Genomic DNA, 230,686 nt, shown 5'->3' on the forward strand with positions numbered 1-230,686 from the left:
TCTCATCTGGGGCTAATCCGCATCTGCGGTGAACAGGGCCACAGTTTCATCCAGGGACAAGTCACCACAGACATAAGTTCGCTCGGGAAGGACCAATGGCGCTGGGGTGCCCACTGCGATCCCAAGGGTAAGATGCTCGCCAGTTTCAGGATCTTTGATCTGGACGACAGCCTGTTCATGCTGCTGCCGAGCTCGAGCATAGGGGTAGATTTGCCCCAGCTGCAGAAATATGCCGTCTTCAGCAAGGCCGAACTCAGTGATGTTACAGGCGATTGGCAGTTGTTCGGTGTTGCCGGCGACAAGGCCGAGCGCTTCATCCATGACACTTTCGGTGTCACCACCGACGGCGCCGCCATGGCCGGGCTGACCCAGATCGAAGGCGGCGCTATCCTCAAAGACGGCCCGCGTTATCTGCTCATGCTGTCCAGCGCCGCCGCTGCCGCTTTCGAACAGAGACTCGATACCCAAGTCTATGATGCCAGCGCCTGGCAGGCATTGGAGATCTTGGCAGGTTACCCCAACCTCAGCGCCGAACACTCGGGTCAATACGTGCCCCAGATGTGCAACCTGCAGGCAATCGACGGCATCAGCTTCACCAAGGGCTGCTACATGGGACAGGAAACCATAGCACGGATGAAATACCGGGGCGGCAATAAACGCGCCCTGTATGTGCTGGCGGGCCATACTGAAGCCGAGCTGGGTCTGGATACCAAACTGGAGATAGCGCTGGAAGACGGCTTTCGCCGTGCCGGGCAGATCATAGAATATGTGCAGCGGGGACAGAAGGTGTTATTGACGGCTGTGCTCGCCAACGACACCCAGGCCGATGCCCGGCTGCGGGTCGCCGATGATGCGGCGTCCAGCCTCAGGGTCCTGGCCTTGCCCTATTCATTGCAGGACTGAGGTCCTAAGCCGGATATAGCGGCCAGGCAACAAAAGAGCACAAAAGCAACGCCAGAGGCGTCCCAAGGCAACTTGGGGCGCCTCTGGTGTTTCTGGCGCTGGCGTTTGCGACCGACCCGAATTCGAAACTGGATAACGGGCTCGGCATCCGGCCAAGGAAGCAAAAAAAAACCGCTGAGAGCTTGAGCTCATCAGCGGTTTTTCTAAGCGGTGAGGTTAAGAATTACTTCTTAGCTTCAGCAGCCTTACGTTCTTTAACTTGAGTTACAACTTTCTCGGCTACGCTGTTTGGACAAGCGCTGTAGTGTGAGAACTCCATAGAGAACTGACCACGGCCTGAAGTCATGGTACGCAGAGTACCTATGTAACCGAACATTTCTGATAAAGGTACGTCAGCCTTGATACGCACACCAGTTACGCCTGCAACTTGGTCTTTGATCATGCCGCGACGACGGTTCAAGTCACCGATTACGTCACCCACGTTGTCTTCTGGGCTGAACACGTCAACTTTCATCACTGGCTCAAGCAACTGTGGCTTGGCTTTAGCGATAGACTGACGGAACGCGCCTTTAGCAGCGATTTCGAACGCGATGGCTGATGAGTCGACTGCGTGGTATGCACCGTCGGTCAGTTCGAACTCAACGTCCAACACTGGGAAGCCAGCTATGGTACCTGTGTTCATCATGCTGCCGAAGCCTTTCTCAACTGCTGGCCAGAATTCCTTAGGAACGTTACCACCAACAACAGAAGACTTGAACACGAAGCCAGAGTTTGGCTCACCAGGACGGATAACGTATTCGATCTTACCGAATTGACCTGAACCACCAGATTGTTTCTTATGGGTGTACTGATCTTCAACCTGGGCAGTGATGGTTTCACGGTAAGCAACCTGTGGTTCACCCACGATCAGCTCAACACCGTAAGTACGCTTCAGGATGTCGACCTTGATGTCCAAGTGCAATTCACCCATACCTTTAAGGATGGTTTCACCTGAATCTTCGTCAGTCTCTACGCGGAATGATGGATCTTCGGCGATCATCTTACCGATAGCGATACCCATCTTCTCAGAGCCGCCTTTATCTTTAGGCGCAACTGCGATAGAGATTACTGGCTCTGGGAACACCATGGCTTCCAGAGTACAAGGATGCTTGACATCACACAGAGTGTGACCCGTTTGCACGTTCTTCATGCCCACGATGGCGATGATGTCACCGGCTTGAGCCGATTCCAGTTCGTTACGCTCATCGGCTTGCATCTCAACCATACGGCCGATACGCTCAGTCTTGCCGGTAGCGCTGTTGAGGATGGTGTCACCCTTCTTCAGACGACCAGAATAGATACGTACGAAGGTCAGGGCGCCGAAACGGTCATCCATGATCTTGAACGCCAATGCTTTCAGTGGCTCATCGGCAGAAACGATAGCGAATTCGCCGGTTTCATTGCCTTCTTCGTCTGTCAGTGGCTGTGGATCAACTTCCTGTGGTGCAGGCAGGTAATCGACAACTGCGTCAAGCAACAACTGCATACCTTTGTTCTTGAAGGCAGAACCACAGTATGTAGGGAAGAATGCCAGAGTACGGGTACCCTTACGGATACAACGCTTGATGTCTTCCATAGATGGCTCTTCGCCTTCCATGTAAGCTTCCATCAGATCGTCATCCTGCTCAACGGCAGTTTCGATCAGCATTTCACGGTATTCTTCAACCAGGTCAACCATGTCGGCAGGGACATCAGTGACTGTGAAGTTTTCTGGCAGACCAGTGTCATCCCAGATGTGCGCCTTACGGGTCAAGAGATCGACAACACCTGTGAATTCGTCTTCGATACCGATAGGCAGAACCATGACCAGCGGAGTCGCAGCCAATACGTCTTTAGTTTGCTTAACAACACGCAAGAAGTCGGCACCCATACGGTCCAGCTTGTTTACGAAGATGATACGGGCAACTTCAGATTCGTTAGCATAACGCCAGTTGGTTTCTGATTGAGGCTCAACACCGCCTGAACCACAGAATACACCGATACCGCCGTCAAGCACTTTCAGAGAACGGTAAACTTCAACTGTGAAGTCAACGTGGCCTGGGGTGTCGATGACGTTGAAACGGTGATCGTTCCAGAAGCAACTTACGGCAGCAGACTGAATGGTAATACCGCGCTCAGCTTCCTGTTCCATGAAGTCGGTGGTTGATTCACCATCGTGAACTTCACCGATCTTGTGGATCTTACCGGTTAGCTTAAGGATACGCTCGGTGGTCGTGGTTTTACCCGCGTCAACGTGAGCGAAGATACCAATGTTTCTGTATTTGGATAATTCGGTCATGATTCAACTTTAATGAGTAGTTTAAGAAGTAGACGGAGTATGCGACAAACACCGACACACCGCACATCAGATTATTTAGGCGCATATTGTAAATTGGAACCCAGTCTTGCGCAAACGGCTCTTACGCTTTTTCGTCAATAAGTGCGTGTAAAAAGCCCGAAAAATGCTGAAATAAATTATTAAAACAAACAGATAAAATAAATTGTACGAATTACGCTCAACTTGAATTAACGCCGGAAATTCGCTGTTTCATGCCCCTATCGTCTGCTACTGGCATTATTTCGGCTCAAAAGCCGTGATTTATTCCTGGATTTAGCCTCAATTACACAGACTTAACGGCAGCTGAAATCCCTGTCTGCACATCTATTTCCCTTCGAACACAGGCTGAGGCAGACAAAAAAATACCCGCCAGCTGGCGGGTATTTAATGTCAATCTGCAGTCAGCTAAGTGGCTCAGGCTTCTACGGGCGAAACCACAAACAGGAGATCACCCTGGGAGACCTGCTGACCATTGCTGTTCAGAATACGCTCGATGCGATACTGCTTGTCCTCTGGGTAGAGGATGGCACTTTGACGGTTGAAGCCTGCCAGGGTCACCTGGGAGAACATCTTCATGGCTTCGGTCAATGCCAGCGTCTGATCCACAGTCACTACATCGCCTTCCTTGACAAAGTCGGCTTCTCCCGGCGCAGGTGAGGTGTAGAAGATCCCCGCACCTTGGGCCAGTACCTTGAGCTCGTTGCTCTCACCGACACGCAGCGACTCGGTGTCGACGCCGACAGTCTCGGCAGCCGCTTCCATCTCGGCGATCAGCGCAGGAATGTCCAGCTCGGCCATGAAGCGCGGCAGATAGTTGGTGTCGTAGACGCCTTCCTTGAAGGTACCGTCGTTCAAGATCAACTTGAGCAATGGAATGTTGGTCGCAATTCCTTTCAGCACTACGCTGTCGAGGTAAGCATACAGCTTGGCGATCACGTCTTCACGTGTCTCGCCGCGCATGATGATCTGCGCTATCAGGCTGTCATAGTAAGGCGACACTTCCTTGCCTTCGGCAGCGATGGAAATGATTTCCACGTCCGCATGTTCAGGGAACACACACTCGGTGATCTTGCCCGGGTTGGGGATCAACTGGAGTACGCCGGCGCTGTCCAGGGCCGCCTTCTCGGCTGTGACCCGCACTTCCATCGCATAACCTTGCTCTTTAGGCTCCAAGGTTTCGATGGAGCGACCGGCGGCGATATCGAACTGGGCGCTGACTATGTCTATGCCTGAGGTCGCTTCGGTCACAGGATGCTCTACCTGCAGACGTGTGTTCATCTCCATGAAGTAGACTTCGTTGGCATCCAGGTTATAGATAAACTCGACCGTGCCCGCACCCATATAGTCTGTGGCCTCGCCCAGCGCACGGGTGTACTCGAGCACTTGTTGCTTGAGTTCTTCCGGCAGCATGGTAGAACCCGACTCTTCCACCACTTTCTGGTTGTTGCGCTGTACCGAGCAGTCACGCAGACCCAGTACCTTGGTATGGCCGAACTTGTCGCGCAGCAACTGGACTTCGATATGACGCAGTGAGGTCACATATTTCTCCAGATACAGATCGCCGTTGCCGAAGGCGGCGGCCGCCTCGGTAGCCGTCTTCTGGAACAGGCCTATCATGTCCTCCGGACGCTTGACGACCTGAATCCCCTTACCGCCACCGCCTTGTACCGCCTTGAGCAGCACAGGATAGCCGATTTCGCTGGCGACATTCACCGCTTGCTCGGCATTGGTCAGAATACCGTGGGAACCTGGTACCACGGGCACATTCTGCGCCTGGGAGGTCTTGATGGCGTTCGACTTATTGCCCATGGTGGTCATAGAATGCACGCTCGGGCCAACGAAGTTGACGCCGTTGTTGACGCACAGCGCCGCGAACTGTGGGCTTTCCGACAGGAAGCCGATACCCGGATGCAGGGCGTCGACTCGTTCGTACTCGGCGACTTTCAGCACAGAGTAGGCGTTGAGGTAGCTCTCGTCCGAGGTATTACCGCCAAGACAGACCAGCTTGTCATTATCCTGGAGCATGTCGGCCGGAACCGAGGTCATGTCGGGATCGGACGCCACCAACACCACCTTGATGTTGTTGTCGTGGGCCTTGCGGATCAGCTTGACCGCGGTACAGCCACGGGCATGCACCAGCACCTTGTCGATAGGCTTCATCAGCGCCCGCGGATCGTCCTGGACTATCACTTCTTCCTGTTCCTGCACCTCAGGCACCAGAGTCGACAGCGCGTTGGCTATCACATCCTCTATCTGGGCAGTAGGCATAGGCATCAGAGGATCTATACTCGCCAGCTGACTATCCAAAGTGTTGCTGAAAGGATTATGCACCAAACCCGTCATGGCGCCTGGCACCTTAGACAGATAGTTAGACAGGGTCGAGGTCGAAGGCAGGTAAGCTGGTACCACCATCTGACCGGCGAACGGCATGTTGGTGCCGGACAGGTAGTAGGTCTGCACCAGAGGATGGGTCACGAAGCTCGCCTGGGCACCACCGGTACAGTCACCGAAACCGAACATCAGCACAGGCAACTCGTTATCGCGGATGAAACGGGTCAGACGATCGTTGACTACGGCCATGGAGAAGAGCGCCGCTGCGCCTTCCTTGGTCTGCATGCCGCCGGAGCTGATGAAGCAGATCACCGGCAGTTTACGCTTGGCACATTCGATCAGCAGCGCAGAGAACTTCTCGGCCGAGGCCATATCGAAGGCACCCGCCTGGAAGGCGGTGTTGGACACGGCGACACCGACACGCAGCTGTTGGCCTTGATGTTCGAAGTCGGCCAAGCCGGTGATCAGGCCACAGGGACGAATGCCCTTGTCGATCGCATCTTCGATGGACAGACGGAAGCCAGGGAAGTTCAGCAGGTTGGCCGACATCTTGTCGCCGTTGATCTCATCGAAGTGGGTGAAGAATTGCTGGATCACATTTTCCCAGGTCATCTTGCCCTGACGCTTCTCGTCACGCAGCACCTTCTGGATCAGCAGATCCTGATAACCCATGGTCAGACGGTTCCAGAAGTCTTTACGGCGACCTATGCGCACAGGGTTGATGGCACCCGTGTACTTGTCCGTGTTGTCTTCGCTGTCGAAATACTCGGGCAGCAAGCGTTCGAAGAAGTAGGTCAGCACCACGAACAGGCTGTCGTTGAGCTGAGGGAAACCGACGCTCTTCCACTGTTCAACCCGGGTCAGCAACTCGGCACGGTTGGACTGAGACATGAAGTACTTCAGCCACTTGTAGAACTTGTTCTTGTCGTTGGCCGTGTCCTGGGTCGAAATCGCATGGTCTATGGACTTATGCAGCAGATTGTCGACCGACTGACGCGACAGGCTCTTGGCCACCATGGCTTCCTTGGCTATCGAGGCCAGGTTGCCGACAACATTGTCGTACAGGGCATTGAAGATGAGGATGTTATGGCATTGCCAGATGAAATCCTCGCGCAGCTCTTCGTTGACGACCACGTCCAGCACAGTCAGCTGGTTCAGCTCTGGCCATGGCGCCTGAGTCGCTTCCTTGGGCAGATTTTCCAGATACTGGATCAGGCCCTTGAAGTTGTTGGCCGCATTGCTCTTCCATCTGTGGTACAAAGACCAACCTATGTTGAACAGCAGCGCCTTGCGGGCCTTCTTGTAGTTCTCTTTCGGCTCACCCAGGATGAAACGGGTCAGCAGATTACGCTCGGCAGAGATATCTTCGCGTTTGGCGGCGAAGGTGCCCCACAGCTTATTGAGTTCTTCATCGTAAACCAGCTTGTCCGGACTGGATAACCAGGCCTGGAAGACACGATCCTGTTCCTGCTGGATACGCGCCAGCAGGTCGCCCTCGGGCACACTCGCCTTGGACAGACGACCGTATTGCTCCTGGGAAATGGAATGGATACGGCTGCGCAGCGTCAGGTAGCGCAGGTAACGATAGGCGCTGCCAAACAGGTTGTGATGCATGGTCGGGCTGCTCGCCACGGCCAGCTCGGCATTGAGCTCCAACGCCGCCAGGTTCTTCGACGGATTGAGGAAACGCTTCAGGCTGCGGTCATAATGCTCGCGCAGATCGGCCGATTCGCGCACGAAGTTCACCGCCGCATGCTCTACCGCTTCTATGCTGCTGATGATGGCGCGGCGCAGGTTGTGCTGACGCTCGTCCCTGTCCGAAGGCGAAAAGTCTATGATGCCGTCGATACAACCCGAGGTATAAAGCTCTTCCGGCGACACGCCGACAGACTTGGCACATTCCTGCCATGACAGGTTGTACTTGCGGGCTATGCTCTGCAGACCCTGGGGTTGAATGGTGTTGAAGATGCCGTCACGCAGCGACAGGAGTATGTTGGCCGCGGCCAGTGGAATGGCACCACCCGAATAGCCGGCACCTATGACGATACCCACAGTAGGTACGTCGACATTGGCGCTCTCGGCGATGGCCTTGGAAATCGAATGCGCCTGGTTCTGGCTGTTGGCGATTTCGCCGGCATCTGCCCCCGGGGTGTCGATGAGATAGACTATGGGCATGGACAATTCGGCGAAATGGCGAATCGCCTTACAGGCGGCCAGGTGATGCTCAGGCATCCAGGCACCGTTGGCCGTGGTGCGCTCCTGGGCGATGAAACCGACGCGGCGACTGCGCGTACCGAAGTTCAGCTCGATCTCGGCACTGTAGAAAGATCCCAGGTGCGTCTCTGTGATCAGGCGTCCCTTGAGATCGGCGATGATGCGCTTGGCGCCGGGACGGTTCTTGTCTTGGGTAGGCTGAATGACCTTGGTCACATAGCCGTCAACATCCAGGGAAGCCAAATTCTTGAGGTTGGCCTGGATGGCGTCGTCGCCCAAGAGGCCTTTGATTTCTTCCGATAAACTCTGCTTGCTATGCTTGGGAAACAGAGAAAAATCTTTCGCCAGGTGCTCGGCTTGTAAAAAGAGCGGGTCGGCAGTTTGAACTTGAGTCGTGTGTGCGGGCTGATTATTGCTGGTCATCAAAAGATCCTCTGCTTAGCCTCTGAAAATTTTTAGCCAATAAATATAACTTTGTTCACCCGTCAAATGCCATTAAACTGCCCTAGACGCTTTGTTCCATTATTGAGACAGTAGGAATAACATGCCAGATTTAAACGGGATGATGCTGTTTGCTGCAGTAGTCAGAGCCAAGGGATTCTCTCAGGCGGCCCGCGAAACCGGATTACCAAAATCCACCATTAGCCGTAAAGTCGCCCAGCTGGAAGAACGGCTTGGGGTACGTTTGCTGCAGCGTGATACCCGAAATCTTAGCCTAACTCAGGTCGGGGCGCTGTTTTTTCAACATTGTGATGCAATTAGCCTGGAAGTGGAGGCCGCCAAGGCCACCATAGAATACACACACAATGATGTCTCGGGTTCCTTGCGTATCGCCATTCCCGTGTCGTTCAGCCAGGAGCTGATCGCCAATCTCTGCAGCGGCTTCATGCGCCTCTACCCCAATGTCGAACTGGATGTGCAATTTACCGATAATGACATAGGTTTGGTGGGTGAAGGCTATGACATAGCCATCAAGTACGGGCCGCTGCAGTCGTCGGATCTGGTCGCCAAACTCTTGTTCGAACGGCAGCCGATTTTGGTCGCCAGCCCCGGCTATCTGAAGGCCAGAGGCACCCCGGCCACCCCGGGCGAACTGGCCGAACACAGCGGCATCTTGCTCGGCACCTCGCGCTCGGCGCCCATCTGGCCATTGGGCAAGGGCACCCGCAAGACCATGGTCAGCTTCCAGCGCAAGGTCAGGGTCAACAGCGCCATCATGGTGAAACAACTGGCACTGGATGATTTCGGTATCGCCATGTTGTCCAACTCTGCCTGCAAGAATGAACTGGCCAGCGGCAACCTGGTGCCCATACTGCAGGAATGGCCGATAGAAGCCTTCAAGGTGTATGGGGTTTACTCCAGCCGCCGCCAGCTGGCGACCAACATAAGTGTGTTCCTGGACTTCTTCACCAAACGCTTCGCCAGTCAGGAGTCACTGCTGTCACTGATGGGCTGATCCCGCAAGCCCAGACAGCCATGCCCTGTTGTTTCCGCGTCTTAGTGTTTTCCGGTCTCAGCTGTCTGGGCTGCAGTGCCGTCGCCACTGCTTGCTCTGTGGTTTGGCTATTAAAGGGGGTAAAACCCCGTCTGGATTATGGGCCTGAACAGCGACAGCAGACAGAGGATGAATAGCCCCCAGACGGCGACATAGGCGCCATTTCTCGCCAGTGTTTGCCCCCAGCCTCTCGGGGGATACTGCAACACTTCGTCCGAGGTCAGTTCCGGGGCCATCACAGGACATGCTCCATTGCGAGTATCTCTTTGGCGATGCGCTGTCGCAGCGGCAATGCCTCGGCAGAGGCCATGTCTATGTTGATCGCGAAGAAGTAGGAGTTATCGTCGCGCTCGACCCAGCCCACCCACCAGCCCACCGCCGGCTTAAGGCTGACGCCATAACCTGTCTTGGCGCGTATGATGTAATCAGCGTTGGCTTCGGTGAGCATCATCTGCTTCACTATCCTTTGGCTGCGCTCGGAAAGGGGTAACTGGTTATGGTACAGACGCCGCAGGAAATCTATCTGCTGCAGCGCCGAGATCCTCAGCTCACCGTCGAGCCAGAAGCGATCCAGGGCGCCGCCTATATCTGCATTGCCGTATCCCAGCGAGGTCAGCATACTCGCCATGCGCGGCTCGCCTATGTCACGGGCTATCTGCTGGTAGACGGGCACCACGGAATATTTCATCGCCGACACAAAGGTCTGATCGCGATTCCAGCTGGCGATATCCCGCACCTGTTTGTCCCAGGGAAATGCCTGGCGTTCGTCTTTCACTACCCCAAGTTCCAGCGCTATCAGGCTGTTGGGGATCTTGAAGGTCGAGGCAGGAATGAAGCCCTGGTTGGCCCGCTTGCTGTCGTTGGTCAGCCCCTCGGCTCGCGTTTCATTCCATAAGACAAACACGCCCTTGGCCTTATGTTGCTTGAAGATGGCATCCCAGTTGCGGGTCTCTTGCCAGTCCATGGCATTCACCTGCCCCGCACAGAGGAGGCCCAAGATCACTAATAGTCGCATTTTTATACCCTGTTTCGCTTTTATTCCTGCATGACCAATAAGATAGCACCCGGACAGGCGCCAGACTCTGGCAATCCGGGGATGAATAATGGCATAAAGATGGCCGTCCAGGTCCGGCAGCCCCATGGCGCGGTTCGCCCCGGCCAGGCATGTTTTTTCAACGCCCCGGACACATTTCAGATAGATAAATTTTCTGGCTTACTGAATACTGGTAGCCACAATAAAAATGACATAAGGAAGTTTTTCCATGGGCAAGCCCTATTCATCGCTGCTGTGCGTCGCCACTCTCTGTGGCTTTTCCCTCTGCGCCCAGGCAAAAAACGATGTAGAAACCGCCAGGCTCGCAACGGCCAATGACTCGATGCCGACGGTAGTCCAACGTTATCAGGCGCTCACAGATGGACTCGAGAGCCAGTTCCAGCAACATACGGATGAACTCAAACTGACTCAGGCCGTGGCCCATCAGGGGTTGCGCCTGTGGCAACAGGCCGTCAGGGATGTGCAGTCGGGTCACCCGGACGACAGATCCCTGTACTGGAATCGTCTGGCCATGGAACAACGCCTCGACCTGCTGCCGGCCGGTTTCAAACTGGTTCCATGGCAGCGGGAGATACTGAACAAGGCGGTGGAAAAATCTTCCCGCGGTTTCAGTGACATCCACTACGATGATGATGTCCAGATCAAGATACTGCTGACAGGCTTCGACCCCTTCTTCCTCGACCGGAATATCGGCCAGAGCAATCCTTCGGGCCTGCTCGCCCTGGCACTCGATGGCTACAAGTTCAGCGTCGGGGGCAAACAGGCCCAGGTAGAGACAGTGATGATCCCTGTGCGTTTCGCCGATTTCGATCAGGGCATAATAGAATCTCTGCTGACCCCGGTATACCGTGAGAATCAGCTGCAGATGGTGCTGACGGTCAGCATGGGCCGGGACGATTTCGATCTGGAACGCTTCCCTGGACGCAATCGCAGCGCGGCGGCGCCGGACAACCTCAATGTGCTCACAGGTGCCGGCAAGACAGCTCCCAAGCCGCCTATGCTCAACGGCACCAGCCTCAATGGTCCCGAGTTCGTGGAGTTTTCCCTGCCGGTGGCGGCGATGCAAGCCGTAGAAGGTCGCTGGAAGATACATGATAACCATAAGGTCAGCAGCCTGAGTCGAGGTGAATTCGAGGCTAGCTCGCTCGGCGAACTGCAGGATGCCATCTCGGTCGCAGGCTCAGGCGGCGGTTATCTGTCGAATGAGATCTCCTACCGCGCCATCCTCTTGCAACAGCAGTTTGGGCGCGACAACATGGCTGTCGGCCATATTCATACGCCCAAAGTCACAGGTTATGATGCCGCCACAGAGACAGAGATAGTCGAACAGGCCCGCACCATGATCCAAGCCGCCGTCGGCGCCCTGTAGCAGCCAGGTGTGTGATTAAAAAAGTTGCTGGTGCGCTCCCAGTGTCCATTCTCAGTTGCAAGCCAGCTTATTGAGAAGGCCTGGGAAACGCGGCATCAAGCGCACGAGGCATACAACTAAGCCATCCTATCCCTGTTCTCTTTGGCACAGGATTTTGAACTGAAGAATAGAGGTTAGTACAATGCTAATCTTTTCTATTGAAGATCAACTGCCTGCAGTTCACCATGTGCAGGCACTGCTGTGACCCGCTGCAAGCACATCCGTGTGAGCTCTGCCAAAGCATCCCTGCTTTGGAAGGTCACATCCGCGCCTACACTGGATTCCCACCTCTTCAAGTGCAGAATGTAGCACATGGAGAGTTATGCCTGCCCTTACACTCCTATGGCTACAGCATACATAGCAATCGGACGCCACTGCTGAAGCGTGTCAGGGCATCACATCTTTTGCAACCAATCAGCTACCGTGGACTTTCGTACTGTTGCGCCTGGGCCAACTTCTGTGTTCCGCCTCGGCATCTGAGTATAAAAAGAGTTCTTCAAGCCCTGACCCTTGCCCGTAGCAACTGCTACTCTTAGAATAATTTTCTATCGTTTTAGCTCAAGCTAAATTACTTATCTTTGAATATGTAACGCCATTAATATTCAAAGATATATGCCATTTATATTCAGTTTGTTATATAGAAAACCTAACAAACAAGGATAGGTCGCGAGTACTATGAGTACGAAGGATCCCGAGGGTTATTACTCTATTCTGGAAGTTCCTGCCACTGCATCGGCAGCAGAAATTAAGATCGCATATCGCCGCAAGGCCAGAGTGTTTCATCCAGATCGCAATACATCTCCGAATGCGACCAAAGACTTTCAAATTCTAACCGAAGCATACAACATACTCAGCGACCCATTGGCACGTGCGCAATACGACACGATTTCAGTTGAAGCGAAGAGCAGCAATACCACCTCTTCCGAAACGCCGCCAGAGCTCATCATGTGTTCAGTGTGCGGCAAAGTTACTGCGCAGCCGCGATACGCAATCTTCTACGAAGTGAAGAGCTTCATCTTTATGACAACCCGTACCCCAATTCAGGGAATATTTTGTAGCTCTTGCGCCGAAAAGAAAGCCTTGCGGGCCACTGTCGTAACATGGTTGCTTGGATGGTGGGGAATTCCATGGGGCTTTATCTACTCGTTCCAAGCCATTTGTGCAAACTTACTCGGCGGAGAACGACCACACAACATCAATGCCCGTTTGGCCGCACATCAAGCCAGGATCTTCGCCATGCTTGGAAAAATTGACATGGCACGCGCCATCGCAATTGACGCACTGGATCTCGCACTGAAAATTAAACCTGACAAAGCATCTACGAAATTGATGCAGGCCTTCGGCTATGAAAATACTCACGAAGACGTATGGTTAATTAAAGAGATTGAAGAGCTTCTTGCTGCACTTGGCAAAAGTGGCAAGGCTATTCGCCTGAAAGATTCTTGGGCACTTCTCCGTCGTCCGCTCTATGTTCAGGGTCTGATTGCCTTGATCGCAATCTCACTTGTATGGAGTGCCCTCCAAAGTAACAAGTCCAATGCTCCCCCGCTAGGTCCCAAGCCATACATAGCCAATCCAGAGCACGCGCCTGCACCAAAGCCCTCATACGTCAGCCCGACAACAGCTCCAAATGGAGAGCCGTGGCCAATTGGTGCAAACTATGTACACGGCTATCACCGCACTAATGCGGATGGTCTGTCGACGGTAACTGTCGATAACAGCCGAAACAATGCTGATGTATTCGTAAAATTGGTATCACTGGATGGACCGCAGGCATTTCCTGTACGTATATTTTTCATTCCAGCTCACGGGCGTTTTACCCTGAGTAAAGTTACTGCGGGAAGTTATGACATTCGATACCGTGATCTCAGTAGTGGGCAACTATCACGTACTGAGGCATTTAACCTCGAAGAAATTTCAAGCTACGACAGCACCCAATATAGCAACATAACCATGACCCTATACGAGGTGTTGCATGGAAACATGCACATTTATGGGCTATCAGAGACGGAGTTTTAAGGAACAGCCAAATATTTTTGATGTTCAGCTGCTCCTTTCCTGGGGCTTGGAGTATCACTCGCCTTTATTTCGGGTACTTCATGACCTTCATTCGAGTCGACGACATGACACGAGGCTAAAAGATATAAGTTACGTCTTGGCGCGTGAGGGACCGTCCGTAACAGGGATGTCACGGTCGAGCATACAAGGAGGTACTTGCAGCGTGTCACTGTAATACCAGTGTGTAGACCAATGGAATAGTTTGGTCTATAAGGTCACCTTGAGCAACATTCAGGGACAGCCTAAACACTTTCGGGCAAAAGCGAAAGTGACTGTTGTTGTCCTGGTATTGAATGTCGAGTCACTTTCGCTATATGGCTGTTCTGAATTGTCGAACATTTGACAGGACCAGCAGGGTATCGCTAAGTAGGCCCTCTGCGCCAGGGATGGCGTGGTGGAGCCCTCAGGGAAGAGTTTATGGCGTGCCTATGTGCGATACCATGCGATGGAGCATAATTAGGATCAATGATTTAGCTGTCCTGTAATCCGACTAACAACAATGTCTGCTACTCGATCGCCATCGCCGCAATTTGACACACAAGCAACGCCTGAAATATGCGACAACACATGGCGAGTGCCGGGCACCGTCGCGCGGCTGATCTTCTGAGGCAGGGCGAAGTATCAAGCAATGAAACGATTTGAGCAGGAGGCAAGGGTGAGCATGGCTTCAGCCATATAACCGCGAACAAGAAGCAAGGAAGCTGAACTGGCCATTATATATGGGCATGTTTGCCGAACTGGCAGTTCAACAAGGATGTGGTTTGCCGAGGAGCGCTACAAAGAAGTAATGGCGCGTGTCAGTGGCGTGGCGGTGCCCCAAGCGCTGTATGAGGATCCTTTCCCACAGGTAAAGCCGTTGCGCTCCGCAGACCGACAGCCTCGGGAAAGTTTAGGGGGCATAGCTGCTACCAGGACAGCTCATCGCCACTCGCCTGAAACTTGGGCATGGGGTATCATCCCCGTGCCTTTTTTATTCCTGTGCAGTCTGAACTGCACCTCAACACCGAGCCGCAAAGCTGAACAAGATGCCTGAATAAGATGCTGAACTCTCTGCGCCTGTTGGCGGGCCTGGGCCGGGTCGCCAGTCCGCCTTCCCCCCAGAAAAAAAGCCGGCAAAAGCCCCGGGCCAATAAACCTCTCGGCCATGAGGCAGTTCCTGCTGAACTGACGGCCGAACTTGAAGCCAAGGTCGACGCCTGCTATCGCCTGGCAGAAGATACGCTGCAACAGTCATTTCCCCGCCCCGAGATAAGCTTTGCCCTTCGCGGTCGCAGTGCCGGCACGGCACACTTACAACAGAACCGTCTCAGGTTCAATCCCGTGCTCTTGGCGGAAAATGCCCAGGCCTTCATAAATGAAGTGGTCCCCCATGAGATCTGCCACCTGCTCTGCCATCGGCTCTATGGCAGAGTCAAACCCCATGGCCGGGAATGGCAGACCATGATGCTGGAGCTATTCAAGCAGACGCCCAGCACCACCCACAGTTTCAGCACAGCCTCTGTGACCCCAACCGGAGTGAGCTACCTCTGTGACTGCGGTGAGCTCAAGCTCAGCATCAGGCGCCACAACAAGGTGCTTCGCGGTCAAAGCCATTATTCCTGTCGCCGCTGTGGACAAAGATTGCAACAGGCAAGGCAAGGGTAACCTGCCATAACGCGCGACCATGATTGCATCCCGCCCGGATGATCCCTTAACATCACGCCCATAACAGACAGATCCCAGATCTGCGCAGTCATTCATTAGGGACTCATTTTGCATTCTTCATTCTCCCCCCGGCTTGCCTGGCGCCTGGCGCTGGGACTCGGCCTATGCCTGGTACTCAACCTGGCGCAAGCCAAGGGCAGCCATCCGGCCAACTTCACTCAGGCCAAACACCTGGCCAAAACCCTCTACTCCGGATCCTTGCCCGCCAGCAGCTTCTACTGTGGCTGCGATATCAAGATCGCCGGCAAGGCCTGGAAACCCGTGCTGGCCAGCTGCGGCTATCGGGTACGGAAGCAGGCGACTCGCGCCAACCGCATCGAATGGGAGCACATAGTGCCGGCGTGGGAATTTGGCCACCAGCTGCAATGCTGGCAAGCGGGCGGGCGCAAGAACTGCACCAGAAACAGCAGGGAATTTGCCAGGATGGAGGCGGATCTGCATAACCTGGTGCCCGCCATAGGCGAAGTCAATGGCGATCGCAGCAACTTCAGATTCAGTCAGTGGAATGGCCAGCCGCTGCAATACGGTCAATGCGAGATGCTGATCGACTTCAAGGGACGCAAGGCGCAGCCACCGGCGGCCAGCCGAGGTAAGATCGCCCGCACCTACCTCTATATGCAGCAGACCTATGGTTTGAAAATCGCGTCGAGCCAATTAAAGTTGTTCCAGGCATGGGATAAAAGCTATCCAGTTGATACTATTGAGTGCAAACGCGATGCGGCGATAGCCCAAACTCAGGGCAATCACAACCCCTTCGTCAATCAGTTATGCCAGAGCCCAGGGCTCGCGCAGCAGTTAGTCAAATAAGGTCGTATGCAAGCATGAGAGTGCCAAGAATCTATCAAGCCTCCCCACTCACGGTTGGCCAAACTATGCCACTGGATGAAGACGGCGCCGCCCATATCGGCAGGGTACTGCGTATGGGCGCCGGCGAACGGCTCAGCCTGTTCAACGGCGACGGCAAAGATTACCTCGCAGAGATCGCCGAGGCCGGCAAGAAATCCGTCTCGGTCCGAGTCCTCGGCTGTGAGGACAATCATGCGGAATCCCCGCTCAACCTGCATCTGGGCCAAGTCATCTCCCGCGGCGACAGGATGGAATTCAGCATTCAAAAATCCGTCGAACTCGGCGTCAGCACCATCACACCGCTGTTTTCCGCCCGTTGCGGGGTCAAGCTCAGCGGTGAGCGGCTGGAGAAGAAAATTCAGCAATGGCAGAAGATTGTCATCAGCGCCTGCGAGCAATCGGGTCGCAGCCGGGTCCCGCTGGTGCGCCCGGCCATGGAGCTCGAAGCCTGGTGCAGCGAAGACACCCAGGCGCTCAAGCTGAATTTGCATCCCAGGGCCGCCCATGGCATCAATGGCCTGACACTGAGCAACCCCAGGGTCAGATTGTTGATCGGCCCAGAGGGTGGCCTGAGCGACACGGAAATTACCATGACCGAAGAGCAGGCCTTTACCGAAGTGCTGCTGGGCCCCAGGGTCCTGCGCACCGAAACCGCCTCCTTGACGGCGATTACCGCATTGCAACTCAGGTTCGGCGATTTAGGTTAACAGCGCCTTAGGTTAAGGCGCTGCAGATTACTTTTTACCGCATCACCCATGGGTGAGCCAAAAGGACAAGCTTCTATGATAAAACTCGGCATAGTGATGGATCCCATCAGTGAGATCAACATCAAGAAAGACTCAAGTTTCGCCATGCTGCTGGCGGCTCAGGCCCGCGGCTATCAGCTGTTTTATATGGAGATGCAAGATCTCGCCATGGTCAACGGTGTCGCCACCGCCAAGATGCGCGCCCTGACAGTGCGGCAGGACGCCGACAACTGGTACAGCCTGGAAGAAGCCATAGACACAGAGCTGGCCGAACTTGACGTGATTTTGATGCGCAAGGACCCGCCGTTCGATACCGAATTCATCTACGCCACTTATATGCTGGAGCGCGCCGAAGAGTTAGGGGTGCTGATAGTCAACAAGCCCCAGAGTCTGCGTGATGCCAACGAGAAGTTATTCACCGCCTGGTTCTCCGAATTTACCCCGGATACCATAGTGACCCGGGATCCCGCCCGCATCCGGGCCTTCCATCAGGCCGAGGGTGACATCATACTCAAGCCGCTGGACGGCATGGGGGGCACCCTGATCTTCCGTATCAAGCAAGATGATCCCAATCTCGGGGTGATCATAGAAACCCTGACCAACTATGGCCAGAGATATGCCATGGCACAGGCCTTTATCCCGGCCATCACCCAGGGAGACAAACGCATACTCGTGGTCGACGGCGAACCCGTGCCCTACGCCCTGGCGCGCATTCCCAAGAAAGGCGAGACCCGTGGCAACCTGGCTGCCGGCGGCAGCGGCGTCGCCCAACCCCTGTCAGACAGCGACTGGGCCATTGCCAGGGCCATAGGCCCTGAGCTGAAGAAACGCGGGCTGATCTTCGTCGGTCTGGACGTGATAGGCGACAAGCTGACAGAGATCAATGTCACCAGTCCGACCTGCATTCGTGAAATAGAAGCCGCCTTCGATGTCGACATCGCCGGCATGCTGATGGACGCCATAGAAGCCCGCCTTCAGGCTTAACCTTTTAGGATAGCAACCATGAAGTTTCAAAGAGCCAGCCTCTGGCTGCTGAGTGTCAGCCTGTTGTTGCCCCTGGCCTTGGTGGCCAACGCCGAGACGGCCAGCGTCCTGACCAAGGCCCCCTCGCGCCCCAAGAATATAGTGATCATGATAGGCGACGGCATGGGCCCGAGTTACACCACGGCCTACCGTTATTTCAAAGACAACCCGGACACCGAAGAAGTGGAACAAACAGTGTTCGACCGCCTGCTGGTCGGCATGGCGAGCACCTATCCCGCCGGTGTCAGCGGTTATGTGACAGATTCGGCCGCCGCCGCCACGGCGCTGGCCACAGGGGTCAAGACCTACAATGGTGCCATCTCGGTCGATCCCCAGAAACAACCGCTGCAGACCCTGTTCGAGAAGGCCAAGGCGCGCGGCATGTCGACCGGAGTGGCTGTGACCTCGCAGATCAACCATGCGACCCCGGCCGCCTTCCTCAGCCACAACGACAGCCGCAAGCACTATGATGCCATTGCCCAGAGCTATCTGGACACGGATGCAGACGTGCTCTTGGGCGGCGGTCAGGACTATTTCCCCGCGCCCCTGTTGGCCAAGTTTGCCGCCAAAGGCTATCGGCATATCAGCCACTTCGACGAGCTGGAGGCTGTCACAGCCCCCAAGCTGCTGGGGCTGTTTGCACCTGTACAACTGCCATGGGCCCTGGATGATCCCGGCGCCGAACGACTCAGCGCCATGACGACCAAGGCACTGGCGCTGCTGTCACAGAACCAGCAGGGGTTCGTGCTCCTGGTCGAAGGCAGCCTGATCGATTGGGCCGGCCACGGCAATGACATAGCCAGCGCCATGGGCGAGATGGGCGCCTTCGCCAATGCGGTGGAAGTAGTCGAACAGTTCGTGCGCCAACATCCGGATACCCTGATGCTGGTCACTGCCGACCATAACACAGGGGGCCTGTCCATCGGCGCCGAAGGTAAATACCTGTGGGAGCCGGCAATACTGCGCTCGCTCTCGGCCAGCCCGGACAGCCTGGCGAAGCAGGCCATGGAGGCCGAGCGCTGGAAGGAAGCACTTGGCAGCCACTTAGGTTTCACGCCGGATCACGATGAGTTCCTGCTCCTGGCCAAAGCCAGGATGCAGGGCCAGGAAGCCATGTCCGGCGCCATCAAACACCTGATAGACAAACGCACACATACAGGCTGGACCACCTCGGGACACACGGCGACCGATGTGCAGGTATTTGCCGCCGGCCCGGCGGCCGAGCTGTTCAATGGTCATCAGGACAATACCGACCTTGCCAACAAGATCTTCAGCCTGATGCCCAAGCCGAAGAAAAACTAGCCGAACGGCGGCCAAGCCCGGGCCTGGCCGCCGTTTCCGCTCGCTTTACCTCCCCTGACCGCCCCGGCCCGGTTAACGAAAATTGGCTGAAGTATCCCTGAGCGATAGGCTATAATGCGCCCCAGGTTTTATTTGGGTATCCACAACTGTGCTAACAAATCCATCGCAAATTCTGCTCCGCAACAGCGATCTCTTCGTCGATCAAGAGGTATTGGTCCTCAACTATGAGGCAGATCTCCTCCCCAAACGCCTGTTGGAGTTTGCCAACCGGGTCGAAGCACTGGCATTGGATTACCATCACCACCTGCAACTCCAGCCCCACGGCGGCGATAGGCTGAACTGCAGCTTCGGCCACAAGCTGCCCCATGAGGCGAGCTTCGATACAGTAGTGATCTATTTCCCCAAGGCCAAACCTTTGGCTCCCTACCTATTCAACCTGGCCGCCACCCATCTGAAACCCGGGGGGCGGTTGCTGGTCGTCGGCGAAAACAAAGGCGGCATCAAGTCCTTGCCCAAGTTGCTGCCGGATTATTTCGCCCCGGCCATGAAACGGGACAATGCCAGGCATTGCCTGCTGTACAGCAGCCAACTGACAGCCAAGGCGCCCGCCATAGCGCTGCAGGATTGGGTGAGTCAATACGAGCTGGAGACGCCACAGGGACAGATAAGCATCTGCAATCTCGTCGGGGTCTTCAGCGAGAAACGCCTGGATCCAGGCACCCAGCTCCTGCTGGCACACCTGCCGACATTAACCGGCCGGGTACTGGACTTTGGCTGCGGTGCCGGCGTCATCACGGCGGCCCTCCTGAAGGCACAACCCGAGTTGGCACTCGAATGCATAGATATCAATGCGATGGCCCTGGCTTCCTGCGAGTTAACCCTGGCCGCCAACGGCATGCAGGCCAAGGTTTACCCCTCGGATGGACTGGCACAGGTCGAAGGCAAGTTCGCCGGTATCATATCCAATCCGCCATTCCACGACGGCCTCCAGAGCACGACGGATATTGCCACCCGCTTCGTCAGCGAAAGCAATCAACGCCTGTTGCCCGCAGGTGTGTGGCAGATAGTCGCCAACCGGCATCTGCCCTACTCTGACACCATAGCCGCCCAGTTCGGCAAGGTCTCGGTCACGGCCGAGAACAACAAATACAAGCTGTACTATTATCGGCACCCCGGCTGAACCCGGCGGGTCCATATGCCTCTCCCGCCATGAATAGGATAAAAGCCTTAGTTGGTTAAACTTTCTGCTGTTATACTGGGTAACCCTTAACAAAAATAACAATTCATTTACCAGGGATGATTCATGTTGGATCCAGAACTCATTGAGCTAAGCGATGATAGCAGCAAGGCTGAATTGCGCATTATTCCCAATGTTCACGGCCCGATAAATACCGACAGCCTATTACAACTCCTCACTTTCCCGGGATTTCACTCCCTCTATCCCAATATGACTTCCATAGAGAGAGTCTGTAAGGAAGTGAATGCCCTCTGTGGCAAAGATCCTGGACAACATGAATTGTTTTTCGTCATCGCCGAGCGCCGCGATGGTGAGATCAAGCTGGACATAGACGCAGACAAGATGCATGCCGGCATGACGCTCACCTCAGCCTGGGGCGGCAGAGAGGTGGGTCTGCCGGAGATACTCACGGCGCTGAAGGACCAGAAGGTAACCATGGGTTTGAGCAAGGCCAAGATCCAGGCCTTGTTGCAACAGCTGGCACAGCTGGCACCTGGCCAATCCTGCCAGGGCAACATAGCCCAGGGAAAGGCCGCCATCAACGGCCAGGATGCTGTGGTAGACAGAAAAGTCTCACTCGCCAGGGAGCGCTTGTTGCAACCCCAGGAGATGGAAGATGGCACAGTAGATATGCGCAACCTGGGCGCCATGATCATGGTCAGACCCGGTGAGCTGCTGATGCTGAAGACCCCGGCCACCCCAGGTACGGATGGCTACAATATTCACGGCGAAGTGCTGGCCGCCAAGCCGGGGAAAGACGCGCCCCTGATCCCGGGCGATGGTACCAGCCTCGCCCCCGACAATCCCCTCAAACTGATAGCCACAGTCGCAGGACAACCCGTCGAAACCCGTGGCGGCATGCAGGTCGATGACGTGCTGCATATCAAGGATGTCGATGTGGGTTATGGCCATGTGGACTTCAAGGGCAGCGTGCTGATCACGGGTGACGTCCACGAAGGCATGAGAGTGAAGAGCAGCGGCGATATTACCGTCATGGGCTTCGTCGATTCCGCCACCCTGGAGGCCGATGGCGACATAGTGGTCAGCAAGGGGGTGATAGGCCGCCTGGTCAAGGCCCAGGAACTCTCGACCCATATCAAGGCCAAGGGGCAGATCTGCGCCCAATTCGTGCAGTATTCGAATCTTTGTGCCAAGGGCGATGTGCTGGTCACCAAGCAGCTGCTCCACAGTCATACCCAAAGTGAAGCCAGCATCACGGTCAGCGATGCCAACGGCCGTCGGGGCGATCTGGTCGGGGGCACGGCGCGGGCGGCCCAAGGTATCAAGGCCGTGGTGATAGGGGCTACCGCAGGCACCCGCACCGAGCTGTTCTGTGCCATGAACCAGGGCGAGCTCAAACAGGAACTCAAGCTGCTGGACGAAAGCGTCAAGGCCATAGTCCGGGTCTCACTGGATATCGAAGCCAGACTCAGAAAACTACCGCCCAAGAGTGAATGGCAGAATGATGCGGCCATGGTCGAACAGGTACGCATGATGCTGGATGAGAAGCAGAAGATCACGACCGAGAAACTCAAGGAAGAACTCGAGTACGACAACTGCAAGCAAGAGGTCGAGGCTTATTACCAGAAGTACCGCATAGAGGCGGGGAAACAGATCTTCGTCAACGTCGAGCTGCACATAGGTCCGGCATTCCAACGGACCCAGAGGGAATATGGCCCCTGCAGCATAAGCAACAAAGATCAGGAACTGGTGTTCGATTACTCCAACCGGGGCCAATGATGCCATATCCATGGCAACATAATAGACAAACGTCGGCCCATGGGTGACACTGCACTCCTGCAAACGGAGGGGATATGTCCAGCATTCACTGGCCGGCCGTGGTCAAATTGGCGCAACACGATGAACTCATCTACCTAAATAGCCACAGGGACTGGATAGAACTCGCCTGCCTGTACCAACATGGTTTTCACCGTGACGACAGGCTCCTGGACAGTCGGGGCCGGCGTTATGCCATAGTTCCGGCGCCCGGCATGCCGATATCTGCCCCGGTGGCCGAATTGGCCTCGCTGCAACAACTTGAGTCCGATATGCCCCTATCCGACTTCATCAAACTTGTCAGGCAACACGCCATGGCCGCCGGCCATTGCTGCGTAGCCAAACTGGCATTTACCAGCATAGCCCAGGGCATAGAGCTGGTGAAATACCTCGAAGAAACAGATCTGTAGCCCTCTCCCCCATCCCAACCCCCCATGCGCCGCCTTCAGGCATGCAGACACGAAATAAATTCGCTACACTGGTCGCGCATAGCCAAGGCTCCTACCGTCAGGGCCGAGTTCACAATCAGCTGGAAATGGAATAACTTTTGGAACTACTTAAGATAGATTGCTTGGGCAAGACCCTGAGATTGGAAGGCTCGCTGGCCGGCTGGCAACAGCTATTCTGGGACAATAATCTGGTGTCACAAAAGTCGGCCGCGGCCGACAATCATGGCCTGAGGGTACATGTGTTCGAGCTGGCGCAGCAGCCACAGGCCGCCACAGAGCCACAAGCCCAGGCCGCCGGCGATACGATACAGATCCGCCTGGAAACCGATCTCATCTGGCAGCCATTCAAGCTGGACTACCGCTTGCTGCAGGACGATGAAGTGATAGCCCAGGGCAGCCGCACCAGCCAGGATATAGAACGTCAGACTCCGGAGCAGGCTCCGGAGGCCAAACCCAGGCTGGGCTTGGCCGGCTTGGCCTCCTTGGGTTTCAAGCTGCTCAAGAGCGCCAAGGTCATCAAGGTGGTGCTGGCCGGCGCCAGCATTGCCGCCTACTCCTGGATGTTCTCCTTTCAATTTGCCATCGCACTCATCGCCTGCCTGATGTTCCACGAATACGGCCACATACGCGCCATGCAATACTTCGGCATGAAGACCAAAGGCATCTACCTGATCCCTTTCATGGGTGGCTTGGCGCTGAGCGATGAGAAGATCAATACCCGCTGGCAGGATGTGGTGATCTCCATCATGGGCCCCAGCTTCGGCCTGCTGCTGTCGCTGGCATCCCTGGTCGCCTACCAAGTCACGGGCAACAGCTTCTTTGCCGGATTGGCGTCCTTCAATGCCCTGCTGAACCTCTTCAACCTCTTGCCCATATTGCCCCTGGACGGCGGCCATATACTCAAGAGCATCAGCTTCTCCATGAATAGCATCACTGGCCTGGTCGCCTGTATCCTGGGCGCGGCCATAGGGGTTTACCTGAGTTATAGCCTGGGGTTGGCGCTGCTCGGCTTCCTGCTGCTCATCGGCAGCCTGGAAATCGTCTTCGAATGGCGCCACCGTCACCAGAGTCATCTATTGCCGCTGGACAGATACGGCCAGCTGTTTTCCGGCGCCTGGTACCTGCTCACTGTCGCCGCCCTGATAGGCATCATCTGGTATTTCGCCACCCAGGGAGACGCCATCCTGGCGCTGCCACTGCAGATACTGCAGAGCTGAGTGGCCAAGAGTCTGCTTCGAGGAAAAGGCGCGCTAAGCGCCTTTTCCTCATAAAATCTATGGCAAATGCAGGCCGAGCCCAGATGCGTTCGACTAACCTGTCATTGAGCGTCACAGACACGCTTTCAGCGGCGAGAAAAGCCGGATAGACGCGCATTATTGGGATCTGCCAGAGCCTCCAAGCCAGAGCCACTGGGGCATTTTCGGCAACATTCGATTGCAGCAAGCAATGGAAGATGGCTCTCGCTGAACCAAGGGAGAAAGGCGAAGGAAGGCGAATTTCAGGCACAAAAAAACCGACTCTAGGTCGGTTTATGTTTCTCACTCTTGAAACAAGAAGAGAAGTGGTACCAGAGGTCGGACTCGAACCGACACGCTTTTAAGGGCGGGGGATTTTGAATATAACGCGTCTACTATCGCTTTTATTTTTCATTGAGTTACGTTATAAAGTAGAAACTTTGCAAATTCTTTGCAAAACAACATTAGACGCAGACTATGAGCAAACAGGTCGAACGACACGACATTTCAGACGAATTATACATCTACTTGCAAGACAACAGCGAGCGTTGGTATGCCCGTATCAAAGTCGCTGGTAAGTGGCACACTAAAGCCACCAAGCAGAAAGAAAAAGAGAAAGCCATAGGCATGGCCTATCGGCTTCAGATGGAATACCAATTCATGGCAGAACGAAATCTGCTGGTGAGCTCCAAACGCTTTCGTGATGTAGCTGAAAAAGCGATTAACACCATGCAAGCGGATCTTGACAATGATACGGGTACGCTTAACTACAAGACCTATATCCAGGTCTTGCGTAAGTACCACATCCCCTTTTTCGACCGTACTTACATTACCTCGATTGATAGTGAAAAGCTGCATGAATTTGATAAATGGCGTACAGAGCAATTCGCCAGAGTTCCCGCTAAATCGACCCTACTCAATCACAATGCAGCAATGCAGTTGGTATTCAAAGAAGCCGTTAACCATAAATGGATGTTAGCGGCTCAAGTACCTTCACTGTCAGCTAAAGGTGCTGAGTCACAACGCCGAGCGCATTTCTCATCTGAGGAATATGAAAAGGCTTTCGATGCAGTCATGCAACTGGAGCAAAACAGCCGTAAAGAGAAAACCCGCCAAATTCGTGAACTACTAATGGATTACATGGAGTTTGCAGTTAATACTGGCATTCGACCCGGCACAGAAATGGAAAGCCTCACGTGGGGCGATATCCATATAGACACCAATGAACACAACATTATTTTCTATATTACCGTGACCAAGGGGAAAACGGTAAAACACACAGGCACCCGAGAAGTCGTCTGTCGTGATGAAATCTTTTCTAGCGTCCAAGAGTTACGAGAGCGTTTCCCAAACAGAAAGCCCACAGATAAGTTGTTTCGACTAGCTGATGGTTCAACCACCAATGAACTCAGTAAAGCCTTCGATAAAGCTGTATCGGAAGTCGGTTTAAAATCATCCCCACATGGTCTGAGAACACTTTACTCTTTGCGCCACACCTACATAACATGGCAACTGATGTCTGGTAAGGTCAGCATGGAGGTACTAGCTAAGCAATGTGGCACCAGTATTGCCATGATTGAACAGCACTACAGCCATGTTACCCCAAAGATGTACAGTAAAGAGCTGTCGGGTGTTGACTTAGGCAAAGCCAAATCCAAATTAAAAGCAAAAGTAAAAAGGACATCTGGCGTGAAGCAAAATGAAGCTAGGCTTTCAGAGCTTTTTAAAGAGTGGCAAGCCAGCTATAAACAACGTGGCTGTATTTAAGCTTTAGACGACTCCTGACCTTCAAGATATGCTCGACTCGGTAGCAACTCATTTGGCTCACAGTCGAGCACCTCTGCAATCTTGTACACCATATCGAGTGTGATGTTCACCTCTGCTCGTTCTATACGGCCGATATAGCTGCGGTCAATTTCTGCACGTAATGCCAACTCATCTTGAGATAAGCCTTTATGCTTTCTCATTTTGCGCATCGCATGCCCAAATTCGATCGCCAATGTTTTCATAGTGTCCCCTTTTTCAAGGCAACTACTATGAGAATTTGCTTACCAACTAACCACGGATTATAATCCGCATTTGCGGCATATAGTCCTCATTTGCGGCATATAGTCCTCATTTAAGTCATTGAACGGCCTTGCCTCTGCGTCGCTCGTCGCACAACCAGGCACCTCAACACCCATCACAAGGAAATGTCATGAACTCGTACAAAGTCATCTTTAGAGGTGAGATAACGCAAGGGAAGGATCAGCATAAACTTAGCCAGGCGCTAGCGAAATTCTTGAAGGTACCAGAGGCCAAGGCGCACTTGCTGTTTTCCGGCAATCCAATATGCATCAAAAAGGAGTTGAGCGAAGTTCAAGCGCAAACATTGAAAACTAAACTATTTTCAATTGGAATAATCACTTATGTTCATAAATCAGGCGTTAAATTCGCAGCTTCCGTTAAAGAGGTCATTCCCCCTTTAGCTTCAACATCAAAAATATCAGCGGCCACCAAGCTGAATCCAATGATTAAGTCCTATGACAATTTAAGCAAACGCTGGAAAAAAGTGTTTGCTGAGTTTGATTTACGCCAAGCAGATAAGCTCGGCTTTTTTGCCTCGGCGCGAAGTCCTGCACATACCTCTCGGTCAAAGAAAGAACAAATCAAAGGCCAAAATATTGTGGGCTTCAATGTTTTGGCATTTGTGTTTGGGTCTTTATATTACATGACAAAAGGTATGTGGAAGAAAGCCATTTACCTATTTTTATTCTTGATGCTAGTCAATGTGACAATCTTGACCATTTCAGCGCTCATAACTGATAGAGACCTAACAAAATTACCCCTCATCATCAATTCCATAGTCTATGCGCTCACGGCAAATTATGACTACTACCGGTATTACAAGTTGGGAGAAACCGTATGGCCTTGGATGCCTAAGTGGTTAACAGGTTGGCAAAGCATAACAGCCTTTGCAGTTGTCGCTATAACCATAGGTTCAATCATAACCTACATTCGGATAGCAGAGCCTCTGAACATCAGTCTAGTTAAAGAGAACTACCTTGCTGGCTACAAGCAAACCACCATAGGCAAGGCGTTTGGTAAATGGGCACCATGCGCAACCACCTCCTGGGCTGAACAAGAGTCCAATAACGGAGCTTTCACAGTTATTTATACCTGTGACATGGAACTCAATCACTTTAAAAATGTGAGTCGAAAATCATCTGAAGTGGTGACAGGAAAAGTTGATGAGACCTTCGCCTCTGCTGTAACAGGTGCCTCACTGACAATTCATTTCACTATAAATCTTGACGATACCTTCGAAGTGAGCACCGCACGGTGGCAGTTATCATTGGGTAAAGACAAAAAGTATGCCCCCTACATTACTGCCGACATCGCATTAAGTGATATCTACAGCAACAAACTCAATTTAGCGATCGGTGAAATTTATACACCGAAAAACATACTCCTAAACCAAGTAATCAAGTAATCAAGTAATCATCACGACCAACAGCCTGCTTAAATCAGGAAAATATAACAGGGAACACCTATGAATAAGTGCATTCGCGCAAGCATCAAACTCGCCATGACATCGATAAAGACACCTCCATCAATAGCAAACCAACTGCTTTTGAGTATACTCGCAACAACATTAATCTCAGGCTGTGGTGGCTCAGAGGGTGTCAGTAACGATGACACAGGACAAGTCACCCCAATTGTCTACAGCATCCCAGCGACTGCAAGCCTTGGAGGTAAAATCAGCCCTGTAATCAACATGGTTGAATCAGGTCATGCAACTACCTTCACCGTTACACCCGATATCGGCTATCAAGTCGATGATATCAGTGGTTGCGGAGGCTCATTAACCCAAAAAAGCTATAAGACGGCAGTAATTAACGCCCAGTGTTCAGTAACCGTATCTTTCAAACTCAGCACGTACAAAATCACCACTCAAGCAACAACAGGAGGTCAAATCAGTCCAGAGAGTATTGATGTCAGCTACAACACTCACGCCAGCTTTAACCTCTCAACGGACATCGGCTATCAAATTGAATCCGTCTCAGGCTGCAATGGCACACTCAATAACAATGAGTTCATGACAGACACCATCACGTCAGATTGCCAAATCAACGCCACGTTTACTAAAATCGGAGATGGCGCACTTGCTGAACGGTATATTGATAACGGCAATGGCACCATCACCGACACACAAACCAAGCTCATGTGGATGCGTTGTAGCCTTGGCCAAACGTGGCAAAACTGGAGCTGTAAAGGCACTCCAAGTACATTTAACTGGCTCTATGCGAGTGACCTGTCTTACTCAGATGGCAATCATTCTGATTGGCGCTTACCGACTAAAGAAGAGCTTAACTCACTCATTTTTTGCTCTTCAGGTAAGCCGAGTTATTGGAAGCCAAATGATGAGCTGTGTATGGGAGACTTTGAGAGCCCAACCATAGCGCAGACGGCATTTCCACAAACTCCCATAGGGCCATTTTGGACATCAACAGCACAGGATACAGATAGTGTGGGTTATCGATGGAGCACATACTTCAATTTTGGCCACGGCCAATGGAGTCCCGCGACTCTTAACATCTACGTAAGGCTGGTAAGAATCGAAAACTAGAAAAGCACTTATTAAGACGGCAGTAAATCCGACTAATCTCGTGTATTTTTTGCCGCCTAGCCGTGAATTGATATTTCATATGTACTTATGTAGAATTCTAAGACATCTGTAATGGACATTAAAAGAAGGTTTCAAGGATGAACCAACGCAATCAATATTATGACATTCCTTTACCAGAACGCCCGCTCGACCCTACTCCGCTGGAGATGATCATTTATCAATATGAACTGAAGGCACGAGAGTTTCACAATACCAAAAATAAAGCTACGGCTCACTCTGAAACTGAAGAGCAAATGGCACAACGTATTGCCAAAAGGGACCGAGATTGGCAGCACCTCAGACTCGAACGCCGAAAAATTTCTGCTCATGTAATGTTGCAAGAAAATTTAGCGCTCTACAGGGAAGAGAATAGCTCAAAGACCCCTCGTGAATTGCTCGCTGAAAAGCATCACCCGACAAAGAAGCTTTCCAGAAATTTAAGAGCGACCGGAGAGCTCCAGCCAACGCCAATTCATGAGGCTCATCACATCATCCCTGGGGAGGGCAGACATCGAAAAAAGTTAGTGATGGAAAGTCGCTTAAACCTGCATGCCTATGGCATCGGGATTAATGACCCATTAAATGGAATATGGCTAAGGAATTTCGCCAAGAACAATCCAGATGACTGGGCCACACCTGAGTCACCACCGCACAGACCTATTCACACTTACAACTATGAGACATGGATCGCGGCAATGTTTTCAAACGACAATCTTCCTGAGACAGTGTTTTTATCTAGGCTTCACTCAGTAAAGAGGAAACTGAAAGATGGTAGTTTCCCAACTAACATTCTTGAGAAAAAGTCATCCTAATAGGTATAGCAATGAATATTTATCGTTTAAAACCTATAGAGAATAGTGTTGAGGTAGCTGATTTCAGCTTACTTGAGTTTGCTGAGGTCCTTGGAGACAACGACCTATCTTTGGTCAGGAGTCAGCCACGAACTAACGCTAGTCTAGCTGCTAATTGGCGACCAACAAGCTGCAATCTGGCACCGGCCTATAAAAAAGGGCACGCTATTCCAGATGTTTCATACTGGGGTTCATACCTTTTAATGTCCTCATCGGCATATGAGTTATTTAGAGCACAGCTTGAACATGATGGCGAGTTCTTACCGATTAATGTTGAAGGGAATAATATGTTTATTTTCATTCCTTTAACATTCGGAAAAGAAGATTTTAGTCGTACAGTAAAACACTATGAAGATGGTTACGAATGTGGGCTTGAGCTCCTCACGTTTGACAATGCCAGTGTAGCAAACAAGCTTATTTTTAAATCTCAGCTGTATGGAACTCATGCTCTGTTCGCTACGGAACAATTTAAGCTAGCATTTGAAAGAGCAGGACTTGCAGGAATTGAATTTGATACTGACTTGGCTAATATTTTTTAACCGAATGTCATCTTTCTAATTTAATTAGATGTAGTGGCCAGTTTTTATTGGCCACGGTTTCATTAGCAAACCAGAACAAACGTATCAATTTGTTTGGCTTTCACCCACCATTGTATTGATGGGACCAGTGCTGACAATAATATCTAATCAGCTAATCCTTTCTGATCAAGAAGGCCTTCGCTTGATTACGGCTACAACCTGAATATCCTTTTACAATTAGTACTGCCTGATAGCAGAGCCACTGAGCCGAAATCCATGACCACCATAATTATTTATTCACTGTCGATCACTTATAGAGACATTGTCCAACCTGAGAGCAGCAGTCCACCTGATTATCAAGACACCGTTGCACAGCTTCCAGTTATTGGCTTTGTGTTCCGATTTTCACATTGCTCGCTTCGTTAGTGCTGCTTACTGGCTCAGTTCAACACCAACCCAAGAGGTCCTCAGGATTTGGTCGACAATGCTGTTCAGCACTCATAACAACCCTCTAAGGTATACCAGGAAAAGCGTTAAAGTTTATAAAATGATATAGGTATCCATTAAAATCCATATCAGCTATTATCTGGTATAACCATCCGACTTCTTTTATAAAGACAATAAACTACAAACCCATATACAGAAGACATCAGAAATATGCTTATGGCAATAGCAAAAGAACTTGAAAGCATGTCTATAAGCTGAATGTCTTTCGTCATCTTCTTGTTTACTAACTCTAAGTATTTTATGTTTCTTTCCTTATTAGCCAAATCAGCTTTCATCGCTCCATAAGCATTTTTACTTATTATCTCCGTTTCGTACTCGCTCTCGGGTTTCACAATCCGATCTTTGTAGCTCTGTAATGCATGTTCACAGTACCAATCTTTTAAGTCCGTGGATTTGTCGATAGCATCAAGGCATAAATCTATTGAATCCATAGCGAGTTTGTACGAATTACTCTTTGACAAGTTCGTTTGCTGAATAGTTCTTAATTCATAATCAGATATTGCTTTACCACTTAAGTCAGTTATATACCAATACCAACCTCCAGCTAAAACGGATACAGTTATTAATAGCAAGCTTGCTCGTCTAAAAATGTTAACAGCGGCCCATCCAACAACTCTATTAAAATACTCAACGACTAGTTTTGCGTCTTCAGCCTTACTATTTAATTCGCTCAAAACACAACCTCCACTTAATGTTTTACACCTTCTCCTTTATACATTTTTGACTGTATAAAAAAGCATAATTTAAGTTAGGACTACACAGGTCGACATTCATGCCATCGGCCATACCAATACTACATAAACCTGCTAGTTCAAGATAAGTTCCTAAGCCACAAATACGACAACAACCTAATATTGTTTCAGTCTCATCCTATTTTTGGCACTTTTGATTTATATATATCATACTCATTCGATGCAGCTCACCAACTATTCAAATTTAATGCATACCACCCTCTCCCATCATAAATTAAACGACCGAAGCTGACGTTATTTTCCTATACGCTCTCATACTAACCGCCAAGTTCACCCAATGATGAGACCAGCATAAGCAACTGAAACCAATAAAAATATACCACATGGAAACACCGTGTAAACTGGGCCTTTTGGCACGAAAAATCACAACAGAGATCCAACGAGGCAACAAGAGACTTTCTCCTGAACTAAGCCGTTGCGCCATCGGTGTCAACTATGCAGAAATTGTTGTTGAACTGACGCAAGTTAAATGCCAAACAGCTGCCAAACTAACAAGGTTAACAGAAACACTGAAAAATGAGCCCATACTGCATTGTTGAAGGGGTTTTGTCTTTAGCAACGTAGCTGCCTAAACGGGTGAACCTTGTACCCTAGTGCAATCAACTCCAGTGAATAGCACACAGGAGCAGAAGGTTCACCTATTTAGGCAACAACGCCAATGCAGGTTGAATTCCTTTAACTAAGTGCTACCTTAAAAAGAGGCTTTCAAATGGACTTGAAATCATGAGACTTTTGGCACTCTTTGTTGCACTGCTATCTTACACCACAGTTAATGCTGCTGACACAGTCTATTCAGTCCATTGCCCCCTAGGATGTCCTCAAAATCCTACGGATAACCGCCTCATCTTTGAGCATCTCTATGCCTTATCCAACAACAGTAAATCTAAGATGGCAGATTGGGTTGCTTATGAAGTTGATGTTGTCAATTTTGGTGAATCTCCTGGACGAGACTGGTCAAGTGATCCCCTATTGCCTGCTGATGCAACTCTAGAAGAAGCTGATTATAAAAATGCCAGCAAACAGCCACTAGAGGCTGACCGAGGGCATCAAGCCCCACTCGCGTCGTTTGCAGGTTCTCGATACTGGTATGAACTGAACTATCTGAGTAACATTACTCCTCAAGATAAAGACCTTAATCAGGGTGCCTGGAAGAGTTTGGAAGATGCGGAGCGCAATGCTGTCAGCTATCGGAATTCATTGTTCGTGATTACTGGCCCACTGTACGAGAAACAAATGCCCCAAATGCCGGGCGCAGATGAACCCCATGAGGTCCCTTCCGCCTACTATAAAGTCATTTATGACAAGATTGGCAATTCTGCTGCATTTTACATGGAGCAATCCACTCCAAGGCAGACCAATTATTGCACTAAAACCATTACATTCACTGAGTTGCAATCAAAGCTGAACTATGCACTTCCTAAAATCAAGTTCAACACAGCTATGCTCAAACGTTTAGGTTGTTAAGCCAACACCCAAATATCTACAAGAAAGGCATATAAGTGAGTGTGGTAATCCGGAATCCAAGGTATTCCCAATCATCGCTCGAACAGGAGAGTATCACTTATGAACAACGCGAAATGGACAAGGGTGCACACCACTCTCGTCTTATTACTCATAGGCGCACTGATCTATATCGCCACCAACCTCGAAGTATACTTTTCGCTCATTGGCATTTGGTCCGCTCTAACTGCCTGTATCGTGGTCTTCATCGTGATTCTGGGACACGGTATCACCGGCAGTTGGCGCGGTGCCTTCATCGACGATCGCAATGTTATCTCGCTCTCCCGCTTCCAAATGTTGGCGTGGACGGCGCTGGTCCTCTCAGCTTTCCTCGCCGCAGCTCTTTGGAACATCGGTCTAAATGTGCAGGACCCGATTGACAGCATCCAACTCGAACCTTCGCTATGGATGCTAATGGGGATCAGCACAACCTCGCTGGTAGCTTCTCCCTTGATTCTTAGCGGCAAGAAGTCGCAGCAACCGGATGCCAGTCAAGTGAACGAGGTCTTTGAACTTCTGGAGAACAAAGGTGAAGGGGCTGCGACCAACCGAGGCCTTGTGGTCGGCAACAAGTATATCAGCCAGGCGCGCTGGGGCGATATGTTCACCGGGGAAGAGACCGGCAATGCCGCCCACCTGGATCTCGCCCGTGTCCAGATGTTCTTCTTCACCATAGTTGTCCTGCTCGCCTATGCCGTGGCCGTGGCGACTATGTTCGCGAATGTCGACGTTATCGACATTCCTGTGACCGCGTTTCCGAAACTCAGCCAGGGGCTGTTGGCATTGATCGGCATCAGCCACGTCGGCTACCTCGCGAACAAGGCCGCACCACTGAGCGCGACCAGCCAGAATGGTGGCAATGCGAGCAACGCTCCCTCCGCAGCAGATGCCGAACGGCCGGCCGTGGGGTAAACCACGAACTTCCTGGAAAATACGACATCACGCCGCAGTACCTGTCCAAATCGTCAAAACACCGATCCGGTAGTCCCTTCACCGCTGGCGTGATGTTCATTGTCGCCCACGATACTGGCAATCTCAACGCCACTGTCGCGGGCAATGTCCGGTACTACGAAAACTCACGAAACGAGATGAGTACTTCGGCGCACCTCTTCGTGGACGATAAATCCATTATCAAGTGCATCCCGGCCCTCACCTCGCCGTCGGGAAAGGTCAGGCATGTGCTCTACCGACAATCAGCTATTCGGCTACGACGCCAACGATGCTGCCATTGATGTGGAATATTGCTACGGCGACAGGATCTAGCACTTGATGTTCGGCAGACTGCTCCATTTGGTTGTGTATTGAGGCGTCAACAAATCCCGTCGCATTGCCCACTTATGCTCAATGCCTTGTGCGGCTAGAAACATTGTATCGCTCCCATAACGTTGGTTAATGTGATCTAGGGCAAACATTAGTGCTGGTTTTGCTGTCGGAGGATTGAACAAATCTAGTTGGTGGTGGTGTGCGTTGGCTAAGTCGATTAAGCCAACACCTATCTTGTAATAGCGCACACTTTCACGAAATAACTGCGGCGCAACTTCACTCATGGCTTGGGTTAGCTCAACAGTACAGTTAGTAGGACAAGGGAAATGCACTATCGCGTTATAGCTCACAGGGCGTTCGTCATAAGGTGAGTTACTGGCAAAAAGTAGCATAGTCTTGCAACTTGAGCCTTGCTTACGTGCTTTGCTAGCAGTAATGCCGACATGTTTGCTCAAAGCCTGTAATAAAGACTGAAAGTCGGTGATTCGTTCCCCGACACTGCGCGTTGAGTAAATCTGTTTTTTATCTGCCCTTGCCTCGTCCCACACTTTACATACTTGCCCGTTAAGTTCACGTACCGTTCGTTCTATCTCGATACTAAATTGTTTTCTTGCCAACCCTGGCGGCATGGATGCGAGTTGAAAAGCGGTATGGATATTCAGTAACTCTAGCTTCTTGCTAATCCGCCGGCCAACCCCCCAAACGTCCCCAACAGACAGTTGCTGTAAGATAGCAATACGATCGCGCTCATTTTCGATAACGCATACACCTTTGTAGCCTGGTATCTTCTTAGCCGCATGATTGGCGATTTTAGCTAACGTCAGTGTTGCACCTATGCCCACGCATACAGGTAAGCGCGCCTCTTTCCATACTGCACGACGGATTAACTGTCCTTGAGTACGCAGACAACTGATTGCTGGGTAGCAATTCTTAAACGAGAGAAAGCTTTCATCGATAGAGTAAACGTGCTGTTCAGGTGCAAAGCGAGCGATTATATTCATCATTTTGGTTGAAAGGTCGGCATATAGCTCATAGTTCGAAGAACACGCAATAACACCACGTTCAGCACATAGCTCTTTAACTTGGAAGTAAGGCAAAAACTTTTGAATGCCGGCTGCTTTTGCTTGTCGATTTGCAGCAACAATACAACCGTCATTGTTACTGAGCACAATAAGGGGCTTACCACGCCAGTCAGGACGAAACACTTGTTCTGCACTGCAATAAAAGCTATTAGCATCAACTAGAGCAAACATCTAATGCTCACATAGCAATGGGCTCTGACGGTGGCAACGAATAGAACGGGTCACTACTCCTTCAATACTAAAGTCGTCATATTCGTGAATGATTACAGGCTGATATTGCTGGTTTGATGATAGTAACAAGCGGCGCTGAGTATCGATGATCTTGCAGACAAACTCGCCGTTAAAGTTAGCCACGATGACGTCACCATTTCGTGCTGTTTCATGGCGATCGACGACAATCACATCCCCATCAAAGATGCCGACATCCTGCATGGAGTCCCCTTGTGCCAAACCTATGAAGGTCGCACTCGGATGCTCAATCAACAATTCATCTAAGCTCAGCCCTAGCTGAGTGTATTCCGCAGCAGGACTTTCAAAACCAGTGATCCCTGCACGAGCTGGGATAGGGATGACTCTCATGGAAATGCGCCTCAAGTACTGTTTTTCTATACAGTATTATAGTGGCATTGTGGTGTCTGACAAGCCAACGAAAGCTCAGCCAGCACCAATGTGACTTAAATGGCTGTAGCAAATACAGATAAAGTTTCGAAGAGCTAGCGCTGATACACTAAAGTGATAAATAAAAGTGGATGGAATAGGACTGAGCTATGTGTGGTAGATTGTATGTACTAGCTGATATCTTAAGACCTCAAGTACAAGAAGAGTTAGGCCTTGAGTTTCCCCTTCAAACCAACCTAGATCTGCGGCCAACCGATAGCGTTGCCACTTTAGTGAGCCATGAAGGCAAGCTTCAGCAACTGCAAACACGCTGGGGGATCAAACCTTCCTGGGCAAACAAGCTGTTGATCAATGCCCAGGCTGAAACTGTCAGCAAAAAGCGTACCTTCGCTAATGCATTTGAACACAATCGCTGTCTGGTTCCGTGCTCAGGCTGGTTTGAATGGCGAGATGAAGGTGGACCGAAAAAGCAAAAATACTTGTTCAGCCAGCGCCAGCAACGCCCGCTCTATATGGCGGGTATTTTCTACCCGACACAAACTAATACGCCCGAGCTGGTAACGCTTACCACGAGTCCTAATGAGATATGTGCCGCCTACCACAGTCGCATGCCCTTGTTCATCAAACCTGAGCAGATACCCATTTGGTTCAACTCCAGCCCTGAAGAACTAGAGCCGCTGTTGCAATGCGTAGACAGCGGCTACGTTGCTGTAAAGGGGCCTTGTTGATAAGATAGTTTGTCCTCTCACCCTAGTAGTCTTACCAAGTAATGGTCAAAAAGCACTATCAAGCAAACTACAAAATTAATGAAACCTTCCGGCCACCAGAGGACAGATTGAAAAGACCTTATCCCTCTAACGATCACTTGACCAGGGGGAGCTAAAAGCAACATACAAACCCAGGAATGATTTGACCGGCATGACCTCGATAAAACACAAATGTTTCATGGCGTGCTCATCTGTCCAGAACTTGAACGCCCCTGGAGAGCCAATGCTTGTTTATATTCCGGCCAATTGGTGATGCGATGCTTGGATTTACCCATTTTGTATCGGTTCCTGTGTGCTATATCACAGGATATGATCGCATCAGGAGCAGAAGGTTCACCTATTTAGGCAACAACGCCCTTCGATTGCACAACTTTAGTTTGATAGGATTTTTTCAATTTCCTTCTCAAAAACTGCCGCTGCCTTTTGCATCGCGATGTCCAAGAACGGTGAACCAGCAGGCCAAGCTAATTTACAAGCCTTCTGATTTTGCAACAATTTGTCTTCTAATAATTTCAAAGCAACTGCCTTTTCCTGTTCTGTCATATTGTTCTCCTAGCTTTTCCTGTGTTGTTAAAACTCGAATAGTAAAAATTTGTCGTAACTAGCAAAAGATTGCACTTTGTCCAAAATGTCGCGTGTCTGTTCTGACAGCTCCTCGAATTCATGTGGACCAGAGCCTGCTTAGAATTGGGCTAAAGTCCTTTCAGCCCAATTCTAATTTCAATCAAGTTTCGTTGCTGCTGGCTTCACTAACAGCACTTTAGTCCCTAATTCTTATAAAACTGATATGATTAAACGTCAGCTTCACTCGTCTCCATCGAAGATAGTAAAAGCATTGTTAAGGCGTTCTTTAAGCCAATAATGCGGCGTTCGTTTTTGAGTAGCTTTCACCGACACTGATTTATCTGCCGTGACATTCGACCTCACCAACGACCCAATACGTGGCTCCGTATTGTTCTCCATGCCGGCATAAGACCTCTTCCGGGAGATACCAACTATAACATTTGTTCGCATACCTTCACTGAGCTTCCTTTTTTCCCTTTTGGATGTATCCACTGACTCTGGCTTGATTCCCGGTTTGGTATCGACCATATGACTAACCGGCCTTCGCGGCAAAGCCACCTGGGTACTACCAAAGCGCCCAGACTGAATACCACCTATAGGGCGACTGTATATCACTGTATCATCTGTCTTCATTGCACTGCTACGATGGTCTATTGGCTCGCCTTCATTGCCGTATATCGGCGTCCAAGACGGTTCGGCAGGACTCTTCCCATAAAAAGTAAAATATGCCCCTCTCGAACAAAGTGCTCGGGCATAGGCTTGAGCCGCTAGATATGCCGAATGAAAGCGCTTAGTCTCACGCTTGCCACGATGCACAGCCGCCATGGTTTCAACAAGAATCGAGGCCCCAATTGCAAAGATTGGCAGTCCTCGACCAAGTGCTAAGTCAATCAATGACCGTATCTCCCTCTCTGAGGCATTCTCTTGCTGCAGCTTCAGCGCCGCCGAGACAATTGCGCCATCGGCCATGTACGGAAACCACTCGACAAGGTTTCGCACCCAGTCACGGCGATCTAACAACCGCTGATTTTTGAGTAGAAAGTAGGCTCCCGCCGCAGCAGATACAGGATCATGCCTTTTTTCGTAGAGGAGAAGATCTGCCGCATTCCATGCCTCAGCTAAACGTTCAGCTTCGGAGACTGCACCTCGAGCCAAGTAGGACATGATTAACTCGTTTTCCGGTTCAGTCCGGCCTACAGTAATATCGAGGACGTCGCCCTGAACCGCTGCACTACGCGTCATAGCAACACGCACCCCGCCACCGGGTGGCAACGAAACCAGACGCCAAGCCACTTCTTCACCACCTACTTGTAGTAAATGGGGAGAGTTTGGTATGTCGAGAACAAACTGCTGTATGCCGTGATCGCTCCGTCGATCAATGGGTTTCACTCTACTTGCTTCCCAATTACCTTCGCGTAAGGCCCATAATGTCATCCAAACCTTACCTATACGCCGGCTCTCTACGCCGACAGACTCGGCGTTAGTCCGTAGATGGCCTATTGAGTGGAAGGGAGTTACCCATTGCAGCCATTCATGTGGGCTCATCTCGCTTGCATTTAACATCACTTCTGCGCTATCACCCTGTAGATCTATCGTTTGCTGTAATAAAAAGCCGCTAGGCAATTTGCTCAACACATGCACACGATCTAGTTGCTGATCTTGCCGCTCAAAGAGTTCGAATCGACCAGGCTCGTTTGGTGACGCAGTACCGCTCGCAAGCATACTGCCATCTGACGCATAGACATCTACCGGCAGAGTTAACAGACGCGATTCGGCCCGAGAGCCCAATACCGAGACAGTTAATTTCTTCATGGCCTTGCTCCTCAAGGAATGCGAAATCGGCACGTATGGACTGCACTTGTCAGGAATTGTCTGCCATAATACTGTTCAGCGTAGACATTGTTCTTAGCATTGGTGCCGTATGACCACTCTCCTTGCTCCTTTACGAATTGCACCGGGCCGTTTGTAAGCTCCTTGGACTCCCGCCGCCGGGCTGTGTCCTCCATGAAAGCGCACGCCACTGGTCGATACCCCTCGGGTTGCACATCCATATCCACAAGCACTGAGGGACGCCGTTGCTGAACATGCATAGCTACAGTCCAGTTGCCCTCTCCCCCCGCCATTCCAAGTTTCTGATGCTCCCCGGTAATCGACTGTTGTGAGAACTCCAAAAAGGCTGCGGTTGCGTCACGAAGCTCAGAAACACCTACATCGAACCCTACCCCGACGGCGCGCTGTTTGCCGCAATGACCTCTTAAAGCCTTCAAAAGTGCGTTTGTGAAGCGGGCTACACCGTTATTTGGTGCGAAGGCAAGGCGGTTTGCCGTGGTAGCACGAAGTACCGCCCATTCAGTAGTTTGGGGCGGCCCATTCCGTTGACCGGAAATGAGAGCCTTCGGAGTATCGATCTCATTGATTAGATCTTCGCTAAGTTCCATACAGGCGTCGATTAGGAAAAATAGACTAGCTGCTGTCTTACGAATTGTCGTCTGACAGGTGTTAGACACATGAAAGACACCGGACCAAGGATCGTCTGGTGAAATGCCAAAGTCATCAGCCACTAGGTACTGGCTGATGCCATCGCTTACTCCATGTCCACAAAAGTGGAACACGCCTCGACTATTCGGGTTTGAACCAAGCCGTGCGAGCCATTCCGAATAGGCAGTCCTAATATTAATGAGAGTTGGGCGCGTTGTTTGAAATTCCCCTCCGAATGGCGCCTGATATGGCGCTTCAGGTGAGGTCAACATCACAAGCGACCCCAGCGGCGCATCCGGATTGTGGAATGCCTGTTCTGGAGGCAACCCTCCTATCGGCATTGCATCAGGACCGCTTAAGAACCAATTAGCCATGGCCCCTGCTGACAATTGTGGGGAAGTCAGTGATTTCAATCCACCAAAACCTACAGCAGCCAAATGCGGGTATTCCCCACAACCGACTAATAGCACATGAGTAGCAGTTACATTCGGATTTTTTTGAATTGAGACCGATTCAAAAATAAGGCTCATCAGTCCTCCTAGCCCAAGCGGGCGGCTAAACGCTTGTAAAAGCTTGGGCGTAGAAAATAACCACCATGGGCATCTAACAGTCCGTAACCTGTATCAAAGCGATAATCGTCAACTTCATTGAAGACTGCTGCGGCCCGAAATGAGAACAAGTCATTTGTGTCATACACATTTAGCCACCGAGCTACATTATCAGGACAATTGAGCCGGTCTTCCTTCGGATTTGTCGGCGGCTCTTGTTCACTGGAACGATACAAGGCCATCTCCTCGAATAAAGCAACCTGAGAACCTACTGTAACGAAATCGTCGACCGCAATGTCAGGGGCGAAATGAGTCAGAACATCGTACATAATCACCCCCCCAAAACTGTGTCCGATGACAATGAGCTTGTCATCTCCAGGGCGCTTAGCCGCTTGGGCTTCCCTTAATTTTGTCAGTACATCCTTTATAATATCGCCTGGGCATGCCGATGTTCCCCGATTATTCAGATACATAAACACATCCCCGAGGAAGCGAGAAGCTTTGGTGTGGAGAGATTTACGTCCCAAACCCACCACCACAGAGGAAACGGCATCAGTTGGTAAATTGGCCAGCCGGCCCACAGCTTCTTTCAGCGACTGAAACCAGCTACCAAAACCCAGTGCTTCCGTACCAGCAATCGTGCGGCGGTAGGGTTGTATTTCAATTAGCAATCGCTCGACAAACTTCTCATTAGGCAAATATTCTGACTGGAAAACCCAAGTCGGCACAGGATAGTCGTCAGCGTAAGCCATCGAAGCCAAATAGCTCTCTAATAATTCAGCACACTCTTGACCGGCTCCCATCAAGGAAGCAGCAGTATCCCAAACCAAGTCTACTGCTGTATTGAAATCCTTGGATTTACTGAGCTCTCTTAAGTTGACTCCTTGCTCACCATATTGGAATCGAGCCTCTGCCAACCAGACGTCGGAATTTTCAGCCCCTCCACTTAAAATCCCCAATGCAAGCCTTTCAACGTCTTCAGAGCCTGAAGGCACAGACGCTTGGTTCCAACGGAATTTGACGCCATGATCCCCCCAGTATGGAAAACTGATGAGGACTTTCGCATCATCAAGACCAATGCATGGTGCAAGCAAAGACCTGAGAAACTGGCCCTTGCGTGCAACACCTTGCTTGTAATCAGCATCTTCATTGCGATTATTGACGCCATGAATAAAAATGATAGGCATGATGTTCTCCTAGTCCCTTTGAGTTAGCAACTGTTCGGAACCTTCTGTGAATATCGAAGGTACGCGCCGTACACATTACTCTAGACTTATAAGCAATGTCGTAAACATCAGCGATATAGCGCGCCATGAACAGAAACAATGAACTCCCTATCTTCGTCATGTTTGAGTAAATATATCCAAGTCAAAGACATGTAAGCCAACTCCACCTTTGGAAGTAAGTCTAATTCAACCCTGGAGAATCTACTGACTCACTAAAGATAGTAGGATTACAACAATTCGCCAATCGTCACCCATTTAGGTATAAGAACTTCAATCGTCTAAAAATGAGTTTAACATTGCTCTGGTCAATCGAAAGGAGCAGGTTTGCGATAGATAGGAACGACGATAAATCAGCAAACGTATCTTATGAAGTGTCATTCGGATACCAAGACAATTGCTGTTCTCCCGCTTCAGTTGACTGTAGCCGCTAGGGATACCCTCGGTACTATTATCGATACGCAGCGAGAATCGTTTCAGATGAGAATTGTGAGGCTATTGGTTGAACTTGGTTATGATGAATCGCCATCCATAGTCTGATGCCAGAGTAAAAAAGTACAGCCCAGATAACAAACAACACAATGGTCTTGCGGACGCGCAGACAAAGATAAAACATTTGTAGAAGGAGCTCAAACGGGCGACCGAAGAGCGCGGCATTCAAAAAAGCTGGGCGTACTTCGCAAAGCTGTCCGACAGAGGTACTCTTTATCAAGGATCACCGTGACAGCTGGCCAGTGCGTTGGCTGTGCGACATGCTGGATGTTCATTCACGTGGTTATTACGCTTGGAGCAAACAGCCACACTCTGTTCGTTACAGGGTTAATCAAGCCGTTCTGAAGGCTGCTGCGTTGGCCTTCTTCTATTGCATACTATTGTCAACATCAGCGCTGGCATTATAAATCCAGTAACAAGATATCTATGATTGAGAAGCGGAACGGACTACCTAAAGTCCGCTCCGTTTTTTGCGCAGGATTTAGATCAGAAATTCATCAATTGATCGACCGCCTTTAACTTGTTCTTTGAAAACGGCCGGCATCCTTCCCTGTCCTGTCCATGTTACAGTTTCGCCACCAACTACTATGGAGTATTTAGCAGGTCGAGGCGCTCTTTTGCCTTTTACTTTAGCAGGAACATCTCCCAACTCATCTAGAGACAAGCCTGCAGATTCAATCATCTTCTGAAGTTCAGCTATCTTAGCCAAACGCCCAGCATTTACTTCAGCCTCAGCGTTCGCTTCTTCTTCCCGTCCTGCAATGATCTTGTCCAGCTTTCCGTAAACATCTTTGAGCTCATCAACTGATAGGTCTTTTACAGATGCTTTAAGACGACGAGCGTGAGTTAAAATCTCCAAAAATTCAGACACTGCATATCCTAAATGAGTTAGTGATGGCTCAATATAGATGATTTTTGATTCGCTGTGAATACGTGAAGGGAATCGTTACTAGTCAACTTAACACTATTCATCGTTTCTAATAACGATTTTTATACTCTTTAAGATTTTCGAGTATACGTATGTCCCGAGTATAGAATTTTGCATGTTAAGAACTATTAACCCGGCTCGTTTGACTTTCTGCATGTTAATAGTTATTAACATGAACAAAATGTCACATTTTTCCAAATGTTATTTAGTCATAAGGTTCAATTTATTAAACCTTTCAAGTAACTTTACCAAAGCTTTAACTTCACTTAAGTCCAGGTCATTCTCTCTTCCTGATTCAATTCTTTCTAAAGAAGATTTCATATTCTCTGTTAATATTTCATGTACCATTGACGCTTTTAACTTTACTTGCCGAAGCAATCTAATATAAACTCGATTTGTTCTATTTAGGAGCAGTTTGCCAATCATATAATCTGCTGGACCAGCATTATCCACACTTACAACTAGTCCATCAGATGTAACATCAAAAAAATTCGCAACATCAACTTTAAATCTATCAACATACCCCATTGCATTTATAAATGCTGGACCGTCAATAGTTTCAACACAGCCCTTCCAATCATTTGATTTCAATACATTACACTTTTGACATGAAAGATATAGATTATAGGGATGAAATTTTAATATCCCATCAAATTTATCACCAAACACATTGATAGGTCTAAAGTGATCTAGCGAAAGTGGTTCTCCACCACACTCATCAACTAACACATCACAATATACGCATCGATTTTGACAGTCATTTGAAATGTTTACGTAATTAGAATTGCAATTATATGTAGAGTAAAAAGTTCCTTTGTTACTATAATAAGATTCTATAGATTGTCTATGTAGTGATGGGAAATACAATCCGTTGTTATTCACAAGCTATTCCTTGGTTAATTCTTTGTAGATTTCATTTAGTTCAACTGATACTAACTTCAACTCATTGAGAGCTTTTTCGCTTATAACGCCTTCATTAATTAAAACTTTACTTCTAATTAGATTAAGAGCATCAAACTCCTCTTTCTCTTCAACTGTCAGTGTATTGAATAGCGATTTTCCGAATAATTCATCAAAGCGTTTTGCTTGTTCGCTTTTGATATCTTTATAGGTATTGATATGCCTTAAAAATCGTTGAAGGAAGTTATCATCTCCACCAACAGATCCCCAATCATTTTTATCAATAACAAACTCGATATCACCCAAGTATTTATCAATATCATCTGCGGCACTGGTTAAAATATAGATAGGTATTTTAGAATCAATACACCTAATCTTCTCGATCAACTCAATTCCAGTGTACTTTGCAACACCTGTATGTTTAAGTTTCTCATCTATAAAGTAAGTGACTTTATCTTTAACCTGGTCTAGAACTAAGATCATTTCATCTAATTCTTTTTCCACATCAAGACACTCTATATTATAGTCATCACCAAACATCAACTGCATTGAGATGTTATAGGTATCTCTTACTATTTTCTCATCATCGATAAATACGATAGTATTCATAATTATATATCCTGAATAACTTCGATATAGAATCCAGCACCACCAAGTTTAGAGTGCCGCTCGGCAGTAATAGAGCCAGAGCTCATATGATTTTCAACTTGGCCTTTAATAATTGATAATCCCATCCCCGTACCAATGTAGTTTCCTTTATGATCTACTTTCCTGCTATGCATTGGCAAAAATATCGCATCTTCCTGGCCGATCTCCAATCCGCACCCTGAATCTAGGAATCCAACTCTTAAACGAGTTCCGCCTACTCGCTCAAATACTACTCTAATCTCACGTTTTTCTCTATCTTCATTTTCTAGCGCCCATATTGAGTTGGTAATTAGATTTATTGCGATGCTTTCCCAGTCAATTTCAAACGACCTCACATTAAAATCTTCAGGCTTGATTTTATCAAACCTAAAGCTCCATCTAACTCCCATATTAGTAAATGAATCCGCCATCATTCTAAAAATGTAGCCAAAAGCTTCAGGTACGTTTACTTTTTTCCTTACCCTTTTATCTGGCTTAATATTATTAATTGCGAGTTTTGAGAATGTATCGACATATTTAGCACCAACAACCATACGGTCAGCTGTACCATTTACAATTTCAAAATTTATGTCTTTTTTCTCTTCTTCTGATTTTTTCAAAATCATTTTTAGACTTATTGCATTGTTCAACGCAATCGCAGAATGATTTCTAATTTCATGTCCAAAGCTGACTGTAAGAACCCCTATTGAAGCTAAGTTTGAGAGAGTGTCTTTCTGCTCGCTAAGCTTTTCCCTTTCCTTCTTTAATTGAAGATAGTAATCGTCAAGTGCTTTTTCATGAGCTATTTTTGCTCGCTCTAACTCTCGAAGCCTCTGAATTAGGATTTGAGCAGGTGGCATTTTTTTCTTAGTTCTATTCTTTTGTTTTGAATATGCCTTTATCGAACTGATTGCTTTATTCAGTTCGGCATCTTTTTGTTTAAGGATTTTTTCCAGCTCATCTGCAAGATTTAAGTCTTCATGCCCTTTTGCATCTTGATGAGCTAAAGCTTCAAAAGTATCAATGACTTTTAATACAAATGTTCTTAGTTGAAGGTATGCCTCATTCTCTACAATCCCTTCTCTATTGGCCTGGTCATTAAGAATTGCATTCTCACTTTTAGAAATGCTGACTGCACCAATTACTTGACTTGGGCCGATACGCCAGCCACCTTGCTTAATACCACCGGGACTTTGTGACTTTCTGAAACCCAAGTCAAGCCAATCCCCTTTTCCTGTTGGTTCACCATACGGCCTAACTCTAAAGTCATCTCGATATATTCTAACCCCCCTATTTAACTCCATGAACTTGGACCAGTTCCGCATGGTCATATCAACTTTATCAGCAAACTCCTTTTTCCTGACCATGTAGTGAAATTCAAACTTAACAGGTCCAAATAATGGTTTATCGCCTTGCTTTGATATCCATTCCTTCCACGGAACTGGCGGCTGACGTATTTCCTGACCGCTAGAATTATTTTTGAAAGTTAGCTCGACTCGATGATCTTTACCTATCCGAGCCTTAATCTCCCAGCTGGCAGCTTTCAGTAATTCTTGCGCATCAATAATCTCAGGTTCAAATTTAGTATTATTGACTTCACGGTGGAGTGTTATTGTGAAATCATTTGATGAACGATATGGTGAGATTAGTAATCTAAGTTCTTCTCTAAGATCATCAAGAAACCCTGAATTCCAATTATCTTTGAGACTAATCAAAACCAAATAAGTACCAGACTGCTCTACTGTAGAAAAAATATCTCCATACTTATTGGACAAAGGAAGATCATGCTCAAATATATCATGTTCTATTTCCGAAATGGATATATTTGTACCTTCATATTTTCGCCAATCAACAACCAATTGAGTAACGGTACTGCTCCCTTTGGTCTTTGTGAATAAAATTACTTTCTTACTCAATCGGTCAAGTCCAAGTCGTCCTAGTCCCTTTGCACCTGTAAGAATCCGTTGCTTTCTAACTGATAGTTCAACGCCATTTTTGAAATCTGTCCCAATTTTCAGCCAGTGTCGGTATAGCGTTTCTAGATCCATTCCATTTCCATCATCCCTGATAATCATAGTAGAAATGGCTGGATTCGATCTTAAATAAAACTCTATGTTTACATTTTCTGCATCTGCATCATATCCGTTTTTAATTAACTCAGAGACAGCTACAGTAGAACTAGATATGCTCTCACGTCCAAGTTGCAAAGGAACTCGAGCAGAAAAGTCAAATGGTTTTTTGCTTAAAAATCGTCTTACCATTATTTATCCTTACAAAATGGAATTTCTTTTACAACGCCAATGGTCAAATGACGAACTCGAATTCGCTCATTTAGGAAATCATTGACTTGCTGACTTTCTAATTTATTTAAAAGCGCACGGCACGTACTTATTCTGCCATCCTTTGGCTTTACAACGATCATATGATTTTCTACTGCAACAGGTTCCTTGAAGTTTATTATAGTTGCGGATGCTCTATATTTATCAGCAGGACTGGATGTTCTCTTAATGACAATAAATGGAGGTTCGATGACTAGACCTTTAAACTGTCTAAATTCAGTTGCTTTTGTTAATGTTTCCCATTGGGGACTATTTTTTGGATATATGTAAGGGTATTTATTTCCTTCTTTGGGTTCTCTATATGAAACCAATGGACCAGTACGAACGTCAAAAAAATCAGAAACACAAGTCGACACGTATTCAGATTTATGCCATTGAGTTTCTTTTGAACCTTGATGAACTTTCCCATAAAGCAAGAAAACATCTACATCTGTCTTACGATTGAAACGTCCCCATATTTCTACGGAACTATCCGTATAGTTGGATACAAAATCTCTAAATCCATTATATCGACTACCGGATCGTAAAACATCTGGCAGTATTGCACAGAAACTGCATTCTTCTGGGATATTACGCAGTATCTTATCCATTACTATTCCAGCAGCATTTACTTTTCCATCTTTCCAATAATTATTCTTCGGAGATGGCCATATGGTAAATGGTGGATTCATAATTACATGAGTGACAGTCCTAAGGTGATCAGATTCAATACTCATAGCATCTCTTACCATTATATTAGATAACAGACCGCAGGCTTCGTCTAATTCACAATCTTGGATTACTCCTCGGTTAAGCGCCTCTATAACAAGTCGAAGTTTGGCTGCCTCCACAAAATGCAAATGTATATCGAATCCCCAAAGAACTCTTCCCCATAATTGAAGTGTTTCAGATAAAGTTGATTCAACACCCAGTTTTCTAGAACACTCTATGAGCAAATTTCCTGCACCGCAGGTAGGATCTAATACTACTGAACTGAACGTTATAGGTTTTTGCAGTGATGACACTGCTTTCGTTGCAAGTTTCTGCCCAGTAAAAAAGCTTCCAGCCTCACGCATTTCCTCAATTGTTAGAAGCTCTCTCAGTATCAGATCAATTGTGTCTAGGTCCAATAAGCTCTTGATTAAAAAGGCATCCGGAGTGGTAAATTGAGCACGTAAAATGGCATTATGCTTTACCAATGAGTTCATTTGCTTTTAACTGCAGGAAAATTTGCCTCACTATACCAAAAAATTTCCAATATTACCATATAAAAGGTGGCTCTAAGCTTATGTATTTAAAGACTATGTTTCATCTTTTGTATCATCAAATCTGCAGGTCTCCTTAGCTATACAATATCAGTCTTTTCAATCGCTTTAGGGCGGTTATCTGAACTGCATGCAGCGTATTGCGATCCTCCTTGAGCAAGTGTCTGCTCATCTGCTTCTTGTGTGCCCAACGTTGCTTCTTCAGTTCTCGAAACCAGTACGCAAAGCCATATTGCTTTACTTTAAGCTTTTGCCCCGGTGTCAGCAAATTGATCAATGTTGGACAGTAGATACGGGTGCCCTTAAGAAAGTAAGGTACGTCCTCCAGGTTACCAAGGCTCACTGGCACTGTATCTGCAGGTCTAAATACCTTTTCTGCTCGAGTTATGGGGATGTACTCAGTACCTTCTACATTGTAACCAGGCAGCGGAACAAAGCCGGGCCCTACATCGCAGTATTTTTGAACCTTGTCGTAGACATGGAAGCAAGTTGACTCCGGGTTACCAAACTTTTGCGTACCGACGAGCTTGCCTGTAGCAGCCTGATTCTGGTGGTAATTGATATGTTTGACGTTCGGACGGTCAATGAGAAGATAACGTAGCGGCACACCGAACAGATCCATAGCGATGTCAATTCGTGTCACGTTCGCAGCTTTCAACAGAGCCTTAGCGCCCTTTCCTATCACTGACTTTATCCACTGAAAAAACTCGATAAGTTCATGTTCTGTATGCCTTGCTGGGTTAAATGCAATTTTCAGAAGCCGCTGGTTCGGGCGGTATTCTTTAACCTTATCATGTAGACCCCAGTAGATACGGATTACCGAATTCTCGCGGTTAGTGAACGATGCGAAGTTTAGGTAAACTTCTTTGTTATTCTTAAGCATCCATGTTTGACCACTTTTCTTGAGTTTGAGTTGGTTCCCTTCATATTGCGTCACCGCTTCACCTAAACCGTCAGAAACTGAAGAATCCACATCCACTGTCAGATACAACATGTCGATGAATGGCTCGCAGCCATAACCACAGGGATTTTCCAACATCGCCCTCATGTAGCTGGACAGCTTGGCAAGCATATTTTTGCTGAACTTCCTGTTTTTTGGCTTATGGCTGTACCAAGCTTTCAACTGTTGCCTTATTGTCTTCGGGATATTACAGGTTCTACTCGCCGGTAATATCAGTCGGTTCGTTGCTTCTTTGCAAGCATCCACCCCATGCTTATAGGTCGTGGCGGAATGAACCCTAATCACACTAGGCAAGTTCTTATCGACATGAGAAGTCATACGTTACTCTCTTAGTATACGAACACAGAGACAACAAAAAATACTGTTGTATTATAAAGACTTGAAACCACTCAGTGTGTTTAGTGTGTTTAGTGTGTTTAGTGTGTTTAGTGTAGTGTTCCTGTATTGCTAGAACAGTAACTCTCTTCTGTGGATACGATTCTGTGATTGCACACTAATCACACTAGTAACCAAGCGGGGGAGGGTTGCTCCCCATAAACATCAACGAGGTCTACCAGACAGCTTTGGGGTTGATTTGCCAAACTGTCTTACCGTTTTTAACTTTCGGCTTCACCAAACCAATCTTTTCGAGGTAGTGCAGAGCCTCTAGGATCGCGTCTTTTGCTTCATCACCGCGCCCACTAAATCCCTTCCAATTGCATTGGGCCATTTCAGATAATGACAACATGCTTGTCACGCCCTTTTTCTTCAGCTTTTCAAACAAAAGCTTGGACTTTTCTTGTTTAGCGACCCCATCAGCCCCAAAAATGGTCATCGCATGGGACTTTAGATAGTCAATAGTCTGCTCAACGTATTCAAAAGCCTCAGCAGAAATGAATTTAATCGGCGTAAATATCCCACGATCAAGATCGTAATTAAGGAATACCTGAAAAATCAGTCCTAATTTACAAGCTAACGCTTCGTATTTACCCAGCTGACTGTGCATCAGATGCTTAGGATCATACTTTTGACGCTCATCTTGCAGGTGAATAAGCCAATTTCCGTAAGCTTCACGAGCACGACAAGAAAAATGAATCTGCAAATGGTCGCCACTTGCACTAGACCGCCGATTAGGTCGCCATTTGGCAAGAGAATCAAAAAATTGCTTACAAGTGATAATCTTTAGCTCAGAAAATCCACCTTTAATTGATGGGGCGTCATAGGCTGTGACGGGGAGCACCATCCACTGGAAACGATTTAGCAACCCGTCGTTACCACTACCTGATTGAGCAGCACTGATGTATGGCCCCAAAACATCGGGTTGAATACCTGCAAGTACTGAAACTACAGCCTTCTCTATGACCTTATCATCTTGATTCGCACGTGAGATGTTCAGATGCCCATTACCTGACTCACTATTCAAAAAAATGCCGCGAAGTGCTGAGGACGAAGCATCAGGTTTTTCTAAACCTTTAAAGAATGCTCCACCTTCATCGGCAACATATGCAATCGGCCGTCCGAGCTGCATCAACTTATAAAGCGCTGCAAGAGTTGTGTCAGTGGAAATGTGAACTCCTCTGTTATTTATGTGCTTGGGCATAATTTTCGCTAGTTTTGCTTGGCAGTGGAGCTCTACTTCGTCTATTGAAAGAGAGGGACTTTCTTCATCATCACTATTGTTGACAGCTTTAATCAGGCTGTTCTTAAGTTGTTGATGTATTACCTGCTTTGCCATTTCCTCCTTCCGCTCCCGACTTTCGTCACGCTGAAACACGCAGCTGCTTGCATTTTTTAAGGCTGCTAACATCACCGGTGTTTTTCCAGCAGATGGATGACCAACATTCATTACCCAGATATTAGGGGATACATAAGTTGTGGCGCCCTTATGCACTGCTACCCTGAAATCCTGAGCAAGAATGGCTCCCGTAAGACCGATGATTGAAGCGATAACATAATCAAAATTGGTATTGCCTCGCATCCATATCGACTGCGCTACCCTGAACAGGGTCGGTGGAACAGCGAGTTCATCAAGAGACATCGCGTAGTCTCCAAGTTCTGAATATGGCTTATGAGGGAGCCAGTCTTCCGAGCTGATTCGGTTTGCTATTTCGTAATGTGTCAAGACTTTAGGCTGATTTGAAATTTTGATATTTTTCCGACCAAGGCGTACGCTTGACAGGATGCGTAACTCACAATTTGGCGGAGTCATAATAGACTTCAGGTGCTTGCGAGCATCATCAGAGCATTCACAACAATAAACGGCCGCAAACGCTTGCTTTGAACTGTACCAAAAGGCCGCATCTTTCGTCCGAGATGCAAATACTTCCAAGTCATTATCAAATTGGCTTTTTGGATATTTGGCCTGAACATAAAATTTAGAAGGGCCTTTGGGGCTTATTTTCATGATTTTTACATCGTTGGCAGTAAGCTTACCCCCTGATTTACTGCAATTCTTCAGTGTCACAAGCTTACAGTCATTGACACGCCCCATTTGGCACAGTATCGTCTCGTGTGCGAGGGTTCGCTTCTCCACAGGGCAAGCCTCGACCACCTCTAAATCGTTGTTGTTATTGATATTCATCATCAAAATCTCCAGGTTAAGTGAACAGTATGAGAACATCTTACGCTCGTTCTAACCGCAGATAATCCGACATAAAATCACTCAAAAATATTATACGTTTCAGGCTCCTATCGTCTTTAAATCAGCAATCCCAAAAAGTGAAACCAACCTTTATAATTACTTTATTTTCATGATGTTACATTAAAACACCTTGATCTTTGAGCCACTTCGGGTTCAGATAACGGATTATCAACGTAGTTGACGAAAACGAAAACCAAGTTAACTTTGACTTCAGGACAATTGACTTAGAGTTAATTCATGAATAGACGCATACACTTTTGCATCCGCACAAGCCAAATGCCACACCCAATAACGCATTGATAAATAATAAATTTACGTGCATGTGGAAATATTTCTCTTCAAGATGTCATTGAGGACTCAAGTTTAATTGGGCAGAGATATCGGCTTCTCAAATGTCGGACTATACGGAAAAAGGATATTTAAATTTATGAACGAAGCATATGGAACTCAAGACAACCCCGTAAGAAGGTTGCAAGATAATCTGAAGCGAGAAAAAATCTCGCTATGTAAAGATATTTGTGAAGAGGGGTTAGAGACTGCACCCGATTTGAATAAGCTAAGAGGAGCTTCTGGCTACAGCGATGATCGTTATACCTTTATATTCAATATCATCACCAATCAACAATTGAGCTCCAATGCAATCAGAGTAGGGTGTTTTTTATACATTCATCAAGAGTTGAAAGTTGATGAATTCCTCTTTGACCTATCAAAAATTGGGCAGAAATTTAGGGATAAAAGATTAGCAGGGGGATGCCGTGACGACTTTGTACACATCATCTCAGCAAAAAATACTGATCCAGAATTGTACTGGATGCAATTCACAAACTTTCTCAAGCTGCTCGAACATGTTGGTATTATGCTAACAAGAGCAGAAGTCATTGACTCTCTTATTGAATTGCATGAGTTCTACTACATTACGGCTACAGACATATGCTACGAAAACAGTCTGAAACGTTATAAAGAAACTGGGCAGGTAAAAAAGCTCTGTGCAGATACTGAGCTCGTACATATCCACCTAACCACATCAATGCAAAAAGTTGCACTAACAAAAAAGTGGACTTCATATACTCCCAATCGCTACTAATTACTTCGTAGCGTCAACCTCACCTCAGGAAGCCGTGTCAAAAACACCGGCTGAAACATCGCTTTTCCAGTGATACCATGGCCTTATAGCATGGTATCGCTATTCCCCATCTTTTCAATCCACTATCTCAAAAATTTCAATCTGAATCTACTGGAGTTAACTATGACAGAAGCGACTCCGTACGCGCTGTATTTGAGCCGGTTGTCGGCTACAAGTCAGCGCTCTATTCATTCGCAGATGCGCAGCATCGGCAAACTGATGGACTGGCACAGCAGTGAACTTGAACAAAAGCTCTCTGTTATCAACTATCAGCAAGCGATGCAGCTCAGGGCACTGATGGTGCATGCCGGCTGGTCGGCGCGTTCCATCAACAGAGCGATGACAGCTATCCGCAACATCGTCAAAGTCGCAGTATTGATGGGAAAAGCAGATGTTTCCCAAGTTGCGCATATCGAGACGATAGGACAGATGAAGCATGGACAGCATCAGGGAAATCCGCTCACAAACGAGCAAGTGACAGCGCTGTTTATACGACTGAAAGAGTGCAAAACTGACTATGGGAAACGGACGTTCGCAATCTTTGCGCTGTTCCTCGGCACAGGACTCAGACGCAGTGAACTTGCTGCGCTAAAGCTGTCAGAGTTGGACTTAGCAAAGCAAACACTGACAGTGGTCGCAGGTAAGGGCAACAAGAGTCGCATTCTGTTTCTCCCTGCCTGGGTAGAGCAGGCTATGGTCGCTTGGCTAAAGGTCCGTGGTCAGCAGCAAGGCTATCTGATTTGCAAATGCAGTCTGACAGGGATAAAGCGAACGGGAACGGCTGTCAGTCCAGATACTTTGTATCGCATCGTCCGGGAAACACTGTCCGAGCTTAGCGTCCCAGGAGTTTCTCCACACGACCTTCGCCGTACCTTTATTACTCGCTTGCTATCGCAGCACATCGATATCAACACAGTCCGGCAGATGGCTGGACACGCTGATATCAGTACAACAACGCTATATGACAAACGAAGCGATGACTTTATGCGACAAGCAGCAGCGAAGTTGAACTTTGATGCGCCGCCGACGCGTAAGCACAGGAGGCAGACATGATTAAGCGAAAACGTTGCTTGAGAAACAACAAGAAGTGTCAGTTTCTCGCATCTCATTACGCTGCGCTGCTCATGAATGAGACGTGGCAAAAGGATTTCTCGCTGTCTGGAACTACACTCAGAATCCTGACAGGACAAGAAGCAAGTGTGCATCAACGTTATCAGTGGGATGACATCACCGCACTGCTTCCTGCGGAAGATAACAGTCCTGTCGTATCCGAGACTGTGCAACACAACGCAGCGTTTCTCTGCCGCACCTTTGAACTGATGAAGCATGCTGAAAAGATGTTGGAGTTCATTATTGTGATGAGCAGCAACGATGGATTGCAGCATGTGACGCAGCAACTTACAGATTCAGATCCTATGGTGCTGGAGCGCACGCTCTGTGCTCATTACAACATCACACAAGACGACTTCAATAACATCCTGAAGACGCTGACGGACTTCCAGCTGCTCTGTGCGTCATCGACATATCATCTCGGATTACTGCGTCTCTCCGGACGCTTAGCGAATACACTGACGGCGCTCAAATTGAACGAGCCTGCCGAGCTACTGTCGGAAGTGACTGTCCAAAGTCCTGCAGCAAAATTCACGCTAAAGCAGTTTGAGCATGTCGATGTTCAGATGCTGCAACGCTATCTTGCTGCCGCGATCAAACGGCAGCTTAAAGGGATCAATATTCTGCTGTATGGAGAGCCCGGCACCGGCAAAACGGAGCTAGCCCGCACGCTCGCAAAGTCCATCAATCGGCAGCTATTAGAAGTCCGGAGTGCCCATGTAGAAGAAGGACACTTGCTCGATGACATAGGAACGGGCTCTCCCTCTCGCAGGCGGCTCGGCTCCATGAACATGCTGCAATCATTGCTAAAGCACAGTCACAGCACTCTGTTGCTCGTCGATGAATGCGAAGGACTGTTTGATGACATCAGCACTGTCTACACGAAAGAAGCGTTTATGCGCCTGCTGGAATCCAATGCTGTTCCCGCGATTTGGATTACCAACCATGTGGAGCTGCTGGAGCAAAGCTTTGTACGCCGCTTCAAGCTTGTGATGGAACTGCCTGTGCCGGATGAGCACTTCTATTATCGGATGAACAAGCCGATGTTGAGTCCGTTGAATGTTACCAAAGAGTTTATGTTGCAGCTCGCAGGGCGCTGTCACGTATCGCCTGCCGTAATTGCGAATGCTATTCATATTGCGAGGACATTAGAACTCCAAGGAGAAGAAGCGGAAACGCTGATAGACAGCGTGATTGCATCGACACAGAAGGCAAGCGGCAAGGAGATATCCAGCACTCGCTATCAAGGAGATATCGCGTTCGATCCTGCACTGTTCAATCTCAAAGGGCAGAACGCAGATTCAACACTCGCAGACATTGAATTTGCTGTCAGTGAAGGATTGCCGGTACGGGTACTGCTTTCTGGACCACCTGGGACAGGAAAAACCGCCTGGCCGCACTATCTCGCGGAGTGCATGGGACTTGATGTGCTGCACATCAAAAGCTCGGATGTGCTCAGTAAATATGTCGGAGACAGTGAGCAAAAGCTTGCTACGCTGTTTCGCGCTGCACAACAATCGCAGCAGCTCATCTTACTCGATGAAGTCGACAGCATCTTATCGAAACGCGAGAGCGCGAATGCGGTACACGAAGTGCAGCTCGTCAATGAGTTGCTGTCACAGCTCGAATGCTGCCAAGTTCCCGTGTTTGCAGCAACGAATCATCTGAATGCGCTGGATAGCGCTGTGATGCGTCGTTTCGACTTTAAATTGGAATGTGACTATCTCACTCAGCAACAAAAGGAACTGCTGTATCGACAGACGCTGCAACTGAGAAAGCTGACTACAGATGAACAGTCTGCCCTTGCCAAACTTGCGTACCTGACACCCGGCGACTTTGCCATTCTTGCGCGCCGGACGATGTTTCAACCCAACCATAACCACAGAGCCAATGCTGTTGATTTGCTGAGCGCGGAGAACAACCGCAAGCAAGTGCAGCTCCCCATCGGATTCATCCGATAGCCCACCGATAGAGGAAAACAACATGTCCAATGTATTGAGTTCGCTCAAGGTCGTCGTTCGCCCTGAAATTGCCCCTAAGCCACCTGTACTGGGGAAACGCATGAAGATGCTGGATAAGCTCGAGATGCAACTGGAAATGGCGGAGTGCGATGTCGCCGGTAAGCCGTTTGAGGCATTCCGCGAGAAGACAGTGAAAGATCCAGAGACTGGAGAACGGAGGACTATCCGCCGTAAATACAATGTTCGCCCTTGGTACTACGACTGTGATGGGCACTACTTTCTCGAAATCAGAGTCAGCGGCAAGGTCATTGAGCTGGAAAAGGGAAAGCCCACCATTGATGTCGGAGACCAAGCCAAGCTACCTGACACCATCAAGCTGATTATCGATGCCGTTGAGAAAGGTGAGCTTGATGAGTTTATCCTCAAAGCCGCCAAATTCCCTACCAAGAAGGCTAAAGCCGGCGCAGAAGCAAAGAGTGAGGCTAAGAGCGACACTCCAGCCAAAGTCACTACTAAGTAACGAAATGTAAGGGGGAGATACCCTCCCCCCATTTAAAAAGTCTGAATAACAAATCAACCATCGCTCAACATCAAGAAAATCCGACCGAGGACACAAGATGAATACCATTAATAAAGAGCTGGCTTTGCCAGTTTCTGACAAATTACTATTGGCATTAACCCCATTTATCAGCAACCAACCTCACAGGGCCGTTACCATAAACTTTCGTGATCCGGATTACAGCCCACAACATGGTGGTTTTCATCCAGTTGAAGTCAGGTTAGAGAAACAAGCGCAACAATGGTGCTTATGCTATATCACCGACTTTTGCTACGTCGGGCAGGGAGACTATTGGGAACTGGCAAAAGAAGTGGACTTCGACTTTGGCTGTGGCCTATTCCAAAGCATTAACGGCGTATTCACCTTAGAAACAGCCACGGAGATATACCAACTATGGGAGCAAAACTTCTTGTGCTACTGGCAGGAACTTGAGGTGTTTGAGGTCAACGTATCGCCGGGTTAACACTCAAAACCTTATTAACCAGGTAAAGTGGCTTGCAAAAAGATTAGAATGACCTGCAAAAAAAGTTCATTTCGTAGATGGGAACGCTGTGGTTGCAGACGCACACAACTGAGCAGGCCAAGAAAAAGAATGGGTAATCATTTATTTTAAATACAAAAAAACCGACTCTAGGTCGGCTTCTTATCTCACTCTTATCACAAGAAGAGATGGTACCAGAGGTCGGACTCGAACCGACACGCTTTTAAGGGCGGGGGATTTTGAATCCCCTGTGTATACCAATTTCACCACTCTGGCACATTTTACTAGCTTCAAAAACTTTGCAAATCTTTGCAAGGATTTTGGATGTTAATTATATTCAATTAACGTTTTACTTCAACAGCTTAGTGAATTTTATTTCGTACACACTGTGAATTTTGAATCCCCTGTGTATACCAATTTCACCACTCTGGCATTATCTTGACTCATCAGCATGGAACCCGGATTGTCGGTCCTTGCTAAGTGAAGCGAATTATACCTTCGCAAATGCCGATGGCAAGACTTTTGCCATCAGTTTCAGCCAAAAGCCGCTCAACCGCTCAAAAATCATCCCAAGATCCTTGCTGAGCCTCAAGCTCGCCGGGCGGCAGGAAACACATCCCGGGTATCTCTGGGTCTCGCCTCTGCCCGCCAATCGACAAGCGCGCGCATTAAGGCTGAAAAACATGAGCCAGATCATCTTATTGGCGATATAAACCCGGGACCAGGCGAAATCCACCACAACACTTGATCGAGATCAGTTTATTGCCCGACCTGGGGGGCTATCTTAAACGGGACTTCACAGGAAAGAGGATTTCAATCATGGCATTCTGGTTAGATTTGATGTTTGGTAACCCCATAGGATTACTGTCTATGCTGGTCATTTTCAGCACATTCGGGATCATTTCTTATCTGATGTGGATGTTTGTGGTTAAGTCCGCCAAGCCTTGACTGGTCCAAGTCATACTGCAATCTTGACTCATGTTCGGGGGGGCCTATGCCCCCTCTTTTTTTCATGTCTGCAATCTGGCGACTCGCTAGGCCGCGTGCTTTCTCGGTTGCACCATGCCATTGATGAACTGAGGCCTGGCCTTGAGCAGATGTTGTAACTCTTCCTGGCTCGGTGCTCCCGAAGGCAACCTCAGCACATCCCGATTCAGATAGAGTCTCGCCTTCATGGAAATCTTATAGTCCGCCGTCGGTCCCTGGATGGCATAGTGACGTTCATTCCCCAGGCCTTCCAGGATACAGGTCTCCACCAGGCTCCTCACCGCCAGTTCATTCTTCGGCAACGTCAGTATGGTCGCACCCTGGATGAAAAATTCCCGCAACAGCGCCCGTTCGGCGGGATCGAGCAATTGCACCTTGGCCTCTATGGTCTCGACCATGCGCTTATCGCTCAGGTAGCGGATGGCTTCATCCAGCAGGAAGTTCAACACCAGGCTGAAGAAATAGGCCACACTGACTATCAGCCCGAGACCAACGAAATGCGCATTGGCACTGAGGATATCATTCAGGGCAAGCGCCGTCAGCATGGGTTGAGGTACGAACAGCAAGGCAGCAGATGAAACCAACAGCCACAACATAGATCTAAAGACCAATGTCTTGGTTTTGAAGAACTTACTCGAATCCAGTTTCAGTTTTAACATAGCGTCATCCAGCGTCAGAATTTTGAACCTGGATAAGCTTAAGCAAAGTTGATGCCATAAACTGAAAATGTACCCCGTCCTTGGCGTCCCAAGCATGGGGACCCAAGGAGCCAAACAGCCCTACTCGGCCGAAGCGGCGGCCAGCTTAGTCAATACCCGGCTGGCGGCGACGAAGCCGAAGGTGCCTGTGACCATGGTCACGGCGCCAAAGCCAGAGGCGCAGTCCATGCGCATGCTGCCATCGGCGGCGGCCTTGGTGTTGCAGACACTGCCATCGGCCTGGGGATAGACGAGTTGCTCGGTGGAAAATACCGCTTCGATGGCGAAACGCCGCGCCAGATTCTTCGAAAAATTATATTCCCGCCTCAGCAGGTTGCGCACCTTGGCGAGCAAGGGGTCCTGGTAGGTCTTGGCCAGATCTGTGACCTGGATCTGAGTGGGATCCGTCTGACCGCCGGCGCCGCCGACCGTCACTATGCGGATCTTCTGTCGCTTGCACCAGGCTATCAGCGCCGCCTTCTGCTTGACCGCATCTATGCAATCGACCACATAGTCGACAGTGCCGCCGTCTTTGCCGCCGACAAAATGCTCACCCAGGTTATCCAGGGTAATAAAGTCTTCGACCTCATTGACCCGGCAGTCTGGGTTGATCTCGCGAATGCGCTGCGCCATCACGGCCACCTTGGACTCACCTATGGTGCCGGTTAAGGCGTGGATCTGCCTGTTGGTGTTGGTCACACAGATATCGTCGAGATCGATCAGGGTCAGCTGGCCTATGCCACTGCGGGCCAGGGCTTCTGCCGCCCAGGTGCCGACCCCGCCGATCCCTACTATGACCACATGAGACCGGGCAAACTTATCCAATGCCCCATGGCCATACAAACGACCTATGCCGCCAAAGCGATTCTGATATGCCTCAGACATACTACCAACCTCAATATGATGAGCCGCACCTGGACTTGGCGGCTCGGGTAAACATCTGCCGCTCGGCAGCCTGGGCTGCAGGCCGGGCAAAACAACTATAGGCGGGGATTTTAAACGAATTCGGCCGAAAAACTAACGCTATCTTGCACCCGGGCAGGCGCATCGCCCCATCCGCCTCACAGCCCCAAGCCATAGCAACATCCCGCAGCTTCGATACCCAGGTGAAGCTTAAGGCGCAACAAATACAAAGTGTCCATCTTAGACAAACACTTAGGTCGAAAAAAAACGGTTGCGTTTATGTCATATAACGGTCACAAATACAGACTGAGTCAATTAGCCTAAGGTCCTATATTAATCGGCCACCAGAACGCTAGAGTTTGACTTGTCACACAAGTTTACGTCATAAAATCTGTCACAATCGGCCATCGCTTGATTTCCCAATAAGCGATTCATACCAAGTTGTTACCACACAAAACCATTAAAAGATGGTAAATGAACCTAGGTTCAAGGGAGCATGAAACAATGAAAAAGAATCTTATCGCTGCGTCAGTAGTCTCCGCACTGACATTGATCTCCTTCGGTGCGCTAGCCGATGGCCCAAGTTTTTACGGTCGTTTGGATCTCTCGGTCGCCAACTCGGATACAGGCGCGACCACCCAGAACAAGAAAGATGGCACAGTGCTGGAGAGCAACTTCTCCAACCTGGGGGTCAAGGGCAGCGAGCAGCTTGCCGAGGGGTTCGATATCCTCTACCAGATGGAATTCCAGGTTGAAAACACCACCCAGACCAAAGACAAGAGCGGCGATGACATAGTCTTCAAGGCGCGCAACACCTTCCTGGGGCTGAAAACCCAGGCGGGTAGTTTCCTGGTCGGTCGTAACGATACCGTCTTCAAGCAATCCGAAGGCGGCGTGGATCTGTTCGGCAACACCAATGCGGATATCGACCGCCTGGTTGGCGCCCAGACCCGCAGCGCCGACGGTATCTGGTATTACTCACCCAAGATTGCCGATCTCATCACCCTCAATGCCACCTACCTGATGGAAGATAATCAGGCATCCAACGACAGCCAGTACGCCATCAGCGCCACCCTGGGTGACAAGAAACTCAAGGCGCAGAACTATTATGTGGCGGCCGCCTACAACAAGGGCATCAGCAACCTGGATGCCTACCGGGGCGTGGCGCAGGTGAAACTGGGTGACTTCAAGCTCGGCGGCCTGTACCAGCACTCGGAGGACGCGACAAACAGCGCCATCGACGGCAACACCTACTTCGTCAACGTCAGCTACAACCTCAACGGGGTGAATCTCAAGGCGGAATACGGCAAAGACAGCGCAGGTTTCGGTAACTATTACAAGAACATCAAGGGTGAGTCTGGCACGGACATAGACGTGCAGAACATCATACTGGGTGCCGACTACCGCATCGCCAAGTCGACCATGCTCTGGGGTCACTATGCCATGTATGAAGGGGATCACAAGGTTGCCGGCAACAAGGTCGACCTATTGGACGACGACGTCTTCACTGTGGGTGTGCGTTACGACTTCTAGTCGACGGCATTCACTCCATGTCGAGGCGGCCATAGGGTCGCCTTTTTATTTCCCCGCCGCGCAACAGGAGCCGCTGCGCCCAGGGCCAAAGGCTTGAGCGGTTTCCCACCCATCCGAGCGGGGAGAATGCGCGAGATCTCACCCAACAATTCGGCCCCGCCTCTATGGCATTTCACAAACACCCCACGAAATTAACAAGTTAACAAGTTAACAACACCCTGGCGTGGTAATTGCCTAAACAACAAGGGCCGAGTCTCCATGCGGCCTGCAGCGCCTGCACCTGGGCGCGGCTCGACACCACAACAATTACTATAAACTTAAGTTTCAGGGAGCTACACATGAACAAGACTCTTATCTCGACCTCTATTGCCTCCATACTCGCCATGGCGTCCTTCGGTGCGCTGGCCGATGGCCCAAGTTTTTACGGTCGTTTGGATCTCTCGGTCGCCAACTCGGATACAGGCGCGACCACCCAGAACAAGAAAGACGGCACTGTGCTGGAGAGCAACTTCTCCAACCTGGGGGTCAAAGGCAGCGAGCAGCTTGCCGAGGGATTCGATATCCTCTACCAGATGGAATTCCAGGTTGAAAACACCACCCAGACCAAAGACAAGAGCGGCGATGCCATCGTCTTCAAGGCGCGCAACACCTTCCTGGGGCTGAAAACCCAGGCAGGTAGCTTCCTGGTCGGGCGTAACGATACCGTCTTCAAGCAAGCCGAAGGCGGTGTGGATCTGTTCGGCAACAGCAACGCGGATATCGATCGCCTGGTTGGCGCCCAGACCCGCAGCGCCGACGGTATCTGGTATTACTCACCCAAGATTGCCGATCTCATCACCCTCAATGCCACCTACCTGATGGAAGATAATCAGGCATCCAACGACAGCCAGTACGCCATCAGCGCCACCCTGGGTGACAAGAAACTCAAGGCACAGAACTATTATCTGGCGGCCGCCTACAACAAGGGCATCAGCAACCTGGATGCCTACCGGGGCGTGGCGCAGGTGAAACTGGGTGACTTCAGGCTCGGCGGCCTGTACCAGCACTCGGAGGACGCGACAAACAGCGCCATCGACGGCAACACTTACTTCGTCAACCTCAGCTACAACCTCAACGGGGTGAACCTCAAGGCGGAATACGGCAAAGACAGTGCAGGTTTCGGTAACTATTACAAGAACATCAAGGGTGAGTCTGGCACAGACATAGAGGTGCAGAACATCACCCTGGGTGCCGACTATCGCATCGCCAAGTCGACCCTGCTCTGGGGTCACTATGCCATGTATGAAGGGGATCACAGAGTTGCCGGCAACAAGGTCGAGCTGTTGGACGACGACATCTTCACCCTGGGTGTGCGTTACGACTTCTAATCCGCTGATCCTGCTTCAAGCCGCTCCCGGGCGTCAGCCGGCAGGCATTGCACAAGAGTGAACAAGCGCGTTCGGCCCCTGGACAGGCCGGACGCGCTTTTTTACGGCCTGCAGGCCAGACGCTCTATACTATTTGCGCTCGAGTAGATAGGCAGCTTCGGTCAGCCAGGGAACCTGTTTCTTCACGAACCTGGGATTATCGGCCAGCACATCTTGGGAGACCAGCGGCCTTATCTCGAAATCCGCCGCCATATGGGTTGTCACCCAATCCGGCGAGACGGCGAAAGGCGGGCCACTCAGGCTGGCCTGGGGATAATCCAGGGTGACTAACAGCCCCTTGCTGCCGCCCGGCAACAGCTTGGCCAGCTGTTTGACATAGGCCAGGCGCATAGACTCGGGCCAGGCGATCAGCGCCGCCCTGTCGTAGAAGCCGGTCACCCCCTCAGTGACCTCCAGGGGCAAGCTGAAGATGTCGCCCTGGTAGATGCTCAGTTGCTCGGTATCGAAACGTCTGTGCTCCCCCTCCTGGCTCTGGCAGACTTCGAGCCGGTTGTCGGCAAAAAACTGCTCCACCGCCGTCAGCGACAACTCACAACCCAAGATCCTATGGCCAAGTTCGGCCAGAAAACACATGTCCAACGACTTGCCGCATAGCGGCACGAACACCTGCGACTCGGGTTCCAGCCCCAGCCTATGCCAATGTTGTTGCAAGAGGGCGTTCACTTCCTGCTGGTGAAACCCTATCTGCTGCTGCTGCCACTTCTCATGCCAAAAATCTGCTTCCATAGCCCCACTCCCGCGGAAAATTTGCCCTTACTCTAATGGCATTCGACCTCAGATGCAAAGCCGCGCCCCGACACCAGGTTAGGCTTGCCCCCGCGGCCGCCGGCTGGTTAAATGAGTGAAAAGGAGCCGCCATTGCCAACACCTCAACTGCAACATTTCTACATTTCCGAAGAGCAGTCAATTTACCTGCTCAAGGCCAACGACGCCCGTAAACATAAGGCCTGGATCCGTCTGTGCAAGCAGCAGTTGAGTCAGCTGGGTTACCGCGACATAGAGTTTATCGGCAAGGGAGCCTATGGCTTCGTATTCGCCGGTATCAATGCCGCCGCCCACTCCCATGTCTTCAAGTTTTCCCGCATCACCTTGCCCCAACAGGTCCAGGACAGGCTGGAGGAGGAGGCCTTCATGTTGTCCCAGGTCCAGCATCCGAATGTGCCGCCCGTGGTGAAGTTCGAGCGGGTCGGCAGACAAGGCATACTGGTGATGGAGCGCGCCCGCGGCGAAGATCTGGAACAGCTCTGTCGCCGCATGGGGGCCCTGCCCGTCGATATGATCATGGACATAGCCAGGCAGCTGGCCAATATCCTCTACTATCTGCGTACCGGCAGACCCCTGGTCCACGGCGATATCAAGCCTTCCAATCTGGTGTATGACATGGACAGGCAGCAGCTGTCGCTGATCGACTGGGGCTCGGCCGTCTTCGCCCAGAGAGATGAACATGACAGGGCGGTGGAAGGCGATGTGATGGCGCTGATGTCCAGCGATCACCAGCATACCAATGCCCGCATGGGTGATGTGTATTTCATCGGCGAGGAACAGCTCGGCGGCGCCCTCTCCAGCCCACGCTTCGATGAACAAGGGGTGGCGGCGACCCTCTATGCCCTGGCGTCGGGCCAGGCCAGCCGCTTCGGCACGACAGTGATCCCGCCCACCAGCATAGGACTGCCGGTGGAGCTGGCACGCACTCTGGATGCCATGTTGGGTGACGACCCGCTGCGGCGCAGGCAGGCAGGCGACTACTTTATCCGCAGCATGCGCCACAGCCACAGATTACACCTGCCGCAGCTGAGGCGCCCCGAGCCCCAGGCACAGATCCCTGTATGGCTGCAGAATCGCCACAGGGATGTGGAAACTGTGAGTTACAGCTCGCGCAAATCCTTCCTCAAGGAACATAACAGCCAGGATCCCATCGCCAGGATGGACGATGTGCAGCTGGAAAAATATTACCGCAATTTCCTCGCCGGCATGGGCGACACAGAGAAAGGCTTCATCGCCGCCGTCGGCCGCCTGGCCCACTATCCCATAGTGGGGGGACTCGCCATTCACTGGCAGGAAACTGGGGTGTTTATCGACTCTAACCTGGCGCTGTACGATGCCGGCGAGAAGGCGGCACTGGTGCTGGCGGTCAATAACATGGTGACCCTGGCCCGTGGCATCAAACGCATAGGGGTATTCAAGGCCTGTTTCTTCAACGCCAGGGACACACTGCACATAGAGCGCAGCGATACCAGCCAACCCTTCGAGGCCGACGCCGGGCTACAGCTGCCGTTCGAGGTCGGCGATGTGCCCAGCCTGGAAGACAAGTCCAGGCTGCATTCCTATTTCGAGGATGGCAAAGATCCGGATGAGAACCTGGAATTACCGGCGGAGATCATGGCCGAGCTAGGCAGGATCAACCAGATCCACCACACAGGCTGCATCATCTTCGAGGCCCTGCCCAACCACCTCAAGGTCCATAGCTACCTCAAGTTGCTCAATCCGAGGAAACAGGCGGCCTTCAGGGCCAGCCTCGACAGGATCCTGCACCATGTCGGCAAGATCCAGGGCCAGGGGGTCTCGGGCTTCATGAAACTCCCCTACAAGAATACCCGCCAATTCGAGCACCTGGACCGCCTGGCCGATGACTTCTATCCCCGCAATCCCAAGCAAGCCGGCATCTGAGGCTCGGCCGGCTCATGGCTAAATGGGCGAGCCCGGCGGCATGGGCAGCGGATGGGGCAACAGCTTGACACTGTCGTCCGCCAGCGCCGCGGCCAGGCCCTGCTGCAGCCAATTGAAATGGGCGGCCTGGTAATCGCTGCCCCTGTTGCTGAGGCGCTTGAGCTGCTTGATGCTGAAATTCAGCCTGTCTGCCAGCATGGCCTTGACCTCGGGTGAGCTCTGCTCGTCGTGCAGGCTGGCCAGCAGCTGGTCCATGACCACGGCATTGACCCGCATCCAGATCCCCTGCTCACTGCCCGTCTTAGGCTCCTGATACAGGGTCGCGGCCAGCAACTTGTCCACCAGCACCATCACAGACAATTGTTCGTTGTCGGCCATATGGGCCTGGGCCACCCGGTTGAGCCTTTGGGGCTGCAGCAGCTGGGCGACCGTGTGCCGGCTGAGCACCTCCGCCATGGCGAGGGGATCGCCTATGATCCCCAGCCCGCCGGCCTGGCTCTCCCGGGTGGCACCATAGTTGCCGGCCTTGGGCACCAGGATCTCCAGCACTGTCTGCGGCAGCTCCAGGCTGGCGGCGGATAAGCCGCCGAGCAAGGCGCTCAGGGCATCGAGCTGCAGCTGGGGCGCGGCATAATGCCAACGGCTGCCTTCCTGCGTCTGCTGGTAACTGTAGTCGGTTCCGCCTATGACCTTGGCCGCCGCCGTGATCTGGTAGCGGGTCAGCAGATAGATGGGCACCAGGGCATCGCTCAGCTCCCCCAGTGGCTCTCCCGGCAGGAGCGCCTGGGCCGAGAAGTTCTCCAGCGCCTGCCGCCTAACCCGCTCGAGCCGCACCAATTCGGCCACGGGATCGTCGCCGTTATCCCACAGGCTGGCGTGCATATTGCCGGCATTCGCGCCGCGGGAATCTGCCTCGCCTATGTATCTCAGGCCCTGGCGCGCCGCCTGCTCCAGCAGCCTGGCCTGCTCCTGAGTGTCGGCCGCCTCATCCCCATAGTCGCCGTAACCGTAGGCGATGGCGAACTTATCCCAGACGCCGACGCCCACTGAATAAGGGGCCGAGATGTCTATCTCCTGCCCCTTGAGCGTCACCTTGGGATAGGGGTAATCCATCACAGAGGCGTCGTCATTGCTCGAGGCGGCGAAGTTATGATCCAGCCCCAGGGTATGACCCACCTCATGGGCCGCCAGCTGGCGAATGCGCGCCAGCGACAGGGACAGCTGCGCCTGCCTGGCGGCCGCCCTGTCTTGCCAGCCGGCAGTCAATCCCCGGGCGATGAGATGATCCTGGCGCACCCTCAGGCTGCCTAGGGTGACCTGGCCCTTGATGATCTCGCCTGTCCTGGGATCTGTCAGTGATGCCCCGTAGGACCAGCCGCGGCTGGCCCTATGCACCCACTGGATCATGTTGTAATTGATGTCCTGGGGATCGGCATCTTCGGGCAGCAACTCCACCCTGAAGCCATCGACGAACCCCGCCTGCTCGAAGGCCCCCTGCCACCAACGCGCGCCATCGAGCAGCGCCGAACGTATGGGCTCAGGCACTCCTGGGTCCAGATAGTAGACTATGGGTTTGACCACCTTGCTCGGTGCCGCCCCGGGAGTGAGCTTCTGCAATCTGTGGCGGATCAGGTGACGCTGCACCAGGGGCTCATCCACCCGGCTGGCATAATTCACATACTCCTCGGACAGGAAACCACTCATGGGATGGTAGGCCCTGGGCTCGAAGCCGGCCTCGGGCAGTTCGACGAAGGAGTAACGCATGCGCACGGACATGGCGGTGCCATCCGGTGTCACCTGGGCCACCTGGGTCCCGGCGGTATCGGCGCTGAAGGTCAGCAGCACATCGACATCTGCATTGCGCTCGAACGACTTGACCCCCTGGGGCAAGACTAGCGAGCGGTCTCTGTCCAGCCGATAGTGACCTTGCCCCGTCTGGGCCAGCACCTGGCTCACACCGTGCAGATCCCTGATGACCAAGTCATTGATGGCCACCAGCGCGGGTTTGCCCTCGAGTACCTTGCCGCGCCACAGCACAGAGTCGGCGAAGGCCTCCTGCACCGCCCGGCGCTCGGCGGCATTGTCACTGTCCGCCCGGTAGCGGGTGTTGAGCTGCTTGAGGATCAGGAAGGGCCCCTGGCGCTCGAACTGCACCATGCGGGTTTGTCCCAACTGGCCCCGGTCCAGGCCTATGTCGTTGGAGCCGACGCCCTGGGGCAGGCTGGTCACCAGCAGGAAAGGGCTGTTGAGGCGGTTTGCCTCCAGGTACAGCTCCCCCCGCTCATCCGAATAATACAGGTTGATGAACCCCTTGGCCTTATGACTCTGTTTGACTATGGCGGCGGAACTCGTGTCTTGGCTTTTGGCCACGGCGGCCTGGGTCATGGTCAACAATGACACGCCGGCCAACGCCAGCAATCCAATACGTTGGGGTTTCATGCATCCTCCTGATAAAGACCAGTCGTGCTCCAGGTATTAGCCCTGGTCGTGCTGCGTCTTATGCTTAATCCAATGGTTTAAGGTTTCGAACAATTCGTTCAGCACTATCGGTTTGGTTATATGGGCATTCATCCCCGCGGCCAGGCTCTTTTCCCTGTCTCCCGACATGGCGTGGGCCGTCATGGCTATGATGGGCAACTGCTCTGTGGTGAAGCGCTGCCGCAACGCCTTGGCCGCCGTCAAGCCGTCCATAACCGGCATCTGAATGTCCATCAGCACCGCATCGAAGGGACGGCTATCCACTATGTCCAGGGCTATCTGGCCATTATCCGCCACTACGACTTCGTAGCCGGCACTCTTGAGCAGCTCGGTCGCCACCTGTTGGTTGATGAAGTTGTCTTCCACCAGCAACACCAAGCCCGAATGTTGGTCCGTATCCGCCTCGGTAATGGTCGGCGCCAGGTTGAGCTTCGGCTGCTCGGCGAAGGCCGTGATGATCTCATCGAACAGGGTCGAGGCCTTGAAGGGTTTTTGCAGCAGGGCAAATATCTTGTCGCCGTCGACCTCATGCAGCAGCGGCTCCGAGGCATAGGCCGTCATCATGATGATCTTCGGCCTCTGCGCCAGCTTACCTTCATGTTGCAGCTTATCTATGGCCTCCACCACTTCCTTGCCGTCCATGCCCGGCATCATCCAGTCGAGCAGCAAGAGATCCACCTGCGACTTAGTCAGCTTGTACAGAGCCTCGGCGCCGCTGGCGGCCGTGTCGACCTCGAAATTGAAGTCGCGCATCAGCGCCGAATAGATCTGCAGCGCCGACGGATTGTCGTCGACCACCAGGGCCCTCAGGTTGTTGAGCTGCTCAGGGATCACCAGCGGCGCCGGCTTGGCCTCCTCGGCTATCTCGAAGCTGATGGTGAAGCTGAAGGTGCTGCCGACGCCCGGCTCGCTCTGCACCTGCATCTTGCCGCCCATCATGGACACCAAGTGTTTGCTGATCGACAGTCCAAGCCCAGTGCCGCCGTATTTGCGGGTGGTCGAGCCGTCGGCCTGGGCGAAGGCGTCGAACAGCTTCTCCTGCTGATCTTTGCCTATGCCTATGCCCGTATCCCGCACCCAGAACTTGAGGGTGATCCTGTGATCCCGCTCGCCCACGTCCTCACAACCCAGCTCTATCTCACCCGACTGGGTGAATTTAACCGCGTTGGACAGCAGATTGATCAACACCTGCCCGAGTCGCAGCGGATCGCCCTTGAGTATCAGTCCTGCGGTTACGGGCGCATACAGCAAGAGTTCGACCCCCTTCTCCTGGGCCCGCAGGGCATTGAGATCCAGCGCATGATCCAGCACCTTATCCAGCGGGAAAGACACCCGCTCCAGCTCCAGCTTGCCCGCCTCTATCTTGGAGAAATCCAGGATGTCGTTGATGATCCGCAGCAAGGACTGGGCCGAGAACCCGGCCTTCTCCAGATAGTCTTTCTGCTGGTTCGTCAGGCTGGTGCGCTGTGCCAGTTGCAGCATGCCTATGATGGCATTCATTGGAGTGCGGATTTCATGGCTCATGTTGGCGAGGAATTCGCTCTTGTACAGGTTGGCCAATTCGGCATCCTGCTTGGCTTCCAACAAGGCCACCTCGTTGCTCTTGGAGCGGGTGATGTCTTTATGGGTGCCGAGCATACGCTTGGGCTGGCCGTCGGCGGTAAACTCGACCACGCGGCCGCGGGACAGCACCCAGTGATACTGACCTGCCTTGGCGCGCATCCTGAACTCTATTTCATAGGCACCGACGGGATCGGCCAGGTACTGATTGCGGTACTCCTGGACCCGGCTCCTGTCGTCCGGATGGATCAGCTCGTCTATGGCGGACAAGAGGGCCGGGAATTCGTTGGCCTTATACCCCAGCATGGAGTAATAGGCCGGATTGCAGATGATCTGCTCCGAATCCAAATACCAATCCCACAGGCCATCTTCCACCGCATCCATCGCCAGGTGATAACGCTCCTCCGACAGCCTGAGCTGCTCGGCCGATTCGTATTCCCGGGTCACGTCCCGCCATACGGCGATCAGTCCCAAGAGTTCGCCGCGCCTATTGTAGAACGGCAGTTTCAGGGTATCGAGCAGCACAGACTTGCCCGCCATCTCGACCTTTTCCTGGTAACGCAGCGGCATCCTGTCCTTGAGCACCTGTTCGTCTTCGGCCCGGATGCGCTCACCCAGCTCGGGGGAGGTCAGATCTTCCGACGACAGGCCGATCATCTCGCTCTCCGTATAACCCAGCATGCGCTCGGCCGACTTGTTGCAGCCGAGATAATTGCCTTCCTTATCCTTGAAGACGATCGCCTCAGGGATGGAGTCGAGCAGCGAGCGCAACAGGGCGTACTCACGCTCGCGCCGCGCCGTGGTCTCCTTCAGCCTGTCGGTGCGCAATGCCACCAGCTTGTCCAGGCGCTTATTCTGCTCCGCCAGGTGTTTGGTGTATTGCTGGTTCTCCTCGAAGATGCGACTCACCAACTGAAACCAGGGCGCCCAGCCCTGGGTGATCTTCTCCGGCGGCTTTCTCGGCTCCTGGGAACAGCCTTCCAGGTGCGACAGCAGGCGTGAGGCCGGGCTGACGAAGGAGCGCCGGGTCTGCCAGTGGACTATGGTCACCAGCACAGACAGGGCCAGCACCACCAGCAGGAAGGTCAGCTGCAGCTTATCCCTGGACTCCTGGAACAGGTCATCGGCCTTCTGCAGGTACAAGAGCCGCCAGGGGGCGTTATGCAGCGCCACCGAGTGGATATAGTAGCCGTTGCGTATCATGCCCTCGTGGGCATCGAACAGCTCGGACTCGGGCAGGGAATGCAGCTCGGATGGAATGCGTTGGCTGATATGATAGACACGGTTGATGTCGGCGGTTTCTATGTCGCTGTGGGAGAGGATGTTATTGCTCTGGTCCAGCAGGATAACCGTACCCGGCATCTTGAAATACAAGCGAATTTGCCGCGCCAGCGAGGCCAGGGTCATGTCCAGGTTGATGGAGCCTATGAATTCATCTTCCAGGTAGATGGGCACCCCCAGGGTCGTCAGCAACCCCTTGTCCGCGGGATCCACATAGGCCTCACTCCAGAACACGCTGCGCTGCGGGTTCATCGCCGGCGTGGCGAGCTGGAATTGCTTCTTGTTCAGCAACTCCTCACGAAATCTCTGTTCGTCCGAGGCCCAGGGGTAATAGGACATGATGCGGCGCTTGGAGATGTAGTAGATGGCCGAGGCCTTGGGGGCGGCTTCCATGGCGACAGGGAAAGACAGCGACAGCTCGAACAGCATCTCCAGTTCCTGATAGAACTTGTCGCTGCGGCCATCGAGCGAGCCAGAGCCTGTGATCCGGCCCATGTTGGTAAAGGGCTCGCCGCTCTGGGCGTAATTGGGTTCCAGGGTGAAGAACTTGCCACGCTCGTCGAACTTTTCGTACTTGGGAAACCTGTCTTTACGGACCAGCTCGCCCAGGCGCAAATGATCTATGGCCACATTGCGCAGGCTCTTCACCGCCCTGATGCTGGACTCGAGCAACAGATCCACCTGCAACACATGGCGGTCGACCTGCTCTTCACGCTGCAACATCTGCTGACTCTTCTGGCGATCGAAGATCACCCAGGCAGTCAACATCGCCATCAGGATCACCCCGATATAGGTATAAAAAACGGCGCGGTTATAGTTCTTCTGGATCGGCGATTTTAGCTGAAGATCCGGCTCACTGGTTTTCATTCACTACCCTTGGTTGCAGCACTCACGTCGCGGCTGGGAGCTGAGGCGACTCCTCTTTACCCGATGGATAATAGTATCAGGAAGATAATATCAAGCACATTAAATAATTACCGCCAACCAGGGCACAGAGGTGCCCCGGCGGATAAAATAAAGGCCTCCGGGATGGAGGCCTTGGCGCCAAGCGGCGAAGCCGTCAGAGGTGCTCCTCGGCGTATTCGGCCAGACGGGAGCGCACCACACCATTGAGGTAGATGTTGGCACTGCCTTCGAAGTTTTTGAAACGCTCCACTATGTAGGTCAGACCCGAGGTCACTGCGGTGAGATAGTTGGAGTCTATCTGCGACAGGTTACCGCAACAGATGAGCTTGGTGCCTTCGCCCATGCGGGTGATCATGGTTTTGATCTGCGAGGCGGTGAGGTTCTGGCACTCGTCGAGCAAGACCACAGAGTTTTGAATCGAGCGCCCCCGCATGAAGTTGATCGACTTGAACTGGATATTGGCCTTCTCCATGATATAACTCATGCTGCCCACAGGATTGGCATCATTCTTATGCAGTACCTCCAGGGTATCTGTCACGGCCGCGAGCCAGGGGGTCATCTTCTCCTCCTCTGTGCCCGGCAGGAAGCCGATGGATTCGGCAATTTCCGGGGTGTTGCGGGTGACTATCACCTTGTCGTACTGCTTGCGCTCGACCACCAGCTCCAGCGCTGCCGCCATGGCCAACAGTGTCTTACCGCAGCCGGCCGGGCCGGTGAGGATCACCAGATCTATTTCCGGGTCCATCAGGGCATGCAGCGCCATGCCCTGATAGATATTCTTCGGCTTGACGCCCCAGGCCTCTATGTTCGTCAGCCTGTCGCGTCCCAGGTCCAGTATGTGCAAATGGGTGTCGTTGAGTTCGGCCACCCGGCCGCAGAAGTCGGACTCCTCATCTATCAGGTATTGGTTGATATACAGGGGCTCGCTGTCGACATCCTTGAGCGGCACCTCATGCACTGTATGGCGTCCCTGCCTGGTGGTGGAGACCTTGTTCAAATGCTCCCAGAAATTCCCCTCGAAGATGTGGAAGCCTTTGCTCAGGAAACGTATGTCGTCTATCAGTTGATCGCTGCGGTAGTCCTCGACTCTCTCTATACCGGCGCCTTTGGCCTTGAGGCGCATGTTGATGTCTTTGGTGACCAGCACCACCTGCCGCGGATGATGCGCTTTTTGCAGATGCAGTGCCGTGTTGATTATGTTGTTGTCGTTGCTGTCGCCGGGCAAGGCGCCCTGGGTAAATTCTATCTGATGATCGGGGAAGATGGAGAGGGTACCGCTGGCATCGCTATGGCCTTCCCTTCTCGGCAAAGGTACGCCACTGACTATCTGTTCCGGGGTGGTGGGTCCGCCTAAGGTGTCTTCCAGCGCCCTGATGGCGACCCTGGCGTCACGGCTGACATCGCTCTTGCGATCTTTTATCTGATCCAGCTCTTCCAGCACAGTCATAGGCACTACGACATCGTGCTCCTTAAAGGAATAAATGGCTAAAGGTTCATGTAATAACACATTGGTATCCAGTACAAACAACTTTCTGTCGTCTTGTTCCATGGCGCCTCCAGAGTGCGTATTCAGCTGTCGATATCCATTCACCATGCCGCCGAGACTTGGCTCATAGCATGGCTAATCACCCGGCCAATCATGGCACTTATTACTCGCGGTAAGGCCTAACTTCTCCTCTATCCATAGGCTCTTAAGTCTTATACTGGCACCATTGCCGCCAAAGTCAATCCGCCTTTGAACGACAATTCCCCGAGCGCAGAACCAGTGTAGAAGCCGGCATGTGACATTCGGATGACATGTCCGCCACCCCAGAATAACAAATTCGTCGACCGGCTAATTTGTAATCTGTCGTGGCGCCAATTAGGCTTTAGGGACCCTCCCGGCGATGTTAATGTCACCCCGATTGGTATAACATACGCGCCCTTTGTGAGTCAGCCCGGAAATGAGAAATAAAGATGCCGTTCGCCTTAGGTCAACGTTGGATAAGTGATACCGAGTCAGAGCTTGGTTTAGGCACTGTTGTGCAGGTAGAAGGCCGCATGGTCACCCTGTTATTCCCCGCCACCGGAGAGAACCGCATGTTCTCCCGCAGTGAAGCTCCGCTTACCCGTGTCATTTATAATCCGGGCGACAAGGTCGAAAGCCATGAAGGCTGGAGCCTGGAGGTGGTCGAGCTGGAAGAGAAACAGGAGCTCATCATCTATCACGGCATTCACACCGAAACGGGTGAACCCGCCAGCCTGCGCGAAACCCTGCTCAACCACAATATCCGCTTCAACAAACCCCAGGACAGGCTGTTCGCCGGTCAGATAGACAGGCTGGACAGGTTCGGGGTGCGTTACCAATGCCAACTGCTGCGCCACAAGCTGGCCTCCTCGGATCTGCTTGGCCTGCAGGGGCCGAGAGTCGGGCTGATCCCCCACCAGCAGTGGATTGCCCATGAAGTAGGACGACGCTATGCCCCCAGGGTGCTGCTCGCCGACGAAGTGGGTCTGGGCAAAACCATAGAAGCGGGTCTCATCATACATCAGCAACTGCTGACCGGCCGTGCCGAGCGGGTGCTGGTGCTGGTGCCGGACACATTGCGCCACCAGTGGCTGGTGGAAATGCTGCGGCGTTTCAACCTCAGATTCTCAGTGTTCGATGAAGACAGGTGCGTCGAGGCCTATGCCGACAACGACAACCCCTTCTACACTGAGCAGCTGATCATCTGTTCGCTGGAGCTGCTGCGCAAGAAGAAACGCCTGGAGCAGGCACTCGATGCCGACTGGGATCTGCTTGTGGTCGACGAGGCCCATCACCTGGAGTGGACCGAAGAGGCGCCGAGCCGGGCCTACCAGATAGTCGAGGCCCTGAGTGAAGTCGTGCCTGGGGTGTTGCTCCTGACTGCGACCCCGGATCAGCTGGGGCACCAGAGCCACTTCGCCCGCCTGCGCCTGCTGGATCCCGACAGATTCTACGACTACGACGCCTTCCTCAAGGAGGAAGACAGCTATAAGGAGGTGGCCCTGGCCGCCGAAGCCCTGGCCGCCGAGCAGCCGCTGCCGGCAAGCGCCATCGCCAGCATCACCGCACTCCTGTCCGAGAAAGACATAAGTGCCAGCCTGCGCCAGATCCAGGGAACGGATGCCGATGCCCAGCAAGCCGCGCGGGATGAACTCCTGCAGGAGCTGCTCGATCGTCACGGCACGGGCCGGGTCCTCTACCGCAACAGCCGCGCCTCGGTGAAGGGCTTCCCCAAACGTTTCTTCCACCCGCAGCCCCAGCTGATGCCGGAGCAGTACCTGACCGCGGCGCGCGTCAGCGCCATGATGAACGGCCACAAGAGCCTGGAGGCCAAGGCCGCCCAGGCGCTGAGCCCGGAGAAGCTGTATCAGGAATTTGAAGACAACAGCGCCAGCTGGTGGAAGTTCGATCCCCGCGTCGACTGGTTGATCGACTTCCTCAAGAACCATCGCAGCAAGAAGGTGTTGATCATCGCCAGCCAAGCGGAGACGGCATTGAGCCTGGAAGAGGCGCTGCGGACCCGCGAAGGCATACAGGCGACGGTATTCCACGAAGGCATGTCCATCATAGAGAGGGACAAGGCCGGCGCCTATTTCGCCCAGGAAGAAGGCGGTGCCCAGGCGCTGATCTGCTCGGAAATCGGCTCAGAGGGGCGCAACTTCCAGTTCGCCAGCCACCTGGTGCTGTTCGACCTGCCGCTCAATCCCGACTTGCTCGAGCAGCGCATAGGTCGTCTGGACCGTATCGGCCAGAAGAACGACATACAGATCCACCTGCCCTACCTGCAGGGCACCGCCCAGGAACGCTTGATGCAATGGTACCACCAGGGACTGAACGCCTTCGAGCTGACCTGCCCAGGGGGACACCTGCTCTACAAGGAATTTGCCGAGCCGCTGCTCGATGTGCTGGGCGATGACGATGCCGACGCACTCGACACCCTGCTCGAGCAGACCCAGAAGCGTTACCAGGAGCTGAAACAGGCCATGGAACAGGGGCGCGACAAGCTGCTGGAGATCAACTCCCACGGCGGCGAGCGCGCCAATGCCCTAGTCAAGCGCCTGAGCGAGCGTGATGACGATACCCAGCTGATAGGCTCGGTGATCCGCCTGTGGGACATAATAGGGGTAGATCAGGAAGACAGGGGTGAAAACTCCATCATACTGCGTCCGAGCGAGCATATGATGTTCCCCACCTACCCAGGCTTGCCCGAGGACGGGGTGACAGTCACCTTCGATCGCGATACCGCCCTGTCCAGGGACGATATCGCCCTCATCACCCAAGAGCACCCCCTGGTGCAAACCGGGCTGGATCTGATCACAGGCTCGGAGACGGGCACCACCAGCGTCGCCGTGTTGAAGAACAAGGCCCTGCCCGCAGGCACCCTGTTCCTGGAACTCATTTACCTGGCCGATGCCTCGGCGCCCAAGTCGAGTCAGCTGTACCGCTATCTGCCACCTACCCCTATCCGGGTGTTGCTGGATAAGGGCGGCAACAACCTGGCCGACAAGGTCAGCTACGACAGCTTCGACAAGCAGCTGAGCGCGGTCAACCGCCACATAGGCAGCAAGCTGGTGACGGCCTCACAGCCGCTGTTGCACCCCTTGTTTGCCCAGGGTGAAGAACATGCCCAGGCCGAGCTGCAACAACTCCTGGTACAGGCCAGGGAGAAGATGACGGCTCAGCTCGGTGGCGAGCTCGAACGTTTGGAGGCCCTCAAGGCCATCAATCCGAACATACGCGACGCCGAGCTCGAGTATCTGCGCAATCAGATGAGCGAACTCAACGCCTATCTGGATGCCAGCCAGCTGCAACTGGACGCCATCCGCATGATCTTGGTCAGCCATGTTTGAGTCGGGACCGGCTCCTCGAATCTGAGGGGCCAAAGCTGAACCCCGGCCAACCGAACGCGACAAAGGAGCCCCTTCATGGGGCTTTTTTGTGCGTATCACACGCCAGTCGCGCTATACTCGCCCCAAGACACCTTGGACCCAGTGAGAATATGCCAGAGTACCGCTCCATATACGTCGGGCTGCTGCTGTTATTGAGCCTGGCCTTCCCCCCAGAATGCCGGTCGCAAGATGCGCCACAGCCCCAAGCGGCCGCCGCGACGGAAGGCGACAAGCAGCAGCGCCTGGCCTATTTGCCCGCCGCCGAAGTCGGGCAGATCCGCGTCGGGGATGAGTCGGTCGGGGTGCTGACACGCCCCTGGCAGGGAGAGCAACACCTGGGCGCCGCCCTGCTGTTGGCGGATCTGGGCTCGCCGCCGGATGCTCCAGGGCTTATCGACTTCCTGCGTCATGGCCTCAATCCTGCAGGTTGGGCCAGCATCAGCCTGACGCCGCCCAGGGCCAGGGCGGCGCCAAACTTCGCCACCGCCGCGACCGAGATAAGCAAAGCAGGTGAGGCGCAGCTGAGCTATGCTGCCGGCCACAGGACGCCGAAATTCTCCCGGGAACAGGACTCCCAGCATAAGACGGCCCAGGAAAACTTCCTGCAGCAGACGCTGACAGGCGTCGACGCCCTGAGCGCCGTCTATCCGGGAAAACGACTGGTGATCGCCGATGGCCAGAGTGCGGCGCTGGTGATAGCCCTGCTGCAGCAACAGCAGATCCCAGCGCCCGACATGCTGGTGGTGATCAATCCCTTCATCGAAGATGAAACGCAAAATCAGGCCCTGGCGGCACAACTGGCGAGCATCACTGTTCCCGTGCTGGACCTGCAGTCACCCGATGGCCACCCCGCCTCCCGGCTGACGGCCTTGCAGCGCCACACCCTTGCCTCGGTCCATGGTCCTGGACGCTATCGCCAGCAAGCACTGGCACTGGATCTGCGCCAGGCGACGGCCTGGCAGGAATGTTTGCAACAAATTAAGGGTTTCGCCTATCTCATCACCAGGCAGGGCTAGTCAGGCAAGCCCAACGCCTGGTGAGAAGCATTTGGCATCGACGGTCAAAAAGACTAACATGCTGTAAAATTGACAAGAGTCAAAAAAACGTCGCGCCATTGTGGTTAAAATGCCAATAGCGACAGGCCTTTAGAATTAGAATAAGCCAGCTCCTAAGCCGCAGCACCCAGGGGTCACGCCAACAGGACGAACCAAGGATCACTAGATGACAGTTCAGGTACTCATATGCGATGACTCGGCACTCGCCCGCAAGCAGATGGCACGCACCCTGCCCAAAGACTGGGACATAGAACTCAACTATGCCACCAACGGGGCCGAAGGCCTGGATGCGATTCGCGCCGGCAAGGGCGAAGTGGTCTTCCTGGATCTGAACATGCCCGTCATGGATGGCTACGAGGTGCTGCAGACGGTGCAGCAACAGGATCTGCCCGCCCTCATCATAGTGGTCTCAGGCGATATCCAGCTCAGGGCCCACCAGAAGGTCAAGGCCTTGGGGGCGCTGGATTTCATCCAGAAACCCGTCAGTGCCGATGCCATCAGCCACATACTGCAGGAATACGGCATCCTGGAGTTGGCCCAGACGAGCACCGAAACCCAGAGCCCCATGATAGAGGTCGACCTGCGCGATGCCTGCCAGGAGATAGCCAACGTCGCCATGGGACGCGCCGCCGATCTGCTGGCCAGGCTGCTCGATGTCTTCGTCTTGCTGCCCATACCCAACGTCAACGTGCTCGAAGTCAGCGAGCTGACCATGACCCTCAAGGCAACCGAGGCGAATCCGCAGATCTCGGCCCTATGCCAGGGCTTCATAGGCGCAGGGATCGCCGGCGAAGCCCTGCTGTTATTCCATGATGCCAGCTTTCAGGACATGGCCAAGCTGATGGGGCTGGCCAATCCAGACGATGCCAATACCGAAATCGAAGTCATGATAGACACGGGCAATGTGTTGATCGGCGCCTTCCTCAACGGCATCTCGGAGCAACTGGACATGAAATTCAGCCAGGCGCATCCCGTGGTGCTCGGCCGGCATTGCACGGTCAACGATCTCATTCACGACAACGCCGAGAAATGGCAACGCACCTTGGCGATGGAGATCAACTACCGCATCGAAGACCATGATATTCATTGTGATCTCTTGCTGCTCTTCACCGAAGATTCGTTACCGACGCTTAACTACAAGCTCGGCTACCTGCTCGATTAACCTCAGGGTATAAGCTATGTCTCACGATCAAAGTGCGATGAACGAACTACATTGGCTCATAGACATGGTGCAGACCATAGAAGTCGGCCTGGTCGTCTTGGACGAGCAATACCGCATCAAGCTGTGGAATGGCTTCATGGAAAACCACAGCGGCGTGTCGCCCAATGCCATCAAGGACAAGGAGCTGTTCGAGCAATTCCCCGATCTGCCGGTGAGCTGGTTGAAGCAGAAGATGGAATCCGTGCTCATGTTGAAAAACCGGGCCTTCATCAGCTGGGAACAACGGCCCTATGTGTTCAAGTTCAAGAACTATCGTCCCATCACGGGGCGCGCCGACTTCATGTACCAGAACGTGACCCTGTTGCCGCTGGCCTCGCTGACAGGCAAGATCACCCATATCAGCCTGATCATCTATGATGTCACCGACATAGCGATCAATAAGTTACAACTTAAAGCCGCCAACGAACAACTGCAACATCTGAGCCGCACCGACGGCCTGACCCAGTTGCCCAACCGCCGCCACTGGCAGGAATGCATGGAGCGGGAATTCGACCGCTTCGCCCGCTACAGCGACATCGCCAGCCTGGTCATGCTCGACATAGATAACTTCAAACAGATCAACGACAGCCATGGTCATCAGGCGGGTGACAAGGTGATCCAGCACATTGCCCACCTGCTGAACCAGTCGCTGCGGGAAACGGATTGTGCCGGCCGCTACGGTGGCGAAGAGTTTGCCATAGTACTGAGCAGGACGGATGCCCACGGTGCCCACCACTTTACCGAGCGGTTGCGCCAGAACATTGCCGACGCCCGGGTTCTCTATAAAGGCAAGCAGATCAAGGTGACCGTCAGCCTGGGGATCAGCACCCTGGGGCCCGGCATAGACAGCAGCTCCAACTGGCTATCCAATGCGGACACTGCCCTGTACCAGGCCAAGCAAAACGGCCGCAACTGCACAGTCGCCCATGAGGCCGAAGACAAGCGAACCGAGGCCGCCGCCACAGAACCCAGGACATAAAAAAGCCCATCCTGGATGGGCCTGTCTCATGGTGTCTGGAGCGCTGTCACAATAGGCTCATGCCGGCCGGCCATGGGCTGGGTTTCAGGCAGGAAACCCGTCTTCGTCCATCTCATCTTCTTCGTCTTCATCCAGCTCATCGCCGACGAAATAGGTGCCCCATCCGTCGTAATCCACCTTCTGCTTGGTGGCTAATTGCAGCAACTGCTCGCTGGCCTGGTCAAGTAAGTCTATATCCAGCTTATGATGGGCAATGGCATCGAAACAGAAAATGACCGAGCCATCTTCCAGCTCCATCTCCTCGGCATCATTGACTTCGAAGCCCAGTTTGAAGGCATCGACGGCGGCCTTTTCCAGGCGATCGAAGTTGGTCGAAGAAAAATGATGCTCTATGGTGTATTCGGCATCGGCCTCGGAGCCATCGTCGAGCAAGGCTTGAATAATATCCCTGTTTTCAGCAAGTAGGGCTTTTAACTGACTCTCAATTGACATGGACTGTCTCCGTTAATATGGATTCTGGGCAAACAAGGCGGATTATACGCCATCAAGTGGCAGAGTTTTACCCATTAATGCCGCCGCTTCCTGATTTAATGCGGCTAATCTGGCCGTCATGCTGGCATGAATTTTTGATGACAGCGCTTTCACGTCCGACTTATCCAATCCCTGGGTCTCCACCGGCGCCATCATCTCTATGATCACCACCCCATTATTCCAGCGGTTGAGTCTGATATGGCTCTGACAGGATGCCAGCACAGGCATCATGGGCACACCTGCGGCGATGGCCGTGTGGAAAGCGCCGGCCTTGAAAGGCAGCAGGCCACGACCACGGGAGCGGGTGCCCTCGGGGAAAATCCACACGGACAGGGCATTGTCCCTGATCTTTCGTACCGTCTTGGCCATGGTATCGAAGGCACTGTGGCGATTCTTGCGGTCGATGAGAATATTACCCGATAGCCAGTAGATCTGGCCGAACAGCGGCATCCAGACCAGGCTCTTCTTGCCCAGGCTGACAGTGCCCAGGGGCACGGCCGCCGTGTGGGTGAAGAGATCGAAATTATTCTGGTGATTGGCCAGGTACATGCAGGGCACAGGCAGCCCCTGTTCCGGCTGGCGGACTATGACCCTGACCCCGAGTATCGGCGCCACGGAAGCGAAGATCTTAGCGAACATGTGTACATTGTTTCTATGACGCGGCCTGAAGACACAAACGAGTCCACCGAATACGAAGGCCAGCAGCAACATGACCGCCAACAGCAGGGATCTGACGATTAACAGCACGAGATACTCCGACAAAAAATTCGCGCCAGTATAGCAGCCTGGCCTGCCGACTCAAGCTATTGCTGACAGACGTAAGCCAAGTCCCAGGCGAAACACCCAGACGCTGACCGCCAGGGTTAAAAATTCGCCCTATGCCAACAGCCATAACAGCCTGGCCTGCCGACTCAAGCTATTGCTGACAGACGTAAGCCAAGTCCCAGGCGGAACACCCAGACGCTGACCGCCAGGGTTAAAAATTCGCCCTATGCCAACAGCCATAGCAGCCTGGCCTGCCGACTCAAGCTATTGCTGACAGACGTAAGCCGCAGGTTAGCGAGCAGCAGACATATATAAAGAATATCAAAATCTTAATGTGTTTAAGCCAAAGTTCCAGGTCAAAGTTCCAGCACAGAACGGCGTTATCATCGCCGGCAATCATCGCCAGGGTTAAAAATTCGCCCTATGCCAACAGCCATAACAGCCTGGCCTGCCGACTCAAGCTATTGCTGACAGACGTAAGCCGCCGGATATCAAGTAACAGAGCTACAGCAAGGCGAGCATTCGGATAGCTAGCCTCCTTTGCAAAGGATATCAAAATCTTAATGTGTCTAAGCCAAAGTTCCAGGTCAAAGTTCCAGCACAGAGCGGCGTCATCATCGCCGGCAACAGGGCAACTGGCATAAAAAAGGAGGGCACCCGGATGGGTGCCCTCCTTCGTAGAGGATAGCAAATCTTAGCTTAACGAGGCCTGAGAGACCCCAACAGGCGCCGCCTTCGCCAGTCCCAGGCGGAACAGCAGGGCGCTGACCGCCAGGGCCGCCACTATCGCCGCACCACTGGGCAAGTCGAAGCTGGCCGACAGCAACAGGCCAATCAGGTAACCGCTCAGGCCGACGCCATAGGCCAGCACCCAGGAAAAGCTGCCACGGTATTTGTTGAGCGCCAGCGCCGGCAAGATCAGGGTGCTGAATACCAGATAGACCCCCACCAGCTCGACCGACAGGGTGATCACCAGGGCGAACAGGAGGTAAAAGCCGGCGCCGTCGAGGATGCGGGGACGCCAGCAGATCAGCGCCAAGACCCCGGAATAGACCAGCGCAGGCAGTAGCAACTGGGACCAACCGACCCAGAGGATCTGGCCTGACATCAACTGCTTGAGCAGCTCTGCCCCATGGGGATCGTTGGACAAGAGCAGCATGGCCGCCACCGCCGCCAACACATAGAAGCAGCCTATGATGGCCTCCAGCTCACCCGCCATGCGCTTGGACAACCAGGCGATGAAGCCGGCGCCCGCCAGGGCGAATAGCGCCGGCATCCACACATGGGAGAAAGGCAGCGCCTCTATGTTGTGATTCAGGTGGGCGACGATCGCCCCCAGGGCAGCCACTTGGGCTATGGCGAGATCTATGAAGATGATCCCCCGCTTGAGCACCTGACGCCCGAGCACCACATGGGTCGACAGCACCAAGACGCCTGCCGCCAATGCCGGCAGCAGGATTGACATGAGTTCCAGATCCAACATAGGCCTATTTCACCCCGTTAAGCAGTGTCAGCACACTGTCGTAGAGACCGAAGAGATCCTGGCTCTGATCATTGCCTCCGACAGACATGGGCAGCATCACCACAGGCAGATGCGCCCGCTCCCCGAGCCAGTCGGCGCCGCGTCTATCCTGATAGGAAGCGACTATGATGGCCAGCACATCGCCCTTGCCGGCACGTTTCAGCAGGGAAGCCAGATGGCCACTTGTGGGTGGCAGTCCTGGCTTAGGCTCGAGATCCGCCACCTGCTCCATACCCAACCAGTTGAACAGGTATCTGAAATTGGTGTGGTAGGCGATCACCTTCTTGCCTGTCAGGCCAGCCGCCTTCGCCTGCCAAACGGGCACGGCCGCCTGCCAGCGCTGGCTGAAGTCCGCCAGCGCGGCTTGATAGCCGGCGGCGCCATCCGGATCCAAGGCCGTCATCTTGGCACTCAGGGCCTGGGCTATCTTGAGCAGGCGCTGCGGATCGAAATGCAGGTGCGGATTCCCCTGGGCGTGCACGTCTCCCATGCTGCGATCGACTTGCGCCAGCTTGTCCAGGGTATCGACCTGATCGGCGGCGAAGAATAGCCCCTCCTCGGTCGAGCGCACCTTGGCGTTGGCGGACTTCATCTGCAGCATGGGCAACCAGCCCACCTCCAGCTCGGCACCGGCACAGACCACGAGATCCGCCCGGCGCATCTTGGCGATGAGGCTGGGCCGAGCCTGCACCTGATGCGGATCCTGCATGGCGGTGGTCGCCGCATACACGCTCGCCCCCGGCGCCAGCTCCTTGGTCAGCGCCGCATATTCAGGCTCACAGGCAAACACATTCAGCTCGGCATGGGCCAAACCCGTATAGGCCAACGTCAAACCGACCGCGGCAAATTTAGCTAACTTAGAATTGATGCGCACCGTGAGCCCCCAGAGACATAACATATTGCAGAGTTAAGATATTGTCGTCGGTTATCCCGTCGAAGTTGGTTCCTTGCTGATGGGTATATTGCAACCGTACCGTGGAGAAATGGCTATGATGCCACCCCAGACTCAGTTCCGTCTCCCGCAACTTCTGCGACTGCATCTCATCGGCTTCCAGCGCCTGGGCATCGAGCTCACCATAACGTAAGCCTGCGGTCCAGTTGGGGGACAGCTGATAGACACCACTCAGATACCAGGCTTGATGATAGTCTTGCCGGCGCTTGACGCCGGCGGCCAGCGCCTCATCGGACAGCAGGCCTGTGACCCGGAAATATTCACCGCTGAGGGTGAGATGCCGGTACTTGTAGTTGCCCTGGGGCGCCCACTTATAGACGAAGTCGGCAGCATAGGTGTTTTCACCCGTGTAGCTGGCGCTGTGGCCATGCTCGGCTTCTTCGACTCCAGCCTCCTCCCCGTGGGGCATGAGGCGACCATTTTGGTTGCGCAAATAGCTCAGGCCGGCCATCCAGGAGCCGGAATCGCCGATATCACCACCGAACTTGCTGTAGGCGGTAAACACCCCCAAATTGCTGAACTCACGGTTACCCGTCTCATCCTCGGCATGCATGCTATCGCCCTTGAAGGCTTCGGCCCCCAGGCTCCAATAGATATCCGTCGGTGCCAGGTAATCCAGCCGTACCCCATCATCGAAGTAATGGCCGCCGAGCAAGGCACGATAGGCCACGGGGCGATCGGTAAAGGCATCCGTATGCAGATGCTGGTTGTTCAAATAGCCTATGTCTGACATGAAACGCCCGGCGCGCAGCGACAGCCCGGCCGGCATGCCCAAAGTCTGGATGAAGGCCTCCTCCAGGTTGATTTCGCCCGCGCCATCGCTGGACTCCAGCACTGCGGTGACCTTACCGTAAAACATGTCATCTATGTTGGCACTGAGTGCCAGCTCAGTCTCGCCCAGACCGAAACCTTCTGTCCGTTCGGACAGGGGACGGTCGCTGCTCTGATAGTAGCCATCCACCACGGCGCTGATCGCCGGATTCGTCAGTGTCGGGTCCTGGGCCAAAGCATTCGCGGACGCCAGGGTGCAACCGAGCGCCAGCAAGGCAGCCCCCGGATTGGAAATAGGGTGTTGGATCTTCATCTTGTCTCCAAAAAATACAGCCATGTCTCGCAGGCCAAGGCCGGCGAGAAAAATCAATCAATGAATTGGGTTAGCGATATTCAGACGAAGACGGGAGGCGCACGGCTGTGGTAGCAACTGCTATGTTGGCTGACATAGCTGGGCAGGCTGAAGCTCAAACGCTCGAATTGTTGCCCATCCGACTTGAGATAGAGGGGTTGCAGCGGGAGCATCTTGTTGAGCTGATGCTGATGAAAGCACAAGGTACAATGGCTGGTAGCGCCATCGTCCAGGTGGGTAACGCTGTGAGCCGAGGCCGCAAGAGACAGCAACACCAATATGGCGCTGAGCCATATTGCAATCGCACGTCTGATGTGACTCTTAAGTCTCACTGTCGCTACCCCAAATAAACCGCAAAATAAAGTCGGTCCGAGTTTAAGCCAGTACAACATGGAGTTGCAACACACAAATGCCCAGGCAAAAGGTTACAAGATGTTTATGCGCCGCGCTCAGGACTCGGAGCCGGCTCAGGAGCTAGCGATACTTGGGGCCGGGATCCGGCGCTTCGTCCTTGATGGGGGCCTCGACCGTATGCAGATGATCCATCAGATGGCATACCAGCAACAAGATGAGCGCGAAGATGGCGGCGGGGATCATGGCATGGCGCGCCTCCTGGTACACATAGGCGTAGATGCCACAAGCCAGTGCAGCGTAAAAGCCCAGCATTTTCAGACGCTGCAGCCAGGGACTGCGGCCCAACCAGGCTGCACAATGAGGACACTGGAACTGGGCTCCCAACCCCTTGCCTCGCTGTTCAGTGATAGCGGCGACGCTGATGGATTTACTGCAATGTGGACACAGCATACGACTTTCCCCATGAAATGAGCGCCAAGTCTAACAGAAATCCCCCGGGGCGGGGACTTTAGCTGCATCCGGGCACAGCGCAAAGCAATTGGCCATTCACCCAGGGCAATAAGCTGGTAAAATCCCAGAAAATTTATCGCCTCAAGGATAATACCCATGAAACGTCTGACCCGGCAGGGATTGACCCTGGTGCTGCTCTGCCTCAGCCTGAGCGCCGCCGCTATTCCCCAGGACATAGCCGAGCACATAGCCAGGCTGCAACAAACCATAGACAAGGATATCCAGACCTTGCCCAGGGCGAAGGGCGAACTCAAGGCGATCACCGAATACAGGGTCAATACCAAGCTGACCTTGTTGCGGACACAGATCCTCTCCCTGCTGGAGGCCGACAGCCCGGATACCCAAGCCCTGCTGCCACTGGTCAGGCAACAACTGGTCTACACGGATAGACTCGGCCGTTATCTGGACCAAGACATAGCCGCCATGACCCAGGAGCTGGGCACAGGCAAGGATAACAAGATGGCGCTGCAAATCGCCAGACGGGAAAGCGCCAAGGACAAGCTCCTCAAGCTCAGGCTCGAAACCTTGGGCTGGGCCGAAAAACTGGGGCTCGACATGGGCCAGCAGAAGCAAGCCCTGAGCCAAACACTGCTGGCGCGGGCCGATGGCCTCGACAGCCTGCTCAGTTACACCCAAGTACGCCTGAAAGCCGCCATAGATGAGGTCACCATCGCCGGCAAGGATGTCACTCCGGAACTGACTGCCCTGGTCACAGAGCTGAAAGAGCGCCTGGCCCAGAATAGCCAGAGCCTGAGCCAGACCATAGGGCTGCTCGACGCCCTGGGTGAAGAGACCTCGGCCTGGAAACAGGCGCTGTTCGCCGTCTCGGGTGACATCACCCATGACGTACTCACCCTGAATGTGGCTTCCAGCCTGATCGAACAATGGCTGACGGCGGCCGAAACCCAGGCCATGGACAAGGGCCCCGGGCTCATCTTCAAATTCCTGGTATTTCTCGTCATACTGCTGCTGGCGGCACTGCTCGGCAATATGACCAAACGCCTCGTCAGGCGAGCCGTCAGCAACTCCAGTCTGAAGTTCAGCCGCTTGCTGCAGGAGTTTTTCACCTCACTGTCGGGTAAAGTCATTTTTGCCATGGGCCTGTTGATCGCCCTGTCCCAATTGGGTTTCGAACTTGGGCCACTGCTGGCGGGGTTCGGTATCGCGGGTGTCATCATAGGCTTCGCCCTGCAGGATACCCTATCGAATTTCGCCTCCGGCATGATGATCCTCATCTACCGTCCCTATGATGTCGGCGATCTGATCAGCGCCGCCGGAGTGACCGGCAGGGTCAGCCACATGAACCTGGTGTCGACCACCATCAAGACCCTGGATAACCAGAGGCTCATCATTCCCAACAACAAGATCTGGGGCGATACCATAAATAACATCACGGTCGAGCACCACAGGCGGGTGGATATGAGCTTCGGCATCAGTTACAGCGACAGCATAGAGCAGGCCGAGACCCTGCTGAAGGCCATAGTAGAGGCACACCCCAAGGTGCTGGCCACCCCGGCACCGACCGTCAAGTTGCACCTGCTGGGCGAGTCATCGGTCGACTTCGTCGTCCGTCCCTGGGTGAAACCCGACCATTACTGGGACGTCTACTGGGACATTACCCGGGAAGTGAAGCTGCGCTTCGACGCCGAAGGCATCAGCATCCCCTTCCCGCAACGGGATGTGCATGTGTATCGCAGCAAATAGTCGCTTTCGGCACCTAAGGTGTCCATGGGCGCCTGCGGCGAACTGAACTAAAATATGAGACTGGCCGGCAAAGTCCATCTCAGACTCAAGTTGTGGAGTAACCTATGACATCCGCTTTCCAATTATCCGATTTCGTTGCCGGTTTCTGGCGTATGACAGACTGGAACATGAGTCCGCAGCAGCGGCTGAGCCTAGTCCAGCACTACCTGGATCTGGGCGTGACCAGCATGGATCATGCCGACATCTATGGTCAGTACCAGTGCGAGGCCCAATTTGGAGAAGCCCTGGCGCTGGCGCCGGCATTGCGCCAGCGCATGCAGCTCATCAGCAAGTGCGGCATCAAGCCGGCATTCGACTGTCACCCGGAACGCTACATCAACCATTACGACACCAGCGCCCGGCACATCATAGAGAGTGTCGAGCAGTCGTTAACCCGCCTGGGCACAGACTATCTGGATCTGCTGTTGATCCACAGGCCGGATCCCCTGATGGACGCCGACGAGGTGGCGCAGGCCTTCGACCGGCTCAGGCAAACGGGCAAGGTGCTGCATTTCGGCGTCTCCAACTTCGGCCCGGCGCAGTTCCAGTTGTTGCAATCCCGCGTGAGCACGCCTCTGGTCACCAACCAGCTGGAAATCTCCCCGCAACGACTCACCAGCCTGCATGACGGTAGCCTGGATCTCTGTCAACAGCTGAGAATTTCCCCCATGGCCTGGTCGAGCCTGGGCGGCGGCAACATTTTTACCGGCACGGATGAGCAGTCACAGCGGCTGCGTCAGACCCTGGCCCGGATAACAGCCGAGGTCGGGGCCCAGGACATGAGTCAGGTGATCTACGCCTGGGTGCGTATGTTGCCGAGCCGGCCCGTGCCCATCATAGGCTCGGGCAATATGGCCAGGATAAGCGCCGCGGTGGCATCGACCAGGATAGAGCTGGATCGTCAACAGTGGTTCAGCATCTGGCAGGCCTCGACCGGCCATAGCGTGCCTTAGTGCTTAGCCATGCTTAGCCATGCTGAGTCATGCTGAGTCATGCTGAGTCATGGACAGGCTTGATGACCGGCCTGGAAGATGATCCCCGGCAACAAAAAAGGCGCCCCATGGGCGCCTTTCGCTTACTGGTCTCAACCTGACCCGGGTCACATCAGGGTCAGCTCACCGCTCAGATGCGGGCGCCGGCCTTTCTGATCCCTGAGTTCGAACCTGAGGTGATCCGCCTGGGTTTCACTGGCGAAGGTCACTTCACCCGGCATGAACAGCGGCAGCTTGAACACTACATCTATGGTGAAGGGGCGCTCGCCTATCTGTGGCATCAACTCAGCGACGCAACGTCCCTTGGACCACATGCCATGGGCCAGCACGCGATCGAAGCCAAAACGCTTCGACAACACAGGATGCAGATGGATCAGGTTATAGTCGCCCGAAGCCTTGGCATAACGGCGGCCCAAGTCTTCACTCAGACGCCAACTCCTGGGGTTATCCCAGGCCATGTCGCTCGCCTTGGGCGGCCGAGCACGACGACCGCTGTCGATGCGATACAGATAGGTCGACAGGGAATGCCATACCAACTCGCCGTCGACGAAGGCCTTGGACACCAGCTCAAACTCCAGGCCAGAATCCGTCATTGTGCTGCCGGTGAGGCTGCATTCGAGTTCGAAGACTTCATCGACCCTGAGCGGTCGCAACACGCTTATGCTGTTTTTCAGGTGCAGCATGCCCAGCAGCGGAAAGGTAATGGCTTCATGGGTAAAGATCTGCGCATGCAGGCGAAACGCCATCACATAGAGATAGGTCGGCGGCAAGGTCCGGCCATCGAAGCTGAAATTACAAACGTCGGCATACTGGCTTACCTTAGCCACGGATAGGCGTACGTCCCGGGCGCTGACCTTAATTTGGGGTAAGGCTTGCTGGTCCCAGCCCGGCTTGCGGCCAAAAAAAATCTTGCGATAAAGAGAAAATAGCGAGGGCATCGCCTTCAATTCAACACAATACTCGTTCTTCAAGTCGATATACCTTCTAATTAACTTAAACTGACCGGCGGCACTGATTTCAACCATGAATAACATTAGCCCAGACCTAGGCCAGGCACAGAAATATTCAATATAAACCAACACCTATTAGCGTCAGAAACTGTATCCAGGAAGGCATTCCAATGCTGCTCGATCCTGTATAAACGGGCGCCAGTATAACTCAGACCCGACTGGGCTGTGTATCCTTAACTTAGCGCCAAAGACTAAGCCTTTTTAAAACAGTTGGTTAGAGACTGACTTCAGCGACTATGCGCGCCGGATGCGCAAAACGCTTCGCTGTGGCACACTAGCGGCTCAATCACTCCGGTAACAGCACAGTGCAAGACAAGAACTTCGACAAACTCGCGCAAAAATTTGCGAAAAACATCTATGGCACCCCCAAGGGCGAGATACGCGCCGCCGTGCTATGGCGGGATCTGCAACCCGCACTCGCCGCCTTTGGCGACAGAAAACTCAGGATACTCGATGCCGGCGGCGGCTTCGGCTTCTTCAGCCAGAAGTTGGCGGCTTTGGGGCACCAAGTGGTGCTCTGTGATATTTCGGCGGCCATGCTGGCCCAGGCCAGGCAGCAGATAGACGCCGCTGTCATGCCACTGGATATTCGTCTGCTCCATGCCCCAATTCAGGCCTTATCCCTGGCCGAGCATGGTCGGTTCGATCTCATCCTCTGTCATGCGGTGGCGGAATGGCTGAGCGACGCCAGGCAGACACTGACGGACTTGCTCACCCTGCTCGAGCCCGACGGCTTATTTTCGCTGATGTTTTACAACAAGGAAGCCATGCGGTTCCACAATCTGGTGTCGGGCAATTTTGACTATGTAGAGCAGGATTTCAAGGTCAAGAAGAAGGTAGGTTTGACGCCGCCCCATCCCCTGTATATCCAACAGGTACGTGACTGGTTTGACGCCTGGCGGCTCACCCTTGTGTGTCAATCCGGGGTCAGGGTGATACACGATTATCTGAAACACCAGCAGCCACACAATTTCAGCCAACAGAAGCTGCTGCAGATGGAGCTGCAATACTCACAACAGGAGCCCTACCTCTCCCTCGGCCGTTATGTGCATTTCATCGGCCACAAGCAAGCTTAGCGCCCGCCAGGGCGGCAGTCTCAGTCGCAACTGCCGCTCCAGCAGGAAGTCAATTCGGCCCCGGCGGCGGTCAATTGCTTGACCAGACTCTTTTGGCCGACCAGATGGCCGGCACCGACGACGATAAACAAAGGTTTCGGGCCCGTCTGGGCGCTCATCAAGCGGCGAATCTTATCTGCCATGCCCAGGTTGCGGCGCCACAGCAGCGCCTCGACCAGCTCGGTTTCCCCCTTGTCGAGCAACTGTTGCTCCATCAAGCGGGCGATCTGGGCCTCGTCGCCACTGCGCCAGGCGTCTATCAGGGCCAACACCTCGGCATCCGAGGCACTCACCGCGTCCCTGACCATGGACCATTGGGTCTCTTGGCTGAGGGACGCCAGCAACCCCAGCTGAAATCCTATCGTCTCGAGTTCGAATACCTGTCTTGGCGCATTCCTGGCCAGCAGGTAGGTGTCTATTCCCTTGTCGGCACTGTAGCCCATGCTGGCATAGCGGTACAGACTCAGCTGCAATGACTGTAACCAGGGGGCATAGGCCTGCAGGCTCTGACATAGGCGGCCGCGGTTGGCACAATAGGACTGCATCAAGACCCGGGTCTCCTCGTCCATCTCCCCGGTGGCGGCGCCATATTTCTGCACCAGGGCGGCGCCATTGGCCTTGGTGACATCGACTTCGACCACCAGCCCGGCGGCCCCGGCAAATTTGGCCTCTATCTGGGGTGCCAAAGGATAGAAATCCTCACGGCCGACATGGATAGACCCCAACAGATACGCCGTCTTCCCCTGATAGTGGATGCGAAAGAAGGGCGGCGTATCCGAGACGGCGGCAACCGCGGCCTGACTCAAACACAACAACCAGAGTAAATTCATGGCCATTATCTGTCGCCATCGACTTGTTGCCATCTTCCCTGCCTCCTATAATCCCTACAAATTTTAACTGAGACGCCGTTATGCCACACACTAAGGTCATAGAGCAACTGAAAGAAAATCTGCAGCTCGCCTATCGCCAGGCACTGGATGCCGATGCCAGGCTGGATGAATTGAAAAAAGCCGGTCACGCCAAGTTCAGCGCCATCTTCACTCGGGAACAAGGCTTCAAGGCGCAAGGCAATCGCTTTCTGGTGTATGTCCAGGAGCTGGCCGAGGAGCTGGACACACTGCAGCAAGCGGACAGCCTCTCGGCCACGGCCATAGCCCATTTCGTACATAAGCTAGGTACCCTGCTGCAAACCCTGCAGGCCTTCAAACAGAATGCCCGTTAATCCCCGGGCATAGGTTGCACCGGGACGGACGCCCGAGGGCGCACTCCCAGGTTGCGACCGTATGTCATATTGCTGTCATATCAACGTCATAGACTCCCGCCATACACCCAGCGGGAATAGCATGATGACGGCCATAGATCTAGCCAACGAACTCGACAAGATAATCACCAAGGGCGCGGTAAACGTCTTGTTTCAGCCTATTTTCAACATTGTCGAACGCAAGATCCATGGCTTCGAGGCCCTGAGTCGGGGACCCGAGCATAGCCCTCTCTTCTCGCCCGTGCCCCTGTTTCAGACTGCAGCCCATGAAGGCAAGCTCAGCGAACTCGAGACCCTATGCCGGCGACTGTCGCTGGAGCAGTTCAAGCTCAGGCAGCTCAATGGCAAGTTATTCATCAATATTTCACCCAAGGCACTGCTGGATCCGGATCATCCCAAGGGCATGACGCTGCAGTTGCTGCAACAATTGGGCATACCCGCTTCCCAGGTGGTGATCGAATTATCCGAACAGTACCCGGCCGACGACATAGATCTGCTCAAGTCCTGCCTGAATCATTACCGCAATCAGGGCTTCCTCACCGCCATAGACGACCTCGGCGCCGGCTATTCCGGGCTCAGGCTCTGGTCCGAACTGGCACCCGACTATGTCAAGATCGACCGTCACTTCATCCAACAGATAGACACCAGCCCGGTCAAGCAGGAGTTTGTTCGCTCCATAGTGGAGCTATGCCAGAGCCTGACCTGCAAGGTCATAGCCGAAGGGATAGAGACGGCGGCAGAATTGGCCGTGCTGACCCAGCTGGGGATCACCTATTGCCAGGGCTATTTGCTCGGCCGCCCGGAACAGGCGCCGCGGCGCAACATGCGCGCCAGTTTGACAGGTGGCCACACCCAGATGTTGCCAAGGTACAGCGAGTCGGCCGAGAGCCTATGTTGCAACGCCACCACTGCGCCACCGGACACCAAACTCAAGTACCTGAGTGACAAGTTTATTTCCCAGCCGGCACTGCAGGCCATAGTGGTCTACGATGGGGTTGCCCCCCAGGGAATATTGACCCGCGCCAGTCTGCTGGAGCTCTTCAGCACCCCCTATGGCAGGGCATTGCATGAAAATCATGCCGTTGCCGAGGTCATGGATCGTCAGGTGTTGCAGCTGGAGTCGAATGAACCCCTGTCCAGCGTCAGCCAGCTGCTGACCTCGGACAACGAACATACTGTGGCGCAACAGTTTATCATTCTGCGTCAGGGACAGCTGCTCGGCATAGGCCACACCAAAGATCTGCTGCAGCGCATTACCGAATACAGGATCAAGATGGCCCGCCATGCCAACCCGCTGACGGATCTGCCGGGCAATGTCCCTATCCAGGAAGAATTGAAACGCCTCAAATTGCAACAGCGGCCCTTCTATCTGGCCTATTTCGACCTCTGCAATTTCAAGCCTTACAACGACATCTATGGTTTCTGTCGCGGCGACGAAGTGATCTGTGAAGTGGCCAACCTGCTCACTAAGTATCAGACAGATACCAGCTTCATCGGCCATGTGGGCGGGGACGATTTTGTGCTAATAGGCAGCTGCGACGACATAATGCGCCAGAGCAAACAGATCTTGGCCGATTTCGAGGCACATAAGTCTATCTTCTATAGCCAGGCCCATTGGCTGGAACAGAAGATGTTGGCCGATGACAGGCAGGGGAACCCCTGTCATCACCCCTTGATCAGCCTATGTGTCGGTATCCTGACCCCGGCACAGACGTACCAGAGCAACGAACATGAGCTATCGACCCTGAGCGCCAGGGCCAAGAAGCAGGCAAAACACACTCAGGGTGGGTTCTACCTGCTCGAAGAGACACTGGATAAAATCGCCTGAACGCCCTGGGCACTTGGCTTAAGCTCTTGCATTAAGCTCTTGGTTTAAGAGCCGGGCTTGAGAGTCTTATCCAACCAATCGTTCAGCATCTTGGTCTCATACATATAGGGCTTGTTGCTGATATGGGGCATGGAGTCCATGAAGCCCAAATCGGTCAGCTTCTCATCGCCGGCCATGATCACCTGTTCCCCCTCGAGTATCTGGTAGCTGAAACTCATACGTGGCGGGTAGACGGGTTTCACCACGCGGATATCGTTCGGGGTCGCACCGAAGGTGGGGCGCATGTCACCGGCCAAGTCCAGATTCGTCACCGTCATCCGCAGCTGCTGTCCCGGCTTGAGCAACTTGGACGCTTCCTTATTCAGGTTATGGGTCAGGGTTTCGAACAGCTGCCGTTCATAACGCGACTTTTTCATGTTGGCGCTTCTGATATCCGTATAATCCTTGGGATTCTGCCAGGTGATACTCACCACCCCGTCCTCGGTAACCGGACTCTCGGGCATGGCTTCACCCGCGGTCACAGCGCCTGTGGCCAATAGGCCGCCAATGAGCAACAACTTTAATGGGTTTGTAGATTTCATCTCGTACTCCTGGGTTCAATGTTGTTTGCCTTACTCCCATGTACAAAATTTAACCCTATTCAAGCCGGGATGCAAAATTAAAACGCCGGAAAAGCCTCTGAGTAACCAATTGTTTCAAATGATATAATTAATATACATTTGCTTACCTTGGCCTTAACTCTTGTATCTGTTCGTATCCCTGGCCTCTCAACGATCCGGGTCTCGCAGCCCTGGCCCAGGCTCAAGCTAAGCCGATGATAACCAAGCCTAGAAGGGGAACCTGGCCGCCAGTCCAGGGTAATGGCTCTTGAGATCTTTCTTCTTGGTGCTGAACTTTTTCCCCGCCGGGGTGGCCTTGCCCGAGGGGACGAAAGGCAATTCCCTGCCTGTCCTGTCCTCGTAGAGTTTGCCTGCGATGAGATCATATTCATCGACGAAGGGATAGGGATAACCATCCTTCAGCGGCCACAGAGGCAATTGTGCCAAACAATCGGGCGCGGCTATCGCCTTCTGAAACCAGTCCTGGCCCAGTGAAATCAAGAAGCTCCTGAATTCGGCGAAGGCATATTCGGAATCACAGCCGGTGATCACATAGGCCGCGCCCCACAGCGACCAGAGGTAGCTCTGGCGCATCTTCTGGCCGAAGAGCTTATCGAATGCCTTGAGCGCCTCATCATCCAACGGCGTTAAACGCGCCGTCAGCGTCGCCGCCAGTGATTCCTGATCCTGATCGCCGTTACTGCGGGTCACCAGCGCCCAAAATTCTGTTTCTGTCATAATCCTTGCCGAGCGCCCTGCGCTGTCAGTTAAAACCCAGGTTATTTTACACTATTAGCGCGTCTATGCTGGACTCGGATCGGCGCTTTTTCTACACTTGGGCACTTCGTCATTAAGGTTGCCCCATGATCCCAGTTCCTGCTCGCCTCGCACTCCTCATGTTCCTGTATTGCCTCCTCACCGCCGGCGCACTCTGGCGAGCCCTGGGCACAGGGGCCCTGGATGTCTTTACCCTGGGAGTGGTTCCCGTGCTGCTGGGACTGATACTGCGTCAATCCTGGGCCTGCATGGCGCTGCGCCTCTATGTCGGCATTCAGACCCTGGGCTGCGCCGCATTGGCCATCACGGCCCTCATAGCCTACCGCATCACCCCGGAAGAAGTCAGGGTCGTAGTCCAGGGACAGGAGTTGCCCATTCCTGCGGTCGTCATAGGCCTGATGGCCCTGCTCGGCTTCCAGTATTGGGTCGCCTTCTCCGCCAACACCCGCAATTATCTCGCCAGGCACTAGTGTCAGCGCGTTTATCTTGCTGAATTATCGGATAAAAGGTAATTTAGCGCCCAACATCAGCCCATGAGAGCCTAATCCTGTATGAGCCACTTATCTCCAAGCGAATTGTCACTCTTGTTGGTTGAACCTTCGGAAACCCAGAAAAAAATCATCATGGGCCGGCTGCAGCAGGAAGGCATACTGAGCATACAGACGGCCGGCAAGCTGAGCGAAGCCAAAGAGATAATCACCCGCCATAAGCCGGATCTTATCGCCAGCGCCCTGCACTTCGAGGATGGCAGCGCCCTGGAGCTCTTGCAACATATCAAGGCGGACCCTGGCTCCAAGGATATCCAATTCATGCTGGTATCGAGCGAATGCCGCCGGGAACAATTGGAGATCTTCCGCCAGTCGGGAGTGGTGGCCATACTGCCCAAACCCTTCAGTTCCGAGCACTTGGGTAAGGCGCTCAATGCCACCATAGATCTCCTCAGCCATGACGAGCTGGATCTGAGTCATTTCGATGTCCAGGATCTGCGGGTATTGATCGTCGACGACAGCCCCCTGGCCCGCAAAGTGATAGGGCGCACCATAGCCAACCTGGGGATCAAGCAGATCTGCGAGGCCGACGATGGCGCCCAGGCGATCGCGCTGCTGCAACACCGGATGTTCGACCTGGTGATCACGGATTACAACATGCCCAGTGTCGACGGCCTGGCACTGACCCGCTATATACGTACCCAGAGCAACCAGTCGCACATTCCCATTCTCATGGTGTCGTCCGAGGCCAAGGATACACATCTGAGCAATGTCGAACAGGCCGGCGTCAATGCCTTATGTGATAAGCCGTTCGAACCCAGGCTGGTCAAACAACTCCTGTTCCAACTGCTGGAAGATTGACCCCAATAACAGGATATGCATCTAAAAAGCATCAGAATTTGATTTAACAAGGGATTATCTGGCGCTAAAGCCCTTTTCAAGCGTCTCGCCTTGTGGCATGTTAGGCGAGTTTACTAAAAACAAATCTACGGAAAGAAGAGACTCTTAACATGAACAAAACTGAACTTATCGCCAAAATTGCTGAAAACGCAGAACTGACCAAAGCAGAAGCGGCCCGAGCCCTGAAATCATTCGAGCAAGCCATCACCGAGTCTATGAAGAACGGTGAAAAAATCTCTATCGTGGGTTTTGGCTCTTTCGAAACCAGCACTCGCGCTGCACGCACTGGCCGTAATCCTCAGACGGGTCAAGAAATTCAAATTGCGGCAGCCAATGTGCCAAAATTCAAAGCCGGCAAGACGTTACGTGACAGCGTAAACTAATTCCTTGCCAGGCATTAAAGAAACCTCCCACGGGAGGTTTTTTTGTTTCCGCTCTCGGGCTGAGCCTGGCTCGGCTGCACAATAAACGTGCACCTCTGCCCCACGGGCAGGCATACCCTGGCTCCCCAAGAAGCAACCAAAGATTATCCAATTGTTTTTTAATCAGATTCTATAGTGGCACGCGATTAGCAACCCTCAATGCAGAAAAACATCTTCACCGCAGCACGCCTAGGGGCGCGCCCGGTGAAAACATAACTGAAAGGGGATGAGCATGAAAAAATCACTGTATCGCGGCCTGCTACTCGGCACAGGCATGATCCTGAGCGGCAACGCCCTGGCAAGCGTGTCCGGCAACATAGGCGTCACCTCCAACTACCTATGGCGCGGCACCAGCCAGACCCAGGACGCTGTCGCAGTTCAGGGTGGCTTGGATTACAGTCATGATTCCGGGCTCTATGTCGGCTCCTGGGTATCGAGCGTCGACTTCGGGGATGACACCAGCTATGAACTGGACCTGTATGGGGGTTATGCCGGCAGCCTGGGGGAAGATATTGGCTATGACCTGGGTTACCTCTATTACGCCTATCCGGATGCCAATGGCAACATAGACCTGCATGAGCTGTATGGCAGCCTCAGCTGGAAATGGGTCGAGATCGGCTATTCCCACCTCATAGATGCCGGCGATGATGTCGCCACCGAGCCACTGGACAAGAAAGATCTCAGCTACCTGCATGCCACTGTCACAGTGCCCCTGTCCGACAGCCTGAGTCTGGCGGCCCACTATGGTTACTCAAGTGGCGATGTGGTCGAGAGCTGGTTCGGGGAAGACAACTATGCCGACTACAGCCTGACCCTGAGCGCAGAGACCCAGATTGGCACTGTGTCTTTCAAGCTGGCGGATACGGATCTGGCGGGCGATGATGCCAAGGTCGTCCTGGGCTACTCCTACAGCTTCGATCTCTAACCCAAGCCCCTTGGCCACAGCATAAAAGTCACAAAATAAAAGCCACACGCGCCACCTTAGGGTGGCCTTGTGTTTTCAGGCTATGATGGGGCTATTCGCCTTGCGGGCGGCCACCATCTTCTCTATATACTCCACTATCGGCTCCGCCAGCTGGATCCCTGTCGTTGCTTCTATGCCTTCGATGCCGGGGGCGGAATTGACCTCAAGCACCAAAGGGCCGCGACTGGAACGCAAAATATCGACCCCGGCGAGCACCAGCCCCATGGCCTTCACAGCGGCCACCGCCGTCTTGCGCTCCAACGGCGTGATGCGCACCTTTTCGGCACTGCCCCCGAGATGCAGGTTAGATCTGAAATCCCCCTCGGGCCCCTGACGCTTCATCGCGGCCACCACCTTGTCGCCGACCACGAAACAGCGGATGTCGCTGCCGTTGGATTCACGTATATATTCCTGCACCAGAATGTTGGCCTTCAGCCCAAGAAACGCCTCGATCACGCTCGTGGCGGCTTTCTTGGTCTCGGCCAATACCACGCCTATCCCCTGGGTGCCTTCCAGCAGTTTGATCACCAAGGGGGCCCCGCCGACCATGGCGATCAGATCGCCAATGTCATCGGGTTTGCTGGCGAAGCCCGTCACTGGCATGCCTATTCCTTTGCGCGACAACAGCTGCAAGGCCCTGAGTTTATCCCGGGAGCGGGCGATGGATATGGAATCGTTGGCGGCATAGACCCCCATCATTTCGAACTGGCGTACCACGGCACAACCATAGAAGGTGACGCTGGCATGGATCCTGGGAATGATGGCATCGAACCCGGACAGCTCCTCGCCCTCCAGATGAATGCTGGGCTTGACCGAGTTGATGTTCATGTAGCAGTTGATGGGGTTGATGACGACAACCTCATGCCCCCGGCTCTCGCACGCCGCCACCAGACGGCGGATAGAGTACAAGTCAGGAAACTGCGACAAGATACCTATTTTCATCTTAGGTCACCAAATAATTGAGTGTAAATTGCTGGACTTAGCGGATCATTTCCCATGCAGGGAGAGAAAGCAACTTAATTAATCCAGGTTTGCTGCGAGTGCGGCTGCCCTGACCATGGCCAACCCCTTGGGTAAAGAATCCTTGTGTTGAATGCAAAAAAAATTTGCTTGGCCGCAGGGGAAATTTTCGTTAGAAAGTGCTTAGGTTAAAAGGAGTGCTTTTTAACGAAAATGCTTAGGGTCGCCTAAGCCAATTAAGACAGAGGAATTCGTTATGGCTCATATCACAGAAGTCGTGCCCGACGAGATGGAACTCGAGGCCATGGTCAGCCCCAGAAATCGTAAAGCCGCCGAAGTCATGCAACATAAACGTGCGGTCAAGCGCCGCCTGGAAGATTATCTGGAGCGCGCCGAGCTCAGGCGTGCCCTGGGAGAAGATGACGACCTGTTCTAGGTTGGGGCCTGTGCAGACTCAGACCTGGCCACCGGGAGAGCCGCGCGAGGACTTGTAGGCTGCGGTCTTGATCAGCAGCCATTCGGCCTTGGCCCCAAGATAAACATAGGCGCCCAACCCCACCAGCAAACCCACCACAGCCAGCATCATCCAGATCGCCGGCTCAACATACTGCTTCTCTCCCAGGGAGGCCTTGAACATGGTCAGCAGCGCCTCGATGGAGATGGCGATCAGGATAGTCGCCACGAAACGGGTAATGGTGCGCCGGGTCGAGCTGTGGCGGAAAATATCCTTATGCATCAATACCTCTTCCTCCAATATGGTCTTGCCCAGATCGAAGATCGCCAATGCCAAGGTGATGAAGATGATGATGCCGAAGGGCTGCAACGGATCCTGATGCTCCCTGGCCGTGGTCAGCAATTGGTAGATGTCGGTCAACGCCGTGGTCAGCAACAAGGCAACCAGGACAAACAAGCCCAGCACTATGGTGGCATACACTCCCTTGAATAACGGCGTGACCCTGCGCCTGGCGCTGTCCCCCATCATGAATTCGATCAGCCGGGTAAGATTGACGTCCACCACCAGGATGCCCAATTGGGCGTCCTGGCGATAAATGGCCCTGGAAGCCGAGATACACAGGCCACCCGTGGCATGGGACAAATAGGGACGGGTGACATGCCCGTCGGCTTCCTCCCCCAGATTGAGGAAATAGGGCCGCTGGCTCCTGTCGGCATTGCGCCCCTGGGGGATGAGCTTGATCTTGCGATTGACCAAGGCAATATTCTGGCTCACTTGTCGCCCGTCGCTGTCGAGCAGGTAGATCAGCTCGACGAACGGATAACTGCCGGCCACATCCGCAACCGCCTTCAGATCCATCTGCCCCTCATGAAACAACTGAGGATCCCCTATGCCGGTGAGAATTGACTCCAACAGTTCATGCACCAGAGGCTCAAACTCATGGTATCTCTCTATGACACTCAAATAACTCATCGCCGCCATCTGCCACTCCACTCATTCAATAGACCCAAGCAGGAGACAGCATTATCGATGCCAACAAAATAACTATTATTTATCAATATATTGACTTGATTACTAACCGCAGCCATAGCTCAAGATGTCGCAACAGCACCAACATGGTGCAACCTGGGCCCTCCAATGCCGGACGCCATGCCGGGCAGTCCGCCTCGACCTTCAGTGATTTGATAGGCAGTCCCTATATTTACCGTTATTATTAGGCCTAACCCCTTGCTGTGCCTGCAGGAATGCGCTTATGTCGGAATCATTAGCCCAGTACCAAGAAGATTTACGTCGCTTTTCCGACGAATTGATACGTTTACAAACCCCGATTAAGATCCTCGATGCCATCAAGTGGCCAAGGGAAATGGAAGACAGATTCCTGGCAAGCAAGGGCAGCCGCCTGCCCAAGATAGGCCCAGACTTCTATCAGGGACTCGCCCTGCCCTTCGACAGCCACAAGACCCAGGCCGAGCTTATCTCCCTGAAACAGGATATCCGCCGCCGGCTCGGAAAACAGGACAAATTGGGCAAGATACTGCAGGCCAACGTAGATCAATACCGCCTGGTGATCGACATGCTCAACCATAGGGGCCAACCGGAATTTGGGCAGCTCAGCCGACAACTCTATGGCAGCGCCAGCGACAAGCTGCACGGCGATCGCCATAGCCTGCGCCAGCTGGGTGATCGTCTGAGCCATATCTTCTCCCTGCCCGCCGCCCGCCACATGATCAAGCATCATCCCAAGATCATCTCGGCCCCCGAAGCCGTCAGCGTGCTCAGTCAGCGACTCTTGGGCTATTTCCACAGCGATGACATGCGGGTGCGCCTCAGCGACGGCATAGTCTCGGATGCCGCCGTCGGCGGCGATACAGTCAAACTCAACAGCAAGGCCATGTTCAGCGAATCGGATCTGAATATCTACGAGGTACATGAAGGCTGGGTGCATGTGGGCACCACCCTCAACGGTCGCGCCCAGCCCCACGCCACCTGGCTCAGTGTCGGTTCCCCCAGGGTCGCCGCCACCCAGGAAGGCCTGGCGGTCTTGCTGGAGATGCTCACCCTGAGCTCCAACCCTGGCCGGGCACGACGCATCAGCGACAGGGTCGCCGCCGTCGACATGGCCGAACAGGGGGCCGACTTTATCCAGGTGTTTCACTATTTCCGCGACCAGAATCTCAGCGCCACCGACAGCTACAGGGTCACCCAGAGGGTCTTTCGCGGCGGCATGGTCGCAGGCGGCAGCTTCTTCACCAAAGATATTTCCTACGTGCGCGGTTATGTCGAGAACATCAACTTCATCCGCAGCGCCATCATCTCGGGGCTGCCGGAACTGATCCCCATGTTATTCCTGGGGAAACTGGCCATCGAAGACATTCCCGTGCTCTATCGTGCCTGCCGCGAGGGCATATTGACCGGGCCCAAGTACCTGCCGCCCATGTTCGACAACTTCAGTGGCCTGTATGCCTGGTTTGGTTTCGCCTCGGGCTTGGCGGGCATAGATCTCAAGGGGGTGCAACGCCACTTCCAGCGGTTATTCAAAGACCTGCCCAATGTCGAGCCCATGTATGAACCGAGCGATGACACAGAATTTGATAATACCTCGGACTGAGATCATGGGGCAGCCAAGGCCGCTCCCCTGAACCTGCATGGGACTGCTGCTGGCGGGCAGCGACTCGGGAACAAAAAAAAGCTGCAGCGCCTCATGTGGCAACTGCAGCCTTCTATGCTAACGGCTCACGACAGCGGCGTCAGGCCGCTGTGTTCAGCGGCAGCTGTTTGCGGAAATACTCCCGGGTCAGGCCGAAGACCACAGGGCTGAGCAGCGCCAGGGCGATCAGGTTAGGAATGGCCATCATGGCATTCAGGGTGTCGGCCAGCAGCCAGACGAACTTCAGCGAACTCACGGCGCCGAGGGGCACCACCAGGGTCCAAATCAGCCGGAAGGGTTTAACCGCCCTGATGCCGAACAGGTATTGAACGCATTTCTCACTGTAAAAACTCCAGCCAAGCATGGTCGTGAAGGCGAAGACGGCCAGGGCAACGGCAACGATGTAATTGCCGAAAGGCAGGGCATGGGAGAAGGCGAATGAGGTCAAGGCCGAGCCATTCTCACCCGAGGTCCAGGCACCCGAGACCACGATAGCCAGCCCAGTGATGGAGCAGACCACTATGGTGTCGATGAAGGTTCCCAGCATGGCGACCAAACCCTGGGCGACAGGATTATTGGTCTGAGCCGCGGCGTGAGCGATAGGCGCACTGCCAAGGCCGGCCTCGTTGGAGAACACCCCGCGGGCGACACCGAAACGGATCGCCGCCCATACTGCGGCACCGGCGAAACCACCCTGGGCCGCCACCGGATTGAAGGCGCTATGAATGATGAGCGAGAAGGCCGCAGGCACTTGATCTATATAGGCTATCAATACCGCCAGGCCGGCAGTCACATAGAAGAGTGTCATCAGAGGCACCAGTTTGCCTGCGACCACACCTATCCGCTTGATGCCGCCCATCAGCACTGCGCCCACCAGCAACATGAGGACTAGCCCTGTGACCCAGGCTGGAATGGCAAAGTTGCTCTGCAGCGCCGCGGCAACCGAGTTGGCCTGTACCGTGTTGCCTATGCCAAAACCCGCGACCGAGCCGAACAGGGCGAAGAGGGTGCCCAACCAGGCCCACTTCTTGCCCAGGCCATTCTTGATGTAATACATGGGGCCACCTATGTGGTTACCCTCATCGTCCACCTCACGGTATTTGACCGCCAGCACAGCCTCGGCAAACTTGGTCGCCATGCCCACCAGCGCGGTACACCACATCCAGAATAAGGCGCCGGGTCCACCCACGACGATCGCTGTGGCAACCCCGGCTATGTTGCCCGTGCCTATGGTGGCCGACAGTGCCGTCATCAAGGCATTGAAGGGACTGATCTCCCCTTTCACCTTGGTCTCTGCGCCCGGGGTGCGACCCGACCAGAGGAGTTTAAAACCTGCGCCCAGCCTAAGGATAGGCATCAACTTCAACCCCAGGGAGAGAAACAAGCCCACCCCCAGGATCAGCACCAGCATGGGAGTCCCCCAAACGACGCCGTTAATCATACTGACAAACTCAGTAATAGCTTCCATTCAAACCTCATCAATGCCTGTTATCGTTATAGTTTTCGCGTCGGCCATCTGGGGCCAGCCACCAAACGTCGGGGCAACAGATTACAACGAATGCTTAACAATTGGAAACCCTAAGCGCGACGCCCTGGAACCCGGCAGGCCCCTATGCCGCAGGCAGGCGCCCGTCAGCAACAGCTGCCGTCGACTCGCCCCGGCCGGCAAAGGCAAGCACGCCCGGCGTCCCAGCCGGAGGGCGAAAACCCGAAAAAATGCAGTCCAGACAGAGTTACAGCGGCAAATGCCGCATTTCCCCCGGCCAGCCGCGCCCAGTATTGAGTTTTTATTCTAAAAAACCACATACCCAGCAAAGCCGCTCCAGAGGCAGCAAGCGGCAAATCAGATGAATCAGGATTTAAAACGGAATAACATACTGATTATATAGTCAAATATACAAAAATTAGCTTAACCCTCAAAAATCACGGCTTATCTCAGGCCCAGGGGGCGGATCTGTGGCACTTTTCCGGTAAAAATCGCCGTTTCGGGTCAATCCAAACATAAAATAATTAACAAAATTAGCACATTGGTACTACATTGCCTGTGCCATAATCCGCCGGTTTAGTTCGTTCAAAGGGATTTGAACACTGGGTCCGTCCCGGCTGCAACGCAGATCGGGGCGATAAAATAACAATATAAAATGAGTCATATCCATAATGAACAAATCTACCCTAAGCCTCGCGCTTGTGCTCGCAGGCCTGGCTTTCAATGCCAATGCCGAGCTGCAGATCAGCGAAGTCCTCTACGATGCCCCCAACAATGACAGCACCGAAGAGTTCGTCGAATTATTCAATGCCGGCTGTGACAGCCTGGACTTGAGCCAGTACCAACTGAGTGACAATGGTGGCAGCTATCTGCTCAGCGGTTCGCTGGCACCCGGCGCCTATGTCAGTGTTGCCGCCGACCAAGTAGGCTTTAACGCCCTGTTTGGCCAGGATCCGGATCTCTATCCCATGTCCCTCAGCCTGGGCAACTCCGGCGACTTTGTGCGCCTGAACAAGGGCAGTGAAATTGTGGATCTGGTCGCCTGGGAAGGCGGCATCAGCGGCTGGAGCCTGAATGCCCGCGACCTGGCACTGGTTCGCACCAACAGCGTGAATACCCAATCCGAAGCCGATTGGACTGTAGCGACCAATGCCGGCACCCCTGGCTCTGGCCCATTGAGCGTCGACTGCGGCACAGATCCCGTGGATCCCGTCGAGCCCGAAGACAAGCTCCTGGGCCAGGGACAAGTCAGGAGCGACTTGAGCGCGGCCACCGGCCAGACGCTGAAATTTGTTGCCGACATTCCCGCCAATGCCAGCCAACTCAGCTTCAAGATGAGCGGCGGTAGCGGCGATGCCGATCTCTATGTGCGCTTCGCCCAGGAACCCAGCAGCAGTCTCTACGACTGTGCACCTTACCTGTCTGGCAACAACGAAGAATGCGCCATCACCCCGGCCAGCGAAGGGCGCTACTTTGTGAATATCACCGCCTACCAGGGCTTTAGCGGTGTCAGTCTGGTGGCCGATTACACAGTAGCGGACTCGGGTGGCGGTTCTACCGGCGGGGGGACGGGCAACCCGGATGGCTATGCCTTCGACACCTATTATGCCAACGCCATAGGCAAGACGGGGGCGGCGCTGAAAACCAGCCTCAATCTCATCATAGGCAATCACACCCGCTTCAGTTACAGCCAGGTATGGGACGGGTTGAGCTATGCCGATGAAGATCCGGCCAACAGCAACAATGTGATCTTGCTCTACACAGGCCGCTCGGAACCCAAGACCAATCGCGCCGGCATGAGCAACTCGCCCGACGCCTGGAACCGGGAACATGTCTGGGCCAAGAGTCATGGCTTCCCCGACAGCAGCCAGTATGCCTACACGGATCTGCATCACCTGCGTCCCGCCGATGTGACTGTCAACAGCAGTCGCGGCAACAAAGACTTTGCCCTCGGCGGCACCGCATTGAGCGAAGCGCCGGCCAACAAGACAGATGCCGACAGCTTCGAGCCGGCCGACATGGTCAAGGGCGATGTGGCGCGCATGGTGTTCTACATGGATGTGCGTTATCAGGGTGGCGACAACAGCGGCACCCCGGATCTGAGCGTCACCCATGGGGTCACATCCGCCGGCGAACCTCTGCTTGGCGATCTCTGTACCTTGCTCGGCTGGCACATCCAGGATCCCGTCAGCGATTGGGAACGTCGCCGCAACAACAGGGTGTACGAGTGGCAACACAACCGTAACCCCTTCATAGACAACCCCCAATGGGCCGAGACGCTCTACTCGAGCTCATGTAACTAACCCACAGAAATCCAGCCCGGCTTGGACAGCGGGCTTTTTTTCCCCTGAACACGTCATATCCTGGCATGAGACCCATAGGCGTCGAGCCGCCAAGCCAGGGTTAGGCCCGAGCCAAGGTTAAACCAGAGCCTGAGTTAGGCCGAGCCGCGAGTATTTTTCAGCCAAACCTGCATTTTCCCCCAAAAAATAGCCAGGACATCCAAGAACAGCGCAATAATCCTGAAATCTGCCCCTGGCGTTGAACAAAAAACATTAACGACATAAAAAATACACATAAGTTCAACATTGGCATTGACATACTGGCTACATAAAGTGGATAAGTATCCCCCGGCATTATTCGTCTGACATGGAACCCGGACCGGGTTCCAACTAAATCAATCACCAGAATTGATACAGAGAACGGCTGATGTGCAGGACTCCTGATGAACATGAAATGGAAGCAGTATTATGAATATAAAAACGACAACAAGATTTCAACCTCATGCATTGACCTTAGCCATTAGCCTGGCACTGACGGGGACCAGCCTGAGTCTGCAGGCCGAAGAAGCCCAGCCGGCAGCAGACGCCAAGGTAGAGAAGATTGCCGTACTCGGCACCCGGGTTTCCAACCGTACCGCCACCGAGTCTGCGGTACCTGTCGACATCATCTCGGCCGAGAGCCTGAACCGCGGCGGCTTCAATGAACTTGGCCAGAGCCTGCAGGCCACAGTGCCTTCTTTCAACTTCAGCCGTACCCAGGTTTCTGACGGCTCGGATCTCTTCCGCCCCGCGACCCTTCGCGGCCTGCAACCGGATCAGACCTTGGTGTTGATCAACGGCAAACGCCGTCACAACCAGGCCATCTTCGGCCTCAACGGCACTGTGGGTGCCGGTGCCGCCGGCACAGACATGAACGCCATTCCCATGATCGCCCTCAAAGATGTGCAGGTACTGCGTGACGGCGCCGCCGCCCAGTATGGCTCAGACGCCATAGCCGGGGTGATCAACCTGTCACTCAAGGACAGCACGGACGAGACCTCTGGCTTCATTCAGGGCGGTGGCACGGGTGAAGGCGATGGCGACACCTTTTCCCTCGGCCTCAACACTGGATTCGATATCGGCGATGATGGCGGCTTCATCAACCTGTCGATGGAATACCGAGATGCCGACGGGACCAACCGCGCCCAACGCGACATAGGCGGCTCATCGACCACCCCTCCAGGGACGCTGTCGGATGAGGTTCGCTGGGGACAAGGCAACGCCGAGTCAAAATTCAAATCCATGTTCTACAATGCCATGTTGCCGGTCGGCGACTACGAGCTCTATTCCTTCGGCGGCTATTCCAACCGCACCGCCCTGGGTAATGGTTTCTTCCGTAACTTCGATGAAGCGGCCAAGAACGTGCAGCAGCTCTATCCCGACGGCTTCCTGCCGAGGATCTTCAACGAAGCCCAGGACACCTCATTCGCCGCCGGCCTGCGCGGCGACATCAGCGACGATTGGCAATTCGATCTGTCCGGTGTCTACGGCCAGAACAAGTACGACTTCGACTCACGCAATAGCATCAACGCCTCCTACGCGGCGGAATACCTGTTCAACAACCCGGATGCCACGGACGCCGATATCCTGGCCAACGTGGGTCCCACCTCGGGTTATTCCGGCGGTTTCCGTTTCGATCAGACCACACTCAACGCCGATGTCTCCGGCCTGGTGGAAATGGGTCGCAACGAGCCTCTGTACGTGTCCTTCGGCGCCGAATATCGCAAGGAAAACTATGAAATCGTCGCCGGTGAGCAGGCCTCCTACGCTTGCGGCCTGAGCAACGCCGACAGCTCCTTCCCCTCGGTGATAGATCCCAACGTCTACGCAGGCTGCGGCTTCCAGGCCTATCCAGGCCTGAGACCGGATGCGGCCGGCAGCGCGGATCGCCATAGCTACGCCTTCTACCTGGATCTGGAAACCCAGTTGACGGATGACTGGATGGTCGGCACCGCGGTGCGTTTCGAAGACTTCTCGGATGCAGGCAACGACTTGGTCGGCAAGCTGTCGTCCCGCTACCAGGTGACGGATGATTTCGCCCTGCGCGGCGCCATCTCCAGCGGTTTCCGTGCGCCTTCACTGCAACAGAGCGCCTACACTGCCTATACCACCAACCTCAACGATGACGGCACCCTGTCGCCTTCCTTCACCGCCACCGCGGGTTCACCCTTCCCGTCGGCGCTGGGGGTAGACAGCCTCAAACTGGAGAGCTCGAAGAACTACAGCCTGGGCTTCGTGTTCAACGCCACGGATGATATCTCTGTCACCCTGGATGCCTACAAAGTGGAGATCAAAGACAGGATCACCCTCGGCAGCCTGCTGTCGGCGGACGATGTGGCCTTCAGTCCACAAGCCGTTGCCGCCTTGCAGGCGACCGGCGCAGATCAGGCCAACTACTTCTCCAACTCGGTCAATTCGACCACCCAAGGGGTAGATCTTATCGTCACCTATGGTACGGAAGTGTACGACGGTGACTTCCATGCCACCCTGGCCGGTAACCTGAACAAAACCAAGATCGACGGCGTCAACGCGCCCGAGGGTATCCCCGAGAGCGTCGCCCTGGATAACGAACAGCGCAGCTTCCTGACCGATGGTCAGCCCAAGCAACGTGCCACCCTGACCTTGGACTACAGCAAGAATGACTGGCGTGGTCTGGTACGGGCCAACTACTTCGGCGAGACCAACGTGACCTACTTCGGTCATAAGCACATAGGCCTGCCGCAAGAGTTATCCCCCACAGGCTCGTTCCGTGACACAAGTGTGGTCGAGGCCGCGGTGCTGGTCGACGTCGCCCTGGAATACCAATTCTCGGATTCACTCGGCTTCTCCGTCGGCATCAACAACATCTTCGATGTCACCCCGGACGAGCTGGGCGAGGACGAAGTGTTGGACTTCATCAGTAACAAGGCGTTCAAGTACCCGGTACGCGCCCTGCCCTACGGTTTCGATGGCATGACCTACAGCGCCAAGATGACCTTCAGCTTCTAAGCCTGAGTCGTCAGGCCAATAAAAATGCCAGGTTCGCCTGGCATTTTTTATGGCCGAAACGGCCCATGCTGACCAGCCTGCTCCTCCCCGGAGCGGCATGTCAGAACTGAGACTGGGAGTGCAGCCAGACCAACTTGGGCAGGCCATTGAGATCCAACATGTCGCCATGGGTGGCAATCGCCAGCGCCTTGGGCTTATGTTGTGGCACTTGGTTCATGGCCTCGACCAACCCCCGCTGGGCATCGGGCTCGCCATGCACCAGGACCACGGGCGGCGCCCCCTCGAAGTGACGATACCAATGCAACAGCTCGGCCTGATCCGCATGGGCCGACAGGCCACCTATGGTGTGTATGGTGGCGGCCACCTTGACACTGTTGCCATGGATAGTGAGCTCGCCGACCCCATCGACCAATGCCCGGCCCGGGGTACCTATCGCCTGATAACCACAGATGATGATGTCACACTCGCTGCGCCAGAGGTTATGCTCCAGGTGGCTGCGGATGCGGCCACCGTTACACATGCCGCTGCCGGCTATGATGATCAGCCCCTTGTGGATCTGGTTGAGCTCAATCGACTCTTCCGTGGTCTGGGTAAACTCCACATTCGACAAGAGTGGGTGTTGGCCCGGGTGCTGGCGGGTGAAACGCTTGAAGTCCTCATCCATCAAGGGATAGTTGTCGACATAGACCCGGGTCGCCTCGATCGCCATCGGGCTGTCGAGGCAAATTCTCCACCGCGACAGATTCCATTCCTTGGCATAGAGGTGGAATAGGTATAACAGCTCCTGCGCCCGGCCGACGGAGAAGGCCGGCAACAGAATATTGCCGTGGCTCTCGGCGACCGCCTTGGCGAAGATGGCTTTCAACTCTTCCAGGGTGTCATCCCAGGTGCGGTGCAATCTGTTGCCATAGGTGCTTTCCATCAACACCATATCGGCACTGGCCACCAGGGTGGGATCTTTGAGGATCGGCATGCCGGCACGCCCCAGGTCGCCACTGAATACAAGCTTCTTCTGCGCCTCGCCTTCACCCAGCCACAGCTCGAGTATCGACGACCCCAGGATATGACCCGCATCGGACAGGCAGACGTCCACATGGGGCATCACCCGGGTCACGCTGCCGTATTCCAGCGGAATGAATTGTGCCACCACCTGATCTACATCTTCCTCGGTAAACAGGGGCTCGACCGGCGGCAGATTCTGCTTCGCCAAACGCTTGCTCAGGCGCTCGGCGTCGCGGCGCTGCAGCATGGCGGCGTCTTTGAGCATGATGGCGCAGAGTTCGGCCGTCGCCTTGTGGGTGTAGATGGGGCCGGTGAAACCTGACTTCACCAGCAGGGGCAAACGGCCCGAGTGATCTATGTGAGCATGGCTGAGCACTACCGCGAAGATGGCCTTGGGATCGAACTCGAAGGGCTCGCGGTTACGCAACTCATCGGCCCTGCCGCCCTGGATCAAGCCGCAATCCAACAGCACTTGCTCCTTGCCGACCGTCAGCAAATGACAGGAACCCGTCACTTCCTCGGTCGCCCCTAAAAACTGCAATGTCATACGCATGCATTCGCCTCCGGCATAGGTTCTCAGTCCCCTCACGGGTTAAGAATAGACCATGGCGTCATTTTTAGAAGCAGTGCCGGCGAAAGCTTAGCCCGGGATCACAGACCTGCGTGGCAGCCAGAGTGAGATCACACTGGTCACCACCAACAGGCCGCAGGAAATCCACAGGCAGGCCGTCATGCCCCACACCTGAAACACCCAACCCGACAACAGGGTGCCTAACAGGCGCCCCATGGCATTGGCCATATAATAGAAGCCGACATCCAGGGAGACCCCCTCGTCGCCGGCATAACTGACGATGAGATAACTGTGCAAGGAGGAGTTGATGGCGAACAGGGCACCGAACAGCAACAAGCCGCCCAACAGACTGGGCATGGGCGCCAAGCCGAGCGTCAGGGCGATCAGCGCCGGCACCAGGGCCAACAGGCTCACCCAGAACCAGGCGGCCCTGCCATCGGGCGCCGCAGCCCTGCCCGTCATCCTGGGCGCCAGGGCCTGCACCACACCATAGGCGATCACCCAGAGGGCGAGGAAACCACCGACCGCCCAGTGGTCCCAGCCGAAGCTGTCGGCGAGATACACGGGCAAGGCCACCACGAACCAGACATCACGGGCGGCGAACAGGCAGAGGCGCGCGGCGGACAGTATGTTGACACTCCGGCTCTTGGAGAATATCTCACTGAACTTGGGTTTGTTTTTTGCCTTGCCCAGGGTTTGTTTCAGCATGACCAGGCTGAACAACCACACCAGACTCAAGACCAGCGCCATGGAAGCTATGGCGCCTTCGAACCCCAGCAGCGCCAGCAGGGCGCCACCCAGGAAGAAACCCACGCCCTTGAGGGCATTCTTGGAGCCCGTCAGCAGGGCGACCCACTGGTATAGCTTGCCCTCGGCACCCTTGGGCACCAGGAGTTTTATCGCGCTCTTGGCGCTCAATTTGTTGAGATCTTTGGCGATCCCCGACAGCGCCTGCGCCGCCATCACCCAGGGCACCCCGGCCAGCAGCTGTGGCAGACTGGCCGCGGGTACCAGCAACATGCCCAGGGCGACGATCTGCAGCGCCAGCCCCAGGTTCATGGTGCGGTTAAGCCCCAGCCTGGCCCCCAGCCACCCCCCGAGCAGGTTAGTCACCACCCCGAAGATCTCATAGAAGAGGAATAGCATGGCGATCGCCAGCGGGCTGTAGCCCAGCGCATGAAAGTGCAACACCACCAGCATCCGCAGGGCGCCGTCGGTGAGGGTGAAGCTCCAGTAATTGGCGGTGATCAGCAGATACTGACGCACGGCCAAGGGCAAACGGGCAAGCGCGGCCAACATGCTATGACTCCAAAATGACATTTCTATCCCGACTCTGCCTTTGTGCTATCTGGACCCTGTCTCGCGTTGGGCCAGGTCCTGGCGCCCGACCATCAACGCCAACTCGGCGACCCGATTGGCGTAGCCCCACTCATTGTCGTACCAGACATACAGCTTGAGCTGGGTGCCATTGATCACCATGGTCGACTGGGCATCTATGATGCAGGAGCGGGGATCTGTCTTGTAATCCACAGACACCAGCGGCCGCTCCTCGTAGCCCAGGATGCCGGCGAGCGCATTCTCGGCGGCGTCTTTGAGCAGGGCATTCACCTCCGCCTCGGTGACGGGACGCTCGAGCTCGAACACACAGTCGGTCAGCGAGGCATTGGCCAGCGGCACCCGCACCGCATGGCCGTTGAGCTTACCCTTGAGCTCGGGGAAGATATGGGTGATGGCGGTGGCGCTGCCCGTAGTGGTGGGGATCAGGCTCTGGCCACAGGCACGGGCACGGCGCAGATCCTTATGGGGCGCGTCCAGTATGGTCTGGGTATTGGTGATGTCATGAATCGTCGTCATGGAGCCATGGCGTATGCCTAGCTGCTCGTGGATCACCTTGACCACAGGTGCCAGGCAGTTGGTGGTGCAGGAGGCGGCCGTGACTATCGGGTGGCGCGCCGCATCATACAGCTGCTGGTTCACCCCCATGACGACGTTGAGCACCCCTTCTTCCTTCACGGGTGCCGTCACCAGCACCCGCTTAACGCCTTGATCCAGATAGGCTTGCAGCAACGCCTTGGTCTTCATCACCCCCGAGGCCTCTATCACCAGATCGCAGGCGGACCAGTCTGTGTCAGCTATCGCCCCGTTGCGGCTGCATTGCAGTCGTTGCCGGCCGATCACCAGGCTCTCGCCCTCGGCCAGCGCCTCATGCTGCCAGCGGCCATGGACTGAGTCGAAGTTGAGCAGGTGCGCCAGGGTCGCCGCGTCGCCGGCGGGATCGTTGATTTGCACAAATTCGACCTCATCCCAATCCCAGGCGGCACGCAGCGCCAACCTGCCCATGCGGCCGAAGCCGTTGATCCCTATCTTGATGCTCATCTGCTTCTCTCCGTTATGCCGAAAACGTTCAGCTGCGCTTTAGTCCCGGCTCTCGCTTCAGGGTGCCGGTTTATTGGTACTCGTTGCACGACCAGAGCCTGGCACTCAGCAACAGCTCATTACCCGCTCCGGCCTGCTGCCCATTTGGCATAGCCGCTCTAGGTCAGGCTGGATATAGGGGCCATTGCTGCCACTCAGCTCCAGCAACACAGCCCGGCACCAGGGGGCCAAGTCAGGGTTAATCCGATAGAAGACCCATTGCCCCTGCCGCCTGTCCTGCAGCAGGGCGCACTGTTTCAACTGCGCCAGGTGACGGGATATCTTGGGCTGGCTCTCGGCCAACGCCGAGGTCAGCTCGCATACACACAGCTCCCCCTGCAGCTGCAGCAGCATGAGGCAGCGCAAGCGGGTATCGTCGGCTAAACACTTGAAAAACTGGGTCGGTACCATGGAACTTCCGCCTTTATGCCTGTCCTGTTGCAGCCCCTGAGTCGCCGGCCTGCCTTCGGCCGAAGACATATGGAGGTCCATATATCCTCGGCATGAAACAGGAGCATATATGAAAAATCGTATATATCAATTGTTATGGAAAAATTCAGCCGCGAAATTACGCCGCCCACACGCTGATAGCCGCAAGCATCCGGGCGTCACCTTTGCCAGCCTGTCCCGGACTGAGCCATCTTGGGTTCTTGACTCGGCCGGTGCGCGGCCTGGCACTAGAGTCCCAAATCAAATCAAACCAATCCAATCCAATCCAATCCAACCCAAGCTAAACCAAGGCATTCACATTTCGGGTGACAAGCACTCGAGTCACAATTAATTTCAGCACTAATGTAAATCCCGGATTTATTCCCCGAGATCCGACAACAACCCCGGAAGCCGCCGACCGTCTCATGGGGCCGGCCATGAGCTGTTTTTGATATCCAATATACGAAGATTTATTCCACATGAATATCAACAGAAATAAATTACTGAAAATAAATGATAAAACATGAAATCTACATCATAAACTCAGCCTCATGCTTGACTCTGCACTTGATTAATGTGTCTAAAACCCGAATAATACTGTTCGAACACTAATCATTTGAACATAAATCAAATTGATTAAGCTTTATCCGGAGCCGGCTGCTGATAAAGGTTCCGACGTCCATCTCAAGGACCATCACCGAAAGGGAAACTATTATGAAAGCACGCAATTCAAAGGAGCCAGACAGTAGTCTGTCGACCCTGAGCCATTATCTCACCGCAAAATTACAGTCCCTGGTCCAATTCACCTGCTTCTGGCTGCTGTTATCCAGCTACATCTTCCCCCTCTGTAAACAAAAACTAACTCAAACCCTGACGGGCATCAAAGAGCACTAATATGGAATACTCAAGTTATATCTCGCTGGCCTTGTATTTTGCGGCCATGCTGGCGATTGGCCTTTTCGCCTACCGCAACTCCACCGACGATCTTTCGGGCTACATACTGGGTGGCCGTAAGGTCAGCCCCCAGGTCACGGCATTGTCTGCCGGCGCCTCGGATATGAGTGGCTGGATGCTGATGGGCCTGCCAGGCGCCATGTTTGTGATAGGTTTCGATACCCTATGGATAGCACTCGGCCTGCTGCTGGGTGCCTGGTTCAACTATGTGTTGGTGGCGCCCAGGCTCAGGGTCTATACCCAGGAAGCCGACGATGCCCTGACATTGCCGGACTTCTTCGGCAAGCGCTTCGGCCTGCAAAAGAGCTCGGTGCGCATCATCTCGGCACTGGTGATCATCCTCTTCTTCACCCTCTACACTTCGGCCGGCCTGGTCGCAGGCGGCAAACTGTTCGAGTCGGCATTCGGGATGAACTACTACCTGGGCCTGGTGATTACCGTCTCCGTGGTGGTGGCCTACACCTTGCTAGGGGGTTTCCTGGCGGTCAGCATGACCGACTTCGTCCAGGGTTGCATCATGTTCATCGCCCTGGTTCTGGTGCCTCTGGTGGCCTACCAAGAGTTCAGTGGCACGGCCGAAGTACTCAGCCTGGCCGGCGACAGCATAGCGCCATTTTCCGAGTCGCTGCATGACATGACACTCATAGGCATAGTCTCCAGCATGGCATGGGGCCTGGGTTACTTCGGCCAGCCGCACATCATAGTGCGCTTCATGGCGATCCGCTCGGTACGCGACATCAAGACCGCCAGGACCATAGGCATGAGCTGGATGACGGTCACCATACTGGGTGCCTTGGCGACAGGTTTAATCGGCGTCGCCTATGTGAACAAGTTCCACCCTGGACTGGCGGATCCCGAGACCATCTTCATCCTCTTCTCCGAGATCTTATTCCATCCCCTGATCAGTGGCTTCCTGCTGGCAGCGATCCTGGCGGCGATCATGAGCACCATCTCGTCGCAGCTGCTGGTGTCATCCAGTTCACTGACCGAAGACATCTACCGCAGCTACGCCAAGAAAGACATCTCACAGACGCAGCTGGTGAAGCTGGGACGCTACTGTGTCTTCGCCGTGGCCCTGGTCGCCTCCCTGCTGGCATTGGACAGATCCAACAGCATCCTGTCCCTGGTCAGCAATGCCTGGGCAGGCTTCGGTGCCGCCTTCGGCCCCCTGGTGCTCTTCAGCCTGTTCTGGTCCAGGATGACACATTCTGGGGCCATCGCCGGCATACTGACGGGCGCCATCACTGTCCTGTTATGGATCTTTGTTCCCGTACTCCCGGACGGCCAGGCACTGAGCAGCCTGCTGTATGAAATAGTGCCAGGCTTCATCGCCAGCTCACTGGCCATAGTCCTGGTAAGCCATTTCGGCAAAGCGCCTTCCGCCTCGGTGCAAGCCACCTTCTTCGCCGCCCAGGACAAGCTAGCCCTCAGGCTGCAAGCCGATGAGCCGCCGGTGAAGCAAACAGCCTAACTGAGGTTTCTGGATACCCCGGCGACATGAGCTGCGCCGGGCGTATCCGAGCCCCCAAATCACCACCTCCTAAGCATTAACATAAGCATGAAAGCAGCGGCACGAGACTGCCGCTGCCAGGAACCTAAGGCATCGCTCAGCGTTGCCTGAACAAAATTGAAAAGGCATAACCCAATGAAATTACCGACATGGAAACGCCTGGTATTGAAAGTAGGCAGCGCCCTGATTGCCCCAGAGCGACAAGGCTGCAGTTCACGCTACCTGCTGACCCTGGCCCAGTTCATTGTCCGCTGCCGGGCACAGGGCACTCAGGTGATCTTGGTCTCTTCCGGCTCGATCGCCGCCGGCGCCCACAGGTTTCCCGAGATCCCGCCGGCCACGGCGCCCAGCGCCAGGGTCGCGCTGAAGAAAGCCATGGCCGCCGCGGGACAAACCGAGATGATGGCCGCCTGGGATAAGTTATTCGACTTCCCCTCGGCGCAAATCCTGCTGACCCACGGCGATCTGCGCGACCGTGAGCGCTACGAGAGTATCAGGGAAACCATCTTCACCCTGCTGGAACACGAAATACTCCCCATCATCAATGAGAACGATACTGTCACCACCGATGCCCTGAAGGTGGGTGACAACGATAATCTGTCCGCCATGGTGGCCGCCGCTGCCGATGCCGACACCCTGATCATCTGTTCGGACATAGATGGCCTGTATGACAAGAATCCGCACCTGCATGCCGATGCCAGGCTGCAACCCGAGGTGAAACGTATCACCCAGGCCATCTACGACATGGCGGGGGGCAGCCACAGCGATGTCGGCACAGGCGGCATGCGCACCAAGATAGAGGCCGCCGAGAAAGCCGTCAGCCATGGCATAGACACTTATATCATCAATGGCTTCAATGAGAGCGCCTTCAGCGCCCTGCTCGAGGGAGATAACCCTGGCACCCTGTTCCACGCAGATGAGCGCCCGATGCAGGAACTGCAACACTGGATGACCCACACGGCATCCGAGCAGGGCGAAGTGATAGTGCAGACAGTGCCAGGGCAGACACTCGATGAACATTGCGCCCGGCTGAGCTGCAACAAGGTATTGGAAATCAGGGGCGAATTCGCCGCCGGTGACACTATCCTGGTGCGCAGCAAGGATGGCACCCGCCTGGCGAAGGCCAGGGCCAACTATGGCAGCAGCCTGCTGACCTTCATCACAGAACACGATGACCCAGAACTCACCAGCAATCTCACCGATGCCCAGGGGTCCATCATCTCGGAGCAGGACATAGCCCTGCTCGAGCACAGAATTGGGGAACCAAGATGAGTTTAATCACAAGACTAGCGAGCAAGGCGGCCACCGCCGCCCGTCAACTGGCCCTGCTGGATAGCGCCCGGAAAGATGAGGTGCTGCGAACCATGGCCATGGAGCTGAGAAACAATCGCGCCGCCATACTGGCGGCCAATGCCCAGGATCTGGCCCAGGCGGAATCCCTGGGGCTGTCGGCAGCCATGCAGGACAGACTGCTGCTCACCCCGGAGCGCATCGAAGCCATGGCCGCCGGCATAGAGACCATAGTCTCGCTTGCCGATCCCGTCGGCGCGCGCCGCGAGCTAACGAGCAGGCCCAACGGCATACGCATAAGCAAGATGCGCATCCCCCTGGGCGTTGTCTGCATGATCTATGAGGCCAGGCCCAATGTCACCGCCGACGCCGCCGCCCTGTGTTTCAAGTCGGGCAATGGCGTCATACTGCGCGGCGGCAAGGAAGCCCTCAACTCCAGCCTGGCGATCGCCAAGATACTGCATGGCGCGCTGATCGAATTTGGCCTGCCCGAAGCACTGATAAGCGTGGTACCGGATCCCGACCGCGCCCTGATGCTGGAACTGCTACAGCAGCGTCAATACCTGGATCTGGTGATCCCCCGTGGCGGCGAGGGGCTGATTAATTTCGTCACAGACAACAGCAAGATCCCCGTGATCCAGCACTTCAAGGGGGTGTGTCACCTGTATGTGGACGCCGGGGCGAACCTGCAACAGGCGCTGCAACTCTTGCTCAACGGCAAGACCCAACGCACCGGCGTCTGTAACGCCCTCGAAGGCCTGCTGGTGCATGACGCCATTGCCGCCGACTTCCTGCCCTTGGCGGCCGCCGCACTGGCCGAGAAAGGCGTTAAAATTCATGCCTGCAAACGGTCGGCCCGCTATTTCGAGGCTGCAGATATACTCGCAGATAACGGCTTCGGCCAGGAATATCTGGCATTGGAAATTGCCGTCAGGCAGGTGGCGGATCTCGACGGCGCCCTGGCGCACATACAGCAATTCGGCAGCCATCATACCGAAGTGATCTGCACCCGGGATGCCGCCGCGGCCGAACGCTTTCAGCTCAGCGTCGATGCCTCTGTGGTCATGGTCAATGCCTCGTCGCGCTTCTCCGATGGCAGCGAGCTGGGCCTGGGCGCCGAAATCGGCATAGCCACCTCCAAGCTGCATGCCTATGGCCCCATGGGACTTGAGTCGCTGACCACGGAAAAATACCTGGTCAACGGCGAGGGCCAGGTACGCGCCTGAGCCTGACTTAACCTGGACCCTGTGAGGCAGATGCAGCAGGCTGCCAACAACATTGCAATTAACCTGGCAATTAGCATGGTAAATCCCGCCGATAAAGGTAAAATAGCGCAACTTTGTCGGCGGTTAAGCATCAGACTCACTCGGTATCATGGTCTATCTCTGCAACTCATTTTCAGGCAAACTTTCAGGCATGCGGCCACAGTCGACATACGGCTGCGGCGCTTCGCCCGTAAATCCTGACACCGGAGCCTTAAAGACGGACACTGCCCCTTCGATACCCAGCCACAGCAACCGACATCACAGCTTTTCCAGTAACATCCCATTGAGCGACAATAAATATTCGATGCCATCGAGCATCAGCTCATCTACCTTTATCCCTACATCTTATATCCAGAGGAATACTCGTCATGAGTCTTGCTGATTCCGTATTAGCCGTTAACAACGATTTGCCGATCCGCACCGCAGGCCCGGTCCACAGCGGCAAGGTCCGCAGCGTCTACTGGCTGACCGAGGCCGACAGCCGCCGTCTGATCCGCGACAAGGGCTATGACGTCCCCGAAGATACCCCGCTGGCCATCATGGTGATAAGCGATCGCATCTCGGCCTTCGACTGCATCTTCCACGGTGAAGGCGATCTGCAGGGCATTCCCGGCAAGGGGGCGGCGCTGAACGCCATCTCCAACCACTGGTTCAAGCTGTTCAAGGACAATGGTCTGGCCGACAGCCATATTCTGGATATCCCCCACCCCTTCGTGTGGATAGTGCAGAAGGCCCGTCCCATCAAGGTCGAAGCCATCTGCCGTCAGTACATCACGGGCTCCATGTGGCGTGCCTACGCCAAGGGCGAGCGCGTCTTCTGCGGCATCACCCTGCCCGAAGGCCTGGAGAAAGATCAGCAATTGCCCGAGCTTTTAATCACCCCATCCACCAAGGGCATACTGACCGGCATCCCCGGCGTGCCCGAGCAGGATGACGTCAACATCAGCCGCGCCGACATAGAAGCCAACTACCAGGCCTTCGGCTTCGAGAAGCCGGAAGATATCGACCTGTACGAGAAGCTGCTCAAGGAGGGATTCAGGGTGATTTCAGCTGCGCTGGCAAAACTTGACCAGGTATTCGTAGATACCAAGTTCGAGTTCGGCTATGTCACAGACAAGCAGGGCAACGCCAAGCTGATCTACATGGATGAAGTCGGCACCCCGGATTCATCGCGCATCTGGGACGGCGCCGCCTACCGTGAAGGCAAGATAGTGGAGAACTCCAAGGAAGGCTTCCGTCAGTTCCTGCTGCACCACTTCCCGGACCCCGACGTGCTGCTGAACAAGGACAGGATGAGCGAGCGTGAAGCCCTGGCCCGCGACAACGCCCTGCCACTGGATGCCATGATGGCCGTGTCGCGCACCTACACAGGAGTTGCCGAGAAGGTCACAGGCAACCCCATTCCATTGCCCGCCAACCCCAAGGCCGACATCATCAAGATCTTACGCGATGAGTACGAGCTGATTGTGTAATCTGTGATTGCATTGGATAAACCAAAGGCGCTTATGGCGCCTTTGTTGTTTTCCGGCACTATCAGAATCTGTTGCTCATGATGCAAGACACACTCGGCGAATATTTGCGTTACTCACTGAGTCGCAAGTTTCTGTAAGTGTGATATGCAACTCATCATCTAGTGTGCGCTGCGTCTCTTCCAGTTAGTGGTCAAGAATAACGACAGTAACAGGATAAAAGTGCAACCGTTCTGATGGCGCTGGCGTTCCAACGCGACTGGAATCTATCTCAAATCTACACCTGTCCAGGCACTTTCCTTGTCTGAATTGGCAGCTGTGCAATCAAAACTGTCAAAGCCGGTATATTTTTCTTTCAAGAAAAAAGCCTACAAAACCCAGTCCAAAGAAGAAAACTCCGATAGACTCCAGCCATGAGTTAATTGCCCTCGGAATTTGGTATTCCTTCTCTAAACTGTAAAGCCGCTTTCCGGAACCGGAGACTTCCGTAAACTCAGATCCTTTGAACTGGAGGAGCAATATTCTTTTCAGACTCTTTCGTCGCTCCATTTCCAGGCCCCTTTCGCGCATGATGTCTCTGTCATTACCATCTAAGAGCCGTCTCCAGCTATCAAAGACATTATCTGGCTCTCCCTCAAGAACAATACCTTGAGACCAGTATTCGAATTGAGTCTCGTTAAATATTTTTTTACTGAACCCTGCATAAAAGACAGTCACACCTAAAACGATCATGATGCTACAAATGTACAGAAACACCCTCTGGCTATGAACCCTATGTCTTTGTTTCGCTTTATACCAACCTTCTATGTCGGCGATCTGCAAAAGCTTTTGCTGATTGCCATTCATACTTATAGCCTCCATAAAATCATGAAGGCTTATCTCCAATGCGCTGAGCAGTGCTCTGAAAATCTCGTTGGAAGGCACGGATTTATCGTTCTCTAACTTGGACAAATAGGACTGCTCAATCCCGATAGCTTCCGCCAACTCAGGTTGGCTCAGTTTCTTTGCAACCCTTAGCTCTCTAATTTTTTCACCTAGTGACGTCATAGTTGATTCCTTTCTGTAAATTTGACCTGCATGATTCTGTTTGCGGATTGATTCTTATCTATTCCTGTTGGAATCTATAGATGAATATGGGGTTATAACCTGTAATAGTGTCAAAAAGTCAGATGCTGAACTAGTTTTAGACCGCCTTTTCATCCCAGCACTCTCATAATGTTGATAACTGTAACTCAGGAAGTCGCTGCCGGTTAGCCGCCCATCACCTTCCGTGGGTAGCGTGCAGGATGCACCACTGCCGTGATCGCATGGCCTGTTTAGTTCCTGACAAAACTGGCATTTCCTCCATCCATGGCAGTCAGATGCGAAGGAGAAGGAATGAGCTTTCACACTGTTTGGTATGCCACCCCGCATCATAAGCAGCTTAAAGTTGTGAATACAGAGGTGCTTCCCCTAGTCGGCCCTTAACCTCAAAAGCGATACGCGTTCGCGGAAGGCTTAGCGAGGTAGAAAAAATAGTTTACACAACAGTGCCTTGTGATAATCTAGTCTGCATTGGATGAGTGTACATGTACACTATTAAAATGTTAGCCAAATAAGGAGATTGAAGATTATACTAGAAGGTATCCTAAGTTTTTTAGCTATTTTTTTTCCCTCTGGACTCATTGAATCAATGCAAGCATCTAAAGCATTAAGCATGATGTTTTTTGTAGGGACAATTTTTTTCGTCTCTTTTCTATATTTTTTATGTAAAATGGCAAATATATAATAGAGCATCAAACTAGCAAAAAATTCACACAGGCATAAAAGTCCGTTGCTTTCACTCCAAGCAGCATTATAACCAAACCTCTTCAGCCAGCTTATGTGGCCTTATATTTATCATTAGCTAAAGGATTACGATGAAAAAAGCGATCATATTCACATTACTCATACTGGTTATGAACCCAGGTTACGCACATGCTAAAGCTGGACTATTGTCATTTGGCGGCGAAGAAATAGTCGAAGTAGTAAACCTTCCAAATGATGAAAGGTTTCAAATGCCTGAAGGTCAATATGTTGATATTGGTTATATCTACAAATCAGTAGCCGTCTTATTTGTTCCCATATGGAATTATGATGGTAGGCTTGTAGGAATCACTGGTCAGGAAGACACCTATTTAAACCTTTCCCCTGAAGAAATCACAGACATTGTCTCGAAAGCAGGTATGAATCTTCCCGAAAAGCCTTATTTGGATTTTTGGCATCGTATTGGCGGTAAAATTGTATTATTGATAGCCTTATTGGTTTTTGGATTTAACGCCATGAGTAAAATGAAGAAAAAAGCATCGTTCTTAAGTCCTTTATCCACAGGCCGCGAACGATTGAGGGATATCTTAATTAACAGTCAAGAATTTACTGAACTTAACCCTGCAACTTTGAATATCGAAGGCAACACTGGCGTTGATGGATTATATTTCATCGGAGTTAAAAACTATTTCAACTCATTTATATCAGTATCTGTTTTTGACATGAATAAAGTGTCGATAGAACAAGTACAGTCCAATAATGACGATCTTTTCGAGCGATTACTCGTATTGAGGAAGCTGGTTTCGTCAAAAGCTCGCTCATCAATTCATTACATATATTTTACTTTCGATAAATCACCGAACAACGATGAGATCGCATTGTTAAAAAGTCTTAAGAAGCGAAAGATCAGGAATGCTACGAATGTCATACCAGGCATTATTGATTTTGAAAAAATGGAAATTGATACGGCTGCAAATACAATTCCATCTAAAAAAATACTAAAAAACTGCTTTATACAAGCAAAAGAAGAAGAGTTACTAGTTACAGAAGCTAAAATGTAACTCGTCATTCAAGATGCTTCCTCAGCGCCGGATTCAGTGCCGGCCTGGTTGGTATCTGTCTCGCACGCATCACCGCAAATTCGGGCCGGCTTCATCGACATAATGCTTGAGGAAGTCCAAAAACACCACTAACTTAAAAATGTCCAACGCATCACCTGAAAACAGCTTGATGGCAGACTGAGTTAAAAAGGGAAACATGACCACACCTTGCTCTGGCCCGAGGAGATAGACAAGTGCAAGTAAAACGAATAGTTGCAAATGTGACGGCAGATAACACGGATGACGCCAAGATCTTTTACGAGTCTATCTTTGGCCTCAGCTTGGTTATGGATCACGGCTGGATAAAAACGTATAGCTCGGACGCAGAGATGACGACTCAAATAAGCGTGGCATCCGAAGGGGGATCAGGGACTCCTGTACCAGATCTGTCAATTGAAGTAGATGATCTCGATACGGTACTGAAGAGAATCATGGCCAAAAATCTTCAAATTGAATATGGACCGGTATCAGAACCTTGGGGAGTTCGCAGGTTTTATGTGCGCGACCCTTTCGGAAAACTGGTCAACGTACTTCAACATGAGTAAACATCAAATGTGCTCCGTTTCGGCAACCCTTTAGCGGTAGATAGAGAGAGCCTACGGGTCTCAGAGGAAGACACAGATGTGATCTTCGAGCTCTTGGATAGGACATCCTTGGCCATGGCAGGGCCTCAATGCACGGATTAATACCATGAAGCATATAACTTTCCTCAACTTGCTCATTGGCGGCTTTTCCATTGCCTTGCTGGCGAGTTGCGGCTCAGTTTCTGCTCCCCCAGGGGGTTCTGTGAACAATCCGAGTCCGGCCACCCCGGCTATTGTTGCATCTGAACGCAACAATAGCGCCCCCAGTGACAAGACTGGGCGGAAAATTGTCCCGGGATCCACTCCACACGGTGACTATGCCGATAACAACCAGGACACAGATCTCTGGTCTCTTCGCGGTTGGCCGCCACCTGTACTCACCAGTGGCATCGACTACCTATCCGACCCGGAACGACAAGTGCTATTGCACCTGAACATGGTGCGGGCCGATCCCGGACGCTACGCGAAAGAGTTTATTGAACCCAGACTCAAATTTTTCGACGCCAAACTTTACCGCGAACCAGGAGGCCCAGACAATGGAGGTGGCCTTGAGACTCAGGAAGGCACGGCTGCCGTTGCGGAAGCCGTGCATGCTCTGGCGAGCACTGCTCCCCTGGGTCCCCTGTCACCTTCTCACGGCATGAGTTTGGCCGCATCGGATCACGCCGTCGATCAGTCTGCTACCGGCCAAACGGGCCATTCGGGTAGCGATGCCTCATCGGTGGACATCCGTGTAGAGCGCTATGGGGTCTGGATACACACACTGGGCGAAAACATCGTTTACGGACCAGGTATAGGTCGCGAAATCGTCGTCAGTCTGCTGATCGATGATGCAGTTCCAGGTCGAGGCCATAGGAAAAACATCCTCAACCCAGATTTTGCTGTCGTCGGTGTGGCAATTGCTACTCATCCAAAATACGGCCACATTTGCGTCATCGACTTCGCTGGAGGCTTTAAAGAAAACTGAATATTGGGGATAGTGGCTGAAATAGCTGCGGCTATCTCTCAAGATACCAGGGCCTCAAGGATAACCTGGATACTCCCTGAAAAATAATGAAATCCGATACAGACATATCTCGAGTTACTTATATTGCTTCACCATGTAATCGCCTATGGGTCATTACTTAAGTAACGCTTCATTTCCGGCTCTAATATAGAGTACCCCATATTGTTTATATGCGCCCATTTGTAGCCGAAATGTAATAATTTTGTCTACAAAAACAACATTAAGCCTGTTAGTATGCGCTCGAGTCAATATACCAGGGAGGGTTAGGTAGCCTGGCTGCAATGAAACTTGGATTCTGATTACTCATTTTTTGGTTTACATCTAAATTATAAAAATAGGTAAAACATGAAATTCAATAAAATAAAAATGGGGTTGTTCTTTGGATTTAGGTTATCGCTTGCTGCCGGCAGTTTTTGCGTTGCAGGTCTAAGCCATGCCGATGATATCGAAGTTTACTTTAACCACAGCGTTAACCCTCCGGCGGTGCAAGCCGATCTGGAACAAAAAATTGTCGAGTTAATCAACTCTGCCGACAACAGTCTCTATATGGCCATCTATGATCTGGACTTGCCAGGCATTGCCAATGCCATGGTGGCGGCCAAGCAACGTGGGGTCGATGTTAAGTTTGTCACCGACGAAGACAATATCGCCGGCGAGAATACAACAGCGCTGGGCATCTTGGATCAGGGCGGCGTGCCCTGGATAGATGACACTGAAAATGGCAGTGCAGGGTCGAAAATTCAGCACAATAAATTCATCGTGGTCGACGGCAAGAAGGTACTGTCCGGCAGCACCAACTTCAGCCAGTCCGGGGTCCATGGCGATCTCGATGCCAACGGCAATCTCATCAACGAAGGCAACGACAACCACATAGTGATCATAGACTCCAACCAACTGGCCAGCGTCTATACCCATCAGTTCAACCTGATGTGGGGCGACGGCCCCGGCGGCGCCAAGGATTCACTGTTTGGCCTGGGCAAGCCGGACCACCAGCTGGAAACTGTCTACACCAATCACGACAACATACGCATAGATGTGCAGTTTACTCCCCAGTCCTCCAGCGTCTACCAGGGCTCTACCCTGTACAACATGCAGCAGTATATCCGCAGCGCCAAGACCCGCATCCATCTGGCACAATTTGTCATCAGTGCCCAGGATGTGGCCGATGAGATGGAGCTCAGGCATGACGCTGGGGTGGAAGTCCAGGGCATAGGCGACCCAGGTTTCTTCTCACGCTACTACTCGGAGTTCCAGGACATGTTGGGTAAGGAGACACCCGATGCCTCCGGGGCCATGGAAGTCGACGGCTATACGGGTGCGGTCAACAATGTCTGGGAAAATCCGGCAGATGTGCGCATCGCCAAGCTCGAGGCCGGCGACAAGTGGCACCATAAGTACATCATCATAGACGACATGGTACTGACGGGATCCCATAACATCAGTGGCGCGGCCGCCTTCGGCAACGATGAAAACATCATCATCATTCACGACAAGCAGACCGCCGATGAGTTTGAAGGGCATTTCAGCCATGCCTTCTGTTTAGCGGGCAACGGCACGGATTGCACTCAACCCAGCTATGGCGAAGGCACTTGGGAAGGGGTGTTTTTCACCGGGGCCGAGGTCGCTGTGGTGCTGGACATGGTCAACAATGCCAGTCTGACCGAGCTGGACATAGATGCAGGCATGAATAAGACCGCCGTGAATAACATCATCGCCGCCCGCCCCATAGACAGCATGGATACCCTGGTCGCTGTGCCTTATGTTGGCGCCGCCGCCATGCAGGATCTCAAGGACTATATCAACACCTGGCAGAGCAAGTAATGCCTGTGTGAGTAACGGCTAACAGCCACGCAATAAAAAAGCGGTCACTCGGGTGACCGCTTTTTTTTACCTAGGCCATCCTGCCACTCAGCCAACTGGAGCACTACGGATTCACCATGGCATCACGCCTGGATCTCTGCCTCATGCAAGCTACTGAAAATGCGCCAGGAGCTTATCTTTGGCCGTTTTGGTCAGATCCGATGGCACTACCTTCTGCAGGTTGTGTGTGATACTGGTGTTCAACATCTCCTGCAGTTCCTTGTGGGCTTGTTTCGGAAAGGCGAGATACCAGGAGGAGGGAGACTCGGCTTCTATGATGGAACGTATGTCTTCACTGATAACCTTGAGCATTTGCTTTTCCTGCTCCGACTTCAGGTTATGAGCTTCGCCGTTGGAAGCGCGGAAACGGCCTGCCTGATCGCTGACGCGCTCACTGACTTTCTTGTGTCCGTCTATGTAGTCAATGTCTGTGATCAGGTCCAACACCATGGTGTTCTTTTCTGTCCCGCGATTCTGGGTATGGCCCACCTGAGCGCCTTCATGCCTATCTATTCCCTGCACATGCGCCACCCGGTAGGCTTTCAGCTGGCCCAGATCGGCCAACACCAAGACACTGTTGTTAAAGTTCATAATACCCTCCAGATGCAGTAGCAAGACGCGGTTGTGATGCTCGGTTTAAAAAGGATAGGCCGCTTAAAAAGAATAGGATATGGCGAAAATTACCGCCACCGACGCCCCCATATACCTTGGGCATTCCGGTTTCCCCGGCTTCATCAGGATGCTCCGCCAGCCAGCCATTTTCATTACAACTTGGGATTGTATAAATTACAATAACTGGATATTGTATCCAGGATATTTTATTCAAATACTTTGAATAATGCGGTTATTCCCTTGGGCCGCGCTGCCACTCTATGGCCCCGCGGCTGCCAACATTTACCCAGGCTAAAACAAGAGTGATTAACAATATGATGAATAAATTCAACAGCTCAATACTCGCGGCCCTGTTAGCTGCATCTTCTGTTGCCCATGCCAAACAAGCCGAATTCGCCCCGCATCACTGCCAGGCGACCGAGAGCAATGCCCAGTACTATCGCAACTTTCCCGCGGCTTTGACCGAAGCGCAGGCGCGCCACGCCAGGATTGCCGAGGTAAAGGCCGCCCGCGCCAAACAAGGAGCCGCGGCCGAAACGAATGACGCCTCACCCTATGTGACAGGTGTTGCAGGCACCCCGACTTACATCATCCCCGTGGTTTTCCATGTCTATGGCACTGTGCAGAATGGTCATCTGGTCAACGATGCGGTGATCATGGATGCATTGAGCAAAACCAACGCCGACTTCAAGGGACAAACCGCCGACTTTGCCTATGTCGACAGCGAATTTGCCGCGGTGAAAGACACCCTGGACATAGAGTTTCATTTAGCAAGCCTGGATCCCGACGGCAACCCCACCACTGGCATCATTTACCATCCTGAATCTTCCGGTGCAGGCAACTACTCAAGCTCGGATGTGAAACGCGACCACTGGGACAACTACAAGTACATGAATGTCTACATTCAGAATGATTTATACGCCGATGGCGTGACCAATAATTCCGGGGTAGCCTGGTATCCGGATACCGCCATGTCCGACGAAGGCCTGGCACGCGTGACCTACAACGGCGCATATTTGGGCACCAATACCGACGAGAATTTCCGCTCTGTGCTCACCCATGAATTTGGTCACTTCCTCGACCTGATCCATACCTTCGAGGGTGGCTGTAAGCGCGGTGCCAATCGCCGCTGTTCAATCACGGGGGATGATATCTGCGATACCCCGCAACAGAATGGCTGGCAGATGAATCCTGGGGATGGCGGCGTGCTCAACTGCCTGGGCGAAACCATCAACTGGCAGAACTTCATGGCCTACTCGGATCAATACGCCAACTACACCCAAGATCAGGTGGATCGCATGGTCAATGGTTTAAGCAGCGCCGCACGCAACACCTTGTGGTCGCCGGCTAACTTGGCGGCCACAGGCGTCGACAATTAATCCACCCGCCTGGCGCAGACATAAAAAACGCAGCCTCAAGCTGCGTTTTTTAGCATGCGTCTGCTTATGCTTCTGCTATTTCAAACGGTACACCACTTCGACCCTGTCTTCGAAGCTGACCTTACCGTATTGATAACTCTCGGATATTTCATAGTCGGCCTTGACCGCCATCCGCAGCATCATGGGTTGCACCGGGTGTTGCTCTAAGTAACGTATCTGCCACACCCCATCGAGCTTAAGCTCGAAACCCTGGGCCAGCGACTTGGCCTTCTGTTTGGCATCCTCGATCGCCGCCTGACGCGCCTTGGCCGCATATTCCAGCTCCTTGCTCGACCTGAGGCTGATGTTATTGACCTTGTTCAGCCCTTCCTCCAATGCCGAATCGAGGATCTCATTCAGCCGAGGCAAGTCCTTCACAGTCACTGTCAGCTGCCGGCTGGCCTGGTAACCACTCAACTTGGGCGGCTGATCTTTCTCATAATGGTATTGCGGCTGCAGATTCAAATTGGCACTCTGGATCTCGTCCTTGGTGATGCCTGCGGCCTGCAAACGGGCGATAAAACCTGCCACCGCCACATCCGAGGCATCCTTGGCCGCCTTGGCGCTCGCCTCTGTCACTGTCACTTCGACGTTGATCTCCGCCATGTCCGGCGCCACAGTCACCTTGCCAACCCCGACTGTCTCCAGGTGCGCAAATGCCAGCTCGGCGGCGCTCAGCCCTGGGCTGACCAGGGACGCAGTGGTTGCCAGAGTCGTGGTTAAGAGTCCTGCTAATAAGGCATGTTTCATCTGTTGCTCCTGTTGTGTGCGGATCTAGGTGTTGCGGATCTAAGTGTTGCGAATAACCCGGCGGCATCCCCAGATTATAGGGCGAGCCAACGGCAACTCCTGCTATTAACGCGGCATAGGAGAAAAAGGGTTATCCGCAGCGACATTTTTCCGGCGGCTGAAAATCCGTGCCGCATGGGGCCGGTAAATTCACTCCACGACGGCAACGGGCTCCCAAGCGACTATATTCAATACTCAAGCACCCAAGATATCAGGCATCAGAGTATCGGGCACCAAGATAAAGGCTCATTGCCAAGCTCCAAGGGATGGCAAGCAGGCCGACGCACCATAAAGTGATCCAAGACAAGGCATCACCCTGGGTTTCGGGCCAGACTGATACCCAGAGCTCAGCCGGATTGACGCCCGGGCTCTGGACTGATATCAGACTATGACTAACATCAATTGCCAGGATGCAATGCATGCAGCAACCAACTCATTCGCTTATCGTCGTCGACATGGGTATAGATACCCATCAGGAACCCGTGGTCTATATGCGCCGGGATTGCCACGTCTGTATGGCCGAAGGCTTCAATGCCAGCCGCCGCGTGGCCTTGTCTTACGGTGACTGCAGCCTGATAGCCACCTTGAATGTCACCAGCACAGGCGTGCTGAGACCTGAGCAGGTCGGCCTGTCAAAAATAGCCATGCAACGCCTGAAGGTGAAGCCGGGCGATAGCCTCAGCATTCAACATGCGCCCGTGCTCGCCTCCCTGGGGCTGCTGCGCAAGAAGATCTTCGGCAATAAGCTCACCCGGGCGGAATTCAAAGACATAATTCAGGACATCAGCACCCATGGTTACCGTGACATGGAAATCGCCAGTTTTCTCACCATCTGTGCCGGCGGGCGCCTGGACATAGAGGAAATCATCAGCCTGACCCAGGCCATGGTCGAATGTGGTAAACACTTAAGCTGGCCGGGACACGAGCGGATCTTCGATAAGCATTGTATCGGTGGCCTGCCGGGCAACCGCACCACCCCCATAGTCGTCGCTATCGTGAGTGCCGCAGGTCACATAATACCCAAGACCTCCTCCAGGGCCATCACCTCCCCTGCCGGCACCGCCGACACCATGGGCGCCTTGACCAATGTGTCGCTGAAAATGGCCGACATTCAAGCCGTGGTCGCCAAGACCTGTGGCTGTCTTGCCTGGGGCGGCGCGGTCAACCTGAGCCCGGCGGACGATCTCTTGATCCGCCTGGAAAGGGTATTGGATCTCGATGGTGAGGGGCAGTTGATCGCCTCAGTGCTATCCAAGAAGATCGCCGCCGGCTCGACCCATGCGTTGATCGACATCCCGGTCGGCGACACCGCCAAGGTACGCACCCGGACCGACGCCGAACGCCTGGCCTCCCTCTTCACCCGGGTGGGCAACGCCTGCAACATTCGCATTCGCTGCGTGATCACCGACGGCAGCAAGCCTGTGGGTTATGGGATAGGCCCGGTAGAAGAGGCCAGGGATCTGCTCTCGGTATTGCAATGCCAAAAATCGGCACCACAAGATCTGCGTGAGCGCGCCCTGCTGCTGGCGGCCGAGCTGCTGGATCTGGCAGAAAACTCAGGTCTGGACGAAGCCATGGACAAGGCGAGAGCCCTGCTGGACAGCGGCCGCGCCTATCAACAGTTCATGGCCATCATAACCGCCCAGGGCGGACTCAAGAGCTTGCCCCAAGCCCATTTCCATCATGATCAGCATGCGCAGCGCAGCGGCCGCATCACGGCCATAGACAACAGAAAACTGGCCAGGCTGGCGAAGCTGGCCGGCGCCCCTTTCAGTCCGGCGGCCGGGTTGCGGCTGCGGGTCAATGTCGGTGATACCATTCATCGGGGCCAGACCCTGTTTCGTCTCTTCAGTGACAGCACGGGGGAGCGTGACTATGCGCTGCAGTACTACCTGAACAACCTGGATATCTTTACCCTGGAGGATGCCTGATGCGAGGCCAAGCCCAGCCACCACTGACCCTCTTCTCACTGACAGCCCATCCCCTGCAGCCCAGCCTATGCAAGGCCTTGCAGGCAACGCCTGGCAGCTATGACAGTCGTCAATTCCCCGATGGCGAATCCTATCTGAGGATCACCACTCGGGTCGCCGGGCGACATTGTCTGGTGCTGGCGGACTTGTCGCACCCCAACGACAAGTACCTGCCGCTCTTGTTTTTGCTGGAAACCCTGAAGGAACAGGGGGCGGCGTCCGTGGGTCTGGTGGCGCCTTATCTATGCTATATGCGCCAGGATCGCAGCTTCATCGAAGGCGAAGCCGTCACCTCCAGGCTGTTTGCCCGCGCCTTATCCAGCCACTGTGATTGGCTGGTGACAGTGGATCCCCATCTGCATAGATATCATTCACTGGATGAGATCTACCGGATCCCCAGCAAGGTGGTGCAAGGCGCACCGGCACTGGCGAGCTGGCTCAAGGGCCGACCGGACTTGTTGTTGGTGGGCCCGGATGCCGAGAGTCGCCAGTGGGTCTCGAGCATTGCCGAAGCCAGTGGTCATCCCTTCGTCATAGGGCAGAAACAGCGTCTGGGTGACAGGCATGTCGAGGTCAGCCTGCCGGACATCTCCGGGCATGACAACAAAACCGCGGTGATCATAGACGACGTCATTTCCAGCGGTCAGACCCTGCTGCAATGCATCCTGGCCTTGAAGCGCCAAGGGATGGCCCGCATTCAATGCGCCGCGGTGCACGGCATCTTCGCCGACGACGTCTATGCCGAGCTGATGGCTGCCGGGCTCGAGTGTCTCGCCACCAGCAACACCCTGCCGCATCCCTCCAACGCCATAGATGTCACGCCGCTGCTGCTGAAACCCATTCGCCAATGCATAGCCCTGCGGGGCGAATAAGGCAGCAAGCGGGTGGCCTTCAAACACCTGTCCCTGTACCAATTCGTTGCCCCAGTGACAGGTACACTCATAGCCGTCGAGCTATATCAACAGGCGTTCCACTGGAGAAGGGGCTGATTTACGCTGCGCTGATCGCCATGCTCTGTCTCAACATCTATCTGAACCGTCCAAGGCAGGACGACGCGGAAACTCAGCTGGCAATGGCAGCGAGAATTGAAGCCGAATGAAACCTGAAATGAGGCAATGGCGGTAATGCGATAGGGGTGGGTCTGGAGCAGGCTAAGCGGAACTGGGGATACTCATGCCCGGGCGGGACAGGATGGCAAAGACACAGCCCCAAGAAAGTCGAAAGGGGCATAGCCCTTGTGCTGATGCCCCTTTCGGTTTGCTGCCTTGCGGCTGTATGCGCCCTTGCCCTTCTTCGGCCTCTCGGTCCGGCTCCTGAACAGGGGGCTGGTGACTAACGCCTTCAGGGCGTTGTCCTGGATTGGCCCCCGGCCCATGTCATGGGACTGTGTGCGCCCTTGGTCACCCGCAGGCTCACCTGAACCGGCTGCAACCGGTTGCGCCTTTCTATATCCTTTACTCATAGTCTCTATACCCTCTATATCTTCTGTGTGCCGATGCTGGCGGCACTGATGTTAACGGCCCTGATGTTAACGGCCCTATGCCATCGGGCCGTCGCCATTCTAGCATTTTGTACACTATTTCGGCAAAGACTGTCACAAAGTGCGGGCAGCAGGCATAAAAAAACGCCGGCGATACAGATATCGACCGGCGTATTCAGCTGAGTGCTTTCATCTCAGTGGCTGTTGCTCTTAGGCGCTTTCATCTCAGTGGCGTTCATCTCGGATGCAGCGGCCGGCGAATCAGTTGCCGGCGATCTTCATCTCGCTCAGCAAGATGCCGCCGGTACGGATGGAGGAGCGCAGATCCCTGTCTTTGGCCACCGCCTGTACGCCGCGGAACATGTCTTTCAGGTTACCCGCTATGGTGATCTCTTCCACCGGATACAGGATCTCGCCATTCTCGACATAGAAACCGGCGGCGCCGCGGGAGTAATCCCCGGTCACCATGTTCACACCCTGACCCATGACCTCGGTCACCAGCAGGCCCGTGCCCATGGCCTGGACCAATTCATCGAAGGTCTGCCCCGTGTGGCCGAGTGTCCAGTTGTAGATGCCGCCGGCATGACCCGTGGTCGTCAGACCCAACTTGCGCGCCGCATAGCTGGTCAAGAGGTAGGTCTGCAGGGTGCCGGCATCTATGATGCGCCTGTCCTGGGTGGCGACGCCTTCGCTGTCATAGTTGGCACTGGCGAGCGCGCCCAGCAGGTGCGGCTGCTCTTCTATGTTGAACCAGTCGGGAAACAGCTGAGTGCCGATAGAGTCGAGCAGGAAGCTGGACTTGCGGTATAAGTTACCGCCACTGATGGCACCGACCAGATGCCCTATCAAACCGGTCGCTATCTCGGGAGCCAGCAACACGGGCAAGTGCCCTGTGGCTATCTTGCGGGCGCCGAGGCGACTGACCGTCTTCTGCGCCGCCTTGAGGCCCACAGCCTCAGGGGTCCATAGCTCGTCGAACTTGCGCGCTATTGTGTAATCATAATCCCGCTGCATGTTGCCGTCGGCTTCTTCGCCTATCACCACACAGCTGAGGCTGTAACGTGAGCTGCAGTAGCCATTGAGGAAGCCATGGCTGTTGCCATAGACCTTGACCGATGTGTGGGCGTTGGCACTGGCCCCATCCGAGTTTTTGATCCTCGGATCGGCCTCCATGGCCGCGGCTTCGGCGCGTATTGCCAGCTGGGCCAACTCGTCGGCCCCTATATCCTGGGGATAATAGAGCTGCAAGTCGCGAAACTCTGTGGCCATCAGGCGCTTATCCGCCAGGCCGCTGAAAGGATCGGGCGAGGTGAATCTGGCGATGTCGTCGGCCGCTTTCACCGCGACGCGGATAGCCTCAGGGCTGAGATCTGAGGTCGAGGAACTGCCCTTGCAGCCATCGCGATAGACGGTGATCCCGAGCGCGCCGTCTTTGTTGAACTCGACCGTCTCAACTTCTTTCAGGCGGGTCGAAACAGACAGGCCCTGCTGTTTGCTGATCGCTACTTCGGCCGCGCTGGTGCCGAGTTTATCGGCATACTCGAGTGCCGTGGCGACGGCATGCTTGAGTGCATCTAATTCAATATCTAGGCTGCTGGAGGACACAAATCTACTCTTAGGTTATCGGCAATGCCAATAGCATAACAAACACAGATCCCAATCACATTAAATATTGCCGCTAGAGCCGCCCGGGCGGGAGAATACCTAGGCGAATAATTGCCTGAGATGGTATTATTGGCGGGTATATAACTCGAGGCTTTATCCATATGAAAATTGTTGGCGATTCAGAACACTTTAAACAGCCCTATGACAATGATGACGATTACGTCAGCAGAACGGAGCAGAAACGCGAGAGCGAAGCGCTGCAGGCGCTGGGGCTTCAGCTGGTATCCCTGAGCAAGACTCAGTTGGATAAGATAGAGCTGGATGAGTTTCTGTACGACACCATAGTCAAGGCGCGCAGCATCAAGCCCAAGACTGAGGCCTATCGCCGCCACATGCAGTACATAGGCAAGCTGATGCGCAGCGCAGAGATTGAACCCATTCAAGCGGCATTGGATAAGGTGCTCAACAAGAAAAACAACGAGAGCGCCCAGCTGCAGATCTTCGAGAAGATGCGCGAGCGTTTGCTGAGCCAGGGCGACGACGAGATCCAGACCCTGGTCGAAGCCCATCCGCAACTGGACAGGCAGAAGCTGCGTCAGCTGGTACGCCAGGCCAAGAAAGAACTGGAAAAAGGCCCAGAGTCCAAAGCGGCCAAAGAAATTTTCAAATACCTGCGCGGCGAAATCATAGACTAGTCTTCGGCCGCTGCGGCAACAGCCACAGGGATTTTGTCTTAGTGGCTGTCGTCGGCAAATCCACGGTAAAACGCCTCACTACCCCAGCCTTTATCGCCAGAACCCCAGTCTGCAAACTCAACACTGATATCCGGTGGCGGCTATTGCAGGCTAGCCCGCTTTCCCGCAATCCCCCTGACGGCCAAGCCAAAGAATAGGCCGAACAGGCCCCACAGCTGCAGCCACTTGGGCAAGACATCAGTCCAGGCGGCGCCGAGCTGATTCAGCTGCAGCAGACCGGAGATGGCGGGCACGGCCGGAACCAGCTGCGATAAGCATACCAAGGGATCCGGGATCAAGGCCAGCGGCCAGACGAAGCCGCTGACGAACAGGATAGGCATGGACACCAGCAGGTACACCTGGGTCGGCAGATCGCGGCGCCGGAACAGGCAACTCAGGGCGATGCCTGCCGCCGCCGTCGAGAGCAGGAAAGGCAGCAGAAACAGCGCCACCCGTCCCAGGCTCGCCTGTACCGTCACTCCATACCAGTAGTAACACCAGCCGACATAGAAACTGGTAAACAGGCTATAGAGCAAGGAAAAAGCCAGGATGCGGCCGCACACCAGCTTCAAGGGAGAAGTTTCGCGCCAGTAGCCGGCGGTGCGCCATTGGCCCGCCCCCAGTATGCCTGTGCCTATCAGCAGGGTCTGGTGCAGTATCAGCAGAAACAAGCCTGGGACCACATAGGGGGTGTAGCCCAGACCCGGATTGAAAGCGGGCACACTGTTGAGCCTGACCGCATTCAAGGCCCGTTCCGCCTCGACCTGCTGTTCACCCCTTGCCAGCAGGCCCAGCAACTGGATCCCCTTGCCCGCCTCCAAGCCTGCCGCCACCAGGCCTTCGGCCACGGCAGAATAGATGAGGAAATAACTGGCGTCGCCGCCATAGCTCAAGACCACGCCCTTGCCGAGCAAGAGATCCCGGCGAAAGCCTGCGGGGATCACCAGCAGACCATGGGCCTTGCCTGCGGCTATCCACTGCTGCGCCGTGGCTATGGCATCGACCCTGGCCACCACCTGGATCTTGGCGCTGGCGTCGGCATGGCGCACCAACTGGCGGCTGAGGGATGAGTGGTCCAGATCCACCACCACCAACTGCTGCTCGGTCGGCACCTGATGCAGGTAAGGCAGGGGATACAAGATCGAATAAAAGAGCACGCCGCCGAACAGGGTCACGGCTATGGCCTTGTCGCTCACTATGGCCTTGAGTTCATTGATGACAAGTTGCAGTAGGCTCATGACTTGACCTCACTACCGGGTTGCAGGCGCGTCTGCAGCCTGCGCCCCAACAGGTAAATCACGGGCAAGAGCAGCAGGTAGCCCCAATAGGATGCCAGTTGGGCCGGCAGACTCGGCCAGCCCAGGCCATAGCTGACCTGAGCCACGTGGGCGTCTATATAGTGGCTCGATGGCATCAGCAGGCGCCAGTATTGGGCCGCCGAGGGCATCTCATGCACGGGAAAGGTGATCCCCATGAAGGCGAAGGCGGGGGCGAACAGCGCGGTGCAGAAACTCACCACCCTGGCGCTGTCGGCCAGCAACAGGAAGACGGTCAACACCAGGCACCAGACCGCCAGCAACATGCAGCACTGGGCGATAACCAGCACCGACAGGCTGCCGGCGAAGGGCAAGCCCAGATAGAGATACAGGAAACACAGGATGCCGGCGCCATGGAGCGCCAGGAGCGGCAGATAGACGCCCAGCTTGGCCAGCAGCTTGGGCCAGAAAGCCAAGCTCAGGCCAGGGTCATAGAGGGCCGGGTTCAGCTCGCGATTGAAACTGTTGGCAAACACCAGCATGGCCAGCAGCTGCCACAGGGCGATCAGCACGGGCGGCACCAGGAAGCCGACATAGTTGCTGTTGCGATTGAACAGCGCCGTGGTCTGGCTCTGTACCGGCCTCAGGTTCACCGTCACCCTGGCCTTGGGCACCCCGGATGCCAGCTGCTTCAGCCCGGCCAGCTCCAGCAAGCCGGCCCCCAGGCTCTGCTGAAGTTGGCTGGAGAGCAACTTGCCCATCAGCAGGAACTGGCTGTTGTAGCGTATGTCTATGCTGGGGCTGTGGCCGGCGCCCCTGAGCAAGTCTCTGTGCAGATCTTTGGGCAAGAGCACCAGGGCATAGACCTCGGCCCGGCGCATGGCGGCGACGGCAGCGGGCAGATCCGCGAAGGCCAAGGGGGCAGTGACGGCGTTGGCCGCCAGTTGCCGTCCCAGCATGCGGCTAACCTGGCTCTGGTCCAGATCCACCAGCGCCACGGGCAACTGCCTGGGCAAGCCGGCACTGAACAGCCACCAGAGCGCCAGCACGCTCAGCAAAGGCACATAAGTCACCAGCGCCAGTTGCCAGGGGGAATGCCACAGGGCATGGAGTTCGCGGCGTATCGGGCCTGTCATCTGCATGCCACTCAGAGGGTCAGGAGTGCCGACATGCCGACCCGCAGATCCGCTATCGTCTGGGTTGGTCTGAGTTCGACCTCGAAGGTGCGCATGTCGAAGTCATGGCCGCTCTCGGTGGAGCGCCAGGTGGCGAAGTCGCCCATCACGCTCACATGGCTGACCCTGAACTCGGCCGTCCGTCCCAGTGCCGGCAGCTCCAGGGTCATGACGGCGCCTTGCTTGAAGCGCTTGAGCTCGTCTTCACGTACCTGGAATACCGCCCAGGCATCCTGCATGTCTATGAGGCTGACCACGGGAAACCCGCTTGGGGCCAGTTCCCCCGGCTGCAGCAGCACTTCGCTTATCTCTCCGGCGCGCGGTGCGCGCATCTGGCTGTCGGCCAATATGGCGCTGACCTCGCCGACGGCGCCCTCGGCCCGGCGGGCATTGCCCGCGGCCGCGGCCTTGGTCTCGCTGCGGGCGCCTTCCTCGGCCATCTGATACATGGCCTTGGCGGCCTGCTCTGTGTACTTGGCGGCCTGCCACTGGGTGAAGGCTTCATCACGCTTCTGCCGCGCCACCACGCCTTCGCCGAACAAATTCTCTATCCTGTCGTAGGTGGTCTGCGCCAGACTGGCCCCCGCCTTGGCCTTGAGCCACTGCTCCTTGGCGGCCAGGATCTGCTGCGCCCTGGCACCGCTGTCGGCCTCCTGCTGCATGGCCTTGGCGGCGTCGAAGCCGCCCTGGGCCTGCATCAGCTTGGCATCCAGCTCAGGGCTGTGGATGGCGAACAGGAGATCCCCCGCCGCCACGCTATCGCCGCGGCGTACCAGCACCTGCTCCAACCGGCCCGGCACCTTGGAAGAAATGTTGTATTCCCTGGCCTCTATCTGTCCCTGCAGCAGCCTGGGCTTGGGGCTATAGGCCAGCACCAGGCCATAGGCCAATACCAGAATGAGAAAAACCAGCGCCGCTACGGCAAAGATTCTGTTAGCGCGCATCTTGCGTCTCCTGCTCTCGTGTATGGCCGATGAACTCATCCAACTGACCGCTGATGGTCATCAGACTGGCATAGGCCTGAATGTAGTTGTACCTGGCACCCAACTGACGGCTCTTGACCGCGCTGAGCTTGAGCTCGGCGTCGACCCTGTCGATGGAGGTAGACAGGCCCTGATTGAAGGCCAACTCCCTAAGCCTCAGGTTTTCTTCGGCCAGACTCAGTGACAGTGTCAGCGCCTCGACCTCTTCCTTGGCCTGCAGCAGCCGGCGGTAACTCTGCTCCAGCAGCAGGCTGAGATCTTCCCGGGTCTGGGCCTTGGTGTATCTGGCCTGCAGCAGGGCACTCCTGGCCGCCTGCACCTTGCCGCCCGGGCCGTCACGGCTCAGCAGGGGGATCTTCACCCCCAGGCCCAGCATCCAGTCGGGTTCCATCTTGGCGAACAGGCTGTCGTCTTCATACAAGGTGTAGTTGCCGAACAGGAACACAGTCGGCCGATACTTGCCCTGCTCCAGCGATACCAGGCCTTGGGCCTGGGCCTCCTTGGCTGCCAGCAGCAGCAACGCCGGATGTTGCTTCAGGGTCAGCTGGCTCAGGGCCGGCAGCGAAGGCAGCTCGGGCAGGATAAAGAGTCCTGAGCTTGGGTTGATGTTTGGCTCATGCAGCAGGCGCACCAGGGCAATTTGGGCCATCTCATGTTGACGGCGGGCACTGCCGAGATCCACCCTGGCATTTTCCAGCGCCACCTGGGCGTTGAGGCGTTCCACCTTGGCTATCTGCCCCTGTTGTTCCAGCTTGATGGCATGCTCGGCATGCTCTGTGAGTGATGCCACCAGCTGTGCCTGGGTCTGGGCCAGGCTCTGGGTCACGGCCACGGCGAAGTAGCGTTGCACCAACTGGGTGAAGAGCTCGCGGGTCGCCAGTTGCAACGCCTGCTGCTTCTCGGCCACCATGGCCTCGTGTATCCCCTGGGCGGCACTGATCTGCCCGCCCGTATATATGGGCCACATGGCCTGCAGGCTGGCACGGAAGATGTCTTGCTCCGTGAAGGGGGTGACGAACAAATTGCCGGGAATGCTGGCCAGGGCGCCGCCCAAGGCCAGCGGCAGTGTCTTGGGATCCAGGGATGCCAAGGGGTTGAGATCCCTGAGATCCATCTCCACAGGCTGCTCCAGCCGGGTGTAGCTGCCGGCTATGCTCAGCGCCGGCAGGCTCAGGCTCTCGCCCGCCTCCTGCTCTCCCTTGGCGCGATTGAGCTCCTGGGACTGGGCCAGCAGCTTGTCGCTCACCTTGAGCAACTGCTGCCAGGCGGCATCGAAGCTCAGCGGCTCTGCCGGCGCAGTGAAGGCGCACAGGGCCAGCCCCGCCAGCAGCCAGCCCCTGGCGGCTTGAGTTACCCGGCTCACCCGCACGCTTTTCATCGGAAGTCTCATCCCCACCTCTAGAGTTATTGCTCTAAATTATACCGCTATTCTAACATCCTCTGCCCCAGCCTAACAGCAGTTGGCAGGTGATTGATATCACTCTATAAATAAATTGGCAGCCCGGGAGCGACGGCAGACTCTGGCTTGGCCGGCAAGCATAGCGGATGACGAGCGAGGGATAAGATCTAAGAGGCCGGGGCATATGCCCCGGCCCTTATGTCAGACTCAGACTATCAGGCGGTGCCGCCCACCGTCAGGCGATCCAGTTTCAGCGTTGGTTGACCGACACCCAGCATGGGCCACGCTCAGGCTATCAGGCGGTGCCGCCCACCGTCAGGCGATCCAATTTCAGCGTTGGTTGACCGACACCCAGCATGGGCCACGCTCAGGCCATCAGGCGGTGCCGCCCACCGTCAGGCGATCCAATTTCAGCGTTGGTTGACCGACACCCAGCATGGGCCACGCTCAGGCTATCAGGCGGTGCCGCCCACCGTCAGGCTATCCAGTTTCAGCGTTGGTTGACCTACCCCGACCGGCACACTCTGACCGTCCTTGCCACAGACGCCGACGCCCTGATCCAATGCCAGATCGTTGCCCACCATGGAGATCTGCTGCATTGCCTCGGGGCCGTTGCCTATCAGGGTCGCGCCCTTGATGGCCCGGGTTACCTCGCCATTCTCTATGAGATAGGCCTCGGAGGCGGAGAACACGAACTTGCCCGAGGTGATATCCACCTGGCCACCGCCGAAGTTGGGGGCATAGATGCCCTTCTTCACCGACTTGATGATGTCGGCGGGCAGCGACTCGCCGGCTTCCATATAGGTATTGGTCATACGCGGCATGGGCAGATGGGCGTAAGATTCGCGCCGGCCGTTGCCCGTCGGCATCATGCCCATCAGGCGGGCGTTGAGCTTGTCCTGCATATAGCCCTTGAGTATGCCGTCTTCAATCAGGACGGTTTTCTGCCCTGGCACCCCTTCATCGTCTATGCTCAGGGAGCCGCGGCGGTTGGCCAGGGTGCCGTCGTCGACCACTGTCACCAGCTTGGAGGCGACCTGCTGGCCTATCTTGCCGCTGAAGGCACTGCTGCCCTTGCGGTTGAAGTCGCCTTCCAGGCCATGACCCACGGCCTCGTGCAACAGGACCCCGGGCCAGCCGTTGCCCAGCACCACGGGCATCTCGCCTGCCGGCGCATCTATGGCATTGAGATTGACCTGGGCCTGGCGCACGGCCTCGCGGGCGAAGCCGAAACAGCTTGGCAGGCCAGTGTCATCGCTTTGCAGCAAGACGCTGTAATCGTGACGGCCACCGCCACCGGCGCTGCCACGTTCGCGCTTGTCATTCTCTTCGAGGATAACGCTGCAGTTGAAACGCACCAATGGGCGCACATCGGCGGCCAGGGTGCCGTCGCTGGCGGCGACCAGGATTTCTTCATGTACGCCGGACAGACTCACCACCACCTGAATGATGCGGCTGTCCAGGCTGCGTATGTAGGCGTCAGCCTCTTTCAACAGGTTGATCTTCTTGACTTCTTCCATGGCGGCTATGGGATCAGCACTGGCATAGAGGGGATGCACCGCCTGGCGTTTCAGGGCCTGCACCTGGCAGTGCCGGCCGGCACCGGCTATGCTGCGCGCCGCGTCGACCGCCGCACTCAATGCCGCCGGGGTAATTTCATCGGCATAGGCGAAGCCGGTTTTTTCATCCTTGATCGCCCTGACACCTACGCCCCTCTCTATGTGGAAACTGCCTTCCTTGATGATGCCGTCTTCCAGCACCCAGGACTCGTGGCGGCTGCCCTGAAAATAGAGATCCGAGAAGTCTATGTTGTGCTTGTGTATGGTATCCAAATAGCCTTGCAGTTCGTCCAGTGCCAGACCCGACTGCAATAAACTCTGTCCAACTTGTGCTAAAAACGGCATAGATTCTCTCTTCGATCCTGTCGATCGGTTGCAATTATGGCTGCGGCTTGATGGCTTAGATCGCGCCGCGGCAAAGGGGTTATGAGTGACGCCCGGCATCACTCCTGTATTCAGTTGGCCGCTACCTGGCAGTCAAGCTTGGCGCCGCGAAGCGGTTATGCTCCATCACTGGCATCTGGCGGCGGATGCGCTGCAACTGCAGCATGTCTGGCCTGGCCTGTATCCAGCCTGTGCCTGTCTGGCGCTGCGCCATTATCTGCCCCCAAGGGTCGACTATCATGCTCTGGCCCCAGGTCTCGCGGCTGCCCTCGTTATGTTGGCCCCACTGAGCGGCGGCGAGCAGGAAACACTGGGTCTCTATCGCCCTGGCCTGAATCAGGCTCTGCCAGTGCGCCTCGCCCGTGACCTTGGTGAAGGCCGATGGCAGGGCGATAAACTCGGCGCCTGCCAGACGCATGGCGCGAAACAGCTCGGGAAAACGCAGATCATAACAGACTGCCAGGCCGATTTTACCCAGGGGGGTGTCTACCACGCTGATATGTTCACCCGGACAGAAGGTATCGCTCTCGCGATATTCCTTGGTACCGTCGGCGACATCCACATCGAACAGATGCAGCTTATCGTATTGGCCCAGGACCTCGCCCGAATTATCGAAGAGATAACAACGGCTGTAGACCCGGCCCTCGTCGGCCCGCATGGGAATGGTCCCGGCCACCAGATACACATCATAGCGCTTGGCCAGGGCACCGAGTGCCGACTTCAGCGAGCTCTGGCGCTCGTCACCTGCATATTGCAGCTGCTGGCGCTCATGACCGCCAAACAACAGACTGCACTCGGGCAACACCACCAACTGAGGTTCGTTGGCTTCGCGGGGCAAGCACTCAAGCTGCGATTCGATAAACTCCAGATTGGCCACCACATCGCGGCTGCTCTGGCACTGTAACAAGCTGATCTGCATCTTTGTCTCCAGGTATCCCTTCTCGGGCATAGGCATAAGTCCCCCCGACCAGCTTGAGTATGGCATCAGCCGGCCTCAGCGCCACAGGAGCCAGGCCTGCTGCCGGCTCAGGCTCTTGTTTGAGTTCTGGCTGAGGCTCTGGCTGAGGCTCTTGCTTTGCCGGAGCAGGGGTCTCAGGCTGGACCGGCCCAGTCTCTTCGGATGGCGGCGCCTTATCCACAGCCTCGGCCGGGGCGTCGACTGCCGGCTTGCGTGGCAATATGGACTCGGGGATCTCTATCTCTTTGCTCTTGCGCTCCAGTTCTTCCAGTTTAGGGTCATCCATGGTGCCTGTCAGCCGGAACCTTATTTCCGAGATCACTTCGATCACGGGTTCGAGCACCTTGGTCAGGGCAAAGGCCCCCAGGCCCAGGGTCCAGGCACTGGTGCTGAGCAAGACCACAGTCGGCACACTGGACGCCAACTGAGGCACGAAACGAATATCATAATTCAGGCTCTGGCTGATCAGATCCGTATAACCCCTGACCTTCATGTCGCCGGCGACGGCATCCATGGCCGTGTTGGTGGTCTTGACTACCCCATTTTCCAGCAGCAGATCCCCCTTGAAAGCGTCGAAGTACAGGCCCTTGCCGAAGACATCGGAGAAATCCAGTGACAGCTTACGCAGCAGGGAATCCAGGCTGAAGAGTGAGAAGATACGGGCGCCCTTGTCGCTGATCTCCGACAGATGGCCCTTGCCGAAGTCGAACCTCACCTTGCCACCCAGGCTCTCGAGGGAGAAGGCATAGGGCGCATCCCGCCAGGACAGGGACGCGGTCAGATCCAGCGGCGCATCCTGGAGTCCCGGGCTCAGCCCCAAGCGGTCGGTCAGGGTATCGAACTTGTCGGCCTTCAGGGTCAAGGTGACCTGGGTCAGACTCTCTCCCTGCCGGACTTTCCAATAGCCCTGGCCCTGCAGGCTGGCATCAGGGGTCGTCAGTGACAGGGTCTGAATATGGTAAGCTTCGCCCTCCGGCCTGGCTTGCAACACCAGATGCCCGAATGGCTTGTCGTAGAAGTTGAATGCATCCACATCTATCGCCACCGGTGGCAGGTTCGCCAGCAGCTGGGCCTGATCCTGAACCGGGTTCCCGGCCGCGCTCTGCTGGGCCTGGGGGGCGAAATCGAACTTCTGCGCCACCACTTTCAATCCCTGGGTCAACCAATCCGGATAAAAGTCTATCCAGCCCTCGAATTCGTTCGCCTTGGCGTTGAAACGCCAGCCACTCTCCTGGGGCGCGGCCTCGAAGCTGAGATCCGTCAAGGCCTGGCCCAGGAGATCCAGCTTGGCTATCCTGGCCTCGACGGCCTTGAGTGGCGGAAAGGCGCCGCCCTGTGGCTGGGTTGCGCCTGCGTTTGGCGTTCCGGGCTCAGATTGTGCCACCTCGGCCTCGGCGCCTTTGCCGAGGAAGCTGCGGATCAAGGGCAACCAGGGCTGAAACTCGACCTCATCGAGCGCCAGCTGCAGATAGCCGCCCTCCTTATGGACCTCGTCACCCGGCTGGAACAGCCGCCCCAGCAAGAGGTGATAATCCGTCAGCCGGCCGGCGGAGGCCGAGTCGAAGCCGCCCCAGAACTCGGCCTGTTCACCCAGGATAATGTCCAGCGAGGTGCTCTCGCTGTCACCGACCAGATCGACATTGAAACGGCGCGCTTCCTGGGGTAATTTCCCGAAACTGCCGGGCAATGACAGCCCGACGCCGCTGAGATCTGAACCGACACTGGCCTGCAAGCGATAGCCCTCGGGAGCGAAGACCAAGGTCATGCCGCCGGTCCAATCCAGCTGACCCGAATAATAGGCGCTCAGGGGATTGTCCAGACTATCCGGCAAGGCCGCCAGATCCCAGCTGCCATTGATCTTGAGATTGAGGCCCAAATCCCGATTCACCCTTTCGGTATCGAACGACAAGGTCACGGCCTGCTGAAACAGGCGGGCACCTATGTCCTGGCCTTCGACCAGCTCGTTGGCGAATCTCACCTCGCCCGTCACTGCCTCTAGCTGCACCCCGGGTTGCCGCAGATACACAGGGGTCTTGTCGAACAGCACCCGGCCGCGGATGTCGGGCTCCCCCCCCGGATACAGGGGTATGGTCAGATCCAGATTGGCGCTCACCCTGTCCTGGATCTGCACCGTCTCCAGGGTCGCACCTACGCTGGCGGCCAAGGGAGAGGCCTGCAGCACTTGGGTGGCGGCGGCGCCTTGGGTCGTCAGATCTGCCTGCACCTTCAGCACAGACTCGTGTCCCAGGTGAGGAATATACACATGGGCGCCATCGGCAGGCACCTGCAGCAATTGCCCCTTATCGACCCAGAGATCCATGCGGGCATTTTCGAACAGCGCCGCCAGACTCAAGTCTGTCACCGCCGGCCAGTCGGGTTGGAAGCGGTATTTGGCCTGGGTCAAATTGAAGTCCGCCTGGAAGACACCCGAATGATCTTCATAGGGAAAATCGCTCAGCTGCCCATGCCACAGCAACCTGGCATCCTCTATCTTACCCGCCTGGATGGCGCCACCGAGGTAATCGACCAGGGGCTCACCCATGCCATGGCGGGGGAAATAGCGCTTGGCGTTGGCGGCATTCTTGAGCTGTAACTTGGCGGCCAAGGCCAACAGGGCGCCGTCACTCAGATCCAGGCGCAGGTTCGCATCGAGCGCCAGGTCCTCATTTTCCAGCTGTAATCCGCTTAAGCTCAAGGCCTGGTGCCCGAGATCGAATTGCCCCTGCAGGGCCGCGGCATCCAAGTGAATCGGCGCCTGGAATTCTTCCTTCCAGCTCAGCTCATAGCTCTGGGACGGGGCGGAGAAATACAGGGTCTGCCCCTGCCAGCCCAGAGTCGCATCCAGCGGCGCGCTGCCGGGCAGGCCGGCGGCGTTGTGCCAGCCCAGTTGCGCTATATCCACGCTCGCCTGCAATGCTTCACCCGCGTGGCGATACAGGCGCAGCGGCCCTATCTCGCCCTCGGGTTGCAATGCTTGCCAATGTCGCAGACTCGCGACATCTACCCCGGGAAACAGGGGCAACAGCGGCAACAGCATACGGGTATCCAGCGGGCTCAGGTAAGCGAAGAGTTCATCGTCGCTCTGCTTGGCCGCCAACGTCAGTGCCGGCCAGGCGACGCCATTGGTCACAAAATCCAGCCCCTGGCTCTGCACCCGCCAGCCCTGGGTATCGGGGCGCCAGGCGATGGTGCCGCCCTGGATGGCAAATTTTTGTTCCTGGTTATCCAACGACCACTGCAACCAACTGGGCTCGAATTGCACCAGGCCGGACTCTATCTTGCGCTGTGCCAGCGTCACCCAGGCTTCCAGGTTGACCACCCCCTGCAAGGGCAGGGTAGTGCCGGGAGCTTTGGGGTTGGCCTGGCGGGAGGCCCACTCGCCCAGATCCAGCGACTTGGCCGCCAGATAAATTTGTCCCCTCAGGCTATCCGGCGCATTGGCGTCGCCATTGATGTCCAGGTTCAGGCTCAGGGATTCATGGCTCGAGGCGTTGGCGGCCAGTTGCAGTATGCCCGAGCCCTGGTGCCGCGCCCCAGTGTTGCGCCACTTGAGATCTTTGATATAGAGGGGGGGGAAATGGTGTTGGGCACTGAGCAGTTGCAGGCGAACATCTGACAGGGAGAAGCGCCCCAACTGCTCGAGCAGGAGGCGGTAGAGCCAATCTGTATTGGCCGAGCTCTTCGGCTCCCCCTTCTGGCTCAGGGCATCGAGATCCAGTGCCAGGTGCACGCCGTTGAAGATCACTGTTTCTACCTGGGGCGACGCCGTCAGCAGTGTCTGCCAGAAATCCAGCTTGATCTGCACCTTGCCCACTATCAGGGTCACGGGCAAGCTTTCCTGCGGCGGGATCACCAGATTGTCCACGGTCAGCGCCGGGCCGAAGGCTTCCCATTGGGCCGAAATCTGTCCCAGTTGCAGCTTCAACTGATACTCATCCTGCAGATAGGTGGCCACCTGCTGGCGCACCTGCCCCAGCTGCGGCAGGAGACCGCGGATCAGGCTGACCCCAAGGGCGAACAGCACCAGGAATATTGCCAGCGCCTGCCAGCAATAACGGCTGAATTTGAACGGACAGAAAGGCAGTCGCACTACACCATCACCACGTCATATTTATTCTGGGCATACATGGGCTCGTTCTGCAGCCGAATGCGTTTGCCTATGTAGACTTCCAACTCGGCGAGCAAATGACTCTCATCGCCGCTGAGGCTCTGATGCACGGCCGGCGAACAATAGAGCAGGAACTCATCGGCATCATAGCTCCGGTTGAGACGAATGATCTCGCGGAATACTTCGTAAGACACAGTTTCTATGGTCTTCATGCTGCCTGTGCCCTGGCAGGAAGGACACTCGCCGCAGACCACATGTTCCAGGCTCTCGCGGGTTCGCTTGCGCGTCATCTCCACCAGGCCCAGCCCGGAGAAGCCACTGATATTGGTCTTCACCCTGTCTTTGGCCAGCGCAGTGGTCAGGCTATTGAGCACCCGGGTCTTATGCTCGGCGTTCATCATGTCGATGAAATCTATGATGATGATGCCCCCAAGGTTACGCAGCCTCAGCTGACGGGCTATGGCCTGAGTCGCCTCCAGATTGGTATTGAAGATGGTTTCTTCCAGGTTGCGATGGCCGACGAAGGCGCCGGTATTGATGTCGACGGTCGTCATGGCCTCGGTCTGATCTATGATGAGATAACCACCCGACTTGAGTTCGACCTTGCGCCCCAGGGCCCGCTGGATCTCATTTTCCACATCATAGAGTTCGAACAGCGGCGCCGGCCCCTGGTAATGTTCTATCTTGGCGGCGATTTCCGGCATGAACTCGAGGGCAAACTGCTGCAGTTCGCTGAAGGTACGACGTGAGTCGACCTGAATGCGATCCAGTTCTGTGCCGACAAAATCCCGCACTATACGTACCGGCAGGGCCAGATCCTGATACAGCAAGGACACGCGCGGACGTTTGCGGCGCTCGCTGACCTTGGCCCAGACCCGTCGCAGGAAGGCCGCATCCTGGGCCAGTTCATCGGCCCCCACGCCTTCGGCGGCGGTACGTATGATGAAACCACCGTCGGCATCCACATAAGGCAGGGTAATGTTCTTCAGGCGGACGCGTTCTTCCTCCTGCTCTATGCGTTGGGACACCCCGACATGGCTGGAGCCGGGCATGAACACCAGATAGCGTGAGGGTAAGGTGATGTCTGTGGTCAGGCGGGCACCCTTGGTGCCCAGGGGATCTTTGACCACCTGCACCATGATGTCCTGGCCCTGGCGCACCAGCTCGGCTATGTCACGCACCACGAAGTTGCCTTTCTCTACCTCGGCGACACACTCGGTATGGGGCACTATGTCGGAGGCGTGCAGGAAGGCGGCTTTTTCCAGGCCTATGTCGACGAAGGCCGCCTGCATGCCGGGCAATACCCGGCTGATCTTGCCCTTGTAGATGTTGCCGACCAGGCCGCGCTTCATCCGCCGCTCTATGTGCACTTCCTGCAGAACACCATGCTCGACCAAGGCAACCCTGGCCTCGGAGGGGGTTACATTGATCAGTAACTCCGACCCTATCTTGCTCTGTGTCTTGTGCTGACTCAAGCGGCTGCTACTCACGACTCACCCCATTTGGGAAACTTGGCTCTTGGAGCATGCTGGCTCCAATGACATAAGATTAATAAAACATGCAAAACAAATTCGTGACTCGGGCACTGGCTCTTGAATGCCCTGCCCTGCGGCAACCGAGTCGATAAAGCATAGCTAATTTATAGACAACACCTGCCCGGGCGCAGTTCACTGGCTTATCCCTTTCCTCGTGATAAAGACCGAAGCACAAGAAGTTAACTTGCAGGCCGTTAACTCACAGGCAGCCCATGGCGTAGAGCAATTCACGGGTTTCCACCAAGGGCAGGCCGACCACAGACGAATAACTGCCATCTATGGCGGCCACGAAACAACCGCCAAGGCCCTGAATACCGTAGGCACCTGCCTTATCCAGCGGCTCTCCCGTGGCCACATAGGCATCTATGTCGCCGGCAGACATGGGGCTGAAACGCACCGAGGTTTCACTCAAGCGAGTGAGTGTTTGCTTACCGTCGGTGATCGCTACCGCCGTCATCACCCTGTGGGTCCGGCCCGACAAACGCGTCAACATGGCCTTGGCGTCGGCGGCGTCCATGGGCTTGCCCAGGATCTCCTCGCCCAACACCACTATGGTATCTGATCCCAACACCACAGGCTCGGGCAGCTGGCGGCATAAATCCAAGCCTACCCTGGCCTTGCCAACGGCCAGGCGCAACACATGCTCCGCGGCGGTTTCTCCTTCAAGGTAGGCTTCGTCTATGTCGGGCGACACCTGCTCGAAGCTGAACCCTTCCTTGCCCAATCCAAGTTGACCGAGCAATTCGCGGCGGCGGGGAGAAGTCGAGGCTAATACCAGGGTCATACTAACGCACCTTATAAAGACGCCGCACCCGGCGCAATATCAAGAATAGCCAAGGCCAGATGACCAGGCTGGAGACCGCCGGCAACAGGAAGTCCGGCTCAAATTTGGCGCCGCTGATGACAAACTCCAGCCAGAAAATCACCAGGTGATACAAGAGCACCAGACACATGACCAGGAGAGTCTGTTGCCAGCGGGGGAAATGCCGTATCCGCTGGAAGTGCAGCACCACCACATAGACCACCAGGGACAGCGCCAGCGCCCGGATCCCCAGGTTGGCTCCAAGCAAGATGTCCAATGCCACCCCCAGCACCCAGGCGGTGAGAATATTATACCTGTGGGGCAGGGCCACCGCCCAATAGATGATGACCATCAGGAGCCAATCCGGGCGCCACGACTCGACCACCTCGGGCAAGGGCATGATCTGGAATAGGATGCCGAGAAACAAGGTCACCCAAACGGCCATGCGGCCATTGGCGGCTTGTATATTCATTGGCCCTCCGCGGGTTCGACGGCGGCTGGCCGGTCGGCGGGCGCAGCAGCGGCCGCCCCTGGCTGGCTCGCTTCACCCGGCCAGATCAGCAGGAGGTAGCGGATCCTGTCCAAGGCGGCCAGCGGCTGGGCCGTGACCCTGGCATAGTTCTGGCCATCTTCGGTCGCGACTTCGATCACCCGTGCCACAGGATAGCCCTCGGGAAAACGATTGCCCAGACCCGAGGTCACCAGCAGATCGCCGACCCGCACATCCGTGCTCTTGGCCACATGGCGCAGTTCAATTTCATCCAGCTCGCCGGTGCCGTTGGCCACCATGCGCACATCGTTGCGGGTGATACGCACGGGCAAGCCATGGGTCACATCCGACAACAGCAATACCCTGCTGGTCAGTTCGCTGACTTCCACCACCTGACCGACCACCCCCAGGGCATCGACCACGGGCTGGCCGACAAATACCCCACTGCGGGCGCCGTGGTTGAGCACCACATACTGATGGAAGGGATCGCTGGCGACTTCCATCACCTCGGCCACCATCTTGCGCGAGTCCAGATGCACGGGCGAGCCCAGCAAGGCCCGCAGGCGCTCGTTCTCCTGCCTGACGTGCTCGAACCTCTGCAGGCGTTCGCTCATCAGCAGCTGTTGCCTGAGCAGTTCCTTATTCTGGACCGCCAGCATGTTGCGGGTGGCAAAGCTTTCGGCAGACCAGTCGAGCAGCGCGCCCGGCACATTGGCCAGATACTGCAGGGGACTGAGCAGGGACGACAGGGACTGGCGCACCGGCTCCAGCCTATGATTGGCCACGAGCAGGACCACCGACAATATGATTGCCAGTGTGAGCCTGAATTGATTGGATATACCGCGAGCGAAAATTGGTTTCATAGAAAAAAGTAAGGCGGCTATTAACCGCCTCGACTTAACTTATCCGTACCCTTAATTCTCTTCGGAGAAAAGATCGCCACCGTGCATGTCGATCATCTCCAACGCCTTGCCACCGCCACGGGCGACGCAGGTCAGAGGATCTTCGGCCACCATCACGGGAATGCCCGTCTCTTGCATCAGCAGCCTGTCCAGATCCCGCAGCAGGGCGCCACCACCCGTCAGCACCATGCCACGCTCTGAGATGTCCGAGGCCAGTTCCGGCGGAGACTGCTCCAGCGCCACCATCACGGCACTGACTATGCCCGAAAGAGGTTCTTGCAGCGCTTCGAGGATTTCGTTGCTGTTGAGGGTGAAGCTGCGCGGTACGCCTTCGGCCAAGTTGCGGCCGCGGACTTCGATTTCCAGCACTTCATCGCCCGGATAGGCAGTGCCTATGGTGTGCTTGATGCGCTCGGCCGTGGCCTCACCTATCAAACTGCCGTAGTTACGACGTACATAGTTGATGATGGCATCGTCAAACTTATCGCCGCCGATGCGCACAGACGAAGAGTACACCACGCCGTTGAGGGAGATGATGGCCACTTCCGTGGTGCCACCGCCAATATCGACCACCATGGAGCCGGTCGCCTCTGAGACAGGCAAGCCGGCACCGATCGCCGCCGCCATAGGCTCTTCGATCAGATACACCTCACGGGCACCCGCGCCCATGGCAGATTCACGTATGGCGCGGCGTTCTACCTGAGTGGCGCCGACAGGCACACACACCAGCACCCTGGGGCTGGGACGGAAGAAACTGTTGTTATGCACTTGCTTGATGAAGTGCTGCAACATCTTCTCGGTCACATAAAAATCGGCAATCACCCCATCTTTCATGGGACGAATGGCCTGGATGTTGCCTGGGGTCCGGCCCAACATCTGTTTTGCTTCTGTGCCAACCGCGGCAACAGACTTCTGACCAGAGCTATTGCGCTCGCCACGGATAGCAACAACCGAAGGTTCATTGAGCACTATGCCTTCATCACGTACATAAATTAATGTATTTGCCGTACCCAAATCGATCGAGAGATCGTTAGAAAAAATGCCACGTAGCTTCTTGAACATGTAACTAGCCTGTATTCTGTGGAGTCAGAAGAAAAGAAAAATCAGCTAACTTTATCAACGCCACCCAGATTCCACAAGACTGATGAGGTTAACAATCGCTAATGAGGTGTTTTTTTTTACCATATGCAGGTTCGTAGGCGGTTTTACGCAATTTTTGAGCTGTTAAGGCCCGAGTCAGGCTAAAAAACCACCGAAGCAAGCCAGTGAAAAACCGGGCCAATTCGGCTCAAGGTTCGGCTTATCTTCAAATCAGCCCAGGATGTGCGGTTAAGGGGCAAAAAAAGCCCCACCCGGGTGCCATGCCTTATCAGTGAAGTTCGCGCCAATAGATGATCTTGTCATGGCCACGGTAGCGACCGAAATAGGCGCTGGCGCGGGGATCGGATAGGGCATTGGCATCCGCCTCGTCCCAATTCCAATACCACTTGAGCCAATCGGGCACCGGCAAGGGTGCAGTCACCTGGCCACGGTAAGGCGCTGCGTCGCCTGCAGCCAATGCCCGCCAATACAGGGAAAACTCGCCGGCGGCAGCCTTTGCCGTGCCACTGGCCGCCTCATCGCTGCGGGTCACACTCTGATCCGTCAGCAGATCCGGCGCATAGTTGTAGCCGTCGGCATCGTCGAGTTGCGATGTCAATCCAGGCACGACACTGGTGCAGGCATCCTCGACATTGGTGACCCAGCTTGCGCCATTCCAATACTCGGCTCTCCCTGCCATGAGCAACGTCTCTGTCTCGGCGCCATAGGTGTTGTCCAGCACCAGCCGGCCATGGCGCATGTCAGGTGACTGACTCGCGTTTTCATCGAACTGGATGCCCTCGAATACATAGCCAAGGCAAGCGCCGGCAGCTTGGAGTTGGTAGCAAATTCCATCTGCATCCTTTAGATCCTCTGCTGTCAGCACAAGATCCAACTGCCCACTGAAAGGCGTAACCGACAATGGCGGGATCTTGTGATACAGGAGTCGGGCATTCATCAAGTAGGCGTTCTTCACGGCCGCCGCATCTGCTGGGCTCAGCTCGACGGTACCGGGTGCCACCGTCCCAGCTTCAACCGAGGCAGAACCAGATTGGTCCTGATAACTGCGTTCCGCCCAGGCATTTTGATAACGCCACCAATCGTTAACTTGATAATTATGAGTGACTTCCCCCTTGAGCGAATAACCCTGAATATCCAACTTGGGTTCTGCCCCCGTCGCAAAGCTGAAGGGCTGATCAAGATAAGTAAACACACCACAACTTGGGGCCAGCTTGGGGGTATTGGGGCTAATGCCCAGGTAGCCAGGCGTAAAACGTCCCACATTGGCCGTTTTCGCCAAAAGATTTTGAATGCCTAGGTCTTCGGTGCTTAAGTTTGCTCCAAGATAGTCGGCTGGCGACTCGGCGGTAAACTTAAACACCCCGACTTCGCTGATAGACTGCTTAACAAGATTGAGGTTGCTCGCGGCTGCGGCATGATCATACTCGGTTTGCCCCAGCCCACCTGCCACACCGGAGCTAGGCGCCACCAGCTCACTGGCCAACTTGATCTTGCCTATGGGGGCATAGTTGGGGGTCGTTGTGCTGTTGGCACAAAAATCCGATGTCTTGGTATTACCAGCCTGCCACGCCATGCCCTGCACAGCCAAATCGAACTCTTCGCCGGCTTTTTTGTATATAGAACAGCTCGCGTCCCCCGCAGAACAGCTCGCATCGATACCGACAGCCTTAACACACAGGCCCACGGGCACACTGACAAACTGATCCGCGCCCGTCATCACCAGCCCTGACTCTTCTCCCGTGCCTGTGTATCTGGCATTGAGCTGCATCTTGCCGGCGTCGGGATAATTGACTGAGAAGGAGGCCTGTCCCTGGGCATCGAACGAGAGCGTGATGTCTGTCGCCAGCGACGCCTGATTGCTTACCGGCACAGGCCCAGAGCTTCCCGTGGCTAGGGTGACTTCCTGGCTGGCGGCGCGCACCGTCGGCTGCAGGTAGTCACTCCAGAACTCCAGCGGCTTATCTTCGCCGGCGAAAGCGGCAACACAGGCCTGGGTCCCGTCATCCTTCTTCACCGCCTTGAGCCGAATGTTATCGGCCGGCTTATTGGCCAGCTTGTCCGGCACATCGAAGATGAAACCTGCATCGGCAAAGTCCAGGGTGCAGGCGTCACTGCTCAGCGGACCGCTGCCCTGGCGGCATAATGTCTGGCTCAGGGGCTTGGTGGCAGGTGTCGAGCCGGTCACGCCCACAGTGACGCTGCCGGCGGTGTTTTTTCGCAGTTTTAATTGGGTGCTGCCGCCGCTGAATCGCGCCACGCTGCCGCCGACCCAACCGCCGCCCGGCAGCGTGGCGGGGCTGAGGTTGGCAGTCACTTCCCCGCTAACCAGCTCGGAGCAATCGGCATTGGCACAGGCATAGAGGGTCAGGCTTGAGGCATCACAGGTCAGTCCATTGCCGGTATGCTCGAACTGGAAGTGATCTATCTGGGCATCGACGGGATCTGATTGGATGGCACAGACTTCAATGTTGTCGATTTCATGCACATTGGTCTCGCTGCCGGTGGAACCGGTCAGTGACAGCAGCAGCTGATCCGGTACCTGCGCCTGGCCGGATTCCGCCAGCGCATCGAAAGTCGGAACCAGGGCGACAAAACCGCTGCCGCTATCGCGCTCGACCGTTACCCAGGAGTGCCCGGCCACCCGGGAGTCTATGGTGAGCCGGTAGCGATGGGCCGGGGTGACATAGTTATTGTCCACCGCCGGGCTGAGGCAGTCGCCACCGCTGTTGCTGCTGCCATCGCTGCAGCTGCCATGCAGATAGTTATAGCCGCTCTCACCCGAGCCTGAGCCGCGCACCACCACGGCCTGACGCCTGGTGCCGATGCTGTTTCCTCCGCCTTCGGCGGAGAAGTTACCGTACTCGTCTATGCCGACCCCCAGCCAGCCACCGGCGAATCCGGGAATACCCGGCTTGAAGCCATAGCCAAGGGGACCGCCGAAGGCCCCCGGCTGCGGCGTCACCGCGGCATCGGAAAGCACCAGCGCCATACCATCTGCACCACTGCCGCCATAGGCATACTGATCGAACTCCAGGGTGATCAGGTTATCCGCCGCCGGAAATAGCCGCTGAAAGGTCACGGCCGTCGCCTGTTCGACCTCCGCCTGGGTCATGCGCAACTTGTTGTCCACCACCGAGGGGGTAAAGTCGCCGCTGCTGCGGGAACTGACCCAATTGCCCCCGAGCGTACTGCCGGAGAAGCTGTCACTGATGCAAGTCAGCGACTGCTGTACCTTTTCCAGTGCCACGAAGCCATAATTTTCGGCCCTGTGCTCACGATCCGAGTAGTAGTAAGTATCTTCGTCGTTGACCATGCTGACCCGGGTGGCACTCAAGTCACAGCGCCTGAGCCAGCCACCATTGACGCCGGCACGGGAACTCTTGCCGGCCACCAGAGTCGGCACGGCGTCGAAGCCGGTTAAGTCTGTATGGTAGCCACACTGCTGCGACAGGCTGGCATCGTTGCTGCCTCCCCCATGGGTCACACCCGTACCGAATTGATAATTCAGTTGCTCGCCATTGAGCGTGAGACTGCCGCTGCCCGGCTGCAGCGCCAGATAGCCTATGGTCTCGTCATAGGGCAGCGTCCAATTGCCGCCGGGTCGACAATATACTGTGCCATTGTAATAATCGTAGGCCTCTGAGGTATCCAGATTCAGCTGGATACCGTCGCTATAGGGCTGCGACACGCTGGTGAGCCAGCAGCTGTTGTTGCGGCTCTGCAACTGGTTGAGCACCACATCCAGGCCGCTAGCCAGCGGCACATCGACCCAGTCCGAGTAGGCCAGGTTCAGGGCATGATTCGTGGTCACGCTGCCGGCCTTGAGCTTGCTGCCGTCCGGCAGGGTGTAGGTACCAGGCGCCACCGCGAGCCAATGCACCTCGGCCATGGTCCGGGAAGCCACTGTGTTGCCCGGCGGCTCTTGTTGTGACCAGCTGAAACCACTGCTCGATACAGTGCCGAGAAACACAGAGGCAGGGCCGTCGCTGGTCTTGGGAGCATTGCTGTCTATGGTCGGCATCAGAAACACCAGCGGGGTCACGCCGTCGGGGAAGGGAGTGTCGAAGCTGACACTGGTGGAACTCGCCTTGCCAAATTGCAGCGCCAGCGCCTCCCCGGGCCCCGGGTTCTGGGCGTTTGTACAGGAACCACCTAAGTCGGCATTGTCCACGGCGGCGGCATCATAGTTAACCCTATCACCGACATCCATGGCACCGCCCGCCGCCAGGGCACCGTCGATTCTGGCATTGCCGGACAGGGTCACCGAGCCGGCGACATAGACAATGCCATTGATATAATTCTTGCCTGCAATGGACAGGCTGCCCCTGACATAGATGAACAAGTTCTCCGTGTTGCCGAAGGCATTCATGGTGGCATTATTCATGGTCAGGGAATCGAAATAGAGCCTGGTGGTGGCCCCCTGGGTAGAGATGGACGACCTGTTGCCCAGATAACCTGAGCCGAAACTATAATCTCCGGGACTGAAGCTACTGCTATGGCCACTGCAACCATTTCTATTGCAATACAGATCCCCCAATGACGGCATATCGGCCGGCGGGGTCAACACTGTGCCCTGATTGCCGCTGGGCTCCGAGGTGAAAATACTGTCACACTGAGGGGCCGCCTGCAGCAACGTCGGCAACAGCAACAGCAAGGCAGTGAGGATTTGCAGGGTTCTAGTCACGGGCCGCGACCTCGACACTGCGGCTCACCCGCAGGCAGCTGCCTTCATCGCCGCCGCTGCAGTTGCCGCTCTCACAGGTGGCTGTGCTGCCGATACTGTATTGGGTGAAGCCAGCGGCACTGACCGAGGTGCAGCGGTAGCTGACCCGGCAGCCATGGAATCCCACCACAGCCGGCGGCTTCCAGGCTGTGTCGGCGCTATTGCAGACACCCGCGCCCCCCGCCAGCGGGAATAACTGCGCCAAGGCCGCATCGGCGCCGCTGTTGGCGGCGGCGAGGGCGCGGGTCCCCCAGACTTCCTGAGTCAAACCTGTGTCGGCATCCTGGACTATTCGGATCAGGGCCGATGCCAACAGGGACATGACGGTAATCACGAAGATGGCGATCACCAGGGCGCTGCCACGCTGGCGCCCCATGAGAAAGTGTGGATATCCGCCAGCAGACTTAAGGAACATTGATCACCTGCACCTGATGTTGATACTGAAAACTCTCGCCGTTGATCGCAAATCTGGGCCTCAGTTGCACCAAGGCATTGTTGACCAGGGTCGCGGGCGTCAGCTCGATAGGCAACTGCGCCGGCTGTGAGAAATCGTTGACTATGCCCTGCGCCATCAAGACCCCAGTGCCCATGTCCGGCGGCGCCAATTGGCTGGGATGATTGATGCCGTAGCCTGTGTAACGCAGCATATCGCCGTCGTTGCTGCCGCCGTGAAAAATGCAATAGCTGACGGGCCCGCTGGCAACATAGAACCTTTGCCTGGGCGAGGCCTCATCGAAGCGGATCTTTTGTGTGAAGGTGAAATTCCAGCTGTCGCCGCTGCGCTGCACCGCCTTGAGGCTGAACATTTTCCCCTGGCTGGCGGCGGGATCGGCGTAGACATCGGCCGGCGTCAGCGGATAGATCAGCAGCAGCTGCCCGGCCGCGACACTGGCTGTTGTCGCTATGCCTGTGCCCACCTCGGCCTTGGCCCCGGGCTTGAATGGCATATCCAGATAGCTGGAGCTGGCGGCAATAGGCAGCCACTCCAGGCATTGATACCCTGCCTCGGTCCGCAGCCGCACACTGCCCGGCACCGCGGAGCGGATCTCCCGGATAAGGCGCTCCATGGCGAAACGGCTCTGGCTCAGCACCCGATCGACAGAACTGGATTCGACGAAGATGCGGGTGCCGAAGATGACGAAGCTGCTGACCCCGACCACCAGGACTCCGAGGATAAGTATCACAGTCACCAGCTCAACCAGGGTGAAGCCAGATGTTGAACCCGGGGGCAAGGCGCGTGAATTCAGCCGCATCAGTAATTGCTCCTGACGGCATGGTAAGTGATCACTTCGCCGTTGGGGGTGGTGACATCGACGGTCACCAGCTTGGTATCGGCCACGGCGCCCAAAGCCACAACCACTGAGAGGCGGTAGTTGGGATAGGCATCGGCATAGGTCTGGCTCGAGTTCAGCATCTTGGCCGTTTCATCCAAGTCGTTGTAGTCGTCGACATCGTCGAAGTCATTCCTGCCCTCACCGGCTTCCGGACCAAAATCTGTGGCTTGGGTACAGGCGGCGCCGACAGGGCTGTCGCAGGCCGGCACCCCGCCGCTGGCGGTATTTTCATCGTACCTCTTGCCCCAGATCTCGTTCAGTATGGCGTGGGCCAACTCGGCGCTGCGCATCCTATGCAGGGTCCCGGCGGCCCTGTCGGCCTGGGGGAACAGGACGCCGGTCAGCAGCACCATGGCGATGGCGATCACCAGCATGCCGACGACCAACTCTATCAGGGTAAAGCCCTTCAGCCTGACCGAAGAGCGAAAGCGCGCTGGGCTAGTTGGCATAGATGTAGCCCTCGGAGGAAATGGCGATCATCAGGGTATCATCGGCACGCACCTCGATGCAGTTGCCATTGCAGTTCAGCGAGCTGCGGCCATCGGCATCGAAGTCCAGGTTGAAATTCTGACCATTGAAGGCAAGCAATGCCAGCGAGGCGCCGCCCTGGAACCTCTGTTCGGCGTCCGTGTCCAGCACAGTCCCGCTGCAGGCCTTGCCTGACCGGCCGGGAAACTGCTGCAATCGATAGCCTGTGCTGCTCACGGCAACACGAAAGCATCTGTCGGTATTATTCAGGGCTTGCAGCTGCACCCGGCGCAACTCGGCAATAAACTCGTTGCGCAGGCTGAAGGCGCTGTAGGCAGAGGTCCCCAGCAGGCGCGGCAGGACAGCCACGGCCAGGATGGCAATCAACAGGATAGTGGTCACCAACTCCACCAGAGTGAAACCTCTCTGCTTCGAGGGGCTAGCTGCATACATCTGTTTGATCTGCTCCGGTATCCAGGTCCAGCCAGTATGGCAAATAATACTAAGGGGTTGAAGACTCAAGACAAAAAAGGCCTGCATTGCAGGCCTTCTTAACGTCACTGAAGATTAACAACCAGTAGCTGTAATAACATACTGTGGAGCAGCGGCAGCTACTGCTGCAACAGGAGGAGTGGCAGTAGCATCCTCTGCAACGGCCGCAGTCGCTTCTGTGTAGGTCAAGAAGCAACCGGCAGGCGCACCGTGTTGGGAAATTACCGCTGTTCCAGGTGTTCCAGCCGTTACGTTAATGATCCAATCTTCAGCCGTTGTCTGAGGGTCTGCCAGAGGATCGAAACCTACATCCATACCCGCTTCCAAGGCAGCTTCGGTGGCTCTCATGTAACCATCCAGAGTCGCCACAGTAACACCGGTTGCGATAGTGACTGTGGTATCGCCTGTTTCGCTACCCGATAAGGCAGCTTTTGAATAAACCAAGCTGTTGGCGCCCTGAATCGCGCCTTTCAGGCCCTGCAACGCCGATACCCGAGCATCGCCCTGCAGGTTGATGAACTTGGGCGCGGCGGTAACCGCCAGGATGCCGAGGATGATGATGACCACTACTAATTCGATCAGGGTAAAACCTTGTTGCTTTTGCATTAAAGACCTCTATCCGTATTTTTGTTAACTGTGAATCTATTGGTTTGTTGGAATCTATTATGAAAATCTAAAACTCATACTCAATTGCTGAAGCTGTCTATCTGGCCGGTAGCAGGGTTATAGGTAATGCCCCTGGCGCCGGCCGTAGTCTGGGTTGGCACGGGTGACGCCACGCCACTGGTGGTATTGAGCACGAGCGATGTCACCTGGTAATACAGACACAGGTCCACGCCGGTCACTGCCGCTCCCGCGATAGAAGTCGCAGCGCCGCCGCCCGCTCCCAGCACCTGTACCGCATAGCGTTGATTACGCGCATCGGCGTCGATCAGCACGTTACGGGGCGAACTCTGGAGCACGGCATCGAAGACTTCCTGGCAGCTAGCGTTCGTCATTGCGGTCGCAGAGGTATTGCTCAGGCCCGTAGGGTAACCAAAGCGTGGATCCAGCGACACGCTGGTGCCGTCCAGCACTACGCTGGAGTTCAAACGGCCATCGACCTCCCACTGGGAGCGCACAAAGCTGACTGCGGTCGACAAGCCACCGGCTACACCGTCGACGCTGGCATCTTCGGCCTCATCCGTCACGTTTAAAAAACGCGGGATCGCCGTTGCGGCCAACAGGCCCAATATCACTATCACTATCACCAGTTCTATGAGTGAAAAACCGGTTTGTTTACGTTTCATCCGCTGCACCCCAATCACAAGAGCATTTATTCTACCAGTTAAAGCAGTTTAAAAAACCCCCTGTTTTAACAATATTTTATTAATTCGTCAAAAAAATGACTCCGCCGGAATCAAGGCGATACACCAGGCTGTCGCCCTGTTCCTGTGCGAAACGACAAGTGTCATCGCTCGCCCGGTAACTGGCCGTCAGGGCATAGGCTGCGGGATCTTTGCCCATCAATTGCTGCCACAGCGCCCGACAACCCGCATCATCCTGGCTGTCGGGCAGAGGCCAGCCCCGCCCGCTCATGCGCACCCGCCCCGGCGCCTGAGTTGGCTGTTCCGCCGTGGTTTGCCAGTTCAGCGGCAGCGCCCGGGGTTTGCCCAATAACAGCCATTGGGAACGCACCATGGCCAGCACGTTTAACAGGCGTGTATGCTCCTGCTCCAAATTGCGGCTCGCCAGCTGCGGCAACCCGGAAAAATATTTGAATCCGATAATCGCCATTATGACCAGCACAGGCACCAGGGTCATCATGCCGCCATAGACCCCCAACAACTCACTCTCGGCCTTCTGTTCACGCCGCATCCTGTCACCTCCCTCGACCAGACTTAAGCTATCCGCCTATTTGCCGCCCTTGACCGCATTGAGCATGTCCCACATGGGCAAGTAGATCCCCAGGGCCAGCACCAAGACGATGACAGCCACTATGCCTATCAATATGGGCTCCAGCTTGGCGGTCACATTCTTGAGGTCATAGTCCACTTCGCCTTCATAGAAGTCGGCGGCATCGTTGAGCAACTGATCTATCTGCCCAGTTTCCTCACCGACGGCCACCATCTGCAACACCAGCGGGGTAAAGAGTTGGCTCTGGGCCGAGACTCTCAGCATGGCCTCGCCCGACTCTATGCCGCGGCGCATGCCGACTATCCTGTCGTGCATATAAGCGTTATCCACGGCATCGGCCACCAGGCTCAGGGCTTGGGTCATGGGCACGCCGGCGCTGAGCATCATGGAAAAACTGCGGCAATAGCGCGACAGGGTCGAGCGCTCTATTATGCTGCCCACCACGGGAATGCGCAGCTTCCAGCGATCCCACTGCTTCTCGCCACGCTCCGTCTTATGCCAGTAACGTATGCCGACCAAGCCGCCGCCGAGCCCCAGGAGCATCAAGGGCCAGTAATTGACGAATAGATTCGAGGTCGCGATCAGCAGCTTGGTCGCCCAGGGCAGCTCGGCGCCGAAGCGGGAAAACATGGCGGTAAACTTGGGGATCACCATGATGTTGAGCACCACCATGGCGATGGCTATGGTGAACAGCACGAACATGGGGTAGCGCATGGCCGACTTGATCCGCCTGCGGGTCTCCTGCTCACGTTCTATGTAGCCGGACAACTGAATGAAGGCATCTTCCAGCTTACCCGTGTTCTCCCCCACATGGATCATGGAGACAAACAGGGCGTCGAACACATCCGGATGATGATTCATCGCCGACGACAATGGCCGTCCCGAGACCAGCTGCTCGGAAATATTATTCAATGCCAGCTTCATGCGCTGCGAATGTGTGGTTTCCGACAGGCCGGCGATGGCACGCAGTATGGGGATGCCGGAGCGGGTGAGCGAGTACATCTGCCGGGTAAAAATTTGCAGCTCATCCAGGCTTACCTTGCGGCCAAACAAGGACGAGAAATTAATTTCCTTGGTCTCTTTGGCATGCTGCAACTCTATGGGGATCACCCCGCGCGCCAACAGCTGATCTGCGGCCGCGCTCTCGCTGGCCGCTTCGAGATAACCTTTCACTTCTTCGCCGCGGGCGCCGCGGCCGCGATACTGGTAATTGGCCATATCAGTCTGCCAGGCTCTGACGGCTCATGAGATCGTCGGACAGCGGCACCCTGGCCTCGCTGACATCTTCCACCAACTTGGCAACCTCTTCCAGGGTGGTCATGCCTTCGCTCAGGTAAGTCAGGGCCGACTCGGCCAGAGGGGTAAAGTTTTTGCTGTTGAGGGCGGCACTGGCAAACGCCTGCGGATTGCCGGTACGCATGGCCTCTATCATGCTGTCGTCGAGTTCGAGGATCTCGAATATGCCGATACGGCCACGGTAGCCGCTGCCATTGCAACTCTGGCAGCCGTTGCCGACACGGAACCTGGCCCCGGAAAAGTCCCTGTGACTGACACTGGCGAGCCAGGCGCTCTCCTGGGCCGTCGGCCGGTAGTCGCAGGCGCAGTTATTGCACACACGCCGCACCAGACGCTGGGCTATGATGACCCTCAGGGCACTGGCCACCAGATAGCTGGCGGCGCCCATGTCCAACAACCGCAGGGCACTAGTGACGGCATCGTTGGTATGCAGGGTCGAGAGCACAAAGTGGCCGGTCAAGGCGCCCCGCAAACCGATTTCCACCGTCTCCTGATCACGCATCTCCCCCACCATTATGATGTCGGGATCCTGGCGCAGCGTGGTACGCAGCACGTTGGAGAAATCCAGGCCTATCTTGTGATTGACCTGTACCTGATTGATGCGTGGCAACTGGTATTCCACTGGATCTTCGACCGTGATGATCTTGCGATCCGCAGTGTTAAGCTCACTGAGGATGCCGTAGAGGGTGGTGGTCTTGCCGCTGCCCGTGGGCCCTGTCACCAGCAACATGCCGTGGGGGCGTTGAATCTGTTTGCGAATGCGCGCCAGTATCTGTGGCGGCATGCCGGTTTCATTCAGGGTCAACAGCCCGGCGGATTGATCCAGCAGACGCATCACCACGGATTCGCCATGGTAGATGGGCATGGTCGACATACGCACGTCTATCTTATGGCCCTTGATTTCCATGTGGAAACGCCCATCCTGGGGCAGACGTTTCTCCGAAATATCCAGCCCGGCCATCAGCTTGAGCCTGAGCACCAGCGCCGCGGCTATGTTCACCTCGGGCAGCAGGTTTTCATGCAGCTGGCCATCGATACGCTGCCGGATGCGCAGCGCCTTCTCACCCGGCTCTATGTGTATGTCCGAGGCGCGCATCTGCACCGCATCTTCGAAAATAGACTGGAGCAACTTGACCACTGTGGTCTCGTTATCACTGTCTCCCTGGGTCAGACCCGCGAGATCGAAGATTTCATCGGCGGCATACTCTTCTTCGAGCTTACCGGCTATCTGGGCAATCTGCTCGGTGCGCCGATAAAGATGATCGAAGGCCTGCAGCAGCTGCTGCTCTGGGGCCACGGCTATGGCAAGTTTTCTGGGCGCCAGCAGTATCTCCAGATTATCCAGCGCCTGCAGATCCGCGGGATCGCTCATGGCCACCAGCACGCCATCTTCTTGAGCCTCGACCACCAAGGCGCGATAACGCCTGGCCTGTACCTCTGGCAGCAGGTTGACTATCTCGGGCGCTATGGAGCGCCTGCTGATGTCCAGGTAAGGCAGATTGAGCTGCTGCGACAAGAACTTAAGCAGCTGATCTTCGGTCAGCGCCGCCATGTCTATCAGGGTACGGCCCAGCTTCTTGCCCGTGCTGCGCTGCTCGGTCAATGCCGCCTGCAGCTGTGCCTCGCCTATGATCTGCTCCTGGACCAGGAGATCGCCCAGACGCATCTTTAATTTAGGTTTCATGGCTTGCCCTCTAACTGTGCCAAGCGCTGTTCTACATAGGCCACGGCCGCCGCCGACAGACCCGGCTGTGCCAGGGCATAACGATAGGCCTCGGCCGCTGGCAAATATTTCTGTTGTGAATCCAGGGCATAACCCAGCCCCATGGACCAGCGACCCTGCCGGGGCTCCCGTTGCAGCAGCAGACGGTAGGCCTGTTCGGCTAAGGCATATTGCCCCAGTTTCTGGGCCAGCTCGCTCTGTTGCAGCCACTTCTGCCCTGCCAGTTCACTCGAATCGGGGAGCTGTTCCAGGGTGGCCAGCGCGGCGGCGCCCTGGCCGCCGGCCTCCTGCACCCTCGCCAACAGCAAAGTAAATTCGAACTCCTGCGGGAAGAGCATGCGCCCCTGCTGCAGTATCTCGGCCGCCTCATTCAGCCTGCCCTGGCCATAATGCAACGCGGCCAACTGCTTCCTGGCCGGATGCAGGGCGGGATCCAGCGCCAGGGCCTCGGCATAATGCGTCGCGGCCTCATGCAGCAGGCCCCCCTGCTCCGCCTCGGTCGCCAGGCTCAGGCGTTTCTGCGCCAGCTGCACCCGAGTCAGCTTAACCTCTGTCACCGCCATCCGGCCCTTGGGCGAGGCAAGCCGGCTATCCCCCGCATCCCCGAGCCTTGCCCGCCTGAGCTGCACACTCTTGGATACCTGCCCGCTGGCATGTGTGTCGACAGGCACAGCCGCAGACGGACGTTTACGCAGCTCTGTCGGCTGCGCTGCTCTCGGTTCAAATACTGCGCTAGGTTCAAATACTGCTCTCGATTCAAGTGCTGTGCTAGGTTCAAATACTGCGCTCGGCTCAAATACTGCTTGTGACTGACGCCCCTGAGCCGGCGTCTGCCCTGCAGTGCCATTCTGTGCTTCGACCTCAGCCTGGGGTTGAGCCTGGGCTTGGGCTTGTGCTTGGACCTGAGGCTGGGCTTGGTCTGGAACCTGGGCTTGAGGCTGGGCCTGAGCTTGAGTCTGGGCTTGGACTTGTGTCTGAGTCTGGGCCTGAGACGGCGCCCTCTCCAGCTTGGCCGCCTGACGGCTTTTAACCTCAGGGGCTGGGGCCGCGGCTGACGAGGAGAAGAGCTGCAGCCCGCCGTAGACCCCGAGTCCCCCCAGGACGAGCGACAGGCCACAGGCCAGGAGCCAATAACCTCTATGGGTTTGCGCCCTGCCGGGATAGCCGAGTTGCCCCGGCGCTGTGGCAGCCAGGGCATGGGGCTGCTGGCGTTTATCCAGGTCTTGTAACATCTGATTGATCACGCTCATAGCCAGGCTCCGGGTAACAGCTTCCAGCCAAATGCCAGCAGCGCTATCCCCATGAGGCTCAGCGGCAGCCAGCGCCAGCCGCGGTGCGGCACAGGATAGGCATCTTCCGTGTCGCGAATAGCCGCCAGACAGTGTTTCGCCGTCACAGTGCTGCAACCTTCGCCGAAACTGAGCAATAGACTCTTATGGGCAATAATATTGATCAATCTGGGGATCCCCCTGGATGCCTTGGCCAGCTTAAGGGTCTCACGCTTGCCAAACAGGGCTTGCCCCTGACGGCCGGCAACCGCCAGTCTATGCCTGATGTAGGCGTCGCTCTCGTCCAATGTCAACGGCCGCAGGCCATAGCTGAAGGTGATCCTCTGGCGCAGTTGCCGAAAGGATTTCAATGCCAGTCTGTCATCGAGTTCGGGTTGGCCGAACAATACCACCTGCAATAACTTGCGCTGTTCGGTTTCCAGATTGGTAAACAGCCGCAGGGCTTCCAGGCTCTCGTCCGGCAGGGCCTGGGCCTCATCCAGCACCAAGACGATGGAATGGCCATGGGCGCTGAGCGCCAGCAATTGCTGTTGGATCAGGCTGGTCAGTTGTTGTTGATCTATGTTGGCGGCGTATTTAAGCCCCAGCTCCAAAGCCACTGCCCAGCGCAACTCCGACGGTGTCAGATAGGGGTTGGGCAGATAGGCACAACGGAATTTTGCCGGCAACTCGTTGATGAGTTTCCTGCAGATCAGCGTCTTGCCTGTGCCGACTTCTCCGGTCACCTTGATGAAGCCCTCCCCCGTCTGCAAGGCTATCTGCAGCACCTGCAAGGCTTCGACATGGGGTTGCAGCCCGAAGAAGAAGCCCGTGTTGGGGGTCAGGGAAAAAGGCGCTTGGGCCAGACCGAAATGCTGCAGGTACATGGACACCTATTGCGCCTCTGGATACCAGCGATCCAGCAGTGCCTTGGAACGCTTCAACTCGTTCTGCCAGGTATCGCTGCCGACCACTGTGGGTTTAAGCAAGATGATCAGCTCTGTCTTCTTCTTGGAACGGCTGCGATTGGTGAAGGCCTCGCCCAGGAAGGGGATATCCCCCAGCAGCGGCACCTTGGACACTGTCTCTATGTTCTCGCTCTTCATCAAGCCGCCGATCACCACCACATCGCCGGAGGCGGCGCGGATCACAGTATCCGACTCGCGGATCTCACTCTGCGCCAGTGGCAACTGCAGTGAGGCATCGCTGACCTTGATGTCTTTGGTCTGCTCCTTCACATCTATCACCGAGGGATGCACATGCAGCAACACATTTCCCTCGTTATCTATCTGCGGCGTCACATCCAGGGCTATGCCGGAGAAGAAAGGCGTCAACTCCACCTGGGGTGAGGTAATGGGCGTGGTGCTCGCCACTGTGGTCGAGGACACGTCCGTGACAAAGTATTCATCCTGACCGACCTTGATCACCGCCTTCTGGTTATTGGAGGCAGTGACCCTGGGGCTGGAGAGCACGTCCACATCACCCTGGGTACTGAGCAAGTTGATCATGGTGCTGAAATCCGAGCCCTGGATCTTGAGACTGGTGAGACCGCCCAGGGCGGTGGCAATCTGATCCGTCAGCCCAGGGCCGGCCGAAGTGGAAAAATTTATCTTGGTATTACCATCGGCGAAAGCACTGCCCAGCACATTATCCCATTGAATGCCCTGCTGATAGCCGTCCGACAGGGTGACTTCGACTATCTTGGCCTCGAGGATCACCTGCCGCTGCAGATGTTGCTCGGCGCTGCTGAGGAAGCTCCTCACCTGGCGCAATTCATTGGGGTAGGCGCGCACCGTCACCAGGCCGGCTTGGGGGGTCACCACCACCTGGCGGCCCTCACCCGTCTTGCCTATGATGGAAACCAGGGTCGCCTGCAATTCCCCCCAGAAGTCTGTCTTGGTCCTGGAGCGGATGAAGGTGCCGTTGCCTGTATCGTTGCCGTTATTGCTGTTGCCGCTGTTCGAGCCGCTGTTGTTCGAGTTTCTGTTGTTGCTCGAATTGCCGCCGCTGTTGTTGTTTCTCTCGTCCGAGAGGCGCCCCGAACTCACTGAGGTCAGGGAGATGCCGTCGCGCTCCATGTACAGATAATTGAGCGAAAAAGTTTCGGTGCGCATGCCGGCGGGAAAGACCCGCAAAACCCGTCCCTCGCGGCTGACTTCATAGCCGTAAATGTCTTCCACTACCTGCAGGGCCTCGCTCAGGGTCACGCCCTTGAGCGACAAAGAGATGCTGCCCTGCACATCCGGATGCACGGCCACGCTCAGCGGCGTGCCCTGCACCAGGCTGGGGAAGAAGACCCGGGCGGCCACATCATGGGCCGAGACGTCGAAACGACGTTCAGTCTGCAGCCCGGTGGCGAGTCCCGCCAGCAGACCACCGGCTCTCAACTCCTGCTGCACCGCATCCGGCATCGCGGCGGGCGGCATGGGGCTCTTCTTGGCCGCGGGCTGCGTCGCCTGGCTCAGGGCGTCTTTCGAGGCCCTGGGCTGTGGCCTGTCTGTCGCCTGGCAGGCCAACAAGCAGAGTGACAGCAGAGGCGCAATATATTTCATTCCATTCATTGTTGTTATTTTCCTATCTCGCCGTTATTGCTTGTCAGCCAAGGCGTGAAACAAATCCAGCTTACGGCCGTCAGACAGCGACACTGAGCGACTGTCTATGGCGACTATGCGTACACCCTGTACGACATCGCCAACCGCATAAATACCATCATTAATCACCACAAATGCCGATGCATCCGAGCTGACTATGCTGCTGAGGACTAAATTATCACTCTGGGGGGCGACCGGGGGCGAGCCGGCGACGGCCCCCGTGCCCGGCAGGGTAGGATCTCTGAGCGCCTGGGCTTGCACCCCAGAGAGCAACATCCCGGTCAACAAGACAACCAGGCTCACGCCAAGCTTATTTCGCCACACTGATAAAATCCTTATTGATGCTCAAGGTATAAAGTTCGAGTTCGATATGCGCCTTGGGATAGTCATGGACCCGATAGTCCAGACGCTTCCAGTACAACTTATTCGGCATGGCTTCTACCTCATCGAAGAAACGCAGCGTGCTGAAGTAGTCCCCTTCCAGCGTCAATCCTATGCCGTGGCTGTAGAGATTCATCTTCTTGTCGGTCTCTCCCACCTGCAACAGAGGCACGGGCGGGATAGAGGCGAAACTCAACAGCTTTATGCCTTTGACCTTTCCCAGTAATTCGGCCAGGAGTTGCGGCATGGTGTTTGCCGGCACCATGTCGACCATCTGGGCGTCGAGTCGGGTGTCCAACTCACGCATCTGTTGTTCCAGGCCCGCCAGTCGCTGACGGTAATCTGCATCGGGATCCAGGGACAGGCGCTGGCGATACAGCTCGAGTTGCTGGGTCGAGAGGGCATTCTCCTGGGTCAGGGACGCCAGGGTCTTGCTTGCCTTGGCCTGGCTCAACCACACGGCCTCCAGCGGCAAGTAGCATAAGAACAGCGCCAGCAGGCTGGTCGCCAGGGCTATCATGCCGCGTTCGCGGCGGCTCAGGCCGGAAAATGTGTCGACCCCCAGGCGCCATCTTTGCCTCATTGCCCCTCCTCCTTCGCAGCCATGCTGGTCAGAGTAAAGGCCAGCGGCTTGTCATCGCCCTGATCCATGGTCATGGTGGCGAAGGTCTCCCCCTTGAGGGTTTGAGTGGACTCGAGTCTGGCGATCCATTGAGGCACGCCCTGGGGCTGCCGGCTATAACCTTCGAAAACATAGGCCTGTTCATCGACCTTGATGCGGCTCAGCCAGATATTGCTGTCGGCCACCAGGGCCAAATCTTTCAGCAGCGAGGCATAGCCGTGGCTGGTCAAAGATGCCCGCTGACTCAGCTCGCCCATCAGCAGGCGTTTCAGCTCCAGGCGCTGGCTCAGTAACTCGACCTTGGCCACCAGGGCTGCATCGGGTTTATGGGCCTGAAGCCTGGCTTCGAGCGCCGACTTCTGCTGTTGCAATCTCTGTTGCTGCGCCGTGGCGAGGCGCTGTTGCTGTTCGAGCCGGGACAGCTGCCAATGGCTCAACAGGCTGGTCAGCAGCGTCAACACCAGCAGGACACCCAGGGCAGCGACCAGGCGCGTCAGGGTCAACCGCCGCTGAGGCGGCAGTAAGCTGAGCCGAAAGAGGTTAACCCGGGTCTTAATCACGCATCCTCCCGGCTGAGTTCGGCCAATGCCAGTGCCGCCATATGGGCAGCCACTGTGTCTTGTTCGAGCAAATTCACCTTCTGATTAAATTGACCGCCGAGCAGTTGCGTCAGCTCCCGGCTGGGCCCCTCCATCAGCACTTCGATCGAGGCCACGGGCGCCTGGCGCAGCTGACTCTCGAAATAATCCATAGAGCGCTGAATCTCCAGGCTCAGGTTGTCCGCCGTCCCCAGCGACAAGTCCTCGGCAGACATCTTGTCTATGCGGCTGAATCCCCGCACCCGGCGTTGCATCAACAGCTGCCCCTGCTTCACCACGGTCAGCAACAATTCCTGACCCGGCTGATGACTCAGCACCAGCCTGGCCTGGGGGTCGTCGACAAACAGATTGCTCATAGCCAATTCTTCTATGCCTATGCTGGTTATCTCCAGACCGCTGTCTATCATGGCCCGCACCATGGGGCTCAGACTGCTGCTGTCGGTCACGACAACATTCACCTTGGTGATACCTGGCAAGGGATAATCGAAATAGTCCAGATGGATCTGGCTCACGGGGATGGACACCATGTCCTTTATCGACCAGAGCAATGCCTGCTGCATCTCCTGGGCCTCGACCTGCGGCTTGTCTGCCAGTAGCAATTGGTAACGGCTGGCGGCCAGCAGCACAGAGACCCGTGCCTGGCCAAATTGTTTGACGACACAGGCAAACGCCTGCAGCCAATCCTCGGCCTGCAGACCGATCTCGCTGACCGTCGCCGGCCCCTCCTGGGTCGGTGCCCGATAGACCCACAGGCTATCGGCGCCGACATAGATGCCCAAGTCGGTCACTGGCTGTGGCTTTTGCCAGAAGGCAAACTTACCCAAAAGACTGTTACCCATGTAAACTGACTGTACCTCTAGTGGTTGATAATCAACCCATTATTCCCGTTTTTACCGCCACTACCACTCAGACATACATGCCATAGATATGTGATATCTTTTGCGTCAGAATATTGACGTCCGATATATTAACCGCTAATTGGTTAATTTTATAGATAAATGTTCTAGACATTAGCCATAGGTCGAATGTGGGCATTGTAACAAAATTTCGCCAATTCCCTATAACTAATCTCAAAGTTAACCCAGGGTTTCTTCCGGCTCACGAAAATACAATCCCTGGGCCGCACTCACCCCCAGGATCCTCAGGGTCTGCCACTCCTCGAACAATTCGACCCCCTCGGCACAGATCTGCACATCGGCACGATAGAGACCGCCGATCAGGCTGCGGATAAACAATTGATTCTCCTGACGGACATGTATCTGCCTGACGATGGATCTATGCAGCTTAACCAGATCGAAATGGTATTCCTTGATGTAATAAGTGCCTACCACCTGTTGGCCTACATGGTCGACACAGAGGGTGACCCCCATCTTGCGTATCATATCCAGCTGTGGCTTGAGCCGCTCCCTGTGGTGGATCACCATTTCCTCCGTCACCTCGACTATGAGTCTGGAGGTGAGATGCCTATGCTCCAACAGGCTGGTCTGCAACCAACGCATGAAACTGCGGCTCAGCAGTGAATCCAGGCTGAGATTAACGCTGTACCTGACGCTCCCGTTGTCGGGATCGCTGAGCAAGCCGAACAACACCCGCTCGAGGATCTGCCTTTCTATCTGCGGCATCAAACCACACTTGTTGGCCATGGGGATGAAGCTGGTTGCCAGTATGATACCGCCCTGCCCGTCGCGGACCCGGGTGAAGATCTCTTCATGGTGCAGCTGATTGTCCGAGTCCATTATGGGCTGACTGAAGGCCAGAAACTGCTTGTTGGCCAGCGCATTTTCCAGAAAACTGCGCCAACGGACGCTGCTCTTGAACAGCTTGTCGTCGACTATGCCCTTATCGTACATGAACCAGTTGCTGTTGCCCTGCAGCTGCGCGGCCCTCAGCGCCATATCCGCCTCTTCGACCAACTGCTCCTGCGCGTCCCCCGCCTCGAAGTAGGCACCACCCAAATGGTAGAAATTGTCTCTGTTGTCAAACTCGGGTAAGGGTTGGCTCAGGCAAACCTTCAGCAATCTGGCCGCCAGTTTATCCGCCTCACCGAGGGAAATCTGTGGCACCACCACGGCGAACTGGTTACGGGAACGGCGGGCAAAGATGCTGTCAGCCTGGGTGAGCAACACCCGGTTGATGCCGGCAATAGTCCCATGCAGCAACTCCAGCGCCGGCGTCTCCCCCAGGCTGGCCTCCAGGGCGTCGAGATCGTCCATCTCCAGCAAGTACAAGACGCCATAGGTGATCATCCCATGCTCATCGCTGAGGGCATTCAGGCGGTTCTTCAGAAACAGGTGATTGCCTATCTGGGTTTCTGCATCGAGGAAGGTGTTGGCCCGAATGAACTTATCCAGGCGCCCACGCTCCTTATGGGCATCCTGCAGCGCCTCGAGCAAGTGGGTCAGGGCGCGGTTAATCAGCCTGGGCTTGCCCTTGCCCGGCGTGGCCAGCGCCTGGTCATGCCGGCCTTGCAGGATCAATTGACTGCGTTGTGCCAATTCTTCTATGCCCTCCAATTGCCGCGACAACCATAGATAGCCGAAGCGGACGAAGAGGGCGATCGCCGTCATACCCACCAAGAAGATCAGCAGCTCATACCACCCCAGGCTATGGCGCGCGAAGGGCTGAGGCAAGGTGAGATACATTCTGAGGCCATGTTCACTGTCCAGCACATGGTCGTAGACGATCAGATTCAGGTCGTGGGTATTGCCCTCGTATTCGAACAAGAGCTCCCGCTCCAAACTCAGGCGAAAGGCCCCGGCATTGTAGGCAATCAGCATGGGCGGCAACCAGGCATCCAGGCTCCAGTCACCTTCGGCCTGGTAGTGCTCCACCAGCATGGATTCGAGCTCCATCACCTTCTGTTGCTGAAACTTATAAGTCAGCTGCATGAAACTCATCACTGCGATGAGTAGGCAGACGAAGGCAACGGCCGCCAGTGAGGTTAACCAAAAACTGGTTAACTTTTTAGTTAACATTCGCGTGAGTTTCATTTATCCGCTTACCCGCAGGATTATTATTGTGATGATTCTGGTTGAAATGAGCCAACATCGCGCGCCAAAGGCTCCAGCGATTATTCAGCAGGAAAGATTAAAAGGCAACCGGCAGGAAAGGGGCACCCGCCCCGGGGCAAAGATGCGGGCAGGAAGCAGACTCGGCCTATGGCCTGGGTGCCCGGGCAAGGGCTAGAGCTAGAGCCAGGGGCAGCATGTTTGTTGCAGGCAATAAAAAAGGGGCTAAGGCCCCTTTTCTCTATGCTCTATTCTCTATCATTCGTCCTTTGGTAGCAGAACGCCTTACACCTGATAGTGTTCGGGCAGGGTCGGAATAGTGGCAACGCCGGAGTCGATCGCCGCCTGGGACACGGCACGGGCGACGTTAGGCAACAACCTTGGATCCATTGGCTTAGGCAGCACATAGTCAGGGCCGAAGCTCAATGAACTGACCTGAGGGTAAGCCTCGAGTACCGAAGCGGGTACGGGTTCCTTCGCCAGGGCGGCAAGGGCATGCACCGCGGCAATCTTCATTTCATCGTTGATGCAGGAGGCACGCACGTCCAGGGCACCGCGGAAGATGAAGGGGAAGCACAAGACATTGTTGACCTGGTTAGGGTAATCGCTGCGACCCGTGCCCATGATGAGATCGCTGCGGGTGGCGTGTGCCAGCTCAGGATTGATCTCGGGATCCGGGTTGGAACAGGCGAAAATCACCGGGTTGGGTGCCATCATGGCGATCTCTTCGGCGCCGATCACATTAGGTCCCGACAGCCCCAGGAAGGCGTCTGCATCCTTGATCACGTCCTGCAGAGTGCGTTTATCCGTGTTATTGGCAAACAAGGCTTTGTATTCATTGAGATCGTCGCGACGGGTGTGAATCACGCCCTTCCTGTCCAGCATGTACACATTCTCACGCTGGGCACCACACTTGACCAACATGGTCATGCAGGCGATCGCTGCGGCACCCGCGCCCATGCAGACGAAGACGGCATCTTCTATCGACTTGCCCTGGATTTCCAGCGCATTGAGCATACCGGCGGTCGTCACAATGGCGGTGCCATGCTGATCATCATGGAATACGGGCACATTGCAGCGTTCGATCAACTCTTTCTCGATTTCGAAGCACTCGGGAGCCTTGATATCTTCCAGATTGATGCCGCCGAAGGTGTCGGCTATGGCTTCAACCGTGTTGATAAACTCTTCCGCCGTGCGATGCTTCACTTCGATATCCGTGGCATCTATGTTGGCAAAGTGCTTAAAGAGCAGGGCCTTACCTTCCATCACCGGCTTGGAGGCCAAGGGGCCAAGATTACCCAAACCCAAGATGGCGGTGCCGTTGGAGATCACGGCAACCGTGTTGCCCTTATTGGTATAACGGTAAGCATTGACAGGATCCGAGGCGATTTCACGCACAGGCTCTGCCACTCCCGGGCTGTAAGCGAGGGCGAGATCGTGGCTGCTTTGAGCCGGCTTGGTCAGACAAACTGCCATTTTGCCTGGAACCGGGAATTCATGATAATCGAGTGCTTGTTGGCGAATATCTGACATTTTGACATCCTGAAATGCGACATTTAATTTTATGAGTATGAGGCCTACCAAACCCAAGCATGCTCTGCCGATGGAGATCCGCGTCATTAACTTGCTGGCTGGTGCCAATTAGAATACGCGAATGAAGTGGGCTTTTAAACAATAGATTAAGATATTTCACCCTAGAGCGGAATCTCACTCGCTAAGGCACATTTTCAGCAGTTATCCTTCCCCATTCCACCCCAAATTCGCAACAATTTATGTAGGAAAATAACGTAAATTATTGCGTAAATACTGTACTTAAGACCATTTTTTTGGCTAAATTTTGACGAAATCACCATATCAGGCGGCTGAGCCGAGCAGGGAGAGGATTTTCATCTTGGATAGAACAAAAATGCCTGGGGTTTATTGTAAAAAAACAACCAAGAGATCCGACCTCTAGTTGAGACCCGCAGGCCCATCGGCTCGCGGGGCGAAACAGAGGCGTCCGCGCGTTTCAACGGCACTATGCGGCGGGCCGGGATGGCGCTGACTGAGAGCCTGGGTAATGCCCCAGAGCAGCAGGCCTGGGTAACAGCCCTGGGCATAGATCAGAGCAATAGGTCTGAGCATAGCTCGATTGCTCGTCGGCCAGGTATGGCCGCGACGCTTGACACACCAAAACAGCGAGGCTTGGCGGGGAAGGCTGGAACGGGAAAACATGCGGCCTGGGCAAACGGCCTGCACTGACAAGAAATGAAAAAGGCGCCCTGAGGCGCCCTTTCTATATGCATAGCATGGGTAATTACTTCTTACCCAGTACACCGAAACGCTTGTTGAACTTGTCGATACGACCACCGGTATCAACAACTTTCTGAGTACCAGTGTAGAATGGGTGACATGCACCACATACGTCCAAGTGCAGGTCTTTACCTACAGTTGAATTGATTTTGATAACGTTGCCACAAGTACAGTTTGCAGTGATTTCTGCATATTCAGGATGGATACCTGGTTTCATCGGGATTACCTCAAATGTAAGGCCATGTCGCTCTCCCAACCCGAAGTTGGGTACCACATGCAAGTTAATAACAATATGTTTAAGGCGCAGGATGGTACAGTATCTGCGCAAGGGACACAAGCGGATTCTCCGCCATTTGGCCCTCAACTGCCGGCCTGCAGCGCCTCGAATCTCAGCCTGGCACCGGCCGCGTCGCCCTGGCTTGCCAGCGAGTCCTTGCCCGGGCAAATCAGGCTGGCATCCCGCCTGAGGGCATCTATCTTCTGCCCGACGAAGGCCTGGCGGTTGGCCTCATAAATGGCCAGCATGGCGCCATAGACATGGGTGTGCCATGGGCCTGTGTAGCGACTGGCGATACGCCACAGGGTATCGCCGACATTTACCTCCAACCGACAGGCTTCCCCTATGGCCGCGCCGCCTGGGCTGCGACCGGCCCCGGGGGCATCGAACAAGGCCAGGCTGGCAATCTCATGCCAGCTATCGCCCCTGTACTGGCGTACCACCAACTGCGCCGCAGCAGAGGTCACATCCTCGACCCCGAACAGCTGTAACATGAAGCGACCGAGCGGCTGCACCATCAGCTTCTCCTGCGCCTCCCCCTGGCGCAACAGGAATTCGAGCCGCGACAGGTCCCGGGTATCGGCCACCAGATTGAGCCTCAGCTTGGGGTTGCCACCCAGCTCGAACTGACGCTGATTGAGGCTCAGATGTGAGACTTGCGCCCCCACGGAGCAACAGAGGAGCACAGGCAAGAGGCAGAGGATTTTCATCAGATGGCTCATTCGCTTACTCCCTTATTCCGCCCCAAGCCGGCGCCCCGGCACCCAAGCGATAGGGCTGGCTCTGCCGCCCCCGTCTGGGTACACTTAGCGGCACTATCCACTAAGATGCGTCACTATGCCCTTGTTTGTCGAGGTTGCCCTGCCCGTCCCCATGCGGCAAACCTTCAGCTACCTGGTACCCGATACCCTGACCCAAACCTTGGTGGCGGGTTTGCGTGTCAGGGTGCCCTTCGGTCGTCAACAGTTGATCGGCCTGATCACTGATATAAAGGATAGCTGCAGTCTGGCACCCAAGCAGATCAAAGCCGTTATAGACATCTTAGACCAAGAACCCCTGCTGCCCGACTCCCTGTATAGATTGACCCTCTGGGCCGCCAGATATTATTTCTGCAGTCAGGGGCAGATGCTGACCCAGGCCTTGCCCGTGGCGCTGCGCAAGGGCATGGACGCGGCGCCGAAGAGCATGACTCACTGGCACCTCACGGCCGCTGGTGAGGCGGCGGCACCCGAGTTGCTCAAACGGGCACCGGCGCAGAAAAAAGTGCTGGAGCGCCTCAAACAGGGCCGGCTGACGGCAGAAGACATAGGCCATCTCGACCTGAGCAAGGCCGCCTTCAAGGCCCTGAGTGAGAAGGGCTGGATAGCCGCCGAAGAGAGAACCGCCGAGCTGGATCTGGGCTGGCGCACCGCGCTCGAACTCGACGAGACGCCACTGAAACTGAATCCGGCCCAGGCAGTGGCGGTGGCGACCCTCAACCAACAGATCGGCTACCACTGCAGCCTGCTGGAAGGGGTCACGGGCTCGGGCAAGACGGAAGTCTATCTGTCCGTGCTCGAGAGCCAACTGAAGCAGGGCAAGCAGGCGCTGATCCTGGTGCCGGAAATCGGCCTGACACCCCAGACCATAGCCAGGTTCCAACGCCGCTTCAAGGTGCAGGTGGCGGTGATCCATTCGGGACTGACGGACAACCAACGGCTGGAGGCCTGGCGCCTGGCACGCAGCGGTCAGGCGGCCATCATCATAGGCACCCGTTCGGCGCTGTTCACCCCCATGGCCTACCCCGGGGTCATCATCCTCGACGAAGAACACGACAGCAGTTTCAAGCAGCAGGAAGGTGTCGGCTACCACGCCCGCGACTTGGCGGTGATGCGCGGTCATCTGGAAGCCATTCCCGTGATCCTGGGCTCGGCAACCCCTTCGCTGGAGACGCTGCAGAACGCCCTCAATGGCCGCTATCAACACCTGCTGCTGAATGAGCGCGCCGGCGCGGCCAAGAATGTGCGCCAGGGGATCATAGATATCCGCAACCAGCCGCTCAAGGCCGGGATGTCGACCCCGCTGCTCAACGAGATCCGCCTGCACCTGGACGCAGGCAATCAGGTATTGCTGTTCCTCAACCGCCGCGGCTTCGCACCCGCGCTCCTGTGTCACGAATGTGGCCATTTGCACGAGTGCGACCGCTGCGATGCCTTCTTCACAGTGCACCAGGGCCTGGGGGAGATCTGCTGTCACCACTGCGGCAATCAATACGCCATCCCCAAGCAATGCCATGAGTGCGGCAGCACCATGCTGATGGGCCAGGGCATAGGCACGGAGCAATTGGCCGAGGCACTGCAGAAGGAGTTCCCCAAGCATCCTGTGGTGCGCATCGACAGGGACACCACCCGCCTCAAGGGCTCACTCGAGACACATCTGGACGCCATTCATAAGGGTGAATACAAGATCTTGGTCGGCACCCAGATGCTGGCCAAGGGCCATCACTTCCCGGATGTCACCCTGGTCGGGTTATTGGATGTGGATGGCGCCCTGTTCAGCGCAGATTTTCGTGCCCCCGAACGTTTCGGCCAGCTCTACACCCAGGTCGCCGGCCGCGCCGGCCGTGCCAGCAAGCCAGGCACTGTCTTGCTGCAGACCCACCAGAGCGACAATCCCATACTGAGGGAACTGTTGCATAAGGGTTACGGCGAGTTTGCCCGCGCGCAGCTCAAGGAGCGCCAGCAGGCGCTGCTGCCACCGGCCTGGCATATGGTGCTGGTGCGCGCCGAGGCTCACCTTGCCAGCGATGCCGACGCCTTCCTCAACGCCTTCGCCGCTCTCTTGCCCAACGACAAGGAATTTGAAGTCATAGGCCCGCTGCCGGCGCCGCTGGACAGGAAGGCCGGCAAGTTCCGCCGCCAGCTGATGTTCCAGGCCAAGAACCGCAACCGCCTGCAACAGGAATTCGAACGGGTACACCCCCTGGTCGAGCAGCTGCCCGAGGGCAAGCGTTGCCGCTGGAGCCTGGACAGGGATCCCCAGGATCTGCTCTAGCCTCGGGGGAGGCTCGGCCATCGGTCCTTTGATTGCCATGACACTCTCGGTTAAGCAACGAATCGCTCACCAGGCTCGAAGTGCCTGCCAACTCGATATGCTGCCAATTCACCTGAGGTGCGCCTTTGCACTGCTACACCGGTGATACCTGAGTCTAGGTAAATTGGTTTCGATCCCGACTCTATTGACACTTGAGGGGCATGGAGTATCGACACGCCCGTTTAAGTAACGAATAGCTCACCAGGCTCGAAGTGCCTGCCAACTCGGTTTGCAGCCAATTCACCTGCGGTGCGCCTTTGCACTGTTACACCAGTGACACGCAGCGAGTCCATCCATGGATGCTCTGCGACGAAATCCCTTTCGTCGAAGGTCACTGGCGCAACAATGCCCTCTCTGGTGTTCCAATGTGACACCTGAACTCAAATCAGCTTATGCCGGTTCCGGCTTTCGCCAAAAAATGAGGTTTGGGGTGGACAAAATATGCATAAATATACTGACTAAACATCACAGTCACTTATTATGAGCCGTGCTACTTTGTATATGCTTTAACATAGACATAGTCAGAGTTACTATTGCCTTTGAAAAGCGAAACTGACAGTAAACCTTGCAAAGGCTCCCACCGTTTTTCAAATGCATTACTAAACGATGGTTTTTGAGCTTTAAGACCAAGCAGCTGTATTATTGAATCGGCAAATGGCTTGTCGTCAATGCCCTCTATTGTTATCCAGTCAGCTTTGCCATTAATAAATACGATTTCGGTTTCTGCCTTTGTAAACTGGCACTTTTCGCCATGCTTTGATGGGCCACAAGATAGCGGTGCACCAATTAGTTTGGAAACTTCAGCTTTATCCTTACCGACCAACGCAGGGATGTCTATTACAACTTCTTCTGCCTGAACCATTCCAGAAAAACATAGGGAAGCAACAAGGAGTAAATTCTTATTCATGGCAGGCACCTCTCCTTAGGTAACAAATAACGATTTTAATAGTGCGCCTATGCACATTGGTTCAATGCAAACCACCCTATCGCAAGCCACTGTTATATAAAGCATTCAATTCAAGAATCATGCTTTCCGACTAAACACTCATTAGACAGGCATGATATTGCGCTACCCCCGTTGCCAATGGGTACACCAGAAGAGGCACTGTTGCGCCAGTGACCTTCCAAAACAGGGATGTTTTGGTAGAGCCTACACGGATGTATTCACGGCGTGTCACTGGTGTAACTGTGCAAAAGCCCACGGCAGGTGATGGGTTGCATCGAGGCCTCACAGCTATGTGGGTCATCACAGTCCCACAAAAAATGACAGCCATGTGCTGTTATCTCTGCTCTCAATGCAATCAGCAAGTAGTGCAATCAATAAGTGGTGCAAACGACAAGGGGTCGCGCCATCAAACAGCATCCAACCATTGGTAGAAGGCCTGCTTGGGCAGCGCACCGGCCTGCTGGGCCACCACCTTCCCCTGGTGGAAGACCATCAGAGTGGGGATGGAACGAATGCCGAACTGGGCCGCCAAGGCCTGCTGCGCCTGGGTGTCTATCTTGCCGAACCTGAATCTGGGCTCGAGTTCGCCGGCGGCCTTTGCAAACACGGGCGCGAAACTCTTGCAGGGGCCGCACCAGTCGGCCCAGAAGTCCACCACCAGCGGCAGCTCCGACTTGTAGGCATGCTTGGCAAAGTTGCTGCCGGTCAGGGTGATGGGCGCACCACTGAACAGGGGCGATTGACACTTGCCGCAGCCTGGCTGCTGGTTCAGGCGCTCCTCGGGCACGCGGTTGAGGGTATCGCAATGGGGGCAGGCAATGAGCATGACAAGACTCCGGTTCTGGCTGAAGAAGGTTAAGATCACAGATTGTAGCTGAAACTGCTCCAGAGCTAAGCTCTGAGATCAAGCTCTGAGATCAAGCTCTGAGATTAAGCTCTTAGATTAAGCCCTTAGATGAAGCTCTGAGATTAAGCCCTTAGATGATATAGGAGCGCTGCACTCAGATGTAAAGGGCTGAGGCACAGGAGGAGCGGGCCGGCGCGACCCGCCGGGGGCTATCACAACCCTGGCAGGGGAAGGAATCACAGCCACAGATGCGGCAAAACTTACCGAGAAAGGGATAGCCAGAGACCATGACAAACGGCTAGAATATGCGGTTATTCCTGTAATCAATCCCGAAGCCAGTATCAAAAAGAAGCCATGAAATCACATATCCAATCTTTGCTCGAACAAACCCTGGAATCCTTTAAACAACAAGGTATAGTGCCGGCCGACTTCGAGGCGCGCATTCAGGTTGATCGCACCAAGGATAAGAGTCATGGGGATCTGGCGACCAACCTCGCCATGATGCTGACCAAGGTCGCAGGCAAGAACCCGCGTGAGCTGGCGCAACTTATCATAGACAATCTGCCGGCCTCGTCCCATGTGGCCAAGGTGGAGATCGCCGGCCCAGGGTTTATCAATTTCTTTATCGACGAAAATGCCCTCGCCAATCAGTTGCAAACGGCACTCGAAGATGAGCACCTGGGCATAGCCCTGCCCGAGCCACAGACGGTAGTGGTGGATTATTCTTCCCCCAACCTCGCCAAAGAGATGCACGTGGGTCACCTGCGCTCCACCATCATAGGTGACAGCGTGGTGCGCACCCTGGAGTTTCTCGGCCATAAGGTGATACGTCAGAACCATGTCGGCGACTGGGGCACCCAGTTCGGCATGCTGCTGGCCTATATGGAAGAGCTGCGGGCCCAAAACGGTGAACAGGCCCAGCTGGAACTGTCGGATCTTGAGACCTTCTATCGCGCCGCCAAGATGAGATTCGATGAATCTGCCGAGTTTGCCACCCGCGCCCGTCAGTTGGTGGTGTCGCTGCAATCAGGTGATGCCTATTGCAACAAGCTATGGCGTGAGTTCAACGATATCTCCCTCAGCCATTGCCACGAAGTCTATGCCCGCCTGGGCGTCAGCCTGAGCCGTGCCGATGTCCACGGCGAGAGCGCCTATAACGCAGATCTTGAGCAAGTGGTTAAAGATCTCGATGCCCAGGGCCTGCTGAAAGAAAGCAACGGTGCCAAGGTGGTATTCCAGGAAGAGTTCCGCAACAAGGAAGGCGAGCCCTTGCCGGTGATCATCCAGAAGGCCGATGGCGGTTACCTGTATGCCACCTCGGATCTGGCCGCCATGCGCTACCGCTCCAATGTCTTGAAGGCCGACAGAGTCCTGTATTTTGTCGATCTGCGCCAAGCGTTGCACTTCCAGCAGGTATTCAGTCTGGCCAAGCTGGCCAAGTTCGTGCGCCAGGACATGTCGCTGGAACACCTGGGCTTCGGCACCATGAACGGTGAAGATGGCCGGCCATTCAAGACCCGCAGCGGCGGCGTGGTGAAACTGGTGGATCTGCTCGACGAAGCCAATGTGCGCGCCCTGGAACTGGTTCGCAGCAAGAACCCGGACATGGACGAGGCGACCCTGAAGGAAATCGCCCGCGTGGTCGGCATCAGCTCGGTCAAATATGCGGATCTGTCGAAGAACCGCACCAGCGACTACATCTTCAGCTTCGAACAGATGCTCAGCTTCGAAGGCAATACAGCGCCATACCTCTTGTACGCCTACACCCGGGTCGCTGGCATCTTCAAGCGCGCCGAAGATGCAGATCTGAGCCAGGCCAAGATAGTCCTGGAGCATGAGAAAGAGAAAGATCTGGGCAATAAACTGGCCCAGTTCGGTGAAATCCTCAAGCGGGTCACGGACAAGGGCCAGCCCCATGTGCTCTGCGGTTACCTCTACGAACTGGCAGGCGCCTTCTCCAGCTTCTACGAGGCCTGCCCAGTGCTGGCGGCCGACACGCTCGAGCAGAAAAACAGCCGCCTGTTGCTGTCCAAGCTGACGGCCAAGACCTTGCAGCAAGGCATGTCGCTCCTGGGGATAGAAACCTTAGAGCGCATGTAAGCCATGAGCAATAGAGACTATGCCAACCGTCGGCCGAGCGGCGCAGCCAAACCCCAGCGTGCCTCGCGCCGCAAGCCCAGCCAGCAGGCGCCCTCCCGGCGCCTGCCGCTGCTGCTGACCCTGTTTGTGCTGCTGGGTGTCGGCAGCTTTGGTTATTTTCTGTGGAGCATCAAGGACAGCGCCGATCAGGTCCAGCCCGAACCGGCCAAGAAAGCCGCAGTGAAGCAACCCAAGAAAGATCCCAACGCCCTGCCGCCCAAGCCCAAGGAAGAATGGACCTATCTGGAAGAGCTGGAGAATAAGCATGTCGAGGTCGATGTGCCTGTGGTTGAGAACCGGGTCGCCAAACGCTACAAGTTGCAGTGCGGCTCCTTCCGCACCGCGAGCCAGGCCAATGAAATGAAGGCCGTTATCGCCTTCCAGGGCCAGGAAGCCAGCGTCAAGAAGGTCAGCGGCACCAGCGGCGACTGGTATAAGGTGAGCCTGGGGCCCCTCGACGGCAAGCGTGAGGCCGAAAAACTGCGCCACACAATGCAGCGGGCCGGCATCAACGGTTGCATCATGCTGTATTGGGAAGGCTGAGGACCGGCGGCGCCCTAGTGACAAAGATAGTGAAAAAGACAGTGCGACCCGGTCGCATAGCTTAAATTCGGGCCGGCGCATGCCGGCCTCTGCTTTTGCGCCATACTCAACCCGCTGCAGCTCAGGGAGCCAAACCCAGCAGCCCCAACCGGCAAAATGCCGCGCCTAAGCTTGATATTTCCCAGGCGATCCCCATATCAGGATTATCGTCCACCGGTGGTTGTGTGCCGCCGGCCAGAGAAGAGGATTAATTGTGACCACTATAGTATCAGTTCGCCGCAACAATCAGGTTGTGATCGCCGGTGACGGCCAGGTTTCCCTGGGCAACACTGTGATGAAAGGCAACGCCAGGAAGGTGCGTCGTCTGTACCACAACAAGGTTTTGGCCGGATTTGCCGGCGGCACCGCCGATGCCTTCACCCTGTTCGAGCGCTTCGAGGCCAAGCTGGAAATGCACCAGGGCCACCTGATGAAGGCCGCCGTCGAGCTGGCCAAAGACTGGCGCACGGATCGCATGCTGCGCAAGCTCGAGGCCCTGCTGGCGGTCGCCGATGCCGAGAGTTCCCTCATCATCACGGGCAACGGCGACGTGCTCCAGCCGGAGAATGATCTGATCGCCATAGGCTCGGGCGGCAACTTTGCCCAGGCGGCGGCGCTGGCGCTGTTGCAGAATACCGAATTGGATGCCCGCACCATAGCCGAGAAGTCGCTGACCATAGCCGGTGACATCTGCGTCTTCACCAACCAATTCAAGACCATAGAAGAATTAAACTACTGATCCCAGTCGAGGACGAATTATGTCTGAAATGACCCCACGTGAAATTGTCCACGAACTGGACACCCACATCATAGGCCAGCATAAGGCCAAACGCTCGGTCGCCATCGCGCTGCGAAACCGCTGGCGCCGGATGCAGCTGGAAGCCTCGCTGCGCCAGGAAGTGACCCCGAAAAATATTCTCATGATAGGCCCGACAGGTGTCGGCAAGACGGAAATCGCCCGCCGCCTGGCGAAGCTGGCCAACGCCCCCTTCATCAAGGTCGAAGCCACCAAGTTCACCGAAGTGGGCTATGTCGGCAAGGAAGTCGAGCAGATCATCCGCGATCTGACGGACATCGCCATCAAACTGACCCGTGAGCAGCAGATGGACAAGGTGCGCCAGCGCGCCGAGGAACATGCCGAAGAGCGGATCCTCGATGCCCTGTTGCCCAAAGGCAAGGACGACTGGGACCTGGAGAGCGACAGCCAGGCCCATACCCGGCAGATCTTCCGCAAGAAGCTGCGTGAAGGCCAACTGGATGACAAGGAAATCGACATAGATGTGGCCCAGCCACAGATAGGGGTCGAGATCATGTCGCCTCCCGGCATGGAAGAAATGACCAATCAGCTGCAGAGCCTATTCCAGAACATGGGCCAGGCTCCCGCCAAGCGCCGCAAACTCAAGATCAAGGACGCCTATAAGCAGCTGATCGACGAGGAAGCCGCCAAGCTGGTCAACCAGGAAGATCTCAAGGAACAGGCCATAGAATTGGTCGAGCAGCATGGCATAGTCTTCCTCGATGAGATAGACAAGATATGCAAGCGCGGCGAAACCTCGGGACCGGATGTGTCCCGCGAAGGTGTTCAGCGTGATCTCTTGCCCCTGGTCGAGGGCTGCACTGTCACCACCAAGCACGGCATGGTGAAGACAGATCATATTCTGTTCATCGCCTCCGGCGCCTTCCAGATGTCGAAACCTTCGGATCTGATCCCCGAGCTCCAGGGTCGCCTGCCGATCCGGGTCGAGTTGGATGCCCTGTCGGCCGACGACTTCAAGCGCATCCTCACCGAGCCCCACGCCTCGCTGACCGAGCAGTATGTGGCGTTGATGGCGACCGAAGGGGTCGACATCAGCTTCACAGAGACGGGCATAGAGAGCATAGCCCAGGCCGCCTGGCAGGTGAACGAGCGCACCGAAAACATAGGTGCCCGCCGCCTGCATACAGTGATGGAGAAGCTGATGGAAGACATCTCCTACGAGGCCTCGGACAAGTCCGGCAGCACTTTCATCATCAATGCCGACTATGTCAAAGCCCATCTGGATAACCTGGTGCAGGACGAAGATCTCAGCCGCTTCATCCTCTAGCCTTGTCTCCATGCCGCCGGCATGAAACAGCGCGGCCGGGGAAGCTTCTCCGGCCGCTTTTTGTTATCTTTATCTCAGTGACTCATATCAGCACATGCGCTCAGGCATGTCCCAGGGAGGCGAATCATGGCGACGCCCAACATCACAGGCATCAAGCTCAAACGCAAGTCCCGTCAGTTGGAACTCAGCTTCGACGATGGCAGCAGCTATCTGCTCAGCTGCGAACTGCTGCGGGTGCATTCCCCCTCGGCCGAAGTCCAGGGCCATGGTAAGCCTAAGCTTGTGTGCCACAAGAAAAATGTCAACATCAGTGCCATAGAGCCCGTCGGCAATTATGCGGTCAAGCTCGTCTTCGACGACGGTCACGACACGGGTCTCTATTCCTGGCCTCTGCTGTATCGGCTGGCGACCCAGAGCGAGCGCCTGTGGGCCGAGTATCTCGACCGCCTCAAGGCGGAGAAAGGCAGCCGCGAGCCGCTGATCGACCTGGCGGTGAAATACTCCTGAGTCCAAACGCCGGGGCGCGCTCCGCTACTTCCAGGTATCGGGCAGCTCCACCTGGGACCAAAGATCCTGGCATAGGGCCCGGCTGTCCTGCCAATCCCCCGCCCTCAACCAGGTCACCAGCGCATCCCCCACCTGGGGATAGGCTATGGGACTGGGCGAGGCCGCCTTCAGCCAGCGCTTGAGCACGGCGGCGTCCAGACTCATCATGCTGTCGGCTATGCCCAGCAGCTGCAGGGCGGCGACATTGGAGAGCTGCTCGAACTGCCCCAACAGAGGTTTCACCAGCAATTTCTTGCCCAGGGTCAGGGCTTCGCTCGCCAATTCGAAGCCGGCGTTGCCTATCACACCGCCGCAGTCGGCCATGTGTTGCTTGAAACCGTCGCGGTTGAAGCCGAACCAGAGGACATGCTCCGGCGGTGGCAGCAGCGGCTGACTGGCGTGATACACCAGGAAGCGATAGTCACCCCAGGGGCGCAGCAGCTCGACTATGGCATCGGCATCCTCGAACGGCAAATAGACCAGAATGTCGTGGCTATGTTCTACCCCTATCTTGTCGACTTCGACGAAGGGCGGCAGGATGGGAAAACCGAAATGATGCCAATGACATCCCAGCGCCACGTTCGCCGGGGCGAAGTAGTTCAACAGGGCCTCGTTGAACCAGGTATTGCCCTGCTTGGGCACAGGATACTTGAGCGCCGCCTGATGGCTGATGCCGACACAGGGCACCCCCTGGCGTTTGGCGGCCCAGGCGGAAACGGGTTCGAAGTCGTTGAGCACCATGTCGTAGTGACTCAGATCCAATTCATGTATGTCCCGCAGCAGCCTGCTGGCGCAGTTGCGCCTCAACGTCTTGGCTATGCTGACGTGTCCCTTCTCCGTGGCGAAGGTCAACCCGGATTGCACCCGATAATCACCGAAGCACTCCATATCGAAGAAGTGCTCAGGGGCGCGGCCGGAGAAGAGGAAGTCGACTTGGACATCCTGTTTCGCCAGCGACTTTGCCATCACCCGTGCCCGGCTGAGATGGCCATTGCCCGTGCCCTGTACGCCGTAGAGTATTCGCATTGACTCTCCTATCTAGTGAGTGAAGTCAGGTGGCGGCTCGCCGCATTCAAGCCTTCAATGAGTTTGCCTGGTATCAGATGAACTGCAGCGCGAACAGGCCGGCCCCCGTGCCCAGACAGGCACCGGCGACGATATCCAGTGGGTAATGCACCCCCAGCACTATGCGGGAAAGGCCTATCAACCCGGCCCAGGCATAGGCCAGCAGGGCGAAGGCCGGATACACAGTCAGCACGGCAAACGCCAACACAAAGGCCGCCGCCGTATGGCCCGAGGGCAGACTGAACTTATCCGAAGGCTCGAACAGCGCAACGGCGCCGACCACATGGCAAGGGCGGGGGCGGCGTATGCTGTTCTTCAACAACAGGTACAAGGGCAGCTCCACCAAAAAACCCGCCAGCACCAGATTGAAGAAATGCTGTCCCTGGGCCTGGGTCAGCAGCAGGCCGACCGACAGGTACAGGTACAGGTGGCCATCGCCGCTGGCCGACAACCGCAGGCCCAGGGAGTGCAAGCCATGTTTGTGGGTCATGCCGGCAATGAAACAGAATCCTTGTCTGTCTAAGGCTCTGATGTAATCGAACATGGCATTGGCTCCTCTGATTTCATTCGACTCGAACAACAACAGATAGTCAGGTGTGACTCAGAGCCTAGAAAAGCTTGATGACGCCAGGGTGACAGGCCGCCTAAATATTTATGACACCCAAGGGGCCGGCAAGCTGCACCCTGGCTCAGGGACGGACGCACCGGGGCAAATCTTCAGCATCGGGCAACAATACCGTGATAGATAACACTTTTCTTTTCGACAATCCCTTCTAAACTGGCGTAAACTCGCTAAACTGTGCGTAACCCCGGCACAAAGCGGATCAATAGGAGTGTAAATATGGAATACAACACCTCAGAACTCTGTGACATGTACTTAGATGTCGTAGACGTAGTCGAACCCATGTTCAGTAATTATGGTGGTTGTAGCTCTTTTGGCGGCGCTATCAGCACTATCAAGTGCTTCGAAGATAATGGCCTGATCCTTGACGTTTTGCAGCAGGATGGCCAAGGCAAGGTATTGTTGATCGATGGCGGCGGCTCACTGCGTCGTGCCTTAATCGATGCCGCCATCGCCGAGGCCGCCGTCGCCAACAACTGGGAAGGCATACTGGTTTATGGCTCGGTGCGCGATGTCGATACCCTGGAGGAGCTGGATATCGGCATTCAGGCATTGGCTTCCATTCCCGTGGGTGCCGATGGCCACTCGGTTGGCGAAGTGGACATTCCGGTCAACTTCGGTGGGGTGACCTTCCTGCCGGGCGATCACCTGTATGCGGATAACACAGGGGTCATACTGTCTCCCGAGCCGTTAGACATAGAATAAACGCCGCATCCCGGATTAAAGCCAGCCCTGCTGGCTTTTTTATTGCCTTGATTCCATCACTTGAGCAACAATGTCTTAACTCAGTATCATGAAGACAGCAGCATGCCCAAGACCCCACTCAACTATTTCACCCAGGCCGCACTCCAACAACTCCTCAGCCCCAGAGAGGGCGAAACCCGGCTGGGCCAAACCGTGCTCCTGCCGGCCCAAGAGCTGCCGCTCGCCGAGGCCCTGGCCGCGGCCAAGGCAGAGGGCGCCCGCTTCGCGATACTCGGGGTGGGTGAAGATCTCGGCCCCAGGGCCAATCTTGGCCGAGGCGGCGCCACCGACGCCTTCGACGCCGCCATGGGGCAATTTCTGAACCTGCAGTCCAACCGTTTCCTCAGCGGCAAGGAATGCCTGGTTCTGGGGCAGCTAGTCACGGCCGATCTGCAGCTGGGCGCCGACAGCTCGCTGGCACAGCTGCGCCAGGCCGTCGAGCAACTGGACGCCAGAGTCATAGAGATAGTCAGCCACATCATGGACACAGGCCTTGAGCCCATAGTCATAGGCGGCGGTCACAACAATGCCTATGGCCTGTTGATGGCGACCAAGGCCAGCACGGGCAAGCAGGTGGCGGCGGTCAACCTGGATCCCCATTCGGACTTCCGCCTGCGCGAGGGCCGCCACAGCGGCAACGGCTTCAGCTACGCCGTCGCCAACGGTGCCCTGGGGCATTATCATGTGCTCGGGCTGCATGAACTCAAGAACAGCGAGACCAACCTGGCCCAGTTGACTGCCTTCGGCGGCAGCTGGCATAGCCTGCAACAGATCTGGATACGGCGGGAAATCGGCTTGAGCGAGGCGCTGGAACAGATAGCCACGGCACTGAACCAGACCCGGCTGCCGGTCGGCCTGGAGCTGGATACGGACGCCATAGCACGCATGCCCAGCAGCGCCGCCACGGTCGCCGGGGTCCCCCTGCTGGACGCCGCCCATTATGTCCAATACATAGCCAGCCACTGCCCCTGTGCCTACCTGCATCTGGCCGAAGCCGCGCCCAGTTGCCACGAGGCAGGAGCCCTTGCCGGCAGCCGTGAAGTGGGCCAGAGCATAAGTGAGCTTATCTATGCATACCTGCATGGTCGCAACCACGCCCTGTTGGCATGAAGACAGCCGGCGGGCAAACTCCGGCCTGTGTGAGCCAGGTCAAAGTATCCGCGGGACGAATCATGCTTAAATTCCCCGCTGAAGACTCATACCATGTCGCATAAATATGTGCTCATTCAGCGAGAATGATAAGTGAGGGTAGGCAAGGCGGCCCGATTAGGGCACCAAATTGTCTAGTCATAGAACCACTATGACGTTATCAATTTGGCTGGTGCTCGAACCGCTGACACAACTCTGAACTGATCAGATATTTATAAGAAATGGTATTAGGCCGCGACGCTGCCAGTTGGCTCCCTGTCGGCCATGGATTGGCCGCACACAGGCTATTCAACAAAGGGGGATATTGTGGTCTAATGCCCCATCAAATTTATGCAGCGGCTGCAGACACTGCAACCGCTGGTGATGAGTCTGTCGATTGACTCTCTCACGCGAGGCGATATGCGCAACATCAGGGACCTCGCAGTGATCCAGTGCACATTATAGGAATACATACATGTCTGAAGGCGAATCAAAGAACACTCATTTCGGCTATAAGACGGTCGAAGCCGACAAGAAAGCGGATCTGGTTGCGGGCGTGTTTCATTCTGTGGCCGCCAAGTATGACATAATGAACGACGTCATGTCCTTCGGCATACATAGATTTTGGAAGCGTTTCACCATAGAGGCTGCCGGTGCCCGTCCCGGCATGAAGATCCTGGATCTGGCCGGTGGCACAGGGGATTTAACCGCCAAGTTCTCGCATCTGGTGGGGGATCGCGGTGAGGTGGTACTGGCGGACATCAACGATTCCATGCTCAAGGTCGGTCGCACCAAGCTCAGGGACAAGGGCATAGTAGGCAACGTCAGCTATGTGCAGGCCAATGCCGAAGCCCTGCCCTTTGCCGACAATTATTTCGATATCATCACCATAGCCTTCGGCCTGCGCAACGTGACCGACAAGGACGCAGCATTGCGCTCCATGCTCAGGGTGCTCAAGCCAGGCGGCAAGTTGATGGTGCTGGAGTTTTCCAAGCCGCAGCACGAAGTCATGCGTAAAGCCTATGATCTCTATAGCTTTAAAGTTCTGCCCAAGATGGGCGAACTGATCACCAAGGATGCCGACAGTTACGAATACCTGGCCGAGTCTATCCGCATGCACCCGGATCAGGACACCCTCAAGCAGATGATGCTCGATGCCGGCTTCGAACAGGTCAAGTACACCAATATGACCGACGGCATAGTCGCCCTGCACCTGGGTTATAAGTTCTGATATGAACCAAGAGTGGAGATTGCTGGCCTGCGCCGCACTGGAAACCGCACTGGCAAGCGTCAAGGCCCAGGCCCCCGAGGAATACGCCCGCCTGCGCCAGCTGCATGGCAAGGTGTTCTGCATCCAGCTCAGTCAGCTCAGCTGGCCCATCTATCTGGTGTTTGCCGGGGAGATACTGGTGTTGAGTCAGTATCAGGGCGAGATCGCCATCAAGCTGAATGCCGATGCGACCAGCCTGTATCGGCTGAGCGAAGGCGCCGAGCTGACCGATCTCATCAAGCAAGACAAGCTAGCCATAGAGGGCGACCTCGGCCTGTTGCAGAGTTTCAGTCAGTACCTGCAGCAGATCCGCTTCGATTTCGCCGAGCCCCTGTCGCGTTACCTCGGCGATGCTCCCACCCATATGCTGCTATCCGGACTGAAACGGGCCAGGACAGGCATGACTCATTTAATTAGCCAGAGTCGTGCCCATCTAGGCCAGCTCACCACGGAAGAATATCGCCTGGCGCCCCATAAACTGGAGTTCATCCACTTTTGCGATCGGCTGGACGAACTGAACACAGAGGTGACGGCGCTGGAGCGCCGTCTGGCCCAACTGAGAGACACTTTTACTTCATGACAGTCGCCAGCATCAAGAGAGGCTATCAGGTCATACGCACGGCACTGCATTTCGGTCTGGACGAGATGCTGCCGCAACACTTGACCCCAAGATATGTCAGCCTGCTGCGCGGCAGCCTGTTCTGGCTGCGCAACAAGCATAAAGACAAAGCCGGCGGTGAGCGGCTCAAGCTCGCCATGCAGGAACTCGGCCCGGTTTACATCAAGCTGGGGCAGATGCTCTCGACCCGCAGGGATCTGCTCAACGACGAATGGGCCGAGGAATTGGCCATGCTGCAGGATAGGGTGCCGCCCTTCGACTCGGCGTTGGCCCGCCAAGCGATCGAGGCCGAACTCAAGGCACCGATCGACAGTCTGTTCGAGGCATTTTGTGACGAGCCACTGGCTTCGGCGTCCATCTCCCAGGTACATACTGCGACCCTCAAGTCCAACGGCGAGTCTGTGGTGCTCAAGGTGCTGCGTCCCCAGGTAGAACAGAAGATAGCCGCGGATCTCAAGCTGATGACCCTGGCCGCCAACCTGCTGGAGCGGGTGCTGGGCGAAGGCAACAGGTTGCGGCCGGCGGAAGTGATCCAAGACTATCGCACCACTATTCTGGGCGAGCTGAACCTCAAGCTGGAAGCCCTGAACGCCACCAAGCTGAGAAACAACTTCCTCGACTCAGACGCCCTCTATGTGCCTTATGTCTATGAAGAGCTCTGCTTTCAACGCCTGATGGTGATGGAACGCGTCGAGGGCATCCCCGTCTCTGACATAGACGCGCTCAAGGCCCAGGGCACAGATCTCAAGTTATTGGCCGAGCGCGGCGTCGAGCTGTTCTTCACCCAAGTGTTCAGGGATAACTTCTTTCACGCCGACATGCATCCGGGCAATATCTTCATCTCCCGGGAGCACCCCCACGATCCTTACTATATAGGCCTGGATTGCGGCATCATGGGGACCCTGAGCGAGTCGGACAAACGTTACCTGGCAGAAAACTTCCTCGCCTTCTTCAACCGCGATTATCAACGCATAGCCCAGCTCTACATAGAGTCGGGCTGGGTCTCGGGCAACACCGACTTGCTGGCGTTCGAACAGGCGGTAAAACTCGTCTGCGAGCCCATGTTCAACAAGCCCCTGGACGAGATCTCCTTCGGCCATGTGCTGTTGGAACTGTTTCGCACCGCCAGGCGCTTCGACATAGTGGTGCAGCCGCAGCTTGTGTTGCTGGAAAAGACCTTGCTCTATATCGAGGGCCTGGGACGCCAGCTGTATCCACAGCTGGATCTATGGCAGACGGCCAAGCCCTTCCTCGAGCGGTGGATGTCCGAACAAGTTGGCCCCAAGGCCATGTTCGATAAGGTGAAGGGGCAGATGCCCTACTGGGCCGACAAACTGCCCGAGTTGCCCGAACTCGTCTACGACAACCTCAAACTCGGGAAAAAATTGCTGGGTTCCCAACAGCAACTTCTGGACAAATATCTGAGATATCAGAGAAAATCCCACAAGAGTAACTATTTGCTGATCACATCGGCCATTTTATTGATCTGCGGCACTATTTTGCTTAGCCAAGGTCTTATACTCTGGCCTGCCTATGGCAGCTTGGCGGCCGGTGGCCTGCTGTGGTTGCTGGGCTGGCGAGCCCGCCCCAGGGGCGGTAAATTTTAGCTAGCGCTAAATTATCAGAGGTTCATAATGAACCCAGGATCGCGGAAAAGGCGGGCACGCCGCAGCTTCCGGCGAGATGGGTATAGAACCCTAAACTATTTTAAGAGGATATCTTCATGGGTGGCATTAGCATTTGGCAACTTCTCATCATAGCATTGATAGTGATCTTGTTGTTCGGCACGAAAAAGTTGCGCTCTCTGGGCGGCGATCTCGGTGGCGCGGTAAAAGGCTTCAAGAACGCCATGTCGACCGAAGATGACAAGCAGGCTCTCGAAGACAAACAGGCTGACAGCACGGCACAGACCTCACAACAGGCGACTGACAAGAAACCTGAGTCCAAGGATAAAGAACAGGCGTAACTCCTATGTTTGACGGTATTGGCTTCATGGAGCTGCTGCTGATAGGTATCGTGGGCCTGGTCGTTCTGGGCCCTGAGCGTTTACCCGTGGCAGTACGTTCGGTAACAGGTTGGATCCGCGCCATGAAACGCATGGCTAATTCGGTCAAAGACGAGCTGGAACAAGAGCTCAAGATCGAGCAATTGCATGCGGATCTCAAGAAGGCCGAGCAAAAGGGTCTGGGCAATCTCTCGCCTGAATTGCAGGAATCCATAGACAAGTTGAAACAAGCGGCACAGTCGGTGAACCGGCCTTATCAGCTAGACAAGGCAGATAGCGGCGACGGTCAAACCGGCCAAGATTCGACGCCGCCAGAGACGGCGGATAAGCCATCATCAGATCCCAAAGCAAACGGATAAACCATGTCACAACCCCTGCCGCTCATCAGCCACTTGCTGGAGTTACGCACCAAATTACTCAGGATAGTCGCCAGTGTCTTGTTGGTGTTTATCGCCCTGGTGTATTGGGCCAATGATATTTACCACTATATGGCGATCCCCCTGATGCAATCCCTGCCCGCATCCGGCACCATGATAGCCACGGATGTCGCAGCCCCCTTCTTCGCGCCTTTTAAGCTGACGCTGGTGCTCTCCTTCTTCCTCGCCGTGCCTTACATACTCTTTCAGGTATGGTCCTTCGTGGCGCCTGGCCTGTACAAACACGAGAAACGCTTGGTCGTTCCCCTGCTGGTCAGCAGCACCCTCTTGTTTTATCTGGGTATCTGCTTCGCCTATTATGTGGTCTTTCCTGTCGTCTTTGGCTTCTTCGCCAATGTCGCCCCTGAGGGGGTCCAGGTGGCGACGGACATCAGCAGCTACCTGGATTTCGTGCTCAAGCTATTCTTCGCCTTCGGACTGGCGTTTGAGATCCCCGTCGCCGTCGTGTTACTCTGCTGGGCCGGCGTGACCACGCCGGAAGATCTCAGGGCCAAGCGTCCCTATATAGTGGTAGCGGCCTTCGTCATCGGCATGCTGCTGACACCGCCGGACATCATCTCCCAGACTATGTTGGCTGTGCCCATGCTGTTACTGTTCGAAGGTGGCTTGCTCGCCGCCCGTTTTTATACCAAGAAAGACGACGAAGTAGAGCAACAAGACATAAATCAATAACAAGGTTCAACAGCCAGGTTCGTACCCTATTCGGACCCAGAACAATAAGGAAGAGATCATGCGCTTAACTTGGATAGCCGCTGCAGTCATAGGATTTTCGAGCCAGGCATATGCCGGCCTGGAGCAAGATTTGGCCTTGTGTGCCGCCCAGGGGGATAAACTGGATCGTTTGATCTGTTATGACAAGCTCGCCGCGGGTGTCGCCAAGCCGGGGCGCCAGGCTCCAAGAGGCGTTGCCGTCCAGGCGATGCCGCCGGCATCGGCCGCACCCGTAGCGACCGCCGTGACCACCACAGCCGAAGCCGAGTTCGGTATCCACAGAAAGCCGGTAGAACTGGATGTCGACAAACTGTATCTGGAAATAACGTCAGTCAAGAAAGACCTCTATGGTAATTTGACCTTGAATTTCACCAATGGTCAGGTCTGGAAACAGGTCGAGACTCGCCATTATAAATTGAAAGCCGGCGATACCGTCTTCATCGAAAAAGGGGCCCTGGGTTCTTTCCTGTTGGGCAGCGATGACAGGAATGCGACCATCAGGGTCAAACGTCTGAAGTAAATGCCGGCCTATTTCGATATTGCCGTCAACTTGGTCGGCAGCGCGCTGGAACATGAGATAGACACTGTCATAGAAGATGCGGCGAAACTGCGGGTTTCGCCGCTGTTGGTTATTGGCAGCGATCTGGCTGAGAGTACCAAAGCGCTGGCGCTAACCCAGGCCCATCCGCACCGGCTTTACTGCACCGCCGGGGTGCATCCCCACCAGGCCAGCAGTTGGAATGACGCCAGCAGCGCCGAGCTGACTCAGCTCTGCGCTGCCGCACAGGTAGTGGCGCTCGGCGAATGCGGTCTGGATTACAATCGTGACTTTTCCCCCAGACCAGTGCAGCGCCGGGTCTTCGCCGCCCAGCTTGAACTGGCGGCCAAGCTGAAGATGCCGGTATTCATGCATGAGCGTGATGCCAACCGGGATTTTATCGCCATAGTCAAAGAGTATCGTCCGCATCTGCCCAATGCCTTGTTGCATTGTTTCACCGGCGATCGCGCCATGCTGGACGCCTGCCTGGCCCTGGATCTGCATTTAGGCATCACAGGCTGGGTCTGTGATGAACGTCGCGGTCAGGAGCTCGCCGCGCTGGTGCCGGACATCCCGGATGATCGTATCATGATAGAAACCGACAGCCCTTACCTGCTGCCGAGAAACCTGCGGCCCAAGCCTAAGTCGAGTAAGAATAAACCTGAATATTTGCCCCATATCTCAGAGCATATCGCCGGCTTGCGTGGCCAGGATCCGAGTCAATTTGCCGCGCTTTGTTATCACAACAGCCTGCGCTTCTTCGGCCTGGAGCACGACCATGTCGGTACTTAGGGGAATGTATCTCTGGCTCTCGCTCTGGCTGATGGCATTGCCGGCGCAGGCGGCACCCGTACTGATCCCGGATGCAAATTCAAACGACAGATTTGATCTGTCCGCCTGGTCCTACATCAACACGACAGCAGATTTCGACGATCTGGCCCAGGCGAGCCGGGCGCCCGCCAATCAATGGCGGCGCCTGAGCGACGAGGAGCGACGTCACATAGGCGTGGACAAGCTCTGGCTGACCTTCAGTCTATTCAGTGACAAGACGCGACTGACCAGGATCATCGCCCTGGATAATCCATTGCTGGATAAGATTAAATTATTCCACCTGATCAACGACGAGTTGGTGGATGTACAGGAAATGGGCGACAGCTTGCCCTTTTACCACCGGCCGCTGCAGAGCAACATTTTCCTCTATCCCTTCGAGATCGAAGCCGGCGACAAGCATACCTTCTACCTGCAAATAAGTTCTCAGGGCGGCATGTATCTGCCCCTGAGCCTCTGGTCGGCAAACGAGCTGGCGCAGAGGACTGAGTCCAGCTCGCTCATCAGCGGTTTCCAGCTGGGGGGACTGGCGGCCATAGGCCTGTTCAGCCTCTTCATCGCCCTGGCGTCGGGCTCATTCAGCTACAGCTACTATGCCGGCTATGTCTTATCCATGAGCTTGCTGGTCGCCACCCTCAATGGCATCGCCTTTCGTTTCCTCTGGCCCGATTGGCCCGAGTTGCAGCAGCTGATGGTGCCGCTGCTGATCCCCCTGGTGACGGCCTTCGCCCTGATGTTTACCGAGAAGGTGCTGCAGCTCAAGTATCAGAGCATCCGCATGCTGAGGTTCTGCCGCATTGGCGCCGTCTATGCCCTGCTGCAGCTTGCCCTGGTACCCTTCATGGACACTGCGACTTTGCTGTATATCGAAGTCGTGTCTGTGCTGCTTATCTCCAGCATACTGATGGTGACCGCCATTCGCCAGGCCGTGCGCGGGCATAAGCTGGCCAAGCTGTATTCCATCGGCTGGCTCGGGCTGTTGCTGGGCGCCTTGGGCAGCAGCATGATCTACCTGGGGCTGGTGCATATCGACATCATGTCGCAGACCCCAGTGATGATAGGCCTCAGCTTCGAAATAGTGTTCATGGCCGCCGTCTTGGCCATACGCTACAACGACGAACGCAAGGCCAAACTCAAGATCCAACAGGAAGCGCTGCAACAGGCCGAACGCATCCGCATCACCCGTGAAGAGGCCCTCAGGGCCGAGGCCAGCAGCAAAGAGCGGCTGGAGAAAATGGTGCAGGAGCGCACCCTGGAGCTCGAAGTCACGCTGCGGGAACTCAACGAGGTCAACCAGAAGCTCACAGAGCAGACCACGATAGATAGCCTCACAGGGGTGAAGAATCGCAACGCCTTCGATAAGCGCCTCATTGCCGAGGGGCGCATCAGCCGCCGGCAACAGGCCCCAATGGCACTGCTCATGGTGGATATCGACAGGTTTAAGGCCATCAACGATAACTTCGGCCACCTGGCCGGCGATCAGACCCTGAGAACCATTGCCGCCTGTCTGCAGCAGAATATTAAGCGCCCGACCGATCTTGTGTCACGTTTTGGCGGTGAAGAGTTTGCTATCATACTGCCCAACACCTCGGTCGAGGGCGGCATCACAGTGGCCGAAATGATCCGGACCTCAGTCAATGCACTGGTTATCGACTGGGAAGGGGATGCCATTCCACTCACCGTCAGCATAGGAGTGAGCGCCGAAGTGATCGCCAGCGATACACACCCCACGGCCCTGTTGGAACAGGCCGACAAGGCGTTATATCAGGCCAAAAATACCGGGCGCAATCGCGTCTGCCGCTATTCGCCGCCCCAGGATAGGACACAACCAAGTTAGGAGTCGAATGTGAATATAATTACCGGTGCTTTCCCCCAGCGCAGAATGCGCCGCATGCGTAAACATGAATTCAGCCGCCGCCTGATGGCCGAGAACAGCCTCAGCGTCGACGACCTCATCTATCCCATGTTCGTCCTCGAGGGCATCAACCGCACCGAGCAGATAGCCTCCATGCCTGGCATAGAGAGGTATTCCATCGACCTGCTGCTCAAGGAAGCCGCCGAACTGGTCGAACTCGGCATTCCCCTCATCGCCCTCTTCCCTGTGACACCGCCGGAACAGAAGACCCTGATGGCGGAAGAGGCTTACAATCCCGATGCCCTGGTGCAGCGCGCGGTGCGGGCATTGAAGGAAGAATTCCCCCAGTTGGGGGTGATGACGGACGTGGCCCTGGATCCTTTCACCACCCACGGCCAAGACGGCATCATAGACGACAGCGGCTACATACTGAATGACATCACCACCGAAGTGCTGGTGAAGCAGGCCCTATCCCATGCCGAGGCCGGCGCCGATATCGTCGCCCCCTCGGACATGATGGATGGCCGCATCGGCGCCATACGCCAGGCGCTGGAAGCCGCCGGCCATGTGAATACCCAGATCATGGCCTATTCGGCCAAATACTCGTCCAATTACTATGGTCCCTTCCGGGATGCGGTTGGCTCGGCGGCCAACCTCAAGGGCGGCAACAAGCACAGTTACCAGATGGATCCGGCCAACAGCGACGAAGCCCTGCACGAAGTGGCGCTGGACATACAGGAAGGTGCCGACATGGTGATGGTCAAGCCGGGCATGCCCTATTTGGATATCATCCACAGGGTGAGAACCGAGTTGGCTGTGCCAACCTTCGCCTATCAGGTCAGCGGTGAATACGCCATGCATATGGCCGCCATTCAGAATGGCTGGCTGGCGGAAAGAGCCATAGTGATGGAATCGCTGCTCTGCTTCAAGCGCGCCGGCGCCAACGGTATCCTGACCTACTTCGCCAAACGCGTCGCCCAGTGGCTCAAAGAGAGCGCCCGATAGCCTGCTGCGGCTAACAGAGTAAACGTCGCCCGGTGCGGCGTTTTTTTATCGCCTAAGGGGAAACGCCGGCAAGCTGGCAGGCAGGGGAGCCAGAGTGTATCATCCCCAAAGCGACAAGAACGGCCTATCCAAGGCAACGGCGATTTATGAGGGCATAGCAGTGATACTGACAGGCAAGATCCCAAGCACCCAACTGGCCGAGCAGCTACCCGGCTTCGACAGCGAATATCTGGCCTATCAGCCGGATATGGCCACACTCGCCCCCCTCAGCCAGCTCGGCGGCGCCATAGAGATAGTTGCCATCATAGGCACCTGGTGCCCCGACTGTCATAGAGAACTGCCCCGTTTCATCCGGGTGCTGGAAGCCATCGACAACCCCAATATCCGCGCCAGCTATATCGGCATCGACCGTGCCAAACAAGATCCCCAGGGCCTGGCGGCCGCCTACGACTTCGAACGTATTCCCACCTTCATAGTCCTGCAAGATGGCGGGGAAATGGGACGAATAGTCGAGCGTCCAGAGATATCCCTGGAGCGGGATCTGGCCGGGATACTGAGGTCGGCATAGGCGAATGCCGGCTCCTGGATGAGTCATGGAAGATAACAGAGGTCGCTGCAGTAACGGCTTCTGTCGCAGAGGCCGCCGACGCCGGGATTCCTCCTCTGGCTAGCTGCGGTCGATGCGACTCGCCAGCATATGCAATACCCCTTCACGCAGCGCCCCGCCCGACAGCGACAGCTTTTCTATCCCGAGTAACTCGAACAACGCCGACAGAATGGCGACACCGGCGGCGAAGGTAGGCGCCCGCTCGGGGCATAATCCCCGAATGCCGGACAGGGACAGATCGCTCTGGTTGAGGATTTCCTGCTTGAGACACTCGAGCACCTGGGGGGTAATGGTTTCCGCCTGCCGGCGATGCAGTAACAGTTCGACCACGGACTGGACGGCGCCCGAGGCGCCCACCACACACTGCCAGCCCAGTCGGCGCAACGCCTGGCGCTGCTCGCCGAGGCTCAGCAACACTTGTTGCCTGGCATCATCGAAGTCCAGCTGTTGCAGTGGCGCAGAGGAAAAGAATTGCTGATTGAAGGTGACGCAGCCTATGGGCAAACTGGTCTTGAATAACAGTTCATGGCCATCACCTACGATAAATTCGGTGCTGGCACCGCCTATATCGATCACCAGACGGCGGCCATCGCCACAGGTGGTGGTTACCATGCCCTGATAGATGAGCTCGGCCTCACGCAGGCCTGTGATGATCTCTATCGGATGCCCCAACACGGACAGGGCATGCCGACAGAAGTCGTCGGCATTGCTGATGCATCTCAGGGTGGCGGTAGCGATAACGGCAACGTTATCTGCCGCTATCTTATGCTCGGCCAACATCTGGGCAAACATCGCCAGACAATCCAGGCCACGCTGCATCACGACCTGACTCAGGCGGCCATCGGGTGCGATTCCCTCGGCCAACCTGACCTTACGCTTATACTTGGCAATAACCTGAGGCCGATCACCCTGAGTCCTGGCGATCAGCATATTGAAACTGTTAGAGCCCAGAGTAATGGCGGCGTAAGCGGGTGTCGGCATTTACGAGTGTCTGTGTGTCCTGTCATGGCGCGGCGGACGACCACCGCTGCGATGTGCCCCTTGAGTCCTGCCCGAACCCGGACGGTCTCTCAGGTTACGCGAGCCACTGGGATGCTTGCGATGAATGCGTACGGGTGGCGGAATATCATCCAGTAGTGCCGAGCTGTCGTAATTGCTCATGGGGATGGAGTGCTGGATATAGCTCTCTATGGCCGGCAGGTTCAACGCATACTCTTCACAGGCGAAACTGATGGACACACCCTTGGCGCCGGCGCGACCGGTACGGCCGATACGGTGCACATAATCTTCGCAGTCGTCCGGCAAGTCGTAGTTGTACACATGGGAAACGTCCGAGATATGCAGGCCACGGGCCGCCACATCGGTCGCCACCAGGATATCCAAATCCCCTGTGGTGAACTGTTCCAGAATGCGAATACGTTTCTTCTGCGGCACATCTCCGGTCAACAGGCCGACTCTGTGGCCATCACCCTCGAGGGCGGCCCAGAGCTTCTCGCAGCTATGCTTGGTATTGGAGAAGACGATCGCCTTGTCGGGCCAATCTTCTTCGATCAGGGTCAGCAGCAGACGCAATTTCTCATCCTGCGACGGATAGAAAATCTCTTCCCTGATGTTCTTGGACGTTTTTTCGTCGGGCGCTATGACGACTTTTTCCGGCTCGTTCATGTGATCATAGGCCAGTTCCTGCACCTTCATCGACAGGGTCGCCGAAAACAGCATGTTCAGGCGTTGATCCGCCGCCGGCATGCGGTTGAAGAGGAAGCGTATGTCCTTGATGAAACCGAGATCGAACATACGATCCGCTTCATCCAGCACCACAGCCTGAATCGCACTCAGGTTGATGATCCCCTGACGCACATAATCTATGATGCGCCCCGTGGTGCCGATCAGGATATCGACACCCTGATCCAACACTTTTCTTTGTACATCATAGCTTTCGCCGCCATAGACTATGCCCACCTTGATCTTGGTGTGCTTGGCAAGCAGAGTGGCATCTTTGGCTATCTGAATCGCCAGTTCGCGGGTAGGAGCCATGATGATGGCCCTGGGCTGATTGAGTTGGCGCCCTTCGGGAATGGGGGTCGATAACAGGTGGCTGAAGGTCGCTACCAGGAAAGCCATGGTCTTGCCTGTGCCCGTTTGTGCCTGGCCTGCGATATCTTTTGTTTGAAGTAATATGGGTAATGATAACGCCTGGATAGGCGTACAATATTCAAAACCGTTTTCTGTTAGTGCCTGAATAACCTCGGGATGCAGAGGCAGGTCGGCAAATTTTTGGGTAGATAAATGTGTTTGGCTCATAGCGCAAGCTTACCAGTTAGGGTTGCAATAAGATACTCGATCGTTTGAAATAGCCACATTGTAACAAGGCAACTTGAAAAGCTATTTTTCAACCCCAATATACATGGTAAGCCATTAACAAACCAGCAATGGCAACCAAACTGGAGAACATCATGAGCGAGAAAATTGTATACCTGAGCGACGACAGCTTCGAAAACGACGTATTAAAGTCAGAACAGCCAGTATTGGTAGACTTCTGGGCCGAGTGGTGTGGTCCATGCAAAATGATCGCCCCCATTCTGGACGATGTTGCCGAGGAATATGCCGGTCGCATCACAGTGGCAAAACTGAACGTAGATCAGAACAATGTGTCACCGGCCAAATACGGCGTGCGCGGCATTCCGACGCTGCTGATGTTCAAGGGTGGTGAACTGGCTGCGACCAAGGTCGGCGCCCTGTCTAAAACCCAACTGAAAGAATTCATCGACGCCCAGCTCTAATGCCCAGGCATTAGCGTCCGTCGGCCCGATACGAGTTGTAAATAAATCGTGTCGGGTTTCCCTAAATTTCTGGACGCCCGCGTTTGTTAGTGCTACTTTAATAATCAGATTTCTTCTAACTGAACCACTTCTCGCTTTTCAATCACTATCCTAGCATCACAAACTTTACTGATTGAACGCGGTAAGCTTTGTCGCGTAACACAAGACCCCCTAAAATGAATCTAACTGAATTAAAAGACACGCCTATTTCTGAGCTAGTCTCGCTAGCTGAAAATATGAAGCTCGAAAATATGGCCCGCGCCCGCAAGCAGGACATTATTTTCTCTATCCTTAAAGCCCATGCCAAGAGTGGTGAAGACATTTTTGGTGGCGGCGTATTAGAAATCCTCCAAGACGGTTTTGGTTTCTTACGCAGTGCAGACGGTTCTTACCTTGCCGGCCCGGATGATATCTATGTTTCGCCCAGCCAGATCCGCCGCTTCAACATGCGCACCGGCGACACTATTTTCGGTAAGATCCGCCCGCCCAAAGAAGGTGAGCGTTATTTTGCCCTGCTCAAAGTCAATGAAGTCAACTTCGACAAGCCAGAAAATTCCCGCAATAAAATCCTGTTTGAAAACTTAACTCCGCTGCATGCCGAAGAGCGTATGCGTATGGAGCGCGGCAATGGTTCGACAGAAGACATCACCGCCCGTATTCTGGATCTCTGTTCGCCGATAGGCAAGGGTCAGCGCGGTCTGATTGTTGCACCGCCAAAAGCGGGTAAGACACTGTTACTGCAGAACATTGCCCAGAGCATTACCTATAATAATCCCGACGTGGTACTGATAGTACTGCTGATCGACGAACGTCCGGAAGAAGTGACAGAGATGCAGCGCCTGGTCAAAGGCGAAGTGATAGCCTCGACCTTCGACGAGCCGGCGAGCCGTCACGTGCAGGTAGCCGAAATGGTTATCGAGAAGGCCAAACGTTTGGTTGAACACAAGAAAGACGTGGTCATACTGCTCGACTCAATCACACGTCTGGCACGTGCCTATAACACTGTCATCCCGTCTTCAGGCAAGGTACTGACGGGTGGTGTGGATGCCAACGCCCTGCATAGACCCAAGCGTTTCTTCGGCGCGGCACGTAACATAGAACACGGCGGCAGCCTGACCATTATCGCCACAGCCTTGGTCGATACCGGCTCCAAGATGGATGAAGTCATCTACGAAGAGTTTAAGGGTACGGGTAACCAGGAATTGCACCTGTCACGTAAGGCGGCCGAAAAACGCGTCTTCCCGGCGATAGACTTCAACCGCTCAGGCACCCGCCGCGAAGAGAAGCTGACCACGCCCGAAGAACTGCAGAAGATGTGGATCCTGCGTAAGATCCTCAATCCCATGGATGAAGTCAGCGCCATGGAATTCCTCATCGACAAATTGGCGATGACCAAGACCAACGATGAATTCTTCACCGCGATGAAACGCGCCAAGTCTTAATCTTGGCCAGTTGCCTTTAAAAGCCGCGTTAAGCGGCTTTTTTGTGGCTGAAAATCCCCCTCAGCGGTCGGCGATGCCTGGCTAAACCCGGCCTCAAGCCGTACTAGAGCAGGGTCATGGCCATCTTGCGGCGCAGATAGGCAATTTGCTGCATGTGCGGCAGATCTTTGGGGCAGTTATCCTGGCAGCCCAGCAGCGTCATGCAGCCGAAGACCCCATCCTGATTGCCTATCACATGATAGAAGTCCTCAAGGCTGCGGCCATCGCGGCTGTCGAGCTCGAAGCGGGCTATCTTCATCAGTCCCACGGCGCCGACAAAGGTGTCACGCATCTGCCTGGTGGCGCAGGCCGACACGCACACGCCGCATTCGACGCAGCGTTCCAGCTCGTACAGACGCGCCGCCTCGTCGGGATCCATGGCTTGCTCCAACGCATGGATAGACTGATCTCCTTCCCTGGGGTGCAGCCACAACTGTAACCGCTCGGCCAGTTGCCGCATGAATTTACCCGTGTTGACCGACAGATCCCCTATGAGCTCGAAACCCGGCAGCGGCATCAGAGTGATTTCTCCCTTGGGATAGCGAGTGGTCAGGGTGCGACAGGCCAGTGTCGGCAAGCCATTGATCACCATGGCACAACTGCCGCAGATCCCCGCCCGGCAGACAAAATCGAACTGCAGCGAACTGTCCTGCTCCTCCCGCAGGCGATTGAGGGCGATGAAGATGGTCATCCCCGGGGTTTCATCCAGGCTGTAGCTCACCATCTTGGGCTTATCGCCGCTTTCCAGGGGATCGAAACGAAAGATGTTGAAGGTTAAGCTGCGTCCTGTGGATCCGGTATCTGTCACTGTGGTGATGAGTCTTGCCGTCATAATGCCTGCTCCCCCGTCGAGATCTTGCCGGCCACAGACGTCAGCGGCGTTGCCAGAGTGTCGCACAGGCGCTCATTTCTCGGCGCCAGGCTGTCGGGCAAGTCAAACGGCATCAGCGCCCTCTGCCTGGCATACCTGTCGGCATCGGGCCCCAGGCCTTCGAGAATCGCCGCTATCTGCGCCGAGCGCCTCTCGGTATCCGGGTGCGCTATGCTGTTATCTGCACCATAACCACGATAGCCCGGCGGCAACTCCATCTGCATCACATCCAACGCTTCATAGTGCAGCACGGGCTCGAGCGCCCCGCTGTCGGGCCAACTGGCCAGGGTACGCTTGAGCCAATCCCTGTCGTTGCGCTGGGGATAATCTTCCCTGGCATGGGCGCCGCGGCTCTCGGTGCGGGCCGCGGCGCCGCAGGCAACCGTCAACGCCACCTTGAGCATACGCCTGACCCTGAGCGCCTCCACCAACTCGGGGTTGGCGTGACGCTTCTTGCACTTGAGCCCGAGTCTGCGGGAACGCTCGAGCAACACTTGCAACCCGGCGACGGCCTTATCCAGTTCGGCGCCATTTCTGAATATGCCCACGTAATCCATCATGATGCGCTGCATCTCACGCTTGAGCACTATGGGGCTCTCGCTGCCACCGCCGTCTATCAGGGTGTCGATTTCGACGCTGACCCTGTCCATGAACTGCTGCACCAGTCCGGTATCGACCTCCAGGTTGTTGCACTCACAGAAATCGGCAACATATTTGCCGACTATCATGCCGCCCACCACAGTCTCTGCCAGCGAATTGCCCCCCAGGCGATTGAAGCCGTGCATGTCCCAGCAGGCCGCCTCGCCGACACTGAACAGCCCCTTGAGCTGCGGACTTTGGCCCTTGGCGTCGGTGCGCACCCCGCCCATGGAATAGTGCTGGGTCGGGCGCACCGGGATCCAATCCTTGACGGGATCTATGCCTAAGAAGTTTTCGCAGATCTCCTGCACTTCACGCAGGTTGGTCTCTATGTGCTTTCGCCCCAGCAGAGTGATATCCAGCCACAGATGTGGCCCATAGGGACTGTCGACCCCCTTGCCCTTACGCATGTGCTCCGTCATGCGCCGTGATACCACATCCCTTGACGCCAGCTCTTTCTTCTCTGGTTCATAATCGGGCATGAAGCGATAACCGTCCTTGTCGCGCAGCAGGCCACCGTCGCCGCGACAGCCCTCAGTGGTGAGGATCCCCACAGGCACTATGGCGGTCGGGTGAAACTGCACCGCCTCCATGTTGCCCAGGGTGGCGACCCCAGTCTCCAACGCCAGCGCCTGCCCCATACCCTCGCAGATGACCGCATTGGTGGACACGGCATAGATGCGGCCATAACCACCTGTCGCGATAGTGGTCGCCTTGGCGACATAGGCCCGCAGCTCACCCGTGATAAGACAACGGGCAATCACCCCATGACAGCGTTTGCCGTCATGAATGAGCGCCAGCGCCTCGACTCTTTCATGCACGGGAATATCCATGGAAATGGCTTTGTTATCCATGGCATACAGGAGTGAATGCCCTGTGCCGTCGGCGGTATAGCAGGTACGCCATTTCTGGGTGCCGCCAAAGTCACGGGCATTGATCAGCCCATGGGCGGCTTGGGCCTCCTCCAGCGTCACCTTCTGGGCATTGACTATCACTTCTCTGGGGCCGGCTGTGACCCGGGTCCAGGGCACACCCCAGTGGGCCAATTCCCGCACCGCCTTGGGCGCACAGTGGGTAAACATCCGCACCACGCTCTGATCGCAGCCCCAGTCGGAACCTTTGACCGTATCCTGAAAGTGCACATCTTCATCATCGCCCATGCCCTTGAGCGCGTTCCCCAGGCTCGCCTGCATGCCGCCCTGAGCCGCGGCCGAGTGCGAACGTTTGGCGGGAATGAGCGATAACACCAAAGTATCAAGGCCACGTTCCTTGGCGGCGATGGCCACCCTTAGACCCGCCAATCCTGCCCCCACGACCAAGGCATCGGTATAGATGAGTTTCACGTCTGCTCTCCTTGTGAAATAGTGAGCGTCTGGCTAGCCTGCCAGGGTCGCATAAGGCAAAAACGCCAGCAAAGACGCCAGGCCTATGGCGATGAACAGCAGGCTGACCAGTGTCTTGAGCTTCTTGAGCCGGATGCGGGTATTGAGCCCCCGCGCCGCGCCCCACTTCAATACGACCCGGTAAATGCCGATGGCGGCGTGCAATTCCACCGCCAGCAACAGCGGCAGATACAGGAGCCAGACGCCCTGAGCCCATATCCTGTGGCCGCTGCCCTGGGGACCTATGGTCTCGGGTGCCGAGCCAATCAACCACAGATGCACGGGCAAGAGCAGTAAAATGACGCCGCCTGTCAGCGCCTGCCAGTACCACAGGCGGGTGTCGCCATGATCTATGCTGTGCATCTGGGTTCGCAGCGCTGCATGCTGGCGCAAGGTCAGCGGCATTTTCTGCAACGCAGGCACAGCATGCACCAAGGCCAACCCGGCGACGCCTATGGCGATCAGGCTGACGACCCAGGGATAACCCTGACCATCGGCGCTCAGGAAACTCAGCTCCATGGTGCGCGCCACCCAGGCCATGGCCTCACCACCGAGCAAGATTGACGACACCAACAAAAGATGGGTCCACAGAAATACTGCCAGCAGCACCCCGGACAGGCTCTGGCACACATCCAGACAGGCATACCACTTGGTCATCTTAAGACGTTTCGCCATATCGGCCTCATTTAAGTAATGGGAGCGGCAAGCTTGCATCACGCTCTATGAATGTCGTACATCTGTGTGCCGGGCAGTATGAGCTGGATCAAATGTTCAATAACTAACCCGGAATCATTATTTTAGCAGCTCATCCAACGACCACAGAGAATCTTGCCGCCGGGTTAAATTCACCACACTCGCCCCATGTCGATGCCGGCTAATTGGCTGCTGTGTGCTGAAACTCGCAACCTCCACGGCTTGGAGTTACAATAGCGCGAAATTCGATCCCAAGACTCACAGGAAGCCCACATGCCCTGGATCCAACTGCGCATCAACACCAACAGTGACGATGCCGAAACCTTAAGCGACCTGCTGATGGAAGCAGGCTCAGTCTCCATTACCTTCGAAGATGGTAAAGACACGCCGATATTCGAACCCAAGCTGGGCGAAACCCCCTTGTGGCAGGATACTGTGGTGGTGGCGCTGTTCGAGGCAGATACAGATCTGACCCCGACGATCGAGATGCTGAAGCACTTGCCTTTCCTGGGTGAAGATTTCAGCCACAAGGTAGAACTGATAGAAGACAAGGACTGGGTGCGCGAATGGATGGACAACTTCCACCCTATCCAATTCGGTCAACGTCTGTGGATCTGTCCCAGCTGGCGTGAGATCCCGGATCCCGATGCGGTCAACGTGATTTTGGATCCCGGCCTGGCGTTCGGCACTGGTACTCACCCCACCACGGCCCTGTGTCTGGAGTGGCTGGACAGCCTGGACTTGAGCCGGCAGGAAGTCATAGACTTCGGTTGTGGTTCCGGCATCCTGGCGGTCGCCGCATTGAAACTGGGTGCCAAGAAAGTCACAGGCATAGACATAGACTACCAGGCCATAGACGCCTCACGCGCCAACGCCGAACGCAACGGGGTCGCCGACCAGCTGGCGCTGTACCTGCCGGAAGATCAGCCGGCCGATCTCAAGGCCGATGTGCTGGTCGCCAACATACTCGCAGGTCCGTTGCGTGAACTGGCACCGCTGATCGCCGAACGGGTCAAACCCGGTGGCAAGTTAGCGCTCTCGGGTTTGCTGCAGGAGCAATCCCAGGAAATTTCCGACTTCTACGCCCAATGGTTCGACATGGACCCCGCCGCTCACAAAGAAGAATGGAGCCGCTTGACAGGCACACGTAAATCACTGTAATAGACGCCCGACCCTGCGTTCCGAGTGAGTTCCTGGCCGATAAAAGTCAAGTAAAAAAGTTGTGCCCAGGTCATTTATTGACCTTTTCATGACAGGTAAAAAGGGCTACTATAGCGCCCCTTTGAAGAGCAAGGTGAGACCACAAATGCAGATTGGACCCTATCAACTGAACAATCAGCTGATCGTGGCACCAATGGCAGGTGTCACAGATCAAGCCTTTCGCAATCTCTGCCTTCGTTATGGCGCAGCCCTGGCGGTGTCGGAGATGCTTTCATCTAACCCAGATGTTTGGGACACGGATAAGAGTCGCCAGCGTATGACGCATTCTGGCGAAGAAGGTTTGCGCTCGGTACAAATCGCAGGGGCAGATCCCGAGTTAATGGCGCAAGCCGCCCGGTTCAACGTTGAACAGGGCGCTCACATCATTGACATCAACATGGGCTGCCCGGCAAAAAAAGTGAATAAGAAGCTGGCAGGTTCGGCACTGATGCAAAACCCCGACTTGGTAAAGAGCATTTTACAAGCCGTGGTGGGGGCAGTCGACGTGCCTGTGACGCTCAAGATTCGCACCGGATGGGATCCGGAACACAGGAATGGTGTTCAAATCGCCCGGATAGCCCAGGATTGTGGCATAGTCGCGCTGGCCGTTCACGGCCGCACCCGGCAATGCATGTACAAAGGCGATGCCGAGTACGACACGATCAAAGCTATCAAACAGAATATCTCGATTCCTGTTATCGCCAACGGGGACATAGGCAGTCCTGAGAAGGCACGTTTTGTGCTTGATTACACAGGTGCCGATGCCCTGATGATAGGACGGGGCGCCCAAGGAAGGCCTTGGATTTTCAGAGAAATCCAGCATTACCTGGACACGGGTAATAAGCTAGCACCCATAGATGTGGCCCAGCAGCGTCAAGTGATGCTGGAACACCTCAGCAAACTGTATGACTTGTATGGCGAATACATGGGCAGCCGCTTCGCCAGAAAACATATGGGGTGGTACCTGAACCAGGAAGACCAGCGCCAATTTAGGGCTGACTTCAATCGGCTGGAAACCGCTGCAGAACAATATTCCCTGGTGGAATGTTATTTTGATGAATTAGTACAGAATTAATAAAGAGCAGAATAGAATGTTTGATCAGACAACTAACACTGAAGTTCACCAGCTTACCGTAGGCAAAATCGAAACCGCTAACGGCACTATCAAGCCCCAGTTATTACGTGACGCAGTTAAGCGTGCCGTAACTAACTTCTTCGCTCAGTTGGACGGTCAGGAAGCCTCTGAAGTTTACGAGATGGTATTAAGCGAAGTAGAAGCGCCTCTGCTTGACATCATAATGCAGCACACCCGCGGCAACCAAACCCGTGCAGCCAACATGCTGGGTATCAACCGTGGCACCCTGCGTAAAAAATTGAAAAAATACGGCATGAACTGATCCCCAGGGATTAGGCTGTGGTATTGAAAAGGGCTAACCAGCAATGGTTAGCCCTTTTTGCTGTCCAGGCTTTTGCGGCCAGCCAGTGCCGGGTTCTAGCCTGGTTTCGGGCCCAGGTGGCGACTCAGGCATGCTGGCGTTTCCGAGATCTGCGTGTTACTTTTTTGCTAGAGTGCCATTGTTCGAGACGCCCATGAGCTTTCAATCCTTCGCCCTGGATGACATAGAGCGGCTGCAGGAATCGGCGCAGGTGGAATTCAAGCTGGCCCAGGGGCGCGATGGCCAGGGACAGCTCCCCGAGGGCATGTGGGAAAGCTACAGTGCCTTCGCCAATACCATAGGCGGTGAAATCATCCTGGGGGTGAAAGAGAATGGCAGCGGCTTCAGCATAGAAGGCATACACAATCCCATGCCCATGCTGAGTGAGATCTGGGAAATTCTCAATGACCGCAGCCGCATCAGCCGCAATGTCTTGGCACCGACCGACGTGCAAATCATAGAGATAGTGGGCAAGAGAGTGATACGCCTGCGAGTGCCAGCGGTCCCCTTGAGCGAGCGCCCCGTCTACATAGGATCGGATCCTTACTCCGGCAGCTATTTTCGGGTCGGCGATGCCGATATGCGGGCCAGTCGGCGTCAGGTAAAGATCATGCTGCGCCGGGCCGAGGCCGAGCGGCTGGCGGCCAACAAACAGATACTCAGCCCCTAGCTACTCAGCCCTAGTCACTCAGCCCCTGGCGCTCGCGCCTTCCATGACCCCAGCTCCTTCCATGGCATCAAAGCTACCAAGTCTGAATCTCAGTCCAGGAGCGACAGCAAACAATCCAGCGAGGCAATTTCCAGCTGCGGCAATTGTCCGGCCGTCGGCGGCTTGGGCTCATTGCGGGCATAGGCAGGATTCAACCAGGCAACCTGGCAACCGCCGCGCCGCGCGCCCTGCACATCTGCGGCATAACTGTCGCCTATATGCAGCAACTCCCGCGGCGCGATTGCCAAGCGCTCACAGGCCAGGGAAAACATGTCGCCATGGGGTTTCATCCTCAGCCCTTCCCCAGGTTGCAAGACGAATTGCAATACCTGTCCCAGGCCGATGCGCTGGGGGTCGACATTGCCATTGGTGATGCCTATCAAGGGATAACGCTGGCCCAAGCGTTGCAAAAATCGGATGACGCCGGCAGGGACGCAAAAGTCGCTGCGGTGGGCCAGGAAACAGGCCAGCCCCTCGGCGGCGCCGCGCCTGGCCTGGGTCTCGCTGTAGCCCAGACTCAGCAAGCCCTGGGTTAACAGCGCCCGCCTGGCCTTGGTGGTGTCCTGGGCCAAGCCGGGGTCCTGGGCCAACAGCCTGTGTTTCAGGCTATGCCAGTCGCTCAACTGCCACACCCGCGTCGCCGGGAACTGGCGGTGGAGGAAGGCCAGCTGTTCGGCCTCGGCGCGCCTTATATAGGGGGCATTGTCGTACAGGGTGTCATCGAGGTCGAAACTCAGCGCCTTGAACTCACCGAGTCTCAGGTAAGATTTCATCACTTGTCCTTGGTCTTCATTGCCTTGGCTTTCTTTGCCCTGGGATGGCTGCCGTCATACACCTTAGCCAGATGGGCGAAATCCAGGCTGGTATAGATCTGGGTCGTGGACAGGTTTGCGTGTCCCAGCAATTCCTGCACGGCACGCAGATCGGCGCTGGATTCCAGCATATGGGTCGCAAAGGAATGCCGCAGCTTATGGGGATGCACCCGCACCGCCAACGCCTGCTCCTGGCCCCATTTGGCCATGCGCGCCTGAATGCTGCGGTGGGACAAGCGCTTGCCCTTGGCGGTGACGAACAGGGCCTCATCCTCACAGCCGATACCTGCCCTGATGGCCAACCAGGCCTCGAGCGCCGCCAGGGCGTACTTGCCCACAGGCACTATCCGCTCCTTGCTGCCCTTACCCATCACCTTGACCTCGGCCTGCCCCCTATGCAGGTCACTCAGGTTCAGCCCGGCCAACTCGGCCAAACGCAGACCGCTGGAATAAAACAGCTCCATGATCGCCTTATCCCTCAGGCTCAGGGGATCTGTGCCCTCCAGCGCCAGCAAGTGACTGACGGCATCGACATCCATATTCTTGGGCAAAGGTTTATGCTGTTTCGGTGCGCTCAGGCCGGCGGCCGGATTCGCCGCTATCTGGCCCTCACCCAGGAGAAATTCGCCGAATTGTTTCAGCGCAGACAGGCATAAGGCCAGGGATCTAGGACTCAGGCCGCGGCGATGCAAGTTGATCAACACCTGTTGCAGTTGCTCGCGCCTGATCTCGGGCCAGATGACGGGGGCCGGCAGCAGGCCCTCGGCGCGCTTGAGCTCATAGAGATAATTGCGCACTGTATGGGGCGACAACTGCCGCTCCGTGCTCAGGTAACGCTCGAAGGCAGACTTACAGTCGCCGCTTGCAGCTGACATAGGCACCTCGGGCCGGGAAGCGAAACATAAGCGTCGACATCAAAACTTGGGCAACAAGAAATCCAGCAGGCGCCGCAGCTGATCCAGCAGCAGATTATCCATTTCGGGCTGAAAATGCGCCGCATCCTGACTGGCGATGGCGAAGATCACCTGGCCATTGGTGTCCGCCAGCTTGCTCAATGCCACCGAGCCCACACTGCTGCCGAACAGGCGTTTGGACTCCTGCTGGGTCAGGCGACCGAAATAATGCCCCTGATGCAGGCGTTTGGCCCAGATATTGGCCAATTCGCTGTCGATATCATGCACAGTGATTAGCCTGACATGGCTGAAATTAAACTGCCGCTTCAACTCTTCCGACAAGATCTGCCGCAGCTCGCCGAGATCGGCACAGTCGAGCAGCTTGAGGGATAGCTCGCTATTGAAGAGATAGATCTGTTCGTTGCGCGAGGCTATGGATAACAGGGCGGTGATCTCTTCTTCCAACTGGCGTACCCGCTGCCGCAAGATGTCCTGGCGGCGTTCCACCAGAGAGACTGTGCCACGCTCAAGATGCGGGATGCGCATCGCCAACAGCAATTCGGGATAACGGCTGAAGAAGTCGGGATTATCCAGCAGATATTCACGAATTATCGCCTCATCGAAGGGCTCGCTCATGCGTGGGCCCTCGGGTCCCGTCATCTTGGTCACTTCTGTCATAATTGTATCTGTCCGTCATACACATGTTGGACCGGGCCTGTCATCCACAGCGGCTTGCCTTCACCTTCCCAGTTTATGGTCAGGGTGCCGCCCGGCAGATCCACCCGCACCTGGGTCCCGAGCTTATCCTGTAGCTGGCCGACCGCCACAGCGGCGCAGGCCCCGCTGCCACAGGCCAAGGTTTCGGCGGCGCCGCGCTCATAGACCCGCAACTTGATATGCCCCGGGTTGAGCACCTGCATGAAACCCACATTCACCCCTCTGGGAAAACGTTCGTGCCGGGTCAACATGGCCCCCACTTCCGCCACCTGGGCCGTCTCTATGTCTTCGACCTGAATCACACAATGGGGATTGCCCATGGAGACGGCACCACAGAGAAAGGTCTGCATCTGGGTCTGCAGCAGATAGGTTTTCTCGGCCTTCTTGGCTTTGAAGGGGATCTGGCTCGGCTCGGTGACCGGCACTCCCATGTTGACCGTCACGCTGCCATCACGCTCAAGGCGCAGGGTCATCTTGCCGGATGAGGTGCTGACACGAATTTTATTCTTGTTGGTCAGCCCCTTATTGCGCACGAAGCGGGCAAAACAGCGGGCGCCATTGCCGCATTGTTCCACCTCACTGCCGTCGGCATTGAAGATTCGATAATGAAAATCCAGATCCGGATCATAGGGCGGCTCGACCAGCAACAGTTGATCGAATCCTATACCGACATTCCGGTTGGCCAAACGCTTGATCTGATCTGGCGAGAAAAACACATTCTGGGTCACGCCATCGACCACCATGAAGTCATTGCCCAGTCCGTGCATCTTAGTGAATTGGATCAAGAGAGATATCCTTTGTCGAGCCTTGGCGCTTCGCCGGGAAGCGCCGGATTAATACTAGTTTACGGCAGGAGTCGTTCACCTTGCCAGAGCTGCGCCAGTTTTTCTCTTTCACGCACCAAATAGTCCTGGTCGCCGTCCACCATCACCTCGGCCGCCCGCGGACGGGTATTATAATTGGAGGACATCACGAAGCCGTAGGCGCCGCTGGAACGCACCGCCAGGAGATCGCCGGCTTCTAGGCTGAGCTGCCTGTCCTTGCCGAGAAAATCACCCGTCTCACACACGGGGCCGACTATGTCGAAGGCCCGGGTCTTGCCGGCTCTGGGTTCGAGCGGAATGATGTTCTGCCAGGCGCTGTAGAGTGCCGGGCGAATGAGATCGTTCATGGCACCATCGACAATGGCGAAATGCTTGTCGCCGTTGTCCTTGAGGTAGAGAACCTGAGTCACGAACAGGCCCGCGTTGGCGGCGATGGCACGGCCTGGCTCGAAGATGAGCTTGAGTTTCCTGTCGCCCAAACGCGCCAGCAGCGCGGCGGCGTAGACGTCGGGTTGCGGCGGTGTCTCGGCATCATAGGGCACGCCAAGACCGCCACCCACGTCGAAATGTTCGATGCTAATCCCCCGGCTCGCCAAACGGTCGACCAAGGCCAGCATGCGATCCATGCCATCGAGGAAGGGCTGCAGCTCGGTGAGCTGTGAACCTATGTGGCAATCTACCCCCTTGACCTGCAGATGGGGCAGTTGCTGGGCGCGGGCGAACACGGTTTCGGCCTCGTCCATGCCTATGCCAAATTTATTCTCTTTCAAGCCGGTGGAGATATAGGGGTGAGTGCCGGCATCGACGTCGGGATTGACCCTCAGGGACACGGGTGCCAGCTTGCCCAGGCGGCCGGCGACCTCATTGAGCAGCTCCAGCTCGGCGGCCGACTCCACATTGAAACAATAGATGCCTAGCTCGAGCGCCTGCTCCATCTCGGCCACCGTCTTGCCGACGCCGGAGAAGACTATCTTGTCCGGACTGCCACCGGCCTGGATCACCCGTGCCAGCTCGCCACCCGAGACGATATCGAAACCACTGCCCAGCCGTGCCAGCACATTCAATACCGCCAGATTGGAATTGGCCTTGACCGCATAACATACCAGATGTGGATGCGCTGCCACGGCGCGATCGAAGGCATGCCAATGTCGCTCCAGGGTCGCCCTGGAGTAGACATAGAGAGGCGTGCCGTATTTCCGCGCCAACTCGCTGACCCGAACGTCTTCGGCAAACAGGGCATTATCTTGGTAGAGAAAGTGATCCACTGTATAGGTTCCTTAGGAGATTATTGCTGTTGCGATTGGGTTTGCCCGGCCGGCGTGTCCGCAGCCGGCTCAGCCACGGCAGGCCGATTGGCTTCTGTCGCCGGGGTTTTATAGAGCGGCCCCTTCTGGCCACAGGCCGAAGTGAATAAACTAGCAAGCATTAGCAATAAAAGCAGTCTCATTTGTGTCAACATCTGTGCATCCTGTGGGTATTGGCCTTATAATCGCATCCATCTTGACGAAAGCAAAGGATAGAAATACATGGCCATGACAGATACGCAGTTCCATCAACTCGCAGATGAGATGTTTCAAGCCATAGAAAACGCCATAGAAACGGCCATAGACGAACAGGATGCCGATGTGGATATAGATGCCAGTGGCAATGTGCTGCAGCTCGAGTTCCAGGACACCTCAAAGATCGTCATCAACAAGCAGGAACCTTTGCACCAGATTTGGATAGCCACCCGCTTCGGCGGTTATCATTTTTCCTATGTCGATGGTCAATGGCTGGATGAGCGCAACGGCGGCGAATTCATGCCCTTCGTGCTCGAATCCATCTATCGTCAGGGTGGCATTCGCCTCAGCCTCTGAGCGGCTGCCTCGCCAGGCCTGAGGCTTAAAAGGCGATATCCTGCTCCGCGGCCACCAGGCCGAAGGGGAGCACCTGCAGTCGACCTGCGAGCCACTGCAGGCTGAAGAATTGTGGCAGATTAAAGCTATGCCGGGCAGGACTCGAGGCAGCGAACGCATAGGCATGACTCACGCTCGCGACCAGCTCGGCCGAGTCGCCATCCGCCTGCACCTCATGGGTCAAGGCGTTGTCTTCATCCAGAATAAACACCTCCAGCCCCGACTCCCCTTGACGCAGAAAATACTGTACCGCCCCCTTGGCGGCGAAGTCCCGGATGACCTCAGGCATGGCAATCTCAGGCATGGCAACCTGAGCCTCAGCCGCCGACCCGGGCGCCAGCCATGGCTCAGATGCAGCCTCGGACTCAGGACTCGAGACGCGATAGTGCATCCCCTGGGGGGTGAAAAACAGCCCGTACTTGGTCCCTGCCAGCGTGAGCTCCCGCATCCTTGGGGGCGATGACTGGGCATTCGGGCCAGGGACAAAGCTCTGGCGCAGCAGCTTGTCCACCCTGCGCTCGAGCCTGCGTCTGAGGCGTCGGGAGCAACCCATGACGCTTATCTCACTCGATGGCGGCGTCCTGAGCAGCCCAGGGGTGACCCAAGACAGGGCCGCCAATAGCGCCTGCCGGCCATCGAACCTATGACACTGCCATTCCCCCCAGCTGTTGAGACCTATGACGTCGATTGAACCCAGCATATTCTGCCCCCGCCTGCCGAGGGAAAATACATCGGCATTCGTGAGGGCGACGGCCAGCTCCTGTCCCCGCCAGTTCAGGGTGGGATCCTGATCCAGGTTCAGCATGAAGATCAGCTTACGGTAATGCCAGGGACGGCAGAGATCCAGCTTGGATACCCGCCAGGGCGCGCCGATATGTCGGCGCAAGCGCCTGGACGCCAGTGTCAGCGCCCTGGGATCCACCCTGCTGGGCCCCAACTCATGCCAGCGGGTGCGGGCGGTCGCCACCCCGTTCAGGCAGGCCCAACTCAGCAGGGCTGCCGGGGTATTGGCGCGGTAAATGCCGGCCCGGCCGATGAAATCCCGCCGTATGGGCTGCCCCAGGTACAAGTGGTAAAGCTGTTCCTGCCGGCTGTAAATCACGGTCAGATGCGGCTCGGCAACGGTCCGGCTCCACAAGGGGTTAAGGATCGGCACCCGCTGTTTTTCCTGGCTGAAATAGGTATGCAGCTTGCGACTGAGCATGCCGAGTTCTTCAATCCTCAGGCCTTCACTCAGCCTGTGGGTCGACACGAAGCCCAGCAGTGTCTTGTAACTGCTGAGCAAAAGTTCGTTGAGCTGCTCGTTGAACCACTGCAGCTGGCCACTATGCCAATTGGCGCTGTCATCCAGCGTCTGCAGCAGGCTCATGGGCCATTGCCAGTCGGCGACCAAGTGTTGCAGCCTGTGATAACGCCAGTCCCTGGCCGCTTGCGGGTCGCTCAGCCGGATAGCACACTTGAGATAAAAACAGCGGCGGACGATCTCCAGCCGCCGCCGGCTCCGCTGTTTGAGCAGGTAGGCTTCTATGCTGTCGTATAAGAGAAAATAAGCGTCATTGGCACTGGAAAAATCGCCGGCCAGGGTGCGTTGCCAGAGGCTGTCACACAAGAGTCGGCTCCTGGGGTAGTCGCTGGCATAGGCTTCGAGCAGCAAGACCTTGAGCAAGGCCTTATGCGGGGTGTCCAGCCCCTTGTAAAGTTGCCACAAGGAGGCGCCAAAATACTCGGTCGCGGGCAAGGTGTGGACATCCCCCAGATGCAACAGAGTCTCATCCGCTTCGGCCTGCGGCCACCAGGCCACAGTTAGGCCAGCGAGGCGGATCTGGCTGCGATAGAACTCTTCCAGCAGCAACCAGTGCTGGGTGCTGCCGCTATGCTCATGCCCCATGGCCTGCCCTGTATGGCCTGGTGCATGGCGGCCGCTGAACTGTTGCGGATGCACCAGATAGAAGTTGACCTCGAAGTCAAAACCGGCGAACCAGAGACTGATGCCGGCCGCTTTTTGGCGCAATGCCGCCAGGGCTTCGGCGCCGAGCTCGGCCCTGTGCACCAGCCAGATGTCGACATCGCTGTTGGCATTCTGCCCAAAACTGCCTGTGCTGCCCATGGCGTAGATGCCCTTGAACACCCAGGCGGCGGTGTCATCCGGGTCCGGCCGCGGCAGCGCGAAAGTGTCACAGGCCTGCAGCTCATCCGCCGATGCCAGGTAACCCAGGACTCCCCGCGGCGTCAGCGGCCCGTTGTAACCTGGCATGGCCTGGACATGATGATGGAAAAACAGCGGGATCAGGCGAAACAACTGCCGCTGCAACGGCGACAGCAAGGCCAAGGTGCGGGCCAGCCGCACCTTATTCAACCTTTCCGCTATTTCAGCCGCCCGAGCTACTGTTTTCATGTTAAAAAATGACTCAAACCGAGTAAAAAACGCCTATATGCTAGCAGCTTTCACCGGGGCGACAAAGAAATGCGATCCAGATCACATTTCAGCGCCATGCCACCGCCTGCCGAAGACAAAGAATGAGGCTGGACTTGTGACATAGACGGCCACTCGATGTTAGCATTGGGCTTATTAAGCTTCCGACGGAAATCCAGGCATGTCATCCAATCTCATTCGTATCGCAACCCGTAAGAGCCCGCTGGCCATGTGGCAGGCAGAATTTGTTAAGGCCGAACTGGAGCGCATCCATTCGGGTCTCAGGGTTGAGCTCTTGCCCATGAGCACCAAAGGCGATGTGATCTTGGATACCCCACTGGCGAAAGTCGGAGGTAAGGGGCTGTTTGTTAAAGAGTTGGAAGTGGCCATGCTGGAGCATGAAGCCGATATCGCAGTGCATTCGATGAAAGATGTCCCCGTGGACTTCCCCGACGGCCTGGGATTGCAGGTCATATGCGAGCGTGACGATCCCCGCGATGCCTTCGTGTCCAATCGCTACCAAAGCCTCGACGAACTGCCCGAGGGTGCCCTGGTAGGTACCTCCAGCCTGCGGCGCCAATGCCAGATCCGGGCCGCCAGACCAGATTTAATCATCAAAGACCTGCGGGGTAATGTCGGCACCCGGCTGGCGAAACTCGACAATGGCGATTACGACGCCATCATACTGGCGGCGGCCGGCCTGAAACGTCTGCAGCTGGAGAGCCGCATCGCCAGTTTCCTCTCTGCCGAGGCATCCCTGCCGGCCAACGGCCAGGGCGCCGTCGGCATTGAGTGTCGCAGCGATGATGCCAGGGTGCACGCGCTGCTGGCGCCGCTGGAGCATATGGAGACCCGCTACCGGGTACTGGCCGAGCGGGCCATGAATACCCGCCTGGAAGGAGGTTGCCAGGTGCCGATTGGCGCCTATGCCGAAATCGAGGGCAATACCCTGACCCTGAGGGGCCTGGTCGGTAGCCCGGATGGCAAGCAGATCATTCGGGGCCAGGTCACGGGTCCCAAGACCCAGGCCACGCATCTGGGCACGGCCCTGGCGGAAGAATTGCTCGCCAAGGGTGCCAAGGCCATATTGGATGCAGTCTACGCCAACGCCTAGGCCCCTGGGATGAGAGTCTTACTCACCCGCCCCGACGGACGCAACGCCGCCATGGCCGCGGCCTTGTCCGGGCGGGGCATAGCTCACCTGGTCACGCCGCTGCTGGCGGTCGAACCCCTGACCGGCACCGCCCTAGAGGCTGGGCTGAACCGGTTGCAAGCGGCAGACATACTGATCTTCATCAGCACCAATGCGGTGCACTATGCCCTCTCCTCCCGGGCGCGGCCACTGCCGTCCCAGGCCTGCTATGCGGTCGGCGATGCGACCTGGCAAGCCCTGAGTCAGCTGGGGATAGCCGCCGTCAAGGCGCCGGACGAACAGCAACAGACCGAAGGCCTGCTGACCCTGCCGGCCTTGCGGGAGGTCAAAGGTAAACGCATAGTCATAGTTCGCGGCCAGGGCGGCCGGGAAACCTTGGCCGAACAGCTGCAGGCAAGAGGGGCCGAGGTCAGTTACCTGGAGGTCTACCGGCGTGTCTGTCCGCCACTCGAACCGCAGCAGATCTTGGCCCAATGGCAGGCTTTTGGGATAGATACGATACTGGTCACCAGCGGGGAAATCCTGGAAAATCTGCTGGATCTGGTGCCGAAAGAGTTATTTGCATGGCTGCGCGCTTGTCATATCATAGTGCCCAGCCCCAGAGTTTCGGCTCAGGCCAGTGCCGCCGGCTTGACCCGGGTGAGCCAGGCCAAGGGGGCCAATACCCAGGCCATGTTAGATGCACTTAAGCTGTAGCAGCGAGCTTTGATCTCATGAGTCCGAGCCCAGCGCAATTATTCACTCCGGCGGCATTAGCGCCTTCAAGGATGTTTCATGGAAAATAATCAGCAAGAGACCCACGAGGATACCCGGGAACCAGGCGTATCCGAGGCGAAAGCAGCGCACCAGGAGTCGGGTCCAGAACAGGCCAAGACACAGACCAAGGCACAGGCCGGGCCCCGCCGGTCAAAACCCGCGCAGGCGGGCCCAGGGGCCATCAAAGACGCAGGCCGGCCGCAGCGCAGCTCCTGGCCGATGCGCCTCACTCTGGGGCTGAGTTTACTCCTGACCCTGATGGCCATAGGCGGCGGATACTACCTGTACCTTAAGTTGCAGGAACAAAACACCCGGGCAATGCAGCTGGAAACTCGCTTGCAACAGCGCCTGGATGAGCCGGTCAAACGTTTAAACCAGCTGGAGCAACAACAGCTGCTCGATGCCAAGGCCTATGAACGCCTCACTGAGCTGAGCAAGGCCCAGACCCAGCTGCAGCAGCGCGTTGCCGCCCTGGCCCAGCGCAACCCGAACCATTGGATGGCCGCCGAGGCCGACTATCTGGTGCGCATGGCAGGGCGCAAGCTATGGCTGGAAAGAGATCCCCAGACCGCAGTAAGCCTGCTCAAGGCCGCCGATGAGCGCATCCTGGCAATGAAAGATCCGGCACTCATGCCCGTCAGAAAGGCGCTGGCCAGAGACATAGCCGCCACCGCCGCCATCAAAGGAACAGACATAGCAGGCACCGTCTTTACCTTGGATGCCATCATCAGCCAACTGGATAAGCTGCCACTGAACCGCGCCGAGGCGCAGGCAGGCACAGATGTGCAAGCCGAAGATGCCATGACGGACTCACTGAGCGACTGGCGGCAGAATTTGGCCAAAACCTGGAAGGCGCTGAGCGAAGATTTCATCACCATACGCAAGCGCACCACCGACATAGCCCCGCTGCTGGCACCGGATCAGCAATGGTACCTGCTGGAGAACATACGCAACAAGCTGCTGCAATCACAGCTGGCACTCTACAACTATGATGAAGTCAATTATCGCCAGTCGCTCGCCCTGGCGCGCAAGTGGATACAACAGTATTTCAATCTGAACGACAGCAAGACCAAGGAAACCCTGGCCGCCTTGGACGCCCTGGCCACCCTGAAGCTGGATACTGTGACCCTGACACAATTTGAGTCGACGCCGCTGTTACAGGAGCTCAGCAACTATGGCAACCTGATGGCTCCAGAGGACACGTCACTATGATCCGCATCCTGGTCTATCTCGTCATCATTCTGCTCGGCCTCTGCCTGAGTCCCTTCCTGGTGGGCAATACGGGTTACATCTATATCGCCGCCGGCGATTACCAAATAGAGACCAGCATAGTCTTCGGGGTCATAGGCTTGATCTTCTTCTACAGCCTATTACAACTCATTGAATGGCTGGTGGTATTCGGTCTTAAGCTGATAATGAACAGCCGTTACCTGCCCGAGCGCTGGCGCAGGCATGCCGCCAGGAAGCACACCCTCATGGGGGCCTTGGCACTGGCGGAAGAAGACTGGGCCGAAGCCGAGAAAGCCATGGTCAAAGGCGCCAGCAAAGGGGAAATTCCCACCCTTAACCTGTTGGCGGCAGCCAGGGCGGCACAGCAACAGCATAAAACGGCGGCCAGAAATAGTTACCTGGAGCAGGCGGCACAAGATCCGGCCGCGGTGAATGCGGTCAATACCACCCGCGCCCGCTACCTGCTGCAACAGGGCGAATTGACTCAGGCCAGGGCCGAGCTGGATAAACTCGTCCCCACGAGTCGCAGCAAGCGCCCGGTACTCCAGCTGGCATTGGAGCTCTACCAGGCACAGAAAGATTGGCAGGCACTGAAACTCTTGTTGCCCATCATCAAGAAACGCCGGCTGCTCGAGCCGGCTCAGTTCGAGAGCCTCAGCAACCGCACCAATAAGGCATTGCTCGAGACGGCAATGCATGACAGCGAACAAGAGCTGGAAAAATGCTGGCATTGGCTGAGCCGGGACGAACGTCAACAAGGCAGCAACCTCGCCACCTATGCCCTGGGACTGAGCCGGTTCGAGCGCAGGGAGGAAGCCCTGAAGCTGTTGATGAAACGTCTCAAGGCCGGCGCCTGCAGCGACATCTTCTCTGTCTTGCCGCAGATAGCCAACGCCCACGATGCCGACATAAGGAAACAGTTATCGACCTATGAGACCAAGCTGGCACAGGATCCCGATTACCAGATCTGTGTCGCCAAACTCTCGCACCAGGCGCGGGAATTCAAGCAAGCCAAGGCCGCCTGGCAAAGCGCCTGCAACCTACGCCCCGACAAGGACTCTTGGCTGGCGTTGGCTCAATTGCAGGAACAACTGGGTGAGCAACAGGACGCCAATCGAAGCTATCGCAATGCGGCCAATGCCTGAGTTGCCAGACAGTTTTTGATATAATCTTTTACGATAAAAAAACCACCTTTTAGGTGGTTTTTTCTTTCCGCTCGGCACCACATCTACGAACTCCAACCTAAGCAACTGAATATGCTGGGCTTGCAGCCGATACCGCCAGGCTTGCAAGCGCCGCCGACAGCACATTTCCATGTCCTCATATTTGACAGATCTCAGAAGCCAACCAAGCTTTAGCTATTCAAATAACATAATCTCGCCGGGCCTGCATCCTGACCTCGGCGATTTTACGGATGAAAGAATTCGAGGTTCCTCCCATGAGTATTGCGATAAGTAACCAGGAAGCTGTTGTGATCAATCTTATCGGACAGCTCAAAGCCAGAGACAGCAGCGGCAACACCAGAGAACTCAACATAGGCGATCTCATCACCCAGGGAGAACAGCTCCTCTATGGTGCCGATGTGCATTTCCAGCTCGAGTATGCGGATGGTTCGAGGACCACGGAGCAAGATCTTACCCAGGAAGCCCCCCACACGGATGCAACTCAGGCGAGTGATACCCAGGACGCCGACATAGCCGCCCTGCAAGCCCAGCTTATCAACGGCGCAGATCCCAGCACAGCACTGCCGGAAACCGCCGCCGGCGCCCCGGGCAACCAAGGCGACTTCGACTATGCTGCCATCGCCAGAACCGGGGATGAAACCCTGGCCAATGCCGGCTATGACACCTTGGGCTTCACCCAGCCACAGGTTACGACCCAGAGCCAGGCGCAGATAGCCGAATCCCCGCTATCTAGCCTGTCGTCCAACATAATGAACTTCAACGAGGCCAATCTGCCCGCGGGCTCCGCCCCACAGAGTTCGGCCCTGACGCAACAGCAAAGCCTGCCGATTAACGCGCCTGCCGGCATCGCCAGTCTCAGCATCAACGGTGTCCTCGTCATCAGCAACGGCGAGTTCGCAGGTCAGGTCAACATCAACACCGCCTATGGACTGCTCAGCATCACCGGCTTCGACCCTGTATCCGGCCTGCTGACATACAGCTTTACCCTCACCTCGGCAGCCTCCCATACAGAGGGTGACCCGCTCAGTGAGATCTTCACCCTACAGCTTATCGATGCCCAGGGAAGGCCTGCCGACTCGACCATTACAGTGAACCTGGCAGATGACTCACCCAGGGGGCTGGATGATGTGAACAGCATAGCCGAAGATACGAGCCAAAGTATCTCGGGAAATGTATTGGACAATGATACCCCAGGGGCCGATTCCGGGCAGGTGTCCCAGGTGAGCAACGCCGCCGGGCAGAGCAGCGCTGTCGATGCTGCCGTTTCCATTCAGGGTGCCTATGGCGTGCTCACCCTGGCCGCCGATGGCAGTTACACCTATCAGCTCGACAATAGCAATGCCGCGGTTCAGGCGCTCGCCGAGGGGCAGCAATTGCTGGAAACCTTTGCCTACCTGTTGACAGACGGCGATGGTGACAGCGTGGCACAGGAGCTGAGCATCACAGTCACAGGCAGCAACGACGCCCCCGTGATCACTACGGTACCAGGCGCCGGGGCCGATGCGGGCACTGTGGTAGAGGCGGGTAACGAAGACGATGGCACTCTTGTGCCCGGCACCCCGGAAGTGAGCGGCATCCTTACCGCCAGCGATGCCGACAACGGCGCCATCCTGACCTGGAGCACCAATGCCAGCAGCCAATACGGTAGCTTCAGCATAGATGCCAACAGCGGGCAATGGACCTATCACTTGGACAACGCCCTGGTAGACAGCCTGGCCGAAGGTCAGACTCTGGAAGAACAACTCCTGGTCACAGTCACGGACGAGCACGGTGCCAGTGCCAGTCAGCTGGTGACTATCACCATTCTGGGCACCAACGACTCCCCCATCATCACCTCAGGCGACCAAGATGCCAGCGGCGCCCTGGCCGAACCTATGACAGATGAGCCCGCCCAGGTCGGCGGCATTCTCACGGCAACGGACGTCGATAACAACGCCGTGCTCAGCTGGAGCGGCAACGCCAGCGGCGTCTATGGTGAGTTCAGCATAGATTCGGCGACAGGGGCCTGGCGCTATAGCCTCAACGACAGCGCCCTGGTCGACAGTCTGGCCCTGGGTGAGACCCATGAAGAACAATTCCTGGTCACAGTCACAGACGAATTTGGCGCCACGGATACCCAATGGGTGACAGTCACAATCACAGGCAGCAATGACGCTCCCGTCATCACCTCGGGTGACCAAGATGCCAGCGGTACTGTCGTAGAAGCCGGAGTGCAGCCGGGCGGCAATCTGCCAGAACCTGGGGTGCTGCAGATCGGCGACACCCTCAGCGCCTCAGATGTCGATAACGGCGCCGTACTCAACTGGAGCGGCAACGCCAGCGGTGTCTATGGTGAGTTCGTCATAGATGCGGCGACAGGCGCCTGGCGCTACAGCCTCAACGACAACGCCCTGGTCGACAGCCTGGCCCTGGGTGAGACCCATGAAGAACAATTTCTGGTCACAGTCACAGACGAGCACGGTGCCAGCGCCAGCCAATGGGTGACAGTCACGGTCACTGGCACCAATGACATGCCCGTCATCACCTCAGGCGCCCAAGATGCCAGCGGCGCCCTGGTCGAACCTATGGCAGATGAGCCCGCCCAGGTCGGCGGCATCCTCACGGCAACGGACGTCGATAACAACGCCGAACTAAGCTGGAGCGGCAACGCCAGCGGCGTCTATGGTGAGTTCAGCATAGATTCGGCGACAGGTGCCTGGCGCTATAGCCTCAACGACAGCGCCCTGGTCGACAGCCTCGCCCTGGGGGAAACCCAGGAAGAACAATTCCTGGTCACAGTCACAGACGAATTTGGCGCCACGGATACCCAATGGGTGACAGTCACAATCACAGGCAGCAACGACGCTCCCGTCATCACCTCGGGCGACCAAGATGCCAGCGGTACTGTCATCGAAGCCGGAGTGCAGCCGGGCGGCAACCTGCCCGAGCCGGGAGTGCTGCAGATCGGCGACACCCTCAGCGCCTCAGATGTCGATAACGGCGCCGTACTCAACTGGAGCGGCAACGCCAGCGGTGTCTATGGTGAGTTCGTCATAGATGCGGCGACAGGCGCCTGGACCTACAGCCTCAACGACAACCCTCTGGTCGACAGCCTGGCCCTGGGTGAGACCCATGAAGAACAATTTCTGGTCACAGTCACAGACGAGCACGGTGCCAGCGCCACCCAATGGGTGACAGTCACGGTCACAGGCACCAATGACATGCCCGTCATCACCTCAGGCGCCCAAGATGCCAGCGGCGCCCTGGCCGAACCTATGACAGATGAGCCCGCCCAGGTCGGCGGCATTCTCACGGCAACGGACGTCGATAACGGCGCCGTGCTCAGCTGGAGCGGCAACGCCAGCGGCGTCTATGGTGAGTTCAGCATAGACCCGGCGACAGGGGCCTGGCGCTATAGCCTCAACGACAGCGCCCTGGTCGACAGCCTGGCCCTGGGGGAAACCCATGAAGAACAATTCCTGGTCACAGTCACAGACGAGCATGGCGCCACGGATACCCAATGGGTGACAGTCACAATCACAGGCAGCAATGACGCTCCCGTCATCACCTCGGGTGACCAAGATGCCAGCGGTACTGTCATCGAAGCCGGGGTGCAGCCCGAAAACACCCCCTACACAGGCATAACAGCAACCGGCGGGACTCTGACCGCCTCTGATGTCGATAACGGCGCCGTATTGAGTTGGAGCTTTGCGCCCCAGGTCAATGCCTACGGCACTTTCGCCATCGACGCCAGTACTGGAGCTTGGACTTATGTCCTGGATAACAATGCCGCCGATAGCCTGGCGCTTGGTCAGTCCGCCGACGAAACCTTCCTGGTGACTGTTACGGATGAACATGGCGTCACGGCCACGCAAGAGGTAACAGTCACAGTCATTGGCACCAACGATGCCCCCATACTGACGGTCGATGCCAGTGGCAGTGTGATAGAAGACATAGGCGTCGTTGCTGACATGATCTCGACCAACGGCGCGCTGAATTTCACCGATGTCGACATAGGAGACACACATCAGCTGAGCTTCGACTACAGGGGTGATATCAGCTGGAGTGGTGGCGTGTTAAGCCAGGCGCAGATAGCGGCGATAGTCGCAGGCTTCAGTATCGATGGTGACAGCTGGGACTATAGCGTACTCAATAGCCTGATTGGCTTCCTCAGCCCGGGCGAGACCATCACCCTGAGCTTCGATGTGACTGTGACCGACAACAACCTGGCCACAGATACCCGAGTCGTCAGTATCAGCATCAAGGGTTCCAACGATGCCCCCATAGCCAATGCCGACACCAATGTCGTCGATGAAGGCGTCGACGGCATAGCGGCGGCGCTGATCTCAGGACAGGTCATACAGGGTGAGGCCCATGGCGGCTATGCGGATCAGGCAGATACAGATCCCGAAGGCATGCCCGTCCAGCTGGTGCAGGTCTCCAGTTCGGTCGAGACCATAGGCGATGGTTCATCCCCCCTGAGCACCTATGTTATCCAGGGAGAATATGGGGTGTTGACCATATACGCAGATGGCAGTTACAGCTATCAACTCAATGATGATAATCCGGATGTCGACCGACTCAACGAAGGTGACACCCTGGATGATGTCTTCACCTATTGGATCGCCGATCCGGTTGGCGGCACGGCACAATCGACCCTGAGCATCACTATCAATGGACATAACGACAGCGTCCAGGGGGAATTTGCCAAGGAAATCTGGATGCCGGCCTCAGTGGATGAACTCGTTAACCCCTATGGCGATGGCTACCCCATGAACATCAGCGCGCCAACGGATGTCGATGACGAGGTGTTCATCACTGTCACAGGGCTGCCGGCGTTTGGCAGCATAGGTTACTACGAGGGGGGCGTTTTCCATGCCTTGAGCATGAATGAGGGGCTGACGGCAGAACAGCTGGGGAACCTGGTCTATATCCCTAACGGGGATGGCCTGCAGCATGATGTCAGCTTCACCTTCGAGTTGGTGGCGGGAGTCGAAACCGTTAACGGTGAATTTATCGTGCATACTGTGCCGATCAACAGCCTGGGTTCCCAGATTGTCAACATAGGCGACGGCTCATCGCCCCTGAACTCGGGTAATGCGCAAGACGCTGCACTGGTCATCACGGATGACTTTGCCGCCGCATTGAACACCGGGACAGCTCTCGGCAGCCTGGAACTGTTCACCGACTTCCAGCAGCAACCCAATGCAGTGCCGGTCCCGATAGGGGAACGTGATGTCGGCACTGTCGCCGGCGATGCACGGGAAACCGAAGTCTCGGTCACGCTCACCATCAATGGCATGGTCTTCATGGTGATTGCGGCCGATGCGGCCAACGCCATCACCCAGACCTGGAGCTATGATGCCGCTTCCGGGCTGATGAAGGCCAACATAGACTACTCACACATGTTCCTGCTCGACAATGGTGTCCCCACTACCACCAGCCTGGCCGATTATCTGCTCCTCAATCAGCCCAATGCTGGCGATGTGTGGACTGTGACCTATCTGGACAATAACGGCGGTAATTTCCAGGCCAGGTTCGTGCAGGCGGTATTCACCCACGAGAATCTGCCCGATGCGGCCATCACCATAGTAGGCACGGATGACGTCAACAACCTGATCTTCGGCTCAACCCATGATGACTCGCTGACGGGGGCCAACCAGGATGACAGGATTTTTGGCCGTGAAGGAGACGATTCCCTCTCAGGTCTGGCGGGTAATGACGAACTCATTGGCGGCAGCGGCAACGACATCCTGAGCGGAGGCAGCGGGGATGATTACCTCGACGGCGGCCCTGGCAATGACAGCCTCTCCGGTGGGACAGGCAGTGATTATCTGATCGGCGGCACTGGCAGCGATGTCCTGGACGGAGGTGTAGACACGGCTCGCGATGCCTTCATCTGGGAAGCCGGCTCAGCCGATGGCAGCACGGACACTGTCATGAACTTCGATCCTGCCCATGATGTGCTCGACCTGTCGGATATACTGCTCAATGAAGAGAATAATAACCTGGATGATTACCTGCAGTTTGATTTCTCCGGAGGCAATACCACGATAACCATAGACGCCAACGGGACCCTTGCAGGCGGTGACAATGTCACCATAGTGCTCGACGGCATAGACTTGTCGGTCACCTATGGCACCACGAACGAGTCGCAGATCATCGCCAATTTGATCGCAGATCATGCCTTGATAGTGGATCCCCAATCCCTCGACCCCTACCAAAATGACGTGTTGCCGAACGGGGTCAACATCCCCTGATTAGCCCCTTCGAGCAAGCGGCTGCCGACATCACGGAAGTGCATGCCGGCAGTCGCCGACTATGGCTGTCACCCTTGGGTTTTCGGCTAGAACCACTGAAAAACAAAACTAAATTAGTCAGGCGACATAGCGCAACCCAAGTTCATCAACAATACTTACACTACTTTCATGCAGTCTTAGGGATGAGTAATTACTGTGCCCTCGACGACCACAAATAAAAAAGAACAATGGGCTATTTCAGCCTCCCAGAGAGTCACAGTCGACCCTCTGCTGGATAGCCTGGTCTTGCTCACCGAATATTTCGGCACCCCCTGCTCGGCCGAATCCTTGGCGGCTGGCTTGCCCTTGTCGGGCGCTTGCCTGTCTCCTGAGCTGTTGCCCCAGGCGGCTGCACGCGCGGGCTTGGCGGTCAAGCTTACCCGCAAAGGCCTGAACCTGATCTCCCCCCTTCTCCTGCCCTGCATTCTGTTGCTCAAAGATCACCAGGCCTGCCTGCTGCGGCAACTTGACCCCAAGACAGACAGCGCCATCATTCAACTGCCGGACAGCGGGGGGGAACAAAGCCTGAGTTTTGCCGAGCTGGAGGCCCTCTATGTCGGCTACCTCTTCCTGGTGAAGCAGGAATATCGCGGTGACATGGGCTTCGATGTGCACCTCCACGACAACCAGCAGCACTGGTTGCTGCAGATACTGAAAGACTCGGCCCCCATCTACCGCGACGCCCTGATCGCTTCCGTGTTGGTCAATCTGTTCGCCTTGGTGTCACCCTTATTCATCATGAATGTCTACGACAAGGTGGTGCCCAACCTGGCCTTCGAGTCACTCTGGGTCTTGGCCATAGGCGCAGGAATAGCCTATCTGTTTGACCTTGTCATGCGCCAACTGCGCAGCTATTTGATCGATGTCGCAGGCAAAAAAGTCGACATCATAGTGTCATCCCGGCTATTCGCCAAAGCGATCGGCATCCCGCTGGAGAAACGCCCCGCCAGCGTTGGCGGCATGGCACGGCAACTGGGGGAATTCGACAACATACGCGACATTCTCACTTCGGCCACCATTACCACCCTGGTCGACCTGCCCTTCGCCCTCTTTTTCCTGGCGATCATCTTCATTGTCGCCGGCGACCTGGCCCTGGTCCCCCTGACGGGTGGCCTGCTGATCCTGGGGTTTACCCTCTATACCCAGCCCAGACTCAAGGCGGCCATCGAAGAGAGCAACAAGTTTTCCAGCCTCAAACATGGCCACCTGATCGAGAGCCTGGCGGCGATAGAATCGATCAAGGCCAATGGTGCCGAAGGCCTGGTGCAGAAGAGCTGGCAACAGATGATAGGCCATACGGCCAACTGGCAATTGCGGGTGAAGAAACTGTCGGCGTCAGTCTCCAATGTCGCCAATTTCATGGTGCAGTGCACTGTGGTGTGCGTCGTCATCCTGGGGGTTTACAGGGTGTCAGACAACGTTATCTCCATGGGGGGCATCATAGCCGCGGTGATCCTTTCCAGCAGGGCCATGGCCCCGATGGCGCAACTGGCCGGACTCATGACCCGTGCCAACCATACCGCCAGCGCCCTGCGGCAGCTGAATAGCGTCATGACCCAGGAAGACGAATTCGAAACCAAGGGCCACCTGGTCAGCAAACAGCGGCTGCAGGGCAAGATAGAGGCGGATCACCTGGGTTTCAGTTACCCCGGCTCGGAGAAGCCTGTGCTCAATCCCATGTCGCTGACGATTCAACCCGGCGAGCGAATTGCCATCATAGGCCGCAATGGCTCGGGCAAGAGCACCCTGGCCAAGTTGCTGCTGGGCCTGTATCAACCCAGCCGGGGCAGCTTGCGCTACGATGGACTGGATTCGGCCCAGATCCATCCAAGCGACCTGCGCCGCAATTTCGGTTACCTGCCGCAGGATGTCACCCTATTCCATGGTTCGGTCCGGGACAACATACTCTTTGGTTCCCGTCAGGTCACAGAACATCAGTTGATCCGGGCGGTACAATTATCCGGCGTGAGCCTGTTCACCAATCTGGAGTCCGAAGGGCTCGACCAACAGGTAGGTGAAGGCGGCTTGGCGCTGAGCCGCGGCCAGCGACAAACGATCGCCCTGGCCAGGGCGACCCTGAACGACCCGCCGCTTCTCCTGATGGATGAGCCCAGTGCCAGCCTGGATGCCAGGGCCGAGAAACAGTTCATCAGTGCCATGAAAAATGTCAGCAAAGACAGAACCTTGCTATTGATCACCCACAAGACACACCTGCTGCAATTGGTCGACCGCATCCTGGTGCTCGACAAGGGCCATCTCATACTCGATGGCCCTAAAGATGAAGTACTGCAAAAACTCAGCTTCGGCCAACAGGCCGGGGAGCAGGAACAATGAGCCTCAGCAGCAAAGAACTCGACATGGTCGACGATGTCTACGGCGCCATGATGACAGATGCGCCCCCGGGTCACAGGCTCACCATCTGGGCGCTGGCGACCATGGTGGTCTGTTTCCTCATCTGGGCCTACTTTTCAAAGTTGGATCAAGTCACCACAGGCATGGGCAAGGTGATCCCCTCCTCGCAAGTGCAACTGATCCAGAGTTTGGATGGCGGCATATTGCAGGAGATTTATGTGCAGGAAGGCGCTCAGGTCAGCAAGGGCCAGCCCCTGGCGCGCATCGACGACACCCGCTTTCGCTCCGATTTTGCCCAGCAGGAGCAGGAAGTCTACAGCTTGCAGAGCAACATAATACGCCTGCGTGCCGAACTCGACAGCATACGCATTGCAGACATGTCATCCGACTGGCGCCAGCAGGTGCTCATCACCAAACAGGCGTTGATATTTCCCAGCGACTTGATCACCGCAGAGCCTGAGCTGGTCAGGCGTCAACAGGAGGAATATAACGGCCGACTCGATAACCTGAGCAACCAGCTGGAAATTTTGGTGCGCCAGCTCCAACAAAGGCAACAGGAAGCGGAAGAGCTGACATCCAAAATAGCCACTCTGACCACGAGTTTTCAACTGGTCTCACGCGAACTCGAACTCACCCGTCCCCTGGCCGATAAAGGCATAGTGCCCGAAGTCGAGCTGCTGAAGCTGGAACGTAGCGTCAACGACATTCAGGGCGAGCTGAAATCCATGCGCTTGCTGCGCCCGAAAATCAAGGCCTCGATGGACGAAGCCATCCTGAAACGTCGTGAGGCCGCCTTCGTCTATGCGGCGGACCTGAGGGCGCAACTCAATGAGATGCAGACCCGCCTGTCCAGGATGAATGAGGCCCAGGTCGGTGCTCAGGACAAGGTGAGCAAGGCGGTGATCACCTCGCCGGTCAACGGCACCATAAAGACAATACATATGAATACCCTCGGCGGTGTGATCCAGCCGGGTGTCAACATAATAGAAATAGTGCCGTCGGAAGATCAATTGCTGATCGAAACCAAGATCCCCCCCAAAGACATCGCCTTCTTGCATCCCGGGTTGCCAGCTATAGTCAAGATCACCGCCTATGACTTCACCCGTTACGGCGGTCTCCAGGGCACAGTGGAACAGATCAGCGCCGACACCTCCCAGGATGAAAAGGGCAACAGTTTCTACCTGATACGGATCCGCACCCAGGAGTCCAGCCTGGTAAAAAATGATGGCACCCAGATGCCAATTATTCCCGGCATGTTGACCTCGGTCGATGTGATCACCGGCCAGAGATCTATCCTTGAGTACATCCTCAATCCAATACTAAGAGCAAAAGATACGGCGTTAAGAGAGCGCTAAGCCGATACCCAGGAGGGTTTGATATGAAAGACACTGTCGTTGTTGGGCACCTGAAACGCAACACATTGGCCGCAGCACTCATGTTGCTGATGCTCCCCATAGGCGCTTACAGCCAAACATTGGAGCAGGCCGTCGCCTATACCCTGGATACCAATCCTGAACTTAAAATCGCCTTCAACCGCTTCAAGGAACGTGAAGAACAAGTGAATCAGGCCATAGCCGGCTACATGCCCTCGGTCGATATCAGTGGCGGTTATGGCTATGAAAAAACCGACAGTCCCAACACCCGTCGCCGCCTGGATCTTAAAGACGGTGACAATGAGCTGGACAGGGGGGAGTTTGGTGTCAGCATCAGGCAGATCTTATTCGACGGCTTCTTCACCGGCAGCG

General features: G+C 55.3%; 192 protein-coding genes and 1 tRNA gene (2 of these 193 only partly in view). 94 read left to right on the forward strand and 99 right to left on the reverse strand.

The features are described 5' to 3' along the window. Positions 1–903 carry the 3' portion of a tRNA-modifying protein YgfZ gene (gene ygfZ, locus LZP73_RS06110; RefSeq protein ID WP_234233586.1) on the forward strand. The gene continues 72 nt to the left of window position 1, outside the view, so 903 of the gene's 975 nt are visible here — the last part of the coding sequence; its start codon lies beyond the left edge, outside the window; its stop codon occupies positions 901–903. 223 nt (positions 904–1,126) lie between these two features. Here ygfZ and fusA read toward each other — a convergent pair whose 3' ends face one another. Next, positions 1,127–3,220 (reverse strand): elongation factor G, encoded by a 2,094-nt coding sequence (fusA, locus tag LZP73_RS06115; RefSeq protein WP_234233587.1) that lies wholly within the window; start codon positions 3,218–3,220, stop codon positions 1,127–1,129. Between the two features lie 453 nt (positions 3,221–3,673). Further along, positions 3,674–8,227 carry an ATP-binding protein gene (locus LZP73_RS06120; protein ID WP_234233588.1) on the reverse strand — a complete coding sequence of 1,518 codons (4,554 nt, stop codon included), beginning with the start codon at positions 8,225–8,227 and terminating at the stop codon, positions 3,674–3,676. 121 nt (positions 8,228–8,348) lie between these two features. Between LZP73_RS06120 and LZP73_RS06125 the strand changes: the two genes are divergently transcribed. After that, the gene (locus LZP73_RS06125; RefSeq protein ID WP_234233589.1) at positions 8,349–9,260 is read left to right on the forward strand and encodes a LysR family transcriptional regulator; all 912 of its coding nucleotides are present in this window, start codon (positions 8,349–8,351) and stop codon (positions 9,258–9,260) included. A gap of 110 nt (positions 9,261–9,370) precedes the next feature. On the opposite strand, the gene LZP73_RS06130 is transcribed toward LZP73_RS06125, so the two are convergent. Together LZP73_RS06130 and blaOXA are read right to left on the reverse strand one after the other, a co-directional pair. Next, positions 9,371–9,538, reverse strand: coding sequence for a hypothetical protein (locus tag LZP73_RS06130; RefSeq protein ID WP_234233590.1), 168 nt, complete (start codon positions 9,536–9,538; stop codon positions 9,371–9,373). Further along, positions 9,535–10,314: a class D beta-lactamase gene (gene blaOXA, locus LZP73_RS06135; RefSeq protein WP_442800716.1), complete on the reverse strand. Its 780-nt coding sequence runs from the start codon at positions 10,312–10,314 to the stop codon at positions 9,535–9,537. Before blaOXA ends, LZP73_RS06130 begins: the two co-directional genes overlap by 4 nt. A gap of 247 nt (positions 10,315–10,561) precedes the next feature. Here blaOXA and LZP73_RS06140 point away from each other — a divergent pair, with 247 nt between their 5' ends. The 12 genes from LZP73_RS06140 (at position 10,562) to LZP73_RS06195 (ending at position 25,904) form a co-directional block, all read left to right on the forward strand. Next, on the forward strand, positions 10,562–11,722 hold the full coding sequence (locus LZP73_RS06140; protein WP_234233591.1) for a hypothetical protein: 1,161 nt from the start codon (positions 10,562–10,564) through the stop codon (positions 11,720–11,722). A gap of 714 nt (positions 11,723–12,436) precedes the next feature. Further along, positions 12,437–13,780: a J domain-containing protein gene (locus LZP73_RS06145; RefSeq protein ID WP_234233592.1), complete on the forward strand. Its 1,344-nt coding sequence runs from the start codon at positions 12,437–12,439 to the stop codon at positions 13,778–13,780. Positions 13,781–14,857: 1,077 nt separating this feature from the next. Then, on the forward strand, positions 14,858–15,463 hold the full coding sequence (locus LZP73_RS06150; RefSeq protein ID WP_234233593.1) for a SprT family zinc-dependent metalloprotease: 606 nt from the start codon (positions 14,858–14,860) through the stop codon (positions 15,461–15,463). A 144-nt stretch (positions 15,464–15,607) separates the two neighbouring features. Next, positions 15,608–16,330 (forward strand): endonuclease, encoded by a 723-nt coding sequence (locus tag LZP73_RS06155; protein ID WP_234234228.1) that lies wholly within the window; start codon positions 15,608–15,610, stop codon positions 16,328–16,330. Positions 16,331–16,344: 14 nt separating this feature from the next. Then, the gene (gene rsmE, locus LZP73_RS06160) at positions 16,345–17,076 is read left to right on the forward strand and encodes a 16S rRNA (uracil(1498)-N(3))-methyltransferase (protein WP_234233594.1); all 732 of its coding nucleotides are present in this window, start codon (positions 16,345–16,347) and stop codon (positions 17,074–17,076) included. 75 nt (positions 17,077–17,151) lie between these two features. Then, complete coding sequence (gene gshB, locus LZP73_RS06165; protein ID WP_234233595.1) at positions 17,152–18,099, forward strand: glutathione synthase; 948 nt, start codon at positions 17,152–17,154, stop codon at positions 18,097–18,099. 18 nt (positions 18,100–18,117) lie between these two features. Next, positions 18,118–19,440: an alkaline phosphatase gene (locus LZP73_RS06170; RefSeq protein WP_234233596.1), complete on the forward strand. Its 1,323-nt coding sequence runs from the start codon at positions 18,118–18,120 to the stop codon at positions 19,438–19,440. Positions 19,441–19,588: 148 nt separating this feature from the next. Next, positions 19,589–20,620: a methyltransferase gene (locus tag LZP73_RS06175; protein WP_234233597.1), complete on the forward strand. Its 1,032-nt coding sequence runs from the start codon at positions 19,589–19,591 to the stop codon at positions 20,618–20,620. A 123-nt stretch (positions 20,621–20,743) separates the two neighbouring features. Beyond that, the gene (locus LZP73_RS06180) at positions 20,744–22,417 is read left to right on the forward strand and encodes a DUF342 domain-containing protein (RefSeq protein WP_234233598.1); all 1,674 of its coding nucleotides are present in this window, start codon (positions 20,744–20,746) and stop codon (positions 22,415–22,417) included. Between the two features lie 74 nt (positions 22,418–22,491). Further along, positions 22,492–22,863 (forward strand): DUF4144 domain-containing protein, encoded by a 372-nt coding sequence (locus tag LZP73_RS06185; protein WP_234233599.1) that lies wholly within the window; start codon positions 22,492–22,494, stop codon positions 22,861–22,863. A 137-nt stretch (positions 22,864–23,000) separates the two neighbouring features. Continuing rightward, positions 23,001–24,119: a site-2 protease family protein gene (locus LZP73_RS06190; RefSeq protein ID WP_234233600.1), complete on the forward strand. Its 1,119-nt coding sequence runs from the start codon at positions 23,001–23,003 to the stop codon at positions 24,117–24,119. A gap of 495 nt (positions 24,120–24,614) precedes the next feature. After that, a complete protein-coding gene (locus tag LZP73_RS06195; RefSeq protein WP_234233601.1) occupies positions 24,615–25,904 on the forward strand; it encodes a tyrosine-type recombinase/integrase in 1,290 nt (429 codons plus the stop codon). On the opposite strand, the gene LZP73_RS06200 is transcribed toward LZP73_RS06195, so the two are convergent. Beyond that, the gene (locus LZP73_RS06200) at positions 25,901–26,146 is read right to left on the reverse strand and encodes a helix-turn-helix domain-containing protein (RefSeq protein WP_234233602.1); all 246 of its coding nucleotides are present in this window, start codon (positions 26,144–26,146) and stop codon (positions 25,901–25,903) included. The genes LZP73_RS06195 and LZP73_RS06200 overlap by 4 nt on opposite strands. A 188-nt stretch (positions 26,147–26,334) precedes the next feature. On the opposite strand from LZP73_RS06200, the gene LZP73_RS06205 reads away from it, so the two are divergent. From LZP73_RS06205 to LZP73_RS06220, 4 genes are all read left to right on the forward strand, one after another. After that, positions 26,335–27,609, forward strand: a complete 1,275-nt coding sequence (locus LZP73_RS06205) for a DUF2628 domain-containing protein (RefSeq protein WP_234233603.1) — start codon at positions 26,335–26,337, stop codon at positions 27,607–27,609. 60 nt (positions 27,610–27,669) lie between these two features. Further along, positions 27,670–28,746, forward strand: coding sequence for an Lcl C-terminal domain-containing protein (locus LZP73_RS06210; protein WP_234233604.1), 1,077 nt, complete (start codon positions 27,670–27,672; stop codon positions 28,744–28,746). Between the two features lie 137 nt (positions 28,747–28,883). Next, the gene (locus tag LZP73_RS06215; protein WP_234233605.1) at positions 28,884–29,597 is read left to right on the forward strand and encodes an AHH domain-containing protein; all 714 of its coding nucleotides are present in this window, start codon (positions 28,884–28,886) and stop codon (positions 29,595–29,597) included. A gap of 11 nt (positions 29,598–29,608) precedes the next feature. Next, positions 29,609–30,175, forward strand: a complete 567-nt coding sequence (locus LZP73_RS06220; RefSeq protein WP_234233606.1) for a hypothetical protein — start codon at positions 29,609–29,611, stop codon at positions 30,173–30,175. Between the two features lie 554 nt (positions 30,176–30,729). Here LZP73_RS06220 and LZP73_RS06225 read toward each other — a convergent pair. Next, positions 30,730–31,335: a hypothetical protein gene (locus LZP73_RS06225; protein ID WP_234233607.1), complete on the reverse strand. Its 606-nt coding sequence runs from the start codon at positions 31,333–31,335 to the stop codon at positions 30,730–30,732. Between the two features lie 801 nt (positions 31,336–32,136). Here LZP73_RS06225 and LZP73_RS06230 point away from each other — a divergent pair. Then, the gene (locus tag LZP73_RS06230; RefSeq protein ID WP_234233608.1) at positions 32,137–32,877 is read left to right on the forward strand and encodes a DNA/RNA non-specific endonuclease; all 741 of its coding nucleotides are present in this window, start codon (positions 32,137–32,139) and stop codon (positions 32,875–32,877) included. Positions 32,878–32,976: 99 nt separating this feature from the next. Beyond that, on the forward strand, positions 32,977–33,825 hold the full coding sequence (locus LZP73_RS06235; RefSeq protein WP_234233609.1) for a hypothetical protein: 849 nt from the start codon (positions 32,977–32,979) through the stop codon (positions 33,823–33,825). A 347-nt stretch (positions 33,826–34,172) separates the two neighbouring features. Here LZP73_RS06235 and LZP73_RS06240 read toward each other — a convergent pair whose 3' ends face one another. Together LZP73_RS06240 and LZP73_RS06245 are read right to left on the reverse strand one after the other, a co-directional pair. After that, entirely contained in the window at positions 34,173–35,429 is a 1,257-nt protein-coding gene (locus LZP73_RS06240; RefSeq protein ID WP_234233610.1) for a Y-family DNA polymerase, read from the reverse strand. Further along, complete coding sequence (locus LZP73_RS06245) at positions 35,430–35,837, reverse strand: LexA family protein (protein ID WP_234233611.1); 408 nt, start codon at positions 35,835–35,837, stop codon at positions 35,430–35,432. It lies immediately after the preceding gene. A 188-nt stretch (positions 35,838–36,025) separates the two neighbouring features. Here LZP73_RS06245 and LZP73_RS06250 point away from each other — a divergent pair, with 188 nt between their 5' ends. Continuing rightward, complete coding sequence (locus LZP73_RS06250; RefSeq protein WP_234233612.1) at positions 36,026–36,604, forward strand: SOS response-associated peptidase; 579 nt, start codon at positions 36,026–36,028, stop codon at positions 36,602–36,604. Positions 36,605–37,015: 411 nt separating this feature from the next. On the opposite strand, the gene LZP73_RS06255 is transcribed toward LZP73_RS06250, so the two are convergent. The 11 genes from LZP73_RS06255 to LZP73_RS06305 form a co-directional block, all read right to left on the reverse strand. Then, positions 37,016–37,186: a hypothetical protein gene (locus LZP73_RS06255; RefSeq protein WP_234233613.1), complete on the reverse strand. Its 171-nt coding sequence runs from the start codon at positions 37,184–37,186 to the stop codon at positions 37,016–37,018. A 261-nt stretch (positions 37,187–37,447) separates the two neighbouring features. After that, entirely contained in the window at positions 37,448–39,019 is a 1,572-nt protein-coding gene (locus LZP73_RS06260; protein WP_234233614.1) for a hypothetical protein, read from the reverse strand. An 11-nt stretch (positions 39,020–39,030) separates the two neighbouring features. Continuing rightward, positions 39,031–40,215: a caspase family protein gene (locus LZP73_RS06265; protein ID WP_234233615.1), complete on the reverse strand. Its 1,185-nt coding sequence runs from the start codon at positions 40,213–40,215 to the stop codon at positions 39,031–39,033. Positions 40,216–40,223: 8 nt separating this feature from the next. After that, a complete protein-coding gene (locus LZP73_RS06270) occupies positions 40,224–41,420 on the reverse strand; it encodes a hypothetical protein (RefSeq protein WP_234233616.1) in 1,197 nt (398 codons plus the stop codon). Positions 41,421–42,429: 1,009 nt separating this feature from the next. After that, a complete protein-coding gene (locus LZP73_RS06275) occupies positions 42,430–42,819 on the reverse strand; it encodes an H-NS histone family protein (RefSeq protein WP_234233617.1) in 390 nt (129 codons plus the stop codon). 258 nt (positions 42,820–43,077) lie between these two features. Next, positions 43,078–43,758 carry a hypothetical protein gene (locus LZP73_RS06280; RefSeq protein WP_234233618.1) on the reverse strand — a complete coding sequence of 227 codons (681 nt, stop codon included), beginning with the start codon at positions 43,756–43,758 and terminating at the stop codon, positions 43,078–43,080. 3 nt (positions 43,759–43,761) lie between these two features. Next, entirely contained in the window at positions 43,762–44,385 is a 624-nt protein-coding gene (locus LZP73_RS06285) for a hypothetical protein (RefSeq protein WP_234233619.1), read from the reverse strand. Positions 44,386–44,387: 2 nt separating this feature from the next. Then, positions 44,388–46,664: an ATP-binding protein gene (locus LZP73_RS06290; protein WP_234233620.1), complete on the reverse strand. Its 2,277-nt coding sequence runs from the start codon at positions 46,662–46,664 to the stop codon at positions 44,388–44,390. After that, positions 46,664–47,929, reverse strand: coding sequence for an N-6 DNA methylase (locus LZP73_RS06295; protein ID WP_234233621.1), 1,266 nt, complete (start codon positions 47,927–47,929; stop codon positions 46,664–46,666). The genes LZP73_RS06290 and LZP73_RS06295 overlap by 1 nt, the downstream gene beginning before the upstream one ends. Positions 47,930–48,062: 133 nt before the next feature. Continuing rightward, positions 48,063–49,265 carry a hypothetical protein gene (locus tag LZP73_RS06300; protein ID WP_234233622.1) on the reverse strand — a complete coding sequence of 401 codons (1,203 nt, stop codon included), beginning with the start codon at positions 49,263–49,265 and terminating at the stop codon, positions 48,063–48,065. A 232-nt stretch (positions 49,266–49,497) separates the two neighbouring features. Then, positions 49,498–51,510: a DUF3987 domain-containing protein gene (locus LZP73_RS06305; RefSeq protein WP_234233623.1), complete on the reverse strand. Its 2,013-nt coding sequence runs from the start codon at positions 51,508–51,510 to the stop codon at positions 49,498–49,500. A gap of 484 nt (positions 51,511–51,994) precedes the next feature. Between LZP73_RS06305 and LZP73_RS06310 the strand changes: the two genes are divergently transcribed. The 5 genes from LZP73_RS06310 to LZP73_RS06330 all read left to right on the forward strand — a co-directional run bounded on the left by LZP73_RS06310 (position 51,995) and on the right by LZP73_RS06330 (position 56,783). After that, the gene (locus tag LZP73_RS06310; RefSeq protein ID WP_234233624.1) at positions 51,995–52,651 is read left to right on the forward strand and encodes a hypothetical protein; all 657 of its coding nucleotides are present in this window, start codon (positions 51,995–51,997) and stop codon (positions 52,649–52,651) included. Between the two features lie 162 nt (positions 52,652–52,813). Then, the gene (locus tag LZP73_RS06315) at positions 52,814–53,743 is read left to right on the forward strand and encodes a tyrosine-type recombinase/integrase (RefSeq protein WP_234233625.1); all 930 of its coding nucleotides are present in this window, start codon (positions 52,814–52,816) and stop codon (positions 53,741–53,743) included. Then, positions 53,740–55,761 carry an AAA family ATPase gene (locus LZP73_RS06320; RefSeq protein ID WP_234233626.1) on the forward strand — a complete coding sequence of 674 codons (2,022 nt, stop codon included), beginning with the start codon at positions 53,740–53,742 and terminating at the stop codon, positions 55,759–55,761. Before LZP73_RS06315 ends, LZP73_RS06320 begins: the two co-directional genes overlap by 4 nt. A 22-nt stretch (positions 55,762–55,783) precedes the next feature. Continuing rightward, a complete protein-coding gene (locus LZP73_RS06325) occupies positions 55,784–56,281 on the forward strand; it encodes a DUF6641 family protein (RefSeq protein ID WP_234233627.1) in 498 nt (165 codons plus the stop codon). A gap of 97 nt (positions 56,282–56,378) precedes the next feature. Then, positions 56,379–56,783 (forward strand): DUF2787 family protein, encoded by a 405-nt coding sequence (locus LZP73_RS06330; protein ID WP_234233628.1) that lies wholly within the window; start codon positions 56,379–56,381, stop codon positions 56,781–56,783. A 207-nt stretch (positions 56,784–56,990) separates the two neighbouring features. Here LZP73_RS06330 and LZP73_RS06335 read toward each other — a convergent pair. Beyond that, positions 56,991–57,077: transfer RNA gene (locus tag LZP73_RS06335), tRNA-Leu, on the reverse strand. A 543-nt stretch (positions 57,078–57,620) separates the two neighbouring features. Here LZP73_RS06335 and LZP73_RS06340 point away from each other — a divergent pair. Then, positions 57,621–57,749, forward strand: coding sequence for a DUF3149 domain-containing protein (locus LZP73_RS06340; protein WP_169565600.1), 129 nt, complete (start codon positions 57,621–57,623; stop codon positions 57,747–57,749). 86 nt (positions 57,750–57,835) lie between these two features. On the opposite strand, the gene LZP73_RS06345 is transcribed toward LZP73_RS06340, so the two are convergent. Together LZP73_RS06345 and tcdA are read right to left on the reverse strand one after the other, a co-directional pair. Beyond that, the gene (locus tag LZP73_RS06345) at positions 57,836–58,447 is read right to left on the reverse strand and encodes a superinfection exclusion B family protein (protein WP_234233629.1); all 612 of its coding nucleotides are present in this window, start codon (positions 58,445–58,447) and stop codon (positions 57,836–57,838) included. 120 nt (positions 58,448–58,567) lie between these two features. Beyond that, positions 58,568–59,371, reverse strand: coding sequence for a tRNA cyclic N6-threonylcarbamoyladenosine(37) synthase TcdA (gene tcdA, locus LZP73_RS06350; protein WP_234233630.1), 804 nt, complete (start codon positions 59,369–59,371; stop codon positions 58,568–58,570). Between the two features lie 522 nt (positions 59,372–59,893). On the opposite strand from tcdA, the gene LZP73_RS06355 reads away from it, so the two are divergent. After that, complete coding sequence (locus LZP73_RS06355; RefSeq protein WP_234233631.1) at positions 59,894–60,922, forward strand: porin; 1,029 nt, start codon at positions 59,894–59,896, stop codon at positions 60,920–60,922. Positions 60,923–61,260: 338 nt separating this feature from the next. Beyond that, on the forward strand, positions 61,261–62,289 hold the full coding sequence (locus LZP73_RS06360; protein ID WP_234233632.1) for a porin: 1,029 nt from the start codon (positions 61,261–61,263) through the stop codon (positions 62,287–62,289). A gap of 129 nt (positions 62,290–62,418) precedes the next feature. On the opposite strand, the gene LZP73_RS06365 is transcribed toward LZP73_RS06360, so the two are convergent. Beyond that, complete coding sequence (locus LZP73_RS06365; protein WP_234233633.1) at positions 62,419–63,075, reverse strand: thiopurine S-methyltransferase; 657 nt, start codon at positions 63,073–63,075, stop codon at positions 62,419–62,421. A 132-nt stretch (positions 63,076–63,207) separates the two neighbouring features. On the opposite strand from LZP73_RS06365, the gene LZP73_RS06370 reads away from it, so the two are divergent. Next, the gene (locus LZP73_RS06370) at positions 63,208–65,016 is read left to right on the forward strand and encodes a protein kinase domain-containing protein (protein ID WP_234233634.1); all 1,809 of its coding nucleotides are present in this window, start codon (positions 63,208–63,210) and stop codon (positions 65,014–65,016) included. 18 nt (positions 65,017–65,034) lie between these two features. Here LZP73_RS06370 and LZP73_RS06375 read toward each other — a convergent pair whose 3' ends face one another. From LZP73_RS06375 to LZP73_RS06385, 3 genes are all read right to left on the reverse strand, one after another. Further along, on the reverse strand, positions 65,035–67,455 hold the full coding sequence (locus tag LZP73_RS06375) for a zinc-dependent metalloprotease (RefSeq protein ID WP_234233635.1): 2,421 nt from the start codon (positions 67,453–67,455) through the stop codon (positions 65,035–65,037). Positions 67,456–67,491: 36 nt separating this feature from the next. Next, positions 67,492–71,202 carry a response regulator gene (locus LZP73_RS06380; protein WP_234233636.1) on the reverse strand — a complete coding sequence of 1,237 codons (3,711 nt, stop codon included), beginning with the start codon at positions 71,200–71,202 and terminating at the stop codon, positions 67,492–67,494. Positions 71,203–71,395: 193 nt separating this feature from the next. Next, positions 71,396–72,790, reverse strand: a complete 1,395-nt coding sequence (locus LZP73_RS06385; RefSeq protein ID WP_234233637.1) for a PhoH family protein — start codon at positions 72,788–72,790, stop codon at positions 71,396–71,398. A gap of 407 nt (positions 72,791–73,197) precedes the next feature. On the opposite strand from LZP73_RS06385, the gene rapA reads away from it, so the two are divergent. From rapA to LZP73_RS06405, 4 genes are all read left to right on the forward strand, one after another. Beyond that, the gene (gene rapA / locus LZP73_RS06390; RefSeq protein ID WP_234233638.1) at positions 73,198–76,098 is read left to right on the forward strand and encodes an RNA polymerase-associated protein RapA; all 2,901 of its coding nucleotides are present in this window, start codon (positions 73,198–73,200) and stop codon (positions 76,096–76,098) included. Between the two features lie 149 nt (positions 76,099–76,247). Beyond that, positions 76,248–77,153: a DUF3530 family protein gene (locus tag LZP73_RS06395; RefSeq protein ID WP_234233639.1), complete on the forward strand. Its 906-nt coding sequence runs from the start codon at positions 76,248–76,250 to the stop codon at positions 77,151–77,153. 205 nt (positions 77,154–77,358) lie between these two features. Then, positions 77,359–78,354: a response regulator gene (locus LZP73_RS06400; protein ID WP_169565588.1), complete on the forward strand. Its 996-nt coding sequence runs from the start codon at positions 77,359–77,361 to the stop codon at positions 78,352–78,354. Positions 78,355–78,370: 16 nt separating this feature from the next. Further along, a complete protein-coding gene (locus LZP73_RS06405; RefSeq protein WP_169565587.1) occupies positions 78,371–79,372 on the forward strand; it encodes a GGDEF domain-containing protein in 1,002 nt (333 codons plus the stop codon). 84 nt (positions 79,373–79,456) lie between these two features. On the opposite strand, the gene rraB is transcribed toward LZP73_RS06405, so the two are convergent. From rraB to LZP73_RS06440, 7 genes are all read right to left on the reverse strand, one after another. Continuing rightward, positions 79,457–79,864, reverse strand: a complete 408-nt coding sequence (gene rraB, locus LZP73_RS06410) for a ribonuclease E inhibitor RraB (RefSeq protein WP_169565586.1) — start codon at positions 79,862–79,864, stop codon at positions 79,457–79,459. A 42-nt stretch (positions 79,865–79,906) separates the two neighbouring features. Continuing rightward, on the reverse strand, positions 79,907–80,650 hold the full coding sequence (locus tag LZP73_RS06415; RefSeq protein ID WP_169565606.1) for a 1-acylglycerol-3-phosphate O-acyltransferase: 744 nt from the start codon (positions 80,648–80,650) through the stop codon (positions 79,907–79,909). A gap of 712 nt (positions 80,651–81,362) precedes the next feature. Then, positions 81,363–82,151, reverse strand: a complete 789-nt coding sequence (locus tag LZP73_RS06420) for a metal ABC transporter permease (protein WP_234233640.1) — start codon at positions 82,149–82,151, stop codon at positions 81,363–81,365. Positions 82,152–82,155: 4 nt separating this feature from the next. Continuing rightward, a complete protein-coding gene (locus LZP73_RS06425; RefSeq protein ID WP_234233641.1) occupies positions 82,156–83,064 on the reverse strand; it encodes a metal ABC transporter solute-binding protein, Zn/Mn family in 909 nt (302 codons plus the stop codon). Then, positions 83,048–84,226 (reverse strand): hypothetical protein, encoded by a 1,179-nt coding sequence (locus LZP73_RS06430; protein ID WP_234233642.1) that lies wholly within the window; start codon positions 84,224–84,226, stop codon positions 83,048–83,050. Before LZP73_RS06430 ends, LZP73_RS06425 begins: the two co-directional genes overlap by 17 nt. A gap of 80 nt (positions 84,227–84,306) precedes the next feature. Further along, complete coding sequence (locus LZP73_RS06435; RefSeq protein WP_234233643.1) at positions 84,307–84,597, reverse strand: ABC-type zinc uptake system zinc chaperone; 291 nt, start codon at positions 84,595–84,597, stop codon at positions 84,307–84,309. A gap of 142 nt (positions 84,598–84,739) precedes the next feature. After that, positions 84,740–85,069, reverse strand: a complete 330-nt coding sequence (locus LZP73_RS06440) for a hypothetical protein (protein WP_234233644.1) — start codon at positions 85,067–85,069, stop codon at positions 84,740–84,742. Between the two features lie 156 nt (positions 85,070–85,225). On the opposite strand from LZP73_RS06440, the gene LZP73_RS06445 reads away from it, so the two are divergent. Together LZP73_RS06445 and LZP73_RS06450 are read left to right on the forward strand one after the other, a co-directional pair. After that, positions 85,226–86,833: a mechanosensitive ion channel family protein gene (locus tag LZP73_RS06445; protein WP_234233645.1), complete on the forward strand. Its 1,608-nt coding sequence runs from the start codon at positions 85,226–85,228 to the stop codon at positions 86,831–86,833. Between the two features lie 104 nt (positions 86,834–86,937). Further along, the gene (locus LZP73_RS06450; RefSeq protein WP_234233646.1) at positions 86,938–87,825 is read left to right on the forward strand and encodes an aldo/keto reductase; all 888 of its coding nucleotides are present in this window, start codon (positions 86,938–86,940) and stop codon (positions 87,823–87,825) included. Between the two features lie 146 nt (positions 87,826–87,971). Here LZP73_RS06450 and LZP73_RS06455 read toward each other — a convergent pair whose 3' ends face one another. After that, positions 87,972–88,802 (reverse strand): MaoC family dehydratase, encoded by an 831-nt coding sequence (locus LZP73_RS06455; protein ID WP_234234230.1) that lies wholly within the window; start codon positions 88,800–88,802, stop codon positions 87,972–87,974. A 377-nt stretch (positions 88,803–89,179) separates the two neighbouring features. On the opposite strand from LZP73_RS06455, the gene LZP73_RS06460 reads away from it, so the two are divergent. Continuing rightward, positions 89,180–89,950: a methyltransferase domain-containing protein gene (locus tag LZP73_RS06460; RefSeq protein WP_234233647.1), complete on the forward strand. Its 771-nt coding sequence runs from the start codon at positions 89,180–89,182 to the stop codon at positions 89,948–89,950. A gap of 20 nt (positions 89,951–89,970) precedes the next feature. Here LZP73_RS06460 and LZP73_RS06465 read toward each other — a convergent pair whose 3' ends face one another. Further along, the gene (locus tag LZP73_RS06465) at positions 89,971–90,852 is read right to left on the reverse strand and encodes a TraB/GumN family protein (RefSeq protein WP_234233648.1); all 882 of its coding nucleotides are present in this window, start codon (positions 90,850–90,852) and stop codon (positions 89,971–89,973) included. 47 nt (positions 90,853–90,899) lie between these two features. On the opposite strand from LZP73_RS06465, the gene LZP73_RS06470 reads away from it, so the two are divergent. Continuing rightward, the gene (locus LZP73_RS06470) at positions 90,900–91,211 is read left to right on the forward strand and encodes a prephenate dehydrogenase (protein WP_234233649.1); all 312 of its coding nucleotides are present in this window, start codon (positions 90,900–90,902) and stop codon (positions 91,209–91,211) included. 124 nt (positions 91,212–91,335) lie between these two features. Next, positions 91,336–93,078 carry a GGDEF domain-containing protein gene (locus LZP73_RS06475; protein ID WP_234234232.1) on the forward strand — a complete coding sequence of 581 codons (1,743 nt, stop codon included), beginning with the start codon at positions 91,336–91,338 and terminating at the stop codon, positions 93,076–93,078. Positions 93,079–93,122: 44 nt separating this feature from the next. On the opposite strand, the gene LZP73_RS06480 is transcribed toward LZP73_RS06475, so the two are convergent. Both LZP73_RS06480 and LZP73_RS06485 read right to left on the reverse strand, forming a co-directional pair. Then, the gene (locus tag LZP73_RS06480; protein WP_234233650.1) at positions 93,123–93,659 is read right to left on the reverse strand and encodes a DUF3016 domain-containing protein; all 537 of its coding nucleotides are present in this window, start codon (positions 93,657–93,659) and stop codon (positions 93,123–93,125) included. Positions 93,660–93,905: 246 nt separating this feature from the next. Continuing rightward, positions 93,906–94,415, reverse strand: coding sequence for a DUF4240 domain-containing protein (locus LZP73_RS06485; protein ID WP_234233651.1), 510 nt, complete (start codon positions 94,413–94,415; stop codon positions 93,906–93,908). Between the two features lie 125 nt (positions 94,416–94,540). Here LZP73_RS06485 and LZP73_RS06490 point away from each other — a divergent pair, with 125 nt between their 5' ends. From LZP73_RS06490 to LZP73_RS06505, 4 genes are all read left to right on the forward strand, one after another. Beyond that, positions 94,541–94,924 (forward strand): hypothetical protein, encoded by a 384-nt coding sequence (locus LZP73_RS06490; RefSeq protein ID WP_234233652.1) that lies wholly within the window; start codon positions 94,541–94,543, stop codon positions 94,922–94,924. An 81-nt stretch (positions 94,925–95,005) separates the two neighbouring features. Continuing rightward, a complete protein-coding gene (locus LZP73_RS06495) occupies positions 95,006–95,803 on the forward strand; it encodes a response regulator (RefSeq protein ID WP_234233653.1) in 798 nt (265 codons plus the stop codon). Between the two features lie 149 nt (positions 95,804–95,952). Continuing rightward, entirely contained in the window at positions 95,953–96,225 is a 273-nt protein-coding gene (locus LZP73_RS06500) for an HU family DNA-binding protein (RefSeq protein WP_234233654.1), read from the forward strand. Positions 96,226–96,496: 271 nt separating this feature from the next. Beyond that, complete coding sequence (locus tag LZP73_RS06505; protein WP_234233655.1) at positions 96,497–97,189, forward strand: TorF family putative porin; 693 nt, start codon at positions 96,497–96,499, stop codon at positions 97,187–97,189. A gap of 75 nt (positions 97,190–97,264) precedes the next feature. Here LZP73_RS06505 and rimK read toward each other — a convergent pair whose 3' ends face one another. Further along, on the reverse strand, positions 97,265–98,170 hold the full coding sequence (gene rimK / locus LZP73_RS06510) for a 30S ribosomal protein S6--L-glutamate ligase (protein WP_234233656.1): 906 nt from the start codon (positions 98,168–98,170) through the stop codon (positions 97,265–97,267). 274 nt (positions 98,171–98,444) lie between these two features. On the opposite strand from rimK, the gene LZP73_RS06515 reads away from it, so the two are divergent. Further along, the gene (locus LZP73_RS06515) at positions 98,445–98,624 is read left to right on the forward strand and encodes a PA3496 family putative envelope integrity protein (protein ID WP_169565568.1); all 180 of its coding nucleotides are present in this window, start codon (positions 98,445–98,447) and stop codon (positions 98,622–98,624) included. Between the two features lie 18 nt (positions 98,625–98,642). On the opposite strand, the gene LZP73_RS06520 is transcribed toward LZP73_RS06515, so the two are convergent. Beyond that, the gene (locus tag LZP73_RS06520; RefSeq protein WP_234233657.1) at positions 98,643–99,623 is read right to left on the reverse strand and encodes a PDC sensor domain-containing protein; all 981 of its coding nucleotides are present in this window, start codon (positions 99,621–99,623) and stop codon (positions 98,643–98,645) included. Positions 99,624–99,894: 271 nt separating this feature from the next. On the opposite strand from LZP73_RS06520, the gene LZP73_RS06525 reads away from it, so the two are divergent. After that, positions 99,895–101,250, forward strand: coding sequence for a flavohemoglobin expression-modulating QEGLA motif protein (locus tag LZP73_RS06525; RefSeq protein ID WP_234233658.1), 1,356 nt, complete (start codon positions 99,895–99,897; stop codon positions 101,248–101,250). A 139-nt stretch (positions 101,251–101,389) separates the two neighbouring features. Here LZP73_RS06525 and LZP73_RS06530 read toward each other — a convergent pair whose 3' ends face one another. Further along, positions 101,390–102,757: an alanine/glycine:cation symporter family protein gene (locus LZP73_RS06530; protein ID WP_234233659.1), complete on the reverse strand. Its 1,368-nt coding sequence runs from the start codon at positions 102,755–102,757 to the stop codon at positions 101,390–101,392. A gap of 686 nt (positions 102,758–103,443) precedes the next feature. Here LZP73_RS06530 and LZP73_RS06535 point away from each other — a divergent pair. Continuing rightward, entirely contained in the window at positions 103,444–105,078 is a 1,635-nt protein-coding gene (locus LZP73_RS06535) for an endonuclease (RefSeq protein WP_234234235.1), read from the forward strand. A 447-nt stretch (positions 105,079–105,525) separates the two neighbouring features. Further along, positions 105,526–108,084 (forward strand): TonB-dependent receptor plug domain-containing protein, encoded by a 2,559-nt coding sequence (locus tag LZP73_RS06540; protein ID WP_234233660.1) that lies wholly within the window; start codon positions 105,526–105,528, stop codon positions 108,082–108,084. A 100-nt stretch (positions 108,085–108,184) separates the two neighbouring features. On the opposite strand, the gene LZP73_RS06545 is transcribed toward LZP73_RS06540, so the two are convergent. From LZP73_RS06545 to LZP73_RS06560, 4 genes are all read right to left on the reverse strand, one after another. Further along, the gene (locus LZP73_RS06545) at positions 108,185–109,639 is read right to left on the reverse strand and encodes an MBL fold metallo-hydrolase RNA specificity domain-containing protein (RefSeq protein ID WP_234233661.1); all 1,455 of its coding nucleotides are present in this window, start codon (positions 109,637–109,639) and stop codon (positions 108,185–108,187) included. Between the two features lie 87 nt (positions 109,640–109,726). Beyond that, on the reverse strand, positions 109,727–110,956 hold the full coding sequence (gene arsJ, locus LZP73_RS06550) for an organoarsenical effux MFS transporter ArsJ (protein WP_234233662.1): 1,230 nt from the start codon (positions 110,954–110,956) through the stop codon (positions 109,727–109,729). 45 nt (positions 110,957–111,001) lie between these two features. Further along, positions 111,002–112,033 carry an ArsJ-associated glyceraldehyde-3-phosphate dehydrogenase gene (locus LZP73_RS06555; protein ID WP_234233663.1) on the reverse strand — a complete coding sequence of 344 codons (1,032 nt, stop codon included), beginning with the start codon at positions 112,031–112,033 and terminating at the stop codon, positions 111,002–111,004. A gap of 105 nt (positions 112,034–112,138) precedes the next feature. After that, on the reverse strand, positions 112,139–112,483 hold the full coding sequence (locus tag LZP73_RS06560; protein WP_234234237.1) for a metalloregulator ArsR/SmtB family transcription factor: 345 nt from the start codon (positions 112,481–112,483) through the stop codon (positions 112,139–112,141). A 732-nt stretch (positions 112,484–113,215) separates the two neighbouring features. Between LZP73_RS06560 and LZP73_RS06565 the strand changes: the two genes are divergently transcribed. The 5 genes from LZP73_RS06565 (at position 113,216) to LZP73_RS06585 (ending at position 118,992) form a co-directional block, all read left to right on the forward strand. Continuing rightward, positions 113,216–113,395 carry a hypothetical protein gene (locus tag LZP73_RS06565; RefSeq protein WP_234233664.1) on the forward strand — a complete coding sequence of 60 codons (180 nt, stop codon included), beginning with the start codon at positions 113,216–113,218 and terminating at the stop codon, positions 113,393–113,395. Between the two features lies 1 nt (position 113,396). Beyond that, positions 113,397–114,926 (forward strand): sodium/proline symporter PutP, encoded by a 1,530-nt coding sequence (gene putP, locus LZP73_RS06570; protein WP_234233665.1) that lies wholly within the window; start codon positions 113,397–113,399, stop codon positions 114,924–114,926. A 174-nt stretch (positions 114,927–115,100) separates the two neighbouring features. Next, positions 115,101–116,237, forward strand: a complete 1,137-nt coding sequence (proB, locus tag LZP73_RS06575; RefSeq protein WP_234233666.1) for a glutamate 5-kinase — start codon at positions 115,101–115,103, stop codon at positions 116,235–116,237. Further along, the gene (locus LZP73_RS06580) at positions 116,234–117,481 is read left to right on the forward strand and encodes a glutamate-5-semialdehyde dehydrogenase (protein ID WP_234233667.1); all 1,248 of its coding nucleotides are present in this window, start codon (positions 116,234–116,236) and stop codon (positions 117,479–117,481) included. The genes proB and LZP73_RS06580 overlap by 4 nt, the downstream gene beginning before the upstream one ends. Positions 117,482–117,888: 407 nt before the next feature. Next, complete coding sequence (locus tag LZP73_RS06585; RefSeq protein ID WP_234233668.1) at positions 117,889–118,992, forward strand: phosphoribosylaminoimidazolesuccinocarboxamide synthase; 1,104 nt, start codon at positions 117,889–117,891, stop codon at positions 118,990–118,992. A gap of 330 nt (positions 118,993–119,322) precedes the next feature. Here LZP73_RS06585 and LZP73_RS06590 read toward each other — a convergent pair whose 3' ends face one another. Further along, positions 119,323–120,036 carry a helix-turn-helix domain-containing protein gene (locus LZP73_RS06590; protein WP_234233669.1) on the reverse strand — a complete coding sequence of 238 codons (714 nt, stop codon included), beginning with the start codon at positions 120,034–120,036 and terminating at the stop codon, positions 119,323–119,325. 851 nt (positions 120,037–120,887) lie between these two features. On the opposite strand from LZP73_RS06590, the gene LZP73_RS06595 reads away from it, so the two are divergent. Next, positions 120,888–121,835, forward strand: coding sequence for a hypothetical protein (locus tag LZP73_RS06595; protein WP_234233670.1), 948 nt, complete (start codon positions 120,888–120,890; stop codon positions 121,833–121,835). A 69-nt stretch (positions 121,836–121,904) separates the two neighbouring features. On the opposite strand, the gene LZP73_RS21330 is transcribed toward LZP73_RS06595, so the two are convergent. Continuing rightward, positions 121,905–122,033: a hypothetical protein gene (locus tag LZP73_RS21330; protein WP_267960095.1), complete on the reverse strand. Its 129-nt coding sequence runs from the start codon at positions 122,031–122,033 to the stop codon at positions 121,905–121,907. A gap of 35 nt (positions 122,034–122,068) precedes the next feature. On the opposite strand from LZP73_RS21330, the gene LZP73_RS06600 reads away from it, so the two are divergent. From LZP73_RS06600 to LZP73_RS06610, 3 genes are all read left to right on the forward strand, one after another. Beyond that, positions 122,069–122,419: a VOC family protein gene (locus LZP73_RS06600; protein WP_234233671.1), complete on the forward strand. Its 351-nt coding sequence runs from the start codon at positions 122,069–122,071 to the stop codon at positions 122,417–122,419. Positions 122,420–122,564: 145 nt separating this feature from the next. Further along, positions 122,565–123,425 carry a CAP domain-containing protein gene (locus tag LZP73_RS06605; RefSeq protein WP_234233672.1) on the forward strand — a complete coding sequence of 287 codons (861 nt, stop codon included), beginning with the start codon at positions 122,565–122,567 and terminating at the stop codon, positions 123,423–123,425. A 384-nt stretch (positions 123,426–123,809) separates the two neighbouring features. Further along, a complete protein-coding gene (locus LZP73_RS06610; protein ID WP_234233673.1) occupies positions 123,810–125,285 on the forward strand; it encodes a phospholipase D-like domain-containing protein in 1,476 nt (491 codons plus the stop codon). 150 nt (positions 125,286–125,435) lie between these two features. Here LZP73_RS06610 and LZP73_RS06615 read toward each other — a convergent pair whose 3' ends face one another. Beyond that, the gene (locus LZP73_RS06615; protein WP_234233674.1) at positions 125,436–125,915 is read right to left on the reverse strand and encodes a host attachment protein; all 480 of its coding nucleotides are present in this window, start codon (positions 125,913–125,915) and stop codon (positions 125,436–125,438) included. A gap of 335 nt (positions 125,916–126,250) precedes the next feature. Here LZP73_RS06615 and LZP73_RS06620 point away from each other — a divergent pair, with 335 nt between their 5' ends. Then, the gene (locus tag LZP73_RS06620) at positions 126,251–127,315 is read left to right on the forward strand and encodes a M43 family zinc metalloprotease (RefSeq protein ID WP_234233675.1); all 1,065 of its coding nucleotides are present in this window, start codon (positions 126,251–126,253) and stop codon (positions 127,313–127,315) included. A 75-nt stretch (positions 127,316–127,390) separates the two neighbouring features. Here the strand turns inward: LZP73_RS06620 and LZP73_RS06625 are convergent, their stop codons facing one another. After that, a complete protein-coding gene (locus LZP73_RS06625; protein ID WP_234233676.1) occupies positions 127,391–128,104 on the reverse strand; it encodes an oxidative stress defense protein in 714 nt (237 codons plus the stop codon). 458 nt (positions 128,105–128,562) lie between these two features. Between LZP73_RS06625 and LZP73_RS06630 the strand changes: the two genes are divergently transcribed. Both LZP73_RS06630 and LZP73_RS06635 read left to right on the forward strand, forming a co-directional pair. Beyond that, positions 128,563–130,074 (forward strand): thymidine phosphorylase family protein, encoded by a 1,512-nt coding sequence (locus LZP73_RS06630; protein WP_234233677.1) that lies wholly within the window; start codon positions 128,563–128,565, stop codon positions 130,072–130,074. After that, positions 130,074–130,985, forward strand: coding sequence for a ribose-phosphate diphosphokinase (locus tag LZP73_RS06635; protein ID WP_234233678.1), 912 nt, complete (start codon positions 130,074–130,076; stop codon positions 130,983–130,985). Before LZP73_RS06630 ends, LZP73_RS06635 begins: the two co-directional genes overlap by 1 nt. Before the next feature lie 299 nt (positions 130,986–131,284). On the opposite strand, the gene LZP73_RS06640 is transcribed toward LZP73_RS06635, so the two are convergent. Both LZP73_RS06640 and pmbA read right to left on the reverse strand, forming a co-directional pair. Then, positions 131,285–131,488 (reverse strand): ribosome alternative rescue factor ArfA, encoded by a 204-nt coding sequence (locus LZP73_RS06640; RefSeq protein WP_234234239.1) that lies wholly within the window; start codon positions 131,486–131,488, stop codon positions 131,285–131,287. 366 nt (positions 131,489–131,854) lie between these two features. Continuing rightward, positions 131,855–133,198 (reverse strand): metalloprotease PmbA, encoded by a 1,344-nt coding sequence (pmbA, locus tag LZP73_RS06645; protein ID WP_234233679.1) that lies wholly within the window; start codon positions 133,196–133,198, stop codon positions 131,855–131,857. 161 nt (positions 133,199–133,359) lie between these two features. On the opposite strand from pmbA, the gene yjgA reads away from it, so the two are divergent. Then, entirely contained in the window at positions 133,360–133,893 is a 534-nt protein-coding gene (yjgA, locus tag LZP73_RS06650; RefSeq protein ID WP_234233680.1) for a ribosome biogenesis factor YjgA, read from the forward strand. Between the two features lie 140 nt (positions 133,894–134,033). On the opposite strand, the gene LZP73_RS06655 is transcribed toward yjgA, so the two are convergent. The 33 genes from LZP73_RS06655 to LZP73_RS06815 all read right to left on the reverse strand — a co-directional run bounded on the left by LZP73_RS06655 (position 134,034) and on the right by LZP73_RS06815 (position 174,276). Beyond that, complete coding sequence (locus LZP73_RS06655; RefSeq protein WP_234233681.1) at positions 134,034–135,170, reverse strand: ABC transporter permease; 1,137 nt, start codon at positions 135,168–135,170, stop codon at positions 134,034–134,036. Then, entirely contained in the window at positions 135,167–136,324 is a 1,158-nt protein-coding gene (locus LZP73_RS06660; protein WP_234233682.1) for an ABC transporter permease, read from the reverse strand. Before LZP73_RS06660 ends, LZP73_RS06655 begins: the two co-directional genes overlap by 4 nt. A gap of 11 nt (positions 136,325–136,335) precedes the next feature. Continuing rightward, positions 136,336–137,307, reverse strand: a complete 972-nt coding sequence (locus tag LZP73_RS06665; RefSeq protein WP_234233683.1) for an HlyD family secretion protein — start codon at positions 137,305–137,307, stop codon at positions 136,336–136,338. Beyond that, complete coding sequence (locus LZP73_RS06670; RefSeq protein ID WP_234233684.1) at positions 137,297–138,736, reverse strand: TolC family protein; 1,440 nt, start codon at positions 138,734–138,736, stop codon at positions 137,297–137,299. The genes LZP73_RS06665 and LZP73_RS06670 overlap by 11 nt, the downstream gene beginning before the upstream one ends. 464 nt (positions 138,737–139,200) lie before the next feature. After that, on the reverse strand, positions 139,201–140,649 hold the full coding sequence (gene tldD / locus LZP73_RS06675; protein WP_234233685.1) for a metalloprotease TldD: 1,449 nt from the start codon (positions 140,647–140,649) through the stop codon (positions 139,201–139,203). A gap of 121 nt (positions 140,650–140,770) precedes the next feature. After that, positions 140,771–141,607: a carbon-nitrogen hydrolase family protein gene (locus LZP73_RS06680; protein WP_234233686.1), complete on the reverse strand. Its 837-nt coding sequence runs from the start codon at positions 141,605–141,607 to the stop codon at positions 140,771–140,773. Then, entirely contained in the window at positions 141,531–145,736 is a 4,206-nt protein-coding gene (locus LZP73_RS06685) for a YhdP family protein (RefSeq protein WP_234233687.1), read from the reverse strand. The genes LZP73_RS06680 and LZP73_RS06685 overlap by 77 nt, the downstream gene beginning before the upstream one ends. Beyond that, a complete protein-coding gene (gene rng / locus LZP73_RS06690; RefSeq protein WP_234233688.1) occupies positions 145,736–147,244 on the reverse strand; it encodes a ribonuclease G in 1,509 nt (502 codons plus the stop codon). Before rng ends, LZP73_RS06685 begins: the two co-directional genes overlap by 1 nt. Positions 147,245–147,488: 244 nt before the next feature. Then, positions 147,489–148,073: a Maf family protein gene (locus LZP73_RS06695; protein ID WP_234233689.1), complete on the reverse strand. Its 585-nt coding sequence runs from the start codon at positions 148,071–148,073 to the stop codon at positions 147,489–147,491. A 1-nt stretch (position 148,074) separates the two neighbouring features. Then, on the reverse strand, positions 148,075–148,563 hold the full coding sequence (gene mreD, locus LZP73_RS06700) for a rod shape-determining protein MreD (RefSeq protein WP_169563898.1): 489 nt from the start codon (positions 148,561–148,563) through the stop codon (positions 148,075–148,077). After that, the gene (gene mreC / locus LZP73_RS06705; RefSeq protein ID WP_234233690.1) at positions 148,560–149,444 is read right to left on the reverse strand and encodes a rod shape-determining protein MreC; all 885 of its coding nucleotides are present in this window, start codon (positions 149,442–149,444) and stop codon (positions 148,560–148,562) included. The genes mreD and mreC overlap by 4 nt, the downstream gene beginning before the upstream one ends. 51 nt (positions 149,445–149,495) lie before the next feature. Then, complete coding sequence (locus LZP73_RS06710; RefSeq protein WP_169563897.1) at positions 149,496–150,545, reverse strand: rod shape-determining protein; 1,050 nt, start codon at positions 150,543–150,545, stop codon at positions 149,496–149,498. A 307-nt stretch (positions 150,546–150,852) separates the two neighbouring features. Continuing rightward, on the reverse strand, positions 150,853–155,268 hold the full coding sequence (locus tag LZP73_RS06715; RefSeq protein WP_234233691.1) for a DUF6701 domain-containing protein: 4,416 nt from the start codon (positions 155,266–155,268) through the stop codon (positions 150,853–150,855). Then, positions 155,261–155,722: an MSHA biogenesis protein MshP gene (locus LZP73_RS06720; protein ID WP_234233692.1), complete on the reverse strand. Its 462-nt coding sequence runs from the start codon at positions 155,720–155,722 to the stop codon at positions 155,261–155,263. The genes LZP73_RS06715 and LZP73_RS06720 overlap by 8 nt, the downstream gene beginning before the upstream one ends. Further along, positions 155,712–156,560, reverse strand: a complete 849-nt coding sequence (locus tag LZP73_RS06725; RefSeq protein WP_234233693.1) for a PilW family protein — start codon at positions 156,558–156,560, stop codon at positions 155,712–155,714. Before LZP73_RS06725 ends, LZP73_RS06720 begins: the two co-directional genes overlap by 11 nt. Continuing rightward, a complete protein-coding gene (locus LZP73_RS06730; RefSeq protein ID WP_234233694.1) occupies positions 156,560–157,090 on the reverse strand; it encodes a type IV pilus modification PilV family protein in 531 nt (176 codons plus the stop codon). Before LZP73_RS06730 ends, LZP73_RS06725 begins: the two co-directional genes overlap by 1 nt. Then, positions 157,080–157,562 carry a type II secretion system protein gene (locus LZP73_RS06735; protein WP_234233695.1) on the reverse strand — a complete coding sequence of 161 codons (483 nt, stop codon included), beginning with the start codon at positions 157,560–157,562 and terminating at the stop codon, positions 157,080–157,082. Before LZP73_RS06735 ends, LZP73_RS06730 begins: the two co-directional genes overlap by 11 nt. Positions 157,563–157,676: 114 nt before the next feature. After that, positions 157,677–158,207, reverse strand: a complete 531-nt coding sequence (locus tag LZP73_RS06740; RefSeq protein ID WP_234233696.1) for a type II secretion system protein — start codon at positions 158,205–158,207, stop codon at positions 157,677–157,679. 80 nt (positions 158,208–158,287) lie between these two features. Next, positions 158,288–158,890 (reverse strand): prepilin-type N-terminal cleavage/methylation domain-containing protein, encoded by a 603-nt coding sequence (locus LZP73_RS06745; RefSeq protein WP_234233697.1) that lies wholly within the window; start codon positions 158,888–158,890, stop codon positions 158,288–158,290. A gap of 79 nt (positions 158,891–158,969) precedes the next feature. After that, positions 158,970–159,458: an MSHA biogenesis protein MshF gene (locus LZP73_RS06750; protein ID WP_234233698.1), complete on the reverse strand. Its 489-nt coding sequence runs from the start codon at positions 159,456–159,458 to the stop codon at positions 158,970–158,972. A gap of 36 nt (positions 159,459–159,494) precedes the next feature. Continuing rightward, a complete protein-coding gene (locus tag LZP73_RS06755; RefSeq protein ID WP_234233699.1) occupies positions 159,495–160,715 on the reverse strand; it encodes a type II secretion system F family protein in 1,221 nt (406 codons plus the stop codon). 1 nt (position 160,716) lies between these two features. After that, positions 160,717–162,477: a GspE/PulE family protein gene (locus LZP73_RS06760; RefSeq protein WP_234233700.1), complete on the reverse strand. Its 1,761-nt coding sequence runs from the start codon at positions 162,475–162,477 to the stop codon at positions 160,717–160,719. Further along, positions 162,474–163,766, reverse strand: a complete 1,293-nt coding sequence (locus tag LZP73_RS06765; RefSeq protein ID WP_234233701.1) for a tetratricopeptide repeat protein — start codon at positions 163,764–163,766, stop codon at positions 162,474–162,476. Before LZP73_RS06765 ends, LZP73_RS06760 begins: the two co-directional genes overlap by 4 nt. After that, complete coding sequence (locus tag LZP73_RS06770; protein WP_234234241.1) at positions 163,763–164,671, reverse strand: ExeA family protein; 909 nt, start codon at positions 164,669–164,671, stop codon at positions 163,763–163,765. Before LZP73_RS06770 ends, LZP73_RS06765 begins: the two co-directional genes overlap by 4 nt. 6 nt (positions 164,672–164,677) lie before the next feature. Then, positions 164,678–166,345, reverse strand: a complete 1,668-nt coding sequence (gene mshL / locus LZP73_RS06775; RefSeq protein ID WP_234233702.1) for a pilus (MSHA type) biogenesis protein MshL — start codon at positions 166,343–166,345, stop codon at positions 164,678–164,680. Positions 166,346–166,369: 24 nt separating this feature from the next. Beyond that, entirely contained in the window at positions 166,370–166,699 is a 330-nt protein-coding gene (locus LZP73_RS06780) for an MSHA biogenesis protein MshK (RefSeq protein WP_234233703.1), read from the reverse strand. Next, a complete protein-coding gene (locus LZP73_RS06785; RefSeq protein WP_234233704.1) occupies positions 166,686–167,339 on the reverse strand; it encodes a type II secretion system protein M in 654 nt (217 codons plus the stop codon). The genes LZP73_RS06780 and LZP73_RS06785 overlap by 14 nt, the downstream gene beginning before the upstream one ends. Next, positions 167,336–167,938: a PilN domain-containing protein gene (locus LZP73_RS06790; protein ID WP_234233705.1), complete on the reverse strand. Its 603-nt coding sequence runs from the start codon at positions 167,936–167,938 to the stop codon at positions 167,336–167,338. The genes LZP73_RS06785 and LZP73_RS06790 overlap by 4 nt, the downstream gene beginning before the upstream one ends. Next, complete coding sequence (locus tag LZP73_RS06795; RefSeq protein ID WP_234233706.1) at positions 167,935–168,816, reverse strand: MSHA biogenesis protein MshI; 882 nt, start codon at positions 168,814–168,816, stop codon at positions 167,935–167,937. Before LZP73_RS06795 ends, LZP73_RS06790 begins: the two co-directional genes overlap by 4 nt. A 237-nt stretch (positions 168,817–169,053) precedes the next feature. After that, positions 169,054–170,967: an RNase E specificity factor CsrD gene (csrD, locus tag LZP73_RS06800; protein WP_234233707.1), complete on the reverse strand. Its 1,914-nt coding sequence runs from the start codon at positions 170,965–170,967 to the stop codon at positions 169,054–169,056. A 303-nt stretch (positions 170,968–171,270) separates the two neighbouring features. Then, a complete protein-coding gene (locus LZP73_RS06805; protein ID WP_169563880.1) occupies positions 171,271–172,518 on the reverse strand; it encodes a malic enzyme-like NAD(P)-binding protein in 1,248 nt (415 codons plus the stop codon). A 763-nt stretch (positions 172,519–173,281) separates the two neighbouring features. Further along, entirely contained in the window at positions 173,282–173,494 is a 213-nt protein-coding gene (rpmE, locus tag LZP73_RS06810; RefSeq protein ID WP_169563879.1) for a 50S ribosomal protein L31, read from the reverse strand. A 143-nt stretch (positions 173,495–173,637) separates the two neighbouring features. Next, the gene (locus LZP73_RS06815; protein ID WP_234233708.1) at positions 173,638–174,276 is read right to left on the reverse strand and encodes a hypothetical protein; all 639 of its coding nucleotides are present in this window, start codon (positions 174,274–174,276) and stop codon (positions 173,638–173,640) included. 115 nt (positions 174,277–174,391) lie between these two features. Between LZP73_RS06815 and priA the strand changes: the two genes are divergently transcribed. Further along, positions 174,392–176,587 carry a primosomal protein N' gene (gene priA, locus LZP73_RS06820; protein ID WP_234233709.1) on the forward strand — a complete coding sequence of 732 codons (2,196 nt, stop codon included), beginning with the start codon at positions 174,392–174,394 and terminating at the stop codon, positions 176,585–176,587. Positions 176,588–177,116: 529 nt separating this feature from the next. On the opposite strand, the gene LZP73_RS06825 is transcribed toward priA, so the two are convergent. Together LZP73_RS06825 and trxC are read right to left on the reverse strand one after the other, a co-directional pair. Next, positions 177,117–177,533, reverse strand: coding sequence for a hypothetical protein (locus LZP73_RS06825; RefSeq protein ID WP_234233710.1), 417 nt, complete (start codon positions 177,531–177,533; stop codon positions 177,117–177,119). 445 nt (positions 177,534–177,978) lie between these two features. Next, positions 177,979–178,398, reverse strand: a complete 420-nt coding sequence (trxC, locus tag LZP73_RS06830) for a thioredoxin TrxC (protein WP_169563875.1) — start codon at positions 178,396–178,398, stop codon at positions 177,979–177,981. A 375-nt stretch (positions 178,399–178,773) separates the two neighbouring features. On the opposite strand from trxC, the gene argS reads away from it, so the two are divergent. The 5 genes from argS to LZP73_RS06855 all read left to right on the forward strand — a co-directional run bounded on the left by argS (position 178,774) and on the right by LZP73_RS06855 (position 183,731). After that, positions 178,774–180,519, forward strand: coding sequence for an arginine--tRNA ligase (gene argS / locus LZP73_RS06835; RefSeq protein ID WP_234233711.1), 1,746 nt, complete (start codon positions 178,774–178,776; stop codon positions 180,517–180,519). Between the two features lie 3 nt (positions 180,520–180,522). Beyond that, complete coding sequence (locus LZP73_RS06840; RefSeq protein WP_234233712.1) at positions 180,523–181,101, forward strand: SPOR domain-containing protein; 579 nt, start codon at positions 180,523–180,525, stop codon at positions 181,099–181,101. A 253-nt stretch (positions 181,102–181,354) separates the two neighbouring features. Beyond that, the gene (gene hslV / locus LZP73_RS06845; protein ID WP_169563872.1) at positions 181,355–181,879 is read left to right on the forward strand and encodes an ATP-dependent protease subunit HslV; all 525 of its coding nucleotides are present in this window, start codon (positions 181,355–181,357) and stop codon (positions 181,877–181,879) included. Between the two features lie 19 nt (positions 181,880–181,898). Then, positions 181,899–183,224: an HslU--HslV peptidase ATPase subunit gene (hslU, locus tag LZP73_RS06850; protein ID WP_234233713.1), complete on the forward strand. Its 1,326-nt coding sequence runs from the start codon at positions 181,899–181,901 to the stop codon at positions 183,222–183,224. A gap of 126 nt (positions 183,225–183,350) precedes the next feature. Continuing rightward, on the forward strand, positions 183,351–183,731 hold the full coding sequence (locus tag LZP73_RS06855; RefSeq protein WP_234233714.1) for a gamma-butyrobetaine hydroxylase-like domain-containing protein: 381 nt from the start codon (positions 183,351–183,353) through the stop codon (positions 183,729–183,731). Between the two features lie 24 nt (positions 183,732–183,755). Here LZP73_RS06855 and LZP73_RS06860 read toward each other — a convergent pair whose 3' ends face one another. Continuing rightward, positions 183,756–184,796 (reverse strand): MJ1255/VC2487 family glycosyltransferase, encoded by a 1,041-nt coding sequence (locus LZP73_RS06860; RefSeq protein WP_234233715.1) that lies wholly within the window; start codon positions 184,794–184,796, stop codon positions 183,756–183,758. 73 nt (positions 184,797–184,869) lie between these two features. Continuing rightward, positions 184,870–185,379 (reverse strand): phosphatase PAP2 family protein, encoded by a 510-nt coding sequence (locus tag LZP73_RS06865; RefSeq protein ID WP_234233716.1) that lies wholly within the window; start codon positions 185,377–185,379, stop codon positions 184,870–184,872. A gap of 297 nt (positions 185,380–185,676) precedes the next feature. On the opposite strand from LZP73_RS06865, the gene rraA reads away from it, so the two are divergent. The 13 genes from rraA to LZP73_RS06930 all read left to right on the forward strand — a co-directional run bounded on the left by rraA (position 185,677) and on the right by LZP73_RS06930 (position 197,165). Next, positions 185,677–186,162 carry a ribonuclease E activity regulator RraA gene (rraA, locus tag LZP73_RS06870; protein ID WP_234233717.1) on the forward strand — a complete coding sequence of 162 codons (486 nt, stop codon included), beginning with the start codon at positions 185,677–185,679 and terminating at the stop codon, positions 186,160–186,162. A 102-nt stretch (positions 186,163–186,264) separates the two neighbouring features. After that, positions 186,265–187,311 carry a formimidoylglutamase gene (locus LZP73_RS06875; protein ID WP_234233718.1) on the forward strand — a complete coding sequence of 349 codons (1,047 nt, stop codon included), beginning with the start codon at positions 186,265–186,267 and terminating at the stop codon, positions 187,309–187,311. A gap of 493 nt (positions 187,312–187,804) precedes the next feature. Then, a complete protein-coding gene (gene ubiE / locus LZP73_RS06880; RefSeq protein WP_234233719.1) occupies positions 187,805–188,560 on the forward strand; it encodes a bifunctional demethylmenaquinone methyltransferase/2-methoxy-6-polyprenyl-1,4-benzoquinol methylase UbiE in 756 nt (251 codons plus the stop codon). Position 188,561: 1 nt separating this feature from the next. Beyond that, complete coding sequence (locus tag LZP73_RS06885; protein ID WP_234233720.1) at positions 188,562–189,179, forward strand: ubiquinone biosynthesis accessory factor UbiJ; 618 nt, start codon at positions 188,562–188,564, stop codon at positions 189,177–189,179. Then, entirely contained in the window at positions 189,176–190,825 is a 1,650-nt protein-coding gene (gene ubiB / locus LZP73_RS06890; protein WP_234233721.1) for a ubiquinone biosynthesis regulatory protein kinase UbiB, read from the forward strand. Before LZP73_RS06885 ends, ubiB begins: the two co-directional genes overlap by 4 nt. Positions 190,826–190,941: 116 nt before the next feature. Next, positions 190,942–191,184: a Sec-independent protein translocase subunit TatA gene (tatA, locus tag LZP73_RS06895; RefSeq protein ID WP_169563862.1), complete on the forward strand. Its 243-nt coding sequence runs from the start codon at positions 190,942–190,944 to the stop codon at positions 191,182–191,184. 5 nt (positions 191,185–191,189) lie between these two features. After that, a complete protein-coding gene (tatB, locus tag LZP73_RS06900) occupies positions 191,190–191,582 on the forward strand; it encodes a Sec-independent protein translocase protein TatB (RefSeq protein ID WP_169563861.1) in 393 nt (130 codons plus the stop codon). A 3-nt stretch (positions 191,583–191,585) separates the two neighbouring features. Next, positions 191,586–192,332, forward strand: coding sequence for a twin-arginine translocase subunit TatC (gene tatC, locus LZP73_RS06905; RefSeq protein WP_234233722.1), 747 nt, complete (start codon positions 191,586–191,588; stop codon positions 192,330–192,332). A gap of 58 nt (positions 192,333–192,390) precedes the next feature. After that, positions 192,391–192,891, forward strand: a complete 501-nt coding sequence (locus LZP73_RS06910; RefSeq protein ID WP_234233723.1) for a hypothetical protein — start codon at positions 192,391–192,393, stop codon at positions 192,889–192,891. Then, entirely contained in the window at positions 192,892–193,701 is an 810-nt protein-coding gene (locus tag LZP73_RS06915; protein WP_234233724.1) for a TatD family hydrolase, read from the forward strand. It abuts the gene before it with no gap. Further along, positions 193,688–195,574, forward strand: coding sequence for a sensor domain-containing diguanylate cyclase (locus tag LZP73_RS06920; protein WP_234233725.1), 1,887 nt, complete (start codon positions 193,688–193,690; stop codon positions 195,572–195,574). The genes LZP73_RS06915 and LZP73_RS06920 overlap by 14 nt, the downstream gene beginning before the upstream one ends. 9 nt (positions 195,575–195,583) lie before the next feature. Next, on the forward strand, positions 195,584–196,597 hold the full coding sequence (gene hemB, locus LZP73_RS06925; protein ID WP_234233726.1) for a porphobilinogen synthase: 1,014 nt from the start codon (positions 195,584–195,586) through the stop codon (positions 196,595–196,597). Between the two features lie 94 nt (positions 196,598–196,691). Continuing rightward, the gene (locus LZP73_RS06930; RefSeq protein ID WP_234233727.1) at positions 196,692–197,165 is read left to right on the forward strand and encodes a thioredoxin family protein; all 474 of its coding nucleotides are present in this window, start codon (positions 196,692–196,694) and stop codon (positions 197,163–197,165) included. A 99-nt stretch (positions 197,166–197,264) separates the two neighbouring features. Here the strand turns inward: LZP73_RS06930 and LZP73_RS06935 are convergent, their stop codons facing one another. Both LZP73_RS06935 and rhlB read right to left on the reverse strand, forming a co-directional pair. Beyond that, entirely contained in the window at positions 197,265–198,185 is a 921-nt protein-coding gene (locus tag LZP73_RS06935) for a Ppx/GppA phosphatase family protein (protein ID WP_234233728.1), read from the reverse strand. Beyond that, positions 198,186–199,505: an ATP-dependent RNA helicase RhlB gene (gene rhlB, locus LZP73_RS06940; RefSeq protein WP_234233729.1), complete on the reverse strand. Its 1,320-nt coding sequence runs from the start codon at positions 199,503–199,505 to the stop codon at positions 198,186–198,188. It abuts the gene before it with no gap. Between the two features lie 152 nt (positions 199,506–199,657). Between rhlB and trxA the strand changes: the two genes are divergently transcribed. Together trxA and rho are read left to right on the forward strand one after the other, a co-directional pair. Then, positions 199,658–199,984, forward strand: coding sequence for a thioredoxin TrxA (gene trxA, locus LZP73_RS06945; RefSeq protein ID WP_169563854.1), 327 nt, complete (start codon positions 199,658–199,660; stop codon positions 199,982–199,984). A gap of 215 nt (positions 199,985–200,199) precedes the next feature. Beyond that, positions 200,200–201,465 (forward strand): transcription termination factor Rho, encoded by a 1,266-nt coding sequence (gene rho, locus LZP73_RS06950; protein WP_169563853.1) that lies wholly within the window; start codon positions 200,200–200,202, stop codon positions 201,463–201,465. 103 nt (positions 201,466–201,568) lie between these two features. On the opposite strand, the gene LZP73_RS06955 is transcribed toward rho, so the two are convergent. The 3 genes from LZP73_RS06955 to LZP73_RS06965 are packed head-to-tail and all read right to left on the reverse strand — an operon-like array spanning position 201,569 to position 205,071. Beyond that, complete coding sequence (locus LZP73_RS06955) at positions 201,569–202,336, reverse strand: fumarate reductase iron-sulfur subunit (protein ID WP_234233730.1); 768 nt, start codon at positions 202,334–202,336, stop codon at positions 201,569–201,571. Continuing rightward, positions 202,333–204,357 (reverse strand): fumarate reductase flavoprotein subunit, encoded by a 2,025-nt coding sequence (locus LZP73_RS06960; protein WP_234233731.1) that lies wholly within the window; start codon positions 204,355–204,357, stop codon positions 202,333–202,335. The genes LZP73_RS06955 and LZP73_RS06960 overlap by 4 nt, the downstream gene beginning before the upstream one ends. A 33-nt stretch (positions 204,358–204,390) precedes the next feature. Continuing rightward, positions 204,391–205,071: a fumarate reductase cytochrome b subunit gene (locus LZP73_RS06965; protein WP_234233732.1), complete on the reverse strand. Its 681-nt coding sequence runs from the start codon at positions 205,069–205,071 to the stop codon at positions 204,391–204,393. 291 nt (positions 205,072–205,362) lie between these two features. Here LZP73_RS06965 and prmA point away from each other — a divergent pair, with 291 nt between their 5' ends. The 4 genes from prmA to LZP73_RS06985 all read left to right on the forward strand — a co-directional run bounded on the left by prmA (position 205,363) and on the right by LZP73_RS06985 (position 208,395). Continuing rightward, positions 205,363–206,250 carry a 50S ribosomal protein L11 methyltransferase gene (gene prmA / locus LZP73_RS06970; protein WP_234233733.1) on the forward strand — a complete coding sequence of 296 codons (888 nt, stop codon included), beginning with the start codon at positions 205,363–205,365 and terminating at the stop codon, positions 206,248–206,250. Between the two features lie 145 nt (positions 206,251–206,395). Further along, a complete protein-coding gene (gene dusB / locus LZP73_RS06975; RefSeq protein ID WP_234234243.1) occupies positions 206,396–207,364 on the forward strand; it encodes a tRNA dihydrouridine synthase DusB in 969 nt (322 codons plus the stop codon). 16 nt (positions 207,365–207,380) lie between these two features. Next, positions 207,381–207,686 (forward strand): DNA-binding transcriptional regulator Fis, encoded by a 306-nt coding sequence (gene fis, locus LZP73_RS06980; RefSeq protein ID WP_169563848.1) that lies wholly within the window; start codon positions 207,381–207,383, stop codon positions 207,684–207,686. 193 nt (positions 207,687–207,879) lie between these two features. Continuing rightward, positions 207,880–208,395 (forward strand): AlbA family DNA-binding domain-containing protein, encoded by a 516-nt coding sequence (locus tag LZP73_RS06985; RefSeq protein ID WP_234233734.1) that lies wholly within the window; start codon positions 207,880–207,882, stop codon positions 208,393–208,395. An 89-nt stretch (positions 208,396–208,484) separates the two neighbouring features. Here LZP73_RS06985 and LZP73_RS06990 read toward each other — a convergent pair whose 3' ends face one another. From LZP73_RS06990 to lptM, 6 genes are read right to left on the reverse strand one after another with little or no spacing between them, the layout of a single operon-like run. Further along, the gene (locus LZP73_RS06990; protein ID WP_234233735.1) at positions 208,485–209,207 is read right to left on the reverse strand and encodes an HAD-IA family hydrolase; all 723 of its coding nucleotides are present in this window, start codon (positions 209,205–209,207) and stop codon (positions 208,485–208,487) included. Then, entirely contained in the window at positions 209,207–210,121 is a 915-nt protein-coding gene (gene xerC, locus LZP73_RS06995; RefSeq protein ID WP_234233736.1) for a tyrosine recombinase XerC, read from the reverse strand. Before xerC ends, LZP73_RS06990 begins: the two co-directional genes overlap by 1 nt. Positions 210,122–210,160: 39 nt before the next feature. Then, complete coding sequence (locus LZP73_RS07000) at positions 210,161–210,817, reverse strand: DUF484 family protein (RefSeq protein ID WP_234233737.1); 657 nt, start codon at positions 210,815–210,817, stop codon at positions 210,161–210,163. Next, entirely contained in the window at positions 210,814–211,641 is an 828-nt protein-coding gene (gene dapF, locus LZP73_RS07005) for a diaminopimelate epimerase (RefSeq protein ID WP_234233738.1), read from the reverse strand. Before dapF ends, LZP73_RS07000 begins: the two co-directional genes overlap by 4 nt. A 59-nt stretch (positions 211,642–211,700) precedes the next feature. Next, on the reverse strand, positions 211,701–212,945 hold the full coding sequence (gene lysA / locus LZP73_RS07010) for a diaminopimelate decarboxylase (RefSeq protein ID WP_234233739.1): 1,245 nt from the start codon (positions 212,943–212,945) through the stop codon (positions 211,701–211,703). 20 nt (positions 212,946–212,965) lie between these two features. Beyond that, positions 212,966–213,139 (reverse strand): LPS translocon maturation chaperone LptM, encoded by a 174-nt coding sequence (gene lptM, locus LZP73_RS21525; RefSeq protein WP_442800717.1) that lies wholly within the window; start codon positions 213,137–213,139, stop codon positions 212,966–212,968. Between the two features lie 67 nt (positions 213,140–213,206). Between lptM and cyaY the strand changes: the two genes are divergently transcribed. Beyond that, positions 213,207–213,536, forward strand: coding sequence for an iron donor protein CyaY (gene cyaY / locus LZP73_RS07020; RefSeq protein ID WP_169563841.1), 330 nt, complete (start codon positions 213,207–213,209; stop codon positions 213,534–213,536). A 25-nt stretch (positions 213,537–213,561) separates the two neighbouring features. Here cyaY and LZP73_RS07025 read toward each other — a convergent pair whose 3' ends face one another. Then, a complete protein-coding gene (locus tag LZP73_RS07025; protein ID WP_234233740.1) occupies positions 213,562–215,970 on the reverse strand; it encodes a class I adenylate cyclase in 2,409 nt (802 codons plus the stop codon). 199 nt (positions 215,971–216,169) lie between these two features. Between LZP73_RS07025 and hemC the strand changes: the two genes are divergently transcribed. The 8 genes from hemC to LZP73_RS07065 all read left to right on the forward strand — a co-directional run. Further along, positions 216,170–217,102 carry a hydroxymethylbilane synthase gene (gene hemC, locus LZP73_RS07030; protein WP_234233741.1) on the forward strand — a complete coding sequence of 311 codons (933 nt, stop codon included), beginning with the start codon at positions 216,170–216,172 and terminating at the stop codon, positions 217,100–217,102. A 9-nt stretch (positions 217,103–217,111) separates the two neighbouring features. Next, positions 217,112–217,837, forward strand: coding sequence for a uroporphyrinogen-III synthase (locus LZP73_RS07035; protein ID WP_234233742.1), 726 nt, complete (start codon positions 217,112–217,114; stop codon positions 217,835–217,837). Between the two features lie 78 nt (positions 217,838–217,915). Beyond that, positions 217,916–219,109, forward strand: coding sequence for a uroporphyrinogen-III C-methyltransferase (locus tag LZP73_RS07040; RefSeq protein ID WP_234233743.1), 1,194 nt, complete (start codon positions 217,916–217,918; stop codon positions 219,107–219,109). Further along, positions 219,106–220,272, forward strand: coding sequence for a heme biosynthesis HemY N-terminal domain-containing protein (locus LZP73_RS07045; protein ID WP_234233745.1), 1,167 nt, complete (start codon positions 219,106–219,108; stop codon positions 220,270–220,272). Before LZP73_RS07040 ends, LZP73_RS07045 begins: the two co-directional genes overlap by 4 nt. A gap of 293 nt (positions 220,273–220,565) precedes the next feature. After that, on the forward strand, positions 220,566–226,550 hold the full coding sequence (locus tag LZP73_RS07050; protein WP_234233747.1) for a retention module-containing protein: 5,985 nt from the start codon (positions 220,566–220,568) through the stop codon (positions 226,548–226,550). Positions 226,551–226,745: 195 nt separating this feature from the next. Further along, positions 226,746–228,923 carry a type I secretion system permease/ATPase gene (locus tag LZP73_RS07055; RefSeq protein WP_234233749.1) on the forward strand — a complete coding sequence of 726 codons (2,178 nt, stop codon included), beginning with the start codon at positions 226,746–226,748 and terminating at the stop codon, positions 228,921–228,923. Continuing rightward, a complete protein-coding gene (locus tag LZP73_RS07060) occupies positions 228,920–230,296 on the forward strand; it encodes an HlyD family type I secretion periplasmic adaptor subunit (RefSeq protein WP_234233751.1) in 1,377 nt (458 codons plus the stop codon). The genes LZP73_RS07055 and LZP73_RS07060 overlap by 4 nt, the downstream gene beginning before the upstream one ends. A gap of 80 nt (positions 230,297–230,376) precedes the next feature. Further along, positions 230,377–230,686, forward strand: partial view of a TolC family outer membrane protein gene (locus tag LZP73_RS07065; RefSeq protein ID WP_442800724.1) — the 5' portion only. It continues 1,040 nt past the right edge of the window; only the first 310 of its 1,350 coding nucleotides appear in the window; its start codon is at positions 230,377–230,379; the stop codon falls past the right edge of the window.

The sequence above is a fragment of the Shewanella sp. AS16 genome (assembly GCF_021412365.1).
In the GTDB taxonomy this organism is placed as follows: domain Bacteria; phylum Pseudomonadota; class Gammaproteobacteria; order Enterobacterales; family Shewanellaceae; genus Shewanella; species Shewanella salipaludis.

Coding starts and splice junctions, on each gene's coding strand:
- LZP73_RS07035 (WP_234233742.1), top strand. CDS start 217,112: ATGAGAGTCTTACTCACCCGCCCCGACGGACGCAACGCCGCCATGGCC.
- LZP73_RS06625 (WP_234233676.1), bottom strand. CDS start 128,104: ATGAAACATGCCTTATTAGCAGGACTCTTAACCACGACTCTGGCAACC.
- LZP73_RS06855 (WP_234233714.1), top strand. CDS start 183,351: ATGGCGACGCCCAACATCACAGGCATCAAGCTCAAACGCAAGTCCCGT.
- LZP73_RS06620 (WP_234233675.1), top strand. CDS start 126,251: ATGATGAATAAATTCAACAGCTCAATACTCGCGGCCCTGTTAGCTGCA.
- LZP73_RS06470 (WP_234233649.1), top strand. CDS start 90,900: ATGCCACACACTAAGGTCATAGAGCAACTGAAAGAAAATCTGCAGCTC.
- LZP73_RS06520 (WP_234233657.1), bottom strand. CDS start 99,623: ATGGCGGCGATGAGTTATTTGAGTGTCATAGAGAGATACCATGAGTTT.
- LZP73_RS06305 (WP_234233623.1), bottom strand. CDS start 51,510: ATGATGAATATCAATAACAACAACGATTTAGAGGTGGTCGAGGCTTGC.
- LZP73_RS06865 (WP_234233716.1), bottom strand. CDS start 185,379: ATGTTCGATTACATCAGAGCCTTAGACAGACAAGGATTCTGTTTCATT.
- LZP73_RS06250 (WP_234233612.1), top strand. CDS start 36,026: ATGTGTGGTAGATTGTATGTACTAGCTGATATCTTAAGACCTCAAGTA.
- LZP73_RS06345 (WP_234233629.1), bottom strand. CDS start 58,447: ATGTTAAAACTGAAACTGGATTCGAGTAAGTTCTTCAAAACCAAGACA.
- LZP73_RS06990 (WP_234233735.1), bottom strand. CDS start 209,207: ATGAAATCTTACCTGAGACTCGGTGAGTTCAAGGCGCTGAGTTTCGAC.
- LZP73_RS06325 (WP_234233627.1), top strand. CDS start 55,784: ATGTCCAATGTATTGAGTTCGCTCAAGGTCGTCGTTCGCCCTGAAATT.
- LZP73_RS06610 (WP_234233673.1), top strand. CDS start 123,810: ATGAAATTCAATAAAATAAAAATGGGGTTGTTCTTTGGATTTAGGTTA.
- rhlB (WP_234233729.1), bottom strand. CDS start 199,505: ATGAGCCAAACACATTTATCTACCCAAAAATTTGCCGACCTGCCTCTG.
- LZP73_RS06315 (WP_234233625.1), top strand. CDS start 52,814: ATGACAGAAGCGACTCCGTACGCGCTGTATTTGAGCCGGTTGTCGGCT.
- LZP73_RS06740 (WP_234233696.1), bottom strand. CDS start 158,207: ATGCAAAAGCAACAAGGTTTTACCCTGATCGAATTAGTAGTGGTCATC.
- LZP73_RS06805 (WP_169563880.1), bottom strand. CDS start 172,518: ATGTCAGATATTCGCCAACAAGCACTCGATTATCATGAATTCCCGGTT.
- LZP73_RS06120 (WP_234233588.1), bottom strand. CDS start 8,227: ATGACCAGCAATAATCAGCCCGCACACACGACTCAAGTTCAAACTGCC.
- rraB (WP_169565586.1), bottom strand. CDS start 79,864: ATGTCAATTGAGAGTCAGTTAAAAGCCCTACTTGCTGAAAACAGGGAT.
- LZP73_RS06595 (WP_234233670.1), top strand. CDS start 120,888: ATGAAAAAAGCGATCATATTCACATTACTCATACTGGTTATGAACCCA.
- LZP73_RS06750 (WP_234233698.1), bottom strand. CDS start 159,458: ATGCGGCGTGAACAGAAGGCCGAGAGTGAGTTGTTGGGGGTCTATGGC.
- LZP73_RS06195 (WP_234233601.1), top strand. CDS start 24,615: ATGAGCAAACAGGTCGAACGACACGACATTTCAGACGAATTATACATC.
- argS (WP_234233711.1), top strand. CDS start 178,774: ATGAAATCACATATCCAATCTTTGCTCGAACAAACCCTGGAATCCTTT.
- LZP73_RS06495 (WP_234233653.1), top strand. CDS start 95,006: ATGAGCCACTTATCTCCAAGCGAATTGTCACTCTTGTTGGTTGAACCT.
- tatA (WP_169563862.1), top strand. CDS start 190,942: ATGGGTGGCATTAGCATTTGGCAACTTCTCATCATAGCATTGATAGTG.
- LZP73_RS06695 (WP_234233689.1), bottom strand. CDS start 148,073: ATGACCCTGGTATTAGCCTCGACTTCTCCCCGCCGCCGCGAATTGCTC.
- priA (WP_234233709.1), top strand. CDS start 174,392: ATGCCCTTGTTTGTCGAGGTTGCCCTGCCCGTCCCCATGCGGCAAACC.
- LZP73_RS06545 (WP_234233661.1), bottom strand. CDS start 109,639: ATGCGTATGACATTGCAGTTTTTAGGGGCGACCGAGGAAGTGACGGGT.
- LZP73_RS06440 (WP_234233644.1), bottom strand. CDS start 85,069: ATGCTGTGTCCACATTGCAGTAAATCCATCAGCGTCGCCGCTATCACT.
- LZP73_RS06640 (WP_234234239.1), bottom strand. CDS start 131,488: ATGGGCCGGGGGCCAATCCAGGACAACGCCCTGAAGGCGTTAGTCACC.
- LZP73_RS07060 (WP_234233751.1), top strand. CDS start 228,920: ATGAGCCTCAGCAGCAAAGAACTCGACATGGTCGACGATGTCTACGGC.
- LZP73_RS07025 (WP_234233740.1), bottom strand. CDS start 215,970: ATGAAAACAGTAGCTCGGGCGGCTGAAATAGCGGAAAGGTTGAATAAG.
- LZP73_RS06500 (WP_234233654.1), top strand. CDS start 95,953: ATGAACAAAACTGAACTTATCGCCAAAATTGCTGAAAACGCAGAACTG.
- LZP73_RS06490 (WP_234233652.1), top strand. CDS start 94,541: ATGATCCCAGTTCCTGCTCGCCTCGCACTCCTCATGTTCCTGTATTGC.
- LZP73_RS06270 (WP_234233616.1), bottom strand. CDS start 41,420: ATGCCTATCATTTTTATTCATGGCGTCAATAATCGCAATGAAGATGCT.
- LZP73_RS06340 (WP_169565600.1), top strand. CDS start 57,621: ATGGCATTCTGGTTAGATTTGATGTTTGGTAACCCCATAGGATTACTG.
- LZP73_RS06265 (WP_234233615.1), bottom strand. CDS start 40,215: ATGAGCCTTATTTTTGAATCGGTCTCAATTCAAAAAAATCCGAATGTA.
- LZP73_RS06635 (WP_234233678.1), top strand. CDS start 130,074: ATGCGAGGCCAAGCCCAGCCACCACTGACCCTCTTCTCACTGACAGCC.
- prmA (WP_234233733.1), top strand. CDS start 205,363: ATGCCCTGGATCCAACTGCGCATCAACACCAACAGTGACGATGCCGAA.
- LZP73_RS06760 (WP_234233700.1), bottom strand. CDS start 162,477: ATGAAACCTAAATTAAAGATGCGTCTGGGCGATCTCCTGGTCCAGGAG.
- LZP73_RS06910 (WP_234233723.1), top strand. CDS start 192,391: ATGCGCTTAACTTGGATAGCCGCTGCAGTCATAGGATTTTCGAGCCAG.
- LZP73_RS06380 (WP_234233636.1), bottom strand. CDS start 71,202: ATGAAAACCAGTGAGCCGGATCTTCAGCTAAAATCGCCGATCCAGAAG.
- LZP73_RS06630 (WP_234233677.1), top strand. CDS start 128,563: ATGCAGCAACCAACTCATTCGCTTATCGTCGTCGACATGGGTATAGAT.
- LZP73_RS06730 (WP_234233694.1), bottom strand. CDS start 157,090: ATGCCAACTAGCCCAGCGCGCTTTCGCTCTTCGGTCAGGCTGAAGGGC.
- LZP73_RS06180 (WP_234233598.1), top strand. CDS start 20,744: ATGTTGGATCCAGAACTCATTGAGCTAAGCGATGATAGCAGCAAGGCT.
- ubiB (WP_234233721.1), top strand. CDS start 189,176: ATGACAGTCGCCAGCATCAAGAGAGGCTATCAGGTCATACGCACGGCA.
- LZP73_RS06965 (WP_234233732.1), bottom strand. CDS start 205,071: ATGGCGAAACGTCTTAAGATGACCAAGTGGTATGCCTGTCTGGATGTG.
- LZP73_RS06725 (WP_234233693.1), bottom strand. CDS start 156,560: ATGCGGCTGAATTCACGCGCCTTGCCCCCGGGTTCAACATCTGGCTTC.
- LZP73_RS06710 (WP_169563897.1), bottom strand. CDS start 150,545: ATGTTCAAGAAGCTACGTGGCATTTTTTCTAACGATCTCTCGATCGAT.
- LZP73_RS06365 (WP_234233633.1), bottom strand. CDS start 63,075: ATGGAAGCAGATTTTTGGCATGAGAAGTGGCAGCAGCAGCAGATAGGG.
- lptM (WP_442800717.1), bottom strand. CDS start 213,139: ATGTTGACACAAATGAGACTGCTTTTATTGCTAATGCTTGCTAGTTTA.
- tatC (WP_234233722.1), top strand. CDS start 191,586: ATGTCACAACCCCTGCCGCTCATCAGCCACTTGCTGGAGTTACGCACC.
- csrD (WP_234233707.1), bottom strand. CDS start 170,967: ATGAAACTCACGCGAATGTTAACTAAAAAGTTAACCAGTTTTTGGTTA.
- LZP73_RS06560 (WP_234234237.1), bottom strand. CDS start 112,483: ATGGTACCGACCCAGTTTTTCAAGTGTTTAGCCGACGATACCCGCTTG.
- LZP73_RS06330 (WP_234233628.1), top strand. CDS start 56,379: ATGAATACCATTAATAAAGAGCTGGCTTTGCCAGTTTCTGACAAATTA.
- LZP73_RS06400 (WP_169565588.1), top strand. CDS start 77,359: ATGACAGTTCAGGTACTCATATGCGATGACTCGGCACTCGCCCGCAAG.
- LZP73_RS06310 (WP_234233624.1), top strand. CDS start 51,995: ATGAACGAAGCATATGGAACTCAAGACAACCCCGTAAGAAGGTTGCAA.
- LZP73_RS06585 (WP_234233668.1), top strand. CDS start 117,889: ATGAGTCTTGCTGATTCCGTATTAGCCGTTAACAACGATTTGCCGATC.
- LZP73_RS06825 (WP_234233710.1), bottom strand. CDS start 177,533: ATGAATAAGAATTTACTCCTTGTTGCTTCCCTATGTTTTTCTGGAATG.
- LZP73_RS06385 (WP_234233637.1), bottom strand. CDS start 72,790: ATGGAACAAGACGACAGAAAGTTGTTTGTACTGGATACCAATGTGTTA.
- LZP73_RS06430 (WP_234233642.1), bottom strand. CDS start 84,226: ATGAAGATCCAACACCCTATTTCCAATCCGGGGGCTGCCTTGCTGGCG.
- tldD (WP_234233685.1), bottom strand. CDS start 140,649: ATGCCGTTTTTAGCACAAGTTGGACAGAGTTTATTGCAGTCGGGTCTG.
- LZP73_RS06420 (WP_234233640.1), bottom strand. CDS start 82,151: ATGTTGGATCTGGAACTCATGTCAATCCTGCTGCCGGCATTGGCGGCA.
- gshB (WP_234233595.1), top strand. CDS start 17,152: ATGATAAAACTCGGCATAGTGATGGATCCCATCAGTGAGATCAACATC.
- LZP73_RS21330 (WP_267960095.1), bottom strand. CDS start 122,033: ATGTTTCCCTTTTTAACTCAGTCTGCCATCAAGCTGTTTTCAGGTGAT.
- LZP73_RS06445 (WP_234233645.1), top strand. CDS start 85,226: ATGAAACGTCTGACCCGGCAGGGATTGACCCTGGTGCTGCTCTGCCTC.
- LZP73_RS06795 (WP_234233706.1), bottom strand. CDS start 168,816: ATGGGTAACAGTCTTTTGGGTAAGTTTGCCTTCTGGCAAAAGCCACAG.
- LZP73_RS06295 (WP_234233621.1), bottom strand. CDS start 47,929: ATGAACTCATTGGTAAAGCATAATGCCATTTTACGTGCTCAATTTACC.
- LZP73_RS06765 (WP_234233701.1), bottom strand. CDS start 163,766: ATGAGCGTGATCAATCAGATGTTACAAGACCTGGATAAACGCCAGCAG.
- LZP73_RS06770 (WP_234234241.1), bottom strand. CDS start 164,671: ATGTACCTGCAGCATTTCGGTCTGGCCCAAGCGCCTTTTTCCCTGACC.
- LZP73_RS06580 (WP_234233667.1), top strand. CDS start 116,234: ATGAGTTTAATCACAAGACTAGCGAGCAAGGCGGCCACCGCCGCCCGT.
- fis (WP_169563848.1), top strand. CDS start 207,381: ATGTTTGATCAGACAACTAACACTGAAGTTCACCAGCTTACCGTAGGC.
- LZP73_RS06480 (WP_234233650.1), bottom strand. CDS start 93,659: ATGAAATCTACAAACCCATTAAAGTTGTTGCTCATTGGCGGCCTATTG.
- LZP73_RS06145 (WP_234233592.1), top strand. CDS start 12,437: ATGAGTACGAAGGATCCCGAGGGTTATTACTCTATTCTGGAAGTTCCT.
- LZP73_RS07045 (WP_234233745.1), top strand. CDS start 219,106: ATGATCCGCATCCTGGTCTATCTCGTCATCATTCTGCTCGGCCTCTGC.
- LZP73_RS06220 (WP_234233606.1), top strand. CDS start 29,609: ATGAATATTTATCGTTTAAAACCTATAGAGAATAGTGTTGAGGTAGCT.
- LZP73_RS06915 (WP_234233724.1), top strand. CDS start 192,892: ATGCCGGCCTATTTCGATATTGCCGTCAACTTGGTCGGCAGCGCGCTG.
- trxA (WP_169563854.1), top strand. CDS start 199,658: ATGAGCGAGAAAATTGTATACCTGAGCGACGACAGCTTCGAAAACGAC.
- proB (WP_234233666.1), top strand. CDS start 115,101: ATGAAATTACCGACATGGAAACGCCTGGTATTGAAAGTAGGCAGCGCC.
- LZP73_RS06405 (WP_169565587.1), top strand. CDS start 78,371: ATGTCTCACGATCAAAGTGCGATGAACGAACTACATTGGCTCATAGAC.
- xerC (WP_234233736.1), bottom strand. CDS start 210,121: ATGTCAGCTGCAAGCGGCGACTGTAAGTCTGCCTTCGAGCGTTACCTG.
- LZP73_RS07040 (WP_234233743.1), top strand. CDS start 217,916: ATGGAAAATAATCAGCAAGAGACCCACGAGGATACCCGGGAACCAGGC.
- LZP73_RS06745 (WP_234233697.1), bottom strand. CDS start 158,890: ATGAAACGTAAACAAACCGGTTTTTCACTCATAGAACTGGTGATAGTG.
- rsmE (WP_234233594.1), top strand. CDS start 16,345: ATGAGAGTGCCAAGAATCTATCAAGCCTCCCCACTCACGGTTGGCCAA.
- LZP73_RS06660 (WP_234233682.1), bottom strand. CDS start 136,324: ATGACAGGCCCGATACGCCGCGAACTCCATGCCCTGTGGCATTCCCCC.
- LZP73_RS06215 (WP_234233605.1), top strand. CDS start 28,884: ATGAACCAACGCAATCAATATTATGACATTCCTTTACCAGAACGCCCG.
- LZP73_RS06485 (WP_234233651.1), bottom strand. CDS start 94,415: ATGACAGAAACAGAATTTTGGGCGCTGGTGACCCGCAGTAACGGCGAT.
- LZP73_RS06240 (WP_234233610.1), bottom strand. CDS start 35,429: ATGTTTGCTCTAGTTGATGCTAATAGCTTTTATTGCAGTGCAGAACAA.
- LZP73_RS06125 (WP_234233589.1), top strand. CDS start 8,349: ATGCCAGATTTAAACGGGATGATGCTGTTTGCTGCAGTAGTCAGAGCC.
- LZP73_RS06655 (WP_234233681.1), bottom strand. CDS start 135,170: ATGAGCCTACTGCAACTTGTCATCAATGAACTCAAGGCCATAGTGAGC.
- LZP73_RS06755 (WP_234233699.1), bottom strand. CDS start 160,715: ATGGCCAATTACCAGTATCGCGGCCGCGGCGCCCGCGGCGAAGAAGTG.
- LZP73_RS06885 (WP_234233720.1), top strand. CDS start 188,562: ATGAACCAAGAGTGGAGATTGCTGGCCTGCGCCGCACTGGAAACCGCA.
- mshL (WP_234233702.1), bottom strand. CDS start 166,345: ATGAATGGAATGAAATATATTGCGCCTCTGCTGTCACTCTGCTTGTTG.
- LZP73_RS06785 (WP_234233704.1), bottom strand. CDS start 167,339: ATGAGGCAAAGATGGCGCCTGGGGGTCGACACATTTTCCGGCCTGAGC.
- LZP73_RS06150 (WP_234233593.1), top strand. CDS start 14,858: ATGCTGAACTCTCTGCGCCTGTTGGCGGGCCTGGGCCGGGTCGCCAGT.
- LZP73_RS06515 (WP_169565568.1), top strand. CDS start 98,445: ATGGCTCATATCACAGAAGTCGTGCCCGACGAGATGGAACTCGAGGCC.
- LZP73_RS06605 (WP_234233672.1), top strand. CDS start 122,565: ATGAAGCATATAACTTTCCTCAACTTGCTCATTGGCGGCTTTTCCATT.
- LZP73_RS06185 (WP_234233599.1), top strand. CDS start 22,492: ATGTCCAGCATTCACTGGCCGGCCGTGGTCAAATTGGCGCAACACGAT.
- rho (WP_169563853.1), top strand. CDS start 200,200: ATGAATCTAACTGAATTAAAAGACACGCCTATTTCTGAGCTAGTCTCG.
- LZP73_RS06320 (WP_234233626.1), top strand. CDS start 53,740: ATGATTAAGCGAAAACGTTGCTTGAGAAACAACAAGAAGTGTCAGTTT.
- LZP73_RS06395 (WP_234233639.1), top strand. CDS start 76,248: ATGCCAGAGTACCGCTCCATATACGTCGGGCTGCTGCTGTTATTGAGC.
- LZP73_RS06355 (WP_234233631.1), top strand. CDS start 59,894: ATGAAAAAGAATCTTATCGCTGCGTCAGTAGTCTCCGCACTGACATTG.
- mreD (WP_169563898.1), bottom strand. CDS start 148,563: ATGAATATACAAGCCGCCAATGGCCGCATGGCCGTTTGGGTGACCTTG.
- LZP73_RS06505 (WP_234233655.1), top strand. CDS start 96,497: ATGAAAAAATCACTGTATCGCGGCCTGCTACTCGGCACAGGCATGATC.
- LZP73_RS06555 (WP_234233663.1), bottom strand. CDS start 112,033: ATGAGCATCAAGATAGGGATCAACGGCTTCGGCCGCATGGGCAGGTTG.
- LZP73_RS06360 (WP_234233632.1), top strand. CDS start 61,261: ATGAACAAGACTCTTATCTCGACCTCTATTGCCTCCATACTCGCCATG.
- ubiE (WP_234233719.1), top strand. CDS start 187,805: ATGTCTGAAGGCGAATCAAAGAACACTCATTTCGGCTATAAGACGGTC.
- LZP73_RS06210 (WP_234233604.1), top strand. CDS start 27,670: ATGAATAAGTGCATTCGCGCAAGCATCAAACTCGCCATGACATCGATA.
- LZP73_RS06665 (WP_234233683.1), bottom strand. CDS start 137,307: ATGCGCGCTAACAGAATCTTTGCCGTAGCGGCGCTGGTTTTTCTCATT.
- LZP73_RS06455 (WP_234234230.1), bottom strand. CDS start 88,802: ATGCCCTCGCTATTTTCTCTTTATCGCAAGATTTTTTTTGGCCGCAAG.
- cyaY (WP_169563841.1), top strand. CDS start 213,207: ATGGCCATGACAGATACGCAGTTCCATCAACTCGCAGATGAGATGTTT.
- LZP73_RS06525 (WP_234233658.1), top strand. CDS start 99,895: ATGTCGGAATCATTAGCCCAGTACCAAGAAGATTTACGTCGCTTTTCC.
- LZP73_RS06205 (WP_234233603.1), top strand. CDS start 26,335: ATGAACTCGTACAAAGTCATCTTTAGAGGTGAGATAACGCAAGGGAAG.
- LZP73_RS06955 (WP_234233730.1), bottom strand. CDS start 202,336: ATGACGGCAAGACTCATCACCACAGTGACAGATACCGGATCCACAGGA.
- LZP73_RS06245 (WP_234233611.1), bottom strand. CDS start 35,837: ATGAGAGTCATCCCTATCCCAGCTCGTGCAGGGATCACTGGTTTTGAA.
- fusA (WP_234233587.1), bottom strand. CDS start 3,220: ATGACCGAATTATCCAAATACAGAAACATTGGTATCTTCGCTCACGTT.
- hslU (WP_234233713.1), top strand. CDS start 181,899: ATGTCTGAAATGACCCCACGTGAAATTGTCCACGAACTGGACACCCAC.
- rapA (WP_234233638.1), top strand. CDS start 73,198: ATGCCGTTCGCCTTAGGTCAACGTTGGATAAGTGATACCGAGTCAGAG.
- LZP73_RS06200 (WP_234233602.1), bottom strand. CDS start 26,146: ATGAAAACATTGGCGATCGAATTTGGGCATGCGATGCGCAAAATGAGA.
- hemC (WP_234233741.1), top strand. CDS start 216,170: ATGTCATCCAATCTCATTCGTATCGCAACCCGTAAGAGCCCGCTGGCC.
- LZP73_RS06230 (WP_234233608.1), top strand. CDS start 32,137: ATGAGACTTTTGGCACTCTTTGTTGCACTGCTATCTTACACCACAGTT.
- LZP73_RS06260 (WP_234233614.1), bottom strand. CDS start 39,019: ATGAAGAAATTAACTGTCTCGGTATTGGGCTCTCGGGCCGAATCGCGT.
- LZP73_RS06860 (WP_234233715.1), bottom strand. CDS start 184,796: ATGCGAATACTCTACGGCGTACAGGGCACGGGCAATGGCCATCTCAGC.
- dusB (WP_234234243.1), top strand. CDS start 206,396: ATGCAGATTGGACCCTATCAACTGAACAATCAGCTGATCGTGGCACCA.
- LZP73_RS06255 (WP_234233613.1), bottom strand. CDS start 37,186: ATGACAGAACAGGAAAAGGCAGTTGCTTTGAAATTATTAGAAGACAAA.
- LZP73_RS06290 (WP_234233620.1), bottom strand. CDS start 46,664: ATGGTAAGACGATTTTTAAGCAAAAAACCATTTGACTTTTCTGCTCGA.
- LZP73_RS06285 (WP_234233619.1), bottom strand. CDS start 44,385: ATGAATACTATCGTATTTATCGATGATGAGAAAATAGTAAGAGATACC.
- LZP73_RS06475 (WP_234234232.1), top strand. CDS start 91,336: ATGACGGCCATAGATCTAGCCAACGAACTCGACAAGATAATCACCAAG.
- rimK (WP_234233656.1), bottom strand. CDS start 98,170: ATGAAAATAGGTATCTTGTCGCAGTTTCCTGACTTGTACTCTATCCGC.
- tcdA (WP_234233630.1), bottom strand. CDS start 59,371: ATGTCTGAGGCATATCAGAATCGCTTTGGCGGCATAGGTCGTTTGTAT.
- LZP73_RS06680 (WP_234233686.1), bottom strand. CDS start 141,607: ATGCAGATCAGCTTGTTACAGTGCCAGAGCAGCCGCGATGTGGTGGCC.
- LZP73_RS06840 (WP_234233712.1), top strand. CDS start 180,523: ATGAGCAATAGAGACTATGCCAACCGTCGGCCGAGCGGCGCAGCCAAA.
- LZP73_RS06985 (WP_234233734.1), top strand. CDS start 207,880: ATGAGCTTTCAATCCTTCGCCCTGGATGACATAGAGCGGCTGCAGGAA.
- LZP73_RS06815 (WP_234233708.1), bottom strand. CDS start 174,276: ATGAGCCATCTGATGAAAATCCTCTGCCTCTTGCCTGTGCTCCTCTGT.
- putP (WP_234233665.1), top strand. CDS start 113,397: ATGGAATACTCAAGTTATATCTCGCTGGCCTTGTATTTTGCGGCCATG.
- rpmE (WP_169563879.1), bottom strand. CDS start 173,494: ATGAAACCAGGTATCCATCCTGAATATGCAGAAATCACTGCAAACTGT.
- LZP73_RS06920 (WP_234233725.1), top strand. CDS start 193,688: ATGTCGGTACTTAGGGGAATGTATCTCTGGCTCTCGCTCTGGCTGATG.
- LZP73_RS07050 (WP_234233747.1), top strand. CDS start 220,566: ATGAGTATTGCGATAAGTAACCAGGAAGCTGTTGTGATCAATCTTATC.
- LZP73_RS06300 (WP_234233622.1), bottom strand. CDS start 49,265: ATGACTTCTCATGTCGATAAGAACTTGCCTAGTGTGATTAGGGTTCAT.
- LZP73_RS06375 (WP_234233635.1), bottom strand. CDS start 67,455: ATGAAACCCCAACGTATTGGATTGCTGGCGTTGGCCGGCGTGTCATTG.
- blaOXA (WP_442800716.1), bottom strand. CDS start 10,314: ATGCGACTATTAGTGATCTTGGGCCTCCTCTGTGCGGGGCAGGTGAAT.
- LZP73_RS06720 (WP_234233692.1), bottom strand. CDS start 155,722: ATGTTCCTTAAGTCTGCTGGCGGATATCCACACTTTCTCATGGGGCGC.
- LZP73_RS06735 (WP_234233695.1), bottom strand. CDS start 157,562: ATGTATGCAGCTAGCCCCTCGAAGCAGAGAGGTTTCACTCTGGTGGAG.
- LZP73_RS06935 (WP_234233728.1), bottom strand. CDS start 198,185: ATGCCGACACCCGCTTACGCCGCCATTACTCTGGGCTCTAACAGTTTC.
- LZP73_RS06875 (WP_234233718.1), top strand. CDS start 186,265: ATGCCCAAGACCCCACTCAACTATTTCACCCAGGCCGCACTCCAACAA.
- rraA (WP_234233717.1), top strand. CDS start 185,677: ATGGAATACAACACCTCAGAACTCTGTGACATGTACTTAGATGTCGTA.
- LZP73_RS06170 (WP_234233596.1), top strand. CDS start 18,118: ATGAAGTTTCAAAGAGCCAGCCTCTGGCTGCTGAGTGTCAGCCTGTTG.
- yjgA (WP_234233680.1), top strand. CDS start 133,360: ATGAAAATTGTTGGCGATTCAGAACACTTTAAACAGCCCTATGACAAT.
- LZP73_RS06565 (WP_234233664.1), top strand. CDS start 113,216: ATGAAAGCACGCAATTCAAAGGAGCCAGACAGTAGTCTGTCGACCCTG.
- LZP73_RS06235 (WP_234233609.1), top strand. CDS start 32,977: ATGAACAACGCGAAATGGACAAGGGTGCACACCACTCTCGTCTTATTA.
- LZP73_RS06465 (WP_234233648.1), bottom strand. CDS start 90,852: ATGGCAACAAGTCGATGGCGACAGATAATGGCCATGAATTTACTCTGG.
- LZP73_RS06615 (WP_234233674.1), bottom strand. CDS start 125,915: ATGAACTTTAACAACAGTGTCTTGGTGTTGGCCGATCTGGGCCAGCTG.
- LZP73_RS06590 (WP_234233669.1), bottom strand. CDS start 120,036: ATGACGTCACTAGGTGAAAAAATTAGAGAGCTAAGGGTTGCAAAGAAA.
- arsJ (WP_234233662.1), bottom strand. CDS start 110,956: ATGTTGGCCGCGCTTGCCCGTTTGCCCTTGGCCGTGCGTCAGTATCTG.
- LZP73_RS06670 (WP_234233684.1), bottom strand. CDS start 138,736: ATGAGACTTCCGATGAAAAGCGTGCGGGTGAGCCGGGTAACTCAAGCC.
- LZP73_RS06140 (WP_234233591.1), top strand. CDS start 10,562: ATGGGCAAGCCCTATTCATCGCTGCTGTGCGTCGCCACTCTCTGTGGC.
- trxC (WP_169563875.1), bottom strand. CDS start 178,398: ATGCTCATTGCCTGCCCCCATTGCGATACCCTCAACCGCGTGCCCGAG.
- LZP73_RS06540 (WP_234233660.1), top strand. CDS start 105,526: ATGAATATAAAAACGACAACAAGATTTCAACCTCATGCATTGACCTTA.
- tatB (WP_169563861.1), top strand. CDS start 191,190: ATGTTTGACGGTATTGGCTTCATGGAGCTGCTGCTGATAGGTATCGTG.
- LZP73_RS07000 (WP_234233737.1), bottom strand. CDS start 210,817: ATGACAGAAGTGACCAAGATGACGGGACCCGAGGGCCCACGCATGAGC.
- mreC (WP_234233690.1), bottom strand. CDS start 149,444: ATGAAACCAATTTTCGCTCGCGGTATATCCAATCAATTCAGGCTCACA.
- LZP73_RS06530 (WP_234233659.1), bottom strand. CDS start 102,757: ATGGAAGCTATTACTGAGTTTGTCAGTATGATTAACGGCGTCGTTTGG.
- LZP73_RS06450 (WP_234233646.1), top strand. CDS start 86,938: ATGACATCCGCTTTCCAATTATCCGATTTCGTTGCCGGTTTCTGGCGT.